Source organism: Mesorhizobium sp. KACC 23794 (assembly GCF_052180275.1).
In the GTDB taxonomy this organism is placed as follows: Bacteria; Pseudomonadota; Alphaproteobacteria; order Rhizobiales; family Rhizobiaceae; genus Kumtagia.
The window spans coordinates 2,342,785-2,559,746 of record NZ_CP197465.1 but is presented as its reverse complement, the minus strand read 5'-3'; the positions used below and the strand labels follow the sequence as shown (position 1 = coordinate 2,559,746).

General features: G+C 63.6%; 239 protein-coding genes, 1 tRNA gene and 1 pseudogene (2 of these 241 only partly in view). 132 read left to right on the top strand and 109 right to left on the bottom strand.

The features are described from left to right. A protein-coding gene (locus ACSBOB_RS12705; RefSeq protein WP_442582748.1) for a secondary thiamine-phosphate synthase enzyme YjbQ crosses the window boundary here: on the top strand, window positions 1-79 show its 3' portion. 341 nt of this gene lie to the left of the window's left edge; the window shows 79 of its 420 coding nt (coding positions 342-420); its start codon lies off the left edge, out of view; its stop codon occupies window positions 77-79. Window positions 80-159: 80 nt separating this feature from the next. Next, window positions 160-456 carry an HlyU family transcriptional regulator gene (locus ACSBOB_RS12700; RefSeq protein WP_442582747.1) on the top strand — a complete coding sequence of 99 codons (297 nt, stop codon included), beginning with the start codon at window positions 160-162 and terminating at the stop codon, window positions 454-456. 163 nt (window positions 457-619) lie between these two features. Here the strand turns inward: ACSBOB_RS12700 and ACSBOB_RS12695 are convergent, their stop codons facing one another. Beyond that, complete coding sequence (locus ACSBOB_RS12695) at window positions 620-1,219, bottom strand: TetR/AcrR family transcriptional regulator (protein WP_442582746.1); 600 nt, start codon at window positions 1,217-1,219, stop codon at window positions 620-622. Window positions 1,220-1,289: 70 nt separating this feature from the next. Here ACSBOB_RS12695 and ACSBOB_RS12690 point away from each other — a divergent pair, with 70 nt between their 5' ends. Then, complete coding sequence (locus ACSBOB_RS12690; RefSeq protein ID WP_442582745.1) at window positions 1,290-1,715, top strand: VOC family protein; 426 nt, start codon at window positions 1,290-1,292, stop codon at window positions 1,713-1,715. A gap of 49 nt (window positions 1,716-1,764) precedes the next feature. Here the strand turns inward: ACSBOB_RS12690 and ACSBOB_RS12685 are convergent, their stop codons facing one another. The 4 genes from ACSBOB_RS12685 to ACSBOB_RS12670 all read right to left on the bottom strand — a co-directional run bounded on the left by ACSBOB_RS12685 (window position 1,765) and on the right by ACSBOB_RS12670 (window position 5,258). Further along, a complete protein-coding gene (locus ACSBOB_RS12685) occupies window positions 1,765-2,712 on the bottom strand; it encodes a S1C family serine protease (RefSeq protein ID WP_442582744.1) in 948 nt (315 codons plus the stop codon). 433 nt (window positions 2,713-3,145) lie between these two features. Then, window positions 3,146-4,099 carry a transglycosylase SLT domain-containing protein gene (locus ACSBOB_RS12680; protein ID WP_442582743.1) on the bottom strand — a complete coding sequence of 318 codons (954 nt, stop codon included), beginning with the start codon at window positions 4,097-4,099 and terminating at the stop codon, window positions 3,146-3,148. 291 nt (window positions 4,100-4,390) lie between these two features. After that, a complete protein-coding gene (locus tag ACSBOB_RS12675) occupies window positions 4,391-4,705 on the bottom strand; it encodes a hypothetical protein (protein WP_442582742.1) in 315 nt (104 codons plus the stop codon). Between the two features lie 238 nt (window positions 4,706-4,943). Further along, window positions 4,944-5,258, bottom strand: coding sequence for a hypothetical protein (locus tag ACSBOB_RS12670; protein ID WP_442582741.1), 315 nt, complete (start codon window positions 5,256-5,258; stop codon window positions 4,944-4,946). 293 nt (window positions 5,259-5,551) lie between these two features. Between ACSBOB_RS12670 and ACSBOB_RS12665 the strand changes: the two genes are divergently transcribed. After that, on the top strand, window positions 5,552-5,761 hold the full coding sequence (locus ACSBOB_RS12665) for a cold-shock protein (RefSeq protein ID WP_349003489.1): 210 nt from the start codon (window positions 5,552-5,554) through the stop codon (window positions 5,759-5,761). Window positions 5,762-5,854: 93 nt separating this feature from the next. On the opposite strand, the gene ACSBOB_RS12660 is transcribed toward ACSBOB_RS12665, so the two are convergent. The 3 genes from ACSBOB_RS12660 to ACSBOB_RS12650 form a co-directional block, all read right to left on the bottom strand. Then, window positions 5,855-6,448, bottom strand: coding sequence for a glutathione S-transferase family protein (locus tag ACSBOB_RS12660; RefSeq protein WP_442583721.1), 594 nt, complete (start codon window positions 6,446-6,448; stop codon window positions 5,855-5,857). A gap of 115 nt (window positions 6,449-6,563) precedes the next feature. Then, window positions 6,564-7,403, bottom strand: a complete 840-nt coding sequence (locus tag ACSBOB_RS12655) for an EAL domain-containing protein (RefSeq protein WP_442582740.1) — start codon at window positions 7,401-7,403, stop codon at window positions 6,564-6,566. Then, window positions 7,403-8,308: an EAL domain-containing protein gene (locus tag ACSBOB_RS12650; RefSeq protein WP_442582739.1), complete on the bottom strand. Its 906-nt coding sequence runs from the start codon at window positions 8,306-8,308 to the stop codon at window positions 7,403-7,405. Before ACSBOB_RS12650 ends, ACSBOB_RS12655 begins: the two co-directional genes overlap by 1 nt. A 235-nt stretch (window positions 8,309-8,543) precedes the next feature. On the opposite strand from ACSBOB_RS12650, the gene ACSBOB_RS12645 reads away from it, so the two are divergent. The 3 genes from ACSBOB_RS12645 (at window position 8,544) to ACSBOB_RS12635 (ending at window position 11,726) form a co-directional block, all read left to right on the top strand. Then, window positions 8,544-9,746 carry a pyridoxal phosphate-dependent aminotransferase gene (locus ACSBOB_RS12645; RefSeq protein ID WP_442582738.1) on the top strand — a complete coding sequence of 401 codons (1,203 nt, stop codon included), beginning with the start codon at window positions 8,544-8,546 and terminating at the stop codon, window positions 9,744-9,746. A gap of 139 nt (window positions 9,747-9,885) precedes the next feature. Beyond that, window positions 9,886-10,389: an ion channel gene (locus tag ACSBOB_RS12640; RefSeq protein ID WP_442583720.1), complete on the top strand. Its 504-nt coding sequence runs from the start codon at window positions 9,886-9,888 to the stop codon at window positions 10,387-10,389. A gap of 110 nt (window positions 10,390-10,499) precedes the next feature. Beyond that, window positions 10,500-11,726, top strand: a complete 1,227-nt coding sequence (locus ACSBOB_RS12635) for a flavin-containing monooxygenase (RefSeq protein ID WP_442582737.1) — start codon at window positions 10,500-10,502, stop codon at window positions 11,724-11,726. Window positions 11,727-11,790: 64 nt separating this feature from the next. Here ACSBOB_RS12635 and ACSBOB_RS12630 read toward each other — a convergent pair whose 3' ends face one another. Continuing rightward, window positions 11,791-12,186, bottom strand: coding sequence for a (R)-mandelonitrile lyase (locus tag ACSBOB_RS12630; RefSeq protein ID WP_442582736.1), 396 nt, complete (start codon window positions 12,184-12,186; stop codon window positions 11,791-11,793). A 245-nt stretch (window positions 12,187-12,431) separates the two neighbouring features. Between ACSBOB_RS12630 and ACSBOB_RS12625 the strand changes: the two genes are divergently transcribed. After that, window positions 12,432-13,571: a PAAR domain-containing protein gene (locus ACSBOB_RS12625; RefSeq protein ID WP_442582735.1), complete on the top strand. Its 1,140-nt coding sequence runs from the start codon at window positions 12,432-12,434 to the stop codon at window positions 13,569-13,571. 103 nt (window positions 13,572-13,674) lie between these two features. Here ACSBOB_RS12625 and ACSBOB_RS12620 read toward each other — a convergent pair whose 3' ends face one another. The 3 genes from ACSBOB_RS12620 to ACSBOB_RS12610 all read right to left on the bottom strand — a co-directional run bounded on the left by ACSBOB_RS12620 (window position 13,675) and on the right by ACSBOB_RS12610 (window position 16,550). After that, on the bottom strand, window positions 13,675-15,561 hold the full coding sequence (locus ACSBOB_RS12620; RefSeq protein WP_442582734.1) for an MFS transporter: 1,887 nt from the start codon (window positions 15,559-15,561) through the stop codon (window positions 13,675-13,677). Window positions 15,562-15,826: 265 nt separating this feature from the next. Then, window positions 15,827-16,015 carry a hypothetical protein gene (locus ACSBOB_RS12615; RefSeq protein WP_442582733.1) on the bottom strand — a complete coding sequence of 63 codons (189 nt, stop codon included), beginning with the start codon at window positions 16,013-16,015 and terminating at the stop codon, window positions 15,827-15,829. Window positions 16,016-16,139: 124 nt separating this feature from the next. Then, window positions 16,140-16,550 carry a hypothetical protein gene (locus ACSBOB_RS12610; protein WP_442582732.1) on the bottom strand — a complete coding sequence of 137 codons (411 nt, stop codon included), beginning with the start codon at window positions 16,548-16,550 and terminating at the stop codon, window positions 16,140-16,142. 356 nt (window positions 16,551-16,906) lie between these two features. On the opposite strand from ACSBOB_RS12610, the gene ACSBOB_RS12605 reads away from it, so the two are divergent. After that, window positions 16,907-18,958: an elongation factor G gene (locus tag ACSBOB_RS12605; RefSeq protein ID WP_442582731.1), complete on the top strand. Its 2,052-nt coding sequence runs from the start codon at window positions 16,907-16,909 to the stop codon at window positions 18,956-18,958. Window positions 18,959-19,008: 50 nt separating this feature from the next. Here the strand turns inward: ACSBOB_RS12605 and ACSBOB_RS12600 are convergent, their stop codons facing one another. After that, window positions 19,009-19,407 (bottom strand): winged helix-turn-helix transcriptional regulator, encoded by a 399-nt coding sequence (locus tag ACSBOB_RS12600; RefSeq protein WP_442582730.1) that lies wholly within the window; start codon window positions 19,405-19,407, stop codon window positions 19,009-19,011. Between the two features lie 27 nt (window positions 19,408-19,434). Here ACSBOB_RS12600 and ACSBOB_RS12595 point away from each other — a divergent pair, with 27 nt between their 5' ends. The 3 genes from ACSBOB_RS12595 to ACSBOB_RS12585 all read left to right on the top strand — a co-directional run bounded on the left by ACSBOB_RS12595 (window position 19,435) and on the right by ACSBOB_RS12585 (window position 21,605). Next, the gene (locus tag ACSBOB_RS12595) at window positions 19,435-19,818 is read left to right on the top strand and encodes a nuclear transport factor 2 family protein (protein ID WP_442582729.1); all 384 of its coding nucleotides are present in this window, start codon (window positions 19,435-19,437) and stop codon (window positions 19,816-19,818) included. Further along, window positions 19,818-20,621: an SDR family oxidoreductase gene (locus tag ACSBOB_RS12590; RefSeq protein WP_442582728.1), complete on the top strand. Its 804-nt coding sequence runs from the start codon at window positions 19,818-19,820 to the stop codon at window positions 20,619-20,621. The genes ACSBOB_RS12595 and ACSBOB_RS12590 overlap by 1 nt, the downstream gene beginning before the upstream one ends. 483 nt (window positions 20,622-21,104) lie before the next feature. After that, on the top strand, window positions 21,105-21,605 hold the full coding sequence (locus ACSBOB_RS12585) for a methyltransferase family protein (RefSeq protein WP_442582727.1): 501 nt from the start codon (window positions 21,105-21,107) through the stop codon (window positions 21,603-21,605). A gap of 32 nt (window positions 21,606-21,637) precedes the next feature. Here the strand turns inward: ACSBOB_RS12585 and ACSBOB_RS12580 are convergent, their stop codons facing one another. After that, the gene (locus ACSBOB_RS12580; RefSeq protein WP_442582726.1) at window positions 21,638-22,534 is read right to left on the bottom strand and encodes a LysR family transcriptional regulator; all 897 of its coding nucleotides are present in this window, start codon (window positions 22,532-22,534) and stop codon (window positions 21,638-21,640) included. Between the two features lie 180 nt (window positions 22,535-22,714). Then, window positions 22,715-23,689: a thioredoxin-disulfide reductase gene (trxB, locus tag ACSBOB_RS12575; RefSeq protein ID WP_442582725.1), complete on the bottom strand. Its 975-nt coding sequence runs from the start codon at window positions 23,687-23,689 to the stop codon at window positions 22,715-22,717. A 247-nt stretch (window positions 23,690-23,936) separates the two neighbouring features. Here trxB and ACSBOB_RS12570 point away from each other — a divergent pair, with 247 nt between their 5' ends. The 4 genes from ACSBOB_RS12570 (at window position 23,937) to ACSBOB_RS12555 (ending at window position 27,143) form a co-directional block, all read left to right on the top strand. Further along, window positions 23,937-24,407, top strand: coding sequence for an Lrp/AsnC family transcriptional regulator (locus ACSBOB_RS12570; RefSeq protein ID WP_442582724.1), 471 nt, complete (start codon window positions 23,937-23,939; stop codon window positions 24,405-24,407). 104 nt (window positions 24,408-24,511) lie between these two features. Further along, entirely contained in the window at window positions 24,512-25,360 is an 849-nt protein-coding gene (locus ACSBOB_RS12565) for a hypothetical protein (RefSeq protein WP_442582723.1), read from the top strand. Between the two features lie 114 nt (window positions 25,361-25,474). Beyond that, the gene (locus ACSBOB_RS12560; RefSeq protein ID WP_442582722.1) at window positions 25,475-26,440 is read left to right on the top strand and encodes a mitochondrial fission ELM1 family protein; all 966 of its coding nucleotides are present in this window, start codon (window positions 25,475-25,477) and stop codon (window positions 26,438-26,440) included. Window positions 26,441-26,456: 16 nt separating this feature from the next. After that, a complete protein-coding gene (locus ACSBOB_RS12555) occupies window positions 26,457-27,143 on the top strand; it encodes a hypothetical protein (RefSeq protein ID WP_442582721.1) in 687 nt (228 codons plus the stop codon). Window positions 27,144-27,196: 53 nt separating this feature from the next. On the opposite strand, the gene ACSBOB_RS12550 is transcribed toward ACSBOB_RS12555, so the two are convergent. The 3 genes from ACSBOB_RS12550 to ACSBOB_RS12540 form a co-directional block, all read right to left on the bottom strand. Further along, window positions 27,197-27,868, bottom strand: coding sequence for a hypothetical protein (locus ACSBOB_RS12550; RefSeq protein WP_442582720.1), 672 nt, complete (start codon window positions 27,866-27,868; stop codon window positions 27,197-27,199). A gap of 130 nt (window positions 27,869-27,998) precedes the next feature. Beyond that, on the bottom strand, window positions 27,999-28,754 hold the full coding sequence (locus ACSBOB_RS12545) for a TylF/MycF/NovP-related O-methyltransferase (RefSeq protein WP_442582719.1): 756 nt from the start codon (window positions 28,752-28,754) through the stop codon (window positions 27,999-28,001). Between the two features lie 72 nt (window positions 28,755-28,826). Beyond that, window positions 28,827-29,438, bottom strand: a complete 612-nt coding sequence (locus tag ACSBOB_RS12540; protein ID WP_442582718.1) for a glycosyltransferase family 29 protein — start codon at window positions 29,436-29,438, stop codon at window positions 28,827-28,829. 150 nt (window positions 29,439-29,588) lie between these two features. Here ACSBOB_RS12540 and ACSBOB_RS12535 point away from each other — a divergent pair, with 150 nt between their 5' ends. Then, a complete protein-coding gene (locus tag ACSBOB_RS12535; protein WP_442582717.1) occupies window positions 29,589-30,290 on the top strand; it encodes a glycosyltransferase in 702 nt (233 codons plus the stop codon). A gap of 29 nt (window positions 30,291-30,319) precedes the next feature. Here the strand turns inward: ACSBOB_RS12535 and ACSBOB_RS12530 are convergent, their stop codons facing one another. From ACSBOB_RS12530 to greA, 3 genes are read right to left on the bottom strand one after another with little or no spacing between them, the layout of a single operon-like run. After that, window positions 30,320-31,060, bottom strand: coding sequence for a glycosyltransferase family 25 protein (locus ACSBOB_RS12530; protein WP_442582716.1), 741 nt, complete (start codon window positions 31,058-31,060; stop codon window positions 30,320-30,322). Next, on the bottom strand, window positions 31,057-32,148 hold the full coding sequence (locus ACSBOB_RS12525; protein ID WP_442582715.1) for a glycosyltransferase family 4 protein: 1,092 nt from the start codon (window positions 32,146-32,148) through the stop codon (window positions 31,057-31,059). Before ACSBOB_RS12525 ends, ACSBOB_RS12530 begins: the two co-directional genes overlap by 4 nt. 22 nt (window positions 32,149-32,170) lie before the next feature. Beyond that, window positions 32,171-32,644, bottom strand: coding sequence for a transcription elongation factor GreA (greA, locus tag ACSBOB_RS12520; RefSeq protein WP_396647811.1), 474 nt, complete (start codon window positions 32,642-32,644; stop codon window positions 32,171-32,173). Window positions 32,645-32,933: 289 nt separating this feature from the next. On the opposite strand from greA, the gene ACSBOB_RS12515 reads away from it, so the two are divergent. Continuing rightward, on the top strand, window positions 32,934-34,055 hold the full coding sequence (locus tag ACSBOB_RS12515) for a PQQ-dependent sugar dehydrogenase (protein ID WP_442582714.1): 1,122 nt from the start codon (window positions 32,934-32,936) through the stop codon (window positions 34,053-34,055). 100 nt (window positions 34,056-34,155) lie between these two features. Here ACSBOB_RS12515 and ACSBOB_RS12510 read toward each other — a convergent pair whose 3' ends face one another. Both ACSBOB_RS12510 and ACSBOB_RS12505 read right to left on the bottom strand, forming a co-directional pair. After that, entirely contained in the window at window positions 34,156-34,722 is a 567-nt protein-coding gene (locus tag ACSBOB_RS12510) for a tetratricopeptide repeat protein (RefSeq protein WP_442582713.1), read from the bottom strand. A 90-nt stretch (window positions 34,723-34,812) separates the two neighbouring features. Next, complete coding sequence (locus tag ACSBOB_RS12505; RefSeq protein ID WP_442582712.1) at window positions 34,813-35,163, bottom strand: DMT family protein; 351 nt, start codon at window positions 35,161-35,163, stop codon at window positions 34,813-34,815. A gap of 145 nt (window positions 35,164-35,308) precedes the next feature. Between ACSBOB_RS12505 and ACSBOB_RS12500 the strand changes: the two genes are divergently transcribed. The 7 genes from ACSBOB_RS12500 (at window position 35,309) to ACSBOB_RS12470 (ending at window position 42,981) form a co-directional block, all read left to right on the top strand. After that, window positions 35,309-35,734: a DUF3775 domain-containing protein gene (locus tag ACSBOB_RS12500; RefSeq protein WP_442582711.1), complete on the top strand. Its 426-nt coding sequence runs from the start codon at window positions 35,309-35,311 to the stop codon at window positions 35,732-35,734. Window positions 35,735-35,809: 75 nt separating this feature from the next. Beyond that, window positions 35,810-36,784 carry an extensin family protein gene (locus ACSBOB_RS12495; RefSeq protein ID WP_442582710.1) on the top strand — a complete coding sequence of 325 codons (975 nt, stop codon included), beginning with the start codon at window positions 35,810-35,812 and terminating at the stop codon, window positions 36,782-36,784. Window positions 36,785-36,980: 196 nt separating this feature from the next. After that, a complete protein-coding gene (locus tag ACSBOB_RS12490) occupies window positions 36,981-37,850 on the top strand; it encodes an extensin-like domain-containing protein (protein WP_442582709.1) in 870 nt (289 codons plus the stop codon). 189 nt (window positions 37,851-38,039) lie between these two features. Further along, window positions 38,040-38,828: a WYL domain-containing protein gene (locus ACSBOB_RS12485; RefSeq protein ID WP_442582708.1), complete on the top strand. Its 789-nt coding sequence runs from the start codon at window positions 38,040-38,042 to the stop codon at window positions 38,826-38,828. 215 nt (window positions 38,829-39,043) lie between these two features. Continuing rightward, complete coding sequence (locus ACSBOB_RS12480) at window positions 39,044-40,807, top strand: adenylate/guanylate cyclase domain-containing protein (RefSeq protein ID WP_442582707.1); 1,764 nt, start codon at window positions 39,044-39,046, stop codon at window positions 40,805-40,807. 80 nt (window positions 40,808-40,887) lie between these two features. Then, window positions 40,888-41,634: an LssY C-terminal domain-containing protein gene (locus ACSBOB_RS12475; RefSeq protein ID WP_442582706.1), complete on the top strand. Its 747-nt coding sequence runs from the start codon at window positions 40,888-40,890 to the stop codon at window positions 41,632-41,634. A 39-nt stretch (window positions 41,635-41,673) separates the two neighbouring features. Then, window positions 41,674-42,981 carry a hemolysin family protein gene (locus ACSBOB_RS12470; protein ID WP_442582705.1) on the top strand — a complete coding sequence of 436 codons (1,308 nt, stop codon included), beginning with the start codon at window positions 41,674-41,676 and terminating at the stop codon, window positions 42,979-42,981. A gap of 671 nt (window positions 42,982-43,652) precedes the next feature. Here the strand turns inward: ACSBOB_RS12470 and ACSBOB_RS12465 are convergent. Continuing rightward, window positions 43,653-44,258 (bottom strand): NADPH-dependent FMN reductase, encoded by a 606-nt coding sequence (locus ACSBOB_RS12465; protein WP_442582704.1) that lies wholly within the window; start codon window positions 44,256-44,258, stop codon window positions 43,653-43,655. Window positions 44,259-44,344: 86 nt separating this feature from the next. On the opposite strand from ACSBOB_RS12465, the gene ACSBOB_RS12460 reads away from it, so the two are divergent. Next, complete coding sequence (locus tag ACSBOB_RS12460; RefSeq protein WP_442582703.1) at window positions 44,345-44,764, top strand: winged helix-turn-helix transcriptional regulator; 420 nt, start codon at window positions 44,345-44,347, stop codon at window positions 44,762-44,764. Window positions 44,765-44,931: 167 nt separating this feature from the next. Here the strand turns inward: ACSBOB_RS12460 and ACSBOB_RS12455 are convergent, their stop codons facing one another. Next, window positions 44,932-45,327, bottom strand: coding sequence for an acyl-CoA thioesterase (locus tag ACSBOB_RS12455; protein WP_442582702.1), 396 nt, complete (start codon window positions 45,325-45,327; stop codon window positions 44,932-44,934). Window positions 45,328-45,496: 169 nt separating this feature from the next. Here ACSBOB_RS12455 and ACSBOB_RS12450 point away from each other — a divergent pair, with 169 nt between their 5' ends. The 3 genes from ACSBOB_RS12450 (at window position 45,497) to ACSBOB_RS12440 (ending at window position 50,098) form a co-directional block, all read left to right on the top strand. Next, window positions 45,497-47,113, top strand: coding sequence for a GMC family oxidoreductase (locus tag ACSBOB_RS12450; protein WP_442582701.1), 1,617 nt, complete (start codon window positions 45,497-45,499; stop codon window positions 47,111-47,113). 16 nt (window positions 47,114-47,129) lie between these two features. Continuing rightward, on the top strand, window positions 47,130-48,341 hold the full coding sequence (locus ACSBOB_RS12445; RefSeq protein ID WP_442582700.1) for a mandelate racemase/muconate lactonizing enzyme family protein: 1,212 nt from the start codon (window positions 47,130-47,132) through the stop codon (window positions 48,339-48,341). Window positions 48,342-48,703: 362 nt separating this feature from the next. After that, window positions 48,704-50,098 (top strand): hypothetical protein, encoded by a 1,395-nt coding sequence (locus ACSBOB_RS12440; protein ID WP_442582699.1) that lies wholly within the window; start codon window positions 48,704-48,706, stop codon window positions 50,096-50,098. 6 nt (window positions 50,099-50,104) lie between these two features. Here ACSBOB_RS12440 and ACSBOB_RS12435 read toward each other — a convergent pair whose 3' ends face one another. After that, window positions 50,105-50,977 carry a hypothetical protein gene (locus ACSBOB_RS12435; protein ID WP_442582698.1) on the bottom strand — a complete coding sequence of 291 codons (873 nt, stop codon included), beginning with the start codon at window positions 50,975-50,977 and terminating at the stop codon, window positions 50,105-50,107. 123 nt (window positions 50,978-51,100) lie between these two features. Beyond that, complete coding sequence (locus tag ACSBOB_RS12430) at window positions 51,101-52,069, bottom strand: hypothetical protein (RefSeq protein ID WP_442582697.1); 969 nt, start codon at window positions 52,067-52,069, stop codon at window positions 51,101-51,103. A 237-nt stretch (window positions 52,070-52,306) separates the two neighbouring features. Here ACSBOB_RS12430 and uvrB point away from each other — a divergent pair, with 237 nt between their 5' ends. From uvrB to ACSBOB_RS12415, 3 genes are all read left to right on the top strand, one after another. Continuing rightward, window positions 52,307-55,396: an excinuclease ABC subunit UvrB gene (uvrB, locus tag ACSBOB_RS12425; RefSeq protein WP_442582696.1), complete on the top strand. Its 3,090-nt coding sequence runs from the start codon at window positions 52,307-52,309 to the stop codon at window positions 55,394-55,396. Between the two features lie 64 nt (window positions 55,397-55,460). Then, window positions 55,461-55,661: a hypothetical protein gene (locus ACSBOB_RS12420; RefSeq protein WP_442582695.1), complete on the top strand. Its 201-nt coding sequence runs from the start codon at window positions 55,461-55,463 to the stop codon at window positions 55,659-55,661. Between the two features lie 122 nt (window positions 55,662-55,783). Continuing rightward, window positions 55,784-56,806, top strand: coding sequence for a fatty acid desaturase (locus tag ACSBOB_RS12415; RefSeq protein ID WP_442582694.1), 1,023 nt, complete (start codon window positions 55,784-55,786; stop codon window positions 56,804-56,806). Window positions 56,807-56,874: 68 nt separating this feature from the next. Here the strand turns inward: ACSBOB_RS12415 and ACSBOB_RS12410 are convergent, their stop codons facing one another. Continuing rightward, the gene (locus tag ACSBOB_RS12410; RefSeq protein WP_442582693.1) at window positions 56,875-57,123 is read right to left on the bottom strand and encodes a hypothetical protein; all 249 of its coding nucleotides are present in this window, start codon (window positions 57,121-57,123) and stop codon (window positions 56,875-56,877) included. Window positions 57,124-57,292: 169 nt separating this feature from the next. Continuing rightward, the gene (locus ACSBOB_RS12405; protein WP_442582692.1) at window positions 57,293-57,946 is read right to left on the bottom strand and encodes a glutathione S-transferase; all 654 of its coding nucleotides are present in this window, start codon (window positions 57,944-57,946) and stop codon (window positions 57,293-57,295) included. A 113-nt stretch (window positions 57,947-58,059) separates the two neighbouring features. Between ACSBOB_RS12405 and ACSBOB_RS12400 the strand changes: the two genes are divergently transcribed. Further along, complete coding sequence (locus tag ACSBOB_RS12400; RefSeq protein WP_442582691.1) at window positions 58,060-59,274, top strand: polyhydroxyalkanoate depolymerase; 1,215 nt, start codon at window positions 58,060-58,062, stop codon at window positions 59,272-59,274. A 182-nt stretch (window positions 59,275-59,456) separates the two neighbouring features. Here the strand turns inward: ACSBOB_RS12400 and ACSBOB_RS12395 are convergent, their stop codons facing one another. From ACSBOB_RS12395 to lgt, 3 genes are all read right to left on the bottom strand, one after another. Continuing rightward, window positions 59,457-60,260 carry a DUF2189 domain-containing protein gene (locus ACSBOB_RS12395; protein ID WP_442582690.1) on the bottom strand — a complete coding sequence of 268 codons (804 nt, stop codon included), beginning with the start codon at window positions 60,258-60,260 and terminating at the stop codon, window positions 59,457-59,459. 161 nt (window positions 60,261-60,421) lie between these two features. After that, window positions 60,422-61,504: a class I SAM-dependent methyltransferase gene (locus ACSBOB_RS12390; RefSeq protein WP_442582689.1), complete on the bottom strand. Its 1,083-nt coding sequence runs from the start codon at window positions 61,502-61,504 to the stop codon at window positions 60,422-60,424. Then, complete coding sequence (lgt, locus tag ACSBOB_RS12385; protein ID WP_442582688.1) at window positions 61,501-62,352, bottom strand: prolipoprotein diacylglyceryl transferase; 852 nt, start codon at window positions 62,350-62,352, stop codon at window positions 61,501-61,503. The genes ACSBOB_RS12390 and lgt overlap by 4 nt, the downstream gene beginning before the upstream one ends. A gap of 135 nt (window positions 62,353-62,487) precedes the next feature. Between lgt and ACSBOB_RS12380 the strand changes: the two genes are divergently transcribed. The 3 genes from ACSBOB_RS12380 to ACSBOB_RS12370 all read left to right on the top strand — a co-directional run bounded on the left by ACSBOB_RS12380 (window position 62,488) and on the right by ACSBOB_RS12370 (window position 64,014). Beyond that, on the top strand, window positions 62,488-62,832 hold the full coding sequence (locus ACSBOB_RS12380) for an accessory factor UbiK family protein (RefSeq protein ID WP_442582687.1): 345 nt from the start codon (window positions 62,488-62,490) through the stop codon (window positions 62,830-62,832). Between the two features lie 318 nt (window positions 62,833-63,150). After that, complete coding sequence (locus ACSBOB_RS12375) at window positions 63,151-63,651, top strand: YbjN domain-containing protein (RefSeq protein WP_442582686.1); 501 nt, start codon at window positions 63,151-63,153, stop codon at window positions 63,649-63,651. 3 nt (window positions 63,652-63,654) lie between these two features. After that, complete coding sequence (locus ACSBOB_RS12370; RefSeq protein WP_442582685.1) at window positions 63,655-64,014, top strand: tRNA-binding protein; 360 nt, start codon at window positions 63,655-63,657, stop codon at window positions 64,012-64,014. Window positions 64,015-64,083: 69 nt separating this feature from the next. On the opposite strand, the gene ACSBOB_RS12365 is transcribed toward ACSBOB_RS12370, so the two are convergent. Beyond that, the gene (locus ACSBOB_RS12365) at window positions 64,084-64,428 is read right to left on the bottom strand and encodes a hypothetical protein (RefSeq protein ID WP_442582684.1); all 345 of its coding nucleotides are present in this window, start codon (window positions 64,426-64,428) and stop codon (window positions 64,084-64,086) included. A 162-nt stretch (window positions 64,429-64,590) separates the two neighbouring features. Here ACSBOB_RS12365 and ACSBOB_RS12360 point away from each other — a divergent pair, with 162 nt between their 5' ends. Continuing rightward, window positions 64,591-65,655, top strand: a complete 1,065-nt coding sequence (locus ACSBOB_RS12360) for a DNA topoisomerase IB (RefSeq protein WP_442582683.1) — start codon at window positions 64,591-64,593, stop codon at window positions 65,653-65,655. A 66-nt stretch (window positions 65,656-65,721) separates the two neighbouring features. Next, window positions 65,722-66,944: pseudogene (locus ACSBOB_RS12355) on the top strand (TMEM43 family protein). On the opposite strand, the gene ACSBOB_RS12350 reads toward ACSBOB_RS12355, so the two are convergent. Then, a complete protein-coding gene (locus ACSBOB_RS12350; RefSeq protein ID WP_442583719.1) occupies window positions 66,938-68,023 on the bottom strand; it encodes a glycosyltransferase family 4 protein in 1,086 nt (361 codons plus the stop codon). The pseudogene ACSBOB_RS12355 and the gene ACSBOB_RS12350 sit on opposite strands and share 7 nt — an antisense overlap. 221 nt (window positions 68,024-68,244) lie before the next feature. Here ACSBOB_RS12350 and ACSBOB_RS12345 point away from each other — a divergent pair, with 221 nt between their 5' ends. Together ACSBOB_RS12345 and ACSBOB_RS12340 are read left to right on the top strand one after the other, a co-directional pair. Further along, window positions 68,245-68,532, top strand: coding sequence for a type II toxin-antitoxin system RelE/ParE family toxin (locus ACSBOB_RS12345; RefSeq protein ID WP_442582682.1), 288 nt, complete (start codon window positions 68,245-68,247; stop codon window positions 68,530-68,532). Further along, complete coding sequence (locus ACSBOB_RS12340; protein ID WP_442582681.1) at window positions 68,533-68,817, top strand: addiction module antidote protein; 285 nt, start codon at window positions 68,533-68,535, stop codon at window positions 68,815-68,817. Between the two features lie 99 nt (window positions 68,818-68,916). On the opposite strand, the gene ACSBOB_RS12335 is transcribed toward ACSBOB_RS12340, so the two are convergent. The 4 genes from ACSBOB_RS12335 to ACSBOB_RS12320 form a co-directional block, all read right to left on the bottom strand. After that, a complete protein-coding gene (locus tag ACSBOB_RS12335) occupies window positions 68,917-70,335 on the bottom strand; it encodes an ATP-binding protein (protein WP_442582680.1) in 1,419 nt (472 codons plus the stop codon). 103 nt (window positions 70,336-70,438) lie between these two features. Continuing rightward, window positions 70,439-70,705: a DUF6074 family protein gene (locus ACSBOB_RS12330; protein ID WP_442582679.1), complete on the bottom strand. Its 267-nt coding sequence runs from the start codon at window positions 70,703-70,705 to the stop codon at window positions 70,439-70,441. A 108-nt stretch (window positions 70,706-70,813) separates the two neighbouring features. Next, window positions 70,814-71,518, bottom strand: a complete 705-nt coding sequence (locus tag ACSBOB_RS12325; protein ID WP_442582678.1) for a response regulator — start codon at window positions 71,516-71,518, stop codon at window positions 70,814-70,816. A gap of 1 nt (window position 71,519) precedes the next feature. Then, entirely contained in the window at window positions 71,520-72,053 is a 534-nt protein-coding gene (locus ACSBOB_RS12320; protein WP_442582677.1) for a MarR family winged helix-turn-helix transcriptional regulator, read from the bottom strand. Window positions 72,054-72,293: 240 nt separating this feature from the next. On the opposite strand from ACSBOB_RS12320, the gene ACSBOB_RS12315 reads away from it, so the two are divergent. The 3 genes from ACSBOB_RS12315 to ACSBOB_RS12305 all read left to right on the top strand — a co-directional run bounded on the left by ACSBOB_RS12315 (window position 72,294) and on the right by ACSBOB_RS12305 (window position 74,486). Further along, window positions 72,294-73,187: a branched-chain amino acid aminotransferase gene (locus ACSBOB_RS12315; protein WP_442582676.1), complete on the top strand. Its 894-nt coding sequence runs from the start codon at window positions 72,294-72,296 to the stop codon at window positions 73,185-73,187. Between the two features lie 164 nt (window positions 73,188-73,351). Continuing rightward, window positions 73,352-73,636, top strand: a complete 285-nt coding sequence (locus tag ACSBOB_RS12310) for a hypothetical protein (protein ID WP_442582675.1) — start codon at window positions 73,352-73,354, stop codon at window positions 73,634-73,636. Window positions 73,637-73,844: 208 nt separating this feature from the next. Further along, complete coding sequence (locus ACSBOB_RS12305; protein WP_442582674.1) at window positions 73,845-74,486, top strand: MBL fold metallo-hydrolase; 642 nt, start codon at window positions 73,845-73,847, stop codon at window positions 74,484-74,486. Window positions 74,487-74,736: 250 nt separating this feature from the next. On the opposite strand, the gene ACSBOB_RS12300 is transcribed toward ACSBOB_RS12305, so the two are convergent. From ACSBOB_RS12300 to ACSBOB_RS12285, 4 genes are all read right to left on the bottom strand, one after another. Continuing rightward, complete coding sequence (locus tag ACSBOB_RS12300; RefSeq protein WP_442582673.1) at window positions 74,737-75,468, bottom strand: 3-keto-5-aminohexanoate cleavage protein; 732 nt, start codon at window positions 75,466-75,468, stop codon at window positions 74,737-74,739. A 187-nt stretch (window positions 75,469-75,655) separates the two neighbouring features. Then, window positions 75,656-76,129, bottom strand: a complete 474-nt coding sequence (locus ACSBOB_RS12295) for a BA14K family protein (protein WP_442582672.1) — start codon at window positions 76,127-76,129, stop codon at window positions 75,656-75,658. 217 nt (window positions 76,130-76,346) lie between these two features. Next, on the bottom strand, window positions 76,347-76,559 hold the full coding sequence (locus ACSBOB_RS12290) for a cold-shock protein (RefSeq protein WP_442582671.1): 213 nt from the start codon (window positions 76,557-76,559) through the stop codon (window positions 76,347-76,349). A 422-nt stretch (window positions 76,560-76,981) separates the two neighbouring features. After that, on the bottom strand, window positions 76,982-77,194 hold the full coding sequence (locus ACSBOB_RS12285; protein ID WP_308059115.1) for a cold-shock protein: 213 nt from the start codon (window positions 77,192-77,194) through the stop codon (window positions 76,982-76,984). 405 nt (window positions 77,195-77,599) lie between these two features. Here ACSBOB_RS12285 and ACSBOB_RS12280 point away from each other — a divergent pair, with 405 nt between their 5' ends. Beyond that, entirely contained in the window at window positions 77,600-78,172 is a 573-nt protein-coding gene (locus ACSBOB_RS12280) for a Kazal-type serine protease inhibitor family protein (protein WP_442582670.1), read from the top strand. 71 nt (window positions 78,173-78,243) lie between these two features. Here ACSBOB_RS12280 and ACSBOB_RS12275 read toward each other — a convergent pair whose 3' ends face one another. Then, window positions 78,244-78,582 (bottom strand): hypothetical protein, encoded by a 339-nt coding sequence (locus ACSBOB_RS12275; RefSeq protein ID WP_442582669.1) that lies wholly within the window; start codon window positions 78,580-78,582, stop codon window positions 78,244-78,246. A gap of 193 nt (window positions 78,583-78,775) precedes the next feature. Further along, on the bottom strand, window positions 78,776-79,159 hold the full coding sequence (locus ACSBOB_RS12270; RefSeq protein WP_442582668.1) for a hypothetical protein: 384 nt from the start codon (window positions 79,157-79,159) through the stop codon (window positions 78,776-78,778). Window positions 79,160-79,261: 102 nt separating this feature from the next. Here ACSBOB_RS12270 and ACSBOB_RS12265 point away from each other — a divergent pair, with 102 nt between their 5' ends. The 7 genes from ACSBOB_RS12265 (at window position 79,262) to ACSBOB_RS12235 (ending at window position 85,235) form a co-directional block, all read left to right on the top strand. Next, entirely contained in the window at window positions 79,262-79,864 is a 603-nt protein-coding gene (locus ACSBOB_RS12265; protein WP_442582667.1) for a TetR/AcrR family transcriptional regulator, read from the top strand. Between the two features lie 235 nt (window positions 79,865-80,099). Beyond that, window positions 80,100-80,894: a peptidoglycan editing factor PgeF gene (gene pgeF, locus ACSBOB_RS12260; protein ID WP_442582666.1), complete on the top strand. Its 795-nt coding sequence runs from the start codon at window positions 80,100-80,102 to the stop codon at window positions 80,892-80,894. Continuing rightward, a complete protein-coding gene (locus ACSBOB_RS12255) occupies window positions 80,894-82,045 on the top strand; it encodes a M24 family metallopeptidase (protein ID WP_442582665.1) in 1,152 nt (383 codons plus the stop codon). The genes pgeF and ACSBOB_RS12255 overlap by 1 nt, the downstream gene beginning before the upstream one ends. Before the next feature lie 28 nt (window positions 82,046-82,073). Further along, window positions 82,074-82,661, top strand: coding sequence for a hypothetical protein (locus tag ACSBOB_RS12250; RefSeq protein WP_442582664.1), 588 nt, complete (start codon window positions 82,074-82,076; stop codon window positions 82,659-82,661). A gap of 109 nt (window positions 82,662-82,770) precedes the next feature. Then, window positions 82,771-83,706, top strand: a complete 936-nt coding sequence (locus ACSBOB_RS12245; protein WP_442582663.1) for a ribose-phosphate pyrophosphokinase — start codon at window positions 82,771-82,773, stop codon at window positions 83,704-83,706. A 257-nt stretch (window positions 83,707-83,963) separates the two neighbouring features. Further along, entirely contained in the window at window positions 83,964-84,350 is a 387-nt protein-coding gene (locus tag ACSBOB_RS12240; protein WP_442582662.1) for a hypothetical protein, read from the top strand. 21 nt (window positions 84,351-84,371) lie between these two features. Continuing rightward, the gene (locus ACSBOB_RS12235; RefSeq protein ID WP_442582661.1) at window positions 84,372-85,235 is read left to right on the top strand and encodes an N-acetylmuramoyl-L-alanine amidase; all 864 of its coding nucleotides are present in this window, start codon (window positions 84,372-84,374) and stop codon (window positions 85,233-85,235) included. Between the two features lie 96 nt (window positions 85,236-85,331). Here the strand turns inward: ACSBOB_RS12235 and chrA are convergent, their stop codons facing one another. The 5 genes from chrA to ACSBOB_RS12210 all read right to left on the bottom strand — a co-directional run bounded on the left by chrA (window position 85,332) and on the right by ACSBOB_RS12210 (window position 90,098). After that, on the bottom strand, window positions 85,332-86,684 hold the full coding sequence (gene chrA, locus ACSBOB_RS12230; protein ID WP_442582660.1) for a chromate efflux transporter: 1,353 nt from the start codon (window positions 86,682-86,684) through the stop codon (window positions 85,332-85,334). Further along, complete coding sequence (locus tag ACSBOB_RS12225) at window positions 86,685-87,497, bottom strand: chromate resistance protein ChrB domain-containing protein (protein ID WP_442582659.1); 813 nt, start codon at window positions 87,495-87,497, stop codon at window positions 86,685-86,687. It abuts the gene before it with no gap. A gap of 104 nt (window positions 87,498-87,601) precedes the next feature. Continuing rightward, window positions 87,602-88,366 (bottom strand): sulfite exporter TauE/SafE family protein, encoded by a 765-nt coding sequence (locus tag ACSBOB_RS12220; RefSeq protein WP_442582658.1) that lies wholly within the window; start codon window positions 88,364-88,366, stop codon window positions 87,602-87,604. A 145-nt stretch (window positions 88,367-88,511) separates the two neighbouring features. Further along, entirely contained in the window at window positions 88,512-89,123 is a 612-nt protein-coding gene (locus tag ACSBOB_RS12215; protein WP_442582657.1) for a hypothetical protein, read from the bottom strand. A gap of 237 nt (window positions 89,124-89,360) precedes the next feature. Next, complete coding sequence (locus ACSBOB_RS12210) at window positions 89,361-90,098, bottom strand: SDR family oxidoreductase (protein WP_442582656.1); 738 nt, start codon at window positions 90,096-90,098, stop codon at window positions 89,361-89,363. 51 nt (window positions 90,099-90,149) lie between these two features. Here ACSBOB_RS12210 and ACSBOB_RS12205 point away from each other — a divergent pair, with 51 nt between their 5' ends. The 3 genes from ACSBOB_RS12205 (at window position 90,150) to pth (ending at window position 92,840) form a co-directional block, all read left to right on the top strand. Further along, window positions 90,150-91,088 (top strand): AraC family transcriptional regulator, encoded by a 939-nt coding sequence (locus ACSBOB_RS12205; RefSeq protein ID WP_442582655.1) that lies wholly within the window; start codon window positions 90,150-90,152, stop codon window positions 91,086-91,088. 375 nt (window positions 91,089-91,463) lie between these two features. Beyond that, a complete protein-coding gene (locus ACSBOB_RS12200; RefSeq protein WP_442582654.1) occupies window positions 91,464-92,090 on the top strand; it encodes a 50S ribosomal protein L25/general stress protein Ctc in 627 nt (208 codons plus the stop codon). Window positions 92,091-92,114: 24 nt separating this feature from the next. Beyond that, window positions 92,115-92,840: an aminoacyl-tRNA hydrolase gene (gene pth, locus ACSBOB_RS12195; protein ID WP_442582653.1), complete on the top strand. Its 726-nt coding sequence runs from the start codon at window positions 92,115-92,117 to the stop codon at window positions 92,838-92,840. A 59-nt stretch (window positions 92,841-92,899) separates the two neighbouring features. Here the strand turns inward: pth and ku are convergent, their stop codons facing one another. Beyond that, the gene (gene ku / locus ACSBOB_RS12190) at window positions 92,900-93,730 is read right to left on the bottom strand and encodes a non-homologous end joining protein Ku (protein WP_442582652.1); all 831 of its coding nucleotides are present in this window, start codon (window positions 93,728-93,730) and stop codon (window positions 92,900-92,902) included. Between the two features lie 153 nt (window positions 93,731-93,883). Between ku and ACSBOB_RS12185 the strand changes: the two genes are divergently transcribed. From ACSBOB_RS12185 to ACSBOB_RS12170, 4 genes are all read left to right on the top strand, one after another. Further along, window positions 93,884-94,141: a hypothetical protein gene (locus ACSBOB_RS12185; protein WP_442582651.1), complete on the top strand. Its 258-nt coding sequence runs from the start codon at window positions 93,884-93,886 to the stop codon at window positions 94,139-94,141. Then, window positions 94,128-94,577 carry a PIN domain-containing protein gene (locus ACSBOB_RS12180; protein ID WP_442582650.1) on the top strand — a complete coding sequence of 150 codons (450 nt, stop codon included), beginning with the start codon at window positions 94,128-94,130 and terminating at the stop codon, window positions 94,575-94,577. Before ACSBOB_RS12185 ends, ACSBOB_RS12180 begins: the two co-directional genes overlap by 14 nt. A gap of 10 nt (window positions 94,578-94,587) precedes the next feature. Next, the gene (gene ychF / locus ACSBOB_RS12175) at window positions 94,588-95,691 is read left to right on the top strand and encodes a redox-regulated ATPase YchF (protein ID WP_442582649.1); all 1,104 of its coding nucleotides are present in this window, start codon (window positions 94,588-94,590) and stop codon (window positions 95,689-95,691) included. A gap of 120 nt (window positions 95,692-95,811) precedes the next feature. After that, entirely contained in the window at window positions 95,812-96,705 is an 894-nt protein-coding gene (locus tag ACSBOB_RS12170) for an MBL fold metallo-hydrolase (protein WP_442582648.1), read from the top strand. 88 nt (window positions 96,706-96,793) lie between these two features. On the opposite strand, the gene ACSBOB_RS12165 is transcribed toward ACSBOB_RS12170, so the two are convergent. Further along, on the bottom strand, window positions 96,794-97,324 hold the full coding sequence (locus ACSBOB_RS12165) for a DUF1097 domain-containing protein (protein WP_442582647.1): 531 nt from the start codon (window positions 97,322-97,324) through the stop codon (window positions 96,794-96,796). Window positions 97,325-97,630: 306 nt separating this feature from the next. Between ACSBOB_RS12165 and corA the strand changes: the two genes are divergently transcribed. The 6 genes from corA (at window position 97,631) to ACSBOB_RS12135 (ending at window position 100,917) form a co-directional block, all read left to right on the top strand. Continuing rightward, entirely contained in the window at window positions 97,631-98,605 is a 975-nt protein-coding gene (gene corA, locus ACSBOB_RS12160) for a magnesium/cobalt transporter CorA (protein WP_442582646.1), read from the top strand. Between the two features lie 60 nt (window positions 98,606-98,665). Continuing rightward, window positions 98,666-99,124, top strand: coding sequence for a MaoC family dehydratase (locus ACSBOB_RS12155; RefSeq protein ID WP_442582645.1), 459 nt, complete (start codon window positions 98,666-98,668; stop codon window positions 99,122-99,124). After that, complete coding sequence (locus tag ACSBOB_RS12150; RefSeq protein WP_442582644.1) at window positions 99,121-99,588, top strand: MaoC family dehydratase; 468 nt, start codon at window positions 99,121-99,123, stop codon at window positions 99,586-99,588. Before ACSBOB_RS12155 ends, ACSBOB_RS12150 begins: the two co-directional genes overlap by 4 nt. A 118-nt stretch (window positions 99,589-99,706) precedes the next feature. Further along, a complete protein-coding gene (locus ACSBOB_RS12145; RefSeq protein ID WP_442582643.1) occupies window positions 99,707-100,087 on the top strand; it encodes a pentapeptide repeat-containing protein in 381 nt (126 codons plus the stop codon). Window positions 100,088-100,177: 90 nt separating this feature from the next. After that, a complete protein-coding gene (locus ACSBOB_RS12140; protein WP_442582642.1) occupies window positions 100,178-100,705 on the top strand; it encodes a hypothetical protein in 528 nt (175 codons plus the stop codon). 2 nt (window positions 100,706-100,707) lie between these two features. Then, entirely contained in the window at window positions 100,708-100,917 is a 210-nt protein-coding gene (locus ACSBOB_RS12135) for a hypothetical protein (RefSeq protein ID WP_442582641.1), read from the top strand. A 37-nt stretch (window positions 100,918-100,954) separates the two neighbouring features. Here the strand turns inward: ACSBOB_RS12135 and ACSBOB_RS12130 are convergent, their stop codons facing one another. From ACSBOB_RS12130 to petA, 5 genes are all read right to left on the bottom strand, one after another. Continuing rightward, complete coding sequence (locus tag ACSBOB_RS12130; RefSeq protein WP_442582640.1) at window positions 100,955-101,500, bottom strand: adenine phosphoribosyltransferase; 546 nt, start codon at window positions 101,498-101,500, stop codon at window positions 100,955-100,957. A gap of 62 nt (window positions 101,501-101,562) precedes the next feature. Further along, on the bottom strand, window positions 101,563-102,708 hold the full coding sequence (locus ACSBOB_RS12125) for an alpha-hydroxy acid oxidase (protein WP_442583718.1): 1,146 nt from the start codon (window positions 102,706-102,708) through the stop codon (window positions 101,563-101,565). Between the two features lie 140 nt (window positions 102,709-102,848). After that, window positions 102,849-103,712, bottom strand: a complete 864-nt coding sequence (locus ACSBOB_RS12120; protein ID WP_442582639.1) for a cytochrome c1 — start codon at window positions 103,710-103,712, stop codon at window positions 102,849-102,851. Between the two features lie 26 nt (window positions 103,713-103,738). Then, window positions 103,739-105,040, bottom strand: coding sequence for a cytochrome b (locus ACSBOB_RS12115; RefSeq protein WP_442582638.1), 1,302 nt, complete (start codon window positions 105,038-105,040; stop codon window positions 103,739-103,741). Window positions 105,041-105,059: 19 nt separating this feature from the next. Then, the gene (petA, locus tag ACSBOB_RS12110) at window positions 105,060-105,563 is read right to left on the bottom strand and encodes a ubiquinol-cytochrome c reductase iron-sulfur subunit (protein WP_442583717.1); all 504 of its coding nucleotides are present in this window, start codon (window positions 105,561-105,563) and stop codon (window positions 105,060-105,062) included. Between the two features lie 337 nt (window positions 105,564-105,900). Between petA and ACSBOB_RS12105 the strand changes: the two genes are divergently transcribed. Genes ACSBOB_RS12105 through ACSBOB_RS12095 form a run of 3 tightly spaced genes read left to right on the top strand, consistent with a single transcriptional unit; the run spans window position 105,901 to window position 106,954 of the window. Further along, the gene (locus ACSBOB_RS12105; RefSeq protein WP_442582637.1) at window positions 105,901-106,194 is read left to right on the top strand and encodes a type II toxin-antitoxin system Phd/YefM family antitoxin; all 294 of its coding nucleotides are present in this window, start codon (window positions 105,901-105,903) and stop codon (window positions 106,192-106,194) included. After that, window positions 106,191-106,610, top strand: coding sequence for a type II toxin-antitoxin system VapC family toxin (locus ACSBOB_RS12100; protein ID WP_442582636.1), 420 nt, complete (start codon window positions 106,191-106,193; stop codon window positions 106,608-106,610). Before ACSBOB_RS12105 ends, ACSBOB_RS12100 begins: the two co-directional genes overlap by 4 nt. Next, a complete protein-coding gene (locus ACSBOB_RS12095) occupies window positions 106,610-106,954 on the top strand; it encodes a cupin domain-containing protein (protein WP_442582635.1) in 345 nt (114 codons plus the stop codon). The genes ACSBOB_RS12100 and ACSBOB_RS12095 overlap by 1 nt, the downstream gene beginning before the upstream one ends. A 78-nt stretch (window positions 106,955-107,032) precedes the next feature. On the opposite strand, the gene ACSBOB_RS12090 is transcribed toward ACSBOB_RS12095, so the two are convergent. The 3 genes from ACSBOB_RS12090 to ACSBOB_RS12080 form a co-directional block, all read right to left on the bottom strand. Continuing rightward, window positions 107,033-107,347, bottom strand: coding sequence for a DUF6665 family protein (locus ACSBOB_RS12090; protein WP_442582634.1), 315 nt, complete (start codon window positions 107,345-107,347; stop codon window positions 107,033-107,035). An 8-nt stretch (window positions 107,348-107,355) separates the two neighbouring features. Next, window positions 107,356-107,841, bottom strand: coding sequence for a GNAT family N-acetyltransferase (locus ACSBOB_RS12085; RefSeq protein ID WP_442582633.1), 486 nt, complete (start codon window positions 107,839-107,841; stop codon window positions 107,356-107,358). Between the two features lie 93 nt (window positions 107,842-107,934). Beyond that, a complete protein-coding gene (locus tag ACSBOB_RS12080) occupies window positions 107,935-109,803 on the bottom strand; it encodes an ABC transporter ATP-binding protein (RefSeq protein WP_442582632.1) in 1,869 nt (622 codons plus the stop codon). Between the two features lie 79 nt (window positions 109,804-109,882). Here ACSBOB_RS12080 and ACSBOB_RS12075 point away from each other — a divergent pair, with 79 nt between their 5' ends. After that, the gene (locus ACSBOB_RS12075) at window positions 109,883-110,077 is read left to right on the top strand and encodes a type II toxin-antitoxin system HicA family toxin (protein WP_442582631.1); all 195 of its coding nucleotides are present in this window, start codon (window positions 109,883-109,885) and stop codon (window positions 110,075-110,077) included. A gap of 63 nt (window positions 110,078-110,140) precedes the next feature. Next, window positions 110,141-110,572, top strand: coding sequence for a type II toxin-antitoxin system HicB family antitoxin (locus ACSBOB_RS12070; protein ID WP_442582630.1), 432 nt, complete (start codon window positions 110,141-110,143; stop codon window positions 110,570-110,572). A gap of 20 nt (window positions 110,573-110,592) precedes the next feature. Here ACSBOB_RS12070 and ACSBOB_RS12065 read toward each other — a convergent pair whose 3' ends face one another. From ACSBOB_RS12065 to ACSBOB_RS12050, 4 genes are all read right to left on the bottom strand, one after another. Then, entirely contained in the window at window positions 110,593-111,882 is a 1,290-nt protein-coding gene (locus tag ACSBOB_RS12065) for an ABC transporter ATP-binding protein (protein WP_442582629.1), read from the bottom strand. After that, window positions 111,855-112,478 carry a hypothetical protein gene (locus ACSBOB_RS12060; RefSeq protein WP_442582628.1) on the bottom strand — a complete coding sequence of 208 codons (624 nt, stop codon included), beginning with the start codon at window positions 112,476-112,478 and terminating at the stop codon, window positions 111,855-111,857. Before ACSBOB_RS12060 ends, ACSBOB_RS12065 begins: the two co-directional genes overlap by 28 nt. A gap of 86 nt (window positions 112,479-112,564) precedes the next feature. Then, complete coding sequence (locus ACSBOB_RS12055; protein ID WP_442582627.1) at window positions 112,565-114,433, bottom strand: ABC transporter ATP-binding protein; 1,869 nt, start codon at window positions 114,431-114,433, stop codon at window positions 112,565-112,567. A gap of 32 nt (window positions 114,434-114,465) precedes the next feature. Continuing rightward, entirely contained in the window at window positions 114,466-114,888 is a 423-nt protein-coding gene (locus ACSBOB_RS12050; RefSeq protein ID WP_442582626.1) for a hypothetical protein, read from the bottom strand. 272 nt (window positions 114,889-115,160) lie between these two features. Between ACSBOB_RS12050 and ACSBOB_RS12045 the strand changes: the two genes are divergently transcribed. The 4 genes from ACSBOB_RS12045 (at window position 115,161) to ACSBOB_RS12030 (ending at window position 118,516) form a co-directional block, all read left to right on the top strand. Beyond that, window positions 115,161-115,631 (top strand): tRNA (cytidine(34)-2'-O)-methyltransferase, encoded by a 471-nt coding sequence (locus ACSBOB_RS12045; RefSeq protein ID WP_442582625.1) that lies wholly within the window; start codon window positions 115,161-115,163, stop codon window positions 115,629-115,631. A 193-nt stretch (window positions 115,632-115,824) separates the two neighbouring features. Continuing rightward, window positions 115,825-116,271 (top strand): redox-sensitive transcriptional activator SoxR, encoded by a 447-nt coding sequence (gene soxR, locus ACSBOB_RS12040; protein WP_442582624.1) that lies wholly within the window; start codon window positions 115,825-115,827, stop codon window positions 116,269-116,271. A gap of 209 nt (window positions 116,272-116,480) precedes the next feature. Beyond that, a complete protein-coding gene (locus ACSBOB_RS12035; protein ID WP_442582623.1) occupies window positions 116,481-117,173 on the top strand; it encodes a L,D-transpeptidase in 693 nt (230 codons plus the stop codon). 218 nt (window positions 117,174-117,391) lie between these two features. Continuing rightward, a complete protein-coding gene (locus ACSBOB_RS12030) occupies window positions 117,392-118,516 on the top strand; it encodes a tetratricopeptide repeat protein (protein ID WP_442582622.1) in 1,125 nt (374 codons plus the stop codon). A gap of 102 nt (window positions 118,517-118,618) precedes the next feature. On the opposite strand, the gene ACSBOB_RS12025 is transcribed toward ACSBOB_RS12030, so the two are convergent. After that, window positions 118,619-118,870, bottom strand: coding sequence for a hypothetical protein (locus ACSBOB_RS12025; protein WP_442582621.1), 252 nt, complete (start codon window positions 118,868-118,870; stop codon window positions 118,619-118,621). A 149-nt stretch (window positions 118,871-119,019) separates the two neighbouring features. On the opposite strand from ACSBOB_RS12025, the gene hemF reads away from it, so the two are divergent. The 3 genes from hemF (at window position 119,020) to ACSBOB_RS12010 (ending at window position 122,022) form a co-directional block, all read left to right on the top strand. After that, the gene (gene hemF / locus ACSBOB_RS12020) at window positions 119,020-119,934 is read left to right on the top strand and encodes an oxygen-dependent coproporphyrinogen oxidase (protein WP_442582620.1); all 915 of its coding nucleotides are present in this window, start codon (window positions 119,020-119,022) and stop codon (window positions 119,932-119,934) included. Window positions 119,935-120,458: 524 nt separating this feature from the next. Further along, window positions 120,459-121,343: an alpha/beta hydrolase gene (locus ACSBOB_RS12015; RefSeq protein WP_442582619.1), complete on the top strand. Its 885-nt coding sequence runs from the start codon at window positions 120,459-120,461 to the stop codon at window positions 121,341-121,343. A gap of 418 nt (window positions 121,344-121,761) precedes the next feature. Beyond that, a complete protein-coding gene (locus ACSBOB_RS12010) occupies window positions 121,762-122,022 on the top strand; it encodes a DUF1344 domain-containing protein (protein ID WP_442582618.1) in 261 nt (86 codons plus the stop codon). Between the two features lie 115 nt (window positions 122,023-122,137). On the opposite strand, the gene ACSBOB_RS12005 is transcribed toward ACSBOB_RS12010, so the two are convergent. Further along, a complete protein-coding gene (locus ACSBOB_RS12005) occupies window positions 122,138-122,542 on the bottom strand; it encodes a hypothetical protein (protein WP_442582617.1) in 405 nt (134 codons plus the stop codon). 770 nt (window positions 122,543-123,312) lie between these two features. Between ACSBOB_RS12005 and ACSBOB_RS12000 the strand changes: the two genes are divergently transcribed. The 3 genes from ACSBOB_RS12000 (at window position 123,313) to ACSBOB_RS11990 (ending at window position 124,435) form a co-directional block, all read left to right on the top strand. Continuing rightward, window positions 123,313-123,498 carry a DUF1059 domain-containing protein gene (locus ACSBOB_RS12000; RefSeq protein WP_442582616.1) on the top strand — a complete coding sequence of 62 codons (186 nt, stop codon included), beginning with the start codon at window positions 123,313-123,315 and terminating at the stop codon, window positions 123,496-123,498. A 135-nt stretch (window positions 123,499-123,633) separates the two neighbouring features. Beyond that, window positions 123,634-124,083: a hypothetical protein gene (locus ACSBOB_RS11995; protein ID WP_442582615.1), complete on the top strand. Its 450-nt coding sequence runs from the start codon at window positions 123,634-123,636 to the stop codon at window positions 124,081-124,083. 34 nt (window positions 124,084-124,117) lie between these two features. Then, window positions 124,118-124,435 carry a hypothetical protein gene (locus ACSBOB_RS11990; protein WP_442582614.1) on the top strand — a complete coding sequence of 106 codons (318 nt, stop codon included), beginning with the start codon at window positions 124,118-124,120 and terminating at the stop codon, window positions 124,433-124,435. 12 nt (window positions 124,436-124,447) lie between these two features. Here ACSBOB_RS11990 and ACSBOB_RS11985 read toward each other — a convergent pair whose 3' ends face one another. Genes ACSBOB_RS11985 through ACSBOB_RS11975 form a run of 3 tightly spaced genes read right to left on the bottom strand, consistent with a single transcriptional unit; the run spans window position 124,448 to window position 126,988 of the window. Continuing rightward, window positions 124,448-125,722, bottom strand: coding sequence for a CCA tRNA nucleotidyltransferase (locus tag ACSBOB_RS11985; protein ID WP_442582613.1), 1,275 nt, complete (start codon window positions 125,720-125,722; stop codon window positions 124,448-124,450). After that, entirely contained in the window at window positions 125,719-126,357 is a 639-nt protein-coding gene (locus tag ACSBOB_RS11980) for a CoA pyrophosphatase (protein WP_442583716.1), read from the bottom strand. The genes ACSBOB_RS11985 and ACSBOB_RS11980 overlap by 4 nt, the downstream gene beginning before the upstream one ends. A gap of 1 nt (window position 126,358) precedes the next feature. After that, window positions 126,359-126,988, bottom strand: a complete 630-nt coding sequence (locus tag ACSBOB_RS11975) for a DUF1285 domain-containing protein (protein ID WP_442583715.1) — start codon at window positions 126,986-126,988, stop codon at window positions 126,359-126,361. A 134-nt stretch (window positions 126,989-127,122) separates the two neighbouring features. Here ACSBOB_RS11975 and ACSBOB_RS11970 point away from each other — a divergent pair, with 134 nt between their 5' ends. The 5 genes from ACSBOB_RS11970 (at window position 127,123) to ACSBOB_RS11950 (ending at window position 134,926) form a co-directional block, all read left to right on the top strand. Beyond that, the gene (locus ACSBOB_RS11970) at window positions 127,123-128,127 is read left to right on the top strand and encodes an AAA family ATPase (RefSeq protein WP_442582612.1); all 1,005 of its coding nucleotides are present in this window, start codon (window positions 127,123-127,125) and stop codon (window positions 128,125-128,127) included. Further along, window positions 128,127-129,044: a DUF58 domain-containing protein gene (locus tag ACSBOB_RS11965; protein WP_442582611.1), complete on the top strand. Its 918-nt coding sequence runs from the start codon at window positions 128,127-128,129 to the stop codon at window positions 129,042-129,044. Before ACSBOB_RS11970 ends, ACSBOB_RS11965 begins: the two co-directional genes overlap by 1 nt. Window positions 129,045-129,201: 157 nt before the next feature. Next, window positions 129,202-132,039 (top strand): DUF4159 domain-containing protein, encoded by a 2,838-nt coding sequence (locus ACSBOB_RS11960; protein WP_442582610.1) that lies wholly within the window; start codon window positions 129,202-129,204, stop codon window positions 132,037-132,039. A gap of 220 nt (window positions 132,040-132,259) precedes the next feature. Next, window positions 132,260-134,323 (top strand): glutamine amidotransferase, encoded by a 2,064-nt coding sequence (locus ACSBOB_RS11955; RefSeq protein ID WP_442582609.1) that lies wholly within the window; start codon window positions 132,260-132,262, stop codon window positions 134,321-134,323. A gap of 246 nt (window positions 134,324-134,569) precedes the next feature. Next, a complete protein-coding gene (locus ACSBOB_RS11950) occupies window positions 134,570-134,926 on the top strand; it encodes a cupin domain-containing protein (protein ID WP_442582608.1) in 357 nt (118 codons plus the stop codon). A 99-nt stretch (window positions 134,927-135,025) separates the two neighbouring features. Here the strand turns inward: ACSBOB_RS11950 and clpS are convergent, their stop codons facing one another. The 6 genes from clpS to ACSBOB_RS11920 form a co-directional block, all read right to left on the bottom strand. Further along, window positions 135,026-135,340: an ATP-dependent Clp protease adapter ClpS gene (clpS, locus tag ACSBOB_RS11945; protein ID WP_442582607.1), complete on the bottom strand. Its 315-nt coding sequence runs from the start codon at window positions 135,338-135,340 to the stop codon at window positions 135,026-135,028. A gap of 275 nt (window positions 135,341-135,615) precedes the next feature. Next, window positions 135,616-136,236 carry an alpha/beta hydrolase family protein gene (locus tag ACSBOB_RS11940; protein ID WP_442582606.1) on the bottom strand — a complete coding sequence of 207 codons (621 nt, stop codon included), beginning with the start codon at window positions 136,234-136,236 and terminating at the stop codon, window positions 135,616-135,618. 42 nt (window positions 136,237-136,278) lie between these two features. After that, window positions 136,279-137,460 carry a choline ABC transporter ATP-binding protein gene (choV, locus tag ACSBOB_RS11935; RefSeq protein WP_442582605.1) on the bottom strand — a complete coding sequence of 394 codons (1,182 nt, stop codon included), beginning with the start codon at window positions 137,458-137,460 and terminating at the stop codon, window positions 136,279-136,281. Then, window positions 137,457-138,311, bottom strand: a complete 855-nt coding sequence (gene choW, locus ACSBOB_RS11930) for a choline ABC transporter permease subunit (protein ID WP_442582604.1) — start codon at window positions 138,309-138,311, stop codon at window positions 137,457-137,459. Before choW ends, choV begins: the two co-directional genes overlap by 4 nt. Before the next feature lie 119 nt (window positions 138,312-138,430). Further along, window positions 138,431-139,366, bottom strand: coding sequence for a choline ABC transporter substrate-binding protein (choX, locus tag ACSBOB_RS11925; protein WP_442582603.1), 936 nt, complete (start codon window positions 139,364-139,366; stop codon window positions 138,431-138,433). Between the two features lie 28 nt (window positions 139,367-139,394). Further along, complete coding sequence (locus ACSBOB_RS11920) at window positions 139,395-139,589, bottom strand: hypothetical protein (protein ID WP_442582602.1); 195 nt, start codon at window positions 139,587-139,589, stop codon at window positions 139,395-139,397. Window positions 139,590-139,647: 58 nt separating this feature from the next. Here ACSBOB_RS11920 and ACSBOB_RS11915 point away from each other — a divergent pair, with 58 nt between their 5' ends. The 8 genes from ACSBOB_RS11915 to ACSBOB_RS11880 all read left to right on the top strand — a co-directional run bounded on the left by ACSBOB_RS11915 (window position 139,648) and on the right by ACSBOB_RS11880 (window position 148,034). After that, the gene (locus tag ACSBOB_RS11915) at window positions 139,648-140,736 is read left to right on the top strand and encodes a hypothetical protein (protein ID WP_442582601.1); all 1,089 of its coding nucleotides are present in this window, start codon (window positions 139,648-139,650) and stop codon (window positions 140,734-140,736) included. A 195-nt stretch (window positions 140,737-140,931) separates the two neighbouring features. After that, entirely contained in the window at window positions 140,932-142,080 is a 1,149-nt protein-coding gene (locus ACSBOB_RS11910) for a hypothetical protein (protein WP_442582600.1), read from the top strand. Between the two features lie 48 nt (window positions 142,081-142,128). After that, window positions 142,129-142,920, top strand: coding sequence for a Fic family protein (locus tag ACSBOB_RS11905; RefSeq protein ID WP_442582599.1), 792 nt, complete (start codon window positions 142,129-142,131; stop codon window positions 142,918-142,920). Window positions 142,921-142,922: 2 nt separating this feature from the next. Beyond that, a complete protein-coding gene (locus tag ACSBOB_RS11900; RefSeq protein WP_442582598.1) occupies window positions 142,923-144,836 on the top strand; it encodes an AAA family ATPase in 1,914 nt (637 codons plus the stop codon). Window positions 144,837-144,905: 69 nt separating this feature from the next. Continuing rightward, window positions 144,906-145,148, top strand: coding sequence for a type II toxin-antitoxin system Phd/YefM family antitoxin (locus ACSBOB_RS11895; RefSeq protein ID WP_442582597.1), 243 nt, complete (start codon window positions 144,906-144,908; stop codon window positions 145,146-145,148). Beyond that, entirely contained in the window at window positions 145,145-145,561 is a 417-nt protein-coding gene (locus tag ACSBOB_RS11890; protein ID WP_442582596.1) for a type II toxin-antitoxin system VapC family toxin, read from the top strand. The genes ACSBOB_RS11895 and ACSBOB_RS11890 overlap by 4 nt, the downstream gene beginning before the upstream one ends. A 9-nt stretch (window positions 145,562-145,570) precedes the next feature. Further along, window positions 145,571-146,857, top strand: a complete 1,287-nt coding sequence (locus ACSBOB_RS11885) for a DUF6638 family protein (RefSeq protein ID WP_442582595.1) — start codon at window positions 145,571-145,573, stop codon at window positions 146,855-146,857. Window positions 146,858-146,912: 55 nt separating this feature from the next. Continuing rightward, entirely contained in the window at window positions 146,913-148,034 is a 1,122-nt protein-coding gene (locus ACSBOB_RS11880; protein WP_442582594.1) for a DUF2333 family protein, read from the top strand. Between the two features lie 45 nt (window positions 148,035-148,079). Here ACSBOB_RS11880 and ACSBOB_RS11875 read toward each other — a convergent pair whose 3' ends face one another. Then, complete coding sequence (locus ACSBOB_RS11875) at window positions 148,080-149,324, bottom strand: MFS transporter (protein ID WP_442582593.1); 1,245 nt, start codon at window positions 149,322-149,324, stop codon at window positions 148,080-148,082. Between the two features lie 256 nt (window positions 149,325-149,580). Here ACSBOB_RS11875 and ACSBOB_RS11870 point away from each other — a divergent pair, with 256 nt between their 5' ends. After that, on the top strand, window positions 149,581-151,260 hold the full coding sequence (locus tag ACSBOB_RS11870; protein WP_442582592.1) for a formate--tetrahydrofolate ligase: 1,680 nt from the start codon (window positions 149,581-149,583) through the stop codon (window positions 151,258-151,260). An 87-nt stretch (window positions 151,261-151,347) separates the two neighbouring features. On the opposite strand, the gene ACSBOB_RS11865 is transcribed toward ACSBOB_RS11870, so the two are convergent. Next, window positions 151,348-151,827 carry a nuclear transport factor 2 family protein gene (locus ACSBOB_RS11865; RefSeq protein WP_442582591.1) on the bottom strand — a complete coding sequence of 160 codons (480 nt, stop codon included), beginning with the start codon at window positions 151,825-151,827 and terminating at the stop codon, window positions 151,348-151,350. A gap of 263 nt (window positions 151,828-152,090) precedes the next feature. On the opposite strand from ACSBOB_RS11865, the gene ACSBOB_RS11860 reads away from it, so the two are divergent. Beyond that, complete coding sequence (locus ACSBOB_RS11860) at window positions 152,091-153,362, top strand: glucoamylase family protein (protein ID WP_442583714.1); 1,272 nt, start codon at window positions 152,091-152,093, stop codon at window positions 153,360-153,362. Window positions 153,363-153,488: 126 nt separating this feature from the next. Here ACSBOB_RS11860 and ACSBOB_RS11855 read toward each other — a convergent pair whose 3' ends face one another. The 3 genes from ACSBOB_RS11855 to ACSBOB_RS11845 all read right to left on the bottom strand — a co-directional run bounded on the left by ACSBOB_RS11855 (window position 153,489) and on the right by ACSBOB_RS11845 (window position 156,263). Beyond that, a complete protein-coding gene (locus tag ACSBOB_RS11855) occupies window positions 153,489-154,277 on the bottom strand; it encodes an SDR family NAD(P)-dependent oxidoreductase (protein WP_442582590.1) in 789 nt (262 codons plus the stop codon). 194 nt (window positions 154,278-154,471) lie between these two features. Next, window positions 154,472-155,242 carry an isocitrate lyase/PEP mutase family protein gene (locus ACSBOB_RS11850; protein WP_442582589.1) on the bottom strand — a complete coding sequence of 257 codons (771 nt, stop codon included), beginning with the start codon at window positions 155,240-155,242 and terminating at the stop codon, window positions 154,472-154,474. Between the two features lie 172 nt (window positions 155,243-155,414). Continuing rightward, entirely contained in the window at window positions 155,415-156,263 is an 849-nt protein-coding gene (locus ACSBOB_RS11845) for an alpha/beta fold hydrolase (protein WP_442582588.1), read from the bottom strand. Between the two features lie 753 nt (window positions 156,264-157,016). Between ACSBOB_RS11845 and ACSBOB_RS11840 the strand changes: the two genes are divergently transcribed. Together ACSBOB_RS11840 and ACSBOB_RS11835 are read left to right on the top strand one after the other, a co-directional pair. Next, window positions 157,017-159,215, top strand: coding sequence for an esterase-like activity of phytase family protein (locus ACSBOB_RS11840; protein WP_442582587.1), 2,199 nt, complete (start codon window positions 157,017-157,019; stop codon window positions 159,213-159,215). 135 nt (window positions 159,216-159,350) lie between these two features. Continuing rightward, entirely contained in the window at window positions 159,351-160,403 is a 1,053-nt protein-coding gene (locus ACSBOB_RS11835; RefSeq protein WP_442582586.1) for a peptidase M14, read from the top strand. 21 nt (window positions 160,404-160,424) lie between these two features. Here the strand turns inward: ACSBOB_RS11835 and ACSBOB_RS11830 are convergent, their stop codons facing one another. After that, window positions 160,425-160,586, bottom strand: a complete 162-nt coding sequence (locus tag ACSBOB_RS11830) for a hypothetical protein (RefSeq protein ID WP_442582585.1) — start codon at window positions 160,584-160,586, stop codon at window positions 160,425-160,427. A gap of 161 nt (window positions 160,587-160,747) precedes the next feature. Here ACSBOB_RS11830 and ACSBOB_RS11825 point away from each other — a divergent pair, with 161 nt between their 5' ends. The 5 genes from ACSBOB_RS11825 to ACSBOB_RS11805 all read left to right on the top strand — a co-directional run bounded on the left by ACSBOB_RS11825 (window position 160,748) and on the right by ACSBOB_RS11805 (window position 166,557). Then, window positions 160,748-162,937: an anthranilate synthase gene (locus ACSBOB_RS11825; RefSeq protein WP_442582584.1), complete on the top strand. Its 2,190-nt coding sequence runs from the start codon at window positions 160,748-160,750 to the stop codon at window positions 162,935-162,937. A gap of 1 nt (window position 162,938) precedes the next feature. Further along, a complete protein-coding gene (locus ACSBOB_RS11820; protein ID WP_442582583.1) occupies window positions 162,939-163,847 on the top strand; it encodes a cation diffusion facilitator family transporter in 909 nt (302 codons plus the stop codon). A gap of 171 nt (window positions 163,848-164,018) precedes the next feature. Further along, a complete protein-coding gene (locus tag ACSBOB_RS11815) occupies window positions 164,019-165,101 on the top strand; it encodes a WD40/YVTN/BNR-like repeat-containing protein (protein WP_442582582.1) in 1,083 nt (360 codons plus the stop codon). Between the two features lie 18 nt (window positions 165,102-165,119). Further along, a complete protein-coding gene (locus tag ACSBOB_RS11810) occupies window positions 165,120-165,407 on the top strand; it encodes a MoaD/ThiS family protein (RefSeq protein WP_442582581.1) in 288 nt (95 codons plus the stop codon). A gap of 64 nt (window positions 165,408-165,471) precedes the next feature. Next, window positions 165,472-166,557: an AbrB family transcriptional regulator gene (locus ACSBOB_RS11805; protein WP_442582580.1), complete on the top strand. Its 1,086-nt coding sequence runs from the start codon at window positions 165,472-165,474 to the stop codon at window positions 166,555-166,557. Here ACSBOB_RS11805 and ACSBOB_RS11800 read toward each other — a convergent pair. Continuing rightward, on the bottom strand, window positions 166,554-167,594 hold the full coding sequence (locus ACSBOB_RS11800) for a phosphatidylglycerol lysyltransferase domain-containing protein (protein WP_442582579.1): 1,041 nt from the start codon (window positions 167,592-167,594) through the stop codon (window positions 166,554-166,556). The genes ACSBOB_RS11805 and ACSBOB_RS11800 overlap by 4 nt on opposite strands. Window positions 167,595-167,756: 162 nt before the next feature. Here ACSBOB_RS11800 and ACSBOB_RS11795 point away from each other — a divergent pair, with 162 nt between their 5' ends. The 4 genes from ACSBOB_RS11795 (at window position 167,757) to ACSBOB_RS11780 (ending at window position 171,241) form a co-directional block, all read left to right on the top strand. Further along, window positions 167,757-168,020, top strand: a complete 264-nt coding sequence (locus ACSBOB_RS11795; protein ID WP_442582578.1) for a CopG family ribbon-helix-helix protein — start codon at window positions 167,757-167,759, stop codon at window positions 168,018-168,020. Next, window positions 168,020-168,334, top strand: a complete 315-nt coding sequence (locus ACSBOB_RS11790; RefSeq protein WP_442582577.1) for a type II toxin-antitoxin system RelE/ParE family toxin — start codon at window positions 168,020-168,022, stop codon at window positions 168,332-168,334. The genes ACSBOB_RS11795 and ACSBOB_RS11790 overlap by 1 nt, the downstream gene beginning before the upstream one ends. Window positions 168,335-168,698: 364 nt before the next feature. Beyond that, entirely contained in the window at window positions 168,699-170,369 is a 1,671-nt protein-coding gene (leuA, locus tag ACSBOB_RS11785; RefSeq protein WP_442583713.1) for a 2-isopropylmalate synthase, read from the top strand. 131 nt (window positions 170,370-170,500) lie between these two features. After that, the gene (locus ACSBOB_RS11780; RefSeq protein ID WP_442582576.1) at window positions 170,501-171,241 is read left to right on the top strand and encodes a hypothetical protein; all 741 of its coding nucleotides are present in this window, start codon (window positions 170,501-170,503) and stop codon (window positions 171,239-171,241) included. Here ACSBOB_RS11780 and ACSBOB_RS11775 read toward each other — a convergent pair. Further along, a complete protein-coding gene (locus ACSBOB_RS11775) occupies window positions 171,225-172,184 on the bottom strand; it encodes a metallophosphoesterase family protein (RefSeq protein WP_442582575.1) in 960 nt (319 codons plus the stop codon). The two genes, ACSBOB_RS11780 and ACSBOB_RS11775, sit on opposite strands and share 17 nt — an antisense overlap. A 159-nt stretch (window positions 172,185-172,343) precedes the next feature. Between ACSBOB_RS11775 and ACSBOB_RS11770 the strand changes: the two genes are divergently transcribed. From ACSBOB_RS11770 to ACSBOB_RS11760, 3 genes are all read left to right on the top strand, one after another. Further along, the gene (locus ACSBOB_RS11770) at window positions 172,344-172,874 is read left to right on the top strand and encodes an NUDIX domain-containing protein (protein ID WP_442582574.1); all 531 of its coding nucleotides are present in this window, start codon (window positions 172,344-172,346) and stop codon (window positions 172,872-172,874) included. Between the two features lie 134 nt (window positions 172,875-173,008). Further along, window positions 173,009-174,283 (top strand): helix-turn-helix domain-containing protein, encoded by a 1,275-nt coding sequence (locus ACSBOB_RS11765; protein WP_442582573.1) that lies wholly within the window; start codon window positions 173,009-173,011, stop codon window positions 174,281-174,283. A 4-nt stretch (window positions 174,284-174,287) separates the two neighbouring features. Then, a complete protein-coding gene (locus ACSBOB_RS11760) occupies window positions 174,288-175,406 on the top strand; it encodes a beta family protein (protein WP_442582572.1) in 1,119 nt (372 codons plus the stop codon). 199 nt (window positions 175,407-175,605) lie between these two features. Here ACSBOB_RS11760 and ACSBOB_RS11755 read toward each other — a convergent pair whose 3' ends face one another. Further along, window positions 175,606-176,523, bottom strand: a complete 918-nt coding sequence (locus ACSBOB_RS11755) for an MBL fold metallo-hydrolase (RefSeq protein ID WP_442582571.1) — start codon at window positions 176,521-176,523, stop codon at window positions 175,606-175,608. A 259-nt stretch (window positions 176,524-176,782) separates the two neighbouring features. Here ACSBOB_RS11755 and ACSBOB_RS11750 point away from each other — a divergent pair, with 259 nt between their 5' ends. Further along, entirely contained in the window at window positions 176,783-177,256 is a 474-nt protein-coding gene (locus ACSBOB_RS11750) for a carboxymuconolactone decarboxylase family protein (RefSeq protein WP_442582570.1), read from the top strand. Further along, the gene (locus tag ACSBOB_RS11745; RefSeq protein ID WP_442582569.1) at window positions 177,256-178,113 is read left to right on the top strand and encodes a sigma-70 family RNA polymerase sigma factor; all 858 of its coding nucleotides are present in this window, start codon (window positions 177,256-177,258) and stop codon (window positions 178,111-178,113) included. Before ACSBOB_RS11750 ends, ACSBOB_RS11745 begins: the two co-directional genes overlap by 1 nt. A 221-nt stretch (window positions 178,114-178,334) precedes the next feature. Here the strand turns inward: ACSBOB_RS11745 and ACSBOB_RS11740 are convergent, their stop codons facing one another. Continuing rightward, window positions 178,335-179,315, bottom strand: a complete 981-nt coding sequence (locus tag ACSBOB_RS11740; protein WP_442582568.1) for a glutathione S-transferase family protein — start codon at window positions 179,313-179,315, stop codon at window positions 178,335-178,337. 302 nt (window positions 179,316-179,617) lie between these two features. On the opposite strand from ACSBOB_RS11740, the gene ACSBOB_RS11735 reads away from it, so the two are divergent. The 4 genes from ACSBOB_RS11735 to ACSBOB_RS11720 all read left to right on the top strand — a co-directional run bounded on the left by ACSBOB_RS11735 (window position 179,618) and on the right by ACSBOB_RS11720 (window position 182,446). After that, window positions 179,618-180,175: a GNAT family N-acetyltransferase gene (locus ACSBOB_RS11735; protein ID WP_442582567.1), complete on the top strand. Its 558-nt coding sequence runs from the start codon at window positions 179,618-179,620 to the stop codon at window positions 180,173-180,175. A 168-nt stretch (window positions 180,176-180,343) separates the two neighbouring features. Further along, the gene (locus ACSBOB_RS11730; RefSeq protein WP_442582566.1) at window positions 180,344-181,126 is read left to right on the top strand and encodes a HugZ family pyridoxamine 5'-phosphate oxidase; all 783 of its coding nucleotides are present in this window, start codon (window positions 180,344-180,346) and stop codon (window positions 181,124-181,126) included. 168 nt (window positions 181,127-181,294) lie between these two features. Further along, window positions 181,295-181,591 carry an ArsR/SmtB family transcription factor gene (locus ACSBOB_RS11725; protein WP_442582565.1) on the top strand — a complete coding sequence of 99 codons (297 nt, stop codon included), beginning with the start codon at window positions 181,295-181,297 and terminating at the stop codon, window positions 181,589-181,591. Window positions 181,592-181,636: 45 nt separating this feature from the next. After that, on the top strand, window positions 181,637-182,446 hold the full coding sequence (locus ACSBOB_RS11720) for a TrmH family RNA methyltransferase (protein ID WP_442582564.1): 810 nt from the start codon (window positions 181,637-181,639) through the stop codon (window positions 182,444-182,446). On the opposite strand, the gene ACSBOB_RS11715 is transcribed toward ACSBOB_RS11720, so the two are convergent. Together ACSBOB_RS11715 and ACSBOB_RS11710 are read right to left on the bottom strand one after the other, a co-directional pair. After that, the gene (locus ACSBOB_RS11715; RefSeq protein ID WP_442582563.1) at window positions 182,443-183,699 is read right to left on the bottom strand and encodes a hypothetical protein; all 1,257 of its coding nucleotides are present in this window, start codon (window positions 183,697-183,699) and stop codon (window positions 182,443-182,445) included. The two genes, ACSBOB_RS11720 and ACSBOB_RS11715, sit on opposite strands and share 4 nt — an antisense overlap. A 151-nt stretch (window positions 183,700-183,850) precedes the next feature. Beyond that, a complete protein-coding gene (locus ACSBOB_RS11710; RefSeq protein WP_442582562.1) occupies window positions 183,851-184,432 on the bottom strand; it encodes a DUF1134 domain-containing protein in 582 nt (193 codons plus the stop codon). A 340-nt stretch (window positions 184,433-184,772) separates the two neighbouring features. Here ACSBOB_RS11710 and chpT point away from each other — a divergent pair, with 340 nt between their 5' ends. Then, window positions 184,773-185,411 carry a histidine phosphotransferase ChpT gene (chpT, locus tag ACSBOB_RS11705; protein ID WP_442582561.1) on the top strand — a complete coding sequence of 213 codons (639 nt, stop codon included), beginning with the start codon at window positions 184,773-184,775 and terminating at the stop codon, window positions 185,409-185,411. A 146-nt stretch (window positions 185,412-185,557) separates the two neighbouring features. Beyond that, complete coding sequence (locus tag ACSBOB_RS11700) at window positions 185,558-185,953, top strand: response regulator (RefSeq protein WP_442582560.1); 396 nt, start codon at window positions 185,558-185,560, stop codon at window positions 185,951-185,953. A gap of 72 nt (window positions 185,954-186,025) precedes the next feature. Here ACSBOB_RS11700 and ctrA read toward each other — a convergent pair whose 3' ends face one another. After that, complete coding sequence (ctrA, locus tag ACSBOB_RS11695; RefSeq protein WP_308059225.1) at window positions 186,026-186,721, bottom strand: response regulator transcription factor CtrA; 696 nt, start codon at window positions 186,719-186,721, stop codon at window positions 186,026-186,028. A gap of 447 nt (window positions 186,722-187,168) precedes the next feature. On the opposite strand from ctrA, the gene ACSBOB_RS11690 reads away from it, so the two are divergent. Together ACSBOB_RS11690 and ACSBOB_RS11685 are read left to right on the top strand one after the other, a co-directional pair. Beyond that, complete coding sequence (locus ACSBOB_RS11690) at window positions 187,169-187,549, top strand: flagellar export protein FliJ (RefSeq protein ID WP_442582559.1); 381 nt, start codon at window positions 187,169-187,171, stop codon at window positions 187,547-187,549. Window positions 187,550-187,639: 90 nt separating this feature from the next. Further along, on the top strand, window positions 187,640-188,101 hold the full coding sequence (locus tag ACSBOB_RS11685; protein ID WP_442582558.1) for a paraquat-inducible protein A: 462 nt from the start codon (window positions 187,640-187,642) through the stop codon (window positions 188,099-188,101). A 43-nt stretch (window positions 188,102-188,144) separates the two neighbouring features. Here ACSBOB_RS11685 and ACSBOB_RS11680 read toward each other — a convergent pair whose 3' ends face one another. Further along, window positions 188,145-188,477 carry a winged helix-turn-helix transcriptional regulator gene (locus ACSBOB_RS11680; RefSeq protein ID WP_442582557.1) on the bottom strand — a complete coding sequence of 111 codons (333 nt, stop codon included), beginning with the start codon at window positions 188,475-188,477 and terminating at the stop codon, window positions 188,145-188,147. 145 nt (window positions 188,478-188,622) lie between these two features. Between ACSBOB_RS11680 and ACSBOB_RS11675 the strand changes: the two genes are divergently transcribed. Beyond that, entirely contained in the window at window positions 188,623-189,549 is a 927-nt protein-coding gene (locus ACSBOB_RS11675; protein WP_442582556.1) for an NADP-dependent oxidoreductase, read from the top strand. A gap of 176 nt (window positions 189,550-189,725) precedes the next feature. On the opposite strand, the gene efp is transcribed toward ACSBOB_RS11675, so the two are convergent. Continuing rightward, complete coding sequence (gene efp / locus ACSBOB_RS11670; RefSeq protein WP_442582555.1) at window positions 189,726-190,292, bottom strand: elongation factor P; 567 nt, start codon at window positions 190,290-190,292, stop codon at window positions 189,726-189,728. A 117-nt stretch (window positions 190,293-190,409) separates the two neighbouring features. On the opposite strand from efp, the gene epmA reads away from it, so the two are divergent. Further along, the gene (gene epmA, locus ACSBOB_RS11665; protein ID WP_442582554.1) at window positions 190,410-191,456 is read left to right on the top strand and encodes an EF-P lysine aminoacylase EpmA; all 1,047 of its coding nucleotides are present in this window, start codon (window positions 190,410-190,412) and stop codon (window positions 191,454-191,456) included. 100 nt (window positions 191,457-191,556) lie between these two features. Here epmA and sciP read toward each other — a convergent pair whose 3' ends face one another. Then, window positions 191,557-191,832 (bottom strand): CtrA inhibitor SciP, encoded by a 276-nt coding sequence (gene sciP, locus ACSBOB_RS11660; RefSeq protein WP_026227425.1) that lies wholly within the window; start codon window positions 191,830-191,832, stop codon window positions 191,557-191,559. Between the two features lie 40 nt (window positions 191,833-191,872). Further along, on the bottom strand, window positions 191,873-192,106 hold the full coding sequence (locus ACSBOB_RS11655) for a hypothetical protein (RefSeq protein WP_442582553.1): 234 nt from the start codon (window positions 192,104-192,106) through the stop codon (window positions 191,873-191,875). Here ACSBOB_RS11655 and mnmA point away from each other — a divergent pair. After that, window positions 192,105-193,292 carry a tRNA 2-thiouridine(34) synthase MnmA gene (mnmA, locus tag ACSBOB_RS11650; RefSeq protein ID WP_442582552.1) on the top strand — a complete coding sequence of 396 codons (1,188 nt, stop codon included), beginning with the start codon at window positions 192,105-192,107 and terminating at the stop codon, window positions 193,290-193,292. The two genes, ACSBOB_RS11655 and mnmA, sit on opposite strands and share 2 nt — an antisense overlap. Before the next feature lie 430 nt (window positions 193,293-193,722). On the opposite strand, the gene ACSBOB_RS11645 is transcribed toward mnmA, so the two are convergent. Then, window positions 193,723-194,676 carry a Gfo/Idh/MocA family protein gene (locus ACSBOB_RS11645; RefSeq protein ID WP_442582551.1) on the bottom strand — a complete coding sequence of 318 codons (954 nt, stop codon included), beginning with the start codon at window positions 194,674-194,676 and terminating at the stop codon, window positions 193,723-193,725. 420 nt (window positions 194,677-195,096) lie between these two features. Between ACSBOB_RS11645 and ACSBOB_RS11640 the strand changes: the two genes are divergently transcribed. The 3 genes from ACSBOB_RS11640 to ACSBOB_RS11630 all read left to right on the top strand — a co-directional run bounded on the left by ACSBOB_RS11640 (window position 195,097) and on the right by ACSBOB_RS11630 (window position 195,944). After that, a tRNA-Met gene (locus tag ACSBOB_RS11640) sits at window positions 195,097-195,173 on the top strand. A gap of 268 nt (window positions 195,174-195,441) precedes the next feature. Continuing rightward, window positions 195,442-195,648, top strand: coding sequence for a hypothetical protein (locus tag ACSBOB_RS11635; RefSeq protein ID WP_442582550.1), 207 nt, complete (start codon window positions 195,442-195,444; stop codon window positions 195,646-195,648). Continuing rightward, window positions 195,645-195,944 (top strand): hypothetical protein, encoded by a 300-nt coding sequence (locus ACSBOB_RS11630; RefSeq protein ID WP_442582549.1) that lies wholly within the window; start codon window positions 195,645-195,647, stop codon window positions 195,942-195,944. The genes ACSBOB_RS11635 and ACSBOB_RS11630 overlap by 4 nt, the downstream gene beginning before the upstream one ends. 122 nt (window positions 195,945-196,066) lie before the next feature. On the opposite strand, the gene ACSBOB_RS11625 is transcribed toward ACSBOB_RS11630, so the two are convergent. The 11 genes from ACSBOB_RS11625 to ACSBOB_RS11575 form a co-directional block, all read right to left on the bottom strand. Continuing rightward, window positions 196,067-196,843, bottom strand: coding sequence for a GGDEF domain-containing protein (locus ACSBOB_RS11625; protein ID WP_442582548.1), 777 nt, complete (start codon window positions 196,841-196,843; stop codon window positions 196,067-196,069). Between the two features lie 436 nt (window positions 196,844-197,279). After that, complete coding sequence (locus ACSBOB_RS11620) at window positions 197,280-197,594, bottom strand: hypothetical protein (protein ID WP_442582547.1); 315 nt, start codon at window positions 197,592-197,594, stop codon at window positions 197,280-197,282. After that, window positions 197,591-198,163 (bottom strand): terminase small subunit, encoded by a 573-nt coding sequence (locus ACSBOB_RS11615; protein WP_442582546.1) that lies wholly within the window; start codon window positions 198,161-198,163, stop codon window positions 197,591-197,593. Before ACSBOB_RS11615 ends, ACSBOB_RS11620 begins: the two co-directional genes overlap by 4 nt. A 7-nt stretch (window positions 198,164-198,170) precedes the next feature. Then, window positions 198,171-198,503 carry a hypothetical protein gene (locus ACSBOB_RS11610; protein WP_442582545.1) on the bottom strand — a complete coding sequence of 111 codons (333 nt, stop codon included), beginning with the start codon at window positions 198,501-198,503 and terminating at the stop codon, window positions 198,171-198,173. Further along, complete coding sequence (locus ACSBOB_RS11605) at window positions 198,500-201,151, bottom strand: hypothetical protein (RefSeq protein ID WP_442582544.1); 2,652 nt, start codon at window positions 201,149-201,151, stop codon at window positions 198,500-198,502. The genes ACSBOB_RS11610 and ACSBOB_RS11605 overlap by 4 nt, the downstream gene beginning before the upstream one ends. Then, on the bottom strand, window positions 201,151-203,601 hold the full coding sequence (locus ACSBOB_RS11600; RefSeq protein WP_442582543.1) for a hypothetical protein: 2,451 nt from the start codon (window positions 203,599-203,601) through the stop codon (window positions 201,151-201,153). The genes ACSBOB_RS11605 and ACSBOB_RS11600 overlap by 1 nt, the downstream gene beginning before the upstream one ends. 138 nt (window positions 203,602-203,739) lie before the next feature. Next, window positions 203,740-207,651, bottom strand: a complete 3,912-nt coding sequence (locus tag ACSBOB_RS11595; RefSeq protein ID WP_442582542.1) for a M15 family metallopeptidase — start codon at window positions 207,649-207,651, stop codon at window positions 203,740-203,742. Then, window positions 207,645-208,166: a hypothetical protein gene (locus ACSBOB_RS11590; RefSeq protein ID WP_442582541.1), complete on the bottom strand. Its 522-nt coding sequence runs from the start codon at window positions 208,164-208,166 to the stop codon at window positions 207,645-207,647. The genes ACSBOB_RS11595 and ACSBOB_RS11590 overlap by 7 nt, the downstream gene beginning before the upstream one ends. A gap of 20 nt (window positions 208,167-208,186) precedes the next feature. Beyond that, window positions 208,187-208,681, bottom strand: coding sequence for a hypothetical protein (locus tag ACSBOB_RS11585; protein ID WP_442582540.1), 495 nt, complete (start codon window positions 208,679-208,681; stop codon window positions 208,187-208,189). A 14-nt stretch (window positions 208,682-208,695) separates the two neighbouring features. Next, window positions 208,696-208,869: a hypothetical protein gene (locus tag ACSBOB_RS11580; protein ID WP_442582539.1), complete on the bottom strand. Its 174-nt coding sequence runs from the start codon at window positions 208,867-208,869 to the stop codon at window positions 208,696-208,698. Between the two features lie 304 nt (window positions 208,870-209,173). Beyond that, a complete protein-coding gene (locus tag ACSBOB_RS11575; protein WP_442582538.1) occupies window positions 209,174-209,329 on the bottom strand; it encodes a DUF6290 family protein in 156 nt (51 codons plus the stop codon). A gap of 617 nt (window positions 209,330-209,946) precedes the next feature. Here ACSBOB_RS11575 and ACSBOB_RS11570 point away from each other — a divergent pair. The 3 genes from ACSBOB_RS11570 to ACSBOB_RS11560 all read left to right on the top strand — a co-directional run bounded on the left by ACSBOB_RS11570 (window position 209,947) and on the right by ACSBOB_RS11560 (window position 211,071). Beyond that, a complete protein-coding gene (locus ACSBOB_RS11570) occupies window positions 209,947-210,126 on the top strand; it encodes a hypothetical protein (RefSeq protein ID WP_442582537.1) in 180 nt (59 codons plus the stop codon). 345 nt (window positions 210,127-210,471) lie between these two features. Then, window positions 210,472-210,651 (top strand): hypothetical protein, encoded by a 180-nt coding sequence (locus ACSBOB_RS11565; RefSeq protein WP_442582536.1) that lies wholly within the window; start codon window positions 210,472-210,474, stop codon window positions 210,649-210,651. 138 nt (window positions 210,652-210,789) lie between these two features. Next, window positions 210,790-211,071 (top strand): hypothetical protein, encoded by a 282-nt coding sequence (locus tag ACSBOB_RS11560; protein WP_442582535.1) that lies wholly within the window; start codon window positions 210,790-210,792, stop codon window positions 211,069-211,071. Window positions 211,072-211,255: 184 nt separating this feature from the next. Here the strand turns inward: ACSBOB_RS11560 and ACSBOB_RS11555 are convergent, their stop codons facing one another. Then, window positions 211,256-211,495 (bottom strand): hypothetical protein, encoded by a 240-nt coding sequence (locus tag ACSBOB_RS11555; RefSeq protein WP_442582534.1) that lies wholly within the window; start codon window positions 211,493-211,495, stop codon window positions 211,256-211,258. Continuing rightward, window positions 211,495-211,680 (bottom strand): hypothetical protein, encoded by a 186-nt coding sequence (locus ACSBOB_RS11550; RefSeq protein ID WP_442582533.1) that lies wholly within the window; start codon window positions 211,678-211,680, stop codon window positions 211,495-211,497. Before ACSBOB_RS11550 ends, ACSBOB_RS11555 begins: the two co-directional genes overlap by 1 nt. A gap of 307 nt (window positions 211,681-211,987) precedes the next feature. On the opposite strand from ACSBOB_RS11550, the gene ACSBOB_RS11545 reads away from it, so the two are divergent. Beyond that, entirely contained in the window at window positions 211,988-212,290 is a 303-nt protein-coding gene (locus ACSBOB_RS11545) for a hypothetical protein (protein WP_442582532.1), read from the top strand. Window positions 212,291-213,700: 1,410 nt separating this feature from the next. Here the strand turns inward: ACSBOB_RS11545 and ACSBOB_RS11540 are convergent. Then, entirely contained in the window at window positions 213,701-213,928 is a 228-nt protein-coding gene (locus ACSBOB_RS11540; protein ID WP_442582531.1) for a helix-turn-helix domain-containing protein, read from the bottom strand. A gap of 116 nt (window positions 213,929-214,044) precedes the next feature. Between ACSBOB_RS11540 and ACSBOB_RS11535 the strand changes: the two genes are divergently transcribed. From ACSBOB_RS11535 to ACSBOB_RS11520, 4 genes are all read left to right on the top strand, one after another. Further along, window positions 214,045-214,413, top strand: a complete 369-nt coding sequence (locus ACSBOB_RS11535; RefSeq protein ID WP_442582530.1) for a hypothetical protein — start codon at window positions 214,045-214,047, stop codon at window positions 214,411-214,413. After that, window positions 214,410-214,658 carry a hypothetical protein gene (locus ACSBOB_RS11530; protein ID WP_442582529.1) on the top strand — a complete coding sequence of 83 codons (249 nt, stop codon included), beginning with the start codon at window positions 214,410-214,412 and terminating at the stop codon, window positions 214,656-214,658. Before ACSBOB_RS11535 ends, ACSBOB_RS11530 begins: the two co-directional genes overlap by 4 nt. Next, the gene (locus ACSBOB_RS11525) at window positions 214,655-214,786 is read left to right on the top strand and encodes a hypothetical protein (RefSeq protein WP_442582528.1); all 132 of its coding nucleotides are present in this window, start codon (window positions 214,655-214,657) and stop codon (window positions 214,784-214,786) included. The genes ACSBOB_RS11530 and ACSBOB_RS11525 overlap by 4 nt, the downstream gene beginning before the upstream one ends. 310 nt (window positions 214,787-215,096) lie before the next feature. Then, window positions 215,097-215,351: a hypothetical protein gene (locus ACSBOB_RS11520; protein WP_442582527.1), complete on the top strand. Its 255-nt coding sequence runs from the start codon at window positions 215,097-215,099 to the stop codon at window positions 215,349-215,351. A 454-nt stretch (window positions 215,352-215,805) separates the two neighbouring features. On the opposite strand, the gene ACSBOB_RS11515 is transcribed toward ACSBOB_RS11520, so the two are convergent. From ACSBOB_RS11515 to ACSBOB_RS11505, 3 genes are all read right to left on the bottom strand, one after another. Continuing rightward, window positions 215,806-215,982, bottom strand: a complete 177-nt coding sequence (locus ACSBOB_RS11515; RefSeq protein WP_442582526.1) for a hypothetical protein — start codon at window positions 215,980-215,982, stop codon at window positions 215,806-215,808. Window positions 215,983-216,052: 70 nt separating this feature from the next. Then, window positions 216,053-216,388, bottom strand: coding sequence for a hypothetical protein (locus tag ACSBOB_RS11510; RefSeq protein WP_442582525.1), 336 nt, complete (start codon window positions 216,386-216,388; stop codon window positions 216,053-216,055). A 231-nt stretch (window positions 216,389-216,619) separates the two neighbouring features. Continuing rightward, window positions 216,620-216,962, bottom strand: the 3' portion of a protein-coding gene (locus ACSBOB_RS11505) for a hypothetical protein (RefSeq protein ID WP_442582524.1). The gene runs 29 nt beyond the window's last position; 343 of the gene's 372 nt are visible here — the last part of the coding sequence; its start codon lies off the right edge, out of view; the stop codon is at window positions 216,620-216,622.

Genomic DNA, 216,962 nt, shown 5'->3' with positions numbered 1-216,962 from the left:
CGGCACCTGGCAAGGCATCTATTTGTTCGAGCATCGCGACCGGCCGCATCGGCGGGAAGTGGTGCTGCACCTCGCCTGACGGTCAGGCGCCCCCGGCCGGCTTCTCGACGGCGGCATCGTGATTGGCTACGGTGCCGTCGAAGCGAAAGAGGATGAAATATGTCTTTTCTGAAACGGCTGTTCGGCGGCGGTGGCGGCAGCGAGGGCGGAGAGGCCGAAGGCAAGCCGGTCGGCAGCGCGCTCGACTATAACGGGTTCACCATCCGCGCCACGCCCTACAAGGCCGACGGTCAGTTCCAGACCTGCGGCGTGATCTCGAAGGAGGTCGGCGGCATCGTGAAGGAGCACCGCTTCGTGCGTGCCGACCGTTTTGCCTCGCAGGACGAAGCCGCGGACATGGCGCTGAAGAAGGGCCAGCAGATCGTCAACGAGCAGGGCGAGCGGATGTTCTCGTGACGCCGGCGCTCGCGGCGCCCCCGTGCCATCTTCGGCGACACCAATCCCTGTTCGAAATCCTGGCTGGTCCGGCGGTCGAGCCTCAGCCCGAGCCAGCGGTCGCTTCAGGTTAGCACGCGAAACCACAAGATACCTTCGCGCCCTTTCCGGACCACGCAAGGTATCAGGCGAGCGCCGCCAGCCCATCGATCAGCAGCGCCAGCGCCCTGCGGTATTCGTCCGGGTCGCCGCCCGTTTCGATCGACAGGGCCGCGCGGTCGTAGGCTGAAGCCAGGAGCTGCGTCGCCTCCTCTATCGGCAGGTTTTGCGGCAGGTCGCCTGCCCGGACCGCGAACAGGATGCCGCCGCGCAGTGAGCGCGTGCCGTGCCGGTTGTCGATCTCGTCCATGCCCGTGCGCCCGAGCACGGAAGGCCCGTCCAGCAGCAGCAGCCGGGTGCGCCCCGGCAGCGCCAGCGCGGAGAGATAGGCGTCGCCACCCTTGATCAGGGCCTCGCGCGGCCGCATGCCGTCCGAAACCGCGCGCTCCGTCTCGGCCGCCACCGCCTCGGCCTCGGCCTCGGCCACCGCGCAAAACAGCGCCTTCTTGTCCTCGAAATGGTGATACAGCGCGCCCCGCGTCAGGCCCGCCGCCGCGACGATATCGGGCGTGGCGGTGTCAGCATAACCCTTTTCGATGAAAAGCCGGCGGGCGGCGGCCATCAACTCGGCCCGCGTCGTGTCGCTGCGCTCGCGATTGGTGCGGCGTTCTTTTTTATCTTGCATACATGCAGCCTGTATGTTAATTAGAAGAAACATACAGACTGTATGTCGGATAAAAGGGAAAGGAAAGGCCATGAAGACGACAAGCTACTATCCCGTGCTGATGACCGGTGCCGTGGCCGGCACCGCGACCTTCTACAAGAAGCATTTCCGCTTCCAGGCGCTGTTCGAGAACGACTGGTACGTGCATCTGCAATCGACGGAGGACAAGCGCGTCAATCTCGGCATCGTCCAGTGGGACCACGAGACCGTGCCGTCAGCCGGCAGGGCGAAATCGCAGGGGCTGCTCATCAATTTCGAGGTCAGCGACCCGGATGCGATCTACGCGCAGGTCCAGGCCGCCGGCCTGCCGATCCTTCGCACCTTGCGCGACGAGGATTTCGGCCAGCGCCATTTCATCACCGCCGACCCCAATGGCGTACTGATCGACGTGATCAAGCCAATCCCGCCCAGCGGGGAATTTGTGGCTCAATATGCCGAGGGCGCTGCCGGGAACTGAGCGTTGAAGCGCGGGACCGGTCCAAGACCAGCCCCGGGATGCAACGATTTTATCCCCGCGCCGTCGGCACCACCGCCCTGGTCTCCAGCCCGCGCGGCGAGAGCACGGAGACGCTGGCCTCCTTGCCGATGCGTTCGCCGTCGAGCAGCCGGATGAGATCGTCGACGCCGGTGACGGGACGGCCGTCGATCGACAGGATCACGTCACCCTCGCGAATGCCGGCGCGGCCGGCGGGGCCGTCCTTCTCCACGGTGCGCAGGCGCACCGCGGTATCGCGGGAAAGCCCGGCGCGTAGTGCGGTGCGGCGCGGCAGCGTGATCGTGTCGGCGGAAACGCCGATGAAGGCGCGGCGCACCCGGCCGAAACGAAGAATCTCGGAGATGACGAAGTTCGCGGTGTTGGAGGCGACCGCGAAGGCGATGCCTTGCGCGCCGTGGATCACCGCCGTGTTGACGCCGATCACCTCGCCCGCCGACGACACCAGCGGCCCGCCGGAATTGCCGGGATTGAGCGACGCGTCCGTCTGGATGACGTCGTCGATCAGCCGGCCGGTGGCAGCGCGCATCGAGCGGCCGAGCGCCGAGACGACGCCGGCCGTCACCGTCCACTCGAAACCGAGCGGGTTGCCGATGGCGATGGCGATCTGGCCACGCCTGAGCCGCTTGCTGTCGCCGAGCGGCGCGAACACCGGCGGCGACAGGTCGGCGCGCACCAACGCGATGTCGGTGTCGGGATCGCGCCCGAGCACCCTGCCCTCGCCGGAAACCCCGTCCGGAAGGGTGACACGAACGGCGCGCGCATCCTCGACCACGTGGTTGTTGGTGACGATCAGGCCGTCGGGCGAGATGACGAAACCCGAGCCGTGGCCGCTCTGCCCGCCGGTCCGCTCGATGCGGGCCACGGCAGGCCCGACGCGGTCCACCGCATCGGCGACGGTTGTCGAATAGGCGTCGAGCAAAGAAGCGTCGGCGCCGAGATCCTTGTCATGATAGCCCATTGGGGCACCCTTTCGGAGAGGAATGTTTTCCGATTATGTGGGATGCGGATGCGGACAGTGCGAGGGGTGGGAAAAGCGCCTGGCCGCAAGCTGGAGAGGCAAGCGGTTCAGGCGCAGCGTGGCATGCCAGGTGGTGCCAAGGATTGCTTGCTTTAACCGTCCGCGCTGCCCCTCATCGCCCTGCCGGGTCCTTCTCCCCGTGAAGAACGGGGAGAAGGACACCGTCATCGCCCCTGCCGTCAACCAGTACCTGCTGAAAAGATTTGCAGGGAGGTCGCAGCTAACGACCTTCTCCCCGTTCTTCACGGGGAGAAGGTGCCGGCAGGCGGATGAGGGGCGCGGACGATCAATATAAACACCCGCAGGTATGTGGCCTGAAGTCTCATATGGCTGCCGACGATCGCGTGCAGACTGTCCTGCGGACAGAGGGTGGTCAGGTGCCGCGCCGCCTCACGCGGTCCTTGCCCACCCCGGTCTCGTCAAGCAGGCCCATGCGCTTGGCGTGGTAATAATAGCCGGTCTGGTAGAGGCGGTCGGCGCGGTTGTGGTCGCCTTGCGCCACCATATAGGCGCCGCGCAGGTATTTGACTGCGTATTTCAGATTGGTCTCGGCGTCGAACAGGCCCTTTGCCGGCCCCTGGTAGCCCATGCCGCGCGCCGTGGCGTGCTTGATCTGCATCAGGCCGTAATGGCCGCGATTGAAGGCCGCGGGATTGAAATTGCTTTCGCGCTTGACCACGCGGCGCACCAGTTCGACCGGCACTTCGTAGACGGTGGCATATTTGGCGATGAGTTGGTCGACCGGGGTCGGATTGTTGGGCTTCAGGTAGGAGGCGAGCGTCACCGGCACGTTTGCTTCGCTGGCGTAGGCGACAGGAGCGGGAGCCTCGGGGAAGGTGGAGAGCGCCGCGGCCTTCGTCTTGTCGCGTGAGTTAGCCGGTTTCGTCGTGGCGGCGACCGCCGGGGCGCTTGCGGTCTCGGCAGGCTTCGCGGCGGGCATCGGCACGGCGCCGGCCTCGGCCGGGTTCGCGGCCGCGCCAGCCTTGCTCGCATTCGCGGTCGCGGCAGCCGTGGGTGCGGCCTCGGCTTGCCCAGGCGTTGCGGCAGCGACTGTCGCCGAGGCGGCAACGGCTTTTTCGGCCGGCTTCACCGCGGCAGCGGCCTGCAAGACATTCGCGGCTGCGCCGACGGAAGCGGGCTGGACGTAACTGGCGACCGATATCTCACCGGACGGGCTGGGCAGGACCGAGACGGTCTCGGGCAGGACATGATCGGTCGGCGCGAGATTGAAGCTCGCGGAGGTTTCGGTTCCGGTCGATGCGCAGCCGGCGAGCGCGACAGGCGCCAGTGCTGCGATCAGCAGAAGGAGTCTCGAAATTTCGGGCAATGCAGACCGTGACCGTTCCAGTTGTCCCCTCAAGCCGCTTTACAGAACTTTAATGTTTCGGGCAATCGGCTCGTCACACGGCGGATCGCGCCGGCCGTTTTGCCACGCCTTGCAGCCCGGAAGGCGGGACAGGGCGTTCCTCTTGGCGGTTCCCTGCCCCTCGGCCCGCAGGCTTGGCGTCAGCCCCGCGCCGTCGCTCCCGGCGTTCGCCGCCGAAAGCGTTCACAGCGCCAGCCTGGCTTTTCCCAGCCTTGGCTGACCGTACTCACCCCGGAAGGATGCGAGGATATCTCACCGTCCGAAGAGGAATGGGTCGTCGTCGAGATCGAAATACTGGCATTCAAGTACTTGGCACTGGCTGGTGTCGGCGGAAGGGATGTAGCGGTATTCCGGCCGCATGCTGCTCGGGCAGAAGCGGATATCGCTGACGTATCGGCCGTAGAGAGGGGCGCCACTGCGCGAACGATAGCGCATGATCGCGGCCCCTTCGCGGTCGATGCGGGCTTGCACCTCGCCGCAGCTCATGCTCATCGAATTGTAGCGGGAAATCGCGAACGCCTCGCCCGTGACCAGCGTCAGGGCGACGGCCAAAAGCACGGTTTTCATCGGGAACTCCGTCGGTTTGAGCATGACCGGCCGCCTGGCCGGTCTCCTGCTGTCTAACGAGATACGGATGACTTCCGCTTCCCGCGTCAGCCGATTTTTCTTTTTTGCATCACAAGCCCGCGAGGCGCCAGTCCGATCGGCCTGACGTGACTCATCCGGAGATCCAGGCTCTTTCCATGAAAGAGGCTATACCGAAATCGGGAGGCCAGACCCGCCAGCGGGAGAAGGAAGACAACCGCTACCGCATTTGCTTTAGGAACACAGTTTCGCGGTCGAAATATTCGCATTCCATCACCGGGCACCGGCTGACATCGGCGGTGGGGATATACTGGTATTTAGGCTGCGTGCTGGTCGGGCAGAACAGCTTGTCAGTGACATAGCGCCCGAAGAGCCGGTCTCCGCCGTGCGAGCCATAGCGCATGATCACGGCGCCCTCCTGTCCGATCCTGGCGTGGACCGCGGCGCAGCTCAAGTCCATGGAGTTGTAGCTCGAAATCGCAAAAGCCTCGCCCGCGACCAGCGTCAGCGCGACGGCCAGAACCACCCTTTTCATCGAAAACTCCGTCGGTCGACTATGATCTGCCTTTTTCTTTCTACCGGGATACCGAGGACTTCCGCTTCCCGCTTCGCGCGGTTTTTTTCACTTTTGCATCACGGGGCCGCGAGCCGCCAGCCGGATCGCCTCTTGTCTCGGAAGGCGAAGCATTTTATACGCGGGCGATTGAATTTTCGGTCGATCGGTAGCTCGCGAAAGCCTCGCGTCCGCTGACGTTCATCTGCAAATTTCGATAGGGCCCGCCGGGCGCCGAAGTCCGGTCAGACAACGTAGCGACTTTAGGAGACAAGATGGCTACCGGTACCGTCAAATGGTTCAACACCACCAAGGGCTATGGCTTCATTCAGCCGGACGCTGGTGGCGCGGACGTGTTCGTTCACATCTCGGCGGTCGAGCGCGCCGGAATGACGAGCCTCGTCGAGGGCCAGAAGATCAGCTTCGAGATCGAGCAGGACCGCCGCACCGGCAAGTCCGCCGCCGGCAAGCTCGCCAAGGTCTGATCGACCGATACTTCGCAGGAAGTCTGAAAGGCGGGTTTTGCCCGCCTTTTTCATTTCCGGGCCGCCGTTGGTGCAAGCGCGAAGCCACGCCGGTCACCCCGTCCAGTCCATCGGTACATGGCCGGGATCGGCCTCTACCCGCCGGAGCCACGCGCCGATCGCCGGATAGCTGCCGAGATCAAAACCCCCTGCCCCGGCGTCGTGCGTATAGGCATAGAGCGCGATATCGGCGACGCTGATTTCGTCGCCGGCGAAGAACGGCGTCCGCGCAAGCTGCTCCTGCATCACCGCCAGCGCCTTGTTGCCGCCGATAAGCGTGGCAGCCAGTCGTTCCGGCGTCGCGTCGGCCGCCCGGTGCGGCATGGTCAGCAAGGCCCGGCGCACCGCGACATAGGGCTCGTGGCTGTACTGCTCGAAGAAAAGCCATTGATAGGCGAGCGCGCGATTATAGGCGTCGGCCGGCAGGAAGCGCGTGCCTTCGGCCAGATGCAGCAGCATGGCGTTGGATTCTGCCAGCACGCGGCCGTCCGCAAGCTGCAGCAGCGGAACCCTGCCGTTCGGGTTCCTTGCGAGGAACTCCGCCGAGGTTGTGCCGGCGGGACCGGAGCCGGTCTCGACATGCAGGAAAGGTATGCCAAGCTTCGCCAGAAGCAGGCGCGGCTTGTAGCAATTGCCGCTGTTCGTCATGCCGTAGACGGTGATCACGATGTGCCCCTCGATACGATGCGCAGGGCAACAATCGTTGCGAGGTCCGGACTGTCCAGCGATTTGTTTTCAAGGATCGATAAGCGGCGTTGATCGGTCAGGCCGACAGCGGCACGACATTGCGGTCGGCGCCAATGAGATCGGCGAACGAACGCGGGGCGGCGTCGAACTCCGCGCCCGCCAGCAGCGGAAGATGCAGAAAGTCTCCCTGCAGCCGGTCGGCGCCGGCGGTGATCGCGGCGCGCAGCTGAGCGGCGTCCTGTATGCCCTCGATCTGGACAGCCGCGCCGCGCCCCTTCAGCGTGGTCACCAGCAGCCGGAAGACACGCTGCAGGTCGACCTCGCCGACGATCCGGCCCGTCCAGTGCGGAAGTATGCGCACCAGGGGGAGCGCGATCTGGGTGCTGCTTTCGCCAAGCAGGCCGCTTGCCGCCGCAAGATCGAGCGCGAAGGGCGAACCCATGCGCTGCAGGCCGGCGGCGACAAGGCCGAGCGCGCTCGTTCCGGCCAATACGCTGAGATCGAAGCAGATTTTGCCATTGCCGAGCCCGGCTGCGCCGGTCTCCCGCAACAGGTCGTCCACCTCCGCGCACAGTTCCTCGACCTTGCCCGAAAGCGAGAGCACCAGCTCGAAATCCGGATCGTCGCAGCCGACATGGACAAGGTTTCGCACGGCCATCCGCCGTCCGATGCGGATGAGCAACATCTGCTCTTCCGGCGTCAGCGTCGACAGCACGTCCGCCGCCGCCGGCCTGCCGCCGCGTTCGACCCTGACGGCCGCCAGCATCGCGACCGGCGCCAGCGTCTCGCCCTGCCGGCGGAAGATCGGCTGATAGATGGTCTTCAGCCGGAAGGCGCCGAGAATGCCGAAGGACAGGCCGGTCTCGTCGACCGCCATGGCTTCCGCAACCGGCGATTCATGTGCGTCCTGGCTCATTAAACGACCTTGCGCCCGAATGTCCTGGTGCTGGGCCGGAGCAGAGCGGCCTCTGGCCGCTGTTTCAAGACAACGGCGCCGCGCCGGGCGGAAATGCCGGAGACGGGCATGGCGACTGTCGGAAACGAGGCGAAGCTGGTCGGCGCGATCTCAGGTCGGGCAAGCACGTAACCCTGCACCATGGAAGCACCCGACCTCTCGGCGAGTTCGAGCTGCCAGTTCTCCTCGATGCCTTCGAAGACGGTGGTGATGCCGCGCCCCGTGAAAATCTCGACCATGGCGCTGAGCAGGCCGAAGCCCGGCCCCGACTCCATCAGATGGCTGATCCAGTGCGCGTCGAATTTCACGATCTCGGGCCGCAGCGCCTTGATCCGGTCGATGTCGGAATCCTCTGCCCCATAGTCGTCGACCGCGATCTTGAGGCCGTTGGCCTTCAGAGCCTGGACGAAATCGTAGAGCGCCTCCTGCGATCCCGACTTCTGCTCCGTCACCTCGCAGACGACACGGCACGGATCGATCCCGACCTCGTTCAGCGTCATCCGCATGTCCGACAGCGCCGTATCGGCAATGGTCCGATCGATGAAGACGGAGGGATCGAAATTCACGAAGATCGCGGTCTCCCTTGGCAGGCAGGCGGCGGCGTTGAAAAGATGCAGCGTGCGGGTCAGCGTCTCGATGTGAAAGCGGTCCATCGCGGGAAGTCCCGCAAAGAACGAGGTCGGCGGCACCGGTATGTCGTTGCGGAAAGGCCGGATCAGCCCTTCGAACGCCGCGATGGACAGCTTGCCATCATGAAAGGCGAAGATCGGCTGGAACGCGCTTTTCAGCACGAACGGCCCCCACACGCCCTTTGACGTGCCATCATCGTCCCTGACGATATGGGCGAGAACTGCGCTGCGCGACACGTCGGCCTCTGTTGCTGGTAGTCGTTGACCATAGGTGCCCAAGCTTTTATCGGGCGTTAACGAAACTCACCGTGAACCGAGAATTGTCGCGGTAACGCATGCGGCGCTTGCGATTCGATCGACGATCGGACATTACGGCGTGGCTCGCGGCCGGGCATCATCCAGAGGACCTTGCCGGCGCGAGCCTGTAACCCCGGCGCGACGCCGGTCCGAAGCCCCTTGGAGATATCCTGTCATGGCATTCCTTGCCGACGCCCTTTCCCGCGTGAAGCCTTCCGCCACCATCGCGGTCAGCCAGAAAGCGCGCGAGTTGAAGGCGAAAGGCCGGGACGTGATCGGGCTGGGCGCCGGCGAGCCGGATTTCGACACGCCGGACAATATCAAGAATGCGGCGATCGAGGCGATCCGCCGCGGCGAGACGAAATATCCGCCGGTTTCCGGCATCGTGCCGCTGCGCGAGGCGATCGCCAAGAAATTCAAGCGTGAGAACAATCTGGATTACAAGCCGGAGCAGACTATCGTCGGCACCGGCGGCAAGCAGATTCTGTTCAACGCCTTCATGGCGACGCTGAACCCCGGCGACGAGGTGGTGATTCCGACACCGTACTGGGTGAGCTATCCGGAAATGGTGCTGCTGTGCGGCGGCACGCCGACCTTCGCGGCGACGACCTCTGCCAACGGCTTCAAGCTGACGGCGGAAGCGCTGGAGAAGGCGATCACGCCGAAGTCGAAGTGGCTGGTGCTCAACTCGCCGTCCAACCCGTCGGGCGCGGCCTATACCGAGGCGGAGTTGCGCGCGCTGGCCGACGTGCTGCTCAAGCATCCGCAGGTCTGGGTGCTGACAGACGACATGTACGAGCACCTGACCTATGGCGACTTCGTGTTCAAGACGATCGCCGAGGTGGAGCCGAACCTCTATGGCCGCACGCTGACCATGAACGGCGTGTCGAAAGCCTATGCCATGACCGGCTGGCGCATCGGCTATGCGGCGGGTCCGATCGAGCTTCTGAAGGCGATGGACATGATCCAGGGCCAGCAGACTTCGGGCGCCTGCACCATCGCGCAGTGGGCTTCTGTCGAGGCGCTGAACGGCCCGCAGGATTTCATCGCCACCAACAAGGCGATCTTCCAGAACCGCCGCGACCTCGTCGTGTCGATCCTGAACCAGGCGCGCGGCATCGTCTGCCCGTCGCCTGAAGGCGCCTTCTACGTCTATCCGTCCTGCGACGCGCTTATCGGCAAGAAGACGCCCTCGGGCAAGGTGATCGCCAATGACGAACAGTTCTGCGCCGAGCTTCTGGAAAGCGAAGGCGTGGCGGTGGTGTTCGGCACGGCCTTCGGCCTCGGCCCGAATTTTCGCATCTCCTATGCGACGTCGGAAGCGCTGCTGGAGGAAGCCTGCGTGCGCATCCAGCGGTTCACCGCAAGCCTGAGCTAAGGCAGGACCAGCACTACCAACGAAGAACCCGGCCCTCGCGCCGGGTTTTTCTTTTTCGGATGCCGACACTTGCCAGCCGCATCCGGATACGGCCTGGGTTGCCGTTCAAGCCCCGCGGATCAGGAGGAGTTTGTTGGCCATGGTTGAACTCTCAGCTCCGGACCCGGTCCTGGAAACCGTTCTCGGCACCATCACCCTGATTGTGATCATCTTCCTGCACGGCGCGGGAATTCGCACGATCAACCAGCGCTTCAGCAGGTCCTGGGTCCTGATGGACCACAGCACCCCGCATTGGCGGATCAACCTGCTTCTTGCCTGTACGATCGGCGCCCTGGCAGTCCTGCATTTTGCCGAAACACTGCTTTGGTCGCTGCCTCTGTCGGTACTGGGACTGATCCCTTCTCTGCGCGACAGCTATTATTACGTCCTGCAGAGCTATACGACGCTTGGCGGAGGAAGCGTGACCCTCCCCGATCAGTGGCGCCTGATCGGACCGATCATCGCGATGTCGGGCCTGTTCACCTTCGGTTGGACCGGAAGCGTGCTGGTGAGCATCATGACGGAGTTCGGCAAGCTCGACAGAGTGCGTGCCAGGCGACTGAACAGCGATCCCGGCGCGGATGCCGATACCGATGGCGGCTAGCGCGGAGCGATGAAGCGCCGGCCCTTCCGGCCACCTCCCCTCCGCCTGCCGAAAGTGATATGAATTTGCACATCAGCTAATTCAGCCCAAGCTAAGATTGGGGCCGCTTGATGGATACAGTGGTCGTCGGCGCCGGCTGGGCCGGCCTGGGAGCGAGCTACGAACTGGCGCAGCGCGGAATCCGCCATCGCGTCTTCGAGCGCGCGCGCATCGGCGAGACATGGCGAACCCAACGGTGGGACACGTTCCGGCTGAATACGACCACCGCCGACACTTTGATGCCCGGCGAACGGTACGACGGCCCGGACCCGGACGGCGCGCTGACGTGCAATGAGTTTATCGCGTTGCTCGAGGATTACGCGCGCCGGCATGACTTGCCTGTCGAGAAGGACCGCGCGGTCACGGCGGTGTCGACTGGGCTTGAGGGCGGCTTTGTGGTCGAGGCCGGCGGCGAAGTGATACCCGCCCGCAACGTCGTGATCGCCTCCGGCAGCCTCAACCGTCCACTGCCGCGCCTGGCATGGGCGGCGTCGTTGCCGGCGCCGCAGGTCGACGGTTGCGACTACCGAAGCGCGAAGGGCTTGCCGGCCGGACCTGTCCTGGTGGTCGGCTCGGGGCAATCTGGAGCACAGATCGCCTATGATTTGGCCATTGCCGGACGCTCTGTCTATTTGTCGACTGGCCGGGTCGGCCGCCTCATACGCCGTTATCGCGGCAAGGATACGCTGCGCTGGCTCGATGACAGCGGCTTCATGGACGTGAGCCGCGCCGAACTGATCGCCGCCGCGCCCGACGGCCGGCTGCCGGCTCGCGGCGTGATCGGTGCGACCCGCACGCTGTCTCTCCAGTTCCTGTCGGCCGAGGGTGTGATGCTGACGGGCCGGCTGACCGGGTTTTCCGCCGGACGGATGCTGACCTTCCGCGACGATGTTGTCGCCAATATTCTGCTCGGCGACGAGGCCTCCGCCCGCGTCAAGGGCTGGATCGACGCCTATATCGAGCGGTCGGGCATCGATGCGCCACCCGCCGAAGACGATCCCGCCGAAACGGTCGCGCCACACCTGCCCGATCCGCCGATCCTTGAACTCGACGTGTCAAGCCTCGGCTGCATCATCTGGTGCACCGGCTTTCGCGGCGATTACGGCTATGTCGGCGTTGCCGGCGCGCTCGACCGGCATGGCCAGCCGATCCATGCCGGAGGGGTAGGCGTCGTGCCGGGCCTGTTTTTCGCCGGTCTCGATTTCGGCACCAAACGCAAGTCGGGGACGATTCGGGCGGTTGCCGAGGAGTCGGCGCTTTTCGCGGCGTTGATTGCCGAAAGACTTGCCGCAGGTTGATTGCTGAACATGTTGCCTTCAGGTCGATGGCGCTTGCCCTGCCGGCCGATCTGCCTGCCCGTCCCTACGCCCGGTACTGCTCGTCCGACACCTTCTCCAGCCAGTCGACCGTCTTGCCGTCGAGCGCTTCCTGCATGGCGATATGGGTCATGGCGGTTGTAGGCCCGGCGCCGTGCCAGTGTTTTTCGCCCGGTGCGAAGAACACCGTGTCGCCGGCCCGGATCTCGCGGATCGATTCGCCCCAGACCTGCACCCGGCCGGCGCCAGAGACGATATGGAGCGTCTGGCCGAGCGGATGGGTGTGCCAGGCGGTTCGCGCACCGGGTTCGAACGCCACTGTCAGTGCCCTCAGCCGCGATGGCGCTTCGGACTCGATTATCGGCGTCTGCAACACCTTGCCGGTAAAGTAGCTCTCCGGGGCGTGGACGGTGGCGACGCTGCCGCAAGCAATGATCTTCATCGAAATCTGTCTCCGTCTGGCGTCACGCCCGCCAGCGTCGCCGAACCATGAAACCTGCGGATCGCGCTCACGGATCGGCCGGCCAGCCGGAGTTTCACGACAGCGCAGCAGATTACAGAAAAGCACCGAAAAACGCCATGCTGGACAAATCCTGTCCAAAAAGCGATTATTGGGCATCCGCCTCATGGGGCAGTGAGGATTGGACGGGGCAAGAGTCGCGATCCGATAAAAGTGGGATTTAGCCCATGCCTCCTGCTGCCCGTCTTACAGACATGCATGTCTGCCCGATGCAGACACCCGCCGTGGTGCCGATCCCGCATGTCGGCGGCCCGATCGTGGCGCCCGGCGCGCCGTTGGTGTTGATCGGCAATCTCCCTGCTGCGCGCATCACCGACATGTGCATCTGCGTCGGCCCGCCCGACGTGATCGTCCGAGGCTCTGCGGGCGTCTACATCATGGGGCTCAACGCCGCGCGCATCGGCGACAACACCGCACATGGCGGTGTAATCGTCCAGGGCTGGCCAACGGTCATCATCGGCGAGATCGGCGTGGTCACCCCTTCCCTGCCCAGCATGCCGGCCATCCCCGCGATTGCCATGCCGGATGTGCCGGCGATGCCGTCCATGCCTGCGCCGCCGGAAATGCCCGCCATCCCCGCGCTGGAGACCGGCCTGCTCTCCACGATGGCCAAGGCGACGCTCGATCTTGCGCCGACGCCCCCTCCCCTGCCCGAAATACCGGGCGCGCCCGATCTTGCCTTGCCGGCGGTGCCCGAGCCGCCGGACCTGCCCGTGGTCATGGAAGCCATCGCCAAGGCCGTTCCCGCGGCGGTGCAGGCGATCGAGAAAGTGAAAGAACTGCCGGCTTCACCCTTTGCCGACTACGCCGTGCTGACGCTGAATGCGTTGGACACTGCTCTGGCCAGCCTGCCGCCGGGGCTGGTGCCGCCTGCCGTGCTGGCGGCACTCGACGAGGTCAAGCAGGGGCTGGCCGAAGCTGAGAAGGCCTATGAAAAGGCGGCTGCGAAGGTCGGCGAACTGGCGGCGGAGGCGCAGCAGAAGGTCGACGAGTTGAAGCAGAGATACAACGAGTTGCTGGCCGAAAAGAAGAAGGTCGAGGATCGCATCAAAGAGGCCAGAGCGCAGGCTGAGAAGAAACTTCAGGAAGCCCGCGAAACATACGAAGCGGCAAAGGCCAAGATCGACGAGGCGAAAGCCAAATATGAGGCCAAGAAGGCCGAGTTCGAGGCCAGGAAGGCTGAACTGAAGAAGCATATCGACGACGCCAAGAAGCTCGGCAGGGACCTGTCGAAACAGGCGAAGGAATGGGCGAACATGAAGCCGCCCAGCCTGCCCAAACTGCCCAGCCTGCCCTCTTTCCGTTGAGGATCGCCCCTCGGCTGGCATTGCCGGCCTGGCTGCGAAAAGCCCAAAAAGAAAACCGGCAGGCGTCGCCGCCTGCCGGTCTTCATTCGTAGGCCCGGGAGCCTTAATCCTTCGCGTGCAGATCCGTCCCCAGCGTATCCTTGACGAAGAGCATGCCGACGACCAGCGACATGGCGGCGATGGCGATCGGGTACCAGAGGCCGAAATAGATGTCGCCCCTTGCAGCGCTCATCGCGAAGACCGTTGCCGGCAGCAAGCCGCCGAACCAGCCGTTGCCGATGTGGTAGGGCAGAGACATGCCGGTGTAGCGGATGCGGGTCGGGAACATCTCGACCAGGATCGCGGCGATCGGCCCGTAGACCATCGTCACGTAGAGAACGAGGATGAACAGGATGCCGATGACCATCGGCCAGTTCACCTGATCCTTGGCCGCCACCATGGTGAAGGCGCCGGCGGCGGGGATGCTATAGGCGGTGATCTCGGTCGCACCGGCTGCCTCTTCGGCCGTCACCAGCTTGTCCTTGATCGCCTGTGCCACCGGCACCGTCTTCTTCTCGCCGGCCCGGATCGCCGCCGCGTCGAGCGTGAGTTCCGGGTTGGCGGCGATGAAGGCGTCGAGTTTCTGGTCGGCGACGGTCGCCGCGCCGCGAACCAGCGGATAGCCACCATTGTGAAGAGCGATGTTCACCGCCTTGTTGAAGGCGGCGGTTTTGGCCGCAGCCTGATCGCCGGCAGCCACCGCGTCGAACGATTCGATTGTCGTCTCGCCGATCTTGACCGTTGCCGCGGTGCCCGCCGCCGCCGTCGAGACGACGTCGTAAGGCACCGAGTTGCGCGTCAGGAACGACGTCGCGATGTCACAGGAGGTCGTGAACTTCGCCGTGCCGACCGGGTTGAACTGGAACGTGCAGTCGCCGGGCGCCGCCGTCACCGTCGCCCGCGTGGTCTGCTGGGCGGTTGCCAGCGCCGGGTTGGCGGCCCAGGTCAGCGCCTTGAACAGCGGGAAGTAGGTGACGATGGCGAGCAGCAGGCCGACCATGATGATCGGCTTGCGGCCGACCTTGTCGGATAGCCAGCCGAACACGACGAAGAAGATGGTGCCGAGCGCCAGCGCGATGGCGATCATGATGTTGACTGACACCGCGTCGACCTTGAGCACGTTCTGCAGGAAGAACAGCGCGTAGAACTGCCCGGAATACCACACAACAGCCTGGCCGGCGGTGAGGCCGAGCAGCGCCAGCAGCGCGATCCTGGCGTTCTTCCACTGGCCGAAAGCCTCGGTCAGCGGCGCCTTGGAACCCTTGCCCTCTTCCTTCATACGCTTGAAGGTCGGCGATTCATTGAGCGAAAGCCGGATCCAGACGGAGATGCCGAGCAGCACGAAGGACAGCAGGAACGGAATGCGCCATCCCCATGCGGCGAATGTCTCCTTGCTCATCGAGCCCTGGATGACCAGGATAACGATCAGCGACAGGAACAGGCCGAGTGTCGCCGTGGTCTGGATCCAGGATGTGTAGAAGCCGCGGCGGTCGTCCGGCGCGTGTTCGGCGACATAGGTCGCCGCGCCGCCATATTCGCCGCCGAGCGCGAGGCCCTGCAGCATCCGCAGCAAGATCAGGATGGCCGGCGCAGCGATACCCCAGCTTGCCGATCCGGGCAGCAGGCCGACCAGGAAGGTCGACAGGCCCATGATCAGGATGGTGATGAGGAAGGTGTATTTGCGGCCGACAAGGTCGCCGATGCGGCCGAACACCAGTGCGCCGAACGGGCGCACCAGGAAGCCGGCGGCGAAGGCCAGCAACGCGAAGATGTTGCGCGTGGCTTCAGGATATTCGCTGAAGAAGGCCGCGCCGATGAAGGCGGCAAGGGCTCCGTAGAGATAAAAATCGTACCATTCGAAGACGGTACCCAGCGAAGAGGCGAAGATGACCTTCTTCTCCTCTCGCGTCATGCCGCGCCCCCTGGCGCCGACTGCTGCTGCCACTGACATCGTTGTCCTCCCGTTGGCGATGTGCCGAAACCGGCCACGAAGAGTCGTGCCCGCGGAAAGAAAAATGCCAGAAGGCGCCCCCGAAAATGAGAGCGTCTTTAGGATTATGACTATGGGATTACGACTTTGGTCTTAGCCGGCGCAGGTCTACGCGGCGCGTTTCCGGAGACGTATCGTGGTCACCCGGCGCCGCAAGACCAGCGGCGGACGAGACGGCATCAGATCGATACGGGCCGGCGTTTCACCGGCCCGCATCGAAAGTGTTCTAGGCGTCCAGCATCGCGCGCAGCGCGCGCTCCGGCTTGCCGGCGAGATAGCCGTTGTCGCGCAGCCACTTGGCGATGATGAGTTCGACGAGCGAGGAAACCGAACGGTGATCCTCCTTCGCCGCCGAGGTGAGCGCCTGCTTGATCTCCTGCTCGATCCTGAAGCCGAGGGGATGAGTCTTTGCCATGATTGGTCCTTTAGAGGTTTGACGGCTTGCGAGCCTCCTTCTGGAGGCTATTCGCGGGCCGGTCGGTCATGAATACAGTTTGAAAAGGCCCGGCAGACGCCGAAGCGAACGCCGGCAGGTCGCGTCAGGCGAAAATGGCGGCCGGGGGTGCTCGGGCCTGCGTGCCGGCGGTTTCCGATCGCTCGGAAGTGGCCGACGCCGGCGGCATGCCGAGGGCGAGACGCGGACAGACGCGGCTCGAATAATAAGTCGGCGGCAGGCCGAACTGATCGCTGGCCTCCGCAAGGTCGTTGCCGGGGGACGGGCCGTCCGAATCGTCGGGCGCGGAAACACAGGCTTGGTAGGCGACGACGCCAAACGGATCGGGCCAGCCTGCGGAGAAGCTGCTTTCCGCGACGTATCGGTGACTGGAGCGGCCAGCTTGCTCGGAGGACGCAGGAGCCTCGCCGAGTGCGATGACGGCAACAAGCCAGAGCATCGTCCTGTAAAGGGCGATCAGAAGACGCTCGCTGGGTTGCTTGCCGCTACCTGTCATTGATCCTGGCGCCGATTCGTCCTGATTCCCTGAGACTCTGGCAGTGCCGAATATATGCGTCGAAACCTGTCGTGATCAACACGGCGGAGATCATACAAAGTAGGAGCATTGCTTTGCCGGCGCAAGCGGGGTTTTTTCATGACGCGGAATTGAAGGAATTTTGCAGTGCCATCGACCTGAACGGAAGCCATGTGCGCCCGACCTGGCGCCTCAAAATGCCGTCCGGGATTTCTTCTTGCCCTCCCTTCAAACCCGTGTGACGATGGGTTTGGGCAGGTGGAGAATGAAAATACCCCGCCCGCGACGGTCGCAAGGCCGGCCGCCGCTTCAAGGAAACGCTTGAGTGGAGGTCAGCCATGGGTACACGCGCCGGAGACAGGCGTACGGGACCGAAATGCGTCGCCATTGTCGGTCCCTTCGCCAGCGGAAAGACAACCCTTCTCGAAGCCATCCTGGCGCGAACCGGTGCGATCGCGCGGCAGAACGCCGTCGGATCCGGCGGTTCTGTCGGCGATAGTTCCGCCGAGGCCCGCGCCCATGCGATGAGCGTGGAGGCAACCGTCGCCACGGTCGACTTCATGGGCGAGCAGATCACCTTCGTCGACTGTCCCGGCTCGGTCGAGTTCTCCTTCGAGGCGCAGCCGGCGCTTGCCGCCTGCGACGCGGCGATCGTGGTGACCGAAAATGACGAGAAAAAGATCCCTGCCCTGCAGCTGATCATGCGCAAGCTGGACGATCTCGGCCTGCCCCGCATCCTTTTTCTCAACAAGATCGACAAGTCGGCCGCCGGCGTGCGCGACACACTGAAGCTGCTGCAGCCGGTCAGCGAGACGCCGCTGCTGCTGCGCCAGATCCCGCTGCGCCGCGACGGCATCGTGGTCGGCGCAATCGACCTGGCGCTGGAGCGCGCCTATGTCTGGCGCGAGCACGCCGCCAGCGAAGTGACCGAAATTCCCGACGACGAGAAGGCCCGCGAGGTCGAGGCGCGCTTTTCCATGCTGGAGACCCTGGCCGACCATGACGATCATTTGATGGAGCAGCTTCTGGAAGAAGTCGCGCCGGCGCAGGACGAAGTGTTCGATGATCTTGCGGCTGACCTTCGCGACGGCAATGTCACGCCGGTGCTGATCGGCACAGCCGAGAAGGGCAACGGCGTGCTGCGGCTGCTGAAAACCATCCGCCATGACGTCGCCGATGTGGAGGCGACCCGCAAGCGGCTGGGTGTTACCGACAGCGCCGGCACGATCGCCCAGGTCATGAAGACCATTCACACAGCGCATGGTGGAAAACTCTCCGTCGCCCGCATCCTGTCGGGCACGGTCAATGACGGCAACGAACTCACCCTGCCGGACGGCGGCACGGCGCGCGTTTCGGGAATCTACCGCCTGCTCGGCAAGGACCAGGCCAAGCTGCCCTCGGCCAAGGTTGGAGAAACGGTGGCGCTGGGCAAGCTGGACGGCGCGCGAACCGGGCAGACGCTTGGTTCAGGCAAGAGCGGCGCCAGGCAACTGGTGGAGGTATCGCCGCCGCAGCCAGTCTTCTCGATCGCGCTCAGGCCCCGGGAGCGCAAGGACGACGTGAAAATGTCCGCGGCGATCCAGCGTCTGGCGGAAGAGGATCCGTCGCTGGTCGTCGCCCATCAGGACACGGGCGAGACCATCCTGTCCGGCCATGGCGAAATGCATCTGCGCGTCACCGTCGAGCGGCTCGACGGCAAGAACCAGATTCCCGTCGAGCAGGGGACGCCCGCCGTCCCCTATCGCGAGACCATCCGCAAGGCGGCGCAGCAGCGTGGCCGCCACAAGAAGCAGTCCGGCGGCCACGGCCAGTTCGGCGACGTGGTGATCGAGATCAAGCCGCTGCCGCGCGGCTCGGGTTTCCAGTTCACGGACACGATCACCGGCGGCGTGGTGCCAAAAACCTACATCCAGTCGGTCGAGACCGGGGTGCGCGACTTTTTGAAGACGGGACCTCTCGGTTTCCCGGTGGTCGACGTGGCGGTCAACCTGTCGGACGGCTCCTACCATTCGGTCGATTCCTCCGACATGGCGTTCCAGATGGCGGCCAAGCTCGCGATGAAGGAAGGTCTGGCGGCCTGCTCGCCGGTGCTGCTCGAACCGATCATGAAGGTGCAGATCTTCACCCCTTCGGACGCCACGGCGAAAATCACCGGTATCGTGCCGCAGCGGCGCGGCCAGATTCTTGGCTACGACGCCCGGCCCGGCTGGAAGGGATGGGACGTGGTCGAAGCGACGATGCCGCAGTCGGAGATCGGCAATCTGATCATCGAACTGCGTTCCGCGACGGCCGGCGTCGCCAGCTACCAGGCGAGCTTCGACCACATGGCGGAACTCACCGGACGGCTGGCGGACGAGGCGATGAATAGCGCGCGCGGCAAGGCGGCCTAACGGATGAACGGTCGGGCGCGCCGGCGCAAGGCCGGCGCGTCCCGCTCCGATCAGCCGTCGCCCGATGTTGGCACATCCTCGAATGCGCCGCGCGACGCTGCCCATTTCAGCAGCGCGTCGAGCGCCGGGCAGAGCGACTGGCCCCAATCGGTCAGGCGGTATTCCACCTTGGGCGGCACCTGGTGATGGACGATGCGGCGGACGATGCCGTCGGCCTCCATCTGGCGCAGTTGCTGGATGAGCATCTTCTGCGAGATGGCGGGGATGGCGCGCTCAAGGTCGGAAAAGCGCAGCACTTTTCCGCCGAACAAATGGAAAAGGATCACCAGCTTCCAGCGCCCCTCCAGCATGCGCAGGACATTTTCGACGCCGCTGGCGGCGGATACCGGCGTCAGATCCTCACCCTGACTTTCGGGTAAGTACCTTACTTTTTCGTCGGTTCTTGTCATTCATTCAGCCTAGCGCCAAGTTGGGTGGTGGGCAAGCGGAGCCAATCGTTCCCCGCCGGATACCAGGACTTGAAAGGAAAGATCATGACCGTGGAACTCCCTTCCGCGCTGGAAACCTATTTTGCCGCCAAGAACCGCAAGGACATCGAGGTGATGCTGTCGCCCTTCGCCGCCGATGCCGTGGTGCGCGACGAAGGACATGAACATCACAGCCGTGAAGCGATAAAGGCCTGGATGGAGGAAACGACACGCAAGTACGGCGTGAGCGTCAAGGTGCGGGAAGCCGAGCGCAGCGGCGATCATGTCGTCGTCAATGGCCTGGTGTCCGGAGATTTCAAAGGAAGTCCAGCCACCCTCACCTACCGGTTCCTGCTGCGCGGCCAGGCGATCGCCGGCCTGGAGATCGGGTGATGAATGCGGCCCCGAAATTTCCGATCATTCCGGGCGAGTTTGCCGGGAAGCGTGTCCTTGTGACCGGCGGGACCAAGGGCGCCGGGCTGGCGATCGTCCGCCGCCTCGCAGCGGCCGGCGCGGCGGTCGCCACGGCGTCTCGCTCGCCGCTGCCGCAAGGCCAATCGCCGGATATCTACGTGCAGACCGACCTTGCCACCGTCGAGGGCGCGGATGCCGTAGCGCGCGCCGTAGCGTCAGGGCTGGGTGGTGTCGACATCATCGTCCACACGCTGGGCGGCTCCTCGGCGCCGGGCGGCGGTTTCGCCGCGCTGAACGAGGCGCTGTGGCAACAGGAGCTGAACACCAATCTGCTGGCCGCGGTCCGCCTGGATCACGCCTTGCTGCCGCCGATGGTGGAGCGCGGCTCCGGGGTCGTCATCCATGTCTCGTCGATCCAGCGCCGGCTGCCGCTCTACGAATCCACCATCGCCTACGCGTCCGCCAAGGCAGCGCTTTCGGCCTACAGCAAGGCCCTGTCGAAGGAACTCGGACCGAAAGGCGTCCGCGTCAACAGCGTCGCGCCAGGCTGGATCCGGACGACGGCGGCCGAAGCGATGGTGAAGCGGCTGGCCGACCACGCCGGCGGCGACGAGGAAACCGCCCGGCAGGGCATCATGAACGCGCTTGGCGGCATCCCGATCGGTCGCCCCGCGTGGCCGGAGGAAATCGCCGAACTCGTCGCTTTCCTCGCCTCCGACCGCGCCGCCTCGATCCACGGCGCCGAATATGTCATCGATGGCGGCACGATCCCGACGGTTTGATACGCGCGCTCCGGTTGATTACAGCGACAGCAATCTCCGATGAGGCCTGCTCATTCAATAAGCAGGCTTCATTCATGCCCAATATTCAAGCATGTCGATTTTCTCGGACAAGGCGGCAGACGGCGTTTCAAGGACAACGCGGCGATAATTGCTGCAATGCAACAGAAATGCGCGGATTCAAGGCCCAAGAATCAAAAAAGCCGGATCTGGAGAGACCCGGCTGAGTTGATTGGAAGTGCCTGTAGAAGGCTAAACCTCCAGAGGGGAACACTCAAGGGCGCTAATGGGAGGAGGAACGCGCCCTTAAGATGGTGAATATATGAGCCCGCCTTGCCCAAGAAACAAGCATGGTGTTTGCAAGGCACCCATGCAAAATCGAACCCTCTGTGGTCCAATTTTTCTGCAGCGTCGAATAGTACAGGATGACGCTGCGGCACACCGGAACGGCACGACCGACGCGGCGGATTTCGGGAGGCTTCGGCATTGCGCAAAAGCACGGCGGCGTTCGGCAGCGTCCTGTTCTTCATCTTCGTACCCTGCGTCGTCGCGGGGCTGGTGCCATTCCTGCTGACGGACCGCTACCAGTTGCCAATCTCGACGCAGCCGGCCGTTGTCATCATGGCAGGAATCCTCATTTCTGTCGGACTTGCCGTGCTGATCCATGCCTTCGTGCGTTTCGCGGTAGAGGGGCTGGGTACGCCCGCGCCCGTGGCGCCGACCGCCCGGCTGGTGGTTGGCGGCATCTACCGCCATGTCCGCAACCCGATGTATCTGGCCGTTCTGTCGATCATCCTTGGTCAGTCGTTGCTGTTCGGCGCGGTCCCGGTCGCCGTATACGGGGCGGTGGTTGCGGCTGCGGTCGTGTCCTTCGTGCGCTATTATGAGGAGCCCGTGCTTGCCCGGCGCTACGGCGCCGACTACGAAGCCTATCGCCGCGCCGTTCCCGGCTGGTTTCCGCGCTTGACGCCATGGCGGCGGCCATAGCGACCACGGCAGGCGGCTCTGCAGACGGACTCTCAGAACGACCAGTTGCGGGCCTTCGATATGACGAAGTCGCGAAAAGCGTGCAGCTTGGCCTGGTTCTTCATCGCATCGGGATAACAGAAATAGGTGTCGAAGGACGGCACCTCGGTCTCCGGCAGCAACTGGACGAGGCCGGACTCCTTGTCGATGAGATAGTCGGGCAGCATGGCAATGCCGGCCCCGCGCTGCACCGCGCGCTTGATCGAGATGATGTCGTTGATCTGCAGCGTCGCCACGCGCTGGCCCCCCTCGAAGTCGCCGACCGTCTCAAGCCAGTTGAGTTCGCTGAGATGGGTCGGCACCGGCAGGCCGAAGGTGACGATGCGGTGGTTCCTGAGATCGGCGATGGAGTTCGGCTTGCCGTGCTTGTTGACATAGGCGGGCGCGGCGAACAGATGGAAATGCACGGTGAACAGCCGCCGCTGGATCAGGTCCGGCTGCTGCGGCTGGCGCAGGCGGATCGCGCAGTCGGCCTGCCGCATGGTGAGATCCAGTTCCTCGTTGGCGAGGATGAGCTGCAGCTGGATATCGGGGTAGAGATCCAGGAATTCGGGGATGCGTTCGGTCAGCCAGCCAGCGCCGAGACCCACCGTAGTCGTCACGCGCAGCACGCCGGACGGCCGGTCCTTGGCCTCGGTCAGCCGCGTCCGCACCGTTTCCAGCTTCATCAGCACATCGTGGGCGGTACGGTACAGCAGTTCGCCCTGCTCGGTCAGCACCAGCCCGCGCGCATGGCGGTGGAACAGCGGCACGCCGACATCGTGTTCCAGCGCGCTCACCTGCCGTGAGATCGCCGATTGCGACAGCCGCAGCGTCTCGGCGGCATGGGTGAACGACCCAGCCTCCGCCGCGGCATGGAACACGCGCAGCTTGTCCCAATCCAGTGACATATATTCCCCTTGCTGCCGGCATTGAACTGCCGGTCTGAAATCAATCCATATTCACGCCGCCGCGGCCAAGCAACAGGCCGTCGGCGTTTCCGTTTGCTTCCGTGCCCCCGCACCGCGAACGGTTCTTAGAAACCACCCCCTTCAGCCTGCCGAAACCTCCCGGCAGCGGCAGGCCGCCGTCTATTCCGCCGCTTCGCGATGTTCTTCGAGGCTCGCGATGTATTTCTCCGCGTCGAGCGCCGCCATGCAGCCGAGCCCGGCAGCCGTCACCGCCTGGCGGTAGACGTCGTCGGCCACGTCGCCGGCCGCGAACACGCCCGGCACGTCCGTGTTGGTGGTGCCCGGCGCCGTCCACAGATAGCCGTTCGGCTTCTGCTTGAGCTTGCCCGCAAACAGCTCCGTCGCCGGCGCGTGGCCGATCGCGACAAAAATGCCGTCGATGGGCAGGTGCGACACGGCTCCGGTGACGATGTTGCGCAGCCTGAGCCCATCCGCCGTCGGCGGCAGCGGCGCCTTGCCGGGCCGGCCCGTGATCTCGTCGACCACCGTGTCCCAGATGACGCGGACGTTTTCCTTCTTCGCCAGCCGCTCGCGCAGGATACGCTCGGCGCGGAAATCGCTGCGGCGGTGGATGACCGTCACCGATTTGGCGAGATGCGACAGATAAAGCGCCTCCTCGACCGCCGAATTGCCGCCGCCGATCACCGCGACATCCTTGCCCCGATAGAAGAAGCCGTCGCAAGTGGCGCAGGCCGACACGCCGAAACCCTTGTAGGTGTCCTCGGTCGGAATGCCCAGCCACTTCGCCTGTGCGCCCGTCGCGACGATCAGCGCGTCGCAGGTGAAGGTCAGGCCGGCGTCGGTTTTCACCCGGAACGGTCGCACATCGAGATCGACATGCGTGACGATATCGTTGACGATCTCGGTGCCGACATACTCGGCCTGCTTCAGCATCTCGCCCATCAGCCAGGGACCCTGGATGGGCTCGGCGAAGCCTGGGTAGTTTTCCACATCGGTTGTGATCGTCAGCTGGCCGCCCTGCTGCAGGCCGGCGATCAATGTCGGCTTCAGCATGGCGCGCGCCGCATAGATCGCGGCGGTATAGCCCGCAGGACCGGAGCCGATGATAAGGACGGGCGCGTGTTTCGCGATCATGAACTGCCTTCTTTCGAGAATCCCTATACCGCTTATGGCATTCGTATGAAGCGCGGTGAAAAGACGCTGCTAATCTAGGTGCTGGCGGGCAGTGCAGCAAGGCGGCGTGGGTGCTCGTCCCCGGAAAGCTTGCAGTCCCCAGACAAATGACGATTCGCGGCTAAATACGAGGGTGGAGACCTGACGCAGCCGGGTTCTTTGGTCTATGCACGCAGGATTACGGCGTTTTCGTCATTCGGGACATTGCATGCCAATCAGGGCCGACCTCGACGCGATCGACTGGAAGATCCTGCGGGAGTTGCAGGACGATGGCCGCATGACAAATGTCGAGCTGTCGCGTCGCGTCGGCATTTCCGCGCCGCCCTGCCTGCGCCGCGTGCGGCGGCTGGAGGAAGCCGGCATCATTCGAGGCTATCGTGCCCTGCTCAACGGCAAATCGCTGGGCATGGACGTCGTCGCCTTCTGCCTCGTCGGGCTGAAGCACCAGTCGGACAGTGACCTGAAAGCCTTCGCGGAGAAGACCCGCGCCTGGCCGATCGTGCGCGACGCCTGGATGGTCTCGGGCGAATCCGACTTCATGCTGCATTGCGTGGCGAGCGACCTCGCCGCCTTCCAGACTTTCGTCATCGAGGAACTGACTTCGTCGCCCAATGTCGACACGGTGCGAACGGCGCTCACCATCCGCCAGGTCAAGGATGAGGGGATGGTGGCGATTTAGGCGAGCGACCAATTTTTAGGAGCCATCCTCATGCAAAATGCGATATTGCACCGCATATTCCTTTCCAATTCGCGCGAGTGACGCGTTTGAGTTGAAGGCGTCGGATGGCATTTCGCGTATCATTTCATACCTACCCAGCCTTTTGGCCTTTCCCGATCTCCTGGAAGCGGTGGTCCACGCTCAGCTACAAATACGAGTATGGCGATGCCCTGCGGAAGGGCATGGAGCGCCACGGGGCAGCGACGTCGAAAGCGAAAAAGGATGAACTCCCTAACAGCGACATCGCTGTCGTCTGGTCCTGGAAACAGCACCGTCTCATCGAAGGCATGCTGTCGGCAGGACGCCATGTTTTGGTGATGGAACGAGGGTTTCTGCCGAACCGCCGCGACTGGTGCAGCCTCGCCTTGGACGGCTTCAACGGGCGCGGGAGATTCGCGCCGGCGGGCGATAGCGGCGAGAGATGGGAGAAAAATTTCGCACACTTCCTCAAGCCTTGGAAGCAAACGGAAGGCGACTATGTCTTGATCATCGGGAAAGGCGAGAACGACGTCTCGCTACATGGCGCCGATTTCAAAGCCTGGGTCAACACGCAAACCGAACTCTTGCGCAACGCAGGTCATCGTGTGGTCTATCGGCCGCATCCGGACCGGCCGACCCCGTGTCCCCAGGGGGCCGAGTTGTCGACGGGCACCTTGCAATCCGACCTCGGCCGGGTATCGTTCGTGGTCTCTTTCAACTCATCGACGGACGTCGAGGCAATTCTAGCCGGCATTCCGGCAGTCATAACCGATGTCGGATCGTTGGCTTATCCGGTAGCGTCGCACTCGGTCTCGGAACCGATTTTGCGCCCGAACCGATCCGAATGGTGCAACGAGATGGCATGGCGACAATGGACGCTTGCCGAACTGAGAAATGGTGACGCATGGGACCACGTCCGGCAGCTCCTACGATGACCCGAGCAGGAAACGGTGCCGTCGCCAGCTTCTCACCGTTGCTGCTTTGATGAATCGAAGGCAGAACATCTGCCGATTCGAAGCTCCATCCCACTAAAGGAAATCATCTCCACGATGCGTATCTGGACCGTAAGCGAACGCAAGGCCGGCACTCTGACGCAATGTCTTGGCGTCAGCCGTCCGATCGACCCGGTTCCGCACAGAGTGATCATCGAGAAGAAACTTCCGCGCTGGCGTAAGGGAATTCTGTCTCCTTACCGAAACCTGGAAGGGCCTGAGCCGGACATCATCGTTTCGTGCGGGAGCATGTCCCCCAGCCACGTCCTCGCGATCGCCACAGCATGCCGCAAGCGCCCTTTCACCGTGCATCTTCAGACGCCGCAACTCAAATTCTCGAAGTTTTATGATCTGGCCTTTATTCCGCGGCATGACTGGACGGAGGAGAAGGCGAAATCGCCGAATTTTCGGCCGATGTTGGGTGCGCCCCATCAATTCACGCCCGCTGCACTGGAAGGCGCCCGGCCCTCGGCCAGGGAAAAATGGGGTAACGGAGCTCAGAAGATGCTGGCGGTGCTGGTCGGCGGCCCGAATGGCGCCTACCATTTCGACCGGCCGACGCTGGAGCATCTGGTCGAGTCGATTCGTGGACTGGCAGGCGAGGGCTGGCGGCTGCTGATCTCGACCTCGCGTCGCTCCCCGCCCTCGCTGTTATCTCAATTGCTTGATCTGCGCTCGGACAACGTCGTCGTCTGGGACAATACGGGCCACAATCCATATTCGGAGTTCCTCGCGGCCGCCGACGCATTCCTCATCACCAAGGATACGATCACGATGACGTGCGAAGCGCTGACTACGGGCCGCCCGGTCTACATTTTCGATTTGGCAAAGACGCCTTGCAAAAAGTTGGATGAATTCGAATGGTTCCACACCGACATGGGCAAGACGCACGGCCTGACAAGACCGTTCGAGGGAAGCATAGAACCCTATAGCTACACGCCGCCGAACGAAGCTCAGCGTATCGCCGATCTGATCAGCGAGATGAGCTCACGCAATCGAGGCCCCGCTTCAAAGCGGCTCTGATCGGAATATGGCTGGCATGGACTGGAACATCAAACCATCCGAGATCGCTCGGTGGTCGAACTTTCGCGACCGTCAACGCAGATGGCTGTCGTCTCTCGGCATATACGACAAGCCGTGGCTCATTCTGGGCGCCGCGCCATCCCCCACTATCCCGGAAGGGATTCTCTCGACCCATGCGCGCGTGGACATAAACAATGCCGGGCTGACCGCGAAGTCCCTCGGCCTCGGGCGGGCGGATTTGACCATCCGCAAGAAGAGCAAATCCTGGGACGAGCATCCCACCCTGAATACGCGCGGCCTGCTCTGGTATCATACCAGGCCGAGTTGGGTCCTGAAGATAAACCTCATGATGATGCCTCAGGTCCAGGTCGACAGCGTCATGAAGCTCACGAGATCCGAGCGCGACGCTCTGGTCGATATCGTGGCAGGCGAAGGTGTCCGGGGCACGGGGGATATCGGCAAGGCCAGCAATGGCATAGCCGCTGCCTGCTATGCCCTTTTTGTAGGGGTTCCGGAGATCGTGCTCTGCGGCATCTCCCTGACTAAGCAGGGCCATTCCTACACCAACCTCGTCAAGACTCGTTTGCAGGTCGAAGAGGACGCGTTGGTCCTGTCCCACCTGAAGACGAGACCTGACGTGTTTACGACCGAACCGGACTTGGCGGCCGAAGCCGGCATCAAATTATGGCAGGCTGTCGGCTAGTCTGATCAAACACGCTGTCCATCGTGAGATGCAGCACGGTCCATGGCTTCTCCTCACCCCTGAAAAAGCGGGACGCCGGTCAGCGCCGACAATTCCGGTTCGGAGGTTGAAAGCGACGGAAAACGCTTTGCAAGATACGCAAACGAGGCTTGATCCTCTTCCTTGTGCAGGCGTTGAAACTTCTTGCGATGAGGATTGGAATGGCCATCGTCGGTGAGTGACATTCCGGATACGATGATCTTCGGAATATCAAAAAGGGTTGCGTAGCAAATCAGTGCAATCCCGTTCGAGGGCCGGACCATCCCGCCCACACCCCTGAACACGTCGCCGAGAACCGCGCCGCAGATGAGGTCGCGCTCACTGTCGCTGAAATGCATCAGGCGCGGCTCAAGGAAAGGGATTCGGTGCCAAAAACGATCAGCGATGACCTTTCTGTCCTTGCTGGTCAGCGCGAGTAAACGATGGCAGCGGAGACCTGCCGTCTGCCGATCGATATGGTGATCGTTCACAAGGATAAGGTCCGGCTCTGGAAGGCCGCGGGCCTGCCCCGCAAACCCCGAGAACTTGATGTAGACGTGAGCAGTCCGCGGCGGCAACGATGATGGGAGCGTAGCGTTAGGGGCGGACGCAAAGAAAAGCCAAGGCCTGTCGAGGAGGCCGCCCCGCTCGAGCCATCGACGATGACGGCGAATGAACTCGCCAAGCCGCGCGGCGTCCGGCGTCATGGCGCTGCGTGGCTCCTGCCGGTCAGGCAGTCGATCAGCGTGATCACGGCTTTTCTTCCAGCACCATGCTTGCGACTCCGGCGGTCGCGAAGTTCCAAATCTCGTCTCCCCGGAAAATCACCAAACCGCATCAAATCGCTACGATGCACTGGCCGGTCGGGAGATGCAGCACGGTCTGTGGCTTGTCCTGAAAAAATTCATCGAACGCGCGCTTGGCCCCGGGGCAATTCTCGGATCCGTAATCGTCACAAACGACGAATCCCCCCTTGGTCATTCGCGGATAAAAGAATTCGAGACTGTCCATTGTCGGCTGGTAAAGGTCCACATCTATGTGAACCAGTGAAAAAGACCTGTCCGCAACCTCGGCGAACCGGTCGGGTATCCAGCCCTTCATGACATGCACATTCCCGTAGTCCTTCAGATTCTCCTGCACAATGTCGACGGGGGCCAAAATGTCACCCTTGCGCCAGTACGTCTCTCCATCATCCTTTGCATCAGCCGATGTAGGCTCGGAAAGGCCTTCGAAGGAATCGAACAGAAACAGCGACTTATCAGTAGGTTGGCCACACCCGGTCAGCATGAAGGAAGCCGACCTGCCGAAGCGCGTTCCGCATTCCGCTATGTCGCCCGTGACCGAACGCATTCGCCTTGCAATCTCGAGGAGCACAAAGCAGCGGTCGTCAGGAATACCCGTAATTCCCCTGGCCTTGGCTTCAAGGAAATCGCCATCCTGCGTCCATATCAAATTCTTCTTATAGATCTGGAAATCGTTTTTCCTCGCAATCCTTTTTAGGATTCTGTACTTGGCAACCCTCCTCAACGCAGGAGAGGACGAATACTGCTGAATATATTTTGTGCGCAGAATTCTGGAAATGAGTTTATTCATACTGTCTCCTACCGGAAAGACGTTGATAAGAATGGCGCAGCCATGGCAGTAAACGCCTTAGTTTACAGCACATCAGCCGAGAGATAGCGCCCCTTCCTCGATCTTTCGCCTCACCCAGCTTCTCTCCCGCTCCCAATCATGGCGTTTCCAACCCGTCCAGCCGAAGCCGTGGAGTTCTACATGCCATTCGGGCGAAAGAAAGCGGTCCAGCGCGTAGCGGATAGCGATAAATCCGGTACTTGGGAAGAGTTTTTGCATCTGCGTCCGTGGAATGCCCAATTCTTCGCAACTTTTTTCGTACGAGGAAGCCGGCAGCACAGTCACCGGTTTGCCCCGTTTGCCCAATGCCTCGATCGTCTGCCACGTCCAGTCGGCCCGCCGTCCCTTGAGCCAGGAAAGGAGATTTGGCCGTCGGTGATATTTCGCGATCACTGACGGATGGTACGGCAGAATGATCTCCTTGGCCTCCCGAAACAGCTTCGAATCCAGGTAAAGGTCATTCGCAAGCCGGGCCTGCATCGACTTGCCGGAATTCACCAAAAACAGAATGTCAGTCTTTGAACCAATTTCGTCAGGCAACTGCCACGGTTCATTGAATCGGATGACCACGTCCGCGGCATCTATCGCGGCGCCCGAACCGGCCCCCACCGGGCCGTTGCCTACAATGCTGACCCGTTTAGACATGCCCATGGTGCCGATCGCTGCCCCGACAACTCTGAGCCCCCTCTAGTCATCGGGTATCGCTTTATCAACCGACTGGTGCCGGCAATGATTGAATAAGCTGCATCAAGCGGCTATTGCCCCGCGGGAAATGAGACGGTCAAGAGGATTGCCATGAGCGATAATTTGAAAGTTTTCGTCGGTTGGGATTCGCGAGAGCCCATAGCGTACGACGTTGCCAAGCACTCACTCCTCAAGCGCGCAAGCATCCCGGTAGAGGTTGTTCCAATCAAGGTGCAGGCTCTCGTCGAGCAGGGCCTCTACACGAGGGAGGTCGATCCGCTCGCCTCGACCGAGTTCACCTATTCGCGATTCTTCACCCCGTACCTCGCAGGCTACAAGGGGTGGGCGCTGTTTTGCGACTGCGACTTTCTGTTTTTCGGCGACGTGGCCGAACTCCTGACCTACCGCGACCCCTTCAAGGCGGTTCTTTGCGCCCAGCATGACTATCAGCCCAAGGATACCGTGAAGATGGATGGCAAGGTCCAGACTGCCTACCCGCGTAAGAATTGGTCTTCCTTTATGTTTTTCAACTGCGAACATCCTTCGACCCAAAAGCTGACGCCCGATGTGATCAACAGGGAGAGCGGCGCTTATCTGCATCGCATGCAATGGGCGGCCGATGAAGAAATCGGCGAGTTGCCGATCGAGTGGAACTGGCTTGAAGGCTGGAATGAAAAGCCGGCTTCCGGCTATCCGAATGCGGTTCACTTCACCAGCGGCGGCCCTTGGTTCAAGGACTGGCAAGATGTCGACTACGGCGACGATTGGCGTGCGGAAGCCGATAAGGTTCAGCCGGGCTGGAAGCCGATCTGATACCCGGGAAAGCCGTTTCGGCCTTTCTCTCAGGTCCCAGTCCTTTGCTTGGCGTTGCGCCTGCGCAACGCCAGCCGGTACCACGCCCGCTTGATCTCACGTGACAGCACCTCACCCAGCGGCTTTGCCTTCTTCTGCACGATGGTGCCGCCGAGCAGGTGCCCGATCTGCCGGACCGCCGGCGGTCGCGCGGCCAAGATGCGGATTTTCACCAGCCAGCGCATCTGAATCGTCGTGTCGACCGGCCGGTCGAATGTCTCGGTCATCTTCAGAAGCTCAGCCGCCGCCTGCCGGCCGACAAGTTGCATCTGCATCCCCAGTCCAACATGCATCGGCTCGACCAGCGTCATCTCACCGGCCTTGGCGACCTCCGCGCCGCTGTCGGTATGACTGCGATAGGGAAACCGGATGTAGTCGCCGGCCCGGATCGTCCTGATGGCCAGCGCCAGCGCCGGCCCGAACGACCCTTCGATGGGCTCGACATCGTCCTCGACGATCAGCCCGGCATCGAGCCCTCCGTCGACGATCGCTCGCCAGGCCTTTCGATGCGACAGGAAACAGCCGATCTCGGCCTTGCGTAGCACGAACGGATAGCGCGGACTATAGAGATAGCGGCGATAGGCCGCCTCGATCTCGTCGTCCCGCAGCGCCAACCCGTCGACCGCGTCGACGATATTGACTGGCAGTGGCAGCGTGACCGCCAGCCGGTCGACCTGGACCTTGCGCGCCTCGGCCCGCCCGAGATGGATGATGAACGCTTCGGCTTTCATCCGCCCCGCGCCCAGACCGTTTCGTAGACGTTTTCGATGGCGGCTGCCTCGCGCTCCAGGCGGAAGCATGCGCGTGCCTGGACCAACCCTTCTTCGCCGTGCACCCGCGCCATTTCCGGATTGTCGAGATAGCGGCCGATCGCCGCCGTCAGCGCCACGCCGTCGCCGGCAGCCGCCACGGAACCGGTGCGGCCCTCGACAATCATCTCTGCATAGGCCCCGGCGTCGCTGGCCACAACCGGGGTGGCGGACGCCATGGCCTCCAGCGGCGTCAGCCCGAAACCCTCGTTGCGCGAGGGTGCCACGTAAAGCGAAACCCGGCGGTACCAGGCTTTTATGTCCGGCACCTCGCCGAGGAAAAGAATGCGCTTCTCCAGCCCGGCGGCAGCGATGCGGCGCTTCAATTCGTCGGCGAAATTCTGGTGCTCGGCGGTGACGCGGCCGGTGATGACCGCTGTCCAGTCCGGATGGCCGGGCAAAAGCGCGATCATCGCATCGACGAACAGATCCGTGCCCTTCTGCGCCCGCACCCGGCCGAAGCAGCCGACGGCGTATTTGCCGGGCAGGCCGGAGGCGGCAAAGGTGTCGTCGGCCGTGCGCGCCGGATGGAAGGCCTCGAGGTCGACGCCGTGCATGACCACCGTATGTGGCACGTCGAGGAAGGAGCCGGAACGCACATTGGTGGCGATCACCGCCTCCATGCGCCGGATCAGCCATTTGGTGAACGGGCGATGGTCTCGCTGCGCCGCGGATGTGAAGACAAGATGCAGCGGCATGCGCAGCACGTGCTTCAGAAAAATGCCGCCGATCATCTCGACGTTGCGGCGCGCATGCCAGATTCGCTTGCGGCCGGACGCAGGCCGGCGCCACAGCGACGGCAGTTGCCACCAGCGCAACTTCGGCAGCCCGGCCGGCAGGCCGGGACCGAGCGTCGCGATGCCGACCGTGCTGGCCTGCAGCGGCACCAGTTGCACTATCGTGCTGGTGACGCCGGACAGCCGCTGCTTGAAGTTCGGCGCGATCACTTCGACGCGCGACATATCGGGCACCGACCCTGCGTCCGCGGACGGTCCCGCGGACCCGCTCATTCGAAAGTGGTCCGGCCGGCGATCAGACGAAGCTCAGCTTGACGATCTCATAGCCGCGCGGCCCGCCGGGCGCGTTGACCTCGACGGAGTCGCCGACAGCCTTGCCGATCAGCGCGCGCGCGATGGGCGAGGAAATGGAGATGCGGCCGGACTTCACGTCGGCCTCCTGGTCGCCGACGATCTGGTAGGTCTTGGTCTCCTCGGTGTCCTCGTCGACCAACTGGACGGTCGCGCCGAACTTGATCGTCGAGCCCGACAGTTTCGAGATGTCGATGACCTCGGCGCGCGCCACCAGATCCTCGAGTTCGTTGATGCGGCCCTCATTGAGGCTCTGCGCCTCCTTGGCGGAGTGATATTCGGCATTCTCCGAGAGGTCGCCATGGGCGCGGGCCTCGGAGATGGCCTCGATGATGCGTTGACGTTCCTCCTGCTGACGCCAGCGCAGCTCTTCCTTGAGCGACGTGAATCCACCCGCAGTCATCGGAACCTTGATCATTTCAACACGGCCTTTCCGTCCCCGGTATACTGCCTGCTCCTCCGCCAAGCGCGGCGGACAAGGGTACAGGCAAAAAAAGAAAACGGTCCGCAAGCCTTGGCATCGAACCGTTCTCAGCTCATTCCGGCTCAATATAGCAATGTTCGGGCGATTTTCACGACAAAAAATGCCGCGGCTCACAGGTCAGGAATTTGTGCACCGGATTCCCTCACTCAGTCGTGAACAGGCATTCGGCGAGAAGCCGGGCGCCCGGACTTGCACCCGACATCGGGTCGCCTAAGTCGGCTGTATGCAAAGCTCTAGAAAATGCGCCGCCGCCATCCTGTCCGTAATTCTCGCCGCAACCGCCGGGCTTCCAGCTTCGGCGCAAGCGGTCGACATCGACGCCGAAACGGTCGCAGACGGCCTGCAAAATCCCTGGGGCCTGGATTTCCTGCCGGGTGGTGGCGCAATCGTCACCGAGCGAACGGGACGGATAAGGCTGTTCGTCGACGGCAAACTGTCCGAACCGGTCAGGGGCGTTCCGGAAGTCGCGGCACGTGGCCAGGGCGGTTTGCTGGATATCGCCGTCTCGCCGGGTTTTGCCGACGACAACCTCGTGTTCTTCAGTTTCTCGGAGGCCGGTTCCAGCGGCGCGGGCACAGCCGTGGCGCGAGCGCGGCTGGTACGCGACGGCGATGCGGCGCGGCTGGAAGATGTGACGACCATCTTCTCGATGAACAAAAAGAGCGGCACGACCCGGCACTTCGGCTCGCGCCTGGTATTCGCGCCGGACGGCACCCTGTTCGTCACCACCGGCGACCGGGGCGAAGGCGAGCGGGCGCAGGACATGCAGGACCATGCCGGCGCGGTGATCCGCATCAATGCGGACGGTTCCATCCCCGCCGACAATCCGAAACTTGGAGGCTGGCTCCCCGAACTCTGGTCGAAGGGCCATCGCAACGTGCAGGGGGCGGCGCTCGACCCGGCGACCGGCACGCTGCTGACGGTCGAGCATGGCGCCATGGGCGGCGACGAGATCAACCGGCCGGAAGCCGGGAAGAACTACGGCTGGCCGGTCATCTCCTACGGCAAGGACTATTCCGGCGACAAGATCGGCGTCGGCAGCGAAGCCCCTGGTTACGAGCAGCCGCTGCATTACTGGGATCCGTCGATCGCGCCATCCGGCATGGCCGTCTATGACGGCGCGATGTTCCCCGAATGGAAGGGCGACCTTTTGGTCGGGTCGCTGAAATTCGCCTATCTCGCGCATCTCGACCTCGATGCCTCCGGCGCGATCGGCAAGGAGACAAAACTGGTCGACGGCGAATTCGGCCGCATCCGCGACGTGAATATCGCGCCGGACGGCTCGATCTGGCTTCTCACCGACGAACGCGACGGGGCGATCATCCGCCTGTCGCGGGCGGATTAAGTGCCGGTAAGTTGCTGGGGACAGTTAACTTTTTTCCGCTTGCGCGACTTCTGACCCGCTGCGCCTTTCTGCCGAAAGAAAGTAAACTGTCCCCTGTAGGTCACCCCTTGAAGGCGTCGATCTGAACGGCGAGTTCCTTGTATTCCTCGCAGGAAACGCCGCAGCGCTTCTCGATCTCGGCAAGCTGGTTCCTGGCCGCGGCGACATCGCCGAGTTGCAGATGCGCCTCGCCGAGATACTCGTAGACGACGTAGTAGTTCGGGTCGGCCCGCAGCGCTTCTTCGTAATAGCCGAGGCCGACGAGCACGCGGCCGGCCTTGCGGTGGGAGTAGCCGAGATAGTTGAGGATGCGCGGATCGTTCTTGTTCTGCGCGAGACTGAGCACCTTGATGGCCTCGTCGTAGCTGCCGGTTTGGGCGAGCTTCCGTCCGGTCCAGTAAATGGTGTCGTCGTCGACGGCGCCGCTCTTCTGGGTGACGCATTTTTTCGTCTTCTTGTCGTAGATCTTGCCGGTTGGGCATTTGGGCGTGTTTGCGCCCCCGCTTCCGCTTCCACCACTGCTGCCGCCGCTGCTGTCTCCACCACCGCCCGCCCCCAGGGACGGACCGACGGCAAGCGGGGCCAACAAAAGCGCGGAAGCGACGATCAGGGCATAACGGTATTGCATCTGCCTTCTCCTCGGGATGATCATTGAACCTATACGGGCATCAACGCTGGCGGATTTCCGGTTCTTTCCGGCCTTCGCTGGAATCTGCGGTCAGGCCCGAAAGATGAAGGCCGCGCCGCCGCAGATCATCGCGAAACCGATCACATGGTTCCACGTGATGCTCTGGCCAAGATACAATACCGAAAACACCATGAAGACAACGAGCGTGACGACTTCCTGTATGGTCTTCAACTCGGCCGCCGAATAGACGGCGCTGCCCCAGCGGTTGGCCGGAACGGCCAGCCAGTATTCGAAGAAGGCGATGCCCCACGAAAACAGGACGGCGGCGTAGAGCGGCGAGGCCTTGAACTTCAAATGCCCGTACCAGGCGAAGGTCATGAAGACGTTCGAGGCGACAAGCATCAGGATCGGCAGAATTTTCGGCGACAGGATCAGGCTCATTTTGGCACCATGATTTGGGAAACGCGCCATTTCGGGCGAACCCCGCCGCCTGTCAATCCGCACGCCGTTAACCGGGCATGCTTGCCGGGCGTGACCTTGCGCGCAATTTCTGTATCATCGCGCATGCATCGCAGGGAGACCGCACGTGCAAAGGAAGCTCGACAAGGACTGGGACCTGACCATTGGGCCGGATACCGTCCGCATCTTCATCGAAAAGGCCAAGGCGATCAGCGCCGCCGTCAACGAGGATTATGAGGACGGCCAGGACCATGAGGTGGAGTTCGACGGCAACGGCAGGGACAACCACCACCATGACGGGCTGGCGGAGGAAGAGGTCGAGAACCTGACCGAGGAGGAACTGCGCGAACTCATCAACGATCTGAATGTCGACGAGGCGGCCGAGCTTGTCGCGCTGGCCTGGATCGGGCGCGGCGACTACGAGGCCGCCGAATGGACCGACGCCGTCACGGCGGCAAAGGAGCGCGGCAACAAGCGCACCGCAAAATACCTGATGGGCATGCCCATGCTGGGCGACTGGCTGGAGGAAGGGCTGGAGGCGATCGGCGCCTGAGCCGGCGCTATAAAGCCGCTTGGCATCCGCCCTCGATACGCGGCAACCAAACTGCCCAACCGCCGTTGACCTGCAATGGATGGGCAAAAATTTCTGGCGCTGACCGCCGTTCTTTGCATCGCAGCCCTTTCGGCATCGACATCCTTAGCCGAGACGCCCGAACTGCCGGACAAGGTAACCGCTCCCGAAGTCCACCCACCGCCGGCTGGCAACATCCCGCCCGAACATCTTGGCGACACGCCCGTTCCGGAGGCGCGGCCCGACGGGGCCGCTTCGGGCGAGAACGGTAAACCCGCCGAGACGCCTGCCGTGAAAGAACCGGTCGAACGATCCGAGCCCGCCACGCCGCAAACCGCACCCTTGCCGCCGGAAGCTCCCCAACCCGCCGAGACGCCTGCGAAAGCACCACTCCCCAGCGATCCGCACCCGCCGGCCAGCGGACAAGACGTGCTGCCCAAACCTGCCTACGAACCCGACCCCCGGTCGGGTGAGAGCCCGTCGAAATTCATGCCGCCGTCCGAGATTTCTTGCCGGCAACGCTTGCGCGAACTCGGCGTAGAGTTTGCCGATCGCCCCGCCGAGAGCAGCGAGGACGGGTGCTCCCTGCCCTACCCGATGTCGGTGCGCAGCCTCGGCAAGGGGGTGGTGCTCGAACCGGAAGCTTTGATGAATTGCGCCATGGCGGAGGCTGCCGCCGCCTTCACGAAGGACGTGATCGCGCCGGCGGCAAAACGTGAATTCGAAGCCGAACTCACGTCGATCTCGCAGGCATCCGCCTATGTCTGCCGCCCCCGCAACGGCACGATAAAACTGTCGGAACACGCATTCGGCAATGCGCTGGACATCGCCCGCTTCGGGCTTTCCGGCGGCAAGGCGGTGGATGTCATCCTGCGCCCGAAGGAACGCGAGGCCCGCTTTCTCGGCGCGGTGCGAAAAGCGGCCTGCGGGCCATTCAAGACGGTGCTCGGCCCCGGCAGCAACGCCGACCACGAGACGCACCTGCATCTCGACCTCGCCCCGCGCAAGCATGGCGGCACGGTGTGCGAGTAGTGGCCGGGACGGACGCAAAGATTGATGCCGCCCGATAAATCCGTTGTTTCGCAGGCAGATACGACAGCTTCCGGAATCAGATCATTCACTGGCGCGTCCCCCGGCCACAATCGCGCCGCAGGCATGAACGGCAGCGCTGACCTTTCCTTTACGCTTGCCGCATAGAGTCCCAGGCTGACGGGTCAGGGATTTTTCGATGCGCATTCTTGCTTCGCGCGCGCTTCGGCGCGCCTGCGCGGCGGGTGTCCTTTCGGCGCTCGCCACCGCCTGTTCCACCGAGAGCGTCATGTCGCTCAGGCCGGATGTCGATGTCGGCGTCCAGACCGCCGGCGTGCCGGCAGCCGTTCCGATGACATCCGTTCCGGCCGAAGCGATACCGCCGGCCCCAGCCGACCCGATAGCCGTCGCCCCGGCCGATCCGATGGTCGTCATTCCGGCCGATCCGGCAATACAGGAGCCGGCAGACCCCACCCTCGCCGCCTATCCGCATTTCGAAGTGCCTGCCGAACCGATGGAGGTCATGCCGTCCGACGAGGTCGCCTGCCGTCGCGACCTGAAGCGTCTCGGCGTCGAATTCCGGGACGTCGACCCGATCCACGAGGGCAATTGCGGCATCGACTGGCCTGTCCGGGTCTCGGCGATCGGCAGCGTCGAGATGAAGCCGGCCGCAACGCTGAGCTGTTCGATGGCGGCCACCTTCTCGCGCTGGACGAAGAAGGAACTCGTGCCCGCCGCCCGCTGGCGTTATCTCTCCGGCGTGAAGACGATCCACCAGGGATCGAGCTATTCCTGCCGCAACATCCGCGGCTCGCGCGGCACGCCCTCGCAGCATTCGCGGGGCAACGCGCTCGACGTGATGCGCATCGAGCTGAACAACGGCAAGGACATCGACGTGCGCAAGCCGGGTTGGTTCGCCTTCCGCCAGCGCGGCTTCTTGAACACGGTGCGGCAGGACGGCTGCGACTATTTCACCACCGTGCTCGGCCCCGGCTACAATGCCGACCACGCCGACCATTTCCATTTCGACATCATGCAGCGCAGGAACGGCTACGTCGCTTGCAAGTAGGCTGAATCCCCATGAAACGTGGGATTATTGCAAAACGCATTTAGGAAACGTTTTCTTTTCAACATCCATCGGCTTCAATTTACATCTGGATCGACGGAAATAGTATAATCCCCCTCATTATCGGCATGACTTGCAATTCTCTTGCGGCTCTCCGATAATATGACGGCAGGCATCTGAGGGGATGAAAGAATGTCAGCAAAAATTTTGGTCGACCTGCTCGTGAGGCACGTAGAAGCACAGGGGATACCCGAAGCACCAGTTGTTGTCGCGTTACCGGACAATGATGACCCGATTGACACCGAAGCCAAATTTCTCGGTTACGCTGAAGGCCAATCATTCGCGATCGAATACATTGATTCATCGGGCAATAATTCAAGTCGTCGGATCACTGTCTACAATATAATAGCAGGTCGAGGTGGCGCACCATCTCTTTTTGCCCGGTGCCATGAGCGCCGGCAGATGCGTCAATTTCGAGTCGATCGCATTCAATGTTGCGTTGACTACAACGGTGAAGTCCACGAAGACGTTCCGCGATTTCTCTTTGAGAACTTTGGAATGTCGCTGTCAACGGGAAGAATTATCGTTGACAAGCACGCTGACAAAAGGTGGGCGGAGATATTGGCGTCGGTGCGTGACGAGGTTGTCGTGTTGGCCGCGTTATCTCATTCTGATGGCTCCGTGGTGACCTCGGAAACAACAGCGGCGGCGCGATATCAGGCGCGGAAAATAGAGGCGGCGGGAATACTCCTAAGCGACCAAGAAATCGCATCTTTGGGCTCCCACGTCCGTCGCGTGCGACCTACTGTCGAGGCGATCGAACGGGCCTTGGCATCGATGTTGAACCTCGAAGTAGTGGCACTCCAGAAATTCCTGAATGCCGCCATTCAGGTCATTGATGCCGACGGCAAGCGCCATCCGGAAGAAATGGCATTGCTCGATCGAATCTGCATCGATCTGACAGGCACTTCCATCCAGTAGCTGCCCGGTTCCCACAACCAGGAGGTCCATTCCGTCTGCGAAAAACTGCGAGCGTCCTTGTCTATGATGCGGACGAAATATTCGCACCGCCGCACAGGATGTCGGTGCGTCGTGTAAGCCACACCTACATCGCAGGCTCCCGGCCATCGTTGCGAATAGGCTTGGAGGCGCGCGCCGATCGATTTACAAAGCAGACCCGCAAGGCGCTCGCGCGAATGGCAGACAAACAGATCCAACGCCGGCTCGCCGCCATCCTGGCCGCCGATGTCGTCGGCTACAGCCGGCTGATGGAACGCGACGAGACGGCCACGCATACGCGGCTCACGGCGCGCTGGCGGGAGGTGCTGGATCCCCTCGTCGAACGGCATCTCGGCCGCATCTTCAAGCGGACCGGCGACGGCGTCTTCATCGAGTTCGGCAGCGCCGTCAACGCCGTCGAATGCGCCGCCGCCTTGCAGCGCGCCATGGCGTCCGCCAACGAGGGCGTTCCCGAAGGCCGCGCCATCGTGCTGCGCGTCGGCGTCAACCTCGGCGACGTCCTGGTCGAGGGCAGCGACCTGTTCGGCGACGGCGTCAACCTGGCCGCCCGCATCGAGACCTTGGCCACGCCCGGCGGCGTCGCCATCTCGGACAACGTGCACCAGTATGTGGACGGGCGGATCGGCATCGATTTCGCCGACAGCGGCCATCACGAGGTCAAGAACATCGCGAGGCCCGTGCACATCTGGAGCTGGTCGCCGGACGGGGCCGTGGTGGCCGCCCCCCTGCCATCGCTGGAACAGCCGCCGTCGCTGCCCGACCGGCCGTCGATCGCCGTGCTGCCCTTCGACAACATGTCCGGCGACCCGGAACAGGGCTATTTCGCCGACGGCATCACCGAGGACATCATCACCGACCTGTCGAAGGTCTCGGGCCTGTTCGTCATCGCCCGCAATTCGTCCTTCGCCTACAAGGGCACGAGCCCGGACGTGCGCAAGGTCAGCCGCGAGCTCGGCGTCCGCTACGTGCTTGAGGGCAGCGTGCGGCGCGCCGCCAACCGCATCCGCATCAACGCCCAGATGATCGACGGCACCACCGGGGGCCATCTCTGGGCCGAGCGCTACGACCGCCAGATCGAGGACATTTTTGAGGTGCAGGACGAGGTGACCCGGACCATCGTCACAGCCCTGAAGGTTAAGCTTACCACCAGCGAGGCGCAAAGGCGCGGGGCGCACGCCAAGGTCGATCCGGCCGCCTACGACCTCCTGGTGCGCTCGCGCCAGACGGTGCTGCAACTTTCGCCCGAGACGGCGGTCGAGGCGCGGAAAATGCTTGAGCATGTGATCGAGCTGGATCCGACGATCGCGCTCGCCTATGCGCGGCTGTCGATGATCGCCTTCGCCGACTACGCCAACCAGTGGAACGGGGCCACGTCCGAAACCCTCGACCGGGCGCTGGAACTGGCCCGCAAGGCGATCGTCACCGACGAGACCGAGCCGCAGGGCCACATCGCGCTGGCGCTGGCGCTTTCCTGGATGAAGCACCTCGACGAGGCCGAACCGGCGGCGGAGCGCGCCATCGCACTCAGCCCCAGTCTTGCCGACGCCCATACCGGCCTCGGCAACATCCGCGACTTCCAGGGCCGCCATGAAGATGCAGTGGCGCTCTACACCCGCGCCCACCGGCTCGACCCGCAATTCGACATGGCGCTGAATTTCCTCGGCCGCGCGCTCCTGGCTCTGGGACGCTACGATGAAGCTGAGGTCGCCTTCAAGCGTCGGCTTTTGCTCGCCCCGCGCTCCGACATGACGCGCTTCTATCTGGCCTGCCTCTACGGTCTGACCGGCCGGCACGACGAGGCGCGGCGTTATTGGAGCGAGGTGCTCGAAGTCAATCCGGGTTTTTCCGTCGAACACCTCAAAGGCGCCCTGCCCTACCGCGACCCGCATCAGGTCGACCGCTGGGTGGGCGGGCTGAGACAGGCTGGAATAAAGATTTGAGGCAGGCCGGATCGGCTTTGAGCCGGCTTTCGGTCGCCGCATCTCCTCGCTATTCTGTTCCGCGCACGGGGATGGGAACAATGCGCCGGAAAAAGGTTTCAGCGACGCTTTCAGCGCTGCTCGCACTCGGCATCGCCTATGGCGCCGTTGCCTATTTCGCCTTGCCCGAATTCTGGACGGTGCATGATCGCCACCTCGCCAACCGGATCAGCAATTTCCTGACCACCACGCCGCAAGGCATTCCGGGCGACCCGATCAACGTCGGTCTCATCGGCACGAAGGAAGACGTGCTGCGCGCCTTCGCCAAGGCGGGATGGAGTGCAGCCGATCCCATTACCTTGCGCAGTTCGATCGACATCGGGCTCAGCGTCGCGCTCGACCGGCCCGATGACGACGCGCCGGTCAGCACCCTGCTTTATGAGGGCAGGCGACAGGACCTGGCCTTCGAAAAGCTGGCCGGCGAAAGCGCCGACAGACGCCACCATGTCCGCTTCTGGAAGACCGCGGTGCTCGACAATGACGGCCGGCCGCTCTGGCTGGGCTCGGCGAGCTTCGACCGCGGCGTCGGCTTCAGCCACGATACCGGCCAGATCACCCATCACATCGGACCGGACGTCGACGCCGAGCGCGACAATGTGATCGCCGCGCTGCAGGCCGTGCAAGCCATCTCCTCCGTCGACGAATCGATGGGTATCGGCAAGACGACGACCGGCCGCAATGGCGGCGGCGATCCCTATTTCACCGACGGCATGATCAAGATCGGCGTGCTTGTGCCGGATACGGCAACCGCGGCTTCTTCGCCGCAAGGCAGCACAAACGTCGAGTGAGCCTTTTCGAGGGCGCCCGGCGGATGCTAAGCAGCATCCATGCTTTATGTTGAAATCGGCATCGTGGTCGTCCTCATCTGTGTGAACGGCCTTTTGGCAATGTCCGAGCTTGCAGTCGTCTCCTCGCGCCCGGCGCGGCTGAAGGCGATGATCGACCGCAACGTCAAGGGCGCCGACCGCGCGCTGAAGCTCGGCGCCAATCCAGGCAAATTCCTGTCCTCGGTGCAGATCGGCATCACGCTCGTCGGTGTCTTGTCCGGCGCCTTTTCCGGCGCGACGCTTGGCGAGCGGCTTTCCGATTCGCTGGAACTGGCTGGCGTGCCGGAGCGAATCGCCGCCTGGCTGGGCGTCGGCATCGTGGTTGCGGTGATCACCTACGCTTCGCTGATCGTCGGCGAACTGGTGCCCAAGCAGATCGCGTTGCGCAATCCCGAGGGGATCGCGTCGCGCGTCGCCCCGGCGATGTCGCTGCTCGCCATAATCGCCGCGCCGCTGGTGTTTCTGCTGGATGTTTCGGGCCGCGCGGTGCTTTGGCTGCTCGGCCAGAAGGGCCAGTCGGAAGAGAAGGTCACTGACGAGGAGATCAAGATGCTGGTCGCCGAGGCCGAGCACCACGGCACCATCGAATCGGACGAGCGGCGCATGATCGCCGGCGTCATGCGGCTCGGCGACCGCGCCGTGCGCGCCGTGATGACACCGCGCACCGACGTCGACTGGATCAACCTTGCCTGGGACGAGACGACGATCCGCAAGGCGATCACCGAGACCGAGCATTCGCGCCTGCCGGTGGCGGAAGGGTCGGTCGACGCGATGGTCGGCGTGGTGCAGACGCGCGGCGTGCTTGCGGCCATGCTTGCCGGAAACCGGCTGGACATAAAGCGGCACATCCGTTTGGCGCCGATCGTCCACGACCAGGCAGACGCACTGGACGTGCTGGCGACGCTGAAGGAATCGGAAGTGCCTGTGGCGCTGGTCCATGACGAATACGGCCACTTCGAGGGCATCGTCACGCCGGCCGATATTCTCGAGGCGATCACCGGCGTGTTCCGCTCCGACCTTGAGGCCGAGGAGGAGCCTTCGGCCGTGCAGCGCGAGGACGGTTCGTGGCTGCTCGCCGGCTACATGCCGGCTGACGAGATGCGCGATCATCTGGGCATCGACATCCCCGAAAACCGCGACTACGAGACGGTCGCCGGCTACGTGCTGTCGCAACTGCACCACCTGCCCGCGACCGGCGAATGCGTCGACGCACAGGGCTGGCGATTCGAGGTCGTCGACCTCGACGGCCGCCGCATCGACAAGGTGATCGCCTCGAAACTGCCCGGCGTGCACCGGCGCGCCGGCTAGGCCGGATTTTTTATCAAAATCAGTGATTTGTGGCGATGAAGCGAATCAAACCGGCAACGTGTTGAATCGGTTTCTCAACGCCATCATCCGGCAGCCGAGGACGTCGAGCCGGGTCTCGCCGCCCGGTGCAAGGAGCGCCCCGCTCCGAATCGATTCCGGAAAAATCCGGCATTTCGGCTTCCGGCCTTGTTTTGAACGCAGTCTGCCCCTATCTACCCGACATCGGTTGCTCCAACACCGGGTCGAATGTTCTTCGGGATACGAGGTCAAGGTTCCTCGGCGGGGCGGTTGAATTGATCCGATCGACGGTTCGCCGACCATGAATGTACCGGCGGCGTTTCGGGATACGGAAACGAGGGAAGCGGGCTTAGGCCCGCTTTTTTGTTGCCTGCGGCTCCCCCACCACTCTCTTTTTGTCTCGCCCGCCTTACGCAGGGTAAATGGACTTTGGGATAAACAGCCGTGAATTAAGGCAAATTTCACCACATGGCACCATTGTCGGAAGCCTGCGGTGATGTATTGAGTACCGTGGTGCTTCGGCACCCAGGCAACAGCCCGTCGCCCCGAAAGGGTCGGCGGGTTTTTCGTTTGTGCACGCCGCTCGAATGAAAAGGAGCGGCTGGCTGGCCGCTCCCCCTGGGCATTATGAAATCCGGCGGGACCCGCAGCGATCAGGCCGCCCTGGCTTCCAGCGCGGAAGCATCCGCGGCGCGGGCCGTCTTCAGCGCTTTCGACCACCAGGCGATGTCGGCGAGCAGGCCCTTGGCAGCCTGGTTGAGATGCTCGAAATCTTCCAGCTTCTTGCTGCCGTTCATGACCTGCGCCATGTCGGCCCAGACGATGTGAACGGCATTGCGCACCGGCGCCATCTGCAGTTCGACCGCATGCAGGCGAAGCTGCTCGATCGCCCGCGCACCGCCGACGCCGCCGTAGCCGACGAAGCCGACCGCCTTCTTGTTCCACTCGGTATAGGCGTAATCGAGCGCGTTCTTCAGCACGGCCGTCGGGCCGCGGCTATATTCGGCGGCGGTGAAGATGAAGCCGTCGAAACCCGCCACCTTCTCCTGCCAGCGCTGCGCGACCTCGCTCTTGGAGGGCACGTAGAGCGAGGACGAGACCTCGTCGAAGAAGGGAAGCGGGAAATCCCTGAGGTCGACGACTTCGATCTCGATGTCGGTGTTTTCCCGGGCGAGCTTGGCAAACCACTCGGCAGGCTTGTCGGCGAACCGGTTGGCGCGCGTCGAGCCTATCACTAAGGCGATTTTCGGTTTAGACATAGCAGGTGACCTCTTGAAATCTGGTATCTTAGGGATACCGACACTATTTAGGTTACCGGGCGGGCATGCCGCAAGGAGGCACTTTTTTGAAACCAAGGCACCTGCATCTCAGCGAGGATTGCCGCGCGGTCAGCGGCGTCCTTCAGCGCGTCGGCGACAAATGGACCGTGCTTGTGGTCACCAAGCTGGGCGGCGGCCGCATGCGCTTCAGCGAATTGCGCGGGGCGGTTGGCGGCATATCGCAGAAGATGCTGACCACGACGCTGCGCGGGCTGGAGCGCGACGGCTTCCTCGTGCGCGAGCAGTTCCCGACGATCCCGCCGCGTGTCGAATACGAGCTCACCGATCTCGGCCGCGAGTTGCTGGAACCGGTCACCGCGCTTGCCGAATGGGCGCGGCGCAATGGCGAGCGCGTCGCCCGCGCCCGCGAGCGATTCGACAAGGTGACGGGCCATGTCGAGGTGGAGTGGGAAGATAACGAGGGCAGTAGGGCAGTAGGGCAGTAGGGCAGTAGGGCAGTAGGGCAGTAGGGAGAAGCGGAGCGCTGCCACGCACGCCGGTCAATGGATCGCGGCGAGTCTGCCGCTTGTTTCCGGTGCCAAGCAGATGCCAGGATCAGATATCCCTACTGCCCTACTGCCCTACTGCCCTACTGCCCTACTGCCCTACTGCCCTACTCCGCAGGCACCGCTTTCGGCCTGCCTTCCGCATCCAGCGCCACCATGATGAAATCGGCGTCGGTTACCTTCTCCATCACATCGCTCAGATAGCGTTGCGCCCAGGCTTCGACCTTCAAGGTCATCGAGGTGCGGCCGACCCGCGTGACATGCGTATAGATGCAGAGCGTGTCGCCGATCTTCATCGGCTTGGCGAAGGACATCTCCTTGACCGCCGCCGTCACGACGCGGCCTTTGGCACGCTCCGCGGCGCGGATGCCGCAGGCAAGGTCCATCTGCGCCATCACCCAGCCGCCGAAGATATCCATGGCCGCATTGGCGTCGGACGGCATCGCCAGCGTGCGCAAGGTGAGCTCGCCCGTAGGCTCCTGCCCGTTCGCATAGTGAACCATCGCGCTCCCTCTTCTGCGGTGATGACGATTGCCTAGCCGCCGTGCGGGCAACGGTCAACGCGGTTTGCCGGTCGCTTTTCTCACAGCCGATGCCGGAAGACCCGGCTGCCGTCCGCCCGCAGTGCCGCTAAGCTGCCGGGGTAGCCGCCATCCGGATCCCGACGCTTTCATGCAGACCTACGACTTCGTCATCGTCGGCTCCGGCTCAGCGGGATGCGTGCTCGCCGAGCGCCTGTCGGCCAGCGGACGGTTCTCAGTGCTTGTGCTGGAGGCCGGCGGCTCCGACCGGCGCTTCTACGTGCAGATGCCGCTCGGCTACGGCAAGACCTTCTATGACCCGGCCGTCAACTGGAACTACAAGACGGAACCCGATCCGGGGCTGGCCGGCAATGTCGACCACTGGCCGCGCGGCAAGGTGCTAGGCGGCTCGAGTTCGATCAACGCGATGGTCTGGATCAGGGGCCATCCGGCCGACTACGATGCGTGGCGCGACCAGGGCAATCCGGGCTGGGGTTTTGAAGACCTGCTGCCCGCCTTCAAGGCGATCGAGGACAACGAGGCCGGCGCCAGCCGGCTGCGTGGCAAGGGCGGCCCGGTGCATGTCACCGACTGCACGAAGCTGGTGCATCCGCTCACCGGCCGCTATCTCGAGGCCGCCGGACAGGCCGGGCTTTCCCTGAATCCGGATTTCAACGGCGAGACCCAGGAAGGCGTCGGCGTCTATCAGATATCGACACGCGACGGACGCCGCATGTCGGCGGCGCGCGCTTTTTTGCGCCCGGCGATGAAGCGGAAGAATGTTCGCGTAGAAACCAACGCGCTGGCGACCAGGATTATTTTCGAGGGCAAACGCGCCGTCGGCATCGAATACGAACAGAACGGCGCAAGCCAGACGGTCCGCGCCGGCCGCGAAGTGATCCTGTCGGCCGGCTCGATCAACTCGCCGCAGCTTTTGCAATTGTCGGGCGTCGGCCCGGCAAACCACCTGAAGAACTTGGGCATCGACATCGTGCACGCCAACGAGAATATCGGGCGCAATCTCGAGGACCATGTCGGCATCAACTACACGTTCGAGGGACGCGAGGCGACGCTGAACCAGACGCTGCGGCCCTGGTGGGGCAAGCTCCTGGTCGGCATGCAATATCTGCTGCTGCGCACCGGGCCGCTGTCGCTGTCGATGAATGCCGGCGGCGGCTTCTTCCGCACCGACCCGGCGCTGCCCCGCCCCAACATGCAGCTCTACTTCCAGGCATTCTCCACGGTGAAGACGAAGGCGGGCGAGCGCCCGATCCTGACGCCGGACAACTGGCCGGGCTTTTCGATCGGCCTCTCCAACTGCCGCCCGACCAGCCGCGGGGAGATCATGATCCGCTCGAACAACCCGCGCGATTATCCAAAGATCGTCGCCAACGCCTATTCGACCGACGAGGACGTCGCCGAGATGCTGGCGGCGGTGAAGTTCGTGCGAAAAATTGCTGCGCAACCGGCCATGGCCGACCTTATCGTCAGAGAAGTCATGCCCGGCCCGTCGATCACGTCCGACGAGGACCTGATCCTGGATTTCCGAAAACGTTCCGGCACGGTCTACCATCCCGTCTCCACCTGCCGCATGGGGCCGGACCCCGCGACATCGGTGGTCGACCCGAGGCTGAAGGTGCATGGGCTGGACGGACTGCGCGTGATCGACGCATCGATCTTTCCCGACAATATTTCCGGCAACACCAACGCGCCCTCGATCATGACCGGCTGGAAAGGCGCGGAACTGGTGCTGGCGGATCACATATGACGGCTGAGGGCATCCGATGAAGATCACCGACGTAAAGACCTGGGTCGTGGGCAATCCGCCGCCGGGCATCGGCGGGCGCTATTTCATCTTCGTCAGGCTGACCACCGATTCCAATGTCGTCGGCTATGGCGAAGCCTACAGCGCCACCTTCGGCCCGCATGTCACAGCCCGCATGATCGAGGATCTGGCCGGCCGCTACCTCGTCGGCCGCGACCCGCACGATATCGAGACCTTCTTCCGCCGGGCGTATTCCTCCGGCTTCTCGCAGCGCCCGGACATTTCGGTCATGGGCTGCGTCTCGGCGCTGGAGATCGCCTGCTGGGACATCATCGGTAAGGAGGCGAACAAGCCGGTCTACAAGCTGCTCGGCGGACAGGTGCACGAGACTTTGCGCACCTACACCTATCTCTATCCGAATTCGGGCAGCGTCGTTCCGGTGGAGGCCGGGCCGGTCAACGTCTATAACGATCCCGACCTCGCCGCCGCCTGCGCGCTGGAATATGTGCGCCAGGGTTTTAATGCAGTGAAGCTCGACCCGGCAGGCCCCTATACGGTCTATGACGGCCACCAGCCACGCCTCTATGACATCGACCTGTCGGCCCGCATGGTGAAGGCGATCCGCGAGGCGGTCGGCACCAGGGCGGACATTCTGTTCGGCACGCACGGCCAGTTCACCGCCTCCGGCGCACTGCGCATGGCGCGCGCCATCGAGCCCTACGATCCGCTGTGGTTCGAGGAGCCCGTGCCGCCGGATATGCCCGAGGTCATGGCCGAGGTGGCGCGAGGCACGTCGATTCCGATCGCCACGGGCGAGCGGCTGACCACCAAATTCGAGTTCGCCCGCGTCATCGAGAACCGTGCCGCCACGATCCTGCAGCCCGACCTCGGCCGCTCCGGCGGCATATTGGAGACCAAGAAGATCGCCGCCATGGCCGAGGCCTACCACATCCAGATCGCGCCGCACTGCTATTGCGGGCCGATCGTCGGGGCGGCCAACATCCAGTTGGCGGCGACGCTGCCGAACTTCCTGATCCTCGAATCCCTGAAGCAGTGGGACGGTTTCCACGAGACGCTGCTGAAGAAGAAGATCGAGTGGCAGGACGGCCGCGTCATCCCGTCGAAGGAGCCCGGCATCGGCGTCGAACTCGACGAGGCGGTATGCGACGCGCATCCCTATGACGGCGCTTTGCTACATCTCGAAATGACGCAGGACGCGCTCTTTCCGTAGGCAAGGCGGTCGCCATCTCATCCGTCCCGCAGCGACCGCGCCGACAGCCGGCGCGGATTATCCAGCCGCATCAACGATGTAGCGAGGATCGGCGAGCCCGCGCCGCCGATTATCGGGATTTCTATGTTTTTCAGTATAGATTGAGTACAATTTCGATGATCATTCGACATAGATCAGAAAATATATTGCCAAAACAAGACTAGCGTATTGCACGGGCAAACCCCTGCAAATGGCCGTTTACTATACCAAAACCTCCTCCCAAAGGGGCTATTCCCAAGCGCATCAAACAGGATATGCTTACTTAACGATGTGTAAATGATCGCCCGCGCGTTCGAGTGACATAGTATCAGGGAGAAGTAGCCATGAATCTCGCAAACATCCTCACCCGGCGGGATCCGTTGAAGCGGGCGTTCGTGACGCTTGAGGACGGCATGTCGGACGTCCTGAACGAGAAATTGATCATGCCTCTCAACGAGATCGACGACACACCGCCGATCGACATGCAGGATAGTCTTGAGCCGATGGAAGATCAGGGCAGCCTGGCGTTGATCGAACAGCCGGCGGCCGACCAGGGCGATCGCGTCACGGCGCATACGCAAGGCCGCCTCGCCGGCTACTCCGCCTTCGAGGAGGCGCGAGCCCGCGCCCAGGACGACCTGAACCGCATCGGCGAGGCGCTGGCGAGCATCATGGCTTCGCAGCACATGAGCCGCGACTTCCTCGACGACTGCTACGCCGACATCCACCGCGCCAACGACCTGGAAAACGGCAACGCCGCCTATGCCGCCGAGAACCGGCGCCTGCTGGATCGCGTCGACAAGCTGGAGCGGCTGCGCGCCCGCTACGACCAGCTCGTCGACGTGCTGAAGCGGCGCGAGGCGAAATTGCTCGACGAGGCCGAGACTACGCGCGAGACGATCGGCAGCCTGCGGCTCGATGTCGTCGAGGCGCGAAACACCATCGTCCGCTGCGAGTCGATGTATGGCGAACTCCAGACCATCCACGCTGCGCGCACCAACGAGGCCGAGCGCTATATGCGCGAATCCGAGATGCTGCGCGAGAAGAATGTCGGCCTCTCGGTCGAGCTCGACCTCGCCCAGAAGAAACAGGCCGAATCCCGCCGCCGGGTCGAGGAGCTTTCGGCCATGCACGCCAGCGACTCGGCGCGCCTCGCGGAGATCATGTCGCGGCTCGTCGCCGAAGAGGCCGACGGCACCCGGCTGCAGAAGCTGAACGACGCGCTCGAGGCGAAGCTGATCGAGGCGAACGAGAACACCACCCGTCTCGCGGCGGAGCTGACGGAGCGCGACAAGCGTTTCCAGAGCGAGAACCAGGCGCTGCGCAGCGAGTTGCAGACCCTCAACGCCCGCCTGCAAGTCGCCGCCAACGAGCAGCGCGACGCCGTCTCCGACCTGACGACGCTGCGCTCCAAGATGAACGACATGGAAGCCGACCGCCACGTGCTGGAAAAGCGGCTGGCCGCGGCCAATATCGAACTCGACAACGAACGCCGGATACAAGCCCAGGCGGCAGCCGAGGAGGCTTCGGGCGCGGACCAGGGCCGCAGCCAGACGGAGCATATGCGCGAGCAGATCGCCGAACTGCAAGCGACCGTCGCGCAGCTGAAGCAATATGAAAGCCTCTACACCGCCGCCAAATCGCGCAAAGGCAAGATGGAAGCCGCCAACGGCTTTACACCCGACGGCGGCAAGGCCGGCGCGGAACTGGTCCAGATGAAGCAGGCAGGGCGCGCCTGATACCGATCAGGGGACGCGGACGTGTCCGGGCTGCCCCCTGTCGGTAACCAGCAGCAGCAGCGATCCGATCGCGACCACCGCGAAGCCGCCGGTGTAGAGCGGCGGCACCAGCAGGGCGGCGGCCATGTTCATCAGGCAGGCCGCGACGACGCCCGCGCCATAGGCGGCGGCGAACACCAGCGACAGCCGCGCCCGCCCGGCATCGTTGCGCGACAGCAGAAACGCCAACGCGATCGTGACCAGCATCGCGGCGATGAGACGCGACGACAGCGGGTCCTTCGGCCAGTTGAAGACCAGCGGATAGTTTGTGGTGGGCGCGCCGAACAAGGCGATGCCCCACAGGCCCAATACGATACCTGCAATGAGCAGCCACGCCGAAACCGCAGCGCACGGCGCAGTGGCATTGGCTGCATGCGCAGGCCGCGCCAGGGTCGCCAGCGAGCCCGCCGACAGGACCACCACGACCGCGAAGAAGCCGTAGGTGACCGGCGCTGCAAAATCGAAGCGGTCGAGATGCAGCAGCACCGCGGCGAGCGCCAGCGGCACGAGATAGACGACGATCAGCGTCAAATAGAGCCGCGTGCGCGCCTCGCTCGGCCGCTCCAGCACGACGATTCCGGCCAAGCCGAAGGCGAAGGCGGCGGCCGCCAGCATGCGCGAGGCGACCGGCGGCAGATCCCAGGCGAAACTCGGCGTCAGGTCCAGCCACCAAAATGGTGCGCCGAGAATGCCGCCGATCGCCGTCGACACCAGCACGAACCGTGCGACCGTTCCCGAACCCGTGGGGCCGAGATCGGCGTGGCCCCATCGGCGGAAGCCGGCCGCGAGACAGGCAAGCAGCAGGACGACCGCGATTGCGAACAGGCCGACATCCGACATTCGATCATTCCCCCTACGGTTTTTCCCGTCGATACCATCGACACCGGATACGCTCAGGTTCCGGCCTCGCCTGCAAATTCCACGGATGCCCGATGCGGGAAGATCGCGCCCGCATCGGCCCTGCTAGGACGCCTCGCCGCCGCTGCCGACCTTGCGCACCAGCGCCGCCGTGGCGATCAGCGAGGCCATGTCGGCTATGATCGGCTCGACATGCGTCTTGTAGTCGAGCGGCACGGAGGCTGGCGGCAGCTCGAAGAAATCCTTCGGCGTCGGCAGGAGAAGAAAACCGTCGCCGCCGCGCAGCGCCACCCGCGCCGGCTCGCCCGGCCAGGCCTCGGCCAGCCATTGCAACGCCTGCGCCAGCCGTCCGCGCACCAGCGGCTGCGCCGCCTCGCCATTGTCGGTGCGGAAGTCGTATTTCTCGTAGATCGCCGGGATGCCGCTCTCGACCTGATCCACCGACGCCCCGAACAGGCCGCGGAAAAACGACACGACATGATCCGTCTTGCGCGTGGCGACCAGCAGCCCCGGAAAGGGCTGTTCCATCTCGAAGGCCATGACGATGCCCTTGAACATCGTGGTTTCGGTCTTGCCGACCTTGTCCTTGAAGGTCGCCTCGTAGAGCTCGAAACTGAAGCCGCCATAGGTGCCGGCCACCACGTCGTCGTAAACCGCGTGATCGTAGTCGCCCACGGTCTCGGGCGGCAGCCGGTCAGACGATTCCGGGCGCACGCCCTTGCCATAGCGTAGATTGCCGATGAAGCCGAAGATGATCGGCAGCAGCTTCGAACGAAACGAGCGCTGCAGCTCGAACACCGGTTTACGCGCCCGCCAATAGAGCACCAGGGCGAGGATGACGCCGACCACGTAGAGGAAGACGTGTGGCGTCGAGGTCCATTGCTCGAATGGGTCGGCGACCCGATTGAAGGCAAGCGCCAGCAGCCAGACGGCGGCCGCCAGCAAAACGAGAAAAAGCGGAACGCGCCACATGACCTTGCGCCGCGCCCGGACGCGCTCCTGCTCGTAACGGGCGATGTCCTGCCTGATCGAGGCGATGACTTTTTCGTCCGGCAGGAATTCCTGTGCGTCCATGACCGATCCCCCGTCGCTGGCTCGCATCTTTTGGCGATCGGGCCGGGCTTTGCAAGCGGCGAGACATAGCCCGATCACGGCAAGCGGGTAGACACGCGGCAAGCCGCTGCGATTGCCCGCGGCCTCGAGATCATGGCAGCGACTTGCTGACAGCCTGTTGTCAGGATTGGAAAGCCCCGCCGCACGCCTGCGATCGCCGCCCTTCCCATTTGCAAGGACTCCGCCCATATTCCGGTCATGGCCAGATCACCCGACAAAAAGCCGCCGGCGGCGAAGGACGGCGGTTACCGCAAGCGCGGCAACCCGCTGACCGACTATCACGACGCTTCCGAGCCCCTGCATCGCGGCGGTTTTGAGGAAGCGCCGCAGGCGGAGTTTTCCGGGACGCCGTTGAGCGGCTCGGTTTCCGAATGGGCCGAACAGATTTCGAGGGAAGCGGAGCGCGACGGGCGATCACCTTCGAAGGCCGATGCCAAAGCGCCCAAGAAAATCCCCGAACGCTCTTCCGCTCCGACCAAGACGGCGCGCGGCACCTCGATGGGCGGCGCGGCGAGCGCGCGCGAGCGCACGGCGGCCGGCCTCAATCCGATCCCCGGCCTCGACATCAGCCTGGAAGACGCCGAGGCGCTGCCGACATCCGGCGTGACCGCTACGGTGGAAGCACTGTCGGCGTTGATCGAGAGCGGCAACCCGCTGCACAAGAACGGCCAGATCTGGACGCCGCATCGCCCTGCCCGCCCCGACAAATCGGAAGGCGGCATAGCGATCAAGATGGTCTCGGATTTCGAGCCCGCCGGCGACCAGCCGACCGCGATCAAGGACCTCGTCGAAGGCGTCGACAATGCCGATCGCACCCAGGTGCTGCTCGGCGTCACCGGCTCCGGCAAGACGTTCACCATGGCCAAGGTGATCGAGGAGACGCAGCGCCCGGCGCTCATCCTTGCACCCAACAAGACGCTGGCCGCGCAGCTCTATTCCGAATTCAAGAAATTCTTCCCCGAGAACGCGGTCGAGTATTTCGTCTCCTATTACGACTATTACCAGCCAGAGGCCTACGTCCCGCGCACCGACACCTTCATCGAGAAGGAATCGTCGATCAACGAGCAGATCGACCGTATGCGCCATTCGGCGACGCGCTCGCTGCTGGAGCGCGACGACGTCATCATCGTCGCCTCGGTGTCCTGCATCTACGGTATCGGCTCGGTCGAGACCTATACGGCAATGACCTTCCAGATGACGGTCGGCGACCGCATCGACCAGCGCCAGCTTCTCGCTGATCTCGTCGCCCAGCAATACAAGCGCCAGGACATCAATTTCGTTCGCGGCTCCTTCCGGGTGCGCGGCGACACGATCGAACTGTTTCCCGCCCACCTTGAGGACCGCGCCTGGCGCGTCACGCTGTTCGGCGACGAGATCGAGTCGATCACCGAGTTCGACCCGCTGACCGGCAGCAAGACGGGCGACCTGAAGAGCGTGAAGATCTACGCCAACTCGCATTACGTCACGCCGCGGCCGACGTTGAATCAAGCCATCAAGTCCATCAAGGAAGAGCTTCAGCATCGCCTGCAAGAGCTTGAAAAGGCTGGGCGCTTGTTGGAGGCACAGCGGCTCGAGCAGCGCTGCCGTTTCGACCTCGAGATGCTGGAGGCGACCGGCTCCTGCGCCGGCATCGAGAATTATTCGCGCTACCTGACCGGCCGTATGCCCGGCGACCCGCCGCCGACCCTGTTCGAATATGTGCCGGACAACGCGCTGATCTTCATCGACGAGAGCCATGTGACCGTGCCGCAGATCGGCGGCATGTATCGCGGCGACTTCCGGCGCAAGGCGACGCTGGCCGAGTATGGATTCCGCCTGCCGTCCTGCATGGACAACCGGCCGCTGCGCTTCGAGGAGTGGGACGCCATGCGCCCGCTCTCCGTCGCCGTCTCGGCGACGCCTGGCGGCTGGGAGATGGAACAGGCCGGCGGCGTCTTCGCCGAACAGGTCATCCGGCCGACCGGCCTGATCGACCCGCCGGTCGAAGTGCGCCCGGCCAAGACGCAGGTCGACGACGTGGTCGGCGAGATTCAGGAGACCACGCGCAAAGGCTATCGCACGCTGGTCACGGTGCTGACCAAGCGCATGGCGGAAGACCTGACAGAATATCTGCACGAGCGCGGCGTGCGCGTCCGCTACATGCACTCCGACATCGACACGCTGGAGCGCATCGAGATCCTGCGCGATTTGCGCCTCGGGGCGTTCGACGTGCTGGTCGGCATCAACCTGCTGCGCGAGGGCCTCGACATTCCCGAATGCGGCTTCGTCGCGATTCTGGACGCCGACAAGGAAGGTTTCCTCCGCTCCGAGACGTCTCTGATCCAGACCATCGGCCGCGCGGCGCGCAACGTCGACGGCAAGGTCATTCTCTATGCCGACAATATCACCGGCTCGATGGAGCGGGCGATGGCCGAGACCAACCGCCGCCGCGAGAAGCAGATGGCCTGGAACGAGGCCAACGGCATCACGCCGGAGAGCGTCAAGTCGCGCATCTCGGACATTCTCGACTCGGTCTACGAGAAGGACCATGTCCGCGCCGACATCTCGCAGTTCACCGACGGCGCCGGTGCAATGATGGGCAACAATCTCAAGACCCATCTGGAGGCGCTGGAAAAAGAGATGCGCAACGCCGCCGCCGACCTGGACTTCGAAAGCGCGGCCCGCCTGCGCGACGAGATCAAGCGGCTGCGCGAGATGGAACTCTCGATCTCCGACGACCCGCTGGCGAAATACGCGGATACGATAAGCCCGGTCTCCGGCCGCGAGAAGGGCAAGCACAACAAGGGCGTCGCAAAACACCGCACGGTCGAGGAGCAGGAGCGGTTCCGCAAACTCGATGCGGCCCGCGCCGCGGAAGCGGCGGAAAAGGCCGCGCGTCCGAACCTGTTCACGAAGCCATCACTGGACGAAATGGGCCGTGCCGGCGACTACGCCGTGCCGGCCGGCCGCGAGCGGCAGGGCAAGCCGCTGTTCGCAAAACCCTCGCTCGACGACATGGGTCCCGGCACCGACATGCCGACGCCGGCCGGCGCCGTCTCTCGCTCGCTGTTCAAGAAGCAGAGCGCGAGCGAAGCGCATGGCGCCGACTACGGCACGCCGGACGATGCCGGAAAATCGCTGTTCCGCAAAAACTCGCTGGACGAGATGACGGTGCGCCGGACGGAGAAGCCTGTGGACGGCGCCAAGCCGATCAAGCGCGAGAAAGTCGGCATCGGTTCGTATGAGGACCCCACCGAGGAACGTGCACGCGGAAAACGGTCGAAGAAGAGCGGGCGGCCTGGGCGGTAACGTCGCTCAGCCACATAGCGGGATGACGATCTTGCTTGCGGACAAAGCAATGGTATCTTGAAGCATGACCAAGCTCGAGCAGATTGAAAACTCGGTGTCAGCCCTCTCGGACGAGGAGTTGAAAGCCTTCGCCGAGTGGTCCGCTGAACTGCAGTGGCAGCGTTGGGATCGACAATTCGAGGCCGATGTGAAAGCGGGACGGCTGGAAGGGTTCGCTGAAGAAGCACGCGCCGATACTCGCGCAGGTCGAACGTCGCAGCTTTGAGATACTACGCCGTACCCGAACTTGGTGCTCGGCCAACCCAAACAAAATGAATTGACCGCCTTCGCGCCGATTGATTGCCGGCCGTCCTTGCGCCGCTGTCATCATCCTGACATTAGTCGCCGATGCAGTCAGCCGCCACCATGCCGAAGACCGACCATGCGAAAGCGTGGCCTAAGATCCTGTCGGCCTACGCAAAGCCGCACCGGGGCCGCAGCGCCTTCGAACTGACGGTCACCCTCCTGCCCTTCTGCGGCCTGTGGGCGCTTTCCTGGGCTGCCGTGCATTACGGTTGGTGGATCGGCCTCGCACTGACCATTCCGGCCGCCGGCTTCCTGCTGCGGCTGTTCATGATCCAGCACGATTGCGGCCATCGCTCCTTCTTCGCCCACCGTCACGGCGACGACTGGACCGGCCGGGCGATCGGCGTCCTGACGCTGACGCCCTATGATTACTGGCGCCGCGCCCACGCCGAGCATCACGCCTCCGCCGGCAATCTCGACCGCCGCGGCGTCGGTGACATCACCACGCTGACCATCGCCGAGTACCGGGCGCTGTCCTGGTGGGGCCGTTTCGGATACAGGCTCTACCGCAATCCGCTGATCATGTTCGGCGTCGGCCCGATCTGGCTGTTCCTGCTCAAGCAGCGGCTGCCGGTGGGCATGATGCGCGTCGGCGCCGAGCCGTGGGTGTCGACCATGGCCACCAACGCCGCCATCGCCGTCATCGCCGGCGGGCTGATCTGGCTGATCGGGCCGTGGTCGTTCCTGGCCGTGCACATACCGATCGTCATCCTGGCGGGTGCCGCCGGCATCTGGCTGTTCTATGTCCAGCACCAGTTCGAGGACACGCATTGGGACCACGATGCCGACTGGAAATTCCAGGACGCGGCGCTGCACGGCTCGTCCTATTACCATCTGCCCGGCGTACTGCGCTGGCTCACCGGCAACATCGGCGTCCACCACGTCCATCATTTGTCCAGCCGCGTTCCCTATTACCGCCTGCCGGAAGTGCTGCGCGATCATCCAGAGCTCCGCCAGATCGGCCGCATCACGCCGCTGCACAGCCTGCAATGCGTGAAACTGGTCCTGTGGTGCGAAACCCGCCGCAAGCTGGTCTCCTTCCGCGAGGCGCGAAGCTTCGCGTAGCGGACGGCGACATAGCTTTCCCTTAAACGGCCTTCCCGCCGGACGGCTCGCGCCATCGTGGCGCGGCGTCAGGCGCCGACAGCATCCAGCCCGGCGTTGACGAGGTTGAGCGGCAGCCGCCGCCCATCGCGCCAGGTGGACTTGATACCCCGGGCAATGCGCGAACGGCGCTCGTCCAGAATCGCATCCAGGCCAAGTTCGGCGCAGACTGCATCGATGGCGCGTTCGATTTCGGCGCGTTCCATTGGATCGAAGACCACCTCGCACCGAATCTCGTCGGCGGCGGAGCCTTTCGGCATAGTCGGATAGCGGGTCATTGCCGGGCCTCCTTACCTGTGCGGCACCACGTTTCCTCCCGACAGCTCTCCGACTGCCTTCCCTATAGGGAACCCTGTGATTCGGGATTCTGAAAGGCCCAGGAAATCACTTTTTATTGATTGAGGAAATTTTTCGTGAACTGCAGGCGTGGCAGGAAGCTGTCCGGCCTTAGAATTCAACCTCGAGTTCGACGATCTCGTCCGGTTCTGCCAGCGCCCCTTCGGTCCACTCGCGCATCAGCGACCATTCGAAGATCGTCTCGCAATAGGCGGACAGCGCCGGGTCGAGATCGACCGCATAGGTGCGGAAGCGGCTGCAGACAGGCGCATACATGGCGTCCGCCACCGAAAGTGCGCCGAACAGATACGGCCCGCCATAGGTGGCGAGGCACTCGCTCCAGATCGTCTTGATCCGCTCCACATCGGGTCGCGCGCCGGAAAAAATCTTGAACGCCTTGTGCCGCGCCTTGAGGTTCATCGGCAACGCCGAGCGCAGATTGTGGAAACCCGAATGCATCTCGCCCGAGACGGCGCGGCAATGGGCGCGGGCCACGCGGTCGGCCGGCAGCAGCCCGGCGTCGGGCGCGATCTCGGCCAGATATTCCGCGATCGCCAACGTATCCCACACCGTCACGTCGCCATGCGTCAGACGCGGCACCAGCACCGACGGCGACAGCAGCAGCAGTTCCTGCCGCGCCTCCAGGTCTTCGAGGTCGACCCGCTTCTCCTCGAAGGCGAGGCCGGCCATGCGGCAGAGCAGCCAGCCGCGCAGCGACCAGGAGGAATAATTTTTCGACGAGATGGTGAGCGTCCCTTCTGTCATGTCTTGCCTGCCGATGCGGTCGGTGGATGCGTTCCACAATCCTCTCGCAATGCAGCAGGATTTGCACTAGCTTTTTTGCACTGCAACAGAGCCTCCGGCAGGAAGGGGCAAAAATGCTCTACCAGACCTACCAGATGCAGGACGATCTGATCGCCCCGATCCGGTCGCTGGCCAATGCCGTGCGGTCCCTCGCCGGCCCGGGCTTCCTGAGCTTCGGCAGCGGGCTGGGCGGGCGCTTCGCGGCGGCGATGGAGATGATCTCCAGATACCAGCTGACCCATACGCGGCCCGATTTCGCCATTTCGACGGTCCGCGTCGGCAATCGCGACGTGCCGGTGACGGTGGAGACCGCGCTCGACATGCCTTTCGGAAAACTGCTGCATTTTTCCAAGGACGTCGACACACCGCAGCCGCGCATCCTGGTGGTGGCGCCGCTGTCGGGCCACTTCGCCACGCTGCTGCGCGGCACGGTCGAGACGCTGCTGCGCGACCACGACGTTTTCATCACCGACTGGGCCAACGCCCGCGACGTGCCGGTCGAGGCCGGAAGTTTCGGCGTCGAGGACTATATCGACTACATCATTCGATTCCTGGAGGAGATCGGGCCGGGCGGCCATATCCTCGCCGTCTGCCAGCCCTGCGTGCAGGCGCTGGCCGCCGTCGCCATCATGTCGGAGGACAAGCACCCCGCGACGCCGCTGTCGATGACGCTGATGGCCGGGCCGATCGACCCGCGCGAGAGCCCGACCGAGGTCAATGAATTCGCGGTGGCGAAATCGCTCGCCTGGTTCCAGCGCTCGGTGATCGCCCGCGTGCCGGGTCGCTATGCCGGCGGCGGGCGGCGGGTCTATCCGGGGTTCCTGCAACTCACCGCCTTCGTGGCGATGAACATCGACCGCCACCGCACCGCGCACAAGAAGCTTTTCGAACATCTGGCCAAGGGCGAGACAGCCGAAGCCGACAAGATAAAAACTTTTTACGACGAGTATTTCGCGGTGCTGGACCTGACGGAAGAGTTCTACATCGAGACCATCGACCGCATCTTCCACAAGGCCGAACTCGCAACCGGCGACTTCACCTATCGCGGCCGCAAGGTCGATCCGGGCGCCATCCGCCGCACCGCGCTGCTGACCGTCGAGGGAGGACGCGACGATATCTGCGCGCTCGGCCAGACCTCCGCCGCGCACGACCTCTGCCGCACGCTGCGCCCGCATCTGAAGCGCCACCATCTGCAAGCCAATGTCGGCCACTACGGCGTGTTCAACGGCAAGCGCTGGGAACGCGAGATCTATCCGGTGGTGCGCAACATGATTCTGGCGATGGAGTGACCAACCCTCCCCCTTGAGGGTAGGGTCGGCGAGCATTCGGAGCGAAGCGGAGATCGCGAGACGGGGTGGGGTCGCCTCAGGATGGAGCACGGCCGCGGCGACCCCACCCCGCGTCGCAAAACCGCTCGTGCCGAGCGGATTGCTTCGCGACCCTCCCCTCAAGGGGGAGGGTTAGGGGCCTCTCACTCACGCGGCGGCTCGACCACCTTGCGGTACAGGTGCCACGTCGCATGAGCGAGCACCGGGATGACGATGATCAGCCCGGCGAAGACCGGGATCGAGCCGAGGGCAAGCAGCGCCGCGACGAGCAGCCCCCACCCCATCAGGGCGACCGGATTGGCGACTACCGCCCGGAAGGAGGTGGCCATCGCCTCGTAGGCGCCGACATCGCGGTCGAGCAGCAGCGGGAAGGCGATGACCGTCGTGCACAGCACGACCACCGCGAAGACGAACCCGACGAGGCCGCCAATGAGGATGAGCTGCCAGCCTTGCGGCGTCGTCAGCACGTCGGACAGGAATGTCGCCAGCGAGGCGGGCGCCACGTCGCCATAGATCGCGATGTAGATGGCGCGGGCGGCGAGCAGCCAGGCGATAAACACCGCGAACAGGAAAAAGCCGACCGCCGCGATCGCCGGAACGGCCGGCGAATGGCGCACGTCGAAGGCGTGGTGCCAGGACGTGTCCAGCCCCGCCTCGCGCCGCCGGCTGATCTCGTAGAGGCCGATGCCGGCGAACGGGCCGATCAGCGCGAAGCCCGACATCAGCGGGAACAGCATCGGCAGCGCATTGTTGCCGGAGGTCCAGGCCGCCAGCACCACGCCAACCAGCGGGTAGACGATACAGAGGAAGACGACGTGCGACGGCTTTGCCATGAAGTCGGCAAAGCCACGCCGCAGCGCGTCCCCCAGGTCGGCAAAGCCGATTTTTCGGATGTCGGGGTGGACGATCCTGTCGCCGGCGCCCGCGATGACATGAAAACTCGCCATGACCGTTCCTCCTGTCAGGTTCGGAGCGGTCGCGTCACGGCGGGCCGTGCCCAGGTCGGTCGGCCACGTCGAACGCGACCCATGACGGTGACCATAGCGCAATCGCGAGGATTCTCGCAGCCATTTGTGGAAAAGGCCGTCACGAAAGCGGGAGCGGGCTGCTACCCGTCGAAGGGCGGCACCGAAACGCCGCGCGGCAGGATGGCGAGGACCTTGAACAGGTCGCCCATCTGGTCCGGGCCGGCGAGCCGTTCCACGGCGGCGCGGATCTCTTCTCGCTTCGCCTCGGTGGCGTTGGCGCCGAGCCGGCCGGCCCGTTCCAGCAGGCCGAGGCCCAGCAGGAACTGACCCTGCGTCGTCAGGTGAGCGTCCAGTCCCGCCGCGCGCGCGGTTTCTGCAAGCGCGGAAAAGTCGACATGCGAGGTGAGGTCGGCCTCGCCGGGGTTTTCCAGCACGTCCTCCGGCCGGTGTTTTCGAACCGCCTGCAGCGTGTCGCCGAAGCCGGACGAAAGATGCCCGTAGTCGATGAACAGCCCTGCCCCGCCCCGGTCGGCGATCCGTTCCGCAATCTTCTGCATCAGCGCCGTGCGCACCGGCGCAGCCTCGAAGATCGTGCCTTCCCCGGCTGCCCCGGCATCCGGCGGCAACAGCGACGGGTCGAACGAGCCGGCGCCCGCGACGAAAAACAGGCGATCCTGCCCGTCCAGCCCGATCATGCGCTCGCGCCAGGCGCCGCCTGTCTTCACATATTGCCGCATCGGGATCGCGTCGAACAATTCGTTGCCGACGATGAACAGCGGACCGTCCGGCAATTCGTCGACGCTCCTTGCCCAGTCGAAGCGGCCGCCGGCGCCTTCCAGCGTCTTCGCCTGAACGGCGGTCAGCTTCGGACTGGTCTCGACGAGGGTGAAACGCGCGGCGAGCCGCAAATCCGGTTCAAGCTTGTCCAGCGTGCGAACAATGTCCCTGGCGAGCGTGCCGCGTCCCGGCCCGATCTCGGCAATCACCGGCCGCGCCGGCCGCCCGAGCGCCCGCCAGGCAAGCACCAGCCAGACGCCGACCGCCTCGCCGAACATCTGGCTGATTTCCGGCGCGGTGGTGAAGTCGCCGTCGCGGCCGAAAGGATCGCGCGTCATGTAGTAGCCGTGCGTCGGATCGGAGAGGCAGAGCGAAAAATATTCGGCGACGCTGATCGGCCCCAGCGCCTCGATCAGGTCGACGATGCGCTCCTTCAGCGCGTTCATGCCGGCTTGGGCGTGTCCATCCGCCGCGCCGTCGCCATCGCCCAGACGCCGGCAAGCACCATCGGCACGGACAGCACCATGCCCATGGTGAGCCAGCCGCCGAAGAGATAACCGAGCTGGGCATCGGGCTCGCGGAAGAATTCGACGAAGATGCGGGCACAGCCGTAGAAGGCGACGAAGGCGCCGGCCACGAAACCCGGGCTCTTCAGCTTGAGGAAGACATGCGTCAGGATGCGCAGCAGCAAGAACAGCACGAGCCCTTCCAGCAGCGCTTCGTAGAGCTGGCTCGGGTGGCGGGTGAACGGCCCGCCATTGGGGAATTCGAAGGCCCATGGCACATTGGTCACCCTGCCCCACAGTTCGGAATTGACGAAATTGGTGACGCGCACCAGCCCGAGCGCCACCGGCACGCTGGCGGCGATCACATCGAACAGCGTCCAGACGCGGATGCCGCGGGAGCGCGCGAACAGGATCATCGCCAGCGTCGTGCCGGCGAAGCCGCCATGGAAGGACATGCCGCCCTGCCAGACGGCGAAGATGTCGAGCGGGTTCTGCAGATAGCGGGCAAAATCGTAGAACAGCACGTAGCCGACGCGCCCGCCGAGCACGATGCCGACCGCCGCCCAGACGAGGAAGTCGTCCAGATCCTCCGGACGCATCGGCCGTTCGCCATGGGGCCACAGGCGCTGGTTCGAGACCAGCCGCTTCGAATACCACCAGCCGAACAGGATGCCGACGATATAGGCGACGCCGTACCAGTGGACCGCCAGCGGCCCGAGCCGCACGATGACCGGGTCGATATCGGGGAACGGCAGCGCCGCGAGCGGCAGGACAATGGAATCGATCAAGACGGTCTCGCGGTCGGGGACGGAGCGCGCGGACCATGATGCAGGCTTCGGGCAGGGTCAAGGCAAGGCGCGATATGCGCCTTGCAATGACGGCGGCGCGGGATTACCTCGATGGAAACGATCGGAGGCCTTGCCATGACGACCGGACCCAACCGCATCCTCGACGAATTTGCCAAGCTGATGACAGACGCCGCCGGAGCCGCGCAGGGCGTGCGCCGCGAGGTGGAGACGGCCTTCCGCGGCCAGGCCGAAAAGATTCTGAACACCATGGACGTGGTGCAGCGCGAGGAGTTCGAGGCGGCGCGCGACATGGCGGTGAAGGCTCGCGCCGAGAACAAGAAACTCGCCGCCCGCATCGACGCGCTCGAGGCAAGGCTGGCCGGCCTGGAGAGCGACGCCGGGAAAATCCCCGGCGAGGAGCCGCTGGAGGAGCCCAAAGGCCGGACCAGACGCGCCGCCAAGACCGATCCCCAGAAATAATTCGTTAAAATTTTCCACAGCCGGTTGTTCAAAAAAGCGCTTTCTCCTGAATCGCTTATGCGGATTGCGTGAATCTTTTCCGCAGCACCTGTCCACAGGCCGGCGGCCCTCCCCTAAAAAAGGGACTGGTCACGGGACTCGCGATCAATACACTGAATTTACTGCATGATTCGGGGCGGGCTCATGCGCCGGCACAAAAGGTGCGGCGTTGGTCGAGTTGCGCCGGCGTACCATTCCGGACTGTTCAGTGACGAAGATCGCCCACCATCCAGCCGTTGCCGGACTTTCCGGTCTACGGGGAACGACAGGATTAGCCTCATGGAACTGGTCGAACTCGACGTCTCCCGCGACATCCACCCCGTCGACGTGATCGAGCAGGTCGCACACAACAACGACTGGGCGTTCGAGCGCACCGGCGACGACGAGATCGCCATCTCGGTCGTCGGCAGCTGGACCGACTATCACGTTTCCTTCTCGTGGATGGAGGATTTCGAGGCGCTGCATCTGGCCTGCGCCTTCGACATCAAGGTTCCCGAGGCGCGCACGCTGGAGGTCATGCGCCTTTTGTCGCTGATCAACGAGCAATTGCTGTTCGGGCATTTCGACTTGTGGGAGCAGGAAGGCGCAATCATGTTCCGCCAGTCGCTGCTGCTGGCCGGCGGCGTCGAGCCCTCCAGCCAGCAAGTCGAAGTGCTGCTCTCCAGCGCGCTCGAAGCCTGCGAATGCTACTTCCAGGCGTTCCAGTTCGTCGTCTGGTCGGGAACCTCGGCCAAGGACGCGCTGGCCGGCGTGCTGTTCGAGACGATGGGCAACGCCTGAGACATGCATGACAGCGGACCGGTCAAGCCCGAAATCTCCTTCGCGGATTTCGACAAGGTCGACATCCGCGCCGGCACCATCGTCGAGGCCGAGCCCTATCCGGAAGCCCGCAAGCCGGCGATCAAGCTGAAGATCGATTTCGGACCGGCGATCGGCGTGAAGCGGTCCTCGGCGCAGATCACCAAATATTATGCGCCGGAGACGCTGGTCGGCCGGCAGGTTCTTGCAGTGGTCAATTTCCCGCCGCGCCAGATCGGCAAATTCCTGTCGGAAGTGCTGACGCTGGGCTTTCCCGACGAGGAAGGCGCGGTCGTGCTCGGCGCCATCGACCTGAAAGTGCCGGACGGCGGCCGGCTGTTCTGACGCCGTTCTCTTTGCAAGGCGCCTGCGTTTGAGGCGTCTGCGCGCTGGCTTATGCCGAGGCGGCATATTTCAAATATCCGGCGCGTTGCCAATCTTCTTCTTGAGCTCCAGCGCCCACGCCCTGCCCTCGTCGCCGCCCCATAGCAGCCAGGCGATGTAGCCGGCCGACGGATTGGCGTCATTGCCATAATTCTTGCCGCGCTTGTCGACCTCGTGGCGGGCGAAATAACTCACCATGCGGCGGATGACCGAAGGGGCGACGGGACGGCGCGACATCAGTTCGCGCGCGCGGCCGACGCCGATCTCCGTGCCGCCACGGCCGAATTTTTCGCGATAGGCGAGGCCGCGTGCAGCGTTGTCGGCCACCACCTGCGGGCAGACGAGGTCGATATCATCGTCGTCGGTTTTCGACATGAACGCTCCAGTCGGGGTTCGACAGCACAGCTCGATACGAGAAGGGTGCCCGAACGGATGACCCGGCCGGATCATTTCCCGGTGGCCGGCACCGATTTTCGATGTCGAGGAACAAGTTCCGCACAGCCCGAGTTTTGAGAACGGCAAAGCGAGGAGCGGTGAATGTTGAAGCGGGTGGAGGAACGGGCGCTGCGGCCGGAGCCGTGGGCGTCAGCGAGGGAAGCAGCACTGCTCCATGTCAGCGACGAGGAACCCGGCATCCGGCGGCGACGCTCGGGAAAAGGGTTTTCGTATCGCGATGCCGCCGGCAAACCGGTGGCTGACGCCAAAACCCTCGACCGCATAAAATACCTGGCGGTCCCGCCCGCCTGGACCGATGTGTGGATAGCTCCCAGCGAAAAGGGCCATATCCAGGCGACCGGCCGCGACGTGAAGGGCCGCAAGCAATACCGCTATCACGAGCGCTGGTCGCTCTGCCGCGACGAGGCGAAGTTCTCCAGTCTCGCCGCCTTCGCCGACGCGCTGCCGGCGTTGCGCACCCAGGTCGATGCCGACCTGCGCCGCCGCAGTTTGCCACGTGAAAAGGTGGTCGCCTCGATCGTCTGGCTGCTCGACAACACGATGATCCGCGTCGGCAACGCCGCTTATGCCCGCGACAACAAGAGTTTCGGCCTGACGACGCTGAAGAACCGCCATGTCGAAGTGGAAGGCTCGCGGCTGCGCTTCGCCTTCAAGGGCAAGTCGAACAAGGAATGGCGCATCCAGCTTGTCGACCGCCGCATGGCCAGGATCGTCCGGCTTGTCCAGGAACTGCCGGGCCAGCAACTGTTCCAGTATGTCGACGCCGACGGCGAACGGCGGAAACTGGGCTCGCAGGACATCAACGACTATATCCGCGAGGCCTGCGGCCAGGATTTCACGTCAAAACATTTCCGCACCTGGGGCGGCACGATCCATGCCGCCTCGCTGTTTGCGCAGACGCCCGTTCCCGAGGCAGTGGCGACGCGCAAGCGCATCATGAACAGCGTGATCGACGTGGTTGCCGCGCGGCTCGGCAATACACGCGCCGTTTGCCGTTCCTGCTACATCCACCCCCGCGTGCTGGAGGGCTGGTCGGAAGGCCGCCTGGCAGGCGAACTGTCGCAGGCGCGGCGGTCCCGCAGGAAAGTGCCCGAGGGCCTGGACGAGGAAGAGGCGATCGTCCGCAACTGGCTCGCTTCGGCATAGCGTCGTCCCGCAAGCCACAATGATGGTGTTGGTCGGGCGCGCCATGCGATTGCTTCCCGGCTAAAAATGCCCGATATGCGCGGGAAATCGCGCGCGGGGGCAACAATGAGCGATTCTTTCCGGGAAGTGACCTCGACCTCGTGGTTCGGCCGCATTGGCCGCTCGGTCGGCGGGTTTTTCATCGGCCTGCTGCTGATCGTCGGCATGGTCGTGTTGCTGTTCTGGAACGAGGGGCGCGCCGTCACCACCGCCAAGGCGCTGGCCGAGGGCGCAAGCGCAGTCGTATCCATCCAGCCGGATGCGGTCGACGCGGCCAACGAAGGAAAGCTCGTGCATGTCGGCGGCAAGGCGACGACGGGTTCGACGCCTGCCGATCCCGATTTCGGCATTTCCGCGCCGGGCCTCAGGCTCGAACGCTCCGTCGAGATGTACCAGTGGAAGCAGGATTCGAAATCCGAGACGAAGACCAAGCTCGGCGGCGGCGAGGAAACGGTCACCACCTACACCTATTCGAAGGACTGGTCGGACCGGCCGATCGATTCCAGCGGTTTCAAGCAGCCCTCCGGCCATTTCAACCCGTCGATGGAGATCCGCGACCGGCAGTATCAGGTGCCGCAGGCGCAACTTGGCGCCTTCACCCTCGACAAGCCGGTGCTCGACCTGGTCGGGGGCGAGGAGCGGCTGTCCGTAGCGCCGAACCAGTTGGGCACGGTGCAGTCCGCGTTCCAGGGCACGTCCAAGGTGAGCATCGTCGATGGCCGCATCTATCTCGGCCGCAACCCGGCCTCGCCGGCGGTCGGCGACTACCGCGTCTCCTATTCGCTGGTGCCGGCCGGCGACCTCAGCATCATCGGCAAGCAGGCGGGCAACAAGTCCAGCCCTATGCGACGAAGGCCGGCCGCGACCTGCTGATGGTCGACAGCGGGCTGGTGTCCGCCGACAAGATGTTCGCCGAGGCAGTGGCCGAGAATACGATGATCACCTGGCTCTTGCGCGCCGTCGGCCTGCTCCTGCTGTTCTTCGGCTTCTCGCTGCTGCTGGGGCTGCTCGGCGTGATCGCCGACGTCATTCCCTTCCTGGGCAGCATCGTGCGGCTGGGCACCGGCGTGCTGGCCTTCGTGCTGGCTCTGCTGGTCGGCGTGACGACGATCGCGGTCGCCTGGTTCTGGTACAGGCCGCTGCTGTCGATCGTGCTGGTGGCGATCACGCTGGGTGTCGCCTACCTGCTGTCGCGCCTGGGTAAAGCCAGGGCGCCGGCGCCTGTCGCCGCGCCTGCCCCCACTCAGTAGGAGGGCGCCGCCTCCCCCGCCGGCAGCGGCGCGGACTGCTCGACATGCGCGGCCCGCACATGCCGCATGAACAGCGCCGCGCTGGCTGCCCAGCTGTAGGTCGAAGCCTTGCGCCGTGCCGTCTCGCGATCGATGTCGAGCGCGGCGATCGCCGCTTCGCGAAGGTCGTCGGAGAGCACGCCGCCGATACCGTCGGCGAAGACATCGGCAGGGCCGGTGACGTTGTAGGCCGCGACCGGCAGGCCGCTGGCCAGCGCCTCCAGCAGCACGATGCCGAACGTGTCGGTGCGGCTCGGGAAAACGAAGACGTCGCAGGAGGCGTAGAGATTGGCGAGGTCCTCGCCCGTATGCATGCCGAGGAAATGCGCGTCGGGATAACGCTCCTTCATCGACGCCAGACCGGGCCCGTCGCCGACCACCACCTTGCTGCCCGGCAGGTCGAGGTCGAGGAAGGCGGGCAGGTTCTTCTCCACCGCGATCCGCCCCACCGACAGGAAGATCGGCCGCGGCAGGTCGAGCACCGGCTTGCGGTCCGGCCGATAGAGTTCGGTATCTACACCGCGCGTCCACAGCCGCACATGCTCGAACCCGCGCGCCGTCAGTTCCTTCGCCAGCGACGGCGTCGCCACCAGCGTGCCCGCGCCGGAATTGTGGAAGCGCCGCAGCCGCCGGTAGATCCAGCTTTCCGGGATCGGGACGCGCGCCCGCACATATTCGGGAAAGCGCGTGTGGTAGCTGGTGGTGAAGACCAGCCCCCGCTTGAGGCAGTGCCGGCGGGCAAGCAGGCCCAGCGGCCCTTCGGTGGCGATATGGATATGGTCGGGCCGGAACGCCTCGATCCGCCTGCCCACCCTGCCGGGCGTCGCCAGCGCCAGCCGGATGTCGGGATAGGACGGCATCGGTATGGTGCGGAACTCCTGCGGCGTCAGGAACTCGACGATGTTGCCGGTGGCGACCAGATTGTCGGCGAGATGCTGCAGCGTGCGCACCACGCCGTTGACCTGCGGATGCCAGGCATCGGTGACGATCAGGATGCGGCTGAAGCCAGGATCGCCAGGCGCGGCAACGAGAGTGTCCATCGGCTCCGGTCCGGCATTGGCGGTGGGCGCAGCATGCGATCGCATGCCGGGCTTATTGTGCAGATTCGATGACAGGGGGATGACACCGGGATCGCCTGCTTCGGTGACTTGGCGCCCGGGGGTTGTCGGGACGGCAATGCGCACGCGGAACAGCTCATGTTGCCGTGAACTATTTTTCACATCACAATTGACGCGAACCGATCGTAAACTATAATTCACGCATGATAGAAGTGCGTAAAACCGCCGCGTTCGTTGAATGGCTGAAGGGCCTCAAGGACGTTCGCGCCGCTGCCCGCATTCAAGTTCGCATCGACCGGGTGGAATTGGGCAATCTCGGCGACGCCAAGTTTTTTGACGGCATTGGTGAGTTGCGTGTCGACTACGGTCCTGGCTACCGCATCTATTTCGTCAAGCGTGGAAACACGGTCGTCATCCTGCTCTGCGGCGGCGACAAGTCTTCGCAGAACAAGGACATCAAGAAAGCCGTCACCATGGCAAAGGAGATTTAAATGCCGCTCGAAACAACCAAGTGGGATGCCACTGAATTTCTCAATGACGAAGAGACGATCTTTGCTTACATCGAGGCTGCCTTCGAGGATGGCGATCCTGCTGTGATCACCAAGGCTCTCGGCAATGTTGCAAGAGCACGAGGCATGACCTCCATCGCCAAGGAGGCTGGCGTTACACGCGAAGCGCTGTACAAGGCGCTGAATGAGAACGGCGACCCCAGATTATCCACGCTTGCGGGAGTAACCAAGGCTTTGGGGTTCAAGCTGACGGTCACTCCAGCCTGATAAGCAAAAACCGGGCTCCGCGGATCGATTGAAGTACAATCGATCACTGACAGAACGCGCTCCAAACCGCGCGTCGAGCACTTACGTCAGCTCATCCACCTACGCCGGCACCCGTAATATCACCCGCAGCCCGCCGAGCGGGCTGTCGTCGAGCCAGATGTCGCCGCCATGGCTGCGCGCGATGTCGCGGGCGATCGACAGGCCGAGCCCGGTGCCGCTGGCGTCGAGGTTGCGGGCGTTGTCCAGCCGCACGAACGGCTTGAACACCTCTTCCCGCTTGTCGGCCGGGATGCCGGGGCCGTCGTCGTCGATGACGACGCGCAGCGTGCCGCGCGTATGGGTGGCCTTGACGTCGATATTTTTGGCGTAGCGGAAGGCGTTGCCGGTGAGGTTGGCGAGCAGCCGGCCGAAGGCGTTCGGCCGCACATGAATCTCGGTCGCCCCGGTCAGCGCCGTCGTCAGCTTGCGCTTGCGCAGCTTGGCTTCGTCGCCGAGCTTGTCGAAATAGGCGGCGAGGTCGAAGCGGCCGGGATCCTCAAGCGCATCGCCGCGCGCGAAGGACAGATAACCCTCCAGCATCGCCTGCATGTCGTTGACGTCCTGGTTCAGCGCCTCCACGTCCACCTTGCGGCCGCTCAGCGCCAGCTGCAGCTTGAAGCGCGTGAGAATGGTCCTGAGATCGTGGCTGACGCCGGTCAGCATCGCCGTGCGCTGCTCGATCTGCCGCTCGATGCGCTCGCGCATCTGGATGAAGGCGAAGCCGGCGCGCCGCACCTCTTCCGCGCCGCGCGGCCGGAAATCGGGGGGCAGCGGCCGTCCCTTGCCAAAACTTTCCGCCGCCTCGGCGAGTTTCGTGATCGGCTTCACCTGGTTGCGCAGGAACGGAATGGCAATGCCCAGAAGCAGCAGCGACGTGCCTACCATCCAGACCAGGAAGATGTGCGAGTTGGACGCATAGGCCTGGTTGCGGCGCACGAACACCCGCAGCACATTGTCGTCGAGCTGTATGCGCAGTTCGACGATCCTGGAATCGCCCACCGTGTCGATCCAGAAGGGCCGGTTGATCTGGCTCCTGATCTCTTCCGAAAGTGCCTGGTCGAGGATCGAGAAGAACGGTTTTGGGCCAGGCGCCGGCAGCGGTCCGGGCGGCAATATGTCGACCTTCATGTCGAGCCGGTCCTGCGCGATGCGGGCAAGATCGGAATAGTCGCCGTCCGGATGCGGAAAAGTCTCGGCCAGGTCGATGATCGCAGCGATGTCGCGCACCACAGCCGTCGACAGCCGCTGCGTCACCATCTGCCAGTGGCGCTCCATGAACACCAGCGTGATCACCGACTGCAAGATGATCATCGGCGCGACGACGATGATCAGCGAGCGCGAATAGAGCCGCTTCGGCAGGTAACGCGAAATCGGCCGCCAGACGAGGCAGTCCCAATGGTGGCGCACGCGGTTGTAGACGTGCCGCGCACGAAAGAGCCAGTCCGCAACAACCGTCCGTTCGGCTTCCGAAGTCGACATCGCCTCTTTTCCGATGCCGGCCGGGCCGCCGGCCAACTCCTATTCTACTGCGGAGAGGACCGGGAGGGAACCGCCATGCGTCAGACCGGCGAAATTGTCGATGTCAGGCCGTCACGATCGACCGCCGCTCGGCCATTTCCTTGCGGAACTCGACCTGGACCGCCTCGAAAAAACGCAGCACCTCGACGCGCGCCGTTTCCATGTCGCGGCCCTGCTCGACAAGGTCCTGCAGCAGCGTTCGCGCCGTCGTCCGCCAGTAACCGTTGGCGTCCTCGCCGTTCAGCCCCGACAGCTCCGCCGCCGTGCGCCGCACCAGCGCGGTCCGCCTGTCGATCGGAAAGCCGAACAGCCGCGCCGATTGGTCATGCATGAATGATCCCCACTCCCCTACGCGCGGCGAATCAAAACCAGCCGCGTCGCCAGACTGCTTGGCGGGTTCAAACAAATGCTTAATGGCGGCGTTGCGGACCGCCGATCGCTATTCGACGCTCAGCCGGTAGCCAACGCCGCGCACCGTCTGCAGCCAGACCGGATTGGCGGGATCGCGTTCGATCTTGCGGCGCAGGCGGTTGATCTGCACGTCGATGGTGCGCTCGCTGACGTCCGATTCACCGGCCACCAGCTCATGCCGGGGAATGGTCTCGCCGGCGCGCGCTGCGAAGATCGCCAAAATCTCCTGCTCGCGGTCGGTCAGCTTCAGCGGCTCGCCGCCTTTCTTCAGCTCGCGCCGCGCGATCTGGAACGTGTAGGGGCCGAACACCAACTGCTCGACCTTCGGCGTCGCCGAAGGGCCGCCGCGACGCAGGATGTTGTTGATGCGCAGGATCAGCTCGCGCGGGTCGAACGGCTTTGGCAGGTAGTCGTCGGCGCCTGCCTCCAGCCCGGCGATGCGGCTGTCGGTCTCCGACAGCGCGGTCAGCATCAGGATCGGCACCGACTTCTCGGCGCGTAGCGACCTGGTGAGGTCGACGCCGGTCTCGCCCGGCATCATCACGTCGAGGATGAGCAGGTCGAAGTCGAGACCTTTCAATTGACGCCGCGCCTCCTCGGCATTGCCGGCGACGGTGATGCGAAAGCCGTTCTCGGTGAGATACTGCTTGAGCAGGTTGCGGATGCGCGTGTCGTCGTCGACCACCAGCAGATGCGGCGCGTCGTCGCCCGGCGCAGAAGAAATGTCGGCCATCTCAGCCATCCCCCTCGGTTGCATCCTGTCGCCGGTCGGCCAGCCGGTCGATCTGCGGCCTGAGCTCGGCGTTGACCATCGCCTTGAGAAAGCCTTCGACGGTCTGGCGTTCGCCCGTGCTGATTGCCCTCAATGCGGCATCGATGCGGCGCGACTGTGGCCGCGCAAGATCGAGCGCCAGCTGCCTTCCCTTCTGGGTCGGATAGAGTTCGCGCTGCCGCCGGTCGCGTGGCCCCGGCACCTGGATGATGTGGCCGGCGTCGATCAATTGCTTGAGCACCCGCGCCAGGCTCTGCTTGGTGATCTGCAGCACGTCCAGCAGTTCGGCAACCGTAAGTCCCGGCTTACGATTTACGAAATGCAGTACGCGGTGGTGAGCGCGGCCGAAGCCATAGGTTTCGAGGATCTGGTCGGGATCGGACGTGAAATCCCTGTAGGCGAAGAAGAAAAGCTCGATGATGGACAGGTCGATGCCGTCCTCGCCGGACAGCGGCGTGCGGATCGGCTTGACGGTCGGTTGGGTTCGATCTGGCATGCGTTTCCTGATTCGATCGGAATTTACGTCAGCTTTATTGACATAATTTTCGAGGGCTGGTAATTTTTGGCAAGCTTTTCGCTCGATTGCGAACGAAAACGAAAGCCGGCGCCGAATTTTCCGACGCTTCCTGAGTTTGCCACAGCAGACCCGCGGGCTTATTCTTTCCAAGCAAGGGCAGCCGCCGCAGGCGCCGACCCTGAAGAAAACAACACGGGCTCCGGTCCGAGGGAGGCAGAAATGGCATCCGTTCCTTTCGATCAACTCGACGGCTTTATCTGGATGAATGGCGAATTCGTCAAATGGGCGGACGCCAAGATCCATGTGCTGACCCACGGCCTGCATTATGCGAGCGCCGTGTTCGAGGGCGAGCGCGCCTATGGTGGCGAGATCTTCAAGCTGACCCAGCACACCGAGCGCCTGCATGAATCGGCGCGCATCCTCGGCTTCACCATACCCTACAGCGTTGCGGAGATCGACGACGCCTGCCGCGAACTGCTCAAGAAGCAGGGCTTTTCCGACGCCTATATCCGGCCGATCGCCTGGCGCGGCAGCGAGCAGATGGGCGTGTCGGCGCAGAGCAGCAAGATCAACTGCGCCGTCGCCATCTGGCAGTGGCCGAGCTATTTCGACCCGGCGCAGAAGATGAAGGGCATCCGCCTGGACATCGCCGAATGGCGCCGGCCCGACCCGCGCACCATTCCTTCGAGGGCGAAGGCCGCCGGCCTGTACATGATCTGCACGCTGTCCAAGCACGCGGCCGAGGCCAAGGGCTACGCCGACGCGATGATGTTCGACTGGCGCGGCTACGTCGCCGAGGCCACCGGCGCCAACATCTTCTTCGTCAAGGACGGCAAGATCCACACGCCGCTGCCCGACTGCTTCCTGAACGGCATTACCCGCCAGACCGTGATCGTGCTGGCCCGCCAGCGCGGCCTCGAGGTTATCGAGCGCCATATCCAGCCAGAGGAACTGGAAGGTTTCGAACAGTGCTTCCTGACCGGATCGGCCGCCGAGGTCACCCCCGTTGCCGAGATCGGCCCCTACAACTTCCAGCCGGGCGAGATCACCCGGACGCTGATGAACGACTATTCGGCCGCAGTGCAACCGAAGCGGGCGATCGCCGCGGAGTGAATCGCGGGGCCGAAATCGGCCTTTCGCCCCAATTTTGACACCAAAACCGGTGGACGGCAGGCGCCGTCCACCTCGCATTTCATCAATCGAATTGACTGCGACATCAATCCGATGTCTCTCTTTGGTTGCCGGCACATGCCGGAGGTCCGAGGAGGGAATTGGACATGGAAGCACTTCTCCCTATCATCATCCAGGCAGTGACCGGCGCGATCGGCGGGCTCGGCGTCAGCGCGGCGATGAAACAGGCCGCGATGAGCACAGTGACCAAAGTCATCTCCGGCGTGATCGGCGGCGTTGCCGGCGGCCAGATCCTGACCAACGTGCTGAGCGATCCGGCTGTCCAGGGCGCGATGTCGGGCGTACTCGGCGACGGGGTTGGCGGTCTCGTCGGCGGCGGCGTGCTGACGGCAATCGTCGGCATGGTGATGAAGTCGATGAACAAGGCTTGAGGTTACAATCCTTGCCAGGGCAAGGCGCCCGCGCCTTGCCCGTCACGCGGTAGACTGCCCGCCGAGACCGCTGACCTCGGAGAGTTTTGTTTTGAACGAAAGTTGACGCGGGTTCCGCGCGCAAGCCCTCTCCGACGCTTTCCATTCGTCACGCTCCGTTGCATAGGAACGGTCGAGCCAAAGATGGGTTCGGCATGCGAGGAGCAGCATGGGTAATCTGAACGCCGGGATCGTTCCCGTCACCCCTTTCGCGCAGAATTGCACGATCCTCTTCGACGACGAGACCAAGGAAGGCGTGGTCGTCGATCCGGGCGGGGATGTCGACCGCATCCTCGCGGCCATCCGCGACAATGGCTTCACCATCAGGCATATCTGGATCACCCACGGCCATATCGACCATGCGGGCGGGGCCATGGATCTGAAGGACGCGCTGGGCGTGGAGATCGTCGGCCCGCACGAGGCCGACCGGTCGCTGCTTTCCAATCTGGAACAGCAGGCGGTACGGTTCGGATTGTCCGGCAACGTCCGCAACTGCGTGCCCGACCGCTATCTCGCGGAGGGCGAGACGGTCTCCTTCGGCGAACACGTCTTCGAGGTGCTGCATTGCCCGGGCCACGCGCCGGGACACGTCGTCTATTTCAACCGCGCCGCGAAATTCGCGCATGTCGGCGACGTGCTGTTCCACGGCTCGGTCGGACGCACCGACCTGCCTGGCGGCAACCACGCCACACTGATCGCCTCGATCAAGAACAAGCTGCTGCCGCTCGGCGACGATATCGGCTTCATCTGCGGCCACGGTCCCGGCGGCCGCTTCGGCGAGGAGCGGCGGGGGAATCCGTTTCTGGTTTAGGGGAGTAGGGGAGTAGGGGAGTAGGGGAGTAGGGGAGTAGGGGAGTAGGGGAGTAGGGGAGTAGGGGAGTAGGGGAGTAGGGGAGTAGGGGAGTAGGGGAGTAGGGGAGTAGGGGAGTAGGGGAGTAGGGGAGTAGGAAGAAAGCGCGATTGCACAAGGCGGTCAACAGATCGCAGCGACTGCTTTTCCGTGAGCTTCCACGCAGACGTCGGGGGAATGGTCAAACCTACTCCCCTACTCCCCTACTCCCCTACTCCCCTACTCCCCTACTCCCCTTAAAAATCTCCACCGCGGCCACGACCAGCGCCGCGTTTCCCGATGCGACGCTGCCGTCGGGGAGCATGCGGCAATCCTCCAGCCCTACCCGCGTCGACCATCGCCGTTCGGCGGCAAGCTCCGCGAAGCGCCACACGGTGGCGTTCTCGCCATGCAGCAGGATCGGCTTGCGTAGGCCGGCCCTCTGCAGCACGGCATGGATGCCGTCCGCGACCGACCTTGCCGCGTCGAATTCCTGCTCCGAGATTTCGATAAGGATGCGGAAGATCGGGTTGCCGTCGTCCAGTCCGACCAGGCGCTCGGCATCCGCCACCGACGCCAGCCCGGCCTCCACGCCGACGCCGCGCCGTCGCAGCCGCTCCATGACATCCGGAGCGTCATTTTCGGAAAGGTTCACCGAGGCGTAATCCGGCAGTTCGGTCCAGCCGTCGATCGCCAAGCGCGTGCGTGCTTCGTCGCCCTCGATCCAGGCGCCCGTCGACACGCCGACCAGCGTGCCGGGACATGCCCGCCGGATCAACGGGATCGTGGCGTCGATGGCCGCAAGGCTTTCCCTGCCGTCCGGCCCGCGCGGGTGAATGTGCAGTTCGGCTGCGCCGGCCGCGACGCATGCGGCGGCGTCCCGCGACATCGCTTCCGCCGTGAGCGGCAGCACCGGATGAAAGCTGGCGGCACGCGCGCCGTTGATGCAGGCCTGGACAATCATTTGCGGTACCGGCTTCAAGTTCGGCGCAGCTTAGCCAAAGCCGATGCGGCGGGACAGAAGCGCCGGGATCGTAGCTGACGCATCCTGCCGTCAGGGGAGGCGCCTGCCTGCCGCCGGCAGCGCGGCGACAGCGGAAACACGAAAGGCGCCGCCGTTCGGCGACGCCCCTGCTTCGGTGCTTGAAGGATCAGTTGGCCTGGCAGAAATGCTGGCGGCCGTCATAGCCGGTGAACGTGCCGGTGCTTGGATTGAACGACCGGTAGCGACCTTCGCAATAGTCGTACCAGCCGGGCGACCAGGGCTCCAGCGCGCCAGCGGCGTAGACGACATCCGGCTCTTCGACATAATAGCCACGGTCCGGCGCCGGACGCGGGCGCGGCTCGCGATAGACGCGGACCCTCTCGCGATAGACCGGCTCGCCATAGACCGGCTCCGGCTCGTAGTACCGCGGCGCAGGAGCGGTCGCGATGCCGGCGGCGATTGCGCCGACCGCCAGCCCCAGCACGCCGGCGGCCACAAGATCGCCGTTCGAGTTGTAATTGTAGTGGCGATAATTGTTGTGCCGCCTCCAGCCATCGCCGGCCTGCGCGGCCGGCAGGGCGGACAGCGTGGTGGCCGTGACCGCAAGGCCCAGCACGGCGGTTTTCAGCAAACGGTTCATTTCGATCTCCTTCGACCGCGGGCGGCAATCGGGCACCGCCCTGTGTCGGATGAAAGCAATAGGGCGGTGTACCTGAATGCAGCCTGAACGCCGGGTCAGGCGGAATGATGTCCGCAGTTCCTCACGCGGCCCGACCGTCCCGGCCTCCGCCGATGTTCAAAACGCCATGACTTTCATACGCCACGATATCGGGCCGGGGCGGCGGTTGCCGCCCGGTTCAGCCGACGGAAAGGTTGACCGCCTTGGGGCCTTTGCCGCGCTTGTCGGGCTCGGTGTCGAAACTCACCTTCTGGCCGTCCTCCAGACCCGGCAGCCCCGAAGCCTGCACCGCCGAAATATGAACGAACACGTCCTTGGCGCCATCGTCGGGCGTGATGAAACCGAAGCCCTTTGCGTGGTTGAAGAACTTGACGGTGCCGTGTTGCGGCATGGGTAACTCCTTATGACCCCAAATAAAGAGAAGTCCGGCGGGGTCCTCGCCCGCGCGGTTCCCGGTCATTCGGCAAGGAGAAGAAACTGACTGGTCGCGCCGGGGCCTGGCCAGTGCCCTCTTTGTATGCTGCCCGCGATTCGTCGGCGCTTTCAGCAAGCGGCCGCCGCATGCCATTCCCGTCTCCGGGCCCGCAAAATGCCCGAGATCGAGATTAGTCCTTCATTTTTAGGAAAGGGGCAAGCGAAAGTTTTCCCCGCCCGCACCACTGCGCGACGAAGTTGCCGGGAATATAAAAGTGCATCGGCAGGATCAGCCGGGAAGACCGGTTCAGGCGCCGCAGGAGTGGTTCAGATACAAAATAGGCGCGGCGGTCAAACCGCCACGCCGCGCTTGTCGTTAGGCCACTTGACAGGCGCGGATCAGGACGCGCGCAGGTTGACCGCCTTCGGCCCCTTACCCATGCGGTCCGGCTCGACGTCGAAGGAAACCTTCTGGCCGTCGACCAGCGTGCGCAGGCCGGACTTTTCGATCGCCGAGATGTGCACGAAAACGTCCTTGGCGCCGCCGTCCGGCGTAATGAAGCCAAAGCCTTTGGTAGCATTGAAGAACTTGACGGTTCCCGTCTGGGACATGGGGGAAAGCTCCTTCACCCGTTGCGGTTTTCCCGGCGCGTATCCCGTGGGCCCGGAATTCCGACGCCGTCATCAGCTTGGCGACCACGCAATCTGCCCCCCGCCAACCGGGGGCCGTCAGATATTCACAGTATTCGGGGAAAGGTTTCGTCCAAAAACGGTCCAGTCTCCGGGTGCGCAAATGCCCGAACACGAAATGTATCGCATGGAAATGCTCTATTCGCAAGCCACAGGCCAGTGTTGTCAGGACTTGGCGCCCAGACCGCCGCCGGGAGCGTTTTGAGAGAATACAGGTTCGCGCTACGGACGTGGCCACGTGCATGGGGATTGCATTCGCATCCGAAATGGCGATCATCGCCGAGAGGATCGGCATCGCCGTCATCGGATTCGAACGGGAGGACGGCTATGTATATGGTGCCGAAGATCAGGCTTCGCGATGCGATTCTCGCGCTGGCGCTGGTCGTGCTCGCCGCATGTACGGTGGTCGTCGACGAGGACCGACCCGGCCCCCGGCCTGTTCCGGATGGCGGCTTCTGCACGCGCGAATACGATCCCGTCTGCGGCCGGCGCCACGGCGACCAGCGCACCTTCGCCAACGCATGCATGGCCGACAATGCCGGCTTCCGCGTCGTGCGCCGCGGCGAATGCCGCCGCAACGACGATCGCGACGAACCCCGCGCCTGCACCCGCGAATACGATCCCGTCTGCGCGCGGCGCGGCGGCGACCGCCAGACCTTCTCCAATGCCTGCGTCGCCGAGGCCGCCGGCTACCGCGTGCTCGACCGCGGCGAATGCCGGCGCGGTGGCGGTGGCGGTGGCGGTGGCGGTGGCGGTGGCGGTGGCGGTGAAGAGCCTCGCTTCTGCACGCGCGAATACAAGCCCGTCTGCGCGCGGCAAGGCGGCAATGTCCGCACCTTCCCCAATGCCTGCGAGGCAGAATCCGCCCGTTACCGGATCGTCAGCAACGAACCCTGCTGATCGATATCCTCCCCTAGGCCAGCGAGTCGGTACGGCAGGTCAACGCCCGCCGCGCTCCTGCCGCATCAAAGTCAGTTGCTGCGGCTGACGACGCGCACGGCACAGTCCCGGCCGACATGACGATGCCAGACCTGCACGCCGCGTATGCGGTGGAGACGCACGTCGCGGTGGCAGTCTGCAATCACCGCGCCGCCGCCGCTGGCGCGGATCGGAAAGCAGTCGCGGTTGTGGTAGTGGCGCACCGGACGTCCATATTCAGGCACATAGTGGCGGCGGACATCGGCATGGCAGCCGCCCGCCGGGATGACAGCAGGTTCGCCCGTGTCAGGCACGAACGGCGCGGCCGGACCGGCAGTGGCGCTGCCGAGGGCGGGCAGCAGCATCGCGGCGGCGACCAGAAATCTCTTCATGGATGTTCCTTCGGGGATGAGCGGCGCCCTGACGCATACCATGACGAGCGCGGTCGCGGCGCATACCAACATTCACGGCGGTTAATGGACCATTGAATCGCGCAACAGACGCAGACTTTCCCAATAGCGCGCAAGCGATTCATGATTGCGACGCGGCGCTAAAAATCCGGACGACCCACGCCGCGCAAAGCCGTCAATCTGCAAAGGCGGAGACGTGTTCCGGCTCGGTCACGACTAGCCTGTCCCCGGATCGGGCGATTTCGACACTTCGCCCGAACCCGCCAGGCTGGCCCGGCACCGAGATCGTGGCGGACTGGTTGTCGGCCAGCGTGGTCGAGAAGCGGATCGCTGGGCCGCCCTCGCCATCCGAGACCGTCGCCACGACCCGGTAGCCGTCCTTTTCGCTGGTATAATAGACCACGCCATGAAAATCGCCGAGGTCCACGCTTTCGCCCGCGACAGGCGTCAGTTCCGCGGCGTGCAGGGGCGAGGCGGCGGTGGCGAGGCCGAACGCCATCAGAGCGCCGATCAGGCTGAGCAATTTGTTTCCGGGGTTTGTCGAATTCATCCATTTCATGGTTCTGCTCCAATGTTGACAGTGGCAACTTCCGGGCATTGACATAGGCTCGTAAGTAGGCGATGTCAACATATGTTTTCACTGACAACTTCGTGAGGCAGAATGCCGGACTCCTCGACCCGCCCCTATCATCACGGCGACCTGCGGCGCACGATCATCGAGACCGCCATGGGCATGCTGCACGAGGACAAGGGCTGGCAGTTCACGCTGCGGGAAGTGGCGCGCCGCGCCGGCGTCAGCCACGCCGCCCCCTACAAGCACTTCCCGGACAAGGCCGCGCTGCTTTCCGAAATGGCGCTGCTCGGCTTCGACCGGCTGCGCGAGGCAGCGATCAAGGCAAGGCCGCCGCACCCCGTATCCCTGCGTGACGAATTTCTTGCCATGACGCGCGCCTATGTGCAGTTCGGGACATCCAATCCGGCGCTCTACCGGCTGATGTTCAGCGGGGATGCCGGAAAGGCGGCGGATGTGCATCTGAACCAGAGAGCGCTTGCCGCATTCGCCGTGATCATCGAATTGCTGGAGCGGGGACAAGCCGAAGGGGTGCTGCGCAAGCGCGACGTGCGCGGCCAGGCCGCCGCCGCCTGGGCGCAGATGCATGGCATGACGATGCTGAGCATCGACGGGCTGCTTCTGTCCGAAAAACTTGGCCCGAATCCCCTGGACGCGGCCGTCGCCACGCTGCTCGAAGGACTGCAGACCTGACTTCGCGAGACATTTGCCAGACATGCGGCGAGCATCCCCGCGACCGGACGCCACCGCTGTTTCACTTCGGACGAACACACGCCCCACCCTGATCCGCGCCACCTCCGCAGCCTGACCGGCGACCGGTTGACTCGCTCGCACGGCTGGCTCACTTTCCGCCCGCCGGGGGGACCGGAGGATCGCATTGCGGATTTCGCCTTGACGGTCCCCATGCTCACGGACGACAAGGCGGCGCATGACAGATTTGGACAAGCCCGATCCGCTGCGCTCGCCCCTGCTCGACGAAGCGCGGCCGCGCGGCATCCGGCACGGCTTCTTCACCCGCAAGGGTGGCGTCTCCGAGGGCATCTACCGCGGCCTCAACATCGGCAACGGCTCAGCCGACGACGCGGAAAAGGTTGCCGAGAACCGCCGCCGCGTGGCCGAATGGATGGGTGTGGCCCCCGACGCGCTGCTTTCCGTCTACCAGATCCATTCCCCCGACGTCATCGTGGCGACCGGCCCCCTTCCCTCGCCGCGTCCGCAGGCCGACGCGATCGTCACCGACCGGCCCGGTCTCGCGGTGGGAGCGAGCTCGGCAGATTGCGGGCCGGTGCTGTTCGCCGACGCGGAGGCGCGCGTCATCGGCGCCGCCCACGCCGGCTGGAAGGGCGCCTTCACCGGCGTCCTGGAAAACACCGTCGACGCCATGGAAAAGCTCGGTGCGTCGCGCGGGCGCATCGTGGCGGTGCTCGGCCCCTCGATCGGCCCGAAGAACTACGAGGTAGGTCCGGAATTCGTTGACCGCTTCGTCGAGGCCGATGCGGGCAACGCCATCTATTTTGAACCGTCCAGAAAACCGGGCCACGCTCTGTTCGACTTGAACCGCTATACCGTCGACCGCTTGCGAAAAGCTGGCGTAACGGCGGAAGCGCTCAACCGCTGCACCTATGCCGAGGAAGACCTGTTCTTCTCCTACCGCCGCACGACGCACCGCAAGGAAGCGGATTACGGCCGGCTGATTTCCGCGATCGTTCTGGAGGACGTGTGATGGCCCTGCATTTCGAGCGATCCGAATTCGACGCCCGCCGCGACCGGCTGATCATCGAGATGGCGGAAAAGAAAATCGACGCCATGCTGCTGTTCGCGCAGGAAAGCATGTATTGGCTGACCGGCTACGACACGTTCGGCTTCTGCTTCTTCCAGTGCCTGGTGCTGAAGTCCGACGGCTCGATGGTGCTGCTCACCCGCTCCGCCGATCTCAGGCAGGCGCGGCACACCTCGACCATCGACAACGTCGTCGTCTGGCTCGACCGCGAGAAGGCCAATCCGGCGCTCGACCTGCGCAATTTGCTCAACGACCTCGGCCTGCTCGGTGCCCGCATCGGCGTCGAATACGACACGCACGGCCTGACGGCCTTCAACGGAAGGCGGCTCGACGAGCAGCTTTCGACCTTCGGGCAGATCGTCGACGGCTCCGGCATCGTCGCGCGCTTGCGGCAATTCAAGAGCCCTGCGGAAGTGGCGAAGGCGGAGCGTGCCGCCGCCCTGTCCGACGAGGCGCTGGACGCGGCACTTCCGTTGATCGTCCAGGGCGGCGACGAGGGCGCGATCCTGGCTGCCATGCAGGGCGCGGTCTTTGCCGGCGGCGGCGACTATCCGGCCAACGAATTCATCATCGGCTCGGGCGCGGACGCCCTGCTCTGCCGCTACAAGGCGGGTCGGCGGAAACTCACCAAGAACGACCAGCTGACACTGGAATGGGCGGGCGTCTTCCATCACTACCACGCACCGATGATGCGCACGGTGCTGACCGGCAAGGCCTCGAAGCGGCACCAGGAGCTGTTCGAAGCGGCTCGCGACGCGCTGACCGCCGTAGAAAAGGCGATGGCGCCCGGCAACAATTTCGGCGACGTGTTCGACGCCCACTCCCGCACGCTCGAGGCGCATGGCCTCACCAGGCACCGGCTGAACGCCTGCGGCTATTCGGTCGGCGCCCGCTTCACGCCGAGCTGGATGGACACGCCGATGTTCTACCAGGGCAATTCGGAACCCATCGCGCCCAACATGACGCTGTTCGCCCACATGATCATCATGGATTCCGAGACCGAGACGGCGATGACGCTGGGTCGCACATACCTGACCACCGAAACGCAGCCCAAGCCGCTTTCCCGCCATGATCTCGACTTGATCGTGAAGTGAATCGGCAGTCGGCGAAAGGGTCCGCGCATTGAACCAAAGGTCCGAGGGCAAGAGACCGACGCTGGGTGTCGCTGCAATCCTGCTCGCGGCCGGGATCGTCTCGGCCTGCACGAACACCCAGGACGTGCTGGAACCCTCGGCGATCACGCCGCCGGTCGCCACATCCTCGACCACGCCCGATGCTTCGCCGTCGCCCGGCCAGCCCGCTCCGGTGCCTTCGACGACCGCGCAGTCGGCCGCGCTGATCTCCAGCGCCCGCGTCCAGATCGCCCCGATCGTCGGAACCTCGGTCGAGGCGGCGACATCGCTTTCGGAACGGCTGTCGAGCCGCGCCCGTGAGCGCGGCATCCGCATGGTGGGCAGCGCCGATCCTGCCGCGACGCTGATGCTGAAAGGTTATTTCACCCCGCTGGTCGAGGGCAAGGAAACCACCGTCATCTATGTCTGGGACGTCTACGACCCGACCGGCAACCGCGTGCACCGGATCTCCGGCCAGCAGAAATCCGCTTCGGCCGGTGGCGAAGGGTGGGCCGCGGTGCCGGCCGCTTCGATGCAGGCCATCGGCAACGCCACCATGGACCAGCTTGCCGCCTGGATCGGCGGACGCAGCGGGTGACCGGCAACGCCGCCGGGAACGTATTTGTCCAAGATGTACCCATGCTTGCGCTTGCAATAGCGCGGCGGGCGGTTAAAAGCCCGCTTACCCACCCCTTCGGAAACGGCACATGAAACTATTTGCGGGCAACTCCAACAGGACCCTTGCAGAGGGCGTCGCCCGCTACCTGAACATCCCGATCGGCAAGGCGACCGTGCGGCGCTTCGCCGACCAGGAGATCTTCGTCGAGATCCAGGAGAACGTCCGCGGCGAGGACGTCTTCATCCTGCAGTCGACCTCCTTCCCGACCAACGATCATCTGATGGAATTGCTCATCATGATCGACGCCTTCATGCGGTCTTCCGCCCGGCGCATCACGGCGGTGATCCCTTATTTCGGTTATGCCCGCCAGGACCGCCGCGCCTCCGGCCGCACGCCGATCTCGGCAAAGCTGGTCGCCAACATGATCGCGCGGGCCGGCGCCAACCGCGTGCTGACGCTCGACCTGCATGCCGGCCAGATCCAGGGTTTCTTCGACATCCCGACCGACAATCTGTTCTCGGTGCCGGTGATGGCCCGCGACGTGAAGACCAAATACAAGCAGCTCGCCAACGTCATGGTGGTGTCGCCGGACGTCGGCGGCGTGGTGCGCGCCCGGGCGCTGGCCAAGCGCGTCGACGCGCAGCTCGCCATCGTCGACAAGCGCCGCGAGCGGCCGGGCGAGTCGGAAGTGATGAATGTCATCGGCGACGTGAAGGGCAAGGACTGCCTCCTGTTCGACGACATTGTCGATTCCGGCGGCACGCTGTGCAACGCCGCCGACGCGCTGCTGGAGAAGGGCGCGAGCAGCGTGACGGCCTACATCACCCACGGCGTGCTGTCCGGCGGCGCGGTGGCGCGCATCACCGGCTCGAAGCTGCAGGAACTGGTGATCACCGACTCGATTCAGCCGACGCAAGGCGTCAACGACGCCCACAACATCCGCGTCGTCTCCATCGCCGACCTGATCGGCGAGGCGATCTCGCGCACCGCGACGGAAGAGTCCGTCTCCAGCCTGTTCGATTGAGCAGGCTTTTCTTGCCCGATCTGCCTTGAGCCACCACGCAAGGTCGCTGCCGCGTTCCGTTTGCTCGCGCATCGGGACGGAATACCGTCCTTGCGCTTTCAAAATTCCTGTTGAAAAGCATCGTTGAAAGTATAAACTGACCGTTCGACAGAACGTTTCGTGGAATTCGGTCTGCCGATATAAAATCGAAAATTTTAAGTTCCTGGCATTTTCGTGCATCAGTCTTGTCCCGTTGAACAGCAGGAGGCTAGACCGAAATGAATCGAAAATTTGCAGCGTTGATATCCTTGATCTCGCTGGCGATGTCATGGTCGGCGTTGGCCGACGAGGAAAAGACCCCCGACTGGTCATGTTCGTGCCTGACCTTCGACGGATCTTCGGAAAATTGCCATATGTTCGCAAATGTCGAAGGACCCGTCTTTTCCTTCGGAGCGTTCGAGACATCCGGTGACGGTCCCTATACTGTCGAGCGGACCGCGGACGAAACCGTATTGACCAGCGAGATCACCACGGTGAACGGGGCCAAGATGACCGTCATCATCGCCGAGCCGAGCAAGGGCGGGACGGCCCTGATCTTCACCGACGAGCGCAAGCCGGGCGGAGAATCGTTCACTGCAAAATGTGAAGGCAAACTGCCGAAGTAGGCTACCGGCCGAGAGGGGCTCATGTCAATCACGGATAACTTCATCACCGGACTGCCGAAGAAGACCCTAATCCATGTCGGCGCCAACCAGACGCCGAAGCTACTGGTAATCCATTATTCCGTCACGAATACCGTCGCGCAGGCGGTGGCTGCGCTCAACGCCGCCCGGCTGAGCTACCATATTCTGATCGAGAAGAACGGCGATGCTTTTCAAACGAGGCGCTTCACCGAGTCAGCCCTGCACCCCGGCCTCAGCAACTGGAAAGCCGGGAGCGGAGTGACACTCGGCGCGTCGGTTGCACGCGGCTCGATCGGCATCTGCCTCATGAACAAGGGCTTCGCTTTCGATCCCGGCGTCCCGAACGGTCCAGGCAAGCTGATCTACAATCCGGACGACGCGAGCATGCAGCGATGGGAGAAATATCCTGCCGCGCAGATCGCGTCCGTCAGGGGCATCGCCAAGGATATCATCGCAACCTATCCGATCGCGGAGGTGGTAGGACACCATGACATCGCGATCATGGGCAAATTCGACCCTGGCCCGCTATTCGATCTCGACGAACTCAACGCAATGCTGCCCAATCCGCCAGAGTTGGGCTTCCGCACGACGGTTCAGTCTCCCGACGGAACGTTGAACCTGCGGCGGTCCCCGAACAGTACATCTCCAATCCTGCGGACGCTAGGCAACGGTGCCACCGTTCACATCCGCTCCATCGCCTATGGCGCCAAGGCGGATTGCATTCACCCAACGCCCGGCTCGAAGAAACGCTACCTGACGCGCTGGGCGTCGGTCGATGTCGACGGCTCGAACCGGCACGCCGGCTTCGTCCATATGGGCAATCTGGCATCGACACCGCTCGACCCGTCGCTCGCGGCCTTCCTTTAGGTGGCTTCCGGGGGCTGGAGCATTTCCGGCGAAAACAGGATCGCCTGCAATGCTCCAGGTGCAATCCCTTCGGGAGGCCCTAGGGGACGACGGGTTCTAAACAAATTCGCGGAGCCCGCCCGCCAGTGCGGCAACAGCCAAAACCAATAGCATGTTCGCCTTGAACCGCAGCAGCGCGACCGCCGCGGCGAGCGCGATCAGGGCAGCAAGCCAGTCGAAGCTGGAAAAGTCGGGTACCGGCAGGCTGAACGGCCCTGCCCTCGCCTCGTCCACCCTGCCGAACAGCACATGCAGCCCGAACCAGACGGCAAGATTGGCGATGATGCCGACCACCGCTGCCGTGACGGCGGCAAGCGCGGCCGCCAGCCAGCGCACGCGGCGCACCGTCTCGACGTAGGGCGCGCCGACGAAGATCCACAGGAAGCAAGGCACGAAGGTAAACCACAGCGTCACCGCCGCGCCCGCCAGCCCGCCGGCCAGAGGGTCGAGGCCGGAGAGCCGCGCCCCTCCGAGGAAACCGACAAACACCAGCACCAGGATCAGCGGACCCGGCGTGGTTTCGGCAAGGCCGAGCCCGGCCAGCATCTCGTCCGGCTTCAGCCAGCCGTAGATTTCAACCGCCTGCTGCGCCACATAGGCCAGCACCGCATAGGCGCCGCCGAAGGTGACCATCGCCATCTTCGAGAAGAAACCGGCCTCGGCGGTGAACACATGCCCTCCCCCCAGCAGGAGATAGAGCCCTGTCAGCGGCACCAGCCAGACCGCCAGCCACACGGCGAGAGTGGAGGCAAATCGCCGCCAGCTCGGCCGCGCCCATTCCGGCATGGCCTGGTCCGCGGCAGGCCCGGAGACCGGGCGCGACCGATCCCTCGCGACCAAATGCCTTGCCGCGCCAGCCGCCGCCGCGCCAAAGATGATCAGCGGGAACGGCAGTTTCAGGAACGCGATGGCGACGAAAGCCGCAACGGCGATGAACACCGCCGGCGCATCGAGTAACGCCCGTCGCGACACTTTTACCAGCGCCTCCAGCACCACGGCCAGCACCGCCGCCTTCAGCCCGAACAGGAAACCCTGCACCAGCGTCACATGCCCCAAAAGCATGTAGACCGCCGACAATGCGGTGATCACGACAGCGCCCGGCAGCACGAATAGCAGGCCCGCGATCAGCCCGCCGCGCACGCCGTGCAGCAGCCAGCCGGAATAGGTGGCGAGTTGCATCGCTTCCGGTCCGGGCAGCAGCATGCAGTAGTTCAGCGCATGCAGGAAACGCGGCTCGTCCAGCCAGCGTTTTTCGTCGACCAGGATGCGATGCATCAGCGCGATCTGCCCGGCCGGGCCGCCGAAGGACAGCAGCCCGATCTTGCCGAACACGCGGGTGGCCTCGCCAAGGCTCGGGCGTGCCGCCCCGGCCAACGGTGTCGTTTCCGGCCCATCCAACATCTGGTGCATCTACGCCGCTCTCGCCGGCCAGTTGTGCGTTTCGCCCGCAGCATCGCGGCACCAGCCGTAGAGGGCGTCGTAAAGGACCATGCCCTTTTCCAGTTGCGTTCGGTCGTCCCGTTCCGTGGCCGACAGGCCGAGCGAAATCGCCAGCAGCCCGGCCGCCTGCGGCTCCAGATCCAGGCGAGCGGTGTCGGCGCCGCGGACGATCCTTGCCAGGTGCAGGAGCGCCGGTTCGCAAAGGCCGAACTCGGCGATCAGCGTGTCGAAGGTGCAGTCCTCGCCGCGGTGCGAATAATGCACGTCCTTGACATCGAACGGTATCCAGCCGGTTTCGAGGGCGATGTCGACGACCCACTCGGCGGCAACGAAGTGGAACACCGCAAACGGATCGATGAACCGGCGTATCAGCCAGGGGCAAGCGATGCGGTCGATCTTGGGCCGCTCCCTTGTCACCCAGACGCTTGGAACGGGCAACCCGGTCTCCATGCACGGCGCCTCACGCGCGGCGGTCGGACCCTTTGCCGCATTCCAGGCGTCGAATCCGCCTTCAAGCACGGCCACATCGACGCCGGCGGCGATCAGATTCGCCACCGCTATCTCGCTGACATTGTGACCATGGGCGCAATAGACCACGACCGGTTGTCGATCCGATGACGGTGGCAGAACCTCGCCGACCGTCATGTGATCGCGCCAGATGGCGCCGGCGATGCGAACCGGCGAAGCGGCGAGGGCTGCCGGCCGCCGCACATCGACGAAGAGAGGCGACCGGCTGGTGCCGACGAGCGGAATGAGTTCAGAGGGCGAGAGATAGCGAGGCATGGATTTCCTCCGCATAGCCTGCGAAGGCGGAACTTGGGCAAAAGCCTCACGGGGAGTCCACCATGCCCCCGATCAGAAAAGCATAGTCCTTGTCTTGCCTTTGTTCAACGCAAAATCCCGTCCAGCACCGGCAGGCTGACGAGCGCCGCCACGCCGATCAGCCAGTAGCACAACCGGCGGAACGTCACCTCGCTCGCCAGGCCGAACATGTGCGATCCGCCGAACAGCCCGATCCCATAGGCCGGCGCTGACAGCAGGCTGAGCAGGAAGACGTCGCGGACGAACAGATCGCCAGCGACGTAGGAGGCGATCGACAGCACGCTGGAAATCGCGAAATAGAGCACGATGTTGGCGCGCACCGTATGCCGCGGTATCGCACCGCCGAGCCAATAGGCGACGACCGGCGGACCGCCCGCCTGCGCCGCGCCCGAGCAGAAGCCCGCCAGCATGCCGACAAACACGGTGACCGTCGTCTTCGGCCGCCCATGATAGCGCCATCCCGAGGCGAGCAGGCCGAGCATCGCCACCACCAGGCCGACGATCGCCCAGCGGATCGCCAGCGGGTCGGCGGTGGCGAGGATATAGGCGCCGGCCGGAACGCCGAAGAAGGCGCCGGCCGACATCGTGCCGACGCTTGGCCTGTCGGCCAGCCGCCAGGCATTGGGCAGCATGCCGACCGTCGTCACAAGATCGATGACCAGCAGCAGCGGCGCGGCGACCTTCGGCCCGACCGCCGCGCTTGCCAGCGGAATGAAGATCAGCGCCGCCCCGAAGCCGGAAAAGCCACGCGCCAGCCCGGCAACCAGCGCGGCTGCAAAAAGGAACAGCAATTCGCCGCCCGAATGGTCGGCGACGGGAAAATCCAGCATGGCGGCATCGAACGGAGGCGGGATCGGGCGATCACCCTACCGGCTCGCTCACCAGGCAGACAGGGCAAGATCCGCCAAAACGCTCGGCCAGCGACCGCCGGCGCGGGGGGACGTCGCAGCCCCTCCCCCCACCCGCTCCGAAAGATCACATCGGCGGCGCGACGCCATTGTTGCCGACGACCACCCGGTTGGCGGCAAGCGCACCATCGGCGCCGCGCTCGGCAAAGACGAAGACCGGCGCGCCGGGTTTGACGTCGGCTTCGGTGGCCGGCGCGAAAGTGACCACCGGCACATTGTCGGGAATGGCGATCGTGCGCTGCTGGCCATGGTAGGAAAGCGTCACCACGCGCCCGTCGACCTGCGAAACGGCTTCCTCCACCGTGCCGTTGGTCATGCTGCTGTTGGGCTGCAGGTCCCATGGCCGGCTGCCTTCGCCAGCGCCCTTCATGGCGGCTGGGAAGATCACCACTTCCAGCGCGCCGTCGCCGCCATCCGCCCTGGGCACCGAGGCTATACCCAGGAAATCGCCCGGCTTGATGTCGCCGATCGAAGCAGCCTTGATGCCGGAAATCTGCCAGCCTTCCGTGAGCTTGATCGCCGCCGTGTCGCCCTCGCGCGTCTTGACACTCAGCATCGGGCCTTCGATGCCGGCAACCGTGCCGCGCACCCGCGCGGTGTCGGCCGCCCAGCCCGGCGTGGCGCCGGCAGCCAGGGCAAGCAGTACGGCGAATGCGATCGGAAGGTTTTTTGTGAACATGTCGACGATCTCCGGCTGGAGGACGGCAAGGCCAGCTTCGCACGGATTGCGCGCAAGCCGGCGTCAAATCAACTTGATCGGCATTTGACAAACGAAGCGGCGGCCCGTGATCTTCCGGCAGGGTTCCAGTTTGAATGTCCGTTCCGACCCCATTGCAGACCTTCAATGGGTTGTTCTATTCACGTTAAAGGACGTTCACGCTTGGCAGACAGGGCGACCCAATGCGCCCGTTCAGCATCAGTCCTGCGCGGCTGGACGTACCACGATACTGCCAATTTCGACGTCGTCGGGCTGTTCAATTGCGAAGGCCACCGCGCGTGCGATTGCATCGGGCGAAATGGCGATTTCTTCCTTGCGTTTCCGGAACGCCTCTTTCAAGTCCGGATCGGCGATCGAGGTATCCGCGAAATTCGTGTCGATAAAACCAGGGGACACTTCCGTCACACGCAGGTGCCGACTTGATTCCTGTCGCAGCACTTCGGTGGCGGTTCGCAGGGCGTTCTTGGTGGCGGCATAGACGCCCATCGTCGGCAGGATCTTGATGCCGGCCGTCGACAGGACGTTGACGACGTGGCCTTTTTCCTGGCGGGCGAATACCGGCAGCGCCGCAGCGATGCTGTAGAGCGTGCCCTTCAGGTTCACGTCGATCATGGCATCCCAATCTTCAACGCGCAGTTGGTCGAAGCGGGAGAGCGGCCCGATGCCGGCATTGTTGACCATGACGTCGAGCCGTCCGAACCGCTCGCAAGCAAGACCGACCAATGCCTCGAGATCCCCCCGCTTTGTGACGTCGGTTCTCCGATAGGCCGCCTCGCCACCCGCTTCTTCAATCTCGCCTGCGAGCGCGGCTATCTCCGCCTCGCTTCGCGCGCCGAGAACCAGGCGCGCGCCGCGTGCGGCCAAGTGAATGGCGGTCGCTCGGCCGATCCCGCGCCCGGCTCCGGTAACAACAACGGTCTTGTTCTGAATCGACATGGAAGGCTCCATCTTTGCAATACGAAGCCTAACCTATGCACGGGCCGCCGGATGATCTATGCTCAAGGAGCCATGTTTTTATCGCAATCCGCCAGAATGATGCGCGATCCATTCTCCGAGGTCCTTGCAGCGCTCGGTGCGCGGAGCGTTCGTGGGACCGGCCTCGAAGCGGCAGGCGACTGGGCGCTCGCTTTCGATGGGCGGGCGCGGCTGAAATTCGTCGCGCTCACGCACGGTCGATGCTGGCTCCTTCTTCCCGATCATCCCCCGGAAGCCTTGGTGGAAGGCGACGTCTTTCTGCTCAGCGATACGCGATACACCGTAGCGAGTGATCCGACGCTCGAACCTATCGACGGCATGTCGCTCTACGCCTCACCGGGACAGGACATTGTGCGTCTTGGCGATGGGCGTGAAACTGTCATGATTGGTGGCGGTAGCGGCTTTGCGGATGGCAGCGCCTCGTTCGTTCTGGATGCCCTGCCCACGTTCCTGCGTGTAGATCGGACGTCTCCGAGTGCTGAAGCCGTCGCCCGGACGCTCAAGTCCTTGCGGGCGGAAGTCGACCACGGAGCGGTCGGCGGCTCGCTCGTTGCCGAACGGCTGGCGGAAATCCTCATCGTCGAGGCGGTTCGTGCCTATGTCGCAACTAGCCCGTCAGACAGCGTCGGCTGGATCACCGCCTTGGCAGACCCTCGGATTGGTAGGGCACTCCGAATGATGCATGGGGACGTCGCACGTCGCTGGACCGTGCCGATGCTGGCGGCGGAGGTCGGTATGTCGCGTTCGGCGTTCACGGACCGTTTCTCGACGCGAGTCGGCTGCCCGCCGATCGATTACCTTATCCGTTGGCGCATGGTGCTGGCGCAGCGAAAGCTTGACACCGGCCAAGCTGTGGCCGCCGTTGCCGAGACCGTCGGCTACAACTCCCAAAGTGCGTTCGCTCATGCCTTCAAGCGCACCATCGGTCGGCCCCCACGCTCTGGCAGTTAACGACGTCTTTTCGAAGGGTTGTCGGACGCCAACTCGTCTGGAAAGCCGCCGATCCTTGTAGCCGAGTTTCTTTGAACCTCGCAAACGGCGGCTTTTCATCGCCTTCTGCCCGAAGCCGCCCGACCGGTCCCCACCGATTCCAGACATTCCGCCAAACCCCATCTTCCCCCGACCTTGCGCCTTTCCGCCCTCTCCGCTATAGGACCGCCACCCGCGTAGACACCCTTGGAGGCAACGCGGGCGATCGCCGCCATCTCCGCATGGTCCTGCTCCGGCTTCCGGATTGGACCGTTTGCGTCGAAGGTGGCTTTCCACGTTTCCGGCATGGCCGTCCTGGCTCGCCGGAGGCGCTCCAATAACGCGAAAGGAAAAGCCATGAGCCACGACACCTACGAGCTCAAGGCCGACGCGCGCGAACAGGTCGGTAAGGGGTCCGCCCGTGCAGTTCGCCGCGAAGGTAAAGTGCCTGCAGTCATCTATGGAGACAAGCAGCCTCCCCTGGCGATCGCTCTCTCCTACAAGGAAATCTACTACAAGATCCACGGCGGCGGTTTTCTGACCACGGTCGCCACGATCGATGTCGGCGGCCAGAAGATCCAGGTCCTCCCCAAGGACTACCAGTTGGATCCGGTCAAGGACACGCCGATGCATGTCGACTTCCTGCGGATCGGCAAGAACACCGAGGTCAACGTCGAGGTGCCCGTGCACTTCATCAACGAGGACAAGTCGCCCGGCATCAAGCGCGGCGGCGTGCTCAACATCGTGCGCCACGAGATCGAGTTCCACTGCCCGGCCGATGCTATCCCGGATTCCGTCACGGTCGACCTTTCGGGAGCCGATATCGGCGATTCCATCCACATCTCGTCGGTGAAGCTGCCGGCCGGCGTGCGCCCGGTCATCCACGATCGCGACTTCACCATCGCCACCATCGCCGGCTCCGCCGCGATGCGGCCCGAGACGGATGCCCCGGCGGAGGCCGCCGCCCCGGCCGCCACCGAATAAGCCTCGCCGCCCGGGAACGACGCCATGCTTTTGTTTGCTGGCCTCGGCAACCCGGGCGCGCAATATGCCCACAACCGGCACAATGTCGGCTTCATGACGGCGGACGCGATTGCCCGCCGCCATGGCTTTTCGCCCTGGTCGAAGAAATTCCAGGGCCTGATCGCGACGGGCGAGATCGCCGGCGAAAAAATCGTCCTCATCAAGCCGCAGACTTTTATGAACCTGTCCGGCCAGTCGGTCGGCGAGGCGTTGCGCTTCTACAAGCTCCCGGTCTCGGCGCTGACCGTCTTCTACGACGAGATCGAGCTCGCCGCCGGAAAAGTGCGGGTCAAGATCGGCGGCGGCGCCGCCGGCCACAACGGCATCCGCTCGCTCGACCAGCATGTCGGTAAGGATTTTCGGCGCGTGCGCATCGGCGTCGGCCATCCCGGCGTCAAGGAACTCGTGCACGGCCATGTACTCGGCGATTTTTCCAGGGCGGACGGAGAATGGCTGGACCCGCTGCTGGAAGCGATCGCCGGCAACGTGTCCTACTTGGCCAAGGGCAACGACAACGAATTCATGAACCGGGTCACGCTGGCGCTGCGCGATGCGCTGCCGCCCACCGGCGACCACGACCGACCGCCGCCCAAGGCGCCGAAGCCGCAGAGCCACATCCGTCAGGCGCGGCCGCAGCAGCCGGCGGTCCAGGTGCCGGAAACCGGACCCATGGCGGCGATGTTGAAGAAGCTGTTCGGGAAGAATTCCTAGCCGCCCCGGACGAGCGGTTAGCCGGCGCGTCCTGCTCACCGCAGCCCTTCCTCCAACACTCAGGCCGCCGCGCCGCGCCCCTTCTTCGCAGCGCCTTTCTCCCGCGAAATCCCCTCCTGCGCGAGGCTCTTGCGCAGCACATCGGCAAGGTTGACGACGTTCTCCTTCGGCCTCGGCGCGGGTTTCGGCGGCTGCTTGCCCTGCTGCTTGGCCTTGATCATCGCGATCAGCGCATTCTCGTAAGAATCCTCGAATTTCGACGGATCGAACATCGTCGTTTTCTTGTCGATCAAAAGTTCGGCGATCTCGATCATCTCCGGGTCGGTCTTCACCTTCTTCAGCCCGTCGAACACGCTGCCTGCCTCGACCATCTCGTTGCGGTTGCGCAGCGTGGTCATCAGCAGCGCATCGCCCTCGGGCTGGATCAGCACCTCGCGGCCGCGCTGGTAGAGCACGATGCAGGAGCGCACCGCCGCCTTCTTTTGCCGCAGCGCCTCGCGGATCACCGCGAAGGACTCTCGCGCCGCCGGGTCGGCCGGCACGACGTGATAAGGCTTGTCGAGATAGCGCTGGTCGACAGCGTCGAGGTCGACGAAATCCTCGACCTCCAGCGTGTGCTCCGAACTCAGCTTCAGCGCCTTGATCTCGTCAGGCTCCAGTAGCAGGAACTCACCATTGCCGAGTTCATAACCCTTCACCTGGTCCTCAGCCTCGACGACCTTGCTTGTCCCCTCATCGAGATAGGCGCTCTTCACCGGCTCGCGCGTCCTGCGGTTGAGGATGCGGAAATGGATTTTTTCGGACTCAGACGTTGCGCCGACCAGCTTGATCGCGCAGGCGACCGAGCCGAATTTCAGAAATCCCTTCCACACCGCGCGCGGAGCAACCATCAAGATTTTCCATTTTACTGCCTGTGCGAACGGAAAGCCGGCGGATTGGTTCCGGTCTGCAAAGGCGCGCGGCAGATCGTTGAGAACTGCTTGCAAAGATAATGCCCATCCACATATACAAACACGAAGTTCGTGTTTTCGTGAGATCGTGAAATGAAAAACGTGACCATCTCAATGGACGATGAGCTTGCGCAGCGCACCCGCATCGCTGCCGCACGGGCTGGCCAGAGCGTGTCGAAATATCTGGCCGAGGCAGCGCGAAGAAAGATCGAGGCTGACGACGCGGCTGACAATGATCGCGGGCGAAACCGGCAACTGGAGGCGATCGAACGTATTCTCGCCGGGCCGAAGTGGAGCGTCATGGAAGACGGTCGCATGCCGACATCCGAGGAGCGCAATGCCCGCCGTTAGGGTGTTTATCGACACCAACACCCTTCTGTATCTCCATGATCGGGATGGCGGCGAAAAGGCTGAGACGGCCATCCATTGGGTGCGTGCGCTGACTGCCCGTCAAATTGCTCGCATCAACCTCCAGGTGCTGAACGAAATGACTTTCGTGATGCTGCGAAAGCGATGGTTTGCCAATCCGGAGCATGTTTTCTCCATCGTCGATCAATTGACGGAAATCGGCAGCAGTCCACTCTCAGCGGCAACATGTGCGTCAGCCCGACACCTCCATCTTCGATATCGCTACTCATGGTGGGATTGCCTGCTGCTCGCCTCCGCGCTGGAATTGGGCTGCACGCACTTCCTGTCGGAGGATTTGCAGGACGGCCAGTCAATCGAAGGCTTGACGATCATCGATCCGTTCGCCCATAGCCCTGAACAAATTCTGATCTCCCGCTAGGACTAAAAAAATGGGTTTCAAATGCGGCATCGTTGGGCTGCCCAACGTTGGCAAGTCGACGCTGTTCAACGCCCTGACGCGCACCGCCGCGGCGCAGGCGGCGAACTATCCCTTCTGCACCATCGAGCCGAACACAGGCGAAGTGGCGGTGCCGGACCCGCGCCTGCAAAAGATCGCGGCGGTCGCGAAGTCGAAGGAGATCATCCCGACCCGCATCTCCTTCGTCGACATCGCCGGCCTCGTGCGCGGCGCGTCGAAGGGCGAAGGGCTGGGCAACCAGTTTTTGGCCAACATCCGCGAGGTCGACGCCATCGTGCATGTCCTGCGCTGCTTCGAGGATGACGACATCACCCATGTCGAAGGCCGCATCAATCCGGTGGCCGATGCCGAGACCGTCGAGACAGAGCTGATGCTGGCCGACCTCGACAGTCTCGAGCGCCGTATCGTCCAGTTCCGCAAGCGAGGGCAGAGCAAAGACAAGGAAGCGCTCACGGTGCTGCCTGTCATGGAGAAGGCGCTGGAACTTCTGCAGGAAGGCAAGCCGGCGCGCGTCATGCTGTCGGGCATCGCCGCCGAGGATCTGCGCACGCTCCAGGGCCTGAACCTGCTTACCGCCCATCCGGTGCTTTATGTCTGCAACGTCGCCGAGGCGGACGCCGCCACCGGAAACGAACATACCAGGGCGGTAGAGGCGATGGCCGCCGCCCAAGGCGCCCGCACGGTGGTGATTTCGGCGGCAATCGAGGCCGAGGTTGCCCAGCTTCCCGACGACGAGGAACTGGAATTCCTCGCTTCGATGGGCCTGGAGGAGCCGGGCCTGGATAAGCTGATCCGCGCCGGTTACGACCTCTTGCACCTCATCACCTATTTCACCGCCGGGCCGAAAGAGACCCGCGCCTGGACGATTTTGAAGGGCACCAAGGCGCCGCAGGCGGCCGGCGTCATCCACACCGACTTCGAGCGCGGCTTCATCCGTGCCCAGACCATCGCCTATGACGACTTCATCGGCCTTGGCGGCGAGGTCGCGGCCAAGGAAGCGGGAAAAGCCCGCGACGAAGGCAAGGAATATGTGGTGCAGGACGGCGACGTGCTGCTGTTCAAATTCAACACGTAAGCTCAGGGGACAGTTTACTTTTCCGCCCGCACCAGCCTTGAAGCGCATCCGCCCTTCTGCGGAAACAGAGTAAACTGTCCCGGCATTCCGGCGGTCACGAACCGGCAGGAAAATCGGCCGATGACAAAACACCTGCGCATCCTGCATCCCATCGAAGGCATTTTGGCCTTCTATGACGGCCGGGTCGACGGCTACCGCTTTGCCGCCGGACCAAACTGGGTGGACGACGGCGCCCTGTCGCTCGGCATCGCCAGCTACGCGATCGTCGAGGGCGATGAGGCACTGGTCTACGACACGCACATCTCGCTCGACCACGCGCGCACCATTCGCGCCGCGCTGGAAGCGCTGGGCGTCTCGAAATTCACCGTCGTACTCAGCCACTGGCACCTCGACCACGTCGCTGGAACCGAAGCTTTTGCCGATTGCGAGATCATCGCCAACCGGCGTACGGCCGCACATCTCGCAAGCCGCAAAGCGGCGATAGAGGCCGGTACGCTCGAAGGTCCCCCGGCGATCGCTCCGCTGATCCTGCCCACCACGCTGTTCAGTGGCCATATGTCGATCAAGGTTGGCAATCGTGGGGTGGAACTGATCGAATTGAACATCCACAGCGACGACGCGACCGTTCTCTGGCTGCCGGAGAAAAGGATCCTGCCTGCCGGCGATACGCTGGAGGACACGGTCACCTATGTCGGTGAGCCCGAGAGTTTCAACCGGCATCTCGAAGACCTGCAAAGGCTGGCGGCGCTCGACCCGGGCTCGATCCTGCCCAACCATGGCGATCCCGACATCATCGCTGGCGGTGGATACGCCAAGACGCTGATCGCGGCGACCGAGGATTATATCGGGTCGCTGCAGCAGGCTGCACGCGAGCCCGCCATGCGCGAACGCACACTCAGGGAATTCGTTGCACCTCAGCTCGAAGCGGGCTCGATCCGGTATTTCGCTCCCTACGAGGACGTCCATCGCAACAATGTGGCGGTCGCGCTTCGGGTGGCGCAAGAGGCGCAGTAAGCCATCGTCAGGACGGCAACGTCCTGTCCTTCCGATCGATATTGTCTTCCGCGCCGGCGGCATGCGCCGGCGCGGGAAAATGTCTCCGTCAGGCCGCCGCCTTGCGCGACGATCCGGCGAGCGCGCCGCCGAGCTTTTCCGAGACAAAGCCGAACAGCGCCCCGATCACCATCGACACGACGATGTTGATCAGCGCGTTGTCGACCACCGAGACCGTCAGCAGCGTTCCCAGCTTGCCGGCAAGCAGCGTGTAGCCGGCAACGCAGGCGAAGCCGTACACGGAGGACGGTATGCTTCCCAATGCAGGCACGTTCGCGCCGATCACCAGGATCGCGGCGCCGATCCCGACCAGTATACCGGCGGCGATAGGGACGCCGAGCGACGGCGCCAGCGAACCGAGAAGTATCAGCACGACCCACGCGACGACGGCGCCGAAAATGTGCGCCGGGATGTTGGTCTTGAGTGCTGCCTGTGTGCCGCCCGAATGATAATAGGCGGCCCAGGCGACAAACCCCGCCCATATCTGCAGGCCCGCCATTCCAAGCGGCCCCACATACAGCCAGGTGGCGATCCCACCCAGCACACCAATGCTTATTGCAAGTGCAGTCAGTAGTGGCATTGCTTCCTCCCGAAGTTTTTGAAGTCGACGGCAATTTGGCAGCGCCAGCTTGCAGCTCGACTCGGTATTCGGTGCCCTCGAAGCAGCTTCATTTTTTGCGATGCCTGATCTTTGTGCAATCGTACTTTCGGTCGGACCGCAGCCGTTCGTCCGCGGGCCGGACCGCTTGAGACAAGCCGTCGAAGTTGGGGCGACCGGACGCATGCCGACCGGCTTGACGGCGTGGGTCCGCGGGTCTATCCGGCCTCTGCGCCCGGCAGGGTCCGGAGCCGCGCATCCTCTCGGCTCAAATCAGGGAATCCGGCGATGATCAGAGCCTTCGTCATGGACAAGGACCGGCTGCGCCAGGTGCCGGACCTGTTCGATATGCACGAGAAGGTGGTTTGGGCCGACCTTGTCGGGCCTACCAAGGAGGAAGAGGCGGCGATCGAGAAATGGATCGGCGTCGACGTGCCGACGCGCGAGGAGATGGAGGAGATCGAGATCTCGTCGCGCCTCTATTCCGAGAACGGCGCGTATTTCATGACCGCGACGCTGCCCGCCCATGCCGACGGCGAAAGCCACGTTATGGGGCCGGTGACCTTCGTGCTGGCGAAAGGCAAGCTGATCACCGTGCGCTACCACGAGCCGCGCGCTTTCAAGACTTTCCCGATGCGCGCCGAAAACGCCGACCTGAACTGCATGGACGGTCAGTCGATCCTGATCGCGCTGCTCGAAGCCATCGTCGACCGGCTGGCGGACCTCCTGGAGCGCGCCAGCAGCGACGTCATCGGGATTTCCCACCGGATCTTCCATCCGACCGAGAAGAAGGCGTCGAAGCGCGACCAGGGCTTCCAGATCATCCTGCGCCAGATCGGCCGCGAGGAACTGTTCATCTCCAACATCCAGGACAGCCTGGTCAGCCTGCAGCGCGTCATGGGGTTCCTCGGCAATGTGACCATGGCCGATCCCCATGAGAAGGAGTTGCGGGCGCGGATAAAAACGCTGTCGCGCGACATCCTCTCCCTGACGGCCCATGCGGAATCGCTGTCGCAAAAGGTCATCTTCCTGCTCGATGCGACGCTGGGCATGATCAACATCGAGCAGAACGCCATCATCAAGATCGTCTCGGTGGCCGCCGTCGTGTTCCTGCCGCCGACGCTGGTCGCCTCGGTCTACGGCATGAATTTCGACATCATGCCCGAGCTGAAATGGGAATATGGCTATCCGCTGGCCGTCGGCATCATGGTGCTGGCAGCCGTGCTGCCCTTCTGGTGGTTCAAGCGCCGCGGCTGGCTGTGACACTGGCCATGTTCGCTTCCGTCTGCTAGGGCGGCCACGCAGTTCGCGAGAGGGCGCCGGATGACGGACAAGCGTTGGGCCTATGAGGATTTCGAGGTGGGCGCCTCCCTCCCGCTGGGCAGCAAGCTGGTGACGGCGGAGGAGATCATCGAATTCGCCAGCGAGTTCGACCCGCAACCGATGCATCTCGACGAGGAAGCCGGCAAGGCGAGCATCCTCGGCGGTCTGTCCGCGTCGGGCTGGCACACCTGCGCGATGTTCATGCGCATGATCTGCGACGCCTACCTGCTGAATTCGACCTCCCAGGGCGCGCCCGGCGTCGATCACGTCAAATGGAGGAAGCCCGTGCTTGCCGGCGACACGCTGACCGGCCGCAGCACCGTCATGGCCCGGCGCCTGTCGCAGTCCCGTCCCGCGCTCGGCTTCGTCACCTTCCGTTTCGAACTCTTCAACCAGAACGGCGAGACCGTGTTCGATATGCAAAACACCGGCATGTTCCTGCGGCGGGCAGCAACATGACCCTCGACGAATACCTTCAGGTCGGCGTGACGGTGCCGATCGGCGCCTACCGCTTTTCGCCGGAGGCCATCAAGGCGTTCGCCGTCAAATACGACCCGCAGCCCTTTCACGTCGACGAGGCCAAGGCGGAAGGCAGCGTCTTCGGCCGCCTCTGCGCATCGGGCTGGCAGACCGCCGCCGCCTGGATGAAATGCAACCTGGCCACACCGATCAATGGCGGCCGCGCCTGGCAAGGCGAAGGCCCCGAGCCGGAATTCGGCCCCTCCCCCGGCTTCAGCAATTTGAAATGGCTGAAGCCGGTCTATGCCGGCGAGACGGTATCCTACACCCGCACCATCCTCGGCCACCGGCCGCTGGCGACCCGCCCGGGTTGGCGGCTGATGTCGCTGCACTCGGAGGGTTTCGACTCGACCGGCGACAAGGTGATCGAGTTCGACAGCGCGGTGCTGGTGAAGGCGGGGTAGAGCGGCTCGACCGATCGCCACCGGCAATAGAATTGCCAATTCCATTCCCGGAACAGTGGCATTTGACGTCGCGATCCGGCGCTCTTGGATGTAGATCACTTGTACGAAGGAGACTGCAATGAGTGAACCCGCAGAAGGCAGTCCATTTGACGGGCCCCAGATGCGTGGGGCATATTATAAGCGGGCCGATATTTCGGGCGCCAATTTCGACGGCGTAAACCTCGAAGACGCGCGGTTTCACGCGGTCTTGACCAAGGCGAAATTCACGGACACCAATCTGAGCGAAGCGGATTTTGACGATGTCAACCTTACGGACGCGCGCTTCAACAACGTAAATCTGTCTGGAGCAGCCATCACGAATGCAAATCTATCGCGTTTGACGATCAGCGGCGTTACGCTGGCGTACTCAAACATCCAGGACGCAGATTTGACCGGGTTGCGCATCAATGGCGTTCTCGTAACCGATCTATTTGACGCCTATAAACGTGGGAACGGTTGACGGCCAGTTTTCGCGTCTTCGATTTTCATATCGGCGCGGCGCGCATTAACGCTGGCGTGCAGCAGGGCTCAGTGCTTGAGGAAGCCGCCGGTGAGCGCGTCCCTTCAACGAGCGAAGGCTATTCACAACCGGGCTCGTGACATGGCTTGTCGCAGTGCGGTCTCAGCGGTGCGCGAGGAAATGGGTCTGTTGTTCACGACATCGGAATGGTCAGGCCATGCCAGGCAGGCCTACACGGATCAATGGGAGAAACTGGTCCGCAGTCCAGACAGCAATTTCGATTGGCCCGCTATATTTGAAGCCTACCACGGGCCGAGTGTTCTGAGCATCGCGATCTGGCACGGAGAGCGCCTTTGCGGCCTTGCAATGGCGACGGTCAGCAATTCTGCGGTGAGGCTGGAATATATGGAGCGAGAGCCGAATAACGATTGTCCGTTGAAGGGAGCAATGATCCCGTTGGTGCTCGATGCTTGCGCGACATATGCGCAATTGCGCGGCCGCGCGGAACTGCGCCTTCACTCTGTTCGCCCTTCCCTAAAGAGCCTATATATGGAGGTGTATGGCTTTGAGGAGGTGACGCCCCGCAAGGAGGCGCCCTATCTTAAGCGAGATTTATGACTATGGGCGCACCGACCAATTTGAAACGCGGACTTGCCAGCATGGCAACCTTGCGCGAGAAGACTGCGGCATTTTCCGAACTGTCTACGGAAAAGCCATTGCCCAACGTGGGGCTGCTTTCGAAACTGACCCCGGAACAGAGGAAAAAGGCGTTCGCTTACCGAGGATCCGAGAATCACGGCAGCGACGAGTTCCGGAACAAGCAGAAATAGACTTGCTGCCAGGGTCGGAGCCGAAAGCTTTGCGCCCTCAATGTCCCTCGAACCCGATCAGCGTCCTGACCGGCACGTCCAGCGCCTCCAGTCTCGCGCGACCGCCGAGGTCGGGCAGGTCGATGACGAAGCAGGCGGCGACGATGTCGGCGCCGATCTGGCGCAGAAGCTTGACCGCCGCCTCCGCCGTGCCGCCGGTGGCGATCAGGTCGTCGACGAGGATGACTTTCTCGCCCGCCGCCACGCCGTCCTTGTGCATCTCCATCTCGTCGATGCCGTATTCCAGGCTGTAGGCGACGCGCACCGTCTCGTGCGGCAGCTTTCCCTTCTTGCGGATCGGCACGAAGCCAGCCGAGAGCTGGTGGGCGATCGCGCCACCGAGGATGAAGCCGCGCGCCTCGATGCCGGCGATCTTCTCGATCTTGGTCCCCGCATAGGGATGCACCAGCTCGTCAATGGCGCGGCGGAAGGCGCGCGCATTGCCGAGCAGCGTGGTGATGTCGCGAAACAGGATGCCCGGCTTCGGATAGTCGGGGATCGTGCGGATCGAGGCGATGAGCGCGTCTTCGAGGGAGGGTTTCATGATCTGCACTCCATGCCCGACAGTTTTGGCCTGCCGGTCCGAAAAAGGAAATAGTGCCAACCTTACCTGAAACGCAGATTGGTTCGCGAAAGCTCGCCGACGGACTTTGCGCCCATCAGCTTCATGCCGCGTTCGATCTCCATCCGCATCAGTCCCAGCGCGCGCTCCACGCCCGGCTCTCCGGCGGCGGCAAGCGGGAAGAGGTAGTAGCGGCCGACGCCGACCGCCTTGGCGCCCAGCGACAGCGCCTTCAGCACATGGCTGCCGCGCTGCACGCCGCCGTCCATCATCACGTCGATCCGATCGCCCACGGCGTCGACGATCTCGGCGAGCTGATCGAAACCGCTGCGCGATCCGTCAAGCTGCCGCCCGCCATGGTTCGACAGCACGATGCCCGTACAGCCGATGTCGACGGCGCGCCTTGCGTCCTCGACCGACATGATGCCCTTGAGGCAGAATTGTCCCGACCACAGCCGCACCATCTCGGCAACGTCGTCCCAGTTCATCGACGGGTCGAGCATTTCGTTGAAATACCGGCTGATCGACATCGTACCGCCGCCCATGTCGACATGGGCGTCCAGTTGCGGCAGCTTGAAGCTCTCGTGGCTGAAGTAGTTCAGCGCCCAGGCCGGCTTGACGGCAAACTGCAGCATGCCGGCGAGGTTGAGCTTGAAGGGGATGGCAAAGCCGGTGCGCTTGTCGCGCTCGCGGTTTCCGCCCGCGATGCTGTCGACGGTCAGCATCATCACCTCGACGCCGGCCTCCCTGGCGCGCTGCATCATCGCCCGGTTCAGGCCGCGGTCTCTGTGGAAATAGAACTGGTAGACTTGGGGGCTGCTGCTGATCCTGCGCACCTCCTCCAGGCTGACCGTGCCGAGCGAGGAGACGCCGAACATCGTTCCATACTTCGCAGCCGCCCCGGCGACGGCGCGCTCGCCCTGATGGTGGAACAGCCGCTGCAAGGCGGTCGGCGAGCAGTAGACGGGCATCGCCAGCTTCTGGCCCATCACCGTCACCGACATGTCGACCTCGGCCATGCCGCGCAGCACGTTCGGCACCAGGTCGCATTCCTCGAAGCCCGCCGTGTTGCGCCGGTAGGTCACCTCGTCGTCGGCGGCGCCATCGATGTAGTTGAAGATCGGACCCGGCAGGCGCTGCTGCGCCATGCGGCGGAAATCGTGGAAATTGTGGCAGTCCTTGAGGCGTATCAACATGTCAGGCTCGCTGTTCGCCGGCGGCTTCGAAATCCGTCATGGCCGACGCAGATACCCCGACCCTGGCTCTTCGCAAACGAAAAACCCGGCCAAACAAAAGCTTGGCCGGGTTTCGTGATTCTCGGCGTCAACGCTCAGTGCGGAATCGCTGCCCACACCTTGCGCTTGGTCAGGTACATCAGCCCGCCGAACAGGATGAGGAAGGCGAGCACGCTGAAGCCGGTCTGCTTGCGCTCGGCCAAATGCGGCTCTGCCGCCCACATCAGGAAAGCCGATACGTCGCGCGAATACTGGTCGATCGTCTGCGGCGAGCCGTCGTCATAGGTCACCTGGTCGTCGGTGATCGGCTGCGCCATCGCCAGCGACTTGCCGGCGATGAAATACGGATTGTAATGCGTGCCTTCCGGAATGGTCATGCCGGCCGGCGGCTCGTGGCCATAGCCGGTGATCAGCGCGTGGATATAGTCCGGGCCGCCCTGGGCATACTGCGTGAAGATGTCGAAGATGAAGGTCGGAAAACCACGCTCGACGCCGCGCGCCTTGGCGAGCAGCGACATATCGGGGGGCGCCGCGCCGCCATTGGCGGCCGCCGCGGCCTGCTCGTTGGGGAACGGCGACGGGAAGTAATCGGACGGGATGCCGGGCCGCTCGAACATGTCGCCCGCGTCGTTCGGCCCGTCCTGGATCGTGTATTCGGCCGCGAGCGTCTTCACCTGCGCTTCCGAATAGCCGAGTTCCTCCAGCGTGCGGAACGCCACCAGATTCAGCGAATGGCAGGCCGAGCAGACTTCCTTGTAGACCTTGAAGCCGCGCTGCAACTGCGCCTTGTCGTACTTGCCGAACGGGCCGGCGAACGACCAGTCCATCTGCTCCGGCTTGTGGATCGGGAAGTGGGTCGGCTCGGCCTCGTTGTGGCCCTCCTCCTGCGCATGGGCTGCGCCGAGCGAACAGGCGATCGCGAAGGAGAGCGCGGCAACGCCTTTGAGAATCGTTTTCATAAAAATCCCTCTCGCGATTCTCTGTCTCAGCCCTTGGTGTCCGGCGCCGCAGCGGCGCCCGCCGGATGCCCCGACCCACCCTTGTTCTTCGCCAGAACCGCCTCGGTGATCGAATTCGGCAGGCGACGCGGCGTCTCAATCAGGCCGAGAACCGGCATGACGACGATGAAGAAGGCGAAGTAGTAGAGCGTCGACACCTGCGCCATCGCCACATACGAACCTTCCGCCGGCCGCGAACCGAGCCAGCCGAGAAAGATGGCGTTGGCGACGAACAGCCAGAAGAACAGCTTGTACCACGGCCGGTAGACCGCCGAGCGCACCTTGGACGTATCCAGCCACGGCACGACGAACAGCACCGCGATGGCGCCGAACATGGCGAGCACGCCGCCCAGCTTGGAGTTGATCGGCCCGATATTGAAGGTGATGGCGCGCAGGATCGCATAGAACGGCAGGTAGTACCATTCGGGCACGATGTGGGCCGGCGTCTTCAGCGGGTTGGCCTCGATGTAGTTGTCGGGGTGGCCGAGATAGTTCGGGATGTAGAAGACGAAATAGGCGAACACCGCGAGGAACACGATCATCGCGAACGCGTCCTTGATGGTCGCGTAGGGCGTGAACGCCACGCTGTCGGTCTTCGACTTGATCTCGATGCCGGTCGGGTTGGTCTGGCCGACCACATGCAGCGCCCAGACATGCAGCACGACGACGCCGGCGATCATGAACGGCAGCAGGTAGTGCAGCGCGAAGAAGCGGTTTAGCGTGGGGTTGTCGACCGCGAAGCCGCCGAGCAGCAGTTCCTGCACCCAGTTGCCGACCAACGGAATGGCGGTGAAGAAGCCGGTGATGACCGTGGCGCCCCAGAACGACATCTGCCCCCAGGGAAGCACATAGCCCATGAAGCCGGTCGCCATCATCAAGAGGTAGATGATGCAGCCCAAAATCCACAGCAGCTCGCGCGGCTGCTTGTAGGAGCCGTAATAGAGGCCTCGTGCGATGTGGAGATAGACGGCGATGAAGAAGAACGACGCGCCGTTGGAATGCAGGTAGCGCAGCAACCAGCCGGAATTCACGTCGCGCATGATCTTCTCGACCGAGTCGAAGGCCAGCGTCGTGTCGTTGGCGTAGTGCATTGCCAGCACGATACCGGTGGCGATCTGCGCCACCAGCATGATGGAAAGGATGCCGCCGAAGGTCCAGGCGTAGTTCAGGTTGCGCGGCACCGGATAGGCCACGAAGGAATCGTACACCAGCCGCGGCAGCGGCATGCGTGCATCGATCCACTTTCCGATGCCGCTGCTTGGCGTATAGGTCGAGTGTCCACCGCTCATGATGTTTTCCCCTGGACCGTCAGCCGACGCGAATCTTGGTATCGGAAATGAACGAGAAGACCGGCACGGCCATGTTCTCCGGCGCCGGTCCCTTCCGGATGCGCCCGGAGGTATCGTAGACCGAGCCGTGGCACGGGCAGAACCAGCCGCCATATTCGCCTTGCTGGCCGAGTGGTATGCAGCCGAGATGGGTGCAGACGCCGACCATCACCAGCCAGTTTTCCTTACCCGCGCCGGCCGAACGGTCGATGTCCGTCGCCTGGGCGTCGGAAGCGAGGTTGGCGTTGCGCGCCAGCGGATCCTTGAGCTCGTCGAGCGGGACCTTCTGCGAGGATTCGATCTCTTCAGGCGTGCGGTTGCGGATGAACACCGGCTTGCCGCGCCACTTGACGGTCAGCGACATGCCCGGCGTCAGCGACGACACATCGACCTCGACGCTGGAGAGCGCGAGCGTGGAGGCGTCCGGCCGCATCTGGTCGATGAACGGCCACACCGCGGCGCCGACACCGACGACGCCCGCCATGCCGGTTGCAATGTAGAGAAAATCACGGCGTGAGGGATCGATCGTTTCGTTAGCGCTCACGGAACTGGCATCCTTTCGCCTTACCCCTTGCCGGCGGCGAGCCTGATCCCGCTCATAGCCGGCCCCTCCTCGCGTAGCGAAACGGGCTGGCGAAATCCTCCGGCATTTGGGGTTGGTTTATGCGTGAAGCCGGCGCTTGTCCAGACGGGCGAAGGCGGGACGGCAGATTGTCGCGGGGACGGGCGAGAAGCGTGGAATTTGACGTCGGTGAACGAATGTAGCAATATTGCTACATTGATCCCTTGCCAGCCCCTTTTCCGGGCGGATCGGAGCCAGCATGAACATATCGAAGAGAATCGTGACGACGATGACCAGCCGCCAGTTCAACCAGGACACGGCGCGCGCCAAACGTGAAGCCAGGAACGGTCCGGTCTTCATTACCGACCGCGGCAAGCCAACCCACGTCCTCATGACGATCGAAGCCTATCGGGCTGCAGAGGGCGCGCGCGGCGAGCCGGAAAAGCCGAAAAGCCTGCGCGAGGCGCTGATGGATCCTATTCACGGCGACGACATCGAACTCATCATTCCGGAACGCCGGATCGAGCCGTTCCCGCAGATAGACTTCGATTGATGTTTTTGCTGGATACGAACGTCGTCTCCGAACTGCGAAAATCCGCGACTGCGCACCCGGCGGTAACTGCCTGGGCCGAATCGATCGCGCTCACCCAAATGTCAATTTCAGTCGTAACGATCCTTGAGATCGAACGCGGTATTTTGCAGATCGCGCGCCGCGATCCGCGCCAGGGCGACGCGCTTCATGCCTGGCTGCACAAGACCCTTGTTTCGCAGTTCTCCGACCGGATTCTCGATATCGAGCCAGATATCGCACTGCGCTGTGCCGCGCTTCACGTGCACGACCCCAGACCGGAACTGGACGCTTTGATCGCCGCTACCGCCCTCGTCCACAATCTGACGGTCGTCACCCGCAACACACGCGATTTCGAAGGCACCGGCGTAAAACTCTTCAATCCGTGGGAAGCGGCCTGATGAGCATGATCACCAAGGCCGAGGATTGGCTGACCGATATCGCCGGCTTCCACGGCGAATGGCAGGGCGCGGCACACGGTGCCGGCATATGCATCATCACCAACCGCATCGATGGCCTCGGTGGCGGGCCGAGGCTGCACAAGCATCCCTATCCGGAAGTCTTCATCATTCGCCGCGGCAGCGCACTCTTCACCGTCGGCAGCGCGAAAGTCGCGGCAAGGGAAGGATCAATCGTCATCGCCCCGGCCGGCACGCCGCACAAATTCGAGAATCTAGGCCCCGGCCCGCTGGAAAGCATCGACATCCACCAGAACGGCAGCTTCGTCACCGAATGGCGTGAATAGATTCAGGCTTTCGGCATGCAGCTTTTTGCGAAACGCTTCCGCGTCGCACTGCCGCGCATATGTGGAGCCGCCCGTCGCCTACTTCGCCCCTAGCCTCACCAGCACCTCGCGCGGAATGCGATAGTCACGGATGACGTCGTCGTGGCGCCTCAGCCCGCAAAGCTCGCGCTGCACGAAATAGGCATAGACCGCCTCGGCCGCCGTCCGCACCAGCACCACGCGCTCGTCCGCATCGCCCTGATGCGCATGAAGCCGCGCCATCACCGCCTCGACCTTGCGGCCCGCCGTTCCGAGTGAGGTCGCCATCTCGGCGACGATCTCGTAGTCGAGCACATCGAGGCCGGTCCTGCCGCGTGCCGCAAGGTCGCTGCTGCCGGGAAGTTTGAGCGACATTGCTCCAGCTACTCCTTGGGCCGCGCTGCTGTCGTTGGCCGCGCCAGCTTCATCCTGTGCGTCGCCCCGTCATCGCCGTCCAGGCGTTCGAAGCCGAGTGTCTCGTAGAATCCGAACGCCGTTTCCGGCGCCCGCGTGTTGAGCACCGGAAAATGTTTTCGCGCCTTGTCGATCGCACTCCAGACAAGCTGCCGCCCGACGCCGTTCATGCGGTGCGCCGCGCCGACATAGAGATGCCGCACGCGGCCCTCGCGGCGGCCCGCGACATAGGGATCGACGTTGAGCCCGCAGACTCCGGCCAATTCACTTTCCAGCCACGCCCCGAACAGCGCCTCGCCGCGCTTGGAGAACCGGTTGCGCCCGTCCTCCCAATTGTTGGCGAGGGTGACGAGCATCCAGAACCCTTCCTTCCGGCTTTCCTCCGCCAACGCGGCGAAGGCCTCGTGATTGGGATCCAGGCGCTTGATCTGATAGCGCGGTGTGCGGGCCAGCATGGCTTCGCTCCATGAAATTAGCATGCAGGTAAATGGGCATCGGAGGCGCGGAAAACCACCCGCTACCGACGCTCTCAAATGAATTTCGGCCGGCTATTCCGCCGCCAGCCGGTCCGGCAAAAAGCCGCCCGACTGCCGCTTCCAGAGCTGCGCGTAGAGGCCGCCCCTGGCGATCAGCGCCTCGTGCGTGCCTTCCTCAACGATCCGGCCACGGTCGAGCACGATCAGCCGATCGAGCGCAGCAATAGTCGACAGCCGGTGGGCGATGGCGATCACCGTCTTGCCTTCCATCAGCCGGTAGAGATTGTCCTGGATCGCCGCCTCGACCTCCGAATCCAGCGCCGAAGTCGCCTCGTCGAGGATCAGGATGGGCGCGTCCTTCAGCATCATGCGGGCAATGGCGATACGCTGCCGCTGCCCGCCGGACAGTTTCACGCCGCGTTCGCCGACATGCGCCTCATAACCTTTTCGCCCGCGCGGATCGGCGACGCCGGCGATGAACTCGTGCGCCGCCGATCGTCTGGCCGCGTCCTCGATCTCGGCCTGGCTGGCGCCGGCTTTCGCGTAACCGATATTGTCGTGGATGGAGCGGTGCATCAGCATTGCTTCCTGGCTGACCACGCCGAACTGGGCGCGCAGCGACGCCTGCGTCACGTCGCGCACATCCTGCCCGTCGATCAGCACGCGGCCCTTCTCCACGTCGAACAGCCGCAGCGCCAGGTTGACGATCGTCGTTTTGCCGGCGCCCGATGGCCCGACCAGCGCCACGCGCTCGCCCGGCCTGATGTGCAAATTGAGATTCTCGATGATTCCGGCGCCCTTGCCATAATGGAAGGAGGCGTTCTCGAAGCGGATGTCGCCCTTTGCATGCGGAAGCACAGCGGCGTCTGCCGCGTCGCGGATCGCCGGCTCTACCGAGATGGTGCGCGTCGCGTCCTGCACGGTCGCATAGTTGCGGATCAGCCCGTTGATGTTGAACATCATCCAGCCCGACATCTGGTTCAGCCGGAACACCAGCCCCATCGCCGCCGCTACCGCACCAGTCGAGATGTCCCCCGCCGAAAAGCTCAGCATGCAAAGTGCAGCGATGGCGCTCATCATCATGCCGTTGAGCAGCGCCACCGACGAGCGCACGGTGGTCACCGCCCGCGTCAGCCGCTTCACCGCCAGAAGGAAACGCTCCAGCCCGTCGCGCATATAGACGTGCTCGCGCCGGCCGCTGTCGAACAGCTTTACGGCCATGATGTTGGTGAAGGCATCGACCATCCGCCCGTTGAAGATGGAGCGCTCGTCGGCGGTCGCCCGTCCGGCGCTGCGCATCTCCGGCAGCAGGAACCAGACGATGCCGCCATAACCGACGAACCATAGCGCCACCACCAGCCCCATCAGCGGGTCGAGCGAGACGAGGATGGTGATCGCCAGCACGACGAATGTCAGGAACGACCACATCGTCTGCAGCACGTTGACGATGAAGTCGCCGACGGCCTCGCCGCCCTGCATGATCTTTGTCGCGATGCGGCCCGCGAAATCGTTCTGGTAGAAATCGTAGGGCTGCTCGATGACTCGGCGAAACGCCTGCCAGCGCACCATGGAGAAGAACCCGGGCACCACCACCTGCTGCTCGACCACCGCCGAGGCAACCATCACCACGGTTCGCACCACGAGCAGCAGCGCCAGCAGCCCCGCGAGTTGCGGCCAGTGGTCGGCAAACAGCGTCGCCGGATTGGCATGGTCGAGCAGGTCGATCAGCCAGCCGACCGCCCAGTAAAGCGCGGCGTCGACCGCGCCTACAAGGAAACCCGTGACCAGAAGCAGCGCGAACGGCCGGCGCGCCTGGTTGGCGAAATACAGGATGAAGCGCCAGGCGTCCTTCGGCAGCACCACGCGGTCGGTGTCCTGAAAGGCGTCGATCGAATTCTCGACACGCTGCCAGAGTTTTTCGCGAAAGCCCGATTCACTCATGCAGGAACCTTTCGTGGAACGGGGTCGCAATCCACACAAAAATGTGCAATATTCTCGCGCAGATGGAGAGAACAATGAAATGACGCGCGATGCCCTGATACGCGAATTGCGCAAATGGGCGAGGAAGAACGGCGTGCATTTCGAGGTGAGTGAAGACAGAGGCAAGGGCTCGCATAGCCGGGTGGAATTGGGGCTCAAGGCGACCATTATCAAGTCCGGGGAGTTGCGGCCGGGCTATGTGGCCCTCATCAAAAAGCAGTTGGGCGTCGATTGATCCGAAGCAATCGGCGCGCCATCCGGCGGTATGCCGCCGGGCAGAAAAACGGAGTACGTTCTTATGGACTATGTTTACCCCGCTCTGTTCCATCCGGAGTCCGACGGTGGCTTTCTGGTGACCTTTCCGGATGTGCCCGAGGCCATAACCCAGGGTGACGATTTCGCGGACGCCAAGGCAAGTGCCTCCGACGCGCTTGGGCTGGCCCTGCGCGGCTATCTTGTTCACGGCAAGACACTGCCAACGCCTTCCAGGCGGAAAGTCGGCCACGTCGACGTACCGGTCGAAATGGTGAATGCGCTTAAGATTGCCGTCGTCGAGGCCTTTCGCGCCTCCGGCATTTCCAAGTCGGAATTCGCCAGAAGGCTCGGCAAGGCCGATACCGAGGCACGCCGCATCCTCGATCCGGATCATCCGACCAAGCTTGCGACGCTGGACGCGGCGCTCAAGCTGTTCGGCAAGCAGGTTTTTGTCACGGTCAGGGACGCCGCCTGACACACACAAGGCCGACCCTCTCACTCGGCCGCCGCCTTCGCCCTGACCGCATCTCCCGCCGCGTCATCCGGCAGGAAGCCGCCTGACTGGCGCCGCCACAACTGCGCGTACAGTCCATTTAGTGCCAGCAGTTCGTCATGGCTGCCCTGTTCGATAACGGCACCCTTGTCCATGACGATCAGCCGGTCCATCGCCGCGATCGTCGATAGCCGGTGGGCGATGGCGATGACGGTCTTGCCTTCCATCAGCCTGTAGAGGTTCTCCTGGATCGCCGCCTCGACCTCCGAATCCAGCGCCGATGTCGCCTCGTCGAGGATCAGGATCGGCGCGTCTTTCAGCATCACACGGGCGATGGCGATGCGCTGACGCTGGCCGCCCGACAGTTTCACGCCGCGCTCGCCGACATGCGCGTCGAAGCCCGTGCGGCCATGCTGGTCGACCAAACCTTCGACCACATCGGTAATGCGAGCGGCGTCAGCGGCCCGCGTCATCTCCGTGTCAGCGGCGGAATGGCGGCCATATTTCAGGTTCTCCCGCACCGAACGGTGCAACAGCGACGTGTCCTGGCTGACGAAGCCGATCGCCGCGCGAACGCTCTCCTGACTGACATCGCGAACGTCCTGCCCGTCTATCAGCACCCGGCCTTCCTGAACGTCGAAGAGGCGCAGCAGAAGGTTCACCAAAGTCGACTTGCCGGCGCCCGAGCGGCCGACCAGCCCGACCCGCTCGCCCGGCGCTATCTTGAGCGACAGATTGTCGATGACCCCGCCTTTGCCGTCGGTGCGCCAGTAATTGAAATTCACGCGGTCGAATTCGATGCCCCCGGCGCTGACCTGCAAGGCCGGCGCGTCCGGCCTGTCCGTCATCGTGATCGGACGCGCGATCGTCGTCATGGAATTGGCCGCCGTACCGATCTGCCGGAAGATGTTTCCGCCGGCGTCCAGTATCCTGTAGGAAATGCCGGCGATCTGGAGGGCAAACGGAATGGCCGTCGCCACGGCGGCCGCACTCATTTCGCCTCCGCTCCAGCCCCGCAGGGCAAGCCAGCTCGTGACGATCAGCAGGCCGGCGTTCAACGCGAACAGGGCGAACCACATGCCGGTGAACACACGCAGCAGCCGATGGAAGACCCTTGTATGCGCGACGATCGCCTGGGAGACATATCTGTCCTCGTGCTCGCCGGTCGAAAACGTCTTCAGGGTCAGGATGTTGGTGTAGCTGTCGACGATCCGGCCGCTAACGATTGACCATTCTTCCGACAGATGCGTCGAGCGTTCCGTGATCAGCGGCAGGCAATATCTGAGCAGCAACGCGTAAAGCGCCAGCCAGACGGCGATGACAGCGACCAGGGCCGCATCGAACTGCGCCAGCAGGTGATGGCGACCACCAGGAACACGAGGGCGTACCAGACGGTGTCGATGGTCAGATTGACGCTGATCTCGATGGAATCTCCGCCCTGCATCACCTTCGTGCCGATGCGGCCGGCAAAATCGCCCTGAAAGAAAGGCCAGTCCTGCCGGGCGACGTGCCAATGGCTCTGCCAGCGGATGAGGTTGATGAAGCTCGCCACGATCATGTGGTTGCGGACCAGCGCGTCCAGCAGAAGCGTGAGGGGCCGCAGCAGCACAACGAAGGCCATCGCCGCCAGCGTCGTTCCATGCTCGGCGAAAAAATCTCTCGGATCGGAACTGGCCAGCAGGCCGACGATCATGCCGACGAAGATCGGCAGCATCGCATCGACGATCGCGCCGAGCGCGACAAACGTCATCCGCAAGGCAAAGCCGGCGCGGAACTGCCTTATGAAATAGAAATAGAAGTTCCAAAGGCCCATCGGCGGCTGCCGGTCGTCGGCGAGCGCCACCGGCGAATACCGGCTTTCGAACCATGTGAAGATGCGGTCGAACATGTTTCTCTCGTCGCGCAAGCGGGCCTTATGCGTTCGTCAGGCATCGGCTCGGTGTATCTAGGCCCGTCTTCCTCGAGGGGGTGGCGTCACTCCGCCGCCGCCCTCTCCACCTCGCCCGCCTCGTCGTCCGGCAGGAACCCGCCCGACTGGCGTCGCCACAGCTGCGCATAGAGCCCGTCGCGGGCCAGAAGCTCGTCGTGCGTGCCGTCCTCGATCACCACGCCCTTGTCCATGACGATCAGCCGGTCCATGGCCGCAATCGTCGATAGCCGGTGGGCGATGGCAATCACGGTCTTGCCTTCCATCAGCCGGTAGAGGTTCTCCTGGATCGCCGCCTCGACCTCCGAATCCAGCGCCGAGGTCGCCTCGTCGAGGATAAGGATCGGCGCATCCTTCAGCATCACGCGGGCAATAGCCACGCGCTGCCGCTGGCCGCCCGACAGTTTCACGCCGCGCTCGCCGACATGCGCGTCGAACCCTTTGCGACCCTTCGGGTCGGCGAGTGCGGCGATGAAGTCGAGAGCCTCGGCGCGCCGCGCCGCCTCCAGCATCATCGCCTCGCTGGCGTCGGGACGGCCGTAAAGAATATTCTCGCGCACTGAGCGGTGCAGCAGCGAAGTATCCTGTGTCACCATGCCGATCTGCGCACGCAGCGTGTCCTGCGTCACTGCCGATATGTCCTGCCCGTCGACCAGGATGCGGCCGCTTTCGAGGTCGTAGAAACGCAGCAGCAAATTGACCAGCGTCGACTTGCCGGCGCCCGAGCGGCCGACGATGCCGACCTTTTCGCCAGGGGCGACATGGATCGACAGGTCCTCGATGACGCCCTTGCCCTTGCCGTAGTGGAAACCGACGCGGTCGAAGACGATGTCGCCCTTGGCGACGGCGATGTCCCTAGCGCCGGGCTTGTCCTCGACCAGGCGCGGCAGCGAGATCGAACCGATGCCGTCCTGCACCGTGCCGATGTTCTCGAACAGGCCGGACATTTCCCACATCACCCAGTGCGACATGCCCCACATCCTGAGCACGAGGCCGATGACCACGGCCACCGCGCCGATCGAGACCAGCCCGCCGACCCAGAGCCAGATGGACAGCGCGCTCACCGCCACCAGCAGCGCGGCGTTGAGCACGCCAAGCAGCACGAACAGCACGGTGACCAGCCGCATCGAGCGATAGACGGTGTCGATGAAGCCGCTCATGGCGTCGCGCGCATAACTCGCCTCGCGCCTCGCATGCGAAAACAGCTTCACCGTCTGGATGTTGGAATAGCTGTCGGCGATGCGCCCGGTCATGGTCGAGCGCGCGTCGGCCTGTTCCTGCCCGACCTTGCCGAGGCGCGGGATGAAATAGCGCAGCAGGAAGATGTAGCCGACCAGCCAGACCAGCATCGGCAGCGTCAGCCGCCAGTCGGCCGAGCCTACCAGCACCAGCACGCTGACGAAATAGATGCTGACATAGTTCAGCACCTCGAACAGTTTTATGATGCAGTCGCGCACGGCCAGCGCCGTCTGCATCAGTTTCGTGGCGATGCGGCCCGCGAACTCATCCTGGTAGAAGGTCATCGACTGCTTCAGCAGGTAGCGATGCACCTGCCAGCGGATGCGCATGGGGTAGTTGCCCATCACCGTCTGCTGGGTGAGCAACTGCCGGATAAGGTCGAGCCCGGGCGCCACCAGCAGCACGATGCAGGCCATGCCTGCCAGCTTCCAGCCTTCGGTCTGCAGGAACGTCTCGCGATTGGCGTTGGACAGCCAATCGACGATGCTGCCCATGAAGCCGAACAGCCACACCTCGATGATCGCAAGGATCGCCGACAGCACCGTCGAGACGATGATGTAGGGCCATGCACCCTTGCTGTAGTGCAGGCAGAAGGCGACCAGCGTCTTCGGCGGCTCCGTCGGTTCGGCCGCCGGAAACGGATCGAGCCTTCTTTCAAACCAGGCAAACATGCGCATGCTCTTTCAAAATTCAGGTGTCGGAGCCGCGCTCAGGCAGCACGGCTCCGATGGTTCAGGCTTGCCGGCGTTGCCGGTCTCGCGGCGTCCGAATCCCCGGCTGGGAGCTTAAGATAGGGCTTTCGCCCGCCCGCGCCGAGAGCCCCGTCGTCGGCTCCTGACTCGGTTGCGGTCGCGTCCGTCGCCGCACCGGCATCGGGCTTGCGCCCAATGATCAGCCGGAACAGCCGGCTGACCAGCCCCGGCCGGCGCGGCACCCGCACGGCACGCGAAAAATCGACATCCGGCAGCATGCCGCGATGCGGCCGGCGGGACTGGTGTCCGGAGCCCGGCTCCTGGCCGAGCGCCAGCGCCCATGCCGCCATCCGCGCTTCGTTCGGCCGGATCGGATCTTCGGAGACAGGTGTCAGCAGTACATGCGGGCTACGCCGCCCGCGTTCAGGTTTGGAAAACATCGCAAAAAGTCCTTCGAGAACCAGGAATGGTCTTCGGCGGAGATCGCGATCAGCTTTGGGAGAAAGTGTCTAAAGCGTCGAACCGATTCCGCCGTCAGGCGAAAGCCCGTCGGATGGGGCGGTGAATGTCTACGGTCATCATGAAACCCATATCCGCCTCCGCTGGTTCGAGTTGACAATGGCGCCCGTATAATCGCATTCCGCAGCGAAAGCCACCTCGAAAATCCCGGCGCTGCCTTGATCGCCGGCGGTGTGGCTATCGTGCAACTCCCATGCCGGACACGCTGTTGGCCACGCTCCGTATCGCGCTCTACCAGCCCGACATCGCCGGCAACACCGGCGCCATCCTGCGCCTCGGCGCCTGTCTCGGCATCGCCGTCGACATCGTCGAACCAGTCGGCTTCGACCTGTCCGACCGTGCCCTGAAGCGCGCCGGCATGGACTATCTCGACATGGCCGCCCTCACCCGCCACCTCGACTTTTCCGCCTTCGAAGCCTGGCGGCGGGCGGAACGGCGCCGCCTCATCCTGTTCTCGACCAAAGCCGCCCTGCCCTACACCGGCTTCGCCTTCGCCCCGTCCGACATCCTGCTGTTCGGCCGCGAATCGGGCGGCGTCCCAGACGACGTGCACGCGCTCGCCGACGCGCGGCTGCTGATCCCGATGCCCGGCGGCGGCCGCAGCCTCAACCTCGCTCTGAGCGCCGCCATGGCGGCGGGAGAGGCGATGCGGCAGATTGGGTAGGCGCGGGGGACAGTTTACTTTCTTTCCGCAGAAAGGCCGAAACGCTTCAAGGTTGGCGCGGGCGGAAAAAAGTAAACTGTCCCCGGCATTTCCGCCTTCTCGCGTGCTACGCATCTGATACCATCCCTCCGGTTTGCCACCGAACGGACTCCTTGATAAAACTTCAACTAACATTGAGGTCAAGGGATAATTCATGCCACGCGAACTCACCGTCGGACAGGTCGCGGAGCGCGCCGGCATCGCAGTGTCGGCCTTGCATTTCTACGAAGCCAAAGGCCTGATCCGCAGCCACCGCACCGCAGGCAACCAGCGCCGCTACGGCGGCGACGTGCTGCGCCGCGTGGCGGTCATCCGCATCGGCCAGGAGGTCGGCATCTCGCTGGCGGAGATCGGTGCCGCCCTTCAATCACTGCCTGAAGGACGCACGCCGACCGTTCGCGATTGGAGTCTGCTTTCAAAGGGATGGCGCGACAAGCTCGACCGCCGCATCCGCCAGTTGGAAGCCTTGCGCGACGGCCTCGACGACTGCATCGGCTGTGGCTGCCTGTCCATCACCTCCTGCAGGCTGCGCAACCCGGAAGACCGCCTCGCCGAGGAAGGGGCCGGCGCGCGGAGGCTTATCGTCGACGGGCAGGCGTAGGCGTCACGTCCCGCACATCGCAATCAGCCTTCGAAGTGAACGGCTCGGCCCCTCAATGCGGCGCGACAGCCCTTACAGTTGCCTTGCCGCAACACATTGTTCCGGGCTGATTTTCTCCTTCGTCCCGACACGCCGTCGCCGCGATTGCTTCCGACAAGCGGAGAGCGCGCTCGCGCTTCCAGACATCCCTCCGAAAGACCAACGACAAAATGCCAGTCCTCCTCTCGCGCCGGTCGTTCATGATCGGGACCGCGCTCGCCGGCGCGTCCGCCGTCTCCGCCTGCACCAGCGTTCCAGTCCCCGGCCCTGTCGCTGCCAACCTGCCGGCCGCCCCGCCACCGGCCGAGCCTGCGCCGGCCGAACCCGACTACGAGAAGATCTATGCGGCGGTCGAGGACGAAGGCTACGCCGTCCCCGCCATCCCCTTCAAAAAGGTCGACGGGAGATTCCTGCGGCAGATCGTCAACGATCCGACCGGCGAGGCGCCCGGCACGGTGGTTGTCGATACCGCCGAAAAATTCCTCTATTTCGTGCTCCGCAACGGCAAGGCGGTGCGCTACGGCGTCGGCCTCGGCCGACAGGGCTACTCCTGGAAAGGCCGCGCCGTCGTCCAATGGAAACGCAAATGGCCGAAATGGACGCCACCCGACGCCATGATCGGCCGCGATCCGTCGCTGGAAAGATGGCGGCAAGGCATGCCGCCCGGCCTGACCAACCCGCTGGGTTCGCGGGCGCTCTACATCTTCCAGGACGGCGTCGACACGCTGTACCGTATCCACGGCTCGCCGGAATGGCGCTCGATCGGCACATCCGCCTCGTCCGGCTGCGTGCGCATGTTCAACCAGGATGTCATGGATCTCTACATCCGCGTGCCGGGCAAGACGCCGCTGCTGGTGATCTGAAGGCATCCGGCATGGCAACGCCCCGCCCGGAACGCCGCTCGATGCGAGGACTGCGCGGGGCGCATGACCGGTGAAGCGAGCCGGGCGGTCTTGGATGATTGCCGGCTTGCCCATACAGTATGGCGATGACCTATCCGACCGCGCCGAACGGCCCGAGTTTCAACTTCCAGCAATCGGAAGGGGCCACCAAATTTGTCCTGTTCTTCAGCGGAAGAGGCATGGCGGACGGCAGGTTCAATTTCTGGGAGATCGGCAACGGGCTCGGCGTCCACCGCCTGTTCGTCAACAACGGCCGGGACCGCTGGTATCAGGACGGCATCCCCGGACTGGGCGAAAGCTTGGATGAGACCGTATCCGCGATCGGCCTCTGGGCCAAGAATCTCGGGGTAAGGGAGATCTATGCCGTCGGCCTCAGCATGGGTGCGTTCGGCGCCATCCTCTATGGCAGCAAGCTCGGCGCGCGTGTCTTGGCATTCGGCGCCGAGACGATCCTCAATCTGGAGGGAAGCCACAGCATAAGGATGCTGGAGGATCGAAAGCGATGCCCATATCCCGACCTGCACGAGGTCATAGCGGCGGCGCGGATGCCGATCTTCGGTTTTGCCGGTGAACGCCATCCGGTCGATCTCTATTGCATGAGCAAGGTGGCTGGCTTGCCTAACTACCATGCACGGTCGTTGAAATGGGTCGGGCATGGCATTCCCAGCCATCTTCACAATCGGTCCAGGCTGGTACCGCTGATCGAGCAGTTTCTTGCCAATCAAAACCCGCCGGCCATGAAGGAGGACGGAGATGCTCTCGCGCGCCCCGGCTTCCCGGAGGCATTCTATGAACTGCATCGGCAATTGACCGCCGGACGGCACGCCAGGGCGGCTGAAGCCGGCAAACTGGCGCTTTCGCTCTACGGCCAGGCGGACCACGCGTTCTACCTCACGGGCAAGGCGCTGATGGGACTGAAAAAGCAAACGCAGGCGCGTCCATACCTGGAGACGGCACTGGCCATGGCGCCCAAAATGGTCGACTATCGCCACGCGATGGCCTGCTGCCTCGTGCGATCCGGCGAAAAGGATCGCGGCGTTTCGATGCTCGAAGCGATCGTGACCGACCGGCCGGACTCGGCCGCCTCCCTTCACGAACTGGGCCGCCTCCACTTCCTGCGAGGGGATCACCATGAGGCGCTGCATGCGGCAAGACGCGCCGCGGAACTCAAGCCGCAGAACCGGAAATTCGCCGACCTGCGGAACCGCATCGAAAAGCGGCTCGCCGCCCGTTCCCTGCCTGGCCGGCTTTACCGGTCGCTGGTCGATTCCTTACGATTGGGCGCCTGGCCGAATCTTACCTGACAAAACCCGCTCGGGCATCGGTGCGCGATCCGCCGAAAATCCGCCAGCCTTTTTCCTCACCTTGTCGAAGGTGGGTGCGTCCGCTTCCAGCGCGGCGCAACCTCAATCCGCTGCCGGCAACCGCCGGATGGTGAACTCGATCACGTCGTTCGGCCGCTCGAACCAGCTCTCGATCGAGGTCCAGTAGGCCTGCTTCGGCCAGCGGTCGAACCATTCCTGCGCCTTCAGCCGGGCGTCGGTGCGCGGCAGCACGAAGGTCTCGCGGATGAAGCCGTCGCGCGGCCTGCCTTCGGCGCGTGCACGGTCGAGCTGCCTTTTCAGGCCATCGAGCGGTGGTCTCATCGGCGTCGGCATCGGCAAACCTCATGCGGCTTGACGCTCACAATCGAGAGATTAGGGATCGCCGGCAAAATTACGAGTCTTTTGTGGCGCCCGTTGCTTCCCGGCCTCGCGACGAAATGCGCCATTGCAGCTTTCCGGCTCGACCGCGCATGGATTGCGGCATGGAACGTCCCGAACTCACCCCCGGCCTGCCCCCCGACATCGAGCAGCGCAAGACGCGCGCGAAAGACTGGTTCGAAGCGCTGCGCGACCAGATCTGCGCCGCCTTCGAGGCGCTCGAGGACGACCTGTCCGGCGGCCTCGCCGACCGCCCCGCCGGGCGTTTCGAGCGCACCCCCTGGCAACGCGAACAGGGCGCTGGCGGTGGTGGCGTCATGTCGATGATGCATGGCCGCGTCTTCGAGAAGGTCGGCGTCCACACGTCCACCGTCCATGGCGAGTTCTCTCCGGAGTTCCGCAAGCAGATGCCGGGCGGCGCGGAGGATCCGCGTTTCTGGGCGAGCGGCATCTCGCTGATCGCCCATCCGCGCAATCCCAACGTGCCGGCCGTGCACATGAACACGCGCATGGTCGCCACCTCGCGCTGGTGGTTCGGCGGCGGCGCCGACCTCACCCCGGTGCTCGACCGCCGCCGCACGCAGGAAGACCCCGACACGAAGACCTTCCACGCGGCTATGCGCGCCGCCTGCGCGGCCCACGCGCCGGTCGCCGACTACGAGAAGTTGAAGGCCTGGTGCGACGAGTATTTCTTCCTCAAACACCGCAACGAGCCGCGCGGCACCGGCGGCATCTTCTTCGACTGGCTGCAACCCTCGCCGGACCTGGGCGGCTGGGATGCCGGCCTCGATTTCGCGCAAGATGTCGGCCGCGCCTTCCGCGACGTCTATCCCCGCCTCGTCCGCACCAATTTCGAAACCCCCTGGACGGAGGCCGATCGTGAGGAGCAGCTGATCCGCCGCGGCCGCTATGTCGAGTTCAACCTGCTCTACGACCGCGGCACGATCTTCGGCCTCAACACCGGCGGCAACGTCGCCGCCATCCTCTCCAGCATGCCGCCCGAGGTGAAGTGGCCGTAGCGCCGGCTTCCCCTCCCCCTTGAGGGGAGGGTCCGGCCGCAGGCCGGGGGAGGGGTCGGTCCGGCAGTGCTCCGGCGCAAAGCAATGTTGGCGTTTGGCCGCGGCAACCCCTCCCGGCCGCATCGCGGCCACTCTCCCCCCAAAGCAAAAAGAGAATTCGGTGCACCCCGATCACAATTGCGCGAGCAGCGCCGTATCGGGCACGGCTGTTGCATGAAAGCTGATGACTAATCCTGCAATGCCGCTATAGAGGCGCCGCCATTCGGTTCGCGGGCTGCGGTAAAGCCGGCTTCGATGGTTGAGGGAGAGGCGAGCGGTCCGGCTTGGGACGCCGCCTCTGGTGAACTGTCCGAAGAATTCGCCAGGGCGAAGCGGGCGGAGTGGGTTTCGTCATCGACGATCGTGCGCGGCGGACGTCCTGTCCGTGGAGTTTTCCTGTGCGCCGGCCCACGGCCGTTCCCTGCCCGGCATTTGCCGGCCGGTTTCGAAAATTTGCCTTAACCTTTCGCTGACAGGGTTTGCCCATGGCTGGTTTCCGCGCGTTTTGCTGCGCCTCTCTCCTCTCGCTCGCCGCGCTGGCGCTGCCCGCAAGGGCGGAGGGCGCATGCGTGCTCGACCCTGAAACCGCGCTGCATCTTTCGGCCCTGCCGGATACGGTGGCGCAGGAGCAGTCGGCAGCCTGCGCGGCAGGCGCAAGACCCAACGGCGATGTGGCGAAGAAATTGACCGACAATCGCAAATCCAAGCTGCCCGAGGCCGCGGCAGCCCTCATCCAGCATGCGAAGCAGTTCAAGGTCGCCTACAAGCGTCCCGAAAATGCCTCCGACGAGACGCTGGTGCTGCTGCACGGCTCTGGCGGCGACGAGACGACGCTGATGCCGCTTGCCGCCCGCGTCGCGCCCCATGCGGTGCTGATGGGCGTTGCCGGCCGCATCACCCAGGAAGGCACCAGCCGCTGGTACGAGCGCATCACGCCGACCTCCTTCGACCAGACCGACATCCGCTCCGAGGCAGAAGCCTTCGCCGCCTTGCTGCAGGACGCGGTCAAGGCGAAGAAGCTCGACCCGTCGCGCACCGTCTTCATCGGCTATTCCAATGGCGCCAACCTGCTCGGTGCGCTCACCCTGCTGCATCCCGGCCTCGTCCAGCGCGCCGTGCTGCTGCGGCCGATGCCGGTGCTCGACGCCGTCCCGCAGGTCGACCTCGGCAAGACGCGGTTCCTGACCGTCGTCGGCGCCGCCGACGCGACCTACGCACCCTTCGGCCCGACGCTCGATGCCATCCTGCGTGAGCGCGGCGCACGCGTCGACGCCCGCACCGTCAAGGCCGGCCACCTGCTCGGCGACGAGGACGTCAAGGTCGTCGGCGAATGGCTGGCCGCTTCCGACGCCGTCTCACTAAACAGATAGTCGGGGGAACACGATGGAATCCGCAAGAGATTGGCTGCGAGCCCATCTGCTGTCTCGCCTGCGCCGCGGGCGGCAGCCGCCCGGCAAGGTTTGCAGCACAATCGTTCGACTTCAGATAACGTCTGAGAACAGCAACGCTATAAATACAACTGTACTATCGTGCACAATTCTATTTGATGAAGACAAGCCGCAATCGCGCCATACTCATCACAATTCGCCGCCGATTGCGGCATCGGAACAGAAAAGAACTTTATTTTTAGTCTAATAGCCGCGCCTGCCCGGCGGATTATTTCTCCCGGCGGGCCGGGAAGCGCCGGCGGCTTCGCTTGAGAAGTCCGCGACCCGACGCGACCGGACGGCCCGTTATGCGGCGGCTCCCATTCTGACGGGCCGTCGACGATCCCAAGGAGTGCCTGCCATGCGCACGTACCTCATCCCGGCGGCGGTTGCCGCTTCCCTCGCCTTCGCTCCCGTCGCTTTCGCCGCCGCCCAGCAGGCGAACGGCACGGTCAAGTCCTACAGCGCCAAGACCTCAACGCTGACGCTTGCCGACGGCTCGGTCTATATGCTGCCCAAAACCTTCAAGAATCCGGGCCTCAAGGCCGGCGAGAAGGTCAACATCGCCTGGGACATGCAGGGCAAGCACAAGATGGCGCAGAGCGTCACGATCGCGAAGTAGCTCCCACCGCACTTGAACATGAAAGGCGGGACTGGCCAGCCCGCCTTTCATTCAACTCTTCTCGAAATCTCTGAAAAAGCGGATCAGCTGCTCGACGGACGCAAGACCCCGGCGTTCAGGCGGTTGTTTCGCGGTGCCCGTTCTTCTTGCCTTCCAGCGCCGCGGCGTGCCGGGCGCGCAACAGGTCGCCGACTTCCATGTAGGCGATCTCCAGCTGGTAGGCCAGGAACGTGCAGCGTTCGGCCACCGCCATGTCGCGCATTTCGCGCAACATGGACTGCATATAGTCCAGACGTTCGCTTCGTCCCGCTTCGACCGTTTCCCTCAAACCCAGCCTGTCGATGGTATGCATCGAACTGCCCCCCTCAGAGCCTGCGATCGGACGTTCTGGTGAAAATTCGGGCAATCCCGGACTTTCCGCCAACAAAAACACCTCAGGCGCCAAAAGGAAAACCGATTCGAGTAACAAATCCGTCAACGGAACCCGCTCGCCGCCTCTTTGCATGGTGACACTGTTCAAGGGCCACCACAACGTGGAACGAAACGACCGCCTCCCCGAGCGCCGATTTGATCGCTTTTCCAAGCCAATTCGACATGGAATCAAGGGGATCGGCATGACCCTGGAGATCGGCACAGCCGATCCGGAGCCTGCCGGTCATGACTGAACAGACCGCCCAATGGCCCCACACCTCGACGCGGTTTATCCTGCCGTTCCATGCACGGAATGCATCGCATTCAACATCCGGGCTCGACCCGTCAGTCTCCCTGCTCCGCGCACATCCGTTCGATTTCCTTCCGCACGGCCGCCGCAAAATGCGGGACCATCGAGTCCCGCTCCAGCGCCCGGGCGCGGTCGAGTGCGTCGTCCGGAGAAGTCCGTCCGTAGGTCTCCATGATCTGCAGGGCAGCCCGCACTACATCACGAGGATCGAAATCGCCATGATCACCAGATCGATCGGTCAATGGTTACACCCCCCTGCGTATACAATACTCACCCAACCCCGGAAAGCAGCAATACTTGATCAATTTTCCCCAATAAAAATTTTTATCTGAATGTATATTGCCACCTCGTCGTCCTGCCGTCTCACGCAGTATGACACCACGTCAATATACGGCAGACGGTTTCACCATAAAGGCTTACGCCGCGTAAGCCTTACGCGAACGGCGACACTATCGGATTTTCGGTATGCCCTTCCCTTTGTGGCAGCGTGCCACAAATCTTCTCGCAACTAAATGCGCAACTCCGTGTTATGTTCCCTTATCGTTGCAACGAGCCGGAAGGAGAAGACGATGAAGGAATTTCACTGCGGTTCGCTCGTCCCGGGATGCGACTGGCACACACGTCACCAGGATGAAGCGGAAGTGATGCGGCGCGCCGTCGAGCACATGCGCGAGACGCATGGCGAGACGACGATCCGCGAGACCATGGTCGAGGCCATCCGCTCCCGGGTCGAGAAGGTCCGCGACGCCGCCTGACCGATCCTGACTGAATGGGGCGCCGGGCATCGCCCGCAATTCGAGGGCGTCGCCGCATGACGTTACGACGCGGTGGGCCTGCGGCGAACTGTTACGCCGCGTCGCAGCGCAGCAAGAAACCCGTCATCCGGGCAAATGCCTGTCCTCGACACGCCTTGGACAGCAGCATCTCTCCCGAAGCTGCTTGATCGGCTTGGCCGTTTGATGCTCTTTACGAACATGTCCGGGACATGGAAGACCGTCTTTTTCCGCACCTGCCTGCCGTTACTGGCGGCCGGATGGATGGTCTCCTGCACGACCGCTCCGCAGACCGGATACCCTTACGCGATGGCGGCCATGAAAACGGGCGCTGGCAAGCAGCGGGTGCTGGAGCAATGCATTTCGAGGGTTGGTGGCACGCCGGAGAGCGACCGGCGCTACATCGCCGGGCTGTTCGGCATCAAGCTCGCCGATGTACCCCGCATCTATTGCCAAAGATATTTCCGCGCCCTGCAAAGCGGCAGGATCACGGAAAAGGACATCGTCAGGGCAAAGCTGTCGCCGGGCACTGACCATCGCTTCATCAAGACCGTCAAGGATAGCTGACGATGACGGCAATCGTCATGAAACGGGGCGATCGATGAAGTACCGGGCCGCCGTCGTCCTCTGCATGGCGGTTTGGCTGTCCGCATGCTTCCCCACTGTGAAAATGCCCGACGACACCTATTCCTTCCTGGATATCTCCGGCAGCAACCGGCTCCTGGTGCAACCGAGCATCGCCGGGGTGGTGCGACTGGGCCCGACGCAAGGCGTAGGCACCGGCATTCCGCCATCCATTCTCGACGGTTACAGAGCGGCCGCACGACGATATCTCGACACGCACGGCCGCAAGCACTGCCAGATCGTCTCTGTCCGGCAGCACTTTGCATCGGAAGTCGAAGTGCTGCTGAAGTGCTGATGGGGACGGTATTCAGCTCGAGCCGGGACTGACGGCCGTGCCGGCCCGCGCCAGCAACGCCTCGCGGCCCAACGTGAACCCGGACTCGATCCACTCGTCCTCCAGGTCGCGCAGCACCTTGCCCAGTGCCCGCCCGGACGCCATGCCGATCGCCGTAAGGTCTGCGCCCTTCACCGGGAACACCGGCTTTTCCCAGTCTCGCGCGAGTTTCAGCAGCCGCCCATAGGCGCCGGCTTCCAGCAGGGCCTCGGTCTGCGTCACGGCGCGGGCGCGCGCCGAAACCAGCGACAGGCTCAGCCGGTCGCTTATGCCGCCCGGCGAGCCGCGATACAGCGCCTGCCGCAGCGCGAGATCGCTGATCGTCGACGGCGGCGGCGCGCTCGTCGCCCAGTCCGCAAGCCTGGCGGCCTCGATCTTCGCCATCCTCAGCCGTTCGGCCAGCGTCGCGAGGCGCGCCGCATCCGGCGGCAGGATCGCCTCCAGCCGCAGCATCGCATCCGCCGGCCAGCCGAGGTCGCGCTCGGCGCCGGTCAGCGGGTGGATCGCATCGATCCCCCATTTCTCGCTTTCCGGCAGGATCTTGGTCAGCACGCCGGCCTGCCGCATCCACAGCAACGCCCGCGACGGATCCGGCGCCGAAAGCAGTTTTCGCAATTCGCTCCACACGCGCTCCGCCGAAAGCCCGTCCAGCCCATCCTTCAGCCGGGCGCAGGCCTTCAATCCCTCGGCGTCGGGACGGCCCTTGCCGTACCAGGCGAAGAACCGGAAGAAACGCAAGATGCGCAGGTAATCCTCGCGGATGCGCTTCTCCGCATCGCCGATGAAGCGCAGCGTGCGGCTCTCGATGTCGGCGATCCCGCCGACGAGGTCGATCACCGTGCCGTCGGCCTCGGCATAGAGCCCGTTGATGGTGAAGTCGCGCCGCTCGGCGTCCGCCTGCCAGTCGCGGCCGAAGTGCACCTTCGCCCGTCTTCCGTCCGTCTCGACGTCGGCGCGCAGCGTCGTCACCTCATAGGGATGGCCGGCAACGATCAGCGTGATTGTCCCGTGCTCGGCGCCGGTCGGCACCACCTTGAAACCCGCCGCCGCGCCGCGCCGCATCGTCTCGTCCGGCAGCACGGTCGTGGCGATGTCGATGTCGGCGACCGGCTCGCCCAGCAGCGTGTTGCGCACCGCCCCGCCGGCGATCCGCGCTTCCTCGCCCCCTTCGGAAAGCACGGCGAGCAGTTTTTGGAAGTGCCGGTTGTGCAGCCAGTCCGCGCGCCCGGCAAGCGTCACGCCGCTCATGTGTAAAGCCTCTCGTAAAGTGTGCGGATGATACCGGCGGTCACGCCCCAGATGCGCCGCCCGTCATAGGGCATGTCGTAATAGAACCATTCGCGTTCGCCCCAGATGCGGCTGTCACGCGTATGGTTCCTGGCATCCATCAGGAAGGACAGGGGCACTTCGAACACCGCGTCCACCTCGTCCGGGTTGATGGTCAGCTCGAAACCCGGCCTGACCACCGCCAGCACCGGCGCGATCCGATAGCCGCTGCCCGACACATAATCCGGCATGCGCCCCAGCACCTCGACATGCCCCGCCGCCAGCCCGACCTCTTCCCGCGCCTCGCGCAGCGCCGCGGCTTCCGGCGAGGCATCCTCCGGGTCGATCCGCCCGCCGGGAAAAGCCACCTGCCCCGTATGGTTGCGCAGCGTCTCGGCGCGCTTGGTCAGCATCACGGTCGCCTCGCCGCCATGGTCGATCACCGGGATCAGCACGGCGGCGGCGCGCAACCCGTTGGCGTGATGGAGCCGCGGGTGCCCGGGGTTGAAGCGATGGTCGCCGTCCTCGTCGGCATGCGCCAGGAAATTCTCCGCGCGCGCCGCGCGGCGGCGGAAATCGTCGGCCGTGAAGCGGACCGAACCTGTCGAGCGCAGCATGTCACTCACTCAGGCGCCTCAGCTTTTCCGCCGGCATGATCGGATAGATTTCGCCATGCGAGCGCACGGCAAACATCAGCACGCCGCCGACCTCGATCTCCTCGCCGAACGCCACAAGTTCGTACATCACCGGCCGCGCCACCAGCGCCTCCAGCCTGCCGCGCACCAGCACATAGGGTTTCAGACCGCCCGTCTCGTCTTCGTCGACGAAGCGCAGCGGATGCTCCGGGCCGGCCTCGACGACGTCGCCGACATTGGTACGGAAAGTGATGACCTGCTCATCCCCTTGCCCCGACACGTTCATCTCCACCGCAACGAACGGCGCATCGACCACCCGGATGCCCACCCGCTCCACCGGCGTTACCAGATAGGTCTTGCCGTCCTCGTCCTTGCGCAGGACGGTCGAGAACAGCTGCACCAGCGGCGCCCGCCCGATCGGCGTGCCGAGATAGAACCATGTACCGTCGGCGCGGATCTCCATGTCGAGGTCGCCGCAGAAGGGCGGGTTCCAGCGCTCGACCGGCGGCAAACCCTTGCCGGCGCGGGTCGCGCGCGCGATCAGCGCCGACAGTCCTGCCGTGTCGCCAGCCTTGCCGAGGCTCTGCGGCGTATCGTCCAATTCCCTGTGCATCGTCACGAAATAGTCACTGTTGTCTCGCTTGTCAGCCGGGTCGGCTGATTTAAGTTGGCATGTTGGGGTTTCAACTACACCCCGAGTCGACAGCCGCATTGCCGGGTTCCATACCGGAGAAGGACAGGAGCCGCATGAGCGCCATCATCAAGGACCTTGCGCTGAGCGAAAAAGAGATGGTCGCCGAAGCCGAAACGGCTCTGGCCGACATTTCCAGGGTCAGGGATGGTGTCGGGCGCGTCATCTTCGGCCAGGAAAGCGTCGTCGAGCGCGCGCTGGTGGCATTGCTGGCCGGCGGCCATGCGCTGCTGGTCGGCGTTCCCGGCCTGGCCAAGACAAAACTGGTCGACACGCTGGGCATCGTGCTCGGCCTCGACGCCCGCCGCATCCAGTTCACGCCCGACCTGATGCCCTCCGACATTTTGGGGTCCGAGGTGATGGAGCAGGACGAACACGGAAAACGCTCCTTCCGCTTCATCCCCGGCCCGATCTTCGCGCAGCTTCTGATGGCCGACGAGATCAACCGCGCCTCGCCGCGCACCCAGTCGGCGCTGCTGCAATCCATGCAGGAATACCACGTCACCGTCGCCGGCGCCCGCCACGACCTGCCCGCGCCGTTCCATGTGCTCGCCACCCAGAACCCGCTGGAGCAGGAAGGCACCTATCCGCTTCCCGAAGCCCAGCTCGACCGCTTCCTCATGCAGATCGACATCCTTTACCCCGAACTCGAGGCCGAGCGCCGCATCCTGCTGGAAACCACCGGCATCGACGAAGCGAAAGCCGCCAACGTGCTGACACCCGAGCGGCTCAGGCAGATTCAGCTTCTGGTACGCCGCATGCCGGTGCCCGAGAGCGTCGTCGAGACGATCTTGAAGCTCGTCCGTTCCGCCCGCCCCGGCCAGGGCAACGCCGAGACCGACAAGAACGTCGCCTGGGGTCCAGGCCCCCGCGCCTCCCAGGCGCTGACGCTCTGCGCCCGCGCCCGCGCGCTCTACGAAGGCCGCCTCGCTCCATCGGTCGACGACGTCAAGGCGCTGGCCGAACCGGTGCTCCAGCACCGCATGGCGCTTACCTTCGCCGCGCGTGCCGAAGGCATGACGGTCCGCGACGCGGTGGCGCGGCTGGTGAAAGCCATCTGATGGCGCGTATCGGCGAGGCGTCGTCACAGGTCGCCCCCCGCGACGCCCTCGCCCGCGCCAGGCTCCGTGCATCGCTCGTCCCCGACCTGCTGGTCGAGGCGCGCCGTATCGTCAACACGGTGATCGGCGGCTGGCACGGCCGCCGCAAGCAAGGCATCGGCGAGAATTTCTGGCAGTTCCGCCCCTATGTCGAAGGCGAGGCCATGGCCCGCATCGACTGGCGCCGCTCCGCCCGCGACGACCACACCTATGTGCGCGATCTCGAATGGGAGGCCGCCCACACCGTGTGGCTGTGGGCCGACCCATCGTCGTCGATGCTCTACAAATCGTCGGCCGCCGGCGTCTCCAAGCAATCGCGCGCGCTGGTGCTCATCCTGGCGCTGGCAGAACTCCTGTCGCGCAGCGGCGAGCGCATCGCCTGGCCGGGCCTCACCGATCCGATCACCGCGCGCAACGGCGCCGAGCGCATCGCCACCCTGCTCAGCCATGCGCCGGCGCTTAGCGCCCGGCCGGACCTGTCCATGATCCGCCGCTTTTCCGACATCGTCATCGCCGGCGATTTCCTCGACCCGGTCGATGAGACCCGCGAATGGTTGGACGTGCTCGCCCGCCACGGCGTGCGCGCCCATCTGATCGAGGTCGCCGACCCTGCGGAAGAAACCTTCCCCTACGCCGGCCGCACCGAATTCACCGATCCCGAGACGGGCGAAAAACTGACCGCCGGCCGCGCCGAACTGCTCGCCGACGACTACCGCCGCCTCTACCTCGCCCGCCGCCAGGAACTCGGCGCCTGGTGCCGCCGCCTCGGCTGGAGTTTCACCGTCAACCACACCGACCGGCTGGCTTCCGAGGCGCTGGCGCGGGTCCACATGGCGATGTCGGACGGAGGCGGTTATGCCGCGGGGGGACGGGTGTGATAAACATGTACGCCCCCTCCACCACGCTTCGCGTGGTCCCCCTCCCCCGCTTCGCAGGGGAGGAACCAGCGGCGCCGCTTGATCCTCCCCCGTTTACGGGGGAGGGGGACCACGCGAAGCGTGGTGGAGGGGGCATTGACCCCACGAGTCCCTGCCTATGAGTTGGCTGCCACTCAGTTTTGGCTTTCCCGCCGCCCTGTGGGGGCTGCTCGCGCTTCCCGTTATCTGGTGGCTGCTGCGCCTCACCCCGCCGCGCCCGCAGACGGAGGTGTTCCCGCCGCTGCGCATCCTCGCCCAGGTGCTGAAGCGCGAGGACAAGCCGCACCAGAGCCCGTGGTGGCTGACGCTGCTGCGCCTGCTGCTCGCCGCCTTCGTCGTGATGGCGCTGGCCGAGCCGATCTGGAACCCGCGCGAGCGCGTGCCCACCGGCGGCTCGGCGCTGGCGCTGGTCGTCGACAATGGATGGGCCAGCGTCTCCGGCTGGGACATGCGCGTCGCCACCGCCCGCCGGCTGATCACTGATGCCGAGCGCAACGAGATTCCGATCATCCTCGCCTTCACCGCCGAAAAGCCCAACGAGGCGATCGGCCCCTACAGCGCCGGCGAAGCGCGCGACCGGCTGAACGCCGTCAAGCCCCGCCCCATCCCGACCGACCGCGCGGACGTCTTCACCGGCGTCGCCAACGCGCTGAAGCCGCTGCCCGGCGCGACGCTTGCCTTCCTCACCGACGGGCTTGCGCAGGCGCAGGACCAGGCGGCCTTCGATACGCTGCTTGCCCAAAACCCCGCCAATGTTGTCTGGGCCACGCCCGACAGCCTCGACATGGTCGGGCTCTCGGCCGCCAACAACGTTGTCGACCGCTTCGTCGTCACCGCCGTCCGAGCCCCGGCCGGCCCCACGCCGCGCTTCATGACCGCCGGCGCCTTCGACGAGAAAGGCCGCCGCATCGGCGACGCTGCCGTCACCTTCCGCCCCGGCGAGACCACCGCAACCGGCGAGATCGTCGTGCCGTTCGAACTGCGCAACGATTTTGCCTCGATCGCGCTGGACGGCCAAGGCAACGCCGCCGCGGTGCGCGTGCTGGACGAGACCGACAAGCGCCGGCGTGTTGGCCTGCTCTCGCAGACCCCGGCGGACGAAACGCGGCAGCTCCTGTCGCCGCTCTATTACATCCGCCGCGCGCTGGAGCCCTATGCCGACCTGATCGAGCCCGCGAGCCCGGACCTCACGGAAGCCATTCCGCAATTGCTGGAGCAGAAGCCTGCGGTCATCGTCATGGGCGACGTCGGCACCATCCCGGAGACCGTGCGCGCGCCGCTCATCGAATGGATGGAGAATGGCGGAACGCTGCTCCGCTTCGCCAGTTCGCGCATGTTGTCGTCGGGCAATGACGAGGAACTGCTGCCGGTGAAGCTGCGGCTCGGCGAGCGCCTGCTCGGCGGCTCGCTGTCGTGGACCGAACCGCAGGCGGTCACCGAGTTCCCCGCCAACGGCCCCTTCGCCGATCTGCCGCCGCCTGCCGAAGTCACCGTCACCCGCCAGATCCTGGCGGAGCCGACGCCCGACCTCGCCGACCGCACCTGGGCAACGCTGGCCGACGGCACGCCGCTGGTGACCGCCGACCGGCGGGGCAAGGGCATCGTCGTCCTGTTCCACATCACGCCGCTGGCGACATGGTCGAACCTGCCGATCTCGGGAACCTTCGTCGAGATGCTGCGCCGCATCGTGCAACTGTCGCGCAACCAGGGCGTCGGCGCGACGGCCGCCGAGAACCAACCCGCCGCCTCGCTGGCGCCCTATCGCATGATCGCCGCCGACGGCCAGATCGTGCCGCCCGATCCGGACGCCCGCTCGCTGCAGACCGGCAAGGGGCCAGTGCCGGTGACCATCGACAACCCGCCCGGCCTCTATGGCACTGAGGAAGGCGTGCTTGCCCACAATCTGCTGCCGGCCGACGCGGCCTTCACGCCGATTGTACGCCCGCAAATGACCGTACCCGTGGTAAACGAGCGTTATGCGCTGGATGAATCGCGCGACCTGAAAGGACCGTTGATGATCGCCGCTTTGGCGTTCCTGGCCATCGACAGCCTGATCGTGCTCTGGCTCGGAGGCGTCTTCCAGCGTGTTCGGCGGCGCCAGGCCGGCGGCGCGGCAGGGCGCGCGGTGACCATGGCGATCGCGGCCGTCGCCTTCTCCGCCCTGATGTCGGCACCCTCGCCCGTTTACGCCAACGACTCCAAGCCCGGCGATGCCCAGGCGATCGAGGCCATCGCCACCACCCGCCTCGCCTTCGTCATCACCGGCAATTCGAGCGTCGACGCCATCAGCCGCGCGGGCCTGCACGGCCTGAGCGAATTCCTGAAGGACAAGACGGCGCTGGAGCCGGGGGAGCCCGCCGGCGTCAACCTCGACCGCGACGAGCTTGCCTTCTACCCCATCATCTACTGGCCGGTTGACCCCGGCGCGCCGATGCCCTCGCAAGCGGCGATCGCCCGCATCGACGAATACATGAAGGAAGGCGGCACGGTTCTGTTCGACACCCGCGACCAGTATGCGGTGACGCTCGATTCCTCCGCCAGCCCCGCCACCCAGCGCCTGCGTGACATTCTGGGCAGCCTCAACGTGCCGCCGCTGGAGCCCGTGCCGGAAGACCACGTGCTGACCAAATCCTTCTACATCCTCCAGGACTTCCCAGGCCGCTACAGCGGCAGCCCACTCTGGGTCGAGGCGTCGCTGGAAGCGACCAACACCGACAACCGACCCGTGCGCACCGGCGACGGCGTCAGCCCGATCATGATCACCTCCAACGATTTCGCCGGCGCCTGGGCGATGGACGAGAACGGCGACCCGATGCTGCCGACCGTACCCTCCGATCCGATGCAGCGCACCTACGCGCTGCGCGCCGGCGTCAACATCGTCATGTACATGCTGACCGGCAACTACAAATCCGACCAGGTCCACGTGCCCGACCTGCTGGAGAGGCTGGGGCAGTGATGCATTTCGCTCTGCACTCCGTCACACCCCCCTCTGTCCTGTTGGACATCTCCCCCTCAAGGGGGGAGATTGAGCCGGCCGCTTGGCTTTCGCCAACCGCCAACCCTGCAGGAGAGGTTGCATCGCCGAAGCTGCCAATCTCCCCCCTTGAGGGGGAGATGTCCGGCAGGACAGAGGGGGGTGTGAAGGAACGCGACATTAGGCGAAACGAGGCCACCCCATGAACTGGTCGGTCGCCTTCGAACCCCTGCTCTCATGGCCGTGGCTGACGGCCATCCTGATCCCGGTCGCGCTGCTGGCTCTCGCCGGCTTGTGGTTCCGCCAGCGCGGCGCGCTGTTGCGCCTGGCAGCACTCGCCGCCCTTGCCGCCGCCCTCTTCAACCCCGTCTTCCTCAACGAGGAACGCGAGCCGCTGAAGAGCGTCGTCGCCGTTATCGTCGACCGCAGCCAGAGCCAGGACATCGGCGACCGCACCGCCGAAACCGACCAGGCGTTGGCCGGCCTGCAGGAACGGCTCGCCCGCTTCCGCCAGTTTGACGTGCGCGTTATCGAGGCCGGCAAGGCCAATGCCGCCGACGACCGCACCGAAACCCGCCTGTTCGGCGCGCTGGAAGGCGCGTTCCGCGACGTCCCGCCCTCACGCATCGCCGGCGCCGTCATGATCACCGACGGCCAGGTGCATGACGTTCCGGCCACGACGGCCGGCAGCGCGCCGCTGCACGCGCTGATCACCGGCAATGCGGAAGAGATCGACCGCCGCATCCGCTTCGAGAACGCGCCGCGCTTCGGCATCGTCGACAAGCCGATGGACATGACCTACCGCGTCATCGCCAATGGCGGCGAGCGCGGCACGGTCGATGTCCGCGTCTCGGTGAACGGCCAGCAGATCTCGGTCGAGCGCGCCAGGATCGGCCAGGAAACACAGTTGCAGGTGACGATCCCGACCGCCGGCCGCAACATCGTCGAACTGGCGATCGATCCGGTTCCCGGCGAGATCACCAGCGCCAACAACCGCGCCATCGCGCTGCTCGACGGCATCCGCGAGAACCTTCGCGTGCTGCTGGTGTCGGGCGAGCCGCATGCCGGCGAGCGCACCTGGCGCAATCTGCTGAAGTCCGACGCCTCCGTCGACCTCGTCCACTTCACCATCCTGCGCCCTCCGGAGAAGCAGGACGGAACGCCGATCAACGAACTGTCGCTGATCGCCTTCCCCACAAGGGAACTCTTCGTCGAGAAGATCAACGATTTCGACTTGATCATCTTCGACCGCTACCAGCACCGCGACGTGCTGCCGATCCTCTATTACGACTACATCGCTGAATATGTGGAAAAGGGCGGCGCGCTGCTGATCGCCGCCGGGCCGGAATATGCCGGCGACGCCTCCATCGCCCGCACGCCGCTGATGTCGGCCTTGCCGGCGCTGCCGACCGGCGACGTGGTCGAGGAAGGGTTTTATCCGCGCCTGACAGAGACCGGCAAACGTCACCCGGTGACGCGCGGCCTCGAGGGCTCCGACTTCGAGCCCCCGCACTGGAGCCGCTGGTTCCGCATGATCGGCGTCGAGCAGCCAGAGGGCGAAGTGGTCATGAAAGGCCCCGACGACCGCCCGCTGCTGCTGCTCAACCGCAAGGGCGAAGGCCGCGTCGGCATGTTCCTCTCCGACCAGGGCTGGCTCTGGGCGCGCGGCTTCGAGGGCGGCGGCCCGCATGTCGCGCTCTACCGCCGCATCGCCCACTGGCTGATGAAGGAGCCCGAACTGGAAGAGGAGCGCCTGACCGCCGACGGCCGCGGCATGGTGCTCGACGTCAGACGCCAGACCATGAGCGACGACCCCGGCCCCGCGCAGGTCATCACGCCCTCCGGCAAGGCGCTCAGCGTTCCGCTCACCCAGTCGGAACCCGGCCTGTTCTTCGGCAGCGTAGAAACATCAGAGATCGGCCTCTACCAGATCGCCAATGGCGACCTCACCGCGCTCGCCCATATCGGCCCGGTCAATGCCCCCGAATTCGCTGACACCGTTTCCACCGAAAGCATCCTGCGTCCGGCCGCCGAGTCCACCGGCGGCAGCGTCCGCCGCCTGGTCGGTGCGGCCGGCCTGTCGCTGCCCTCGATCGTCCCGGTGCGCGGCGCCGTGAATGCCGCCGGCCGCGATTGGATCGGCCTGCGTACCACCAACGACAGCGTGCTGAAATCCGTCTCGCGCCTGCCGACCTTCGGCGGCTTCTTCGGCCTCGCCGTGTTGCTGCTGGCGCTGGGCTCGATGTGGTATCGCGAAGGGCGCTGACCTCCGCCTCGACTGTGAAGCGGAATGCGCCTCGCGCGAATGCGGTGGCCCCAAAATGAACACCAAACCGGCAAAACCGGCCCCGTACTGAAGCCCAAACAGGCGTGACGCCGTATGTCCGCGCATCAAGTATTTTATTTTCAACGTTATTCCGGACTTCACGGCATTTTTTGCCTGATTTTGTCTCCCCGTCCAAAGTTCGGCTAAAGTGGTGACGCAGCATGGCAGGTTTGGGGGAAATCCGTCATGATGGATTGGGAAAAGATCGCCGCGCAGACGCCCATTCCCGGTTTCGTCGGCAAGGTAATGCATTCGGATTCAATGAGTTTCGTGCTGTGGGAGATCGCTGCCGGCACGCTCCTGCCGGAACACGCTCACCTCCACGAGCAGGTCGTCCACATGCTCGACGGCACGTTCGAACTGACCGTCGACGGCCGAACCGAGACGCTTTCGCGGGGACAAGTCGCCGCAATCCCGTCCAACGCCCGCCACTCCGGCCGCGCGCTCACCGACTGCCGCATCCTCGATGCGTTTTGTCCAGTCAGAGAGGATTATAGAAACGGGCTGACATCCAGCGTCATCAGCGGGACGGCGAATGGATAATGCGAGGGGACAGTCTACTTTTATCCCCGGAAAGACTCTGCCTCGGGCAGGTTGCTACGAGGGGATAAAAGTAAACTGTCCCCGGCTGCAACCGTCCATCTACTCCTCCGGCTCCGTCGTGAACATCAACGGATAACCCTTTGCTTTTCCTGCATCGGTCGCCCGCGTTGCCTTGGTCTCGGCAACATCCTTCGGGAACACCGCAATCACGCAGACGCCCCGCCGGTGCGCCGTTATCATCACCCGATAAGCCTGATCCTCGGAAAGCCTGAACTCGCCCTTCAGCACCGTCACAACGAACTCGCGCGGCGTGAAATCGTCGTTGATCAGGATGACCTTGTGCAGCTTCGGCCGTTCGAGCTTGGGCTTGGTGACCGTGCGCGGTCGCGTGATGACCTTGTCGTCGCCAGCCATTCGAACCGGCGGAAACCCCTTCGCGAAAGCTCCGCCCAAACGCGCGTCGCGGTCGTCGAAGCGGTCAGGCCTCCGATCGGCATCCCATTGAAACCGTGACGAAATCTCATTCGCGAAGGCAGGCTTTGTGATCATGTGAAAGGACGTCCATCATCGGTAAAAACGCCGATGTCCAGACACCCATAATGCCACAACCGGCGCTTCCGGTCCACACGATCGGCGCACGGCACCGCGCCAAGCCATGCGAAAATACGGGTCCTCGTTCCAACCCTACTCTACCGACCCGCCATCCATTTCGCGACCCTTGCCGCCAAATCGTTCAAATGGCCATCCAGCGAATGTGGCATTCGCGGCTTGAAGTCATGATCCCCATCCTCCAGCCAGAATAGCTCCGTCGAGGGCGAAAGCGGATAGTTTTCGACCTCGTCCCACGTGCCGAACGGATCGCGTGTCCCCTGGCAGATCAGGGCCGGAACCGTCAACGATTCCAGATGTTTGGTCCGCAGCTTATCCGGCCGCCCGGGCGGATGGAACGGATAGCCGAGGCACACCAGCCCGGCGATTTTTCCATCATGGAAAAGCGCGTCCGCGACCATGCTCGCCACCCGCCCCCCCAGCGATTTTCCACCGACGAACAGCTTTCCCGCAGCGCCCAGCGCCTCGACGGCTGCAACATATTCCGGCATCAGCGTCTCGCCGCGCGGTGGCGGTTTTCGCTGCCCCTGACGCCGCGCCGCCATGTAGCCGAACTCGAAGCGGACGGTCCTAACGCCTTGCTCGGTCAGCTTTTCAGCAAGCGAATTCATCCACGCCGAATCCATCGGCGCCCCGGCGCCATGGGCGAGGAGCAATGTGACGGCGGCGTCTGCAGGGCCGGCGATCAGGAAAGGAGGCATGAAAGCTCAGTTCCTCCCATCTCTCTGAAAAAATAGAAGAACTTACCGCCGCAGCACCGCGCTAAGCACATCCCTGATGCCGATAGCGCCCACAAACCGCGACTGCTCGTCGAACAACGCCACGGGCGCGGTCTGCGAGCGGTGCATGGCGAGCATGACGGTCTTGAGCGTCGTGCCGGGCGTTGCCCAGAACACTTGCGTGCCATCTTCCGGGTGCAACTCGACATCGGCGCAGGACACCCATTCGACCGGCTTGCCCTCGCGCTCGGCGGCGGCCACCAGCCCGTCGCTGTCGACCTTGAAGCGCGTCGTACGGCGGCGGTCGAGCCAGGTCCAACCTTCACCGGCGGGTTCGAGATCGCGCCGGTCACGCATCACGTTCCACGCGGTCAGCACCGACAGCGGGTTCACATTGGCAATGAAATCACGCACATAGGCGTTGGCGGGCTTCAGCACGATGTCTTCCGGCGCGCCGGATTGCACGATCCGCCCGCCCTCCATGATGGTGATCGTGTTGCCGATCTTCAGCGCTTCTTCCAGATCGTGGCTGACGAAGATGATGGTCTTCTTCAGCGTCTTTTGAAGCTGCAAAAGTTCATCCTGGAGCTTGGTGCGAATCAGCGGATCGAGGGCGGAGAACGGCTCGTCCATCAGCAGGATCGGCGCCTCGGTGGCGAAGGCCCGCGCCAGGCCGACGCGCTGCTGCATGCCGCCGGAAAGCTCGTGCGCGTATTTCTTGGCCCAGGGGTCGAGATTGACGAGCTGCAACTGCTTGAGCACACGCGCCTTGCGCTCGGCCTCCGGCACGCCGGAAAGCTCCAGCCCCAGGCCGACATTCTCCTCCACAGTGCGCCACGGCAGCAGTCCGAACTGCTGGAACACCATCGCCACCTGATGCTGGCGCAGGCGCCGGAGCGTCGCCGCGTCGCAGGAGACGACGTCGACCTGCCGGTCGCCCTCCTTCACCAGCACCTGGCCCCGCGAAACGATGTTGAGCCCGTTGACCGCGCGCAGCAGCGTCGACTTTCCCGAACCCGACAGGCCCATGAGGACGGAAATCTCGCCCTCGTTGACGGTCAGGTTGGCCCCGGCGCAGCCGAGCACATTGCCGGTCTGCTCAAGAATCTCGGCGCGCGTGGCGCCCTTGTCGATCATCGCCAGCGAGCCGGCGGTATCGGTGCCGAAGACGATGTCGACGTTTTTGAAATCGACGGCAACGTTCATTTCTTGCCTCCCACGCCGATGCGCGTCATCCGGTCGAGCACGATGGCGAGCACCACGATGGCCAGCCCTGCCTCAAGCCCGAGGTCGATCTTGCGCGAGCCCAGCGCCCGGTTGATCTCGGTGCCCAGCCCGCCGGCGCCAATCAGGGCCGCAAACACCACCATCGACAGCGACAGCATGATGCATTGCGTCAGCCCGGCCATGATTGTGGGCAAAGCGGCAGGTAGCTCGACCTTCCACAGAAGCTGGCTCCGGGTCGCGCCGAAGGATTCGCCGGCCTCCACGATCGCCTTCGGTATGCTGGTCATTCCGAGATGGGTGAGCCGCACCGCGGTCGGGATGACGAAGATGATGGTGACGATCAGGCCCGGCGCGTTGCCGAGACCGAACAAGGTCAGCACCGGAATCAGGTAGACGAAGGTCGGCAGCGTCTGCATCAGGTCGAGGATCGGCAGCATGATGCGATAGACTTTTGGCTTGTGCGCCGCCCAGATGCCGAGCGGCACGCCGATCGCCATGGAGGCGGCGGCGGCGGCGGCGACCAGCACCAGCGTCTCGACGGTCTGCTTCCACAGTCCCTGGTTGATGATGAACAGCAGGCCGAGCAGCACGCCGATGGCGAGATTGCGTGACCGTTGCAGATACCAGGCGAGCGCGGCGATCAGCACCGCCAGCAGCACCGGGGGCAGGAGAAGCAACCCGTCGACGATGCCGTCGAGCAGAAAATTCAGGCCGCCGGACAGGCCGCGGAAGAAAGCGTTGAAATGGTCGGTGAGGAAGGTGAAGAACGCCTTGCCCCAGGCGCCGATCGGGATCTTGTAGGCCGCCAAGAATTTCGAGATCGGATCCATTTCACCCCCTGTTGTTCCCGGCCTCCCGCCCGCGGCCGCAACCGATCATGTCATAGCCGTCTAAGAAGGGCAGCCCCCTTGCGGCGACTGCCCTTCACCATTCCCATATGCCGGCCGGCTCAGCCGCCCAGCGCCGTCGTGACCGCCGCCGCCGCGTCGCCGCCGTCGAAGGTGGTGACACCGTCCAGCCACGGCGTGACCGCGACGGAATTCGCCTTCAGCCACTCCGTGGCGGCCGAGTTTGCGTCGCTGCCCTTCAGGATGGCGTCCATCATCACGCCTTCCATGTCGAGGTTGAACTTCAGGTTGCCGATGAATTTTCCGACGTTCGGGCACTCAGTGACGTAGCCCTTGCGCACATTGGTGCTGACGGTGGCTGCGCCGAAGCCGGAATCGCCCATGCCGTCGAGATAGCTGAGGTTCATGGCGCCCATCACCGGATGCGGCGTCCAGCCGAGGAAGGCGATCCACTCATTACCCTTGATCGACTGCTCGGCCTGGGTAAGCATGCCTGCTTCCGAGGATTCGACCAGTTCGAAACCTTCAAGATTGTTCTCCGGCTTCGAGATCATGTCGAGGATGATGCGGTTGCCGTCATTGCCGGCCTCGATGCCGTAGATCTTGCCGCCGAACTTGTCCTTGAATTTTCCGAGATCGGTCAGCGTCGTGACGCCGCCCGCAGCGACGTAGGATGGCACGACGATGCCGTAGCCGGCGCCTTCCAGATTCACGCCGATCGTCTCGACCGATCCTTCGGCGGCATAGTCCTTGATGTCGGCGGTCATCGACGGCATCCAGTTGCCGAGGAATACGTCGAGGTCGTTGTTCTTCAGCGAGGCATAGGTGACCGGCACCGAGAGCTGAATGACCTCCGGCTCGTAGCCGAGCGCCGTCAGCAGCACCGAGGCGACGCCCGTGGTCGCCTGGATATCCGTCCAGCCGACGTCGGAAAGACGGACCTTCTTGCAGCTCTCGGCATCGCCGGCAAAAGCCGTGCCGGCGGAAAGAAATGCTGCCAGACCGAGGCCGGCGGCGAATGATTTCATACGCGACATTAAATTTCTCCCATTGTGATTCTGTCGGCTAGGCGGAGTTACGATTTTTCTCCCGCCCGGTTTCACAAGCCAAACACCATTCTTCCGCTGTTTCAAGCCGCTCGACGGCGCAATGCACGCCAAGCGATTGTCCAAAGGCGACAATTCGCGCCGCCCACTGCCGCGTGAAACTGCAGGCGCCGGATTTCGACGAAGAAAAACGCTTGGCGGAAGCGTCTTTCATTCGCCGTATGCCCCACATATATTCGCTGCAACCTGAGGCCGTTGGCGGGAGATTTGGAATGGCGACCTTGCAGAATTTCGATGCCGAGATTGCGAAGACCCAGAAGGTCGTCCAGGAGATGCGCTCCAAGATCGAGCAATCGGGCACCGTGCTCGACAAGTTCGCCACCACCGACCAGAAGATCGGCGCCGCCGAGTTCGATATCGAGAACGCCCGCATCGCGGACGTGATCAACCAGCAGAAGGTGATGGAGAGCAACATCGCCGACCTGATCATCGGCTTGGAGGACGCCACCAACGCCTTCGGCTCCGAATTCGAGAACATGAAGAGTTTCACCGGTTGGGAAAGTTTTGTCGGCATCTTCTCCGACGAATCGAAGCAGCGCATGCGCACCGACCGCGTCCGCAACATGTCGCTGGCCGGCAATCTCCAGGAACTGCTGTCGAAGTCGGACACCATCGTCGGCATCCTTAAGGCCCAGAAGCAGGTTCTGGCCGAGCGCTACAAGACCTCCGAAACCAGCCTCGGGGCGGTGATCGAGCGGCGCAAGGGCACCATGACCAACCTCGAAGCCGTGCAGAAGCGCATCGAGGAACTGAACCCGCTGCTGCTCGACATCGAGAACAAGATCGCCGCTTCCACCACCCAGAAAGAGCGCACCGAACTCGAAGGCGAGCGCTCGAAGCTGGCGACCGAATACAACGAGAAGCAGGCGAAGGAACAGGAACTGCTGGCCGAAAGCCAGACGCTGGAGCGCTACACCTCGATGTTCCAGACCTTCGTCGATTCACTCAACAACCAGATCGCCGCGCAGAACACGCTGATAAACAAGCTGACCATCGACACCGAGCAGCGCATCGTCCTCTACAAGGCGCTGGAGGATTCTCTGAAGACCGCCGCGCAGCAGGAAGTGGCGCATAAGATCAACACGCTGGGCAGCCAGGTCGACAACACTGCGGAAGAGACCATGGCCGGCATCGGCGCCGCCGCGCAGAAACACATCGGCGACCTGCTTGAAATGCACGAGAAGAACATGGTGGCGACATCTGACATCCAGCGCCGCAAGAAGCTCGCCGACGACGCGTTCGCCAGGCGCTTCGAGGAGGTGCTGAGGAAGCACAACGCCTCGGATTATGTGCAGTCGTAAAGGTCTTACCCTCCCCCTTGTGGAGAGGGTCGGCGAGCCATGCGAGCGCAGCGAGATTGGCGAGACGGGGTGGGGGTTGAAAATTCCGTTGTCTGAAATACCCCCACCCCGATCCGCTTTGCGGATCGACTTGCCGGGGCGAGCCACCGGTCTCGCCCGCCCTTCGGGCCCCCACAAGGGGGAGGGTAAGGCGCCATGACCACCCCTGCCGACGACCCCGCGATACGCTATTTCGATGCCATAACAGCGGCGCTGGACGGGCTCGGCATCTTCATGCGCGACGATTCCTCGCCGCTCTACCGTCATGGCATCGTCGCCAAGGTGGTCGCCGACTACATCGCACGGCTGGAGATTTCCTTCGCCTGCTGGAAAAACCGACTGGGTTTCATGGAAAAATTCCGCATCTCGCGCGCCGAGAGCGGCTTTCCGGTGTTCCAGAACCTGCTGGAACTGGAGAACGACCGCCGCACCGCCGACAAGCGGCTGGCGGCGATCCCCGAACCGGACGAACTGCGCAAGGAGATGGCCGACTTCATCCTGCGCCACAAGGATTTCCCCGAAGCCCTCCAGCGCTCGCTGGCCGAGCGGCTCTACCTGCAGGATGTCGGCGCGGGCGCGGTGTTCAGCCCGTTCAACCTGGCGCAGACTGTCAAGGTTTCCGTCAATCCAAAGACGTTCCGGCCCTATTATCTCGTCCACTGGGCATCGTTCGACGGCAGCGCCAACCTGCCGCTGATCTATATGGCGACGATCGAGGATTCCTCTCCGGCGATGGTCCAGCAACTGGTGGCGGAAAACGGCAAGCTGAACGAGAAGGTGGAAATCCCCCTACCCGTCGACGGCCTGCTCAATCCCGAATTGGCGCATCGTTTCGACGATTTCACCGAGAAGAATTCATCCTACACGCTGTCGCCGGTCACCATTGCCACCAATCTCGACAAGGATTTCGAGACGCTGCATCCGAAACAGCTTCGCCGCGTCGTGCTCGGCCCGTTCTATTCGGCCGGGATAACCGAAAACAATTCGGTCGTCTCCGAAGTCCTCTCAAAGGTGCGCCGGCCGGAAAACGCCTGGCTGCTGACCTGGACCTTGCAGGAAGTGTTTTCCAAGGCGGAGAAGCCTGGCCGCAAGGGCCTGTGGTCGAGCGAGAAGACGACGCAGGAATTCCACATCGAGACCGACGATCTGGAGGCCGCGCGCCAGGGCGTGTCGTCCTACGAAAAACACGCGCTGGTGCCGCACGAGGCCTATCAGGCGCTGTACGCCGCCGGCGAAACGCAGAAGATTTTTTTGGGCTACAAGGTGCACATCCTGTCGAAGGGACAGGTGATCAGCGATGTGTGAGCGCCGGGCGACCATCGGCACGATCGACCATCCGGCGAGGCGAGGCGAATGACCTCGCTCGCTACCGTTTCGGCCAAGAAGCAGCAGCTCGACACTCTGCGGAGGGCGATCCGTCCGGGCGCGCTGGAAGGACTGGAACACAGCCAGCGGATCGACATCACCTATACGTCCAACGCCATCGAAGGAAATACGCTGACCGCCGGTGAAACGGCCCTGGTGCTGGAGAAGGGCATCACGGTGGCCGGCAAGCCGCTCAAAGACCATCTCGAAGCGATCGATCACGCAACGGCTCTTGATTGGGTGATGGAAATCGCCTCGCAGCGCGACACGCCAATCACCGAAGCCGACCTGCGAAACCTACATCGGCTGGTGATGGCGAAATCCGGCCCGGTCATCGCCGGCCGTTACGCCGATCGCCCGCGTTATGTGAACACCGATGCCGGTGTCTTCGATTTTCCGGCTCCGTTGGAGATCCCCGCCTTGATGCGGGCTTTTGGAGGTTGGCTTGCCGCCGCGAAAGATACGCCGAGTATCGCCTTCGAAGCGCACCGAAAACTTGTCGGCATCCATCCCTTCAATGACGGCAATGGCCGCACAGCGCGGCTGCTGATGAACCTCGTGCTGGCGCGCGCCGGCTATCCTCCGATCGCCATCCGTCCGGAGGATCAGCCCGCCTATATCGCGGCGCTGGAGGCGGGACAGCGCGGCGCTGGATATGCCGCCTTCGATAGCTTGCTGTTCGGCCGGCTGGACCAGACGCTCGACATGTATCTCGCCGCAGCGCATCAGGCCCAGGATTCGTCCGACGATACCGGCAAGATCATCCCGATGAGGAAGTGACCATGGACGCCGGCCTGACCACGATCTCCGAAGCCGACATTGAAAAGCACCGCGCCATTGCGCAGTCGATGATCACGCGCGTCGTCGTGCTGGAGGATTCGACCGGCCAGTCCGGCACGGCATTGGCCGGCACCGGCCGGCGCTTCGTCTCGACCGTATCGACAGGCTCCGTGCGCCGCACCCGCGAGGTCGAATTGGCGAAGACGGTGGGCGCGGTCCGCCCCGACGACCAGTTGATGTCGATCGGCCAGCACACGCTGCTGTTCCGCGCCCGGCGTGGCCTCGCAATCGCGCTGGCGGTTGCCGACGTTTTTGCCAAGAGCACCGACCTGGAGACGTTGCAGGCAAGAAACGCCCGCGCCCCGCTCGAAGGCGACGATGCGGCGCAGTTCAAGAAACTTCTGTCGGCCGGCGCTTACGTTTCGGCCTTCTCCTTCGCTTCCTATCTCTGGCAACTCGTCGACAGCGACGGCGAGGCGCCCAACGACGTGGCCGAACCGCACTTCGTCTTCGACACGCCGCAGGATGCGCTGAAGGCGCTGGTTGCCGGCCTCGACCAGGCGGTTGCCGGCGTCAAGGACGAAGCCGACCTGGCGACCCGCGCCAAGGCTTTTGCGCGCACCGCCATCGACGGGTTGTTGTCGCGAAAAGGCCGCTTCGACGGCGCGCTCGGCGCCTTCGAGGACGCGCATATCCGCATTGATTCCGACGATTTCACCCTCGACGGTTTCGATGTCGCGCCGGGCCGCAAGACCAAACCGCTGGTGATGACCTTCAAGAAGCCCGAAGAAGTCGTCGGCAACCACATCGCAAAGTACCAGTCGGTGAAGCTGGCAAAAATGCTGATGGCCTATGATTTCGACCGGGAACTGAATCCCTTCGTCGAACTCGGTGGCTTCCTCTTCACCTTCATCGGCGACGGCGCGCCAGGCACCGGCAAGACGACACTGATCCAGATGATCGCCGGGCTGGTCAACAATTACGCGCAGGTCGCAGGCTATCCCTTTCATTACGAGAATTTCGGCGTCGACCAGATCTCGTCCTACCAGGGCAAATCCGGCCAGAACTGCCGGCAGTTCATCAATAACGTGCTCGATACCCGCGCCATCGGCTTCGGCACCATCGACGACATCGACCAGGTGGCGGCGAAACGTTCGGACGACCGGGCGTCGGCCGGCCAGCAGGAGATCACCGGCGTGCTGATGGACGCTTTCGCCGGCGCCGGCACGGTGGTGCGCGGCAACTGCTCCTTCGGCATGTTCTCCAACTATCCCGAGAATGTCGATGACGCGCTGCGCCAGCGAGCCGGCGCCCGCTGGCTGGTGGACGGCCCGCAAACCCGCGACGACTACGTCGACATTTTTGTCCTTCTCGCCGGCAAGAACCACAAGATCCCGCTGGGCGACCACCAGCTCTATGCCGCACAGAAAATCCAGCGCGCCGTGACCGAAGCCTATGAGGAGCACGCCAAACCGCAGGAAGACGGGCTGGTGAAGGTGTTCGAGCGCTTCATGAAGGACAATGGCGAACCGAAGACCCTCGCCGATATCGGCGAGTACCTGTACATGATCAAGGAAGCCGAACCACGCTTCACCGGCCGCGCCATCAAGAACGTCACCGACGCCATCAAGATGCGGGCGATGGACATCGAATTGCCCGACGACTGGTTCGAGAAGCCGGAAGCCTTCATGCACAAGGGCTACGACGAGAAGAAGGCGATGATCGAGGAACTGCGCGGGCCGTTCTCGATGGACATGGTGATGCAGGAGATCAACCGCTATGCCGACAGCGAATTCCGATATTCGGACAAGTCGGACGACGCCGCGGTGGGCAAGCTGATCCGCGATGCGAGATTGCGCGAGCGGGCGGTGAAGGAGATGGAAGAATTGAAGGCGAAGGGGCTGTGGAACGCGTGACCCCGCGTCCCGTTGATACAATAGATGGAACGCCATATATCTAGCTAAGCTAGCTTGAGGTGAACTGCAATGCGCGAAGTCGGTACTTTCGAGGCCAAAAACCGGTTGAGTTCGCTGCTCGATCTGGTCGAGGCGGGGGAAGAAATTACCATTACCCGCAACGGCAAGCCGGTGGCGAGGCTGGTGGCTGCCGAGGGCCGGGACATCGAAGAGGCCAGACAGGCGGCGGCTGGGCTGAGAGCGATCCGAGAAAAGGCGCGACGCGGCTCGGAAGGCTTGAAAGACCTGATCAACGAGGGACGCCGGTATTGAGCGTCGTCATCGACAATTCGATGGCCCTTGCGTGGACGTTGCCCGACGAGAGCAGCGCCGCCGCAGATGCCATTCTCGATGACGTCATCAAAGGCGGCGGGCACGTGCCCTTCATCTTTCGCGCCGAATTTGCCAACGGAGTAACGATGGCTGCCCGGCGCGGCCGCATCGACCATCAGGCGCGCGACGAGGCTTTAACCTTCATGGAAAGGTTGAAGCTGGTACATGACGTCGATGGGTTCAAGCGGCTCGGTACGGTTGCCAATCTCGCGGACACCTATGGACTGACCGTATATGACGCGGTGTATCTCGACCTTGCGCAGCGTATGAGCTTGCCTCTCGCCACATTCGACAAGAAATTGGCGAGCGCGGCACGCCAAGCGAACGTCACTCTGGCTGTCCTTGATAGTTGAGGCCGGGCCATGGACCTCTTGCGCGACAACGAACTCATCTACGGCCGCCTCCTGCCGGTCGAGGAACCGCATCTGGTCGACCGCTACAACAAGGCGCTGAAGGCCTTCGGCCTGCCGGCGACCAAGCGCAATTCCTTCGAGATCGACCGCACGGGTTTCTCGCCGCAGGTGGCGGACGAGCTTGGCGACCCGCTCTATCTCGATCCCAACGAGGTCAACCGCCGCTTCATCATCCTGACGCCCGCGCAGGTCGACCTGCCGGTTGTGCACACCGCGTTCTCCAACACCTCGCAGTTGCTCTATGAATTCATGACCAAAAACCAGCGCGCCATCAACGCGCTGACCATCAAGGACGTGATCTACGGCGAGATCGAGGATTCGGTCACCAGGGTCGAAAACATCGAGGATCTGCTCTCGATCAACCAGGTCGAGTTCCGCGTGCTGTCGGCCGAGGACGTGCTCGGCAAGGCCTCCGAACTCGGAAAACTGGTCGACCGACTGAAACAGGAGCCCGACGCCTGGCGCGACGACGCCATGCTGAACCGCATGGTCGAGCTGGCAAAAGTCTGTGGCGACATCCGCGAGAACGCGCTGGTGCCCGACCAGGTGATCTTCCGCCACAACGCGTTCTGGACCAGCCATTTCGGCGGCATCTATGTTTTCGTCGATCCCGACATGACGACGGTGATCAGCGACCCGTCGGCGCCCGGTTTCCGCCGCTCGCGGCCATGGCAAGTGAGTTATCTTTCCACCGGCGACGCCGACAAGGTGTTTTCCTTCCTCGCCTCGACAGGCCGGATCGAGTTACCCCGCGCCTCGTGGATCGAGACATCAGGTTATCTCGAGCACCGTGCCGAGATGCTGATCGCTTCGCTGATCCACCAGACGCAGCCGGACACCGACTTTCAGAAGGCGGACAAGGTTTGGCTGCAGACCTGGATCCACGGTCATGCCGACCTGATCGCCCGCGACGGCACCTTCCCGCTCCTCAACGCCGCGAAACGTGAGATCGCCCATCTTGGCCAGTTGAAGATCGAGGACGTGTTTCCAAAACACCGTTTCCTGGCGATTCGAGCCAAACCCGACCACCCCGACGCCTGGCTCACCAACCGGCTGATCTCGGATTTCGTCCCCTGGGACTTCGTGTCGCGCTACGTCTTCAACAAGCAGGGTTTCTACCGCGACTACCTAGGCTGGGGCGAAAGCTTCCGCGCCTATGTTGTGAACACGCTGAAAACCTCATATCTGAAAGACAAGCAGGGGCTGCGCAACCGGCTCTACGGGCTGACGGACTGACCTGGAATAGCCCGGCAGCGGGACGGCCGGCAGTCCTTGAGGGAGTGATGACCGAATGCTCGATCCGATCGTGAATTTCTTCACCTGGATCTTCCAGATGATCGGCAAGGCGATCGGCTTCGTCATCGGCATCATCCTGTGGCCATTCATGTGGTTCGGCCGCTGGTACATGCAGAGCGGCTGGATCCTGAAGCTGGTCTTCGGCGCCGCGATCATCGTGCTGCTCGCGCTCTACGGCAGGTTCGTCTACGTCACCCAGGTTTGGAACGGGTTCAATCCGAACTACGTCGACGCCTATACGTTCGAGAAGCGCAACGTCTCGGCCGGCGAGCAGGTCGCGGCGGGTTCAGGCACTGATTCCTCCCGGACCTGCGGACGCTCGGCCATTGCCGACGTCAGCGCGTACCTGATCCAGTTCAACGTCAACGACAATGCCTGGATCTCGTCGATGATCCTCTACAAGCTGGGCCTGTTCGGCATCGACTGGGACCACACGCCGTTCATGGACAACAAGGCGTCGTTCCAGCGCGGCATCAATCAGGCGATCCGCCGCACCACCACCGAACTGGCGGACAATCTGGGCCGCGTGCGCACGACATCGCAGATCGACGGCGACCTGCAGGACGCCCGCGGCAACATGCAGTTCGACGAGGAGACCTGGTATTTCGGCCTGCAGCCCTTCGGACCGAAGACGCCGACGCCAAGCTACTATCGCGACGCCATCGCAAAACTGCGCTCCTTCAACGCGCGGCTGGAAAGCTGCCAGGCCGTATTTGACGCGCGCGCCGACAATCTGAAGATCTATCTCGACCGCATCGCCAGCGACATCGGCTCTACCTCAGCCCTGTTGAAGGATCGCGCGGAAAACTACAATTACGGCTTCTTCGACCTGCGCGCCGATGACCGCTTCTGGTTCGCCTACGGCCAGCTCTACGCCTATTACGGGCTGATGAAGGCCGCTGAGGCCGATTTCGAGGACGTCATCAAGCAGCGCAACCTGACTAGCCTCTGGCAGACCATGGACGCGCAGTTCGTCGCCGCGCTGAAGATGCAGCCATGGATCATCCTCAACAGCAGCGAAACCGGCATCTTCGCCTCGCATTTGACGACGATGGGTTTCTACGTACTGCGTGTGCGGTCGAACATGGTCGAGATCAGCAACGTGCTGGCGCAGTAAAAGCAGCTGACGGCCACGCGGGCGGGGCCACGTAGGGCTGCCGCGCTACGCTCCATGGACAGTCTCTTCGCGGGATGGCGCTATCTCCGCCCGATAGACGAGGAATGTTCCCAGGGCAACAAGGGCGATCGCTCCGCCGAAATAGTGTGACAGTCCATAACCACCCTCCGTCACGATCCAGCCGGCGACGACATTGCTAAGCGAGGCGCCGATCCCCTGCACGGTCATCACCGCCGCGAAGCCGACATTGAACCGCCCGGTGCCGCTGAGCAGGCGCTCGGCCGCCACGGGCGTCACGATGCCAAGCAGTCCGGCGCCAACGCCGTCGAGGATCTGGACCGGATAGACGACCCAGAAATCGGAAAAACTGCCGGCCAGCAGGCCGCGGATCGGCAGGGCGACCAGCGCGATCAGGAACACCGCGCCAAGGCCGAACCGCCGGATCAGGAACGGCGCGCTGAGTGCCGCGAAGACCATCGTCAGTTGGGAGATGCCGGTTATGATCGCGGTGGTCCTGAACGGCGTGCCGAGCTCGATTGAGAACTGCTGGGCGATCAGCCTGCTCATCGGGGCATTGCCCCAGTGGAAGATCAGCATCACCACTGCAAGCAGGATCAGCCCTCGGCTCGCCGCCAGCACCTTGAGGCCCGATGGGCCTGGCGCGCCGTCATCCCTTGCCAGGCCCCGCGCCACATTGTGGTCTATCCGCTTGGGGTCGATGGCCCACACGGCGATCAGCGCGCCCGTCGCCGTCGCTATCATCAGCCAGATCACACCGCTCTGGCCGTAAATCGACACCAGCATGAAGACGGCGAAGAGCGAGGCGAAATTGCCGCCATGATTCCAGAACTCGTTTCGCGAGACCTGTTGGGCAAACAGCCTTTCCCCCACCAGGCCAAGCGTGAGTCCTGCCAGGGCCGGCCCAACCATCGCGCCCAGCACCGCCGTACCGATCTGGCCGGGCCATACGATCGCCTCGTTCGGGAAGAGCAGCGTCACCAGCGCGAACGCTGTGACCAGAATGACAGGCCCTCCGACCAAGGCCCGCTTCCATGTCGACCCATCCACAAACGCGCCGCAGAGTGGCGTGACGAGCAGGCCGATGAGCCCGCCGGTCGTGGCGATCCAGCCCAGTGTGAGCGGCGACCACCCGTTGGTGGCGAGGAAGGCGTCGAGAAACGGCCCGAGCCCATCTCGGGCATCCGCGAGAAAGAAATTCAGCGCGGCAAGCGCCGCCAGCGATCGATCCATCACGAGTCGAGGAGGCGCCTTGGCGGCGAGTATCGTCATCGTGATTATCCCGGGTGCGGCCGGCAGAATTGCCGGCACCCGAGAACGCAGGATGACAACTTTGGTTGCGCAGCACAAACGCCTGTGCAGGCGCATAGGGACGCCGGGTTTGCGACGCCGTTCAGCCCTGTCGCATTCCGTGCATCGGGCGGCTGTTTTGAGACGGCGCGGATTTGCGCCGTGAGGCTCTATGCGCCCCTGAAAACACGCGGATCGTCCGCCGCGAAACCATCATAACCGAATTCCGGGGAGCATCATGGCCGAGTTCAAATCCGACATCGAGATCGCGCGCGCCGCCAAGAAGAAGCCGATCCAGGAGGTCGGTGCCAAGATCGGCATCCCGTCCGAGCACCTGCTGCCCTATGGCCACGACAAGGCGAAGATTTCGGCCGAATTCATCAAATCGAAGCGCGGCGGCAAGGACGGCAAGCTGATTCTCGTCACTGCCATCAACCCGACGCCGGCCGGCGAAGGCAAGACGACGACGACCGTCGGCCTTGGCGACGGCCTGAACCGCATCGGCAAACGCGCCATCACCTGTATCCGTGAGGCGTCACTCGGCCCGAACTTCGGCGTCAAGGGCGGCGCCGCCGGCGGCGGCTACGCGCAGGTCGTGCCGATGGAAGACATGAACCTCCACTTCACCGGCGACTTCCACGCCATCACCACGGCGCACAATTTGCTGTCGGCGCTAATCGACAACCACATCTACTGGGGCAACGAACAAGGCATCGACACCCGCCGCGTCGTCTGGCGCCGGGTGATGGACATGAACGACCGGGCGTTGCGCGAGATCATCTGCTCGCTCGGCGGCGTCCCCAACGGTTTTCCGCGCGAGGCCGGTTTCGACATCACCGTCGCTTCGGAAGTCATGGCGATCCTCTGCCTCGCCAACGACCTGAAAGATCTGGAAAAGCGCCTCGGCGACATCATTGTCGCCTACCGCCGCGACAAGACGCCGGTCTATGCCCGCGACCTCAAGGCCGACGGCGCGATGACCGTGCTGCTGAAAGACGCCATGCAGCCGAACCTCGTGCAGACGCTGGAGAACAACCCGGCCTTCGTGCATGGCGGCCCCTTTGCCAACATCGCGCATGGCTGCAACTCGGTGGTGGCGACCACGACAGCGCTGAAGCTCGCCGACTACGTGGTGACCGAGGCCGGCTTCGGCGCCGATTTGGGCGCGGAAAAATTCTTCGACATCAAGTGCCGCAAGGCCGGGCTGAAGCCGGCGGCGGCGGTCATCGTCGCCACCGTGCGGGCCATGAAGATGAATGGAGGGGTGAAGAAGGAAGACCTCGGTAAGGAGAATGTCGAGGCGGTGAAGAAGGGCTGCGCCAATCTCGGCCGCCACATCGAGAACGTGAAGCAGTTCGGCGTGCCTGAGGTCGTGGCAATCAACCATTTCTATTCCGATACCGAAGCCGAGATCGCCGCGATGCGGGAATATGTCGAGGCCATGGGCGAGGAGGCGATCCTGTGCAAGCACTGGGCGCATGGCTCGGCCGGCATCGAGGAACTGGCGCACAAAGTGGTGCAGCTTGCCGAAAGCGGCGCCTCGCAATTCTCGCCGCTCTATCGCGACGACATGAAGCTGTTCGACAAGATCGACACCATCGTCAAGCGCATCTATCGCGGCTCCGAGGCGATCGCCGACAAGAGCGTTCGCGACCAGTTGCATGCCTGGGAGCAGGCCGGCTACGGCAACCTGCCGGTGTGCATGGCAAAAACCCAGTATTCCTTTTCGACCGACCCGAACCTGCGCGGCGCGCCGACCGGCCATGTCGTTCCGGTGCGTGAGGTGCGTCTGTCGGCCGGCGCCGGCTTCGTCGTGGCGATCTGCGGCGAGATCATGACCATGCCCGGCCTGCCCAAGGCGCCGTCGTCCGAGAAGATCTTCCTCAACGAGATGGGGCAGATCGAGGGGCTGTTCTGAGGATCGAACTCCGCCCAGCCGCGCCGGCGAGGACCGCACGGCTGGACACCAATCGTGCATTCACGCGGGCCGCAATCGAGGGCGGCCTCATTCGCTTTGCCGCTCCTCACGGACACCGTTCACATAGACGCTGACAATTGTCTCGTCGGCAGGTCCCTTGCTTGGGGCAACAGGCGTGATCTGCGCCTGGATGCATTTCCAGGCGCCGGCCTCGAAGAGATAAGTGTCTGTGTAGGTGGTCATGCCAGTCTCCTCATGGCCGTCATGACGGAAAACATGCTTGTTGGTGGCCCGCACCAGGGCGACATCGCCGATGAGGGTGATGAGTTCGTCGCGCACATCCCAGTAGACGATCACGTCCGGGTCGAAACCGCTCGCCCATTGCTCCAGATAGGACGCGCGGTCGATGCGGCTGCCGTCGCTGCGGATGCCGATAAACCGCTCGTGCAGCATCGCGTCGTGCGAGGCCACGTCGTTGGTCACGAAATTGTCGATGAAGCGGGCGTTTAGCTTGCGTAGATCGTCCATCACCTTGGATGAGGCGAGATAGGCGTCGGTCGGTGTCATCGTTCTTCTCCAGGAGCCGCGAATTGCACGATCCCGGCTTGCAACGGCCGGACCGCCGGCGCTTGGGGAGAATTGCTGTCTTGCCGAGGTCATGCCTTAAGCGCTCACGAGCAGCAGCCTGCTTGACTTGCGGCGGGCAGCATGGATGCTCGTCGCCCGACTCCCGCGAAGCCGCCGCCCGCCAAGCAGACCGCTTACCTATGCTGAGAAATTCCGAGACACTCCATTCCGCCGACGCGCTCATCCATCCGGGCGACGAGGCGATGCTGTCCTCGTTGCAGCGCGACACCTTCGATTATTTCATGAAGGAGACCAATCCCGAAAACGGGCTGGTCGCTGACCGCGACCACGACGGCGCGCCCGCCAGCATCGCCGCGGTCGGCATGGCGCTGACGGCCTATCCCGTCGGCGTGGCGCGCGGCTATCTTACCCGCGCCGAAGCCCGCGCCCGCACGCTGACGACACTGCGCTTCTTCTGGCAACTGCCGCAAGGCACCCGCGAGGACTGCAGCGGCCATCGCGGCTTCTTCTATCATTTCCTCGACATGCATACCGCCCGGCGGGTCTGGAACTGCGAGTTGTCGACCATCGACACGGCCATCCTGATCGCCGGCGCGCTGGCCGCCGCCTGCTATTTCGACGAACCCGACCCGGAAGAGACGGAAATCCGCGATCTGGCCGATGCGCTCTATCGGCGTGTCGACTGGCGTTGGGCGGAGCATGGCGGCGAGACCGTCGCGCTCGGCTGGAAACCACGCAGCCGCTTCCTCAGATATCGCTGGCACGGCTATGACGAGTCCATCATCATGCATGTGCTGGGCCTTGCCTCGCCCACGCATCCCCTCTCGCTTCACGCCTACCACGCCTATCTCAAAAGCTTCCGCTGGCGCACGGTGGAGGACCAGCAGTATCTTCACGCCGATCCCCTCTTCATCCATCAGCTCTCGCACATCTGGATCGACTTTCGCGGTATCCAGGACGATTTCATGCGCCGGCATGGCATCGATTATTTCGAGAACAGCCGGCGCGCCACCTATGCGCAGCGCGCCTATGCCATCCGCAATCCCAACGGTTTTGTCGGCTACGGCGAGAACTGTTGGGGCATAACGGCCAGCGACGGCCCCGGCCCGGCGCGACGGCGTATCCATGGGGTCCGGCGTAGCTTCTACGATTACCTGGCGCGCGGCATTCCGGACGGGCCGGACGACGGCACGCTGTCACCCTGGGCGGTCGCTACCTCGCTCCCCTTCGCACCCGAGATCGTGCTTCCGGCGCTGCGCCATCTCCACGAAATCGGCCTGCGCGACGACTGCGCCTATGGCTTCACCGCCAGCTTCAATCCCACCTACGGCGTCGGCCGCGGCCGTCCGGCGGGATGGATCGCGCCGGAGACCATTGCGATCAACCAGGGACCGATGGCGCTGATGATCGAGAACCATCGCTCCGACTTCCTGTGGACGCTGATGCGCCGCTGCAAGCCGATCGCCGACGGCCTTCGCCTCGCCGGTTTCAGCGGCGGCTGGCTGGCTGGATGAAAACAAAGCCAGTTGAAATCACGCCGCGGCGACGATGCGTTGTGATCGAACGTGGCACCGCGGGGTTGCCCCCCGAAGCGCCTGGACTCCGGTATTAACCTCGGTCCGGGCGCGCTCGCGCGACATCTACGGCATCAACTGCCCGCCATTGACCTCGATCACCTGCCCGGTCACGTAGCCGCTGAGCGCGTTCGACGATAGGAACAGGTAGGCGCCGACGCAGTCTTCCGCCGTGCCGGCGCGTCCCTGCGGGATGGTGGCGAGCATGGCTTTCATCTGCTCCGGCGTCGAATAGCGGTCGTGGAAAGGGGTCAGGATGACGCCGGGCGCCACGGCGTTGACGCGGATGTTCAGGCCGACCAGTTCCTTCGCCATGCCACGCGTCACGTTGGAGACGAAGGCCTTCGCCGAGCCGTAGAGCCCTGCCCCGCCGCCGGCGCCGTTGCGCGCCGCGACCGACGAGGTGTTGATGATGAACCCGCCGTGCTGCTTGAGCCAGGGCATAGCGGCGCGGCTGGCGGTGATCACCGAGCGGGCGTTGAGATCCATCACCTTGTCGTAGTGTTCGTCGGTCATGTCGGCATAGGCGACGCGGCCGAGCATGCCGCCGGCATTGTTGACCAGGCCGTCGAGCTGGCCGAACTGCGCGGCGGTGTCTTCCACGACGCGGATGACGTCGGCCGAAACGGAAAAGTCGCCTCGCACGGGAAACACGTTGCCGCCGCCGTCGTTGAGCCGCGCGGCAAGAGCCAGGGCGACGTCATGGCTGGCGTTGTAGTGCAGTCCGACGCGGCAGCCCTGCGCGGCATAGGCCTCGACGAGCGCCGCTCCGATGCCCGTCGAGCCACCGGTGACGAGCACGACCTTGCCGGCGAGATCGGGAATAATAATAAGTTGAGGTGAAGAGGCGGCCATCGGAAAATCCTGTGACGAGGGGGCATGAAATCCGTGCCGGGGCGACTTCCCGGAGATGCGCAAGATCAATCGTCTTTGCGAAGCCTTGTCAACGCGGAGGGTTGAGAGGCAAACCCGGGGCCGGCCGCGCCAATGCCCGGACGGCTCGCCATGTGCGGCGGAAGCCGGAGGGTGCTCCGCCTCAAAATACCAGCTTAGCCGGAGATCGCCTGCCTGGCCTGCTCCTCCAGCCATGCCACCATCTTGCGATACGGCACCGGGCCGTGGCTGATACGCGCGACGCCGAGTTCGGCCAGCCGCTGGCGCGGCGGCACGTGCGCCAGCGCGATGATGTTCACCGGCAGCGCCACTTCCCTGCACAGTTTCCCGATCAGGCCTTCGTCGCCAAGACCGGGTGCGAAAAACCCGCTGGCGCCGGCCTGTTGATACGCACGCGCCCGCTCGATTGCCGCATCCAGCAATGCAGCGCTGTGTTCGTCGGGCTTTGCCTTGAGAAAAATGTCGGTGCGCGCGTTGATGAAGGCAGGGATGCCGGAGGCCTCGACCGCCTGCCTGACGGCCTTTATCCGCGCCACCTGGGCCGGAATGTCGTAAAGGCCGCTGCCGCCGATGATCTGGTCCTCGAAATTGAAGCCTATGGCTCCCGCCTCGATCGCTCGCGTCACCGTGGCCGCGACGGCCGCCGGCTCGACGCCGTATCCGCTTTCCAGGTCCATCGTGACCGGCAGATCGACGGCGGCAACGATGCGCCGGATGTTGTCGAGCGCGATGTCGAGGGGGATCTTCTCGCCGTCGGGAAAGCCGAACGCCGCCGCCACCGGCCAGCTTCCCGTGGCGATCGCCTTTGCGCCTGCCTTCGCCACCGCCTGCGCGCTGCCCGGATCCCAGGCGTTGTAAAGCACGATCGGATCGCCCTTGGCGTGCAACGCATGGAAGGTGCGGGCGTGTTGAGCTTGGTCGGTCATGACGGCCTCGGGTTGACGGCGCTGGACGGGCGCGGCGGAAGACCGCGTGTGAAGCCGCGATCAATCGACGTTCGGGTTGCTTTGTCAACGCGCTGGCGGCCCGTGGGACTGGGCCAGTTTCACGAGCCAAGCAAGGCCCCCGGGGCCGATCTGCCCCTCGCGCTCCTGCCGCCTATTTCGCGTCGATGAAATCACGCACCGCCTTGTCATAACCCTCCGGGTCTTGAAGCATGGCGAAATGGCTGGCGTTTTCGAGGATCACCAGCTTCGCGCCGGGAATGACTGACGCCATGTATTCGGTGTGCTCGCGCTTGATCGCCTCGTCGTGGTCGCCGGCGACGATTGCCGTCGGCACGGTGATCTTGCCGAGTTGCTCCTTTGTCCAGTTCGGCTGGGTTTCCCACATATGGCTGATCTGGGTGACGAAGGCGTCATATTCCGTCGGCGTCTTCGAAAGCCGGGCGTAGTCCTCGCCAGAGCGCGCGATATAGGCGCCAAAAGTCTTGTTGGTGGCGACGCCGGGATCGACCCCGTCCGTGGTGACGTTGGCAGCCTGCGCGAACAGCCGCGTCAGCCGCTCGGGGTGATTCATGGCGATGTCGATGCCGATGATGCCGCCGTCGCTCCAGCCGACCAGCGCGGTCTTGTCGACCTTGAGATAGTCGAGCAGCGCCAGATAGTCCGATGCCATGAGATCGTAGCCGAACGGTTCGGCGTTGCGCGTCGAGCGCCCGTGCCCGCGGCTGTCCGGAACGATGACCTTATGATCTTTCGAGAGATCGGCTACCTGCGCCGACCAGATGTCGCCATGGCCGAGACCGCCATGGATGAGCAGGACCGGCTCGCCGGAGCCGAAGACCTGGTAGAACATCTCGATACCGTTGACTTGGGCATAACCGCTTTCGGCCGGCTTCGGCATGGGTGCGGGTTCGGGGAGCGTCTGCCACCGCTCCTCGGCGAATGTCGGCGAGGCAAGCGTCGCGAGGGCAATAAGGGCGAAAATCTTCAGCACGGCCTTCATGTTGAACCTCCTGGCGGAAGCGCCGATCAACCGACTTTCCGGAAACTTTGTCAACGCGGGGTCGAACCCCGTCGTCGCCACGCTGCGGAAAACCGCCCTGGCCATTGCCGGGAGAATGCCCTCATTGGCGAGGGGCAGTTCGGGAAGCGGGGCGCGAGGCCGAGCCTCTCAAATTTAACAATACGTGGCGCGACTTTCGCGCCCCGCCGGCGACTTTGGGCTCCGCCCCGTCCTGCTTCGCGACAGCTCCGGCTCCGGCGTTTGTGCCTCGGCTGGCCGTGCTTAAGCGCGTCGTCCAGCGCACACCGCACGTAGTTGCGGAGGGAGGACCTTCGGACAAAACCTCCCCGGGCGCGGGCTACGTCTTCCCGCACCGGAGGCGCCGGTCTCTCCCCACGCAATCACCGTCGCGACAGGTGTCCCCGCGGGAGAAACTGCGGGGAATTATGCGCGCGGATTTCCGGCGGGGGATAAAAATCCGGCAGGCCGCCTCAAGCGCCCGAAAAATCCGTTTGGATTCAGGAGCGGAGATAATCTTTTTCATCGAACGACGCGAAAACCATCCCCTTTTTCAGGCCGTCTCCCTGGACGGTACCCTTCGAGCGCCCAGGTCCAGGCACAAGCAGGCGCGGGACAGAGCTTTCGGCGGCGAGGCCGGCCCCGGACGTCATGCAACCGTCATCAAACCTTCATGCCGCTGAAACATGCGTTGCGCAAAGCAGGCGCGCATTCCAGATTCATCGAGAGGGTTCCATGTCCAGAAAATCGCGCCTGCTGGCGCTGACCGCAACGCTGCTCGCTTCCGCCGCACTCCCCGCCCACGCCGACATGATGTTCAACCGCGTCGCCACCTTCGCGGTCGCCGACAACCTGCCCGAGGCGGACCGCGCCTCCCCCACCTCTTCCGAGATCATCTCGGCCAGCGAGGACGGCAAGACGCTGGTCTATTCCGACAGCCCGCATGGCGGCATCGGCATCATCGACATCACCGACCCCAAGGCGCCGAAGGCCGGCGGCTACATCAAGCTCGAGGGCGAGCCGACATCCGTTCTGATCGAAAACGGCAAGATCCTGGCGGCGGTCAACACCTCCAAGTCGAAGGCCGAGCCGTCCGGCAATCTGTCGGTGATCGACCTTGCCGGCAAGACGGTCGACGCCACCTGCGATCTCGGCGGCCAGCCGGATTCGATCGCCATCAGCCGCGACCGCGCCTTCATCGCCATCGCCATCGAGAACGAGCGTGACGAAGACCTGAACGACGGCGAGATCCCGCAGATGCCCGCCGGCAACCTCAAGATCCTGTCGCTGAAGGACAGCGTGCCGGATTGCGCTGGTATGAAGACCGTCGACATGACCGGCATCGCCGAAGTCGCGCCGGAGGATCCGGAACCCGAATTCGTTTCCTTCAACGAGGCCGGCGAGATCGCCGTGACGCTGCAGGAAAACAACCACATCGCCATCGTCGACGCCGCTTTCGGCAAGATCGTCAAGCATTTCTCGGCCGGCTCGGTCGAACTCGACAAGGTCGACACCAAGAAGGACGGCGCGCTCTCCTTCGACGGCAAGGTCAAGGCCACGCCGCGCGAGCCGGACGCCGTCAAGTGGCTGGACAACGACCGCTTCGTCGTCGCCAACGAAGGCGACTACAAGGGCGGCACGCGCGGCTTCACCATCTTCAACAAGAGCGGTGAGGTCGTCTACGAATCCGGCCCGGCCTTCGAATACGAGGTCGCCAAGGTCGGCCACTATCCCGAGCATCGCAACGAGAAGGGCAACGAGCCGGAAGGTCTTGAGGCAGCAAGTTTTGGCGACGAAAAACTGTTCTTCGTCGCCTCCGAGCGCGGCTCGCTGATCGGTGTCTACAAGGACACCGGCGCGGTGCCGCAGTTCTTGCAGGTGCTGCCTTCGGGCATCGGGCCGGAAGGCCTGGTCGCCATCCCGTCGCGCAACCTGCTGGTCACCGCCAACGAGACCGACCTCGGCGAGGACGGACTGGCCCGCTCGCATGTCATGATCTACGAGCGCACTGAGGCTCCCGCCGCCTATCCGATGATCGCCGCCAAGCCCAACGAAGACGGGACACCGCTCGGCTGGGGCGCGCTCTCCGGCCTCGCCGCCGATCCGGCCAACCCCGGAAAACTCCACGCCGTGTCGGACTCGGTCTACTCTGCCGCGCCGGCGATCTTCGAGATCGACGCCACGCAGACGCCGGCGCTGATCACCGGCAAGACCATCGTGACGCGCGGTGGCCACCCGGCGCAAAAACTCGATCTCGAAGGCATCGTGTCTGACGGCGAAGGCGGCTTCTGGCTGGCCAATGAGGGCGACGCCGCCAAGATGGTGCCGCACGGCATCTTCCATGTCGACGCGAAGGGCGCGATCGACAAGGAGATCGCCTTCCCCGCAGCACTGCTGGCCGGCGAGACCCGCTTCGGCCTCGAAGGCATCACCACGATCGGCTCGGGCGACGACCTGACTCTGGTCGTGGCCGTTCAGCGCGAGTGGAAGGACGACCCGAAGGGCCAGACGAAACTGCTCGCCTACAAGCCGAAGGCCAAGGAATGGTCGGCCGTGCGCTATCCGCTCGACGCCACCGAGGCCGGCTGGATGGGCCTTTCGGAGATCACCGCCCATGACGGCAAGCTCTACATTATCGAGCGCGACAACCTGATTGGCCAGGCCGCCAAGGCCAAGAACCTCTATTCTGTATCGCTCGACGCCTTCAAGCCGGTGGCGCTCGACGGCGAGTTGCCGGTGGTCGAGAAGACCAAGGTGCGCGATCTGATCCCCGACCTCAAGTCGGCGACCAACGGCTACGTGGTCGACAAGGTGGAAGGTTTCACCATCGACGCCTCCGGCAATGCCTTCGTCGTCACCGACAATGACGGGGTGGACGACTCTTCCGGCGAGACGCTTTTCCTGCGCCTCGGAAACATTTCCGCGGTGAACTGATCGCGATCGGAGGGCGGTGGTCTTCGGCTGCCGCCCTCCCCCTTTTCGCCGGCTGGCCCAGCCGATCGAGCGGCGCTGCCGTTGCGGCTGAAGGCTGGACCGGCCATTGTCGCCCCCAATTGACCGGGTGACATCATGCAGAAAACCATCGAGACCATTATGGGCGACACCGAGGGTGCCGCCTACTCCTTCCCGGTGTTTCGGTTCGAGGGTTCGGACCCCGCCGCGCCGAAGGCCTATCTGCAGGCGGCCCTGCATGCCGGCGAGTTGCCGGGAACCGTCGCCATCGACGCGCTGATGCCGAAACTGCGCAAGGCGGAAGCCGAGGGCCGCATTCGCGGCGCGATCACGCTCGTGCCGCACGCCAATCCGGTCGGCCGCGCGCAATATCATTTCGGCGCCGTGCAGGGCCGCTTCCACCTCGGCACGCGCACCAATTTCAACCGCGATTTCCCGTTGCTGGAAAAGCCGGACGCCTCGACACTGCGGGACGAGGGCGCGACCGTCGACCAGCGCCTGAAACACCGGCTGCTGCAACTGTCGGTCGGCCACGAGATCGTGCTCGACCTGCATTGCGACGACGAGGGGGTCGCCTATCTCTATGTACCGAAAGCGCTTTGGCCGGGCATGGAGAACTGCGCGGCGGCAATGGGCGTCGCGGCGGTGATCCTGTGGGAGGGATCGTCGGGCGCGTCCTTCGACGAGGCCTCGCTGCATCCCTATCTCCAGATGCCGGCGGAAGAAGCGAAACTCGAACGCCGCGCCGTGACCACGGTGGAATATCGCGGGCTGCTGGACGTTGACCGCTCCCTGGCGCAATCCGACGCGGACGGTTTGTACCGGCTGCTGGTGGCGCGCGGGGTGATCGAGAATCCGGCGCTGCCACGCGTCAGTTCCTTCGCCGGCCTCGTCGCGCCGATCGAGAATATCGAGATGGTTACAGCACCCCGCGCCGGCGCGATCCTGTTCGACGTCAAGCCAGGCGACCGCGTGAGCAAAGGCGACCGCCTGGCGACGATCGTGCATGCGGCAGGTGAGGAAGGCGGCTCCACCGACGTGCTGGCGCCGCAAGCCGGCTATGTCCTGACGCGGGTGTTCCGCCGCTCGACCTATGCCGGCGACGATCTGGTGAAACTTGTCGGCGATGCGCCGAGCGCGAGCACTCGCGAGGGCGCGCTGGAGGACTGAGCCCGTCCGGTCGACAACCGCTCAAAGCATCGCCGCATATTGCATGTGCCGGCCCTTGCCCGAGCGTTTCGCCACGTAGAGCGCGTGGTCGGAATTGGTGTGCAGCGCCTCTGGGCGCGGCGGCTTCCGCCAGCCGGAATCCGCTTGCTCCGTAAGATGTTCGCCGCTATTGGAGTCGCTCATGCGTATGGTGTCGATCAAGACCATTTGGTGGTGGGCCTGCTGACAGCGGCCTGCCGAGACGCGTGCGCGTAAAAGAGGGAGTGGCCGCAGGAGAAGTCCGGGCGGCCATTTGTTTTTGATGCCTATCCGGACCTCGGCGCGGCGAACGGATGGAGAGACGAATGTCGGTCGAGATCCTCGACAACGGTGCCGAGAAATTCACGACGTCGGGCGGGATAACCATCGTCCGGCAGCGCCATGACACGCCCTACAAGGGTGCGATAGAAGCCTATGTCGATGGCCTGAACAGCCGGCGCGGCGCGGTCTTCTCGTCCAACTACGAATATCCCGGCCGCTATACGCGTTGGGATACGGCAGTGATCGACCCGCCGCTGGTTATCTCGGCGCGCGGCCGTTCGATGCGCGTCGAGGCGCTGAACAGCCGCGGCGAGGTACTGCTGCCGATCATCGCGCGCACGCTGCTGCCGCTGAAGGACGTGACGCTGACGCAGACGACGCAGCGCCGCCTGGCGCTGAAGATCGCCGAGCCGGGCCGAGTCTTCACCGAGGAGGAGCGCTCGCGCGTGCCCTCGGTGTTCACGGTGCTGCGCGCCATCACCGCTTTGTTCCACACCGACCAGGATTCCAATCTCGGCCTTTACGGCGCCTTCGGCTACGACCTCGCCTTCCAGTTCGACCCGGTCGATCTCTCCCTTAAACGCGCCGAGAGCCAGCGCGACCTCGTGCTCTATCTGCCGGACGAAATCCTGGTCGTCGACCATCATTCGGCAAAAGCATGGCACGACCGCTACGACTATTCCGGAAGCGGTTTCGACACCACCGGCCTGCCGCGCGACAGCGAGGCCGAGCCGTTCAAGACAGCGGATCGCATCCCGCCGCGCGGCGATCACGAGCCCGGCGAATATGCCGAACTGGTCAAGAAAGCGATGGAGAGTTTCAGGCGCGGCGACCTGTTCGAGGTGGTGCCCGGCCAGATGTTCTACGAGCGGTGCGAATCCCTGCCGTCCGACATTTCGCGGCGGCTGAAGCTGATCAACCCCTCGCCCTATTCCTTCTTCATCAATCTCGGCGAAAACGAATTCCTCATCGGCGCCTCGCCGGAAATGTTCGTGCGGGTCAATGGCCGGCGTGTCGAGACCTGCCCGATCTCCGGCACGATCAAGCGCGGCGAGGACGCCATTTCGGACAGCGAGCAGATTTTGAAGCTGCTCAACTCCAAGAAGGACGAGTCCGAACTCACCATGTGCTCGGACGTAGACCGCAACGACAAGTCGAGGGTCTGCGAGCCGGGCTCGGTTCGCGTCATCGGCCGGCGCCAGATCGAGATGTATTCGCGCCTCATCCATACGGTCGACCACATCGAGGGGCGTCTGCGCGAGGGCATGGATGCCTTCGATGCTTTCCTGTCGCACGCATGGGCGGTCACGGTGACTGGCGCGCCAAAACTGTGGGCCATGCGCTTCATCGAGAAGCACGAAAAAAGCCCGCGCGCCTGGTATGGCGGGGCGATCGGCATGGTGCACTTCAACGGCGACATGAACACCGGCCTGACCCTACGCACCATCCGCATCAAAGACGGCATTGCCGAAGTGCGCGCCGGCGCCACATTGCTGTTCGACAGCATTCCAGAGGAAGAAGAAGCCGAAACCGAACTGAAGGCCTCCGCCATGATTTCCGCGATCCGAGACGCCAAGGCCGGCAATGCGGCAGCCGGCGACCGCAGCGCCGCCCGCGTCGGCGACGGGGTGAACATCCTTCTGGTCGACCACGAGGATTCCTTCGTCCACACGCTGGCGAATTATTTCCGCCAGACCGGCGCCAATGTCTCGACGGTGCGTTCGCCAGTGCCGGAGGAAATCTTCGACAGGCTGAAGCCCGACCTCGTCGTCCTGTCGCCGGGTCCGGGCACGCCAAAAGATTTCGACTGCGCCGCCACCATAAAGAAGGCGCGCCAGCGCGACCTGCCGATCTTCGGCGTCTGCCTCGGCCTGCAGGCGCTGGCCGAAGCCTATGGCGGCGAACTGCGCCAGCTCCATATCCCCATGCACGGAAAACCCTCGCGCATCCGCGTGTCGAAACCGGGCGTCATCTTCTCCGGCCTTCCGAAGGAGGTGACGGTCGGCCGCTACCACTCGATCTTCGCCGATCCGGTGCGGCTGCCCGACGATTTCATCGTCACCGCCGAGACCGAGGACGGGGTCATCATGGCTTTCGAGCACCGCAAGGAGCCGATCGCCGCGGTGCAGTTCCATCCCGAATCGATCATGACGCTCGGCCAGAACGCCGGCATGCGGATGATCGAGAACGTCGTCGCCCATCTGCCGCGCAAAGCCAAGGAAAAGGCGGCGTAATTTGCCCTCCAAGCAGCGCGTCGCCACCCTCGCCTTCTGGTCGATCATCGTCGCTTTCGGCGTGCTCGGCCTGAAGGCGTTCGCCTGGATGATCACCGGTTCCGTCGCGCTCTATTCGGATGCGCTGGAATCGATCGTCAACGTCATTGCCGCCGCGGCCGCCTTCTGGGCGATCCAGGTCAGCCACAAGCCGGCCGACAGCGACCATCAGCACGGGCACCACAAGGCCGAGTATTTTTCAGCGGTTCTGGAAGGCGTGCTGATCGTGCTCGCCGCGCTGATGATCGTCGCGGCCGCATGGGAGGCGCTGCTGCGTCCGCAGCCGCTGGTGCAGCCATGGGAAGGCCTTGCCGTCAACGGTTTCGCCGCGCTGATCAATGCGGGCTGGGCCTGGATTCTCATTCGCACCGGGAGACAGGAGAAAAGCCCGGCGCTGGTCGCCGACGGCCGGCACATCATGACCGACGTCGTGACCTCGCTCGGCGTCATCGCCGGCCTGGTCGGCGTGGTGCTGACCGGCTACAGCATCCTCGACCCGCTGCTGGCGATCCTCGTCGCCCTCAACATCCTCTACCAGGGTTGGCAGGTGATCGGCGGCTCGCTGAGCGGCCTGATGGACAAGGCGGTGCCGCTCGAGGACAATCTGCATATCCGCGACATCATCTCGGCGAACTCCAAGGGCGCGCTGGAGGTCCATGATTTGAAGACGCGCACCGCCGGACGCGCCACCTTCATCGAGTTCCACCTGATCGTCGACGGCGAAATGGCGGTGCGCGAGAGCCACGTCATCTGCGACCGCATCGAGGACGCGCTGAGGGCGGAAATCCCTTCGGTGCGCGTCTTGATCCATGTCGAGCCGGACGACGAGGCGAAACTGCCGCTGGGTACTGCCGCGGTGCCGTTCGCCTGACGGCTTTCGGCGCCAATGCGCCGGATCGAAAAAAGCGCTAAACTTCTCCGAGGCGATGTCGGCTGTGAACGCCGTCCTTCGTCCTCGCTCTGTACGAGCGAGGCAATGGCCATCGCTTTTGCGGCCCGAATGGAGATGACGGCCGCATGTCATCGCGCGGAGGAAGTTGACGTGACACAGAAAACTCTTGTGCTTCTGGGAACCAAGAAAGGCGCCTTCATCGCCGAGAGCGACGAGGCGCGGAAGGATTGGACGCTGAGCGGCCCGTTCTGCGAGACCTGGCCGATGAACCATGTCGTCGCCGATCCACGGTCCGGCACGATCTATGCCGGCGGCGGCAATGAATGGTTCGGGCCGGCGGTTTGGAAATCCACCGATTTCGGCAAAAGCTGGACGCATTCGAGCGAAGGCCTCGCCTATGAGGAAGGCAAGGAGCCGGTGAAGGCCGTATGGAGCCTCGCTTCGCGCAACGGCAGCCTCTATGCCGGCGTGCAGCCGGCCGGGCTGTTCCGCAGCGACGACGGCGGCCAGACGTGGTCACATATCGAGGGATTGCAAAAACATCCGTCGCGCGAGCACTGGCAGCCGGGCGGCGCCGGGCTGATCCTGCATTCGCTGGTGGTGCATCCCGACGACGAGGACAAGATCTGGATCGGCGTGTCGGCGGCAGGCGTCTTCCATACCTCCGACGGCGGCAAGACATGGGAACCGCGCAATCGCGGCACCCGCGCCGACTTCAACCCCGATGACCAGAGATACCCTGAATTCGGCCAGTGCGTGCACTGCGTGGTGATGGCTCCCGGCGGCGGCGAGCGCTTCTACCAGCAGAACCATTGCGGCATGTATGTCAGCGAGGACGGCGGCAGAGAGTGGAAAAGCATCGAGGCCGGCTTGCCCTCGACCTTCGGCTTCCCGGCCGCCGCCCATCCGCGCGACCCCGACACGCTGTTCCTTCTACCGCTCAACGGTGATTCCGCCGGCCGCTACGTGCCCGACGCCAAGGCGGCCGTGTGGCGCACGCGCGACGCCGGCAAGACGTGGCAGGACATGCGCGAGGGCCTGCCGCAGCACAACGCCTATTTCGGGGTGCTGCGCCAGGCGATGGCGACAGACAGGCACGAGCGGGCCGGCGTCTATTTTGGCACCAGTTCGGGCTCGGTCTATGCCAGCGCCGACGAGGGCGAGAGCTGGGCGCCGATCGCCGAGCACCTGCCGACGGTGCTCTCAGTCGAGACGCTGGTTGTCGACCGGTAGGCGGATCGGGGTAGCCAGATGGACCGCATTCAGGAAAGCGCCAGCGTCAGGGTGCGGCTGCCGGGGCCGCTGGTCGACCTGTTTCCCGGCTCGGTGCGGCGCGTCGAGGTCGAGGCGCGCACGGTGCGCGAGATGATCGACGCGCTCAACGCCCGTTGGCCTGGCATGCGCGACCGGCTGTGCGACACCACCCCGGCGATCCGCAAGCATATCAACGTCTTCATCGACGGTGAGCGGGCGAAACTGGAGACGAAGATCGAACCCGGCACGGAGGTTTTTGTGCTGACGGCGATCAGCGGGGGGTAGTGAGCCGCAACAAACTTCCAATGCGGGGCTGACAGCGGCGGAAGCACGGCGCTAGAAGGGAGCCATGGCTTCCCCGCCCCCGCCGTCTCCCGGACCGTTCGCAACACTGCCGCCACCCGTGCAATGGCTCCTGCTTCTCGTCGGCGCGGCCGCCCTCGGCGTCGCGCTGCATTCGATCGACTTCCCCGCGGCGCTGCTGATCGGGCCGATGCTGGTTGCCATCGCGGCCGGCACCTGCGGGGCGACCATCCGCATGCCGCGCCCGCTGTTCGGCCTCGGCCAAGCGGTCATCGGCTGCCTTGTCGCCTCCTCCATCCAGGTCGAGGTCTTTTCCTCCTTCGCCACCGACTGGCCGATCATCCTGTTCGCGGTGCTGTCGACGCTGGCGGCTTCCAGCTTCCTCGGCTGGTCGATCAGCCGGCTGCGCATCCTGCCCGGATCGACCGCCGTCTGGGGATCGGCGCCCGGCGGCGCCACCGCCATGGTGCTGATGGCCGAAGCCTTCGGCGCCGACGCGAGGCTCGTCGCCTTCATGCAGTATCTCCGGGTCGTGATGGTGACGCTGGCCGCCGCCTTCGTGGCACGGCTTTGGGTCGACACATCCGACATGGTCGCGCCGGAGCGCATCTGGTTTCCGCCCGTCGACTGGCTGGGGCTAGGCGCTACCGTGCTGGTGACGGCGGTCTCGGGCACGGTCGGCAAGCTGCTGCGCCTGCCCTCGCCCTATTTCCTCAGCGCGGTGCTGCTCGCCATGGCGCTGCATCTCGGCGGCGGCATACCGTTCCAGATCCCCGAATGGCTGAAGGCCGTGAGCTACGTGATCGTCGGCTCGGCCGTCGGCCTGAATTTTACACGGGCCGTCGTCTGGAACGCGCTGCGCGTGCTGCCGCAGGTCACGCTGTCGATCCTGTTGCTGATGGGCTTCTGCGGGGCCATCGCCTGGCTGCTCAGCCACGAACTCGGCATCGACCCGCTGACCGCCTATCTCGCCACCAGCCCCGGCGGCCTGGATTCGGTCGCCATCATCGCCACGGCTTCCAGCCACGTGAACCTGTCTCTGGTCATGGCCTTGCAGACGGCGCGGCTTATCTTCGTGCTGCTGTTCGGTCCGGCGCTGGCCCGCTTCATCGCCCGCGGCATGAAACCTTAGAACGCTTTGCTGAGACGAAGGATCGCCAGAACCTGGAACGGCGAAAGCCGCCGGAAAGCGATGTAGACGGGCTCCTCGTCGCCGTGAAAACGCCGCTTGAACGCCGCCTGTCCCTCGACATTGAAGATGCGGCGATTGATCCAATGCGACCTGAAAAACCGCTGCATGGCACGCAGCATGAGCTTGCTTTCGGCAAATCCGCTTTCCTTGACGCCGGCGAGCGGCGACATGCCGAGCGTAATGAATTTCCGCCCCTCGTCGCGCAGCCGGTCGGCGGCGAATTTCGTCAGGCCGATCTCGGCATGCGCGGTGATGCCCGGCAGCTTGCGCTTGAATGAGGTGGTGTAGCCGGCGAGTTCGCCATTCTCGACCATCGGGTCGAAATCCAGGATGGCGACCGGCTGCCTTTGCGGGTCGAGCAGCATGAAGCGCCGCATGCCGTTGCCGAGTTGGGGACGGAACGGCCGGTTCAGGAAACGCATCTCGCGGTGGCTGACGATGCGTTGCGACCGCCACGCATCGGAAAGCTGCTTGATTTCGGCGGCATGGGCTCCGCTGCCGTCGTCCTCGACGATCGAAAAACCGTTCTTGAGCAGCCAACGCTCGGAATAGCGCACAGTCTCGTTGCGGCTGCCGGCGAAGGTTTTGGGCGTCAGCGTCAGCCGTGTGTCGATACCCATGCGGTTGACCTTGTAACCGAGCTCCGACAGCACGCGGGCGCTGGCTTCGCCGATCTGCACGAAGCACGGGTCATGCGCCTCGCGTACGAAGCCCCGGATAAGGTCCGCCCGCTCTCCCGGCGCAGCGACCGGGTCGGCGAGCGCCACGGCGCTGCCCATCTTGCGACCGAAGGCGATGTAGCCGGCTTTGCCACCAAAATACGAGAGGTCGTCTTGGACAGCAGTCGAATAGGCGAGCGAAAAATCCCCGTGCCGGCCCACCAGCGCCAGCCGCTCGTCAGGCGTCAGCGCGACGGTCGGGATCGCCGCCGTGCGGCGCTCCATCAGGGCATCGAAGCTTTTTCGCAAGGATGGCACGTGCCGGCTATCCGGTTTCGCTGGAGCATTTGTCAGGCGGCCGCCCGCCGCGGATGCCGCTGATAGTCCCATGCGCCGCCGGCATCAAGACGGCGAGACGCGAGGCAGATTGCCGGAAGTGACAAAAAAGAATAGGATGTATTACAAAATCAGGGAAAAGCGATGTCAAAACAAAAAAAGCTATCGGATCCAATAACGTTGCGGATACCTCTCGACGTGCTTGACGAGATCGAAATGATCGCAAACGTGACCGAACGCAGCCGCAGTTGGGTGATGGTTCGCGCCATGAAAGCCTATCTGGCTCTAGAAGGCAGAGATATTTTGCACGCCGCCGAGGGACAACGGCAGATTGCCGAGGGCGATTCTTACGATCTAAACGACGTCCTTGACGAATTGGATTCAGATGCAAGAAGCAATGCGGCCTAATGAAAGTCGTCATCTCTCGGAGAGTCAGAGATTTTCTGGTTGCCGAGAAGGCATATCTACGGCGGCATAGCAACTCGGCCGCAAAGCGCTTGACGCTCAGAATGCGGGAAGCAGCAACACTGCTGGCTGATTTTCCGATGGTAGGCATCGAGCGATTCTTGCCGATCAGAGACCTTCGCCGACTTGTCGTGGACGACTATGTTCTCGATTATAAGATCAGAGGCACAGAGGTGCATATTCTGAACATGCGTCACGGCCGCCAAAAGGACCCGTATCTGGAGAATGAACGGGACTTTAATTTCGAGGGGGAATGATGCAACGCCCTCAATCCGTTGACAATCGACAATCTCCATCCCCTTGCCTCCGCCTGCCGCCTGCTGTATCAACCCGCCCATGAACTCGCCCGTGAACAGCGCAGCCAGTCGCCGGGACGCCTTTGCGTCGGCGACTTTGCGTGCGCTGTCTTCCGCGATCCTGCTTCTCGGCCTTATCGGCGACCGCCGGGCTCGCTGAGGAGCGCCCGGCGGTCGTTCGACCGCCGAAGGCGGCGCCTGCTCCTTGCCAGTCGCACTCCAGTCAGCAAACTGTTTTAGACGCTTCATCGGACATCGCGTCCGTGCCTGAAGCGCAGAGAGAAGCAAGATGAACCAGACAACCCTCATCCGCGCCGCGCATGGCATGCCGCAATCAGCGGTGAAATACGAACCCTATCCACTGGTCGATATGCCCGACCGCACCTGGCCGTCGAAGCGCATCGACAAGGCGCCGATCTGGTGCTCCGTCGATCTCCGCGACGGCAACCAAGCCCTCATCGACCCGATGGGCCAGGAGCGCAAGGCGCGCATGTTCCAGCTCCTGCTCGACATGGGCTTCAAGGAGATCGAGATCGGGTTTCCTTCCGCCTCGCAGACCGATTTCGACTTCGCCCGCTGGTGCATCGAGGAAGGTAATGTGCCGGACGACGTGTCGCTCCAGGTGCTGGTGCAGTGCCGGCCGGAACTGATCACCCGCACCTTCGAAGCCTTGCAGGGCGCGAAGAACCCGATCGTGCATTTCTACAACTCGACCAGCGAGTTGCAGCGCCGCGTCGTCTTCCAGAAGGACGTCGCCGGCATCAAGCAGATCGCCACCGACGCGGCGAAAATGATCGCGGACATGGCGGCCAAGGCCGGCGGTGGCTTCCGCTTCGAATATTCGCCGGAGAGCTTTACCGGCACGGAGCTCGAGGTGGCGCTGGAGATCTGCAACGAAGTCACCGAGATCATCAGGCCGACCCCGGACAACAAGCTGATCCTCAACCTGCCCTCGACCGTCGAGATGTCGACGCCCAACATCTATGCCGACCGCATCGAATGGATGTGCCGCAACCTCGACAACCGCGAAAACATCATCGTCTCGCTGCATCCCCACAACGATCGCGGCACCGGCATCGCCACCACCGAGCTCGGCCTGATGGCCGGCGCCGACCGCGTCGAAGGCACGCTGTTCGGCAATGGCGAGCGCACCGGCAATGTCGACATCGTCACGCTGGCGCTCAACATGTACACGCAGGGCGTCGATCCCGAACTGGACTGTTCCGACATCACCCGCATGAGGGACGTCTACGAATATTCCAACCAGTTGAAGATCGGCGAACGCCACCCCTATGTCGGCGAACTGGTCTACACGGCTTTTTCCGGCTCGCACCAGGACGCCATCAACAAGGGCATGAAGGCGCTGAAGACCGCCAACAAGCCGCTGTGGGAAGTACCCTACCTGCCGATCGACCCGCAGGATGTCGGCCGCAGCTACGAGGCGATCATCCGCATCAACTCGCAGTCGGGCAAGGGCGGCATCGCCTATGTGCTGCAGGCCGACTATGGGCTCAACCTCCCCCGCAACCTGCAGGTGGAATTCTCAAAAGACATCCAGGCGATCACCGACGCCGAGGGTAAGGAGCTTTCGTCGAAGCGCATCTATGACCGCTTCCGCGAGGTCTATATCGACCAGCCGGCCGGCCGGCTGAAATTCGTCGACCACCAGACCTTTCCGGATACGGCGGCGAAAGGCCGGCGCATCGTCGAGGCGACCATTCTCGACAACGGCAAGGAAATCACGATCAAGGGCAGCGGCAACGGGCCGGTCGACGGTTTCGTCGACGCGCTTTCGCGTCATGTCGGGGTGGAGGTCTCGGTGCGAGACTATTCCGAGCATTCGATCCAGCACGGCTCAAACGCGGCGGCGATCTCCTATGTCGAGATGGAATATCCGGGCGGCGTCATTTTCGGCGCGGGCATCAACACCAACATCGTCGCCGCTTCGCTTGAAGCGGTGGTATCGGCGGTCAACCGCATCGTCGGCGGGAAATAGTTTCGTGGGCGGGCGGCTCGCCGCCGCCCGCCCAACAATTGTCCACCTTTCATTTGCCGGCAATATCCGCCTCAATGCTGGCTTGGCCTCCGGTTTATGTTAACAATGGATTAACGGGCCGGAGTCGGACGATGAGTGAAATGGCCGAGAAGCAGGCTTCGCTCGCCCATCAGCGCAAGCTGGCCGAGGCGATCAGCGCGGCGAAGAACGCGGCGGCGGACCGCGAGGACGTGGTGGTCGAGCTGCGCGAGGCCACCCTCACCCGGCTGCAATTGCTCGCGGCCGAGCTTGCCCCCGTCTTCGACGAAGTGCCGGCCGATATCGACATCTTTGACTTCGCCATCTCGTCGGGGCTGCAACCGAGGCTGTGGATCGACGCGGTCAGCCATGTCGCCATGGGCCGTGACCGCCGCACCTACCGCTTCGTCAAGGACACCCGCAACGGCCGCGTCGTTCTGGCCGAATCGCACAAGATGGAAGATATCGCCGACCGGGTGACGCGCTATGTCGCCGAGCGGATTGTCGAGCGCGAGCACATGCTGGAAGGCGATATCGCCCCGGCGGTCGAAACCGCCAGGACGCCCGCGCCAGGACCGGTTGCCAAGGAGGTTGCCAAGCCTGTGCATGAACCGGCCGCGAGACCCGTTGCCGAACATGCGCCCAGGCCGGCTGCCAAACCTGCATACAGACCCACGCCAAAACTTTCCGCCTCCCTGCTGAACGCCCCGGCTCCGGGCAAGATCGCGCCCCCGCGAAAAAGCATCTGGCGGCGCCTGCTGTCCGAGCTGTGGATCGTGTTTGCCGGGCTGCTGTTCGGGCTGGTCGCCGCGGTCGTGCTGTTCTGGGACCGGCTCGTCACCCTGCTCCAGTAGCTTCCGGCGGCGTCGCCTTCTCGAAGGGTGCCGGCGCCTTGCGCGGCGAGCCGAGGTCGAACGTCCCGACATCGGAAATGATGCCCGGCGCGGTCAGGCCGCGCCTGATCAGGCCGATATGCCAATGGCCGGGCTCGCCGGAAATCTCGAACAGATTGTACTGCGCCGCCGGATGATGCCCGCCGAGCCCCTGCCCCGCCGCCGCCACGCCAACCACCGGCACCGGTTTTTTGCGCTCGCCAATCCAGAACAGCGTCGGCAAATGCGAATGGCCGTGCAGCACGAGATCCGCGCCATGCTTGATCACCGTCTGGTGGAAATTGGAAATGCCAAACAGGCGCTTGTGCTGCGGCACTGCCGCCCGCACCGGCGGGTGATGGATCATGATCAGCCGGAACAGGTTTCGCCGTCCGGTCTCGTCGAGGATTTTCCCCAGCCGCGCCGCCTGCTCCTCGCGGAAAAACCCGTTGGCCATGAACGGCGCCGTCGCCCGCGCGGTGGAGACGCCGATCAGCGCCACGTTTCCGCGCACCCGCAGATAGGGAAAGCTGAGCCGCCCGAGCGGCCCCTCAAAACCGTCGCCGCGCATCCACGGCGCCCACAGCTCGCAGACCTTGTTGAAAGCGCCCGGCACATAGGCGTCGTGGTTGCCGGGCACGACCGAGACGTCCTCCGGCCTGCCCAGCGTCTCCAGCCACAGCCGCGCGAATTCCAGTTCCGCGTCGAGCGCCAGATTGACGAGGTCGCCGGTGACGGCGAGGTGATCGACCTTTTCCGCCTCGATCGCCTCGACGATCGAGCCCAGCGTGCCCTGCGTGAGCAGCTTTCGGCGGTTGCGCCGCCAGTTGACGTAGCCCAGCACCCGCTTGGAAGCGAGTTCCCGGTAGGATACGGCGGGCAGCGGCCCCAGATGGACGTCGGAAATATGCGCGAGCCTGAGCATTGGCCCCTTCTAGGCCACGGCCGGAGCGGTTTCCAGCCCGGCGCGGGCGGCGGTGTCCGTTCTGACTCTCTTGTGATCGGTTTTGATGCGGGCTGGCCTGTTCCGGTGGGCTCGGCTAGCGTCGGTCGTTGACGCGCCTTCCTCCCACACGGGCACCACATGCACCGATCCAGTCCGGCAACTGCCGCCTCACCCTCCGCCCCAAGCGAAAAGCGCTTCCGCCAGACCGGCTGGCCGGGTTTTCGCGCCATCCTCTTCCACAAATATTTCCTGCTGCGCCGGGCGATGACAGTCGGCGTGCGCGGCATGGTGTTCGACCGTAAGGCCAACACAATCTTCCTCATACGCCACACCTATGTGCCCGGCTGGCAGCTTCCGGGCGGCGGCGTCGAGCTTGGCGAGACCTGCGAGCAGGCGCTGGCGCGGGAATTCTCGGAGGAAGGCAACATCTCTTTCACCGCTCCGCCGCTGCTGAAATCCATCCACTTGAACCGCGTCGCCACCCGCCGCGACCACGTCGCCTTCTACCTGATCGAGCATTTTGCGCAGGACCGTCCGAAACAGCCGGACCACGAGATCGCAGAGGCCGGGTTCTTTGCGCTCGACGCCCTGCCGGAGGAGACGACGCCGGCGACGCGAAGGCGGGTCGCGGAGGTGTTTGGAGGGGAGGCGGCGTCGGCGTATTGGTGAGATTGAGAACGCAGCCGAGCCAATCAGGCACTCAACACCGGAAGCTGCACCAAACTGTCCACAAATAAGCGAGCATTCGACATTGCGTTGACCACAACAATTATGTTGTGATATCGACGGATATGGCTTTTGGCATGATTCTGAACGAGCGGGACCTACGAGAGGCGCGGAACAGCCTCTCGTTGCTGGACGCGGCGTTGAGTTCCGAGCGTGTCTTTGAGCCGATGGTAAAGGGCTTGCCGCCTGAGGTCGCGGTCCAAGTTGCGCGCGCCATGAAGTCCGAGCGCGCCGAATTGGCTGAGGTTGTCGCAGCCTATGAGAACGCCAAGGATAGCGGTGATCATCGTCCCCTCCAGAAACGGGCGGGCAGCGATCCAGGCTTGACCTTGATCGTCGCGCGCATCGCAAAGGGGATGTCGCAGCGAGACTTGGCTTGGCGGTTGGGCGTCAAAGAGCAGCAGGTTCAGAGATATGAGGCAGACCGCTACAGCACCATAAGCCTCAAGAACTATGAACGGGTTGCCGCTCTTCTAGGCGTGAGCCTGCGGGCAGAAATCTCCGAGATCAAGGAGCTTCGTGGGCTGGACTTAGTCATTGATGGCGTCTCCAAGGAGGACATCAAAAAGATACTGAAGCATGGCCGAGAGAATGGCTGGTTCTCGGAGAGCGCGGACAAGGAGGAGTTGCGCCGGTTCATAGCGGAGAACCGAATCACATTCGGCAGCCCGTCACTTCTGCGAACGGGCCTGAACGTCAAAGACCATAGCGAAGACATCCTGCTACATGCGTGGCGGGCTAGGGTTACGAACCGGGCGCTGGCGATCATTGATGCCAGCAAGCCACGTTTCATGCCCCTTGACGTGATATGGCTTCCTGATCTTGTCCGCCAAAGCGTGTTTGCTGACGGGCCGAAGCGGGCTCGGGACATGCTTCTGGAACATGGCATTGTTCTGGTTACAGAACCACAGATTGCCGGTCTTGCTATAGACGGCGCGGCGTTCCTGATCGGTGAAATTCCGGTGATTGGCATGACTCTGCGCCGGGACGCGCTGGATAATTTCTGGTTTACGCTTCTACATGAGGTAGCCCACGCCATACTGCACTATCGCACCGGGTTGGCCGTAGGCTTCTTTGACCAGACGGAAGCGGATTCCATTGATGATCAGGAAGCGGAGGCCGACAAATTCGCTTCCAACATCCTCATTCCTGAGGAACGGTGGCGTAAGTCTGCCGCCCGTATTGCCCGCTCGCCAGACGTAATTGAGCGTTTTGCTGCGGAAATCGGTATCAACCCCGCAATTGTGTTTGGACGAATCAGGAAAGAACGAAACGACTATTCGCTCTTCTCCCAGAAGATTGGCGTAAGGCAGGTACGTAGCGTACTCATTGCAGGAGCTAAAGGAAGGTAAGTCAATGCTTCCATACTATCCCGGCCTGCGCTTCAAGCAGGGCGAATACATAGCCGCAGGCAAGGTGCCCGCTGATGCCCAACGTTTCATTGAGCCTCGCTTTGTTCTGCCGTCTCTGACTGAGCCTGATCCTGCTCTCGAGCGGAAGCCTACAGTGGATGAAATCGCTCATCTGACCGGCGACCGTGTTGGAAAGCATTGGCTGATCAAGCGCGCGTTCTTGGATACGCACTTCATCGCACGGGACCTTGGTGACGTAGGGCTCCTGCGTCTTTTCCGGACCGTGTGGGCGCGGAACCCACAGATCGTGCCGGTGGCTAGGTTGACGGACTTGGTCAACCCGCTATTCCGGAACCTTCGATGTGATGGCCCAACAAAGCTTGCGGTGCTCGTTGGTTACGAAGAAGCGGACGGAGAGGCGATCACCGAAGCGTTGAAGGTGGCAGGGTTAGAGCCATCAGACTGCGTGATTTTCGTTGATTTCACAGGTGCCCCTCTTGATCCCCAAATAGCAACGGGTTCCGTAAGCACGGTACTTGACCTCGTTGGCGAAGTCGGTCTGTGGCAGCGGGTTGTCTTTCAAGCCTCCAACTTCCCGAACACGAACCCCGCCGCGCCGGGCGAGACGGAACTCATACCTCGCCACGAATGGGACGTGTTCCACGCCGCCTTGAAGGAATGCGGCATTCCGCCTGATCGGTTGGGCTATGGGGATTTCGGTGCCGATCATGGGACGATGGCTTTCCCCCGCAAGAAAGGTGGCGGAGCTGCGATCCGGCATCTGCGCTACACGACGAGGTCAAATACCCTTGTAGTGCGCGGCGCTGACACGGGGAAAGACGCCGACGTGATGGCCGACGTATGCAAGCGGATCGTTGATGGCGGACACTTCGCCGGGCAGGCGTTCTCAGAGGCGGACGACCGTATCTATTGTCTAGCAAAGGGCATCATCTCGGGACCAGGCAATGCCTCCAATTGGCGGGAATGGAACATGCTGCATCACATGATGCGGGTGATCCGAGACCTCGGCATGCTTGCTGGTCTGGAGTTCGCCTCCGGGCGGGTTACATCGGAAACCAGCCAACAGTCATTGTTCGAAGATCGTAACGAACCGGCTGAGTAGACGAGTTGGCTAGCGAGCGGCCCACCAAGAGGGCCATTGCGGCCGGGCCAGTGTGCGGGCGCCGCGCGCCGCCGAACGCCTCGTCCATGTAGAGCGCTCCGCCTCGACGGCGGAGCAGACGTCCTGATTGCTCAAGACATCGCACTAACAAGCGATCATGGCGCCGGCGGCTTCACTCGGCCCTGATCCGACAAGCGGGTCAGTAATCCCAGACAGCCGGCACGCACCGAAACACATCCCCATCAACCGCCACATGGCAAATCGACGGGAACGGCAGGTGGGTGGCCACCAGCGCCTCGCGGGTTGCCGCCAGCTCCCGCAGAAGATTGACGCGGACGCGGGCCGCTTCCTCGGGATCGTGTTCAAAACCGTTGTGCCATTCAGGCTGCTCGAATCCGACCTGGAACACGGCGTCGCCGGCAAAGGTCAGCCGCTCGCCGCCGGAGGCCAGGCGGACAATGCTGTGCCCGGGCGTGTGGCCGCCGGTGCGCTGGATGAGCACCCCCGGCGCCACCTCGTGCTCCTCGTCGAACGGCCGCAGGTTGCTGCCGTACTGCTTCACGAACAGCTTGGCCGCCCGCCGAAGCGCGTCGGGGAACCCGGTGGGCATGACGGCACGGGAGAAATCGGGCGCCTCCCAGAATTTCAGCTCGGCCGCCGCCACGTGGATCCGCAGATCCGTGCGCAGCCGCTCCTTCACCCCGTCGACGATCAGCCCGCCGATATGGTCCATATGCATGTGGGTCAGCACCACGTCGGTCACATCAGCGAGATCGATGCCGGCGGCCTCCAGCCGCGACACCACCCGCCCGGCCTGCGGCAGGTTCAGGTCCGGGTCCGCGCCCAGCCCGGCGTCGACGAGGATGGTCTTGCCGCCGCTGCGCACCAAGACCGCGTTCAGCGGCCAGTCGAGCATGTCCGGCGACAGGAACATGTCCTCCATCCAGGCCGTCCGGACGGCCGCGTCGATATTGTGCGCCAAGGTCCGTGCCGGTATCGGCAACACGCCGTCGCTGATGACCAGCACCTCGATGTCGCCGACCTTCATCGCGTAGCGCGACGGAACCAGCTCGTCCAATCCCGGTCGAATGGAGTGTGAAAAGTTTTCCACGTTCATGTCTGTCTCCTGCTGGCCGCCTTGCCGGCGGCGTGGCTTCTGTTGATCGCCGGGAGATGATCGCGCACCAGCCTGGCGTCCGATACCGTGCGGGCCGCTAGCGTCTGCTATCCAGGAAGCAGGTGAACCTGCACTTCGGGATAGCGCGCCGGCTCGATCTGGACGGCGCGCGGGGTATCAGGGAAATTCCTGCCGCCCGCATGTCACACCGGCGCATCCCGTTTCGTCATGGTGTCGTAACCCAGGAAAGGAACGACCAATGACTGCCAAACTCGATCCCTTTGCCGCCGCCCCCGCGCTGATGAAAAGCTGGATGGGCACCTCGCTCGCCATTCATTCGAGCCTCGAGGCCAGCCTCATCCATCTGGTGGAAATCCGCGCCTCGCAGATCAACGGCTGCGCCAACTGCCTCAACATGCACACGGCCGCCGCCCGCGAGAAGGGCGAGACCGAGCAGCGCATCTACCTGCTGTCGGCCTGGCGCGACGCGCCCTGCTACACCGTCCGCGAGCGCGCAGCACTTGGCTGGACCGAGGCGCTGACACGGCTCTCCGAAGGCCATACGCATGAAGCCGCCTACGCGACGCTGAAAGACGAATTTTCGGAGGAGGAACAGGTGAAGCTGACGCTGATGATCAACATCATCAACGGCTGGAACCGGCTCGCCATCGGCTTCGGCCTGTTCGTCGACCCGCAGGCCGCAAAAGCCATGCAGGCCAAGGTCGCCGCCTGATGGAAGAGGCGGCGCACATCGACGCGGCGGCGAGTTTCGACCGGCTGCGCCAAAAGCTCATGCGCGTCGCCTACCGCATGCTCGGCTCGGTGGCCGACGCCGAGGATATCGTGCAGGAGGCCTTCATCCGCTGGATGGGGGCCGACCGCTTGGGCGTGCGCGAGCCCGAAGCGTTTTTGCGCCGCACGGTGACGCGGCTCTGCCTCGACCAGCTCAAATCGGCGCGGCGCCGGCGCGAGACCTATGTCGGCCCCTGGCTGCCCGATCCGGTGGTGGATGAGGACGAGGAAGAGGACGTCACCCTGCCGCTGATGCTGGCGCTGGAGCGCCTGTCACCGCTGGAGCGCGCGGCGTTCCTGTTGCACGACGTGTTCGGGCTGGAGTTCGAGGAAGTGGCGAAAACCATCGGGCGTGACGCCGCCGCCTGCCGCCAGCTTGCGGCGCGGGCCCGCACCCATGTGCGCGAGGCGCGGCCCCGCTACCAGCTTGACAGGAAGTACGGCATCGCGCTTGCCGAGGCGTTCTTTGCAGCCTCGCGCAGCGGCGACATGAAGGCGCTGGGCGCCATGCTGGCGGCCGATGTCAGCGTGCACGCCGACGGCGGCGGCAAGCGCCCGGCCGCCATGAAGCCGATCATCGGCTTCGACGCGGTCATGAAGGTGCATGAATATCTGGCGGCCTTTTTCCAGAAGAACGGCTCGACGCTGGTTCGCGCCGGCTTCGTCAACGGCCTTCCCGGCTTCGTCACGCTGGAGGCCGATGGCGAGTTGCAGACCACCGCGCTGGAGATCGAGGACGGAAAAGTCGCGGCGATCTATGTGGTGCGCAATCCGGACAAGCTGAGGCATTTGCATTGAGGGGCGTCGATTCGGATCGGATACACTCCTTCGCACCCCCCTCTGTCCTGCCGGACATCTCCCCCTCAAGGGGGGAGATTGGCAGTGTCGACGACGCCGCCTTTCCTGCGACGTTGGCGATTGGCGAAACCATCAATGGCAGCGCAATCTCCCCCCTTGAGGGGGAGATGTCCGGCAGGACAGAGGGGGGTGCGAAGCGCCAACGGTGGCCAGCGATCTCCTCACCCGAACCGCCCGCGATCATGCGGCGCGGCATAATCGATCCCAGGCCCGACCGGAACGATGCGGGTCGGGTTGATGGTGGTGTGGCTGCCGTAATAGTGCGACTTGATGTGGTGCATGTTGACCGTGCCGGCCACGCCCGGCACCTGGTAGAGGTCGCGCAGATAGTTGGAAAGGTTTGGATAATCGGCGATGCGGCGCAAATTGCATTTGAAGTGGCCGACATAGACCGGGTCGAAGCGCGCCAGCGTCGTGAACAGCCGCCAGTCCGCCTCGGTGATTTTTCCACCCGCCAGATAGCGCTGCCGCGACAGTCTTTGCTCCAGTGTATCCAGCGCCGAGAACAGTTCGCCGAACGCCTCTTCATAGGCCGCCTGCGTCGTCGCGAAGCCCGCCCGGTAGACGCCGTTGTTGATGGCGGGATAGACCAGCGCGTTGATTTCATCGATCTCTGCGCGCAGCGCCTCCGGATAGAAGTCGACCGACTTGTCGCCCCATTCGTCGAAGGCCGAGTTCAGCATGCGGATGATTTCGGGCGATTCGTTGGAGACGATCGTCTGCTCCTTGCGGTCCCACAGAACCGGCACCGTCACGCGGCCGGAATAGTGCGGGTCGGCTTTCGTGTAGATCTGGTGCAGGAAATCGAGCCCGTAGAGATCGTCGCCCGTCGCCCCGTCCTCGGCCAGGAACGTCCAGCCATCCTTGCCCATGAAGTGGTGGACGACCGAAACCGAGATCACGTCCTCAAGCTTCTTCAGCACGCGAAAAATCAGCGTTCGGTGCGCCCAGGGGCAGGCATAGGAGACATAGAGGTGGTAGCGCCCCGGCTCGGCCTTGAAGCCGCGCGTGCGTCCGGGCACCGGCTTGCCGTCGACGGTGACCCAGTCGCGCCAGGGCGCCTCGGAGCGCACGAAGCGTCCGCCGGTCTCCCTGGTCGAATACCAGACGTCCTGCCACTTGCCGTCGACGAGTTGTCCCATGTGGTTCTCCCGGCTGCATGGTCGGGATTGTCCCGACGATCTCCCCGACACTTAGGACGGTCGGGCCGAAAGCAAAACCGCCGCGGCATGAACACAGCGTCGCCGATAACAGGCATTTGCCCAAAATGCACCATAGGCGGATGGACGCCGCGCCAATTTGATGGTAGCGGCGTTTCCCCATGGTTACATGCACGCATACCCGGTTCGACCGACGACGAAAGAGCGCCCGCGCTTGAAGCGCTGACAGGCGACGCTGCCCCGTGCAGCACTTTTTCCTCGCACCCGACCGGATGCCGCTCACCATGATCCCCGCTGACGTAATCTTCATGCCGGAAACCCCGGCGCACGACGCTGAAATCGACCATATCAACGAAGAAGCCTTCGGCCCGGGGCGCTTCGCGCGCGCGGCCTACAAGATCCGCGAAGGCGGCCCGCACGAGCGGCATCTTTCCTTTGTCGCCCTGCATAATGGCGAGGTGATCGCCTCCTGCCGGCTGACGCGCATCGCCGCGGGCCAAGGCCGCGCGCTGCTGCTCGGGCCGCTCGCCGTCAGGCCCGCCCACAAGAACCTCGGCATCGGCCGGAAACTGGTGGCGATCTCGGTGGAGGCCGCGCGCAAGGCCGGTGCCGGCGCCGTGCTGCTGGTGGGCGACGAACCCTATTACGGCCCGCTCGGCTTTGAGCGCATTGCACGCGGCCAGATCTCCATGCCGAGGCCGGTCGATCTCGATCGCATCCTCGCCTATGAGCTTTCGCCGGGCGCGGTGGAACGCCTCAAGGGCGAAGTCTGCCATGAGGATCTTTCACGGTCCGGCGTGCCAGCCGATGCCCCCGCCGAGCCGGTGCGGATGGCAGGTTAAGCCCTGCCGGCTCATCCATCGCGCCGCCTTCCCGGGCTGGCGGTCGAGATCCTGATGTCGGACGGCGGGACGATCCGCCTCGTCGGCGCAAGCCCGGTCGCTCCGCGATAATCCGGGCAGCCACTTGCAGCGCCGGCCTTGCGCGCCGATAAGTGGATGGCGAAATTCATGATTGAGGCCACCATGGAAGAAAAACACGACGTTATCCGTCCCACCGACGACGAGGCGGTCAGGTTGGCGAAGACATTGCTCAGATCGGCTCGCTACGGCGCGATCGCCGTGCTCGATCCCGACAGTGGCGGCCCGCTGGCCAGCCGCGTTGGCGTCGCGACAGATGTCGACGGCGCGCCGCTCATCCTGGTGTCGATGCTGTCGGCGCACACGCGCGCGGTCATCGCCGATCCGCGCTGCTCGCTGCTGCTCGGCGAACCCGGCAAGGGCGACCCGCTCGCCCATCCGCGCATCACCCTGATCTGCCGCGCCGGTCTCCTGGAAAAGGGCTCGCCCGGACACGCACGCGCCGAGCGCCGATATCTGAACAGGAACCCCAAGGCCAAATTGTATGTCGGCCTCGGCGATTTCCACATGTTCCGCCTCGACATCGAGCGCGCCAGCCTCAATGGCGGCTTCGGCAAGGCCTACGCCCTGACAAGAGACGATGTGCTGACCGCCAGCCCCGCGCTTGAAGCGCTCGCCGCTTCCGAACAGGGCGCGATCGATCACATGAATTCCGACCATGGCAACGCGATCGATCTCTACGCCGCGCATTTCGCACGTTCTCAGGGCGAAGGCTGGAAGATGACCGGCATCGACGCCGAGGGAATCGACCTGGCATCCGGCGATGAAACAAGACGGGTGTTCTTTCCCCTCCCGCTGCGGGAACCGTCGGAGCTTCGCCCTGTCTTGGTCCAGATGGCCAGGACAGCACGTGCCAGCGCAGACAACTCGTAGGACCAACCGCAAATTGCAGCCGGCTCGCTCTTGAGATCATATATGAACGCACTAGGTTGTAGGAAATGTATGCGGAGGTCCTACGGTGTCCCTGGGAGGACGGTTCCAGCCAGATAGAGAAGCGATGAGAACATTCCGCTCGCTCCGTCGAGGAAGCGACGCGGCGGGATGATGTCGGACCGTGCCCAGCCAACCGCCGCCGACGCGGCAACTCTGCTCACAATGCTCGGGAACGAGAAGCGTCTGGCGATCCTTTGCACCATCCTCGACAATGAGATGTCGGTCGGCGCATTGGCCGACAAGGTGGATCTCAGCCAATCGGCACTGTCGCAGCACCTGGCGAAGCTGCGCAAGGCGCGGCTGGTGGAAACACGTCGCGACCGGCAGACCATTTTCTACATATGCCGCTCGCCGAAGGTGCGGACAATCATGCAAGCCCTGCAGAACATCTACGAATTCGCCTGACGTCGCCCGCTTTCCAGCCGGCGCCGCCTTCGGTAGACCGGCCGGATGACGCTCATTCGCATCGATGACCCGCACGACCCCCGCATCGCAGCCTATCGCGATGTCCGCGAGCGCGACCTGGTCGGCAGGCGTGGGCTGTTTGTCGCCGAAGGCAAGGTGGTGCTCGACGTGCTCCTGTCCGCCACCGACTACGAGGCGCAGTCCGTGCTCGTCCTCGAAAGCCGGGCGGCCGGCCTCGAAGCGGTGCTTCGCCGGGCCCCGGTGACCATGCCGGCATACATCGCCGACGCGGCGGTGATGGACGCCATCGCCGGCTTCCACATCCATCGCGGCATACTGGCGATCGGCCGGCGGCGAACTGCGCCGACCGTTCGTGGACTGATCGAAGCCGCGGCCGGGCGTGCTCTGGTGCTCGTGCTGGTCGGCATCTCGAACCACGACAACATCGGCTCGATCTTTCGCAACGCCGCCGCCTTCGGCGCGGCCGCGGTGTTCATCGATCCGACCTGCTGCGATCCGCTCTACCGCAAGTCGATCCGCGTTTCGGTCGGCGGCGTCTTCCGGGTTCCCTTTGCCCGCTTCGACGACACCGCCTGCTTCGCACAGGATCTGCTGGATCATGGCTTCCGGTCGGTCGCGCTTTCACCGCGCGGCAAAACCGACATCCGCGACATCGACGGCGCTGGCCGCATGGCGCTTTTTCTCGGCACCGAGGGCGACGGCCTCCCGCAAGCGATCCTTTCGGCGATGGAGACGGTGCGCATCGCAATCGCGCCGGATTTCGACAGCCTCAACGTCGCCGCGACGTCGGCGATCGCCCTTCACCGGCTCACCGGAATTAGCGCGCCCCGCTAGGTCAAGGGCAGCGGCGCGATCTTCTTCAGCGCCCTGACCCGGTCGGCCAGGCTCATCGGGCCCGACCCCTCCCGCCCGCCCGCGTCCGCGCCGGGCAGCGGCGTTTCCAGCGCCTTGCGGATCGGCGAATCCGGTCCGTCGAGCATCGCGGTCAGCGAGATCACCTCGGCGGCCAGATCGTTCATCTGCTCGCGCAGCAGCGCGCTCTCGCGGCGCTCGACCTCCCATTCCTCGGCCTTGGCGCGCTCGCGCCCGGCAAGATCCGCCCGCAGCTTCTGGTTTTCCCGGGTCATGACCACGAGCCGCTCGTCGAGGCGGCGGCGCTCGGCATTGAGCTTTGCGACGGCGGATTGCATGTCCCCCTCGCCGGCGCCGGAGAGCAGGTTCGACATCTGCAACGTCAGTTCCGCCATTTGTGCCTCCAGCCGCAGTTTTTCCTCCAGCGCCTTGGCGAGCTTGCCGTTGAGGTCGTTTTCCGTTGCCGTTCCGGCCTTAAGCCGCTCGCGGAACTGCGAGAGGTCCTTTTCGCGCCGTTCGATCGTCTCCTCGCGATCGGCGATGGTGGCGACCATGCGCTCGACCTTGCGTTCGAGGTCGGCCGCCTTGCGCTTCTCGACCCGCGCTGTCTCCTGCGCACCGCGCAACTCGACGGCAAGGTCCTGGAGCCGGCGGTCGACCTCTCGCCGCTCGCCCTTGAGGGCGCCGAGGTCGCCGGCCAGCCTTTCGACCTCGTTCTCCTTGACCAGCAGTTCGGCCTGGCGGCTGCTCGACGACTGGCTGGCGGTTTCATAGAGGCTGTTGAGTTTCTCCAGTTCCGCCGCCCTCTGTTCGAGCGCGCGGTCCGCCTCTTCGAGGCTGTTGGAATATTGCCGCAGTTCCTCCTCGCGCTGGCGAAGCTCGGCGCGAAGTTCGGCGCCTTTCGCCTCAAGGTCGGAGAGAACCCGGTTCTGGCCGTCGCGCTCGAGGGCGATCTGCCGCAGTTCCTCCCGCCCGCGGCCGATCTCGACGATCTGCGCGGAAGCCTTCTCGCGGAACTCCTTCACGCTGATCTCGAGGCGGCGGGTGGACATTGCGAACTCGGCCCGCAGCCGGTCCTTGTCGGCCTGGATCTCGACCAGCGACAGCGGCACGGACGCCTCGATACGCTTGCGCGTCAGCCTCACGGCCCGCCGCCAGATCGCCGGCGCGATCATGAGCGCCAGGAAGCCGGCGCACAGGAACCCGAGGGCAAAGAAGAGCACGGACTGGATCACGGCAGACCTTACGAGCGGTACACGAAACCGTCAGGGCGGGAGGAGATCGTTCGCGGTCACTCTGCCGGCGACGGCGTCATCTCGCCCTGGCTTTCCCGCCCACTAATGCCGGATTTTGGAGGGAGTGCAAGGATGCCGGCGATGCCCAGGCCTAGAAGGGGTTCCAGGTGGCCTTCTGCGTCAGCTTGAGATAGCCGACATTGACGCCGAGCCGCGCGCCGACGCCAGTGCGCACCGGCACCAGAAGCACATCGCCCTGCTTCAGCACGTTGAAGCCCACCCCGGCCACGACATAGGCCGAACCCGCGACGCCGACGAAACGCTTGTAGAGTGCGTCGACCTGATCGAGATTGTAGACCAGCATCATGATGCGCGAGCCTTCGCCGCCGAAATCGAAGCCCACCGACGGTCCTTGCCAGAACACCTTGTGGTCGCCGGCATTCTTGGTGAAGAGCTTGCCCTCGCCATAGGTCAGGCCGCCGACGAAGGCGCCGGAGCCCTCTTCGCCCAGCACATAGCCGTTCGGCAGGCCGTAGGACGAGAAGATGCTTTCGACCGCCGTAGCCAGCCCGCCGGAGGTCGCGCCGAAGAAGCGATGTCCCGAATCGACGATTTCGCGCGCCGTGTATTCCTGCGCCTTGAGCGGCGTCGCCGCCAAGCTCACGGCGCCGGCAAGCGTTGCGACAACTACCAGAAGCCGGAAGGCGAACCGGCCAACAATTCGGGAAAGCATGCTTTTGATCTCCGTCCGCAAGCGCTTCGCCGACGTCCCTGCACCCGGCGGCTCTTGAAGTCCGCTCGGGAAGTTCACCATGGCACCCTATGCCGTAATCCTTTTTCAACCATTAAGCTCTCACATGAACATGGCGGTTCGAAGACCTGCAGGAGCCGCCTTTTGCCTGCGAGGGTCGACGTCCCGGGCTTCAGCATCCGACCCTCCTGCCCGGCTGGATTTGCCGATGGACCGCGATGCCTTATAGCCAGACAGCCGCGAAACAGGCATGATTCGGGCGGTCCGGCACGGCGACCGTGGCCTGCTCCGAGATGAGGGATCGCCGGGGAATGAACGTCCGATGGCCGATATTCTAACGCTCTCCGCAGCCGATCTCGCAGCGCTTCTCTGCAGCCGGGTATGCCACGACATCATCTCGCCGGTCGGCGCGATCAACAACGGCCTCGAACTGCTGGACGAAGGCGGCGCCGACGCGGACGCCATGAACCTGATCCGCACCAGCGCCCGCAACGCCTCGGCCAGGCTGCAATTCGCCCGCATCGCCTTTGGCGCCGCCGGATCGGCCGGAATGGTGATCGACACGGGCGACGCCGAATCGGTCGCCACCGCCTTCCTGCGCAACGAGAAGCCCGAATTCGAATGGAGCGGCCCGCGCTGGCTGCTGCCGAAGAATAACGTCAAGCTCTTGCTCAATCTCGTCCTCATCGCCAATGCGGCGATCCCGCGCGGCGGCAAGATCTCTGTGAAGTTGGACGGCAGCGACAGCAATCCGAGGTTTACGGTCTCGTCTCGCGGGCCGATGCTGCGCGTGCCGCCGAAATTCCTCGAACTGCATTCCGGCAACCGGCCCGAGGAGGCGATCGACGCCCACGCCGTGCAGCCCTACTACACGCTGCTGCTTTCGCGCGAATCCGGCATGCCGATCTCGATCCACGCCACCGCGGACGAGATCGTCTTTTCGGCGTCGCGGCCGGAATAACGCAAAATATCGCCCGCGGGTCGGCGATTCGATCAATTTAGCGGAAACTTTACCTAACCCGTTCTCTCGATTTTTACCGGCGCCGCCGTAGCGTCGTTTCGGCTACGCCACGGCTTGACGCTGGGCCGCGGAGATGAGGGATCGGGATGAAGCGCTGCATGTTCGTCGACGACTCGAGCGTGATCCGCAAGGTCGCCAAGCGCATCCTCAACGGACCGGACATGGTTCTGGTGGAAGCCGGCAGCGGGCTCGACGCCATCGAGATGTGCCAGGCGGACATGCCGGACATCGTGGTGATCGATTCGGCCCTGCCCGACCTGCCGACGGCCGACGTCATCCGCCGCATCCGCGCCATTCCCAGCGCCGTCGTCCCGCACATCGCTGTCTGTCTTACGGAAATCGACGTCGCCGCGATCATGCGGGCGAAACGCGCCGGGGCGCAGAGCTATCTGCTGAAACCCTTCAACCGCGCCCAATTGCTGGAGCGGTTCCGGGCAATAGACCTCGCCACCCACGCGGGTGCTCCGACGCGGGCGGCGTAAAGGTCAATCCACCGATTCGTTCGAATTGGCAGGCTCAGGCGGGGCGATCTTCTGATCGGCCGCCTTCCCCGTTCAGGCGCTTTCGCGGATTTCTTCCGGCTCGCGCAGCACGTAGCCGCGGCCCCATACCGTCTCGATGAAATTCTGGCCGCCGGAGGCAGCGTCGAGCTTCTTGCGCAGCTTGCAGATGAAGACGTCGATGATCTTCAGCTCTGGCTCGTCCATGCCGCCATAGAGGTGGTTGAGGAACATTTCCTTGGTGAGCGTGGTCCCCTTGCGCAGCGAGAGCAGCTCCAGCATCTGGTATTCCTTGCCGGTCAGATGCACGCGCTGGCCGCCGACTTCGACGGTCTTGGCGTCGAGATTGACGATCAGGTCGCCAGTGGCGATGACCGACTGGGCGTGGCCCTTCGAGCGGCGGACGATGGCGTGGATGCGCGCCACCAGTTCGTCCTTGTGGAAGGGCTTGGTCATGTAGTCGTCGGCGCCGAAGCCTAGGCCCCGCACCTTGTCCTCGATGCCGGCCATGCCGGAAAGGATCAGGATCGGCGTCTTCACCTTGGAGAGCCGCAGCGTGCGCAGCACCTCGTAGCCCGACATGTCGGGAAGGTTCAGATCGAGCAGGATGATGTCGTAGTCGTAGAGCTTGCCGAGATCGACGCCCTCCTCTCCGAGGTCGGTCGTGTAGACGTTGAAGCTCTCCGACTTCAGCATCAATTCGATGCTCTGGGCCGTCGCACTGTCGTCTTCAATCAGCAGAACGCGCATCTAATTCCCCTTTTCTGCTGCCGCACCGGCTTTCGCCAGCCATGCGGTGCCGGAGCAGTGATTGCCTGGACCCAAAACTGCCACCGAATGGTTAACAAAACCTGATTCCGTTTGGCAAGTCGCAAGAATGCCTATCAGCCTTGGGGTACACACCGTTGATTCAACTCGCGAATCGTACATCGAAACGGCTTGCGCCGAACCTTAACAAACCGGGCCAAGTGACTCATTCGACTCATCAAGTCGCCGACAGACCGGAAACGACCATATTTTTTTACCGCGCCTTAAGCCCTTGCACGTATGATTAACAATGCCCGTAAACGAATGGTTACCGGGCGCGAAATTTCTTAGGTTTTCGTTTCATTTCGTTAAGGAGCGATCCGGCGGGACGAGACGGACGATTTTTGACGATGCGTTTGCGGGTCTGTGTTGCGTTTCCGGAGTGTGGACATGAAGTCACGTGAGAACCTTGTTCGGCTGAAGCAGTTTCAGGCGAACGAAAAGCGCCGGCAGCTCGCGCAACTGGACATGATGATCGGCGAGTTCGAGCGCATGGCGAACGACCTCGAGGTGCAGATCGCCGCCGAGGAGAAGAAGGCGGGCATCACCGACATCAATCATTTCGCCTATCCGACCTTCGCCAAGGCCGCGCGCCAGCGCCGCGACAATCTGAAGAACTCGCAGGGCGACCTCGCCGACCAGCGGACCACCGCCGTCTCCCTACTCCGCGAAGCTGAAGCGGAGCTCTCCAAGGCCCAGTTGCTGGAATCGCGCGACGGAAAGATACGCGAGACGGACGGCCACCACAGCCGCAGCGCGATGATCGGCTGAGCCGAAAATCGCGCTCCAACTGGAGCCCGAATGCGCCGCCGCCCGGCGCCGCCGCTTCCACGGCGCGGCGGCTTCGGCTGGAGCCATGTTATGGCGCAACCCTATCCTCTCCTCCTGCCACTAATCCTGTTTGCCGCGACGTTCTGCTTCGCGCTCGGCATCGTCATGCCGCTGATCCAGGTGGACCGGCTGTATTTCTTCGCCGACCAGCCCTCGCTGATCGGCATCGTCGCCGGCCTGTGGGACCAGGGCGACGTCCTGCTGGCGGGCGTCATAGGCCTTTTCTCGCTCGGCTTCCCGGCGCTCAAACTGGCGCTGCTGCATTGCGCCGCCTACGCGGAGCATCACTCGCCGCGCATTCCCGCCTGGTTCAGGGCGCTGGCCAACTGGTCGATGCTGGATGTCGTGCTGGTGGCGCTGGTGGTCTTCGCGGCCAAGACCAGCGGGCTGGCCACCGCCTTCACCAAACCCGGCCTGTGGTTCTTCGCGGCTTCCGTGCTGCTCACGGCGGCGGCCTCGGCGCTGGCGAAGCGCGCGGCCGCCGACCACTGACACGAGGAACGGCGTGCGGCCTCCCAGGCCGCGAAGGCCTTCCCTACGCCTCTTCGAGAACGCCTTCGCGGGATCGCGCCTCGCGGATTTCGGGCGCGTAGCGCTCCGCCCAGATCCGGATCTGGCCGAGCAGTTCCCCCAGATTGCGGCCAAGCTCGGTCAGCTCGTATTCGACATGCGGCGGGATCACCGGGAAAACCTCGCGCCGCACCAGCCCGTCGCGCTCCAGCACACGCAAGGTCTGGGTGAGCATCTTCGGCGTGATGCCCTCCACCTTGCGGGCGATCTCGCCATAGCGCCGCCGGCCCGGCTTGAGCGCGCCGACCACCAGATAGACCCATTTGCTGGCCAGCATCTCCAGCACCGTATGGGACATGCAATCGCGCCGGAACGCATCGTAGCCGAAAGGCCTGTCGCAATCGTCACTATCCATGAGGTGCATATATATCGTGAAGGTGCATACTGGACAAGCGCCGATACTATCCAAATGATAGTGTCGTTCATCAGCCAAGGAGATCATGATGCGCGCCATAGTCCAGAACAGCGTCGGCGGACCTGAAGTCCTCGCCGTATCGGACCGTCCGACGCCTAGCCCCGGTCCGGGCCAGGTTCTCGTCCGGGTCAAGGCCGCCGGTGTCAATCCGGTCGATGTCGCGGTGCGCGCCGGCTTCTATCCGCTGCTCGGAGAACCGCCCTTCATCATCGGTTGGGATATCGCGGGCACGGTGGAGGCGCTGGGTGACGGAGTCACCGCCTTCAAGGCAGGCGACGCGGTTTTCGGCATGCCGTATTTTCCGAAGCAGGCGGCGGCCTATGCCGAATTTGCGGTGGCTCCCGCCGACGAAGTGGCCTTGAAGCCGGCGGCGCTCGATTTCGACCAGGCCGGCGGCCTGCCGCTGGCCGGGCTGACCGCCTGGCAGGCACTGGTCGGCGCCGGCGGCATCAAGGCCGGCCAGCGCGTGCTAATCCACGCCGCCGCCGGCGGCGTCGGCCATCTGGCCGTGCAGATCGCCAAGGCCAAGGGCGCCCATGTGATCGCCACCGCCAGCACGGAAAAACGCGATTTCGTCCGCTCGCTCGGCGCCGACGAGGTGATCGACTACACGGCGACGGATTTTTCAGAAACCGTCCGCGACATCGACATCGTTCTGGAGCCGATCGGCGGCGACCACGCGGCGCTGTCTCTGAAAACCTTGCACCCAGGCGGCATCATCGCGGCGTTGCTGACGCCGAGCGACGCCGCCAGGGCCGAGATCGACCGGAGCGGAAAACGGTTTGCGCGGATCGGCGTGCGTCCCGACGGGCCGGCGCTGCGGGAACTCGCCGCCCTCGCCGAGGCCGGCAAGCTGAAAGTCCATGTGGCGAGGACATTTCCGCTGGCCGAGACAGGTGCGGCGCACATCTTCCTTGGCACGAGGCCGATCGGCAAGGTGGTGCTGACGACCTGAGCGCGGCACTGGCGACAGGGATATCAGTGTGGCCGAAGGCCCCCTGCCGGGCAACGTTCGGACGCGGACTCGCTCATGCCGGTGATGAATTCCGACCAGCGAAACCTCCACTCCGGCCCCAGGCCGAAGTGGAGGTATTTCGAACAGGACAGCGATGGAGCCTGGAGCCGCCGGTATCAGTCCTTGGCGCGCTCGACATACGACCCGTCGGCGGTCATCACCACGACGCGCGTGCCGACGCCGATATGCGGCGGCACGGCGGTGCGCACGCCATTGGACAGGATCGCCGGCTTATAGGACGACGACGCCGTCTGGCCCTTGGTCGTTGGCTCGGTCTCGACCACCTCGAACGCCGCGCGCTGCGGCAGCACCAGGGCGATCGCCACGCCATTGTGCAGCGAAAGCTGCACCGCCATGCCTTCTGACAGATAGGGCGCCTGGTCCGCGATATCGGCGGCAGGGACCGCCACCTGCTCGTAGGTCTCGGGGTTCATGAAATGATACCCCTCGCCGTCGCCATAGAGGAAGGTGTGCTCGCGCTCCTCCACATGGGCGCGCTCCACCTGCTCTGTGGTGCGGTAGCGCTCGGAGATCTTCACCCCGTCCGAGATGCGGCGCATATCGAGCTGGGTCACCGGCGTGCCCTTGCCGGGGTGTATGTTCTCGGCAAACAGGATGACGTAGAGCTTGCCGTCCTTGTCGACGACATTGCCTTTGCGCAAGGAACTGGCGATCACCTTCACGGGCTCAATCCTGATCAATAGGGGTCGGCGTTCGCCGACCGAAGAAGCATTTGCGTGCGCCCTACAACATCTTTATGGCCGCCGCCAGCCACCTTCGCTACGGAGACCATCCCTTCCATGACCGAAGCCTCGCCCTGGTGGACGCCGCACGTCCATGCCGACCGCCGTCCGCGGCTGATCCAGCGCAACGCCATCGCCGCCGCCATCCGCGACTGGTTCGCCCGCCGCGACTTCATCGAGGTCGAAACCGCGGCCCTGCAGATCTCGCCCGGCAACGAGACGCATCTGTCGGCCTTCGCCACCGAGGCGATCCGCCCCGACACCACGCGCCAGCCGCTCTATCTGCACACCTCGCCGGAATTCGCCTGCAAGAAGCTGCTTGCCGCCGGCGAGAAACGCATCTTCAGTTTTGGGCCTGTCTGGCGCAACCGGGAGCGCGGGGCGCTGCACCACCCCGAATTCACGATGATCGAGTGGTATCGCGTGGGCGAAACCTACGAGAGCCTGATGGACGATTGCGCGGCGCTGCTGGCGCTTGCCGCCGAGCGGGCCGGCACGAAACGTTTTGCCTTTCGCGACCGGGAGGCCGATCCCTTCGCCGAGCCGGAACACCTGACCGTCCATGACGCCTTCATGCGCCACGCTGGCATCGATCTGCTGGCCACTGTCGCGTCTGATGGCGAAACCGACCGCGACAGCCTGCATGCCGCCGTCGCGCAAGCCGGCATGCGCACCGCGCCCGACGATACCTGGTCCGACCTGGTCAGCCGGGTGATGGTCGAGCGCGTCGAGCCAGCACTTGGCAAGGGCCGCGCCACCATCCTCTACGAATACCCGATCCCGGAGGCAGCCCTTGCCCGTCCGAGCGCCCGGGACCCGCGCGTAGCGGAACGATTCGAGCTCTATTGCTGCGGCGTCGAACTCGCCAACGCCTTCGGCGAGCTGACCGACCCGGACGAGCAGCGTCGGCGGTTTTCGGCCGACATGGACGAGAAGCAGAAAATCTACGGCGAACGCTATCCGATCGACGAGGATTTTCTGAGCGCCTTGTCGATCATGCCTGAATCCAGCGGCATCGCGCTCGGCTTCGACCGGCTGGTCATGCTTGCCACCGGCGCGCGCCGCATAGAGGACGTGATTTGGACGCCGGTTTCGGACGGCTGAAGCACGACAGAAGTACACCGGGACGATATCCGCACGCCCCAATCGCCGCTCATAGAAGGAAATCGCGGACTGCCGTCCGCACTTTCAGACTGCAACCCGATCAATGCCGGTATTGCTGGATCCGTGTGGTGCGCAGGCCGGCAAGGCCGTATTCGTCGATCGACGCCTGCCAGGACAGGAATTCCTCGGTGGTCAGCTTGTAGCGCTGGCAGGCTTCCTCGAGGCTGAGCAGACCGCCGCGCACGGCGGCAACGACCTCTGCCTTGCGGCGAATGACCCACCGGCGCGTATTCGATGGCGGCAAATCGGCAATGGTCAGAGGGCTGCCGTCGGGCCCAATGACATACTTAACACGCGGCCTTACCAGATCGGTCATCGTACTCTCTACAATATTCACAGACCTAATCGTGCACAGACTAGCGCCACAGCTTTAAAAATTGCCTAAGCGCTCCGACAAGCGTAGGGACTTCTCCGTCAACGAACCCTTTCGGTGCGCCCGACAATTTTAACGATTCCGCCATCCGGCCGAACATGCCAGCCATTTCAATGGCTTGGCTCAATCGATCGGTGAACTGGCGGCGGGCGCTTGCTTGACCTATATTCGTAACGTTGGCATGAAACGCCGGTTTCGAACCTTGGAAAGCCTCCATGAACAGCCTCGATCTGCCGGGAAGGCCTGAGGACACCCGCATCGTCGTGGCAATGTCGGGCGGCGTGGACTCTTCCGTCGTCGCCGGAATCCTGAAGCGCGAGGGCTACGACGTCGTCGGCGTGACGCTGCAGCTCTACGATCACGGCGCAGCCACCCACCGCGCCGGCTCCTGCTGTGCCGGCCGCGACATCGACGACGCGCGCCGCGTTTCCGAGACGCTGGGCATCCCGCATTACGTGCTCGACTACGAGGAGCGTTTCCGCAAGGCCGTCATCGATCCCTTCGCCGAGAGCTATGTCGCCGGCGAGACGCCGATCCCCTGCGTGTCCTGCAACCAGACGGTCAAGTTCGCCGACCTGCTGGAGACCGCGCGCGACCTGGGCGCCGAAGCGCTGGCTACCGGCCATTATATCCGCAGCCGCGCGAACGGCGCGCACCGCGCGCTGTATAGGCCGGTCGACGCCGACCGCGACCAGAGCTATTTCCTGTTCGCCACCACGCAGGAGCAGATCGACTATCTGCGCTTTCCGCTGGGCGGCCTGTCCAAGCCGGAGGTGCGCGCCATCGCCGCCGGTCTCGGCCTCACCGTCGCCGACAAGCAGGACAGCCAGGACATCTGCTTCGTGCCGCAGGGAAAATATTCCGACATTATCTCCAGGCTGAAGCCGACGGCGGCCACGCCGGGCGAGATCGTCCACATCGACGGCCGAGTGCTCGGCCGCCACGAGGGCATATTGCGCTACACGATCGGCCAGCGCCGCGGCATCGGCATCGCGTCCGGCGAGCCGCTCTATGTCGTGCATCTCGACGCCGAGCGCGCCCGCGTCATCGTCGGCCCGCGCGAGGCGCTGGAGACCAGAAAAGTCTATCTGCGCGCCATGAACTGGCTCGGCGACGACGACCTCGACGCGACCGGCGCCCAGGGCATCGAGCTCTTCGCAAAGGTCCGCTCGACCCGTCCGCCGCGCCCGGCGATGCTCTACCGCCGCAACGGCGTCACCTGGGTGGAATTGACCGAGGGCGAATCCGGCATCGCGCCCGGCCAGGCCTGCGTGCTCTACGGCGACGAGTCCAACGAGGCGCGCGTGCTCGGCGGCGGTTTCATTGAGCGCTCGGAGCGCAGCGCGGCTGCCGAGGCGATGCTGGCGAGACTGGCGGCCCCCGCGCATATCGCGGCCGAATAGGTTCTCCGGATGGACCGGATAGGGATCAGAGATAGGGCGACAGCCGTTGGTCGCACTTTGACCGCCTGCTCCCTTGCGATCACGGACTTCAGAACACCTTGGCGAGCGAAACTGGCGGTCTTATTCGTACTCGTCGGCTGGATGACGGCAGGCACACTGATCAGTTCATTGACGCCATTGAACGGTCTCTCTGAACTGGCTTGGACCGTTGTCGGCCTCTGTGCTGCCGTGACTATCCTGCAACGGCTCGTTCCCTCGAAACTTATGGCGGAATTCAGGGAAAAAGCCGGTTCGATAGAGGTTCAAGCACACCATCGCGCTTATCTCGAATGCATAGCCCTGCTTGTAGCTGCAGCCGCAGCCTTCGGCATCTGGTATGTGGCTTGGCGGTAGCGGACTGCGGGCGTAGCCGCCACTTCAGGGCTAGCCTTCAGCTATGCGTGATCGTTCCGGCGGTCAGGATGCGCAGCACCTCTATACCCTCCTCGCCGCTGGTGCGCGGCGGCTCGCGGGTCTCGATGCAGTGGATGAAATGCTCCAGCTCGCGCGTCAGCGGCATGCCGCCCTCGACCGGCACATAGGTCGGCTCGTTGGTGGTGGCGAGCCACTGGCCGCTGTCCTGCCAGACCTCGTGGTGGTAGATGGCGAGTTTCTTGTCCCACGGCTCGACATCGTCGAACACCGCCATCGCCTTGGTGCCGACCACCGTCAGCCGCCGCTCGCGATAGGGGTTCAGCCGCGAGGCGAACAGGTGGCCGCGCAGCCCGTCGGGAAAACGCATGTGCAGATGGGCGAAATCGCTGAGCCGGTCGAGCAGCGCCGCTCCCTCTCCGCGGACTTCGAGCGGCGCCTGGCCGGTAATGGCAAGAATCATCGACAGGTCGTGCGGCGCAAGGTCCCACAGCGCATCGTTCTCCGTATGGAATTTGCCGAGGCCGAGGCGGTGCGAGTGGATGTATTTCACCACGCCGAGTTCGCCGTCGTCGATCAGCGCCTTGAGTTTTTCGAACGCCGGATGGAAGCGCAGCACATGGCCGGTCATGAAGATGCGGCCGTTGCGCGCAGCCGCTGCCACCGCCCGCTCGGCGTCCGGCACGGTGAGCGCGATCGGCTTCTCGACCAGCACGTCCTTCCCCGCCTCGACGGCGCGCACCGCCTGCTCCGCATGAAACTGCGGCGGCAGCGCCATGACCACTCCGTCGATATCGTCCCGCTGGAAAAGCTCGGACGGCGCGATCGCCAGGCAGTCATGCTCGACCGCAAAACCTTCGGCGCGCGCGCCGTTCACATCGGAAACCGCGCGCAGCACGCCCAGCCCCTTCAGCGTGCGGACATGGTTCGCTCCCCAGTATCCGCAACCCAGGACAGCGATACTTGGCTTCATCAATCGAAAAACTCTGGGGCGGCTGGCGAAAGGATTGCGGGGCAGACATAGCCACGCGCTCCCGCGAACTCAAGCCTGCGCGGCGCACGATTGATTGCAGCCGAAAACGTCGCTTCACCGGCAACAAGCGCCCTTGCCGGCAAAGCACCGAGGCCGTTCCCCCGCGAAATCCCGATAAACCGCCGGACTGGCAAGGCCCGGATGGACCCGCCAGGCACCGCGTGATCGCACTGTGCCGAACGGGACAGCGGCATCCGCCGGGCACCCACAGCGAAAGCCTGCAAGGGGCCATGTGTGGCAAACAGAGCCTCCATGCGCCACGAAGCGGCATCTTCGTCTCCACCACGCTTGACAGGCTCGGCCCGCCCCCCCTATACCCCCGCTGCTTTCGCGGCGCGGCTTGCGTCCGATGCAAGGCTTGGCGGAGTAGCTCAGTTGGTTAGAGCACGGGAATCATAATCCTGGGGTCGGGGGTTCGAGTCCCTCCTCCGCTACCAAAATTTCTTCAACGTTTTCTGAGACTTAGCGGACGTGATCGGTTACCTAGGTGGCCTTTCATGTCGCAGTCATGTTGCAAGCGCGTACCAAGGATTTCCAACGATTTCCACAGTGTGACGGCGCGTCCATGCGACATGGAATGCAACATGGTGGACTCAAGTTACGACCAAATCTCATTGCGAATCGGCCCACGTCCGCGCCGGCAATGCCTTTGTGTGGAACAACCGCGAGGCGCCGCAGTTTTCCGACCACATCGGAGGAACGCCTATGGCCCGGCAGAGTGAGTCATTCACGAGCAAGATGTCGAGGATCGATACAGCTTCCCGCGAGATCATCGACAAGGAGGCGGCCGACCGCGAAAGAAAGACGGCGCGGCTTCGAGCGATGAGGCTCGAAAAGGAAGCTGCGGCAGGACAGCCCAAGCGCGCTCGTCGGACGTCTGCTAAATCAGCGGACAGCGGACGGGTCGGATGAGCACCACCAGAGAGTTCCTTGCTAACTGGCTTCAGGAGAACGTCGGCAACCTCCCCACCGAAAGCGAAGTGAGCATGGCCGTCCTGGCGCAACAGTTTGAACAGGATGCCGACGCTGCCGGCTATGGTTATGGGGCGCGCGAAGATGAACTTGGCAACGTCGAAAACGCCATAGCTGAAGCGCTGAAGATGGGTTCAACCCGAGAGCATAGGCAAACTAGAGTCGCTGTTGACGAGACCAATCCTGCACCCCTCATGGAAGCGCTGGAGGTCGACGACTCAAGAAGCGGGCCGTGATGTTCAGGCGGCAGAACTAAGAGAAGTCGCGCATCCGCCCGGAAAATCGGTCCTAAAAAACCGTTGGAGGCTATCGACAGGCTTGGGTTGTCACGAGGTTGTGCCATTCCCCATGTCGAAGGTTAAGAATTGAGGCCCTGGCGAGGGCGCCAGTCCGGTGGCGGGATCCGCATTTCAACCCTGTTGCGGCCGTTGCGCTTTGCCGCGTAAAGGCCGCTGTCTGCATGGCGATATAGATCGGCAAATGATGCTCGCTGGTGTGCTACTGTGCCACCAACGCTTACGCTGATCGGCCAAGCTACACCTTCCGCGTAGAATTCGATCCTGTTCACAAATGTGCGAACTCGCTCTCCGACTAGCCTGGCTTGATCTGGGCCGGCGCCGGGCAGAAAAACACCAAACTCCTCGCCACCCAGCCGACCTACCAGGTCAATATCCCGCAGGGCTCCCTTGATCGAGTCCGTGACGGCTTTCAGCGCCTCATCGCCGCGTTGGTGTCCCAGCGCGTCATTGATATTCTTGAAGTGATCAACGTCGATCACAAGTAGCGCGCCGCCGCTAGGAGCATGGGCCACCTTGTCTAGATAAGCATCCACCAATGTCGTGAACGCCCCTCGCGTTAGGCACGAGGTTAGTCCGTCGGTCGAAGCTACAACGAGCAAATCACGATGCGCGAGCGCTAGCGCACGCTGTTGGCTCAACAGGAACCAAAGCAACGGCGGCGCAAGCACCAACGGAATAGTGAGATTGTTAATTGGTTTAGCTCCCCACCGCCAGCCGTCGGCGATCGAGTAGCTATCGATTGCAAATGCCACCGAAATGCAGAGCGTCGTCCCGATAATCGTGAAGACGATTACCCGCCCATAGCCGTGCGGAGACATATCAAAAAGAAATTTCACCAGCGTGGTCCGGTTCGCCGTATTTTGGCTACCAGCTCTTCAAGGTTGGTTTAAGAATTTCGTCAAATTGATTCATTCGAGTCTCCCTTGATAATACTTCGGTTGGATCTGTCACGATGGGATCAGGGATACCTATAGTGCGTTGGAGACGGTTTTTATAAATTCTTTCGAGAATGTCGCATGCGGCTTCCGCTCGCTGCTGGCGCCTTCCACTCAAGGCAGCGCCTCCGAGAACCGCCAATTTTTCTGTCTGAGTGTCCCAGACTGACCACATGCCTGACTTTTCGGCGACACACATAAAACGGGGTGAGATTGCCATGACGCAAAACGCCCTCATCCCCAATAAGTTTCGCAGGATCACACCGCATGGTAAACGTAGGCGAACGCACGGCCACCTGTCGGATCAAACGGTTGAGGTCAGTTGGACAAACATGCCCTACCCCGTCGACGGCCAGTGCTTGAGGCTTTCCCCTGCCTGCTCGACCGCGAGAAATACCTCGTCGGTTTCCGAATCATGCTCACCTTGAGCGAGATCGGCCCGGATGCGGTCAACCATCTCATTTGCCATTGCCGCCGTCACGGCCAGGCTTTTGCCGAGGGTGGCGGCTTCGCCATACCTCCCAACTTGGCAGGATGCCGCCGAGATCACGTCCATGATGGCTGACACGCCGGCGAGTTCGGCGAGGTGGCGGGACTTCACCGCAGCGGGCGTGCCGGCTTCCGGATACGGCTCTCCATAGTGTAGTTTCATGACGCAGGTTCCTTCTCTTGGGATGAATGAAGTATCGAGACGATGGCCTTTGCCACGTCGGTCGGATTCGGCGGCTCAGACAGCGGCTCGCCGTTCTTGCCGGTGAGCTCGTGCCGGTCGACGAACATCTTGAGGTGTTTGCCAATCTTTTCGAGCGCCGAATTCTTATCCCACGCCTTGATTTCCGTGACGTACTCCACCTGCGGGTTGCCGTCGGCATCCCTGCCTGCGCTTCGGGTCACGACCTTGATCGAGGCGACGGAAGCCGCAAACTCGTCCGACCAGTCCTCTGGCATTTTCAGCCGGCCCCCGTCGAAAGCCTCCCGTAGATCAGCGAAACCAAGCCTGCCGAGTTCCTTCAGGACGCGCACCGTATCGATACCGGCGACGCGGGCGGCATCCTCCAGCAGTTCGTCAACGCGGGCAGTCACCGCCTCATCGGCTCGCAATCTGCTAGCGCTGCTCTGCGTCGGCTCATAGCCCGCAATTTCATAAGCATCGGTCACGGTCTCGCCCTTGGCGAGGGCTTGAGCGAACAATTCGTGGCGTGGGTTTTCGAGGATAGGCATCGGCTTCCTATGCAGCGGTTGTCGGCGACGGCGACGGCGACGGCGACGGCTGATTGAAGTCCGGGCGCGTCGCCATGACACCGGCGGTCACTTCGGTCATTGCCTGGAAAGCACGCAGCCGGTCGATATTGACGATGCCGAAATCCGTCCCGGCGCCGGGTGAGCACGCAGCCCTGAACTCCAGCAGTTCGAGCCGGGTAAGCCCTTCGAGGAACACACGAAGATCGACATAGTTTTGCAGGAATGAGTTGAAGGCATCCCACACGGTTGCCACCATCTCGTAATCCTGTGGACCGCGCCCCTTCGGGATGGCTGGAAATTCGGTAACATTGTCGGTCATCGTAGAGCCTCCGAGACTGTTGCCGGTCGAAACCGCGTCTGCCCGTAATCCTTCCGCCGCGTCGTGTCCTGCCGACGCAGATAGCCGGGCGAGATGGCATCGCGCAGCGAGTTCAGGACGAGAAAATCCAGCGCCGGCCGGATGTAGAACAAGCTGGCGCCGGGCGTGTTGCCGGCGATCAGGTTCACCGCTTCAGCATATGGCGCCTTGGCTTCCTCGCCGATGATCTTTCCAGCAGTGGCGTCGCGGGATTTCAGTCCGAGTTCGATCAGATCGGCCGCCGCGCCGATGGTAGGACCGGCTGCGCTTTCCAGGACGCTTCCGCCGAAACGGTTGGTCTGCGAAAACAGGAAGTCGCCATACAGACCGAATGCGCCGCCTTGGATAAATGCCGCTGCCATGGTTTTCGGGTCGGTCGGGTCACGCGGCGGCCAGTAGCCGCGAACGAGGTCCTTCATCACAACCGTGAGATATCCGGCCATCGTCATTCCGGCGATGAGCGAGCCGATGTGTGCGGTGCTCTCCAGGTATGAGGCATCCTTACCGAAGCCATAGAGCGCCCGCCCTCCTACGCGCTGTGTGAATGCGATCGGGAAGGATTTGAACTGCGAGATGAAGCGGATCGTCTCGCCCGCGATGGTTCCTGGCCGAAGCCCGAGCGTTGTGGTTCGGCGTGACCGGGCGTCCGTTTCGATGATGCCGAAATTCACCTCGTCTGCGATGAACCCCAACACGGAGAGTTCCAGTTCGCGGCGGCCGTCGCCGAGGATGGCGGCGCGGCGTTCATCGAACACGGCCTGGCGCTTCGCCCGCGTGGCCGGCGTCTTCGCCTCGTCAATCCTGGACGCCTTGCGAGCGGCGGCGACCCTCTTTGCGACCAGGGGCTCTATCACCGTGTCAGGCAAATCGCGAACACGATCCGGCGTCACGTAGCTCCGGCCGTTGCTCTCACGGAATTCAGCGCGGCGGATCGCATTCCACTTTGCGGCGTCGATGTCGTGCAGCCCAAGGACATGCCGGTAATTGGCCGGGAGGGCAGAATATGCCGTCTTTGCTCGCATCCCCATTTCGGCGGCGATGGTGCGGCCGGCGACCGAGCGCGAGGCATCTGTCCACCAGGTGAGCCCATTGAGCCGGAAGAATATCTCCTGAAGCTTTGCCATCTTCCCGACAGGGCCGTCATTGGCAGCCGCTGGCGCAACGATGTGCCCGATCAACCCGTCAAAACCCTCGCCCAGGAGCGCGGCAATCTCAGCCTGTTCCCCTTTCGGCCGCCCCTTCATGATGCCGCCGATCTGCGTCACCAGACCGTTGAAGAAACCGGAGCCGCGAAACATCGAAGCAGCCGCAGCGGTCACATTGTCGCCCGTGACGGAGGACAGGACCGCGCCGCCGAGTTTCGCCATGGATTGAACGGCCCTGATATCGGAGCCGATCTTGGCCGCCGTCACATTGACCGGCCGCGAGACCAGACCGGTGGAAATGTCGATCGCGTGCCGGAGCGCCCCGCCGTCCGTGGTCAGCTTGGCAATCTGCCTTGCCTTGACCTCCGGCGAGAGGTTCGGATCATCCTTGGCGCGACGCTTCAGTCCTTCCGCGACCGCGCCGAACATCACTTCAGGATTCGGGCCAAGCGCCTGCATGTTTGCGGCGGCGCGCGCGGCGTTCCGCAGATGCGCGATCATCCCTGAGACGGTGTTTCCGTACCCAAACTCGTCACGGTAGGCGAGCGCAGCGTCGGCGTCGCGGAAATGCAGGACGCGAGACTTGCCGAGCGACTTCGCCAGGTTGGCCGGGTTGACCCTCTGCCCCTTCTCCTTGGCGGAAGGCTTGTTCGGCAGGCCGGTCACAATCGTATCGAAGATGTCGCGCAGCGCTTCCAGTGCCTCAGCGGGTTCGGCGATGTCGGGAAAGGTCCGCGTGAGATCCAGCTTTCGGAATACCGACGCCACCCATGCATCCTTGCCAGCGGCGATCATGCGGACATCATCATGCGTCTGTGCGCCGGCCCAGCCATCAAGCTTGCCTATGCTGGCCCCGAGCCGGTTGAGGTCTGTCCGGCTCAGTTCCGCGAACCGGGCGAACACGTCAGCCACGTACTTGGCGTCCTCATTGCCCGTGATACCGGGCTTGCCGCCGTTCTTCAGTTCCGACATCTCCCGCATAATGTCAGCATCGAGCTTGGGGTCGCGCAGGGCATCGACCAGGTGCGGCCGGTTCGCCTGAATGTCAGCCATGAGCGCGCCGATGTAGCGAGCCTCGTAGGCAAGGTTCAGGGCCGCGACCGAATTGCGGCCACCCCGCACCCCTCGCTGTGTACCCTCGACCACGGCAAGGAGCGCTTGGCGTGGCGTCAGGCCGGCTTCCAGATGCCTGCCAACGGTTTCGTCCAGCCGATCGCGCACAAGAACATTGAGCGCCGCGTGCCGGCGCTGCATCGCTGCCGCGATGCGGGTCCGCTCGCCTTCACGTTCGGCAAAGGCTTTCAGCTTGTCGCCAAGGTTCGTGGTGTCGCCATCGGCCTCAAGTTTGGCCTTGTGATCGGCAATGCGCTGGAATGCCGCTTCGATCTCCTCGCGCGTCAGCTTGCCGCCGGAAGCGGCATTGGCGGCATCGAAACAGGCTTCATCGGGTGTGTATTTTGCCATTAGAGGAAGCACCTCACCGCCGCCTGGAGCGCGTCGTCATAGGCAACGCCGTTCTCGAATGTCTTGTCGGCGTCGGCCAGTTCTTGCCGGTCGGCATCGGTCAGCCGTCCCTCGGCTTCGACCTGGGCAAGATCAGGCGCTTCGGCAAAGTCGCCCGTCACCGGGTCGACGCCGTGCTGTTCCGCGATTGCTTTGAAGGTGTCCGGTTTGCCGACTGCGGCATCGGCCTCTGCTAGTTCGGCAATTCGGTCGGCTTCGGCGGTTCTCTCAACGCCTGCTCCGCCTGCATCCTGTCGGCCTGTCGTAGAAATTCCTGGTTGCCTGTAGCCTGCGCCGATTTGCGCAACGCCCGTTCGATTATCTCTAGCGCCCGATCCTGTGGCATCAAACAAACCTCTCTGCGGGCCGCCGGCACGTGCTGCGGTAGCGATTATATCATCCGCCGTCAGGGCGTCGTCGAAAAGCTGCGGCTTGCCGGCGGCTTCGGTTTCGGTCGCGAGGCGAGCGAGGAAATCGGCAACATCGTTTCGGGACTTCGCCCTTCCGAAATCCTCGGTGTAGAAGGCTTCGAGAATGCTTTTGACGCGGCGGTTGAAGTCGCCGGTGAAAATGTCGGTCTGTGCCATGGTCTCGGCAAGCACCCGCGAGACGGAGCGGCCCTGCGATGCAGCATCCGACCGCGCCTTGCTCAGAACCTTCAGGGCCTCCAGCAGGTTGGCCGTGACATCGAGGTCGGCATCAACTTCTCGCGCATCGAACAGACGCTTTAGCCTGGCCCATTGCCCAGCGACATCGGTCAGGGCGCCAGTGATAGACTTCGTGTTGTCGTCAACCGCTTCAGAGAACCGAGCCACGGTCGGAGCGTCGCCATAGGCCGTCGCAAGCAGCGCCCGTTCTATGCGGCGCACACCGTCGGCATTGAGTTGACCGGCAGCGTCCACAAGGCTGGCGCGTTCGTTCTCCGGCAGGTTGCGGATGAAGCCCGAGACGAAGGGCCGGTTTGCCGCCGAGAAAGTGTCTCCCGGCTGATATGCGTCAATGACGTTATCCGTCATCGCCCGCACGTCCATCAGGGCCGTTTCCGTAGCCGACATCCGGGCAATGGCCGAGGTGTTGGAATCGCCGACGAAGCGGATGCGGTCGACCGGCGAGAGGTCGCTGACACGCCGAGAAATCATTACCGGCACGCCATCGTCCGGAACGTCATAGCCGGCGCTACGGAGCCTCTGGCGATAGGCTTCGAACCGTTCGGGATGCTGCTGTGCTGCCAGCCGCAGGGCCGCCACGCGACCGTTGCCACTCTCGACAACATTGTCCGGCCCGACGATGGGCGAGCCCCTGTCAGCCTCCGGCGCCGGCAGGAGCCGCGAAGGATCGAGTTCGGAAGCCATGCGGGCAATCTGCGCATCGCTGGCGGCGCGAGACCTGTCACGCGGCTGGAGGTCGCCCGAGGCGGCAACCAGCTCCGATGCGTCAACGATTTCCTGGCGGACCTGCACCCGCGTGCCCGTCGGCGTCACGACGGTGCTGGCGCGCTCGTCAAGCAGGCCGGCAACCTTGGCCGTTACCTTGTCGACAATCGCCGTGGAGTTAGGCCCCAGCACCACCGGCCGGCCGTCAGCCATAGCCTGCACCGCGTCGGCGAGTGGCACGCGGCTTTCATTGATGGTTTGGATCGTCTTCACCCGATCGGCAACGGCTTTTGCCGAGCGCGCATCGGCACGGTTCGCGCGATACTTCCCGACAGCGCCGCCTAGCGCCCCGAAGGCGGAACCGATGATGGCGGAGCCGGCGATATCGAGCGCTACATCGCCGAAAGTTACCTCGTCGCCGAGGCGGTTACGGGCGTCCATTGTGGCCGTCGAGAACAGGGCAGTGCTTGCCATCGCATCAACGGCGGCGCGGCCGGCACTCACCGCAATCCCGGTTCCCCGCGCCGTAGGACCGAGCATGGGAATGTAATTTATCGGGTCCAATGCCTGGCCGGCGATGCCGCCGGCGAAGGCGATGATCGGACGCTTGGCCGCGTAGAACTCCGTAACCTTGCGCCGATCGTAGGCATCGGCGAGCGCGGCGGCGCGGTCCTCTGTCATGCCGCGATCCCAGGGAACGCCCTCCCGGAAAAACCGCGACTGCTTATAGGTTTCCAAGTCGATCGCGCCGGCATCGCCCCGACGCTGCTGCAATTCGTCCACCGTTTCGGCTCGCACCGCCTCCGGCGTGCCAAAGATAGTGCGGCGGCGCGCAACCTGCGGCGTATCGGGCGCGATGCGCACGGTCCCGTCATCCATCTGGATTCGGACACCCGGCACGGTTGGAGCCTCCGGAGGAAGCGCCCCTTTACGGATCGACGTGCCGATGGTGGTTTCGTTGAAACCTTGCTCCGCTCCCAATGCCAGCGTCCGCGCCCTGCTAAAGGGCGCTTCCATGGCCTGCGTCACGAAATCCATGTCTGACATGACGCCGTAGCGCGGGCCGGCGCGAAGTTGGTTTGGGCTCCAATTAGCCATGGAACGCCCTCCCCGGGATTGCCGGATAGGGTTCGTAAACGGCGATTATCGCACCCAATATTCCGCGGTGAAATGCCGTCATCTCCCGGCCTCCCCAATCGGCCGCCAAAGGTCGCTAGTGGCGTCGCGAAGCCGCGAAAGGAAGGTGCCAACATCGTCGGGACGGGCGGCCTTCTCCACGCCCTCGCCATCCTTCACGGCCTTGAGGTAGTTGTTCACCTTGGCGACGCTCAAACCTTGCATGATCGCCTGGCGCTGGCTCTCCGGCACAACATCACTGAGCGGGCGCATCAGCTCCGACGAAGCAATCGCCGAGGCGAGCCACGAGATGAAGGATGGTTCCGCCGCCTTGCCCGTCGCCTGCTCCACTTTCGGATTGAGGGCTTCCCGGATGCCTACATTGGCATCCGCAGCAACAGGCGGCGGGAGATCAGGCGCCGGCCGGGCTGAGCCGGTCAGGTCGTTCCGCATCGTGGCGTCACGGATGCCCATGTTCGCATCCGGCGCCATTTCCGACACGGTGTCGGTTATCGGCGCGGCTGGTCGGCCGGCGCCTGTGAGGTCTGGCGTCACGGTCTCATTGGCCGGCGGCGTGATCGGAGGCGCGCGGCGCGGCTTGTCCGAAGGCGGCTTTACCAGCCCGCCGACAAACGCCCCGGCCTTCTCAGCCCCAGCGAGATCCGCGTCGGCCTTCGTCACCTCGTCGAGCGTGAACACCAAGGGCTTGCCGTCCGGGCCGCCGATGGCGAGCCCCGAATAGGGATCGATGAAGGAATACCCGCCGTCTGCGTTGCGGAAGACACCTTCCGCGAGAATGTTATCCGTGGCGGCTTCCAGGCCGGCGCCAGCCAGTTCGCCGAGGCCACTGCGGCGCGTGGTGTAGAACTGCTCCTGTGCAGCATGGAGCCGTTCCGCATAGGCCGTGGCGTGTTCCGGCGTATCGAACTTCCCGAGATACTGGCCCGTCTTCCTGTAGAGCGAAATTGCCTCATCATCGGAAAGGGTTTTCCCGTCCGGCGAAATTGTGGGCACGAGGATTTCCGTGCCGTCATCCTCCTCGAATGACATGGAACGCACGGTCGAGATTGAGCCGTCGGCGTTGGTGACGACAGGACGGGCCGCGAGGTCGATATTGCCGGATGCCATGAGACCGGGCGCATCGCCCTTCGGTGCTGCCGATGGCAGGAGCCGGCTGCGCTGCGCTTCGAGGGCGGCACGGACTTGCGGCTTCAATTGAGCGAGGCCGTTCCGAATGACGGTAGGGTCAGCGTCCTTGGGTGCCGTGACGATGGCGTTGGTATTGGCATCGCCGGTGACCACCTGCACGTCGCCATAGATGTCCTTGGCCGCGCCGCTGATGGCAACGTCGAGTTCCTGGCCCTGGCGGAGCCGAAGTTGCACCGCGTTGAATATCAGCCGGTCGTCGCGCTGCGCCCGGTCGAGATTGTCAGGAATGCCCGTCGAGAGACCATACACGGCGTCGCCGATCTGGCCCGGCGCCATAACCAATTCCTGAATCCGGGTGTTGATGGCATCGGTTGATGGCCCGACCTTGCCCGGCAGCTTTGTCGGATCGAGCGTAGCCGCCTGAAACAATCGCCTGCCTGCATCGGTATCCCCGCGCGCCAGGGCTTCGAATGCGCCCTCTGTCGCCTCTGGCATGCCGGCGTCCACAAGCTGGCTGAAAATGGCCTGGCGCTGCGTCTGGTCAGGTGTGGCGAGGATCAACTGTGCCGGGCCGGCGATGCGGTCATCAAGCGTGGCGTCCTCGTTGGCGTAGGTGGCGATTGCCGCCGAGGCGATCGGCTTCGGAAGAAGGCGCGGATTTCGGATGCCAAGCTGCTGTTGCGCAGCGGCCGTCTTCGCCAGTGCGATGCTGTAGCCGCCCTCCGTGTCGCTGGCGTCATCCCACGCCGCCGCGACGGCGGGGTAGGTCTGCATGGTGTAAGTGGCAGGGTCCGCCTCACGGGCTTCGATAGTCGACTTCGCAGCCGCCGCGACCGCCTCATAGCGATCCTGTTCCAGCGCCGCATTGTCGCCGCTGGAAACCGGCGTAGCGTCCACCACCGCCTGTTGCACTTCCTCAGTCGGCATGGTTCGGAATGCATAGGCTTGCTGCGCGACATCCATGGTCGCCATGAACTTGTTATACCGATCCGCGCCTTCCTGCGGGCCGTACCCGGCCATGAATTGTTCGGCCGTCGGAAGGGGCCCGGAATAGCTACCAGTGTTCTGCGTCGCGACCGGCGCGTTGGCAGTCACGATATCCAGCATCCCGCGCGTTTCGATGCGCTGCTGCTTTATCTCGGTATTGGCCGTGTCGATTATCTTGTCACGGAGCGCATAGTCGAAGTCCTCGAATCGAGGATCAATAGCGCCAGTCAGCGGAACGCCAGCCTTGCCGCCGCGTGTCTCCGAAGTCTCGACGTGCCATGCTTCATGACCGAGGGGGAACTTCAGATCGAAGGCAGCGGCGTTGTCGTGAACCCACTTCTGCACATCCGCAGGAGCCTTATCCAGGCGCTGCCCGTCATACCCAAGATCGGCTGCATCGCCATGAACATGCCGGGAGCCCTCCGGCGATCCGACCCACTTCCCGGACTTGTCCGACGCTTCCCATAGCTGGCGCTGGCGCTCGACTGATCGGCGGCCGGACACGATGCCGAGCTTTTCGCGTATCCCAGCCGGAGCGCTCTGAAACAGCGCGGCGAGCCGCGTCTGCAACTCGGGCTTCATACCGTCGATATGTTCGGCGGTATGGCCGACAAGGCGGGTTTTCAGGAAGGAGTTGGCCGTGGCAAGGTCGGGCAATGACCGGGTCGGCCCGCGCGCTGTACTCCCTTCGGCGCCGGCCATCTTCTCGGCAGCCCAGGACTTGAACTGCCCAACCGTCTGCTTCTTGAGGAACGGGTTGCTGGTCAGCGCATCTTCACCAAAAACTTGGCTGGCGGGGGCATCGTCGGAAGCGGCAAACAGTTTCCTGGCGGTTGGTTCGCCCGCAAAATGCGCGGCGTACAGGTTGCCCGGCGTCGGCGCGACGCCCAACTTTGTCAGGATATCGTAGTTTTCACCTACAAGCTCGGCCGTCATCTCCCGAGCAAGCCCAGGCTCAGACTTTTTGAGCTCTATGATCTGGTCGTTAGACATGCCGCGAGCGATGTCCGGGCGCTTTGTGCGGATCATCCCCACCCAAGTCTTATCCGTGAACCCACCCAGCCCGCCGGCCGTGGAGTTCGGGTTCTGTGCGTTCGGGTCGCCGCTGCTTTCCGCTCCGATGATCTGGTCGACGACATCAGCAACCGCATCGCCGCCAGGAGCGCCCTTGCCGAGGGCATTGAGACGCTGTTCCGGCGTCATGCCGTTGATGGCCGCAAGCTGCACATCGCGCTTCGCCTTGCGCCGGAATTCCTCTTTCTCGATTGGCGAATAGGCGTCATCGGGCATGGCGTCGATCAGTCGATATGCCTGATCGAGGCTGCCCTGATAGCCATCCGGATTACCGTGCGCGGCGTTGGCGATGGTGACGAGACTGTCATTCGTGCGGTTGCCGTAATCGGTGCGGCGAGCGTTCCGCTCGAAGTCGCTGGCGCTGGTTTGCAAGTCGCCCGCGAAGGACGAAAGCCGCGCCTTGAACGGCGCCTGTAGCTCAGGCGGCAGGCTGGCATAGAACTGGTTGGCGCTGTCCTCGTACTGCTTGCGGAACTTGTCGGTGAAGCCGACGCCAGCCGGTGGCGCAGTCCGCTGGCTTTGGATCAAGAGGTTCTTCTGCCCATCCTGGAAGCGAACCCACCGATCCTCCGCACCGTAGGCGATATCCTTTTCGTCACGGGCGCGTTGCTCTGCCATGTGATCAAAACCGATACCGGCGGCAGTGTTGCCGAAGCCTCGCAGCGCCGAGGCAATCGGATTGCCGCGAGGATAGGCAGGTTGACCGCGTGCCATCCCTGGCAAGCGCACACCCAGATCGGTCGCGTCGGGGAGTTTTACCACGGCGACATCTCCGGCCAGAAGTTTTCGCGTTTCGGCTTCGAGGGCACAGCCGGGAAGGTATTCAATCGACGATTCTTGGCGAATCCGCCAAGGCCGTTCAACGTCGTGCTGCCCGCGTCGACAAACCCGGCGAACATTTCCTTCCGGCCTTGCCACCTGCCGATGGCCGCCGAGTCCTCCAGCGCGCGACCCTGGCTTTCGCCTTCGTAAAGCGCGGTCTGGCTGTTCAACCATCCCTGCTTGCCAATCTCGCCGGTGTTGGTCAGGACAGAGGGATCGGTCGCCCCTCCCCCGCTTGCAGCGGCAAGAGCCTGTTGCCGCGAGATGAGAAGCTTCGCCTCCTTGGACCGCTGGACCGCTTCACGCTGGCTAACGGCGCGGGCTTCATTGGCCTGCCGTTCGGCAGCGTCGGCTTGGGCGTCAGCGTTTTGCTTCGCCGATATGCCGCCCGCTACGGAGCCGACGGCGGACAGCAGCGAGCCGCCGATCGCCAGTGCAGTTTCAAGCCCCGTCATCGTCGCGATCCTTCCTTCAATCAGTCGTCGTCGGCGTCAGGGCCGAGGATACGGCGACGCTCGGCATCGGCTTCGTCCTTGCGCAGTCCATCAGAGAGAATCTGCCCGGTGATCATGTTCTTGACCGCGAAGCGCGAGCGCTCGATGCGTCCGCCCTGGATGCCCGAGCCCTCACCGGACGGGATGACCTTGATCATGCCGGCTTTGCTCTCCCGGCGGATAGGCGCCGGATTGGCAATGACGCTCTCGCGCAACAGGCGGAATGTCATCACTGTCGACGATTTCGCAATGAGCCTGATATCGACATCGAAAGAACCGTCTTCCGCGACAGCGTTGATCACGTCGAGCGGCTTTAGATTGGCGGCAGTGCGCCCCCACCATGCGATGGACATCACCGTCTCCAGCGAAACGCCGGCAGGCACAACTTCTTCGTAGGTCGCCCACCCTTGGCCGACGGGCTTCATGCGAGTCGGGGGTTTGACATGAACTGGGATTGCCAGCGCGGGTGCGTTCATCGGGGATGTTCCTCTCACGCCGCTTCGGCTTCGATCGTGCTGAGCACAGCGAAGTTCAGTTTGTCGCCGGTCTTGCTGGTCAGCCGAAGCTTGATCTCGAAAGCAAAATCTTCGGCAACCGCGTCAATCAAATCGCCCGGCCGAAGATACAGCGCGACGTTCGCGAAATACTCGCCCGAAATCAGCATCGACACTGGCGTCCCAGCGGGTACGAGTTCCTGGTACTCCATCCAACCCGACACTTGTTTCGGGAACAGCCGAGTTGGGCGCTTCAGGTCGAGAGACAGAACAGTCATTTCGTGAGTTCCTTCTTCGTCATGGCGGCCAAGGCGGCAGCCTCGTCAGTTACCTCGAAACCAAAACCCGAGGGGAGCGGCACGACGCCGGGAAGGCGGCCAGCGCGCGCGTCTGAAATGATCGCACCAGCGCCACGGCACTGCGCTTTGTGTCGTGACCATAGGGCCATGAGAGTTTGGGGTTCCGCAGGACTATTCAAGCTGCGGCTCGCTTCGCGGCTTCGGTGACAGCATCACGGATCATGCTGCTGAGGGTCTGACCGGTCTTACGGGCGACATCAGCCAGAAAGCGCTTTTCTTCCTCAGATACGCGGATGCGAATCTGATCGTTCATGACGCCGGAAAACTGCATGGAAGCCTCCGTTTGTTGCAACGGAGTTTAACAAAAAATGAAACAATTACAATATGTTGCCGTATACCGTCCAGTAACATCCAGTAACGTCCGTTACCGTCCGCTACACTTCCTTCGTGCGCTTTTCGGCCTTCGCTGCGACTCCGTAATTTGTTTCGGCGGAGACCTCGCTTCTTGGCGCGGTGCGCTGCCCTGCTGACAGCAACTGGCGACCGACAGGCGCCGCGTGGACTGCGTGAAGCAGCTCAGGCACTGGCCCGCTCCTTCGACCGGCACGGCGAGGAGATCAAGGAACTGCGCAGCGAAATTCGTCGGCATGGTGAGACGCCTGCGCGTCGATGAAAAATGGCCGGTGCAGGAGGGGCCAACACCGACCATTTCCCATCCCGAGCGGAGGTCGCGCGAGAATTCCCGGAGAGTAGCAGGGCGGAGTGAAACCGCCAGCGGAATTAGGTTGAACCGCCATCTGTGACGCTTTCACCGCCCTGCCGGCTCCGGCCGGCGGGGCTTTTTGCTGTCCGCCAGCGAGAGCGCCTTAGCCACCTACCTTGGTTGATCTAAAGTACCGTTGCCGCCTTGACGAAGCGACCTACACTTTTGGTGCTCGGAGGAACATTATGGCGCCCGATCAGCGGTCAAAAATCGAGAAAATTCGATATCTACACGGGCTGCTTCGCGAGCTGAAGGATATCGCCGACGGCGAGAGGATGCCGTTTCTCTCGCACCTCCTCGAAATGGCTTACATCGAATCTGGCGATTTTCTGCGCGCTGCCAATCCACTGAAAGGTCGGACTTGAAGCTATAATGGTCCGTTTACCCATCTATTGCAGAATCAGAATCATATGGCGGACATGTAGAGATCACCGCCTCAGGCAACATAGCCCGCTGAACCTTGGCCACTTCCGCTCTGGGTCAGCGGGCTTTTTCGTTTGAGCAGGAACTGGACGATTTGGAGATGAGGCTCATCGCGGCTTCGGAGGCAAACTTAGCTGCCAACGTACTAACTGCACGGGAGCCCGCCGCTCGAGGGAGACGCGGCGGGCTTCCTTATTCCGCCCGACGGTCGGATGTTCCGCTCGGTGCACGAGTTAAGGCAACGACTCAGGCTGATCGGCGTTCACCGCAATTAAAGGAGAACGGCAATGGCAATGGAACCGGCAGAAAAGCGGAGCCTCGCCCCCAAGAACGAGGAGGCGAAGGCCCTTCATCTGGCCGAGACGACCGACCTTTCGCCACAGCAGGCAAAGGAGCTGTTGCATAAACATGGAGGCGACATGAAGAAGGCTAAGCGGGAGGCCGAGAACTTCAAGGCCGAGGGGTAGCGAACGGTGAGTATGTCTTTGTGAATAGCGGAGGCCTTGGAAAGGGAGTACGGTCGTCAAGTCGTCCGCACCAACAAGGCAAACGGACGCTTGAAAGAGTCGATCACGCTTTCGCCCAGACAAAGGGAGGAGAGCGTTATGCCCTTCACCAGATATTTCGGCGTGTTCAATCCAGCCGAACTTGCAACTATCCAAAAAGTGTTTGACCGTTTGTGTGAGGAGCGCATGCTGTCCGAGAAGGACAGAGACCAGTGTGAGGAATTGGCTGCGGAAGTCATCCACGTCTTCCAGCAAGGCAAGACGGCAGAGGCTGCTCTGTTGCAATCGCTTTCGTCGCGTCAAGAAGCGAGGGAGAGCGACAGCTATGCTCTCTCAGCGGGGCCTGATCTGAAGGATGCGAGCCTCTCGGATGAGCGATGACCAATCCATGCCTAGCAGGGCAACAAGCTCGGTTGCTTGAGCTTCAGTGATGCCAGTCTGTTTTTTGAGCCGAGCGACCAAGGCGCGCTCTTCTGCCCGCTTCTGGTCGCTTTTGTCGCCTGACATTTCTGTATTCCTTGGTCGCTCCACTGCCGCAAGGTGCGTTTGCGCGGGAATGCGCCTCTTAAAGGATGCCGCGCGGGATTAGAGGGGCTTCCGACAGGGCGCCTTCACTTTGAGTGGCAACGTGGGTGGAGTTCCAATACTTCAGGCGCATCAAAGTCTCCACGTCATTCCGGGTGTCCTTATAGCTACCGAGGACAAACAGAAGGTCGGACTTTGGGTTGATTTTGAGCACGGCCTCATAGATTTCGTGGGCAAGGCTCGCCTTGATGTCTTCTTCGGCTTGATTATGGTTTTCCATCAGCGCTGCTTCTCGCCGGCGCTCTTGCCGTCTGAGCTTTTCGAGCGCTCTTCAAACCGCCTTTCACCTTTAGCGAGCGGGCGACCCATATCAGCCTCAGTTTTCCGCGCATCCCTCGCGGCAGCTTGCTCTAGGCTCTCGGCGGCTTCCTTGCCTTTGGATGTTGGCGCATTGCGGATACTCATAGGAACCTCCCGTTGGCGGCAGCTTGCCATATGCGTTGAACGTGGAGGTCTTACAGACGTTCCAGCCGAGGAAGTTATCCTTCCGCAGCCTCACGCCAGCTTAACTGCAGAGTCAGCCGCCGCGCGCTCGCTTCCAAAGTGAGCGAGGCGAGAGCTTCGGCCTCGCAGCTAACGCCCATATCCAGAGCTGCCGCAACTGTGCTACGGAAACTCCGGCCATGCGAAACCCATGGTGCATCCTCCCCGTCTCACTGCCTTCCCGCCGTCTGTCGTACAGGTCGTGCCTGGATAGCGAAGAAAGCGACCTATGAACGAACTACATGCTAATGCGCGCGATCAATTCTTCGCCGCGATGCGCAGCCTTGCCGCCTCCGCCGACAGCATCCAGACGCGGTTGATTGAGGCGAACACGCACCTTCTGCTTGTCACCATCGATGAGTTTACGGGCGACCTAGAACTCAAGATCAAGTTCGCAAAACTTCTGGACCTTCTGGCGGTCGATCAGAACGACATGGAGACGACCGCGCTTGAGACGGTTGCGCATATGACGGATTTTGAAGCCGTCAAAGTCGCCGACCTGATTTGCGATTTCTACTCCGACCTTGGATGAAATACGAAACCTGTGTGCTCCGCGCCCGCTGCCAAAGCGCTAACCGGTGAAGGGTATACCCACAGCCGAATAGGCTCCGCTAAAGGCAGTTATTGGAACATATCCAGTGCTGTTCATTCGGGCTGGTCGCCCTCTCGCGCATGTCGGAAGTGATAGCTCCTGATGGTATATTGCCGCCGGCCGACTTTCGAGAGTGCCAGATCAAGCCGCCGGTAGTGCTGTCCTGCGAACATTGAAACGACTGTGTGCATCACCGTGTTTGGCACCACGACAACGCCTTCGAAACCACCTTTGATCCTCCACAATTCGCCAACGCGTTCCAATGGCAATTTTGGGGGCGGGACCGTCAGGCACCGGATTTTCACGTCCAAGGGAGACGTTTTCGGCTTCAGAATCGTCCGACCGAACAGGGAAAGACTATCATCTTCTGAAGCCGGTTCCCCTCCTTCGAACAATGGCACCGAGAGATAGTATTCCCACTCCCACCGCGTAATCTCGACCTCCAGCCACGCGTCAGGGTCGGGCCGCTTCCTAATCTCGGGAATTGATCTCGTCATGATCTGGTCGCTACATCGGGTTCGGCGTTACGCGCCTAAAGCCTGATGATTTTGCATTGATCGCGCAAGCCGCCTCCCCCGTGAGGGCAAGTGCTTGACGATTGGCGCGAACAGGAGCCCCCCGTTGGCACGACAAATGCAAGGCTTGATGTGACCGGCCAACTGCCGGCGCCCGATGTTCCAAATCGGGAATGAAGGGTCGTCGGACATGGACGGGGTGGGTTATGACCCGGCGAACTTTCAACAGGTGGTGACCGGGCTCACCTCAACACTGGCGATATGTTGCCTGAGTTCGCCGAGTGATGGTGTGCAGTGAGCCCGGCCAACTCCTGCGCTATCTGAGTTTTCATCGCTTCGCTGTTTGCAAAGACATGTGTCCCCCGTCGTCGGGGGAGATGCTTGATCCTTCCGCTACGAGACCGTTCAAATTTTATCTTTCGTCAGTTCAACCGCGCGCGCTTCACGCCTGGCCGACCCCGTCGCTCTGGCGTCTCTGGGACGGGCACTATTGTCCCTTTTGTCAGGAGGTCGGACTGGATCAGCTTGCCCAAATAGCCAGCAACCGATCGGCTTTCTGCCTTCGCCGCATTTTCCAGGGCTAGCTTCGTGGCGGTAGCCAAGCGAACACTGACAATCTCGGTCCTCTTCATCTCGTCACCTCCACAAGTGCTTATAGCTTAGGTTGGCGATTTTTTGGTTAACGCCAGCCGCGCGCAGAGTTGCAGTGCCGCATCCCAGTGGAAGGAAGTACTTGACGAGTGTGTTAAATCTTGGGACGTTCTCGACGTTAGGCTTATGTACGGAAGGTCTAATATTCGCGCGGGTGATGAGACCTCCTCTGTCACCTGCGCGTTTACTTCCGCAGCCTCACTCCCGCCCCGCCACCGTTCTCCGGGATGAACTCGACGCCGGCTGCTTCGAGAGCACGACGGATAACATCCAGTGTGGCGTTACGTGGTTCTGAGCCGCCGTTCTCAAACTGCCGGACAGTGACCACACCGACGCGCGCCGCATCAGCAAGCTGTTGCTGCGACCAGTTTAGAAGTGCGCGTCCCGCGCGACATTGGGCCGAGTTAATCATAGGAAACTGCTAGCACGATCTGTCGTGAAACACCAGAACCATCGAAAAACGCTTGAAACCTCCAGAGGCATCGGTTATCAATGTAACCGTCGTTTTTCGATAGTTAGGAGATACCTATGCCGAACACCACAGTTCGGGCAGCCGCCGAAGGCATGCCCACCGTGCATCCACGAATTTTCGCGATCTGGACACGGCGCCGTCGCCAGTCTTCGCTTGACCTCCTACGCGACGCGCGAGCCGTCTACATTGCCTTGGACGCGCTTCCTGGCTGCGTAGAGGGCACGCCGGAGGCCGCAGCCGCCGATCGCGTCTACGATGCCGCCATGTCCCTGCACGCCGTCACCGCGACCGACGTTCTGGTGAAGCTGCTCGTCATATCGAAATGGTCGCAGTACGAATGCGCTGGTCGGGAACTGGCCAGCGTCTGTCAGGATGCTGCTCGCATCATCGGCGTGCCTGCGCCGGGACGGGCGGTGCTGGCATGAGCGGCCTTCCCCGATCGGACAAGGATCCTGTTGCGCAGGTGGGCAACCTGTCGGCGATCATGACAGTATGCGCGTTGGCGCTGGAGGGCGCTGAAAACTGGAATGGTGACATTCGCAGACGAGTGACGCAGGACATCGTGGGCTTGCTGCAATTCGGGGCAGACCTTGCCGTCGATGTATCGGTGGCGGTGGGTGCCGTCGAAATCAAGCCCCAAGGCGAGCGGCAAGGGGGGGACAAGGCATGACCTATATCGCGCTCACCACCGTCATCGCCTTCGCATTCGGCTTCCTGCTCGGCGACAGGCGGGGCGTGAAGCAGGCCAACGAGGTTTTAGACCACAAACAATCGCGTTCTGCTCCAAGCGATCGGTGACAGCGCGAGGACGCCTGGCGAGGGCGAGGAGGAGCAGAGGCCGGTCCTGCATTGAAATGCGCAGCCGTTGCGCATTTGGCCCGGCTGCGCGAGTGGCTGGGCTTCCCCTATGTCTGTTTTCGACCCTTTTCGCGACATTGCCGGCGATCACGACGCGAGCTAAGACCGGCCCAACGAAACCGCCGCGCCCGGGCACAGAAACGGACGCGGGACATATTTCCAAAGCATGAGAGCGCCACGTAACAAATTGGTCGCGGCGACGAACTGGACGAGGGGAATGTCCCCGTAAATCCCAGGTGAGGAAACCATCATGCTGAAGACCACACTCGTCGCGGCGACCTTCGCAACGTTTTTTGCCCAGGCCGCGTTTGCCGACGATACGATGATGAAGTGCGACGACGCCTCTATGATGAAGATTCAGGCGGACATGGACGCGATGAAGGACGACGCGATGAAGGCCAACGCCATGAAGGAAATGGACATGGCGAAGGAAGCGATGAAAGCCAACAAGATGGACGACTGCACCATGCACATGGACATGGCTGCGAAGGCCATGAAGGGCTGATTTCCTATGGGTGGTCCGACGGACGACTATGCCCTTCGGGCCATTCATCCTCTCAACCCGCAGGAGCGACAGAGCACGTGGGCAACGGCTGCGCTTGCCATGGCTCAGAAGGCGTTCGCCGAGGTCGCGACAGAGGCGGACATCCTGATTGAGTGAGGGCGGATCGATGGCGGCGGAGACGTGGCTGGGCTAACTGCTTGCCCACTTCGAGGATTTGAACAAGCGAGCTTCTCGACGAAGCAATCTCGGCTCGAACCCCACATCATCGACGATTCGGAGGGCCTCTATCAGCGAAATTGCGGCGTCCTTGGCCAGCCACAAGGCATGCTGATGCCTCATCGCGCATAATCCTTCAGAACTCACAAGGCAACCCCGTCTCTCAATGTAGACAGATACGCAGGATGCGTTGCCGTAGTTTTCACCTTGCATGCGGAGATGCGGAGATGTGGACAGGCTAGTGCGTGCTCGGATCGCGCGCCCCGCCTGCCGCTACCTCGCGAATATACGTCGCCGCATCTATTTCCGTATCGAACGGGCGAGCGGTTGCCGTGCCGTCCGGCATTAATGTCACCGCCAGATAAGGCAGTCCTCGCTTAGGCGGCGCATAAACGGTGTACAGGGTGCTTTTCATTAAGTGTCTCATGACCGACGCCCGGCCTACCTACATGTGGTCGAATAGCCGGGCAGGCCGGCAAGGCTGACTACAGCCTACATCCAGGCTGCTTGGCAAGATCAGCCTCAGGAAGGTCGGGGGGGCATGTTGCAGCTGCCTCACCGCTTTGCCCGCAGGCAGTTCGTGCGATCATTGTGACGGACGTAAAGTCACCTTCTAAAACATCGACATGGACACAGACGCCCATTTCCGGGTTCCACCATGTGTTGTTTTTCATTTTCTCATAGCCACGGTTCGACATTTCCGTTTCCGCACCCGCTGCGGGGGCGCCGATGAGATCTGCAACGTCCTTTGGTGGATTCGCGAAGGCAGGGGTTGCCAGCGTTGCGAAGGCGACAGCAGCATATGTCAGTGCAGTTCGCATCTCTGCTTCACTCCCAAGGTCGGCAGTTTGGTAGCGCAACCCTTGTCGCTTCAACCTTCGTGATGATCGGTTGTTCCAGGGCGGTGAAGAGGTAGGCAACGAGTCGGGCTCGGCGGCGTTCACCTCAATAAGGAGAACCCTATGCCAAAACAACCAGCCAACGATGACACGGCATCCACCGGCGTCGAAGCGAAGGCGCTTCGCTTGGCCGAGACGACAGACCTCTCACCGCTACAGGCTAAAGACCTCATTCGCAAGCATGGAGGCGACATGAAGAAAGTTCTGCGAGAGGCCGAAAACTTCAAGGCGGAAGGCTAAGCGCAGCGGCCCGGCATGTCTTTGTGAATAGCCAACGGCATGGAACAGGAGTACCCTTAAAAAGTCGTCCGCACCTGACACGGCAAACGGACGCTTGGAAGAGTTCATCACGCTTTCGCCCGACCAAGGGAGGAGAGCGTTATGCCCTTCACCAGATGTTTCGGCGCGTTTAATCCCGCCGAACTCGCGACCATCCAAAAAGTATTTAACCGATTGTGCGACGAGCGCCGGCTGGCTCAGAGGGACATCGACCAGA

Coding starts and splice junctions, on each gene's coding strand:
- ACSBOB_RS12700 (WP_442582747.1), top strand. CDS start 160: ATGTCTTTTCTGAAACGGCTGTTCGGCGGCGGTGGCGGCAGCGAGGGC.
- ACSBOB_RS12695 (WP_442582746.1), bottom strand. CDS start 1,219: ATGCAAGATAAAAAAGAACGCCGCACCAATCGCGAGCGCAGCGACACG.
- ACSBOB_RS12690 (WP_442582745.1), top strand. CDS start 1,290: ATGAAGACGACAAGCTACTATCCCGTGCTGATGACCGGTGCCGTGGCC.
- ACSBOB_RS12685 (WP_442582744.1), bottom strand. CDS start 2,712: ATGGGCTATCATGACAAGGATCTCGGCGCCGACGCTTCTTTGCTCGAC.
- ACSBOB_RS12675 (WP_442582742.1), bottom strand. CDS start 4,705: ATGAAAACCGTGCTTTTGGCCGTCGCCCTGACGCTGGTCACGGGCGAG.
- ACSBOB_RS12670 (WP_442582741.1), bottom strand. CDS start 5,258: ATGAAAAGGGTGGTTCTGGCCGTCGCGCTGACGCTGGTCGCGGGCGAG.
- ACSBOB_RS12665 (WP_349003489.1), top strand. CDS start 5,552: ATGGCTACCGGTACCGTCAAATGGTTCAACACCACCAAGGGCTATGGC.
- ACSBOB_RS12660 (WP_442583721.1), bottom strand. CDS start 6,448: ATGACGAACAGCGGCAATTGCTACAAGCCGCGCCTGCTTCTGGCGAAG.
- ACSBOB_RS12655 (WP_442582740.1), bottom strand. CDS start 7,403: ATGAGCCAGGACGCACATGAATCGCCGGTTGCGGAAGCCATGGCGGTC.
- ACSBOB_RS12645 (WP_442582738.1), top strand. CDS start 8,544: ATGGCATTCCTTGCCGACGCCCTTTCCCGCGTGAAGCCTTCCGCCACC.
- ACSBOB_RS12640 (WP_442583720.1), top strand. CDS start 9,886: ATGGTTGAACTCTCAGCTCCGGACCCGGTCCTGGAAACCGTTCTCGGC.
- ACSBOB_RS12635 (WP_442582737.1), top strand. CDS start 10,500: ATGGATACAGTGGTCGTCGGCGCCGGCTGGGCCGGCCTGGGAGCGAGC.
- ACSBOB_RS12630 (WP_442582736.1), bottom strand. CDS start 12,186: ATGAAGATCATTGCTTGCGGCAGCGTCGCCACCGTCCACGCCCCGGAG.
- ACSBOB_RS12625 (WP_442582735.1), top strand. CDS start 12,432: ATGCCTCCTGCTGCCCGTCTTACAGACATGCATGTCTGCCCGATGCAG.
- ACSBOB_RS12620 (WP_442582734.1), bottom strand. CDS start 15,561: ATGTCAGTGGCAGCAGCAGTCGGCGCCAGGGGGCGCGGCATGACGCGA.
- ACSBOB_RS12615 (WP_442582733.1), bottom strand. CDS start 16,015: ATGGCAAAGACTCATCCCCTCGGCTTCAGGATCGAGCAGGAGATCAAG.
- ACSBOB_RS12610 (WP_442582732.1), bottom strand. CDS start 16,550: ATGACAGGTAGCGGCAAGCAACCCAGCGAGCGTCTTCTGATCGCCCTT.
- ACSBOB_RS12605 (WP_442582731.1), top strand. CDS start 16,907: ATGGGTACACGCGCCGGAGACAGGCGTACGGGACCGAAATGCGTCGCC.
- ACSBOB_RS12600 (WP_442582730.1), bottom strand. CDS start 19,407: ATGACAAGAACCGACGAAAAAGTAAGGTACTTACCCGAAAGTCAGGGT.
- ACSBOB_RS12590 (WP_442582728.1), top strand. CDS start 19,818: ATGAATGCGGCCCCGAAATTTCCGATCATTCCGGGCGAGTTTGCCGGG.
- ACSBOB_RS12580 (WP_442582726.1), bottom strand. CDS start 22,534: ATGTCACTGGATTGGGACAAGCTGCGCGTGTTCCATGCCGCGGCGGAG.
- trxB (WP_442582725.1), bottom strand. CDS start 23,689: ATGATCGCGAAACACGCGCCCGTCCTTATCATCGGCTCCGGTCCTGCG.
- ACSBOB_RS12570 (WP_442582724.1), top strand. CDS start 23,937: ATGCCAATCAGGGCCGACCTCGACGCGATCGACTGGAAGATCCTGCGG.
- ACSBOB_RS12565 (WP_442582723.1), top strand. CDS start 24,512: ATGGCATTTCGCGTATCATTTCATACCTACCCAGCCTTTTGGCCTTTC.
- ACSBOB_RS12560 (WP_442582722.1), top strand. CDS start 25,475: ATGCGTATCTGGACCGTAAGCGAACGCAAGGCCGGCACTCTGACGCAA.
- ACSBOB_RS12555 (WP_442582721.1), top strand. CDS start 26,457: ATGGACTGGAACATCAAACCATCCGAGATCGCTCGGTGGTCGAACTTT.
- ACSBOB_RS12550 (WP_442582720.1), bottom strand. CDS start 27,868: ATGACGCCGGACGCCGCGCGGCTTGGCGAGTTCATTCGCCGTCATCGT.
- ACSBOB_RS12545 (WP_442582719.1), bottom strand. CDS start 28,754: ATGAATAAACTCATTTCCAGAATTCTGCGCACAAAATATATTCAGCAG.
- ACSBOB_RS12540 (WP_442582718.1), bottom strand. CDS start 29,438: ATGTCTAAACGGGTCAGCATTGTAGGCAACGGCCCGGTGGGGGCCGGT.
- ACSBOB_RS12535 (WP_442582717.1), top strand. CDS start 29,589: ATGAGCGATAATTTGAAAGTTTTCGTCGGTTGGGATTCGCGAGAGCCC.
- ACSBOB_RS12530 (WP_442582716.1), bottom strand. CDS start 31,060: ATGAAAGCCGAAGCGTTCATCATCCATCTCGGGCGGGCCGAGGCGCGC.
- ACSBOB_RS12525 (WP_442582715.1), bottom strand. CDS start 32,148: ATGAGCGGGTCCGCGGGACCGTCCGCGGACGCAGGGTCGGTGCCCGAT.
- greA (WP_396647811.1), bottom strand. CDS start 32,644: ATGATCAAGGTTCCGATGACTGCGGGTGGATTCACGTCGCTCAAGGAA.
- ACSBOB_RS12515 (WP_442582714.1), top strand. CDS start 32,934: ATGCAAAGCTCTAGAAAATGCGCCGCCGCCATCCTGTCCGTAATTCTC.
- ACSBOB_RS12510 (WP_442582713.1), bottom strand. CDS start 34,722: ATGCAATACCGTTATGCCCTGATCGTCGCTTCCGCGCTTTTGTTGGCC.
- ACSBOB_RS12505 (WP_442582712.1), bottom strand. CDS start 35,163: ATGAGCCTGATCCTGTCGCCGAAAATTCTGCCGATCCTGATGCTTGTC.
- ACSBOB_RS12495 (WP_442582710.1), top strand. CDS start 35,810: ATGGATGGGCAAAAATTTCTGGCGCTGACCGCCGTTCTTTGCATCGCA.
- ACSBOB_RS12490 (WP_442582709.1), top strand. CDS start 36,981: ATGCGCATTCTTGCTTCGCGCGCGCTTCGGCGCGCCTGCGCGGCGGGT.
- ACSBOB_RS12485 (WP_442582708.1), top strand. CDS start 38,040: ATGTCAGCAAAAATTTTGGTCGACCTGCTCGTGAGGCACGTAGAAGCA.
- ACSBOB_RS12480 (WP_442582707.1), top strand. CDS start 39,044: ATGGCAGACAAACAGATCCAACGCCGGCTCGCCGCCATCCTGGCCGCC.
- ACSBOB_RS12475 (WP_442582706.1), top strand. CDS start 40,888: ATGCGCCGGAAAAAGGTTTCAGCGACGCTTTCAGCGCTGCTCGCACTC.
- ACSBOB_RS12470 (WP_442582705.1), top strand. CDS start 41,674: ATGCTTTATGTTGAAATCGGCATCGTGGTCGTCCTCATCTGTGTGAAC.
- ACSBOB_RS12465 (WP_442582704.1), bottom strand. CDS start 44,258: ATGTCTAAACCGAAAATCGCCTTAGTGATAGGCTCGACGCGCGCCAAC.
- ACSBOB_RS12455 (WP_442582702.1), bottom strand. CDS start 45,327: ATGGTTCACTATGCGAACGGGCAGGAGCCTACGGGCGAGCTCACCTTG.
- ACSBOB_RS12450 (WP_442582701.1), top strand. CDS start 45,497: ATGCAGACCTACGACTTCGTCATCGTCGGCTCCGGCTCAGCGGGATGC.
- ACSBOB_RS12445 (WP_442582700.1), top strand. CDS start 47,130: ATGAAGATCACCGACGTAAAGACCTGGGTCGTGGGCAATCCGCCGCCG.
- ACSBOB_RS12440 (WP_442582699.1), top strand. CDS start 48,704: ATGAATCTCGCAAACATCCTCACCCGGCGGGATCCGTTGAAGCGGGCG.
- ACSBOB_RS12435 (WP_442582698.1), bottom strand. CDS start 50,977: ATGTCGGATGTCGGCCTGTTCGCAATCGCGGTCGTCCTGCTGCTTGCC.
- ACSBOB_RS12430 (WP_442582697.1), bottom strand. CDS start 52,069: ATGGACGCACAGGAATTCCTGCCGGACGAAAAAGTCATCGCCTCGATC.
- uvrB (WP_442582696.1), top strand. CDS start 52,307: ATGGCCAGATCACCCGACAAAAAGCCGCCGGCGGCGAAGGACGGCGGT.
- ACSBOB_RS12420 (WP_442582695.1), top strand. CDS start 55,461: ATGACCAAGCTCGAGCAGATTGAAAACTCGGTGTCAGCCCTCTCGGAC.
- ACSBOB_RS12415 (WP_442582694.1), top strand. CDS start 55,784: ATGCAGTCAGCCGCCACCATGCCGAAGACCGACCATGCGAAAGCGTGG.
- ACSBOB_RS12410 (WP_442582693.1), bottom strand. CDS start 57,123: ATGACCCGCTATCCGACTATGCCGAAAGGCTCCGCCGCCGACGAGATT.
- ACSBOB_RS12405 (WP_442582692.1), bottom strand. CDS start 57,946: ATGACAGAAGGGACGCTCACCATCTCGTCGAAAAATTATTCCTCCTGG.
- ACSBOB_RS12400 (WP_442582691.1), top strand. CDS start 58,060: ATGCTCTACCAGACCTACCAGATGCAGGACGATCTGATCGCCCCGATC.
- ACSBOB_RS12395 (WP_442582690.1), bottom strand. CDS start 60,260: ATGGCGAGTTTTCATGTCATCGCGGGCGCCGGCGACAGGATCGTCCAC.
- ACSBOB_RS12390 (WP_442582689.1), bottom strand. CDS start 61,504: ATGAACGCGCTGAAGGAGCGCATCGTCGACCTGATCGAGGCGCTGGGG.
- ACSBOB_RS12380 (WP_442582687.1), top strand. CDS start 62,488: ATGACGACCGGACCCAACCGCATCCTCGACGAATTTGCCAAGCTGATG.
- ACSBOB_RS12375 (WP_442582686.1), top strand. CDS start 63,151: ATGGAACTGGTCGAACTCGACGTCTCCCGCGACATCCACCCCGTCGAC.
- ACSBOB_RS12370 (WP_442582685.1), top strand. CDS start 63,655: ATGCATGACAGCGGACCGGTCAAGCCCGAAATCTCCTTCGCGGATTTC.
- ACSBOB_RS12365 (WP_442582684.1), bottom strand. CDS start 64,428: ATGTCGAAAACCGACGACGATGATATCGACCTCGTCTGCCCGCAGGTG.
- ACSBOB_RS12360 (WP_442582683.1), top strand. CDS start 64,591: ATGTTGAAGCGGGTGGAGGAACGGGCGCTGCGGCCGGAGCCGTGGGCG.
- ACSBOB_RS12350 (WP_442583719.1), bottom strand. CDS start 68,023: ATGGACACTCTCGTTGCCGCGCCTGGCGATCCTGGCTTCAGCCGCATC.
- ACSBOB_RS12345 (WP_442582682.1), top strand. CDS start 68,245: ATGATAGAAGTGCGTAAAACCGCCGCGTTCGTTGAATGGCTGAAGGGC.
- ACSBOB_RS12340 (WP_442582681.1), top strand. CDS start 68,533: ATGCCGCTCGAAACAACCAAGTGGGATGCCACTGAATTTCTCAATGAC.
- ACSBOB_RS12335 (WP_442582680.1), bottom strand. CDS start 70,335: ATGTCGACTTCGGAAGCCGAACGGACGGTTGTTGCGGACTGGCTCTTT.
- ACSBOB_RS12330 (WP_442582679.1), bottom strand. CDS start 70,705: ATGCATGACCAATCGGCGCGGCTGTTCGGCTTTCCGATCGACAGGCGG.
- ACSBOB_RS12325 (WP_442582678.1), bottom strand. CDS start 71,518: ATGGCCGACATTTCTTCTGCGCCGGGCGACGACGCGCCGCATCTGCTG.
- ACSBOB_RS12320 (WP_442582677.1), bottom strand. CDS start 72,053: ATGCCAGATCGAACCCAACCGACCGTCAAGCCGATCCGCACGCCGCTG.
- ACSBOB_RS12315 (WP_442582676.1), top strand. CDS start 72,294: ATGGCATCCGTTCCTTTCGATCAACTCGACGGCTTTATCTGGATGAAT.
- ACSBOB_RS12310 (WP_442582675.1), top strand. CDS start 73,352: ATGGAAGCACTTCTCCCTATCATCATCCAGGCAGTGACCGGCGCGATC.
- ACSBOB_RS12305 (WP_442582674.1), top strand. CDS start 73,845: ATGGGTAATCTGAACGCCGGGATCGTTCCCGTCACCCCTTTCGCGCAG.
- ACSBOB_RS12300 (WP_442582673.1), bottom strand. CDS start 75,468: ATGATTGTCCAGGCCTGCATCAACGGCGCGCGTGCCGCCAGCTTTCAT.
- ACSBOB_RS12295 (WP_442582672.1), bottom strand. CDS start 76,129: ATGAACCGTTTGCTGAAAACCGCCGTGCTGGGCCTTGCGGTCACGGCC.
- ACSBOB_RS12290 (WP_442582671.1), bottom strand. CDS start 76,559: ATGCCGCAACACGGCACCGTCAAGTTCTTCAACCACGCAAAGGGCTTC.
- ACSBOB_RS12285 (WP_308059115.1), bottom strand. CDS start 77,194: ATGTCCCAGACGGGAACCGTCAAGTTCTTCAATGCTACCAAAGGCTTT.
- ACSBOB_RS12280 (WP_442582670.1), top strand. CDS start 77,600: ATGTATATGGTGCCGAAGATCAGGCTTCGCGATGCGATTCTCGCGCTG.
- ACSBOB_RS12275 (WP_442582669.1), bottom strand. CDS start 78,582: ATGAAGAGATTTCTGGTCGCCGCCGCGATGCTGCTGCCCGCCCTCGGC.
- ACSBOB_RS12270 (WP_442582668.1), bottom strand. CDS start 79,159: ATGAAATGGATGAATTCGACAAACCCCGGAAACAAATTGCTCAGCCTG.
- ACSBOB_RS12265 (WP_442582667.1), top strand. CDS start 79,262: ATGCCGGACTCCTCGACCCGCCCCTATCATCACGGCGACCTGCGGCGC.
- pgeF (WP_442582666.1), top strand. CDS start 80,100: ATGACAGATTTGGACAAGCCCGATCCGCTGCGCTCGCCCCTGCTCGAC.
- ACSBOB_RS12255 (WP_442582665.1), top strand. CDS start 80,894: ATGGCCCTGCATTTCGAGCGATCCGAATTCGACGCCCGCCGCGACCGG.
- ACSBOB_RS12245 (WP_442582663.1), top strand. CDS start 82,771: ATGAAACTATTTGCGGGCAACTCCAACAGGACCCTTGCAGAGGGCGTC.
- ACSBOB_RS12240 (WP_442582662.1), top strand. CDS start 83,964: ATGAATCGAAAATTTGCAGCGTTGATATCCTTGATCTCGCTGGCGATG.
- ACSBOB_RS12235 (WP_442582661.1), top strand. CDS start 84,372: ATGTCAATCACGGATAACTTCATCACCGGACTGCCGAAGAAGACCCTA.
- chrA (WP_442582660.1), bottom strand. CDS start 86,684: ATGCACCAGATGTTGGATGGGCCGGAAACGACACCGTTGGCCGGGGCG.
- ACSBOB_RS12225 (WP_442582659.1), bottom strand. CDS start 87,497: ATGCCTCGCTATCTCTCGCCCTCTGAACTCATTCCGCTCGTCGGCACC.
- ACSBOB_RS12220 (WP_442582658.1), bottom strand. CDS start 88,366: ATGCTGGATTTTCCCGTCGCCGACCATTCGGGCGGCGAATTGCTGTTC.
- ACSBOB_RS12215 (WP_442582657.1), bottom strand. CDS start 89,123: ATGTTCACAAAAAACCTTCCGATCGCATTCGCCGTACTGCTTGCCCTG.
- ACSBOB_RS12210 (WP_442582656.1), bottom strand. CDS start 90,098: ATGTCGATTCAGAACAAGACCGTTGTTGTTACCGGAGCCGGGCGCGGG.
- ACSBOB_RS12205 (WP_442582655.1), top strand. CDS start 90,150: ATGATCTATGCTCAAGGAGCCATGTTTTTATCGCAATCCGCCAGAATG.
- ACSBOB_RS12200 (WP_442582654.1), top strand. CDS start 91,464: ATGAGCCACGACACCTACGAGCTCAAGGCCGACGCGCGCGAACAGGTC.
- pth (WP_442582653.1), top strand. CDS start 92,115: ATGCTTTTGTTTGCTGGCCTCGGCAACCCGGGCGCGCAATATGCCCAC.
- ku (WP_442582652.1), bottom strand. CDS start 93,730: ATGGTTGCTCCGCGCGCGGTGTGGAAGGGATTTCTGAAATTCGGCTCG.
- ACSBOB_RS12185 (WP_442582651.1), top strand. CDS start 93,884: ATGAAAAACGTGACCATCTCAATGGACGATGAGCTTGCGCAGCGCACC.
- ACSBOB_RS12180 (WP_442582650.1), top strand. CDS start 94,128: ATGCCCGCCGTTAGGGTGTTTATCGACACCAACACCCTTCTGTATCTC.
- ychF (WP_442582649.1), top strand. CDS start 94,588: ATGGGTTTCAAATGCGGCATCGTTGGGCTGCCCAACGTTGGCAAGTCG.
- ACSBOB_RS12170 (WP_442582648.1), top strand. CDS start 95,812: ATGACAAAACACCTGCGCATCCTGCATCCCATCGAAGGCATTTTGGCC.
- ACSBOB_RS12165 (WP_442582647.1), bottom strand. CDS start 97,324: ATGCCACTACTGACTGCACTTGCAATAAGCATTGGTGTGCTGGGTGGG.
- corA (WP_442582646.1), top strand. CDS start 97,631: ATGATCAGAGCCTTCGTCATGGACAAGGACCGGCTGCGCCAGGTGCCG.
- ACSBOB_RS12155 (WP_442582645.1), top strand. CDS start 98,666: ATGACGGACAAGCGTTGGGCCTATGAGGATTTCGAGGTGGGCGCCTCC.
- ACSBOB_RS12150 (WP_442582644.1), top strand. CDS start 99,121: ATGACCCTCGACGAATACCTTCAGGTCGGCGTGACGGTGCCGATCGGC.
- ACSBOB_RS12145 (WP_442582643.1), top strand. CDS start 99,707: ATGAGTGAACCCGCAGAAGGCAGTCCATTTGACGGGCCCCAGATGCGT.
- ACSBOB_RS12135 (WP_442582641.1), top strand. CDS start 100,708: ATGGGCGCACCGACCAATTTGAAACGCGGACTTGCCAGCATGGCAACC.
- ACSBOB_RS12130 (WP_442582640.1), bottom strand. CDS start 101,500: ATGAAACCCTCCCTCGAAGACGCGCTCATCGCCTCGATCCGCACGATC.
- ACSBOB_RS12120 (WP_442582639.1), bottom strand. CDS start 103,712: ATGAAAACGATTCTCAAAGGCGTTGCCGCGCTCTCCTTCGCGATCGCC.
- ACSBOB_RS12115 (WP_442582638.1), bottom strand. CDS start 105,040: ATGAGCGGTGGACACTCGACCTATACGCCAAGCAGCGGCATCGGAAAG.
- petA (WP_442583717.1), bottom strand. CDS start 105,563: ATGGCGGGCGTCGTCGGTGTCGGCGCCGCGGTGTGGCCGTTCATCGAC.
- ACSBOB_RS12105 (WP_442582637.1), top strand. CDS start 105,901: ATGAACATATCGAAGAGAATCGTGACGACGATGACCAGCCGCCAGTTC.
- ACSBOB_RS12095 (WP_442582635.1), top strand. CDS start 106,610: ATGAGCATGATCACCAAGGCCGAGGATTGGCTGACCGATATCGCCGGC.
- ACSBOB_RS12090 (WP_442582634.1), bottom strand. CDS start 107,347: ATGTCGCTCAAACTTCCCGGCAGCAGCGACCTTGCGGCACGCGGCAGG.
- ACSBOB_RS12085 (WP_442582633.1), bottom strand. CDS start 107,841: ATGCTGGCCCGCACACCGCGCTATCAGATCAAGCGCCTGGATCCCAAT.
- ACSBOB_RS12080 (WP_442582632.1), bottom strand. CDS start 109,803: ATGAGTGAATCGGGCTTTCGCGAAAAACTCTGGCAGCGTGTCGAGAAT.
- ACSBOB_RS12075 (WP_442582631.1), top strand. CDS start 109,883: ATGACGCGCGATGCCCTGATACGCGAATTGCGCAAATGGGCGAGGAAG.
- ACSBOB_RS12070 (WP_442582630.1), top strand. CDS start 110,141: ATGGACTATGTTTACCCCGCTCTGTTCCATCCGGAGTCCGACGGTGGC.
- ACSBOB_RS12060 (WP_442582628.1), bottom strand. CDS start 112,478: ATGTTCGACCGCATCTTCACATGGTTCGAAAGCCGGTATTCGCCGGTG.
- ACSBOB_RS12055 (WP_442582627.1), bottom strand. CDS start 114,433: ATGCGCATGTTTGCCTGGTTTGAAAGAAGGCTCGATCCGTTTCCGGCG.
- ACSBOB_RS12050 (WP_442582626.1), bottom strand. CDS start 114,888: ATGTTTTCCAAACCTGAACGCGGGCGGCGTAGCCCGCATGTACTGCTG.
- ACSBOB_RS12045 (WP_442582625.1), top strand. CDS start 115,161: ATGCCGGACACGCTGTTGGCCACGCTCCGTATCGCGCTCTACCAGCCC.
- soxR (WP_442582624.1), top strand. CDS start 115,825: ATGCCACGCGAACTCACCGTCGGACAGGTCGCGGAGCGCGCCGGCATC.
- ACSBOB_RS12035 (WP_442582623.1), top strand. CDS start 116,481: ATGCCAGTCCTCCTCTCGCGCCGGTCGTTCATGATCGGGACCGCGCTC.
- ACSBOB_RS12030 (WP_442582622.1), top strand. CDS start 117,392: ATGGCGGACGGCAGGTTCAATTTCTGGGAGATCGGCAACGGGCTCGGC.
- ACSBOB_RS12025 (WP_442582621.1), bottom strand. CDS start 118,870: ATGCCGACGCCGATGAGACCACCGCTCGATGGCCTGAAAAGGCAGCTC.
- hemF (WP_442582620.1), top strand. CDS start 119,020: ATGGAACGTCCCGAACTCACCCCCGGCCTGCCCCCCGACATCGAGCAG.
- ACSBOB_RS12015 (WP_442582619.1), top strand. CDS start 120,459: ATGGCTGGTTTCCGCGCGTTTTGCTGCGCCTCTCTCCTCTCGCTCGCC.
- ACSBOB_RS12010 (WP_442582618.1), top strand. CDS start 121,762: ATGCGCACGTACCTCATCCCGGCGGCGGTTGCCGCTTCCCTCGCCTTC.
- ACSBOB_RS12000 (WP_442582616.1), top strand. CDS start 123,313: ATGAAGGAATTTCACTGCGGTTCGCTCGTCCCGGGATGCGACTGGCAC.
- ACSBOB_RS11995 (WP_442582615.1), top strand. CDS start 123,634: ATGCCTGTCCTCGACACGCCTTGGACAGCAGCATCTCTCCCGAAGCTG.
- ACSBOB_RS11990 (WP_442582614.1), top strand. CDS start 124,118: ATGAAGTACCGGGCCGCCGTCGTCCTCTGCATGGCGGTTTGGCTGTCC.
- ACSBOB_RS11985 (WP_442582613.1), bottom strand. CDS start 125,722: ATGAGCGGCGTGACGCTTGCCGGGCGCGCGGACTGGCTGCACAACCGG.
- ACSBOB_RS11980 (WP_442583716.1), bottom strand. CDS start 126,357: ATGCTGCGCTCGACAGGTTCGGTCCGCTTCACGGCCGACGATTTCCGC.
- ACSBOB_RS11975 (WP_442583715.1), bottom strand. CDS start 126,988: ATGCACAGGGAATTGGACGATACGCCGCAGAGCCTCGGCAAGGCTGGC.
- ACSBOB_RS11970 (WP_442582612.1), top strand. CDS start 127,123: ATGAGCGCCATCATCAAGGACCTTGCGCTGAGCGAAAAAGAGATGGTC.
- ACSBOB_RS11965 (WP_442582611.1), top strand. CDS start 128,127: ATGGCGCGTATCGGCGAGGCGTCGTCACAGGTCGCCCCCCGCGACGCC.
- ACSBOB_RS11960 (WP_442582610.1), top strand. CDS start 129,202: ATGAGTTGGCTGCCACTCAGTTTTGGCTTTCCCGCCGCCCTGTGGGGG.
- ACSBOB_RS11955 (WP_442582609.1), top strand. CDS start 132,260: ATGAACTGGTCGGTCGCCTTCGAACCCCTGCTCTCATGGCCGTGGCTG.
- ACSBOB_RS11950 (WP_442582608.1), top strand. CDS start 134,570: ATGATGGATTGGGAAAAGATCGCCGCGCAGACGCCCATTCCCGGTTTC.
- clpS (WP_442582607.1), bottom strand. CDS start 135,340: ATGGCTGGCGACGACAAGGTCATCACGCGACCGCGCACGGTCACCAAG.
- ACSBOB_RS11940 (WP_442582606.1), bottom strand. CDS start 136,236: ATGCCTCCTTTCCTGATCGCCGGCCCTGCAGACGCCGCCGTCACATTG.
- choV (WP_442582605.1), bottom strand. CDS start 137,460: ATGAACGTTGCCGTCGATTTCAAAAACGTCGACATCGTCTTCGGCACC.
- choW (WP_442582604.1), bottom strand. CDS start 138,311: ATGGATCCGATCTCGAAATTCTTGGCGGCCTACAAGATCCCGATCGGC.
- choX (WP_442582603.1), bottom strand. CDS start 139,366: ATGTCGCGTATGAAATCATTCGCCGCCGGCCTCGGTCTGGCAGCATTT.
- ACSBOB_RS11920 (WP_442582602.1), bottom strand. CDS start 139,589: ATGAAAGACGCTTCCGCCAAGCGTTTTTCTTCGTCGAAATCCGGCGCC.
- ACSBOB_RS11915 (WP_442582601.1), top strand. CDS start 139,648: ATGGCGACCTTGCAGAATTTCGATGCCGAGATTGCGAAGACCCAGAAG.
- ACSBOB_RS11910 (WP_442582600.1), top strand. CDS start 140,932: ATGACCACCCCTGCCGACGACCCCGCGATACGCTATTTCGATGCCATA.
- ACSBOB_RS11905 (WP_442582599.1), top strand. CDS start 142,129: ATGACCTCGCTCGCTACCGTTTCGGCCAAGAAGCAGCAGCTCGACACT.
- ACSBOB_RS11900 (WP_442582598.1), top strand. CDS start 142,923: ATGGACGCCGGCCTGACCACGATCTCCGAAGCCGACATTGAAAAGCAC.
- ACSBOB_RS11895 (WP_442582597.1), top strand. CDS start 144,906: ATGCGCGAAGTCGGTACTTTCGAGGCCAAAAACCGGTTGAGTTCGCTG.
- ACSBOB_RS11885 (WP_442582595.1), top strand. CDS start 145,571: ATGGACCTCTTGCGCGACAACGAACTCATCTACGGCCGCCTCCTGCCG.
- ACSBOB_RS11880 (WP_442582594.1), top strand. CDS start 146,913: ATGCTCGATCCGATCGTGAATTTCTTCACCTGGATCTTCCAGATGATC.
- ACSBOB_RS11875 (WP_442582593.1), bottom strand. CDS start 149,324: ATGACGATACTCGCCGCCAAGGCGCCTCCTCGACTCGTGATGGATCGA.
- ACSBOB_RS11870 (WP_442582592.1), top strand. CDS start 149,581: ATGGCCGAGTTCAAATCCGACATCGAGATCGCGCGCGCCGCCAAGAAG.
- ACSBOB_RS11865 (WP_442582591.1), bottom strand. CDS start 151,827: ATGACACCGACCGACGCCTATCTCGCCTCATCCAAGGTGATGGACGAT.
- ACSBOB_RS11860 (WP_442583714.1), top strand. CDS start 152,091: ATGCTGTCCTCGTTGCAGCGCGACACCTTCGATTATTTCATGAAGGAG.
- ACSBOB_RS11855 (WP_442582590.1), bottom strand. CDS start 154,277: ATGGCCGCCTCTTCACCTCAACTTATTATTATTCCCGATCTCGCCGGC.
- ACSBOB_RS11850 (WP_442582589.1), bottom strand. CDS start 155,242: ATGACCGACCAAGCTCAACACGCCCGCACCTTCCATGCGTTGCACGCC.
- ACSBOB_RS11845 (WP_442582588.1), bottom strand. CDS start 156,263: ATGAAGGCCGTGCTGAAGATTTTCGCCCTTATTGCCCTCGCGACGCTT.
- ACSBOB_RS11840 (WP_442582587.1), top strand. CDS start 157,017: ATGTCCAGAAAATCGCGCCTGCTGGCGCTGACCGCAACGCTGCTCGCT.
- ACSBOB_RS11835 (WP_442582586.1), top strand. CDS start 159,351: ATGCAGAAAACCATCGAGACCATTATGGGCGACACCGAGGGTGCCGCC.
- ACSBOB_RS11830 (WP_442582585.1), bottom strand. CDS start 160,586: ATGAGCGACTCCAATAGCGGCGAACATCTTACGGAGCAAGCGGATTCC.
- ACSBOB_RS11825 (WP_442582584.1), top strand. CDS start 160,748: ATGTCGGTCGAGATCCTCGACAACGGTGCCGAGAAATTCACGACGTCG.
- ACSBOB_RS11810 (WP_442582581.1), top strand. CDS start 165,120: ATGGACCGCATTCAGGAAAGCGCCAGCGTCAGGGTGCGGCTGCCGGGG.
- ACSBOB_RS11805 (WP_442582580.1), top strand. CDS start 165,472: ATGGCTTCCCCGCCCCCGCCGTCTCCCGGACCGTTCGCAACACTGCCG.
- ACSBOB_RS11795 (WP_442582578.1), top strand. CDS start 167,757: ATGTCAAAACAAAAAAAGCTATCGGATCCAATAACGTTGCGGATACCT.
- ACSBOB_RS11790 (WP_442582577.1), top strand. CDS start 168,020: ATGAAAGTCGTCATCTCTCGGAGAGTCAGAGATTTTCTGGTTGCCGAG.
- leuA (WP_442583713.1), top strand. CDS start 168,699: ATGCCGCAATCAGCGGTGAAATACGAACCCTATCCACTGGTCGATATG.
- ACSBOB_RS11780 (WP_442582576.1), top strand. CDS start 170,501: ATGAGTGAAATGGCCGAGAAGCAGGCTTCGCTCGCCCATCAGCGCAAG.
- ACSBOB_RS11775 (WP_442582575.1), bottom strand. CDS start 172,184: ATGCTCAGGCTCGCGCATATTTCCGACGTCCATCTGGGGCCGCTGCCC.
- ACSBOB_RS11770 (WP_442582574.1), top strand. CDS start 172,344: ATGCACCGATCCAGTCCGGCAACTGCCGCCTCACCCTCCGCCCCAAGC.
- ACSBOB_RS11765 (WP_442582573.1), top strand. CDS start 173,009: ATGATTCTGAACGAGCGGGACCTACGAGAGGCGCGGAACAGCCTCTCG.
- ACSBOB_RS11760 (WP_442582572.1), top strand. CDS start 174,288: ATGCTTCCATACTATCCCGGCCTGCGCTTCAAGCAGGGCGAATACATA.
- ACSBOB_RS11755 (WP_442582571.1), bottom strand. CDS start 176,523: ATGAACGTGGAAAACTTTTCACACTCCATTCGACCGGGATTGGACGAG.
- ACSBOB_RS11750 (WP_442582570.1), top strand. CDS start 176,783: ATGACTGCCAAACTCGATCCCTTTGCCGCCGCCCCCGCGCTGATGAAA.
- ACSBOB_RS11745 (WP_442582569.1), top strand. CDS start 177,256: ATGGAAGAGGCGGCGCACATCGACGCGGCGGCGAGTTTCGACCGGCTG.
- ACSBOB_RS11740 (WP_442582568.1), bottom strand. CDS start 179,315: ATGGGACAACTCGTCGACGGCAAGTGGCAGGACGTCTGGTATTCGACC.
- ACSBOB_RS11735 (WP_442582567.1), top strand. CDS start 179,618: ATGATCCCCGCTGACGTAATCTTCATGCCGGAAACCCCGGCGCACGAC.
- ACSBOB_RS11730 (WP_442582566.1), top strand. CDS start 180,344: ATGATTGAGGCCACCATGGAAGAAAAACACGACGTTATCCGTCCCACC.
- ACSBOB_RS11725 (WP_442582565.1), top strand. CDS start 181,295: ATGATGTCGGACCGTGCCCAGCCAACCGCCGCCGACGCGGCAACTCTG.
- ACSBOB_RS11720 (WP_442582564.1), top strand. CDS start 181,637: ATGACGCTCATTCGCATCGATGACCCGCACGACCCCCGCATCGCAGCC.
- ACSBOB_RS11710 (WP_442582562.1), bottom strand. CDS start 184,432: ATGCTTTCCCGAATTGTTGGCCGGTTCGCCTTCCGGCTTCTGGTAGTT.
- chpT (WP_442582561.1), top strand. CDS start 184,773: ATGGCCGATATTCTAACGCTCTCCGCAGCCGATCTCGCAGCGCTTCTC.
- ACSBOB_RS11700 (WP_442582560.1), top strand. CDS start 185,558: ATGAAGCGCTGCATGTTCGTCGACGACTCGAGCGTGATCCGCAAGGTC.
- ctrA (WP_308059225.1), bottom strand. CDS start 186,721: ATGCGCGTTCTGCTGATTGAAGACGACAGTGCGACGGCCCAGAGCATC.
- ACSBOB_RS11690 (WP_442582559.1), top strand. CDS start 187,169: ATGAAGTCACGTGAGAACCTTGTTCGGCTGAAGCAGTTTCAGGCGAAC.
- ACSBOB_RS11685 (WP_442582558.1), top strand. CDS start 187,640: ATGGCGCAACCCTATCCTCTCCTCCTGCCACTAATCCTGTTTGCCGCG.
- ACSBOB_RS11680 (WP_442582557.1), bottom strand. CDS start 188,477: ATGTCCCATACGGTGCTGGAGATGCTGGCCAGCAAATGGGTCTATCTG.
- ACSBOB_RS11675 (WP_442582556.1), top strand. CDS start 188,623: ATGCGCGCCATAGTCCAGAACAGCGTCGGCGGACCTGAAGTCCTCGCC.
- epmA (WP_442582554.1), top strand. CDS start 190,410: ATGACCGAAGCCTCGCCCTGGTGGACGCCGCACGTCCATGCCGACCGC.
- sciP (WP_026227425.1), bottom strand. CDS start 191,832: ATGACCGATCTGGTAAGGCCGCGTGTTAAGTATGTCATTGGGCCCGAC.
- mnmA (WP_442582552.1), top strand. CDS start 192,105: ATGAACAGCCTCGATCTGCCGGGAAGGCCTGAGGACACCCGCATCGTC.
- ACSBOB_RS11655 (WP_442582553.1), bottom strand. CDS start 192,106: ATGGAGGCTTTCCAAGGTTCGAAACCGGCGTTTCATGCCAACGTTACG.
- ACSBOB_RS11645 (WP_442582551.1), bottom strand. CDS start 194,676: ATGAAGCCAAGTATCGCTGTCCTGGGTTGCGGATACTGGGGAGCGAAC.
- ACSBOB_RS11635 (WP_442582550.1), top strand. CDS start 195,442: ATGGCCCGGCAGAGTGAGTCATTCACGAGCAAGATGTCGAGGATCGAT.
- ACSBOB_RS11630 (WP_442582549.1), top strand. CDS start 195,645: ATGAGCACCACCAGAGAGTTCCTTGCTAACTGGCTTCAGGAGAACGTC.
- ACSBOB_RS11620 (WP_442582547.1), bottom strand. CDS start 197,594: ATGAAACTACACTATGGAGAGCCGTATCCGGAAGCCGGCACGCCCGCT.
- ACSBOB_RS11615 (WP_442582546.1), bottom strand. CDS start 198,163: ATGCCTATCCTCGAAAACCCACGCCACGAATTGTTCGCTCAAGCCCTC.
- ACSBOB_RS11610 (WP_442582545.1), bottom strand. CDS start 198,503: ATGACCGACAATGTTACCGAATTTCCAGCCATCCCGAAGGGGCGCGGT.
- ACSBOB_RS11605 (WP_442582544.1), bottom strand. CDS start 201,151: ATGGCAAAATACACACCCGATGAAGCCTGTTTCGATGCCGCCAATGCC.
- ACSBOB_RS11600 (WP_442582543.1), bottom strand. CDS start 203,601: ATGGATTTCGTGACGCAGGCCATGGAAGCGCCCTTTAGCAGGGCGCGG.
- ACSBOB_RS11590 (WP_442582541.1), bottom strand. CDS start 208,166: ATGACGGGGCTTGAAACTGCACTGGCGATCGGCGGCTCGCTGCTGTCC.
- ACSBOB_RS11585 (WP_442582540.1), bottom strand. CDS start 208,681: ATGAACGCACCCGCGCTGGCAATCCCAGTTCATGTCAAACCCCCGACT.
- ACSBOB_RS11580 (WP_442582539.1), bottom strand. CDS start 208,869: ATGCTGATTTCGGGCGAGTATTTCGCGAACGTCGCGCTGTATCTTCGG.
- ACSBOB_RS11575 (WP_442582538.1), bottom strand. CDS start 209,329: ATGCAGTTTTCCGGCGTCATGAACGATCAGATTCGCATCCGCGTATCT.
- ACSBOB_RS11570 (WP_442582537.1), top strand. CDS start 209,947: ATGGCGCCCGATCAGCGGTCAAAAATCGAGAAAATTCGATATCTACAC.
- ACSBOB_RS11565 (WP_442582536.1), top strand. CDS start 210,472: ATGGCAATGGAACCGGCAGAAAAGCGGAGCCTCGCCCCCAAGAACGAG.
- ACSBOB_RS11560 (WP_442582535.1), top strand. CDS start 210,790: ATGCCCTTCACCAGATATTTCGGCGTGTTCAATCCAGCCGAACTTGCA.
- ACSBOB_RS11555 (WP_442582534.1), bottom strand. CDS start 211,495: ATGGAAAACCATAATCAAGCCGAAGAAGACATCAAGGCGAGCCTTGCC.
- ACSBOB_RS11550 (WP_442582533.1), bottom strand. CDS start 211,680: ATGAGTATCCGCAATGCGCCAACATCCAAAGGCAAGGAAGCCGCCGAG.
- ACSBOB_RS11545 (WP_442582532.1), top strand. CDS start 211,988: ATGAACGAACTACATGCTAATGCGCGCGATCAATTCTTCGCCGCGATG.
- ACSBOB_RS11540 (WP_442582531.1), bottom strand. CDS start 213,928: ATGATTAACTCGGCCCAATGTCGCGCGGGACGCGCACTTCTAAACTGG.
- ACSBOB_RS11535 (WP_442582530.1), top strand. CDS start 214,045: ATGCCGAACACCACAGTTCGGGCAGCCGCCGAAGGCATGCCCACCGTG.
- ACSBOB_RS11530 (WP_442582529.1), top strand. CDS start 214,410: ATGAGCGGCCTTCCCCGATCGGACAAGGATCCTGTTGCGCAGGTGGGC.
- ACSBOB_RS11525 (WP_442582528.1), top strand. CDS start 214,655: ATGACCTATATCGCGCTCACCACCGTCATCGCCTTCGCATTCGGCTTC.
- ACSBOB_RS11520 (WP_442582527.1), top strand. CDS start 215,097: ATGCTGAAGACCACACTCGTCGCGGCGACCTTCGCAACGTTTTTTGCC.
- ACSBOB_RS11515 (WP_442582526.1), bottom strand. CDS start 215,982: ATGAAAAGCACCCTGTACACCGTTTATGCGCCGCCTAAGCGAGGACTG.
- ACSBOB_RS11510 (WP_442582525.1), bottom strand. CDS start 216,388: ATGCGAACTGCACTGACATATGCTGCTGTCGCCTTCGCAACGCTGGCA.